Here is a 230,686-nt window from a genome sequence, read left to right as displayed (position 1 = left end):
TTGGCAACCGCGTGCCGCAATTTTCGTTCGAAGTTGTGCGATTATCCCCAAGGGTTCAGGAAACTGCCAAAAGTGATTATGCGCAGACCGTAAATGCCGTAGCTTTGGTTCCTGGAACCGGGGAATACGCGCTGGCGACAACACCGGTTTTTTATCGACGGGGTGCAGGTGAAGAATGGAACGCCAACGTCAATAGCCCGTCCGGAAAGACGGATTTTGTCACGTCGATGCAGGCTTTGGACGAAGAATTGCCAAACTGCAAAGCGGCCTCGCTTGTGGTGAGTTGGTTTGGTGACGATTTGCGCGCCCCGGAATGCCAATTGCGGCCAAAAGTTGAGGACACGGAGGTTGATGGCCGTGACATGCCTTGGCAGGTGTCGGGGCTGTCGCGCGGTGACGCGCAGGTGATTGCCCAGATGGAGGACCGCCCCATTTATGGGGGCACGCCAGCGGACGCTTCGGTCGTGCAAGCCATTGAGCATATGCGCGATATGGGGCAGTCGGTGATGTTCTATCCCTTCATTTTAATGGAGCAAATGGCAGGCAACGGCTTGCCTGATCCCTGGACGGGTGCGGACGATCAGCCGGTTTTGCCGTGGCGTGGCCGGATCACCAGCAGCGTCGCCGTTGGGGAAGATGGAAGCCCAGATGGCACGCAGCAAGCCGAGGACGAAGTAGTAACCTTTTTCGGCTCAGCCAGTGTCGAAGATTTCGTCGTTTCTGACGGCGCGGTTCATTATAGTGGCCCATCGGAATGGCGCTATCGCCGGTTCATTTTACACTATGCAGCGCTTTGTGCGGCCGCAGGTGGCGTAGACGCGTTTTGCATCGGGTCCGAGATGCGAGGGCTGACACAGATTCGTGGCGCAACGGGGTTTCCAGCCGTTGCTGCTTTGCGCAGTTTGGCGGCAGACGTGCGCGAGATTTTGGGTGAGGATACCAAAATCGGCTATGCCGCAGACTGGTCGGAGTATTTCGGATATCAACCACAAGACGGGTCAGGTGACGTGTACTTTCACCTTGATCCTCTGTGGGCAGATGCTGACATCGATTTTGTCGGTATAGACAACTACATGCCTCTCTCGGATTGGCGGGACGGGAGGGACCATCTGGACGCGCAGACTTGGAAGTCGGTGCTTGATCCTGAATACCTGCGTGCCAACATTGAGGCCGGAGAAGGCTATTCATGGTTTTATCCTTCCGGACCTGCGCGAGAGACGCAGCGGCGGGTGGAAATTTCCGATGGCGCACATGGAGAGCCATGGGTTTTTCGCTACAAAGACATCCGCGCCTGGTGGGGTAATACACATCATGAACGGGTAGGTGGGGTGCGTGCGGCCACCCCGACCGGTTGGGCGCCGCAGTCAAAGCCAATTTGGTTCACTGAGATCGGGTGCGCCGCTGTTGACAAAGGCACGAACCAGCCAAATGTGTTTTTCGACGCCCGTTCGTCGGAATCCGCATTGCCGCACTTCTCAAATGGCGGGAGGGACGACGCACTCCAGCAAGCCTATATCCAGGCCATGCATACCTATTGGACCCAGGCTGAGAATAATCCCGTGTCCGCGCTCTATGACGGGCCCATGATTGACACAGACCGCATGTTCGTTTGGGCATGGGACACGCGGCCATTTCCCTTCTTCCCCAACAATCGCGCACTGTGGAGCGATGGTGGCAACTATGGAAATGGGCATTGGATCAACGGGCGCTCAGGCAACCGGACACTGGCGTCGGTCGTGGAAGAGATCTGTTTGGCGGCGGGATTGGAAAACTACAACGTGTCAGGCTTGCGCGGCATTGTGCGAGGGTTTGTCGAAACCGAGGTTTCTGACGCACGCTCGGCATTGCAGCCTTTGATGTTGCGATATGGGTTTGATGCGTTGGAACGCGAGGGGGAAATGATCTTTGCGATGCGAGGAGACAAAGCCGTTGTTTCTTTGAAGGCTGAAGAACTTGCCGTTTCTGACGAGCTGGAAGGAGACTTTGAAAGGCAACGGGCGCCGGATGCGGAGATATCGGGACGGGTGCGTTTGAGTTTTGTTGAGGCAGAGCGGGACTTTGAGGCTTTGTCAGAAGAGGCCATTCTGCCTGGGGAAGACAGCCTTGCGGTGACTCAAAGTGACATGCCTTTGTCGATGACGCGTGTTGAAGGCCGCCAAACCGTGGAGCGCTGGTTGGCCGAAGCGCGGGTTGCCCGCGACGGCGTGCGACTTTCGCTGCCACCGTCACGCATGAGTATCGGCGTTGGCGATACGCTGAGCCTTCAAACAGACGGGGAATTTGATGGAGAAGGCTCCTTTCGGATCGATCGCGTGACGCAAAGTGGCGCGCAAGTGATCGAAGCGACTCGGCAGGAAGCCTCGGTGTATAAAGCGTCCCCTTTGCCCGAAGAGACACCGCGTACAATCCCGTTTGTCGCGCCGGTGCCGGTGCTAAGTTTGTTTCTGGATTTGCCTCTGCTGCGTGGTGATGAGGTGCCACATGCGCCGCATGTCGCGGTGACGGCGCGACCTTGGCCAGGATCGGTTGCGGTTTATGCGGCGGACGGTGATGAGGGTTACGAACTCAACAAATTGGTCTCGCTTCCCGCAGTGGTTGGTGTGACCGAGAGCTTTCTCGGTTCAGGCCCGATGGGACGGTTTGAACGTGGCGCGCCACTACAGGTCAAAATGTTGAATGGCGAGCTAGAAAGCGTCAGCGACACGCGGTTGCTGAATGGGAGCAATCTGATTGCAATTGGTGACGGCACGCCAGACAAATGGGAACTGCTGCAATTTCAGAACGCTGACGTGTTGGACGCAAAACGATATTTGTTGAGCAAGCGTTTGCGCGGGCAGTTAGGGTCGGAAGTGGCACCAAACCATGTTTGGCCCGCCGGATCTTGGGTCGTTGGTATCTCTGATGCTGTGACACAGGTGGATCTGACAGCGGCTTTGCGCAATGTTGCGCGGTATTATCGGATTGGGCCGGCGGGACGGGCTTTGTCTGATCCAACCTACACCCATCATATCCAATCGTTTTCCGGAATCGGATTGCGGCCCTACGCACCAGTTCACCTGCAGGCGAAAGCCACCGTTGCGGGCGGTATTGCGGTGCATTGGACACGCCGAACAAGGGTGGACGGCGATGTGTGGGGCGTGGCTGACCCTCCGGTTGGAGAAGACAGCGAGGCCTATCTGGTGCGGGTGCGCCGTGGGGCGCAGGTATTGCGCGAAGCACAGGTCAGCCAGCCAACTTGGCTCTATGGCGCATCTGAAATGATGGCCGACAGTGTTGAGGCGGGAGACGTCGTGGACGTGGCACAGATATCTGCGCGTTTCGGGCCGGGCAAATTCGCCACATTTGATCCGGGGTTCTAGCCAAAATCGCGAGAAAGTGAACCGCTGCGAACACATCCCGAATTGTGATCGTCTGCTTCACCGCTTTGAATTTGCTGCGCGCCACCTATCTGTAGTAGAATGGTGCGGAGAGAATGAGGACATCATGGCTGAGTTGAGACCCAAACTGACCGAAATCGATCCGGTGTGGCAACGCATCACCGACGAGGCCCGTGAGGCTGTTGCCGAGGAACCGCTTATGGGTGGCCTTGTGCATGCATGTGTGCTGCACCACGCTTCGCTTGAGCGCGCGTTGAGCTATCGCTTTGCTGCGAAACTGTCGTCCAACGAGATGTCGATGGTTATCCTGCGGGAAATCGCAGATGAGGCTTTCGCGTCTTCGCCGGAATTGACCGAAGCGGCGCGATCGGACCTTATGGCGATCTTTGAGCGTGACCCCGCGTGTCACAGGTTGCTGCAGCCGATCCTTTATTTCAAAGGGTATCAAGCGGTTCAGGCCTATCGCATCGGCCATTGGCTGTGGCAGCAGGGGCGTACGGATCTGGCCTATTTCATCCAAATGCGCGCCAGTGAAATCTTTGGAATAGACATTCACCCTGCCGCTCGGATTGGCAAAGGCATCATGATCGACCATGCGCATTCCATCGTGATCGGTGAGACCGCCGTGGTTGGCGACAACGTGTCGATGTTGCACTCGGTGACGCTTGGCGGGACCGGCAAAGAAGAAGAAGACCGCCACCCCAAGATTGGCGATGGTGTTCTGATTGGCGCCGGGGCCAAGGTGCTTGGCAATATCAAAGTTGGCCATTGCAGCCGGATCGCCGCTGGATCGGTTGTATTGCAGGAAGTGCCCCCGTGCACCACCGTAGCTGGTGTTCCGGCGAAAGTTGTGGGTGAGGCGGGGTGCGATCAGCCTGCCGTCAGCATGGATCAGGATTTTGTGGACTGTTCCAAAGCCTGAATTAGCAGGATTATCAGAGATCAAGGACCGGCAATGCCGGTCCTTTTTTGCGTTTTTGACCTTGATTAGGCCAACATAGCCATCGGGTTTTCCAAATTGTCGACAATGCCTTGCAAGAGTTGTGCACCCAAGGCACCATCGATCACGCGGTGATCAACCGACAATGTGACAGACATGACAGTCGCGACCTCAATCTGACCGCCTTCACCAACAACGGGTTTCTTGGCTCCTGCACCAACTGCAAGAATGGCGCCGTGCGGCGGGTTGATTACGGCGTCGAAATTGTCGATCCCGAACATACCAAGGTTGGAAATAGCAAAACTGCCACCTTGATATTCGTGCGGCGCAAGTTTGCGATCACGCGCGCGGGCGGCGAGGTCTTTCATCTCCGCGGAGAGCGTCGAAAGAGATTTGGCATCTGAATCGCGGATCACAGGAGTGAACAATCCGCCTTCGATGGCCACGGCGACCGCGACATCCGAAGGTTTCAGGCGCAAGATGCGGTCATTGGCCCAAACCGCGTTGGCTTCGGGCACTTGTTGCAACGCCAGCGCGCAGGCCTTGATGATAAAATCGTTCACCGACAGTTTCACGCCACGCTTTTCCAACTGGCCATTCAGCTGTGCTCGGAAGGACAATAGGGCGTCCAGCCGAATATCACGACGCAGATAAAAATGCGGGATTGATTGTTTGGCTTCGGTCAGGCGTGCCGCAATGGTTTTTCGCATGCCGTCCAGAGCGACTTCTTCGGTTTCGCGGTCTTCATACATGCGCAGCACGGTGTCTGTGGCTGGTCCGGATGCCAACGCTGCAGCTGGGGCGCTTGCGGCACCGCTTGGCACCGGTTTCACTGGCACTGCGGGTGTCAAGGCGGTGGTGCCTTCCACATCAGCTTTGACAATGCGACCACGCGGGCCGGAACCTGTGATCGAGGTAAGGTCTATGCCCTTGTCGGCAGCGATGCGCCGGGCGAGGGGGGATGCAAATATGCGCGCGCCATCCGCCGACATAGGCGCGGTTGGAGCTGGGGCAGGCGCGTCGGAGTCCCCTGCGGGAGCCGCCTCCTTGCCAGCGTCAGCGGCGGGGGCCGCTTTCGGCGCCACCGCAGATGCAGCGCCAATGTCGTCGGCTGTTTCGCCGTCGGTCAGCAGGACGGCGATAGGCGAGTTGACCGCCACGCCTTCGCTGCCTTCGGAGACGAGGATCTTGCCGATCACGCCTTCGTCTACGGCTTCGAATTCCATGGTGGCTTTGTCGGTTTCGATCTCGGCGATCAGATCCCCTGAGGAGACTTCATCGCCTTCTTTGACCAGCCATTTGGCCAATGTGCCTTCTTCCATTGTGGGGGAAAGGGCGGGCATGAGGATTTCGATGGGCATTCAATGGTCTCCCTTCGATACACAGTCTTCTGTATGAAGACGCGCGCAGTGGGTTTGGATTTCTGTTACAACGCCATTTTCGGTCACAAGAAAAACGGGATCGGCGGCCAGTCCGGAAGTTCCCTTTGGAAAGTCAAAGACACCGGCTTGTTCCAACCTTGATTGTGCCTCGAAAGCGGAAAGAGCGAGCCAGTGTGGTTCTGCCATAGCTTTCAGGACATCACTTTCTTTCCGCAACAGGTCCTGCTCATCGTGGCAGTAAGTCAGGCTGATGCCGTGATCCAATGCTTCATAGGTTTGCGTTGCCCATGAATAGTCGGTGGCGCCAGCGCCTCCGATTACCACACCAATTGCCAAACTCATCCAGTTCATCAGCGATAGGTCACTTGTTTCACGGCCGCGATGACCTCATCCGTGGTCACCAGCGCCAGTTTTTCGAGGTTGGCGGCGTAGGGCATGGGCACGTCTTTGCCAGCGCAGTTGATCACCGGTGCGTCGAGGTAGTCAAAGGCGCGTTGCATGATTGTGGCGGACAGGTGATTGCCGATAGAGCCGACAGGGAAGCCTTCCTCCACGGTTACGCAGCGGTTGGTTTTCATCACTGAGGCCAGCACCGTGTCATAGTCAATCGGGCGCAGGGTGCGCAGGTCGATGACCTCGGCGGAAATACCGTCTTCGGCCAGTTTGTCGGCAGCTTCGAGCGCATATTGCATGCCGATGCCAAAGCTGACGATGGTGACATCTGATCCTTCGCGCCAAATTCTGGCCTTGCCAAAAGGAATTGTGAAATTGTCGAGCGCCGGTACCTCAAAGCTCCGGCCATAGAGGATTTCGTTCTCCAGGAAAATGACCGGGTTGGGATCGCGAATTGCCGATTTCAACAGGCCTTTGGCATCCGCCGCGGAGTAGGGCATCGCGACCTTGAGGCCGGGGATCTGCGCATACCACGCCGCGTAGTCGTGGCTGTGCTGCGCCCCAACGCGGGCCGCAGCGCCGTTTGGTCCGCGAAACACCATCGGTGCGCCCATTTGTCCGCCGGACATATAGAGCGTCTTTGCGGCCGAATTGATAATTTGGTCAATGGCTTGCATGGCGAAGTTGAAGGTCATGAACTCGACGATTGGGTTTAGGCCGCCAAAGGCCGCACCAACGGCGATGCCGGCAAATCCGTGCTCTGTAATTGGCGTGTCGATAACGCGTTTCGCGCCGAATTCGTCCAGCAAACCCTGACTGACTTTGTAGGCGCCCTGATATTCAGCGACTTCCTCACCCATCAGATAAACGGAGTCGTTGGCACGCATTTCTTCGGCCATGGCGTCCCGAAGTGCCTCACGCACGGTGGAGGTCTTCATTGGAGTGCCCTCGGGCCAATCGGGCGACAGGTCCGGTTGGGGCGCTTCCGGTGGCGCTGCTCGCGCAGGAGCGGAGGCCTCAGAGGTTGCGGTGGCGGCCGTTTTGGACCCTGCGTCGGCAGTAGGCGCAACCTCCAGAGTGCTCACGTCCTCGCCGTCTTCGGCGAGAATGGCGATGGCTGTGTTGACGGCGACACCTTCGGTGCCCTCCGCGACAAGGATCTTGCCGATGACTCCTTCGTCCACCGCTTCAAATTCCATCGTCGCCTTGTCGGTTTCGATTTCTGCAATGATATCTCCGGATTGCACGGTGTCGCCTTCCTTGACCAGCCACTTGGCCAAGGTGCCGTCCTCCATGGTTGGGGAGAGGGCGGGCATGAGAATTTCTGTCGCCATTTCAGAACTCCACCTTGAAGCTGTCGGCTGCCTGCGCAGCCGCAATCATCTTGTCCACTTCTTGACCTTCGGCCGTCATGATGTCTTGCCAGGCCATCAAATTATCGCTGCTTATACCAAACTCCGTAAGCGCCTGTGCGATGTGGAGGCGGAGGTTATGGATCCAGAAAGCGGCTTCGCCAGCTGATTGCAAAGAATCTGGGTTGATTTGAAATTGAATTGTATCGGCTGGAGTGCCTTCGGCATCCCGCACCGCGGCAAAAAGCATAGTTGGTTCGCTCATAGTTGGTTCGCTCATTGTGCCGCCTCCGCGTAGATATCGGTCCAAAGCTCTGCTTCATCCGGCAGCGGGCTTTCTTTGGCGAATTCGGCGCTGGCATTCACGACGGCCTTGATGTCCTTGTCGATGGCCTTGAGGTCATCTTCGGAGGCATGTTTGCCGGTCAACAGCAGTTGGCGCACGTGTTCGATGGGGTCACGTTCTTCGCGCATTTTCTGCACTTCTTCGCGGGTGCGATATTTGGCCGGGTCCGACATAGAGTGGCCCCGGTAGCGGTAGGTTTTAATCTCTAGGATATAGGGGCCTTTGCCGGAGCGGCAGTGTTTGACGGCGCGTTCGCTGGCGTCTTTGACCGCGAGAACATCCATACCGTCGACCATTTCGCCGGGGATTCCAAAGGCTTCCCCGCGTTTGTATATATCCTGCGAAGAGGTGGATCGGGCCTGCGCTGTGCCCATGGCGTATTGGTTGTTCTCAATCACAAAGATGCAGGGCAGGTCCCACAGCGCGGCCATGTTGAAGGTTTCATAGACCTGTCCCTGGTTTGCTGCGCCGTCGCCAAAATAGGTGAACGTCACACGACCATTGCCGTTGTATTTGTCGGCAAAAGCCAGGCCCGCGCCAAGCGGCACTTGCGCGCCCACAATGCCGTGACCGCCGTAGAAATGCTTCTCCTTGGAGAACATGTGCATCGAGCCGCCTTTGCCTTTTGAGTAGCCTCCGGCGCGGCCGGTGAGCTCGGCCATAACGCCGTTTGCATCCATTCCACAGGCCAGCATGTGACCATGGTCGCGGTAGGAGGTGATGCGTTTGTCCCCGTCCTCTGCAGCGGATTCCAACCCGACAACAACGGCCTCCTGACCGATGTAGAGGTGACAAAAGCCGCCGATCAGGCCCATGCCATAAAGTTGGCCGGCCTTTTCCTCAAATCGACGGATCAACAGCATGTCGCGGTAGAACTGGGTCAGCTCTTCTCCGGACACATTGGATTTTGCGGTTGCGCGCTTGGCAGCCATTGCACTCCTCCCAGGCAGATAGTTTAGCCTTAAACTAGCTTGATCAAAAGCCTAGCGGAATGGTTTGGGTGTGGCGAGAGGAAAAAGCAGTTGCGGCTCAGCGGGATACGCAAAAATCAGCGGATGACAATCTCATCGGCGCGCAAAAGGCCAAGCACGTCACGGGCCTGTTGGTCGAGCAAATCGAGATCGAGATAGCTGTCAGACAGGCGGCGCGTCAGGTTTTCCATTTCGGCAACTTCGGCCTCAAGGGCCGCCAGTTCCGCTTCTAGCTGGCTTTTGGCTGCCGCGATTTCTACGCGGCGAAACAGGCCGTAGTCACCCTGTACCGCTGCGAAAATGAAGTAGATGGAAACGGCAAAAGCCAGCCCGAAAAACACGAGCGCACCAAGAGCGGGGCGTGATTTTTTTGCTGTCATTTCTGCCTCTTATGCGCCTCTGTTTGAGCGCTTTTGACAAACTATACCCGAAGTGATTCCGCGTGTGAATCCCTTATCGTCACGAAACGTCAAATAAGTAATGACGTGACGGTAGAGTTGGCAGGTCGGTTTGGGGATTGCACGGTTGGTCTGATCGGGAGGATCGTATGATGAATTCAGAACCTGTTTCGCGGCTTGGTACGCACGACGTTTTCAATCAACCTGAGCCCAAGCGGGCCAAAGATTACTGGGTATCAGATCGGGGTGTTCGGGAGCATGCTGCAGCCGCAGGCGCGCGGACACAACACCTTGCGCAGGTAGGTGCCACATGGGGCGGAGAAGCACTGCTGCAGGCGGCGGAAGATGCGCGTAGGGACTTGCCAAGACTGAAGCTGTTTGATCGTTCAGGGCGGCGTGTAGACGAGGTGGAATTCCATCCGGGGTATCATGCGTTGATGGCTGCAGGGCTTGAGGCCGGGTATGCGTCTGCGGCTTGGGATGGTCAGGCAGGTGGGCATGCGACGCATGCGGCGTTGGTCTATTATCAAGCGCAGCTGGAGCCGGGTGTGGCGTGTCCTTTGACCATGACCTACGCAGCGGTGCCGGCTTTGGCAGCGGCGCCGGAGGTGGATAAGATCTGGACTCCGCGTTTAACATCGGGGATTTACGATCCATCCCTTAAGCCGATTGACGCGAAGCAAGGCGCGACTTTGGGCATGGCGATGACGGAAAAACAAGGCGGGTCAGACGTGCGTGCCAATACAACAGTGGCGCATCGCGACGGGAATCAATACCGCCTGCGGGGCCACAAGTGGTTCTGTTCAGCCCCGATGTGTGACGGGTTTCTGACCCTTGCGCAGACAGGCGCGGGATTGACGTGTTTTCTGGTCCCGCGCTGGTTGGAGGGCGAGAGAAATAGTATGCGCCTTCAACGGCTTAAGAACAAGTTGGGTAACCAGGCAAATGCCAGTTCCGAGATCGAGTATCACGATGCCTTGGCCTATCGCGTTGGTGACGAAGGCGCGGGGGTGCGCACGATTATTGAGATGGTGCACCACACACGGCTGGACACGGTTCTGGCGCCTGCGGGGCTGATGCGGGCGGCTTTGGCAGAGGCGCATTGGTGGGTGAATGGACGGTCTGCGTTTCAGAAAAGACTGATAGATCAGCCGCTTATGCGCTCGGTTCTCGCAGATCTTGCGGTTGACACCGAGGCCGCACTGTCGGTCGGAATGATGTTGGCGGCGGCCTTTGATCGGGAAGATGACGAGAGCCGGGCATTTGCGCGTATCGGTGTGGCATTGGCGAAGTATCTCAACAACAAACGGTGCATCGGAGTGATCGCGGAAGCGATGGAAGTGCTGGGGGGCATGGGCTACATTGAAGAGACCCCGATGCCGATGATTTACCGCGAGGCGCCGCTCAATGGCATTTGGGAAGGATCCGGAAATGTCATTTGTTTGGATGTACTTAGAGCGTTGATGCGGGAACCCGCGGCGGGTGAGGCTTTGATGAATGTGCTGCACTCCGTGGTCGGGTCCGACGCGCGGTATGATGCTGCCTTGCAGGCCCATACGGCGCGCTGGCCGCGCCTTCCGGCGGAGGCTGATGCACGGTGGTTCACAGAAAGTCTGGCCAATTTGCTGACTGCAGCGAGCCTGATCAAAGCGGCGCCGTCGGCCGTGGCCGAAGGGTTTGTGACGTCTCGTGTTGTTGGTGATCGCGGCAGTTTTTCCGGTGCGGTTTCGGGGCTGCAAGTGGACGACATTTTGGCGCGTTTGGCGGTTGATTAATCTTTGGAGATGCGGCTTTGGCCTGTCGGTTTTACGTCGGTATCACGGCTGCATCGCGTCGGTGCTATTTCGCAAGGTCCGGTTTTGGCACGGTGTTAAGACGGCGGTCGATGGTGCGGATAGGTGATTGAACCGTGAACGCCCTGTGCGGAGAGTTCACGGTTTCCTAACCCTGTTTCCAAACACGATTTGTGCAAATGAAAAGGCGCCCCAAAAATTGGAGCGCCTTTATCGCGTGCAGCGGATTGTCGGGATTAACCGGCGATCGAAGCCTGATAGATGCTGTCGATGGAGCCTGCGATTGTGTCGTTGAATTCGGCGTCAGACTGCTGCGCGCTCAGACCTTCGGTCAGGGCACGCGAGAAGCTGGCGATCATGCCGGTGTTCTTAGACAGTTTGGCGTTGGCGTCGTCGCGCGAATAGCCGCCGGACAGCGCGACCACCTTCATCACGCGGGGATGGTCCACGAGCGACTTGTACTGGTTGGCTGTGTTGGGCAGCGTCAGTTTCAGCATGACTTGCTGGTTGGCGGGCAGGGCGTCCAGAGCGGCGGTCAGTTCCGCGAGAAGGATGTCCTCGGCTTCGGATTTGTCGGCGATGGAAATCGTCACTTCGGGCTCGATGATGGGCATCAGGCCGTGGGAGATGATCTGTTCACCGACCATGAATTGCTGCGCGACAATGGCGCGGATGCCATCGGCGTTGGCTGCAGAAATCACCGAGCGCATTTTGGTGCCAAACACACCTTTGGCGGCGGCGCGTTCGCAAAGCGTATCAAGTTCCGGCATCGGTTTCATCAATTGGCAACCGTTTTGCTCGGCCTCAAGACCCTTGTCGACTTTGAGGAACGGCACGACGCCTTTTTCTTCCCACATGTAGGTCGGGGTCGGCTTGCCTGCGATGTCGCGGTCCATCGTCATTTCAAACAGGATCGCACCGACAACTTTGTCGCCACTAAAGGCGGGGGCCTCGGCGATGCGGGCGCGCATGCCGTGGATCAGGTCGAACATTTCAGCATCCGAGCCGTAGGCATCGGCGGTGACGCCATAAAGACCCAGAGCTTTGGGGGTCGACCCGCCGCTTTGGTCAAGTGCGGCGATGAAGCCTTGTCCGGCGGAGATCTTTTGAGCTTGAGCTTCGTTTGACATGGGTAACCCCGTAAAATGGTTGTTAAGAAAGGCATTTATGCCCTTTGCCCTGCGTCATAGATCAGCAGGGCAAGGGTTTCAATTATGGTGGCGCTAGCGAGATTTAATTTGAGTCTCGGCTTAATTATTGCGCCAGTTTTGTCGGCAAATTACTGGTTTAGGGCTGCGACGCCGGGCAATTCTTTGCCTTCCATCCATTCCAGAAACGCGCCTCCGGCTGTGGAGATATAGGTGAAATCGTCCGCAGCACCGGAGGCATTGAGCGCAGCCACGGTGTCACCGCCACCGGCAACAGACACGAGCGAGCCGGATTTGGTGAGCGCTGCGGCCTGAAGGGCGGCGGCATCGGTTGCGGCATTGAAGGGCTCGATTTCAAACGCCCCCATCGGGCCGTTCCAGATCAGGGTTTTGCTGGCGTCAAAGACTTTGGCAACTGCGGCCACAGTTTCGGGGCCTGCATCAAGGATCATGGCGTCTGCGGGGCAGGCGTTGGCCGCGACGGTTTCGTTGGCGGCATTGGCGGCAAATTCGCGGGCCACAACCACGTCGGATGGCAGCACGATGTTGCAACCGGCGGCTTTGGCTTTGGTCATGATTTCGGACGCGGTGTCGGTCATGTCGTGTTCGGCAAGCGATTTGCCCACGTCAATGCCTTGGGCGGCGAGGAAGGTGTTGGCCATGCCGCCACCGATCACCAGATTGTCGACCTTGCCCACAAGATTGCCGAGCAGTTCAAGTTTGGTGGAGACTTTGGCGCCACCAACAACGGCGGTCACGGGGCGAACGGGCGTGCCGAGTGCGCCTTCGAGCGCGGAGAGTTCGGCCTGCATCAAGCGACCCGCGCAAGACGGCAGAGCGTGGGCGAGGCCGCAGGTGGAGCTGTGGGCGCGGTGGGCGGCGGAGAATGCGTCGTTGCAGAACACATCGCCAAGCGCGGCCATTTGCGCGGTCAGGTCGGCGTCGTTTTTGGTTTCGCCCGCGTGGTAGCGGGTGTTTTCCAGCAAGAGCACTTGGCCGTCCCCCATGGCGTTGATGGCGGCATCGGCGGCTGGGCCAACGCAATCGGCGGCAAACATCACGGTGGTGCCAAAAGCCGTTTCCAGCGCAGGGACCAGTTGCTGCAGCGACATCTCGGGGACGCGCTCGCCCTTGGGACGGCCAAAGTGCGCCAGCAGGATCGGTTTGCCGCCGGCGGCAAGGATGTCGCGCACGGTGGGCACAATGCGGTCGATGCGGGTGGCGTCGGTGACAACGCCATCCGCCACAGGCACATTGATATCGACGCGGGTCAGGACACGTTTGCCCGCAAGTTCCATCTGATCGAGGGTTTTCCAGGCCATTGGGTCTCTCCGCTGTAAAATATCTGGCTCTTTCCTAGCGCAATCAGGGCAGGGGTCAATGCGGTCTCTTGGCTTTCTGGCGAGCCGCGATTACCTTGCGGCCAAAGTTAGATAGTGGAGAGCCCAATGGCCGATATCAAAGACCCCGAAAACACCATCCTGATGGAACTCAAAGACGGCACTGTTGTCATCGAACTGATGGCGGATGTGGCGCCCGGTCACACAGCACGCATGAAAGAGCTGGCGCGGTCGGGTCAGTACGACAACGTGGCGTTTCACCGCGTGATTGACGGTTTCATGGCGCAGACGGGCGATGTGGCCAACGGCAACATGGAAAAAGATTTCAACCTGCGCATGGCGGGCACTGGTGGGTCTGACCTGCCGGATCTGGCGGCTGAATTTTCCAAGCTGCCGCATGATCGTGGCACATTGGGCGCGGCGCGCAGCCAGAACCCCGACAGCGCGAACTCGCAGTTTTTCATCAACTTCAAAGACAACCACTTTCTGAACGGCCAATACACGGTTTATGGCCGCGTGATTTCCGGCATGGATCATGTGGATGCGATCATGAAAGGCGAGCCGCCTGCGAACCCGGATCGTATGGTGTCGGTCAAGGTGGCTGCAGATGTTGATGCGTAATCTGGTTGCAGCTTTCGCTCTGATGACCACGCCCGCGCTGGCCACGGAGATGACGATTGAGGTGGAAGGCTTTGCCAACGGCACGATCACCATTGACCTGCTGGAAGATGTCGCGCCGAACCATGTGGTGCGCCTGAGCACTCTGGCCAAAGAAGGCGCATATGATGGCGTGGTTTTTCACCGCGTGATCGAAGGCTTCATGGCGCAGACGGGTGACGTTCAGTATGGCAAAATGGGCATGGACATGCGTCACGCGGGTAAAGGCGGGTCGTCCTACCCCGATGTGGCGCAGGAATTTTCTGACCTGAATTTTGACCGCGGCGTGGTGGGCATCGCCCGCTCGCAGAACCCTGATAGTGCGAACTCGCAGTTCTTCATCATGTTTGAAGAGGGCGCATTTCTGAACGGCCAATACACTGTCGTTGGTCGGGTGACCGATGGTATGGATGTGGTGGACCAGATCAAACGCGGCCATCCGCGCACTGGTGCTGTGTCCGGTAAGCCAGATGTTATGAAAAAGGTGACCGTGACCGAGTGATCGGTGACACCAAAAAGATCAGCAAGGCCGGGGCAATGCTCCGGCCTTTTTTGTTGTAAAAACCCTGTCACAAGCGCGTGTGGGGGCTGGATTGAACACCATATTTTGGCGCAGCCTGATTCCAGCGACAGGAGGACCCCATGCGTTTGACGTCTTTGAAGTGCCGTGCGCTTGTGCTGGCCATAGCGGCTTTGGCTATGCCAATGGCCGCGCTGGCGGACCCGAACTTCTGGAAACATGAGTGGCCGGAGACGGATTTTAGCCGCACCTCTGTGCCGCATTGGGGAGAGGTTTTGTCTGGTGGGCCGCCAAAAGACGGCATTCCGGCGCTGTCTGATCCGGAGTTTATGCGTGTGGGTCAGGAAGGCAGAATTGGAGACACCGAACCTGTGGTCACGCTGGAGATCGCGGGCGCTGAGCCGCGGGCGTATCCGATCCGGTATCTGACGTGGCATGAGATCGTGAACGATACGGTGGGCGGGGTGCCGGTGGCGGTGACGTTCTGTCCATTGTGCAATTCTGCAATGACCTTTGATCGTCGCGCCAAGGGCAAAACGCTGACATTTGGTGTGTCGGGCAAGCTGCGAAATTCGGACATGATAATGTATGACCGCGAGACCCAAAGCTGGTGGCAGCAGGCCATCGGCGAAGGCATTGTTGGTGAGATGAATGGCGTCAAGCTGGTCGCGTTGCCGACATGGATGGAAAGCTGGGCGCAGTTTAAAGACCGGCACCCTGACGGGTTGGTGATGGCTGAGCCTGCGTTTGGGCGGCGCTATGGGGCGAACCCTTATGTGAGTTATGACAGCTCATCGCGTCCGTTTCTTTATAATGGTGAGTTGCCGCCGCACAATATCCCGGCGCTGGAGCGCGTGGTGCGTGTGGGGGATCGGGCCTGGCCAATGACGCGATTGGCGGATGTCGGTTTGGTGCGCGAAGCGGACGTTGAAATCGAGTGGAAGGCTGGTCAGGCCAGCGCTTTGGATTCGACCACGATTGCCCGTGGACGCGACGTCGGCTCTATCCGGGTGCGCGACAAACAGGGGCGTGATGTGCCGCATGACGTGATGTTTGCCTTTGCGTTTCACGCTTTTTGGCCGGATGGGCAATGGATGCTGGGGCAATGATGTGAGTGATTTTCGACTGAAACGTTGATTTTTAAGGGATTTTCAAGTGAACTGGGGCGAACGCGCCGTTTGATTGGAGGTCCGATGGACACTCACCTAACTGCAGAGGCAATGTCACATATGCCGTTCTGGGTCACGGGCCCGCACCAAACCGATGGGTTTATGTGGGTCGTGGGATTTGTGCTGGTCGGCGCTTTGGTTGGATTTGGAGCGCTCTACTTCACCATTCAATCGATACCGGATCGCATGGCCACGGGCATGCACAAGGTACAGATTCAACTGGTGAGCGTGCTAGGGCTGATCTCGCTTTTCACCATGAACAATGCGTTTTGGATTGCAGCTATTTTGATTGCCGCAGTGCCATTGCACGAGGTTTTTCCAAGTGCGCGGCCCAAAGAGACCCTTCCGGATGCGGCGGATAAAGACGGGTTAAACATCGCAGAGGAGGTGGCAGATGCTTGAGCTGATCTTCTCCGCCCTTGTGACAATCCTGCCGGATTACCTGTATCGCCGGTACCGCCAAGGCAAGCGGCTCGGACATGAGATCACGCTGTTTAATGTCTGGTATGAGCTTCGGTGGGGGCTGACCTCATGTGGGATTCTGGCGATTGCGCTTATCACTGTGATTTTCCATTTTCATCCCACGGCGATCACGGTGCAGGCCCCGTTCCGGACCGTGAGTGTTCTGTCAGAGCGGGCCGGACGTGTGGCCGAGGTTTATGTGACAAACAACGCCGCGGTGGCCGAAGGTGACGCGTTGTTCCGGCTCGACACCAGTCGACAAGAGGCCGCCGCCGAGACCGCGCGGCGCAGTATTGCCGAAGTGGATGCGGCGTTATTGCTGGGCCAGTCAGAGATTGCGGCCGCGCATGGGCAATTTGACACCGCCGGAGCGGTTTTGGCGCAGGCCGAGGATGATCTGGCGCGACGAACAGAAATTGCCGAGCGCAACAATACGGTTGTCAGCGAACAGGAGTTGCAGCGTCTTGAGCGGGCAGTTTTGCAGGCCGCAGGTGCACGGGACGCGGCGCTGGCGGCTTGGGATGCGGCACGGACGCGGGTCAATGATGTTCTACCCGCCCAACGTCAGCGCGCGCTGGCACAGCTTGCGGAGGCGGAGACAGAAATCCAGCTGTCGACGGTACATGCCGAGGTCGCGGGGACGGTCACTCAGTTCCTTCTCAAACCCGGAGATCTGGTCAATCCGATTTTGCGCCCCGCAGGTATTCTTGTGCCGGACGTCACCGGCCAAGGGCGGTTCGTGGCCTCGTTCAAGCAGATTTCTGCGCCTGTTCTGGTGGAGGGAATGCTGGTGGAGATTGCCTGTGCCTCTAAACCGATGGAGGTGATCCCAATGGTAATTGCCGAACGGCAGGGCGTGATCGCAGGCGGGCAATTCCGTCCGGGGGATGCGCTGGTGGACAGTCTGGATCGCCGCAGGCCGGGGACCGTCACGGTGTTTCTTGAGCCAGTGTTCAAAGGCCATACCGACGGTATTTTGCCAGGGAGCCAATGCGTTGGTGTGGCTTACAGCAATCGCGGAATGGCAATGGAGGCAGGCGACATTCGCGGCTTTGGTGTAGTTGTTACCAGCATTGTTGACGGTATGGGCATCGCCAATGCGATCATCATGCGGGCGCAGGCGGTCTTATTGCCGGTGAAAGCCTTGGTGTTTTCCTAGAGGGGATCGGCGGGTGTTGCCGTTGTTGCCGCGTTGGACACCATGTCCTGAAATGCAGTGAACAGGCGGCGCATGTGGCGGTCTTTGTATGGGAACAGGTCCAGCGGCTCCATGTTGTGCACGATCAGCACGTTGTCGACCTCAAACACCACGAGGTTGCCGTCGGTGTCTTCGGCGCAGTCGATGCCGAAATAGTCCAAACCAAACGTGTCGGTAAGCTTGCGCAGGGCGTGGGCATGTCGGGTGCAGAAATCGTTGTCGAACCCGTCCATAAAGGCGGCTTCTTCGTCGCGTTTGGCTTGGGAGTGTTCCATGTCGGCATTCATGTACCAGACGTCCCAGCGGGTCGCGATGGCGAGGTGCACCGGGTAGGGCTGACCGTCAACAAAAACCACCCGTTGTTTGCGAAAGAGGTCGTCCGAAGGCGACGCGTAGTCGAAAAATTCAGACGCAAAGAAGAGCGCGTCGGGGTGGCGGGACAGGTAAGTTTCCAGATCGGCAGGTGATGTGAGCTTTTCCAACCCAAGGCCCGCGTGGGAGCCGTGTGGGCGGATGATGTTGGGATAGTTGCCGATGGGCGCGGAGGCGTGGGAGTGCAAGTCCATAAGCTGGTCACGGGTAAACAAGCCGGTTTTGGCGGTGTGCAGGCCGGGTGTGTTGCCGAGCAACACAGGCAATGCGTCTCGCTCCGGTTTGATAAGCTTGGGCGGCAGGTTGAGCACGGTTTTGCCGGTGTCGGCGGTCAGGGCGCGCACAGTGTCAAAGAAGGCGTCCGCAGTCAGGCTTTCCGAGCTGCCGGCGCAGAAGGCCACGTCGTGATCCGGCAGATCTGCGGGAGTGCTGAGGGGGCCGGGGTAGAAGGTGATGACCTCAAACGCAGGCGTGTCGAGGAGGAATTCGACGGGCGTGTTGTTGCCAAGCGCCTTGGGTTCGGCAAAGACCAGAACGCGGGTTTGTGGGTCGGACTGGCGGTTGATGGAGAAACTGCGGTGGCTTTGCAGCGCTTTGTCCTGAAATTCCTGCCCAAGGGCGGCGTTGCCCTGAATTTGCGCGATGATGGACAGATCCATCAGCGCGGCGCTGGTGTCGGTGCCTTTAAACATCTGATCTAGACAATTTTGTTGCACAGCGGACAGGTCCGCGCCTGCGTAGGCCAATTTTGATAAATGGGCGAGGCCGAGTCTGACTTGCGGTTCCATTCTGGCTCCTGATGTTCGGGTCAGAACCGCAATCGCAGGTTTTGGTTAATGAAGCGTGGATTATCGCAGGCGCCAACACATACTCCGCGAAAAAAACGCCGCCCGACGAGATGTCGGACGGCGTTTGGTTTTGCGGTTTTGGGCGTCAGTCTTCGGACCCGAGCGCCTTCCAAAGGATGCCGCCGATGGCCGCGCCGAGCAACGGAGCCACCCAGAACAGCCAAAGCTGGGCCAAAGCCGGTCCATCGGCAAACAGCGCCACGCCGGTGGAGCGGGCGGGATTGACCGAGGTGTTGGTCACAGGGATCGAGATCAGGTGGATCAGTGTCAGGCCAAGACCAATTGCGATTGGCGCAAACCCTGCAGGAGCGCCCTTGGACGTGGCGCCAAGAATGATGAAGAGGAAGGCGGCGGTCAGCACAACTTCGATCACCAATGCGGATGTCATGGAATAGCCGCCTGGTGAGGCTTCGCCGTAACCGTTGGAGGCAAAGCCACCCACGCCTGTGAAATCCGGGCCGCCCGAAACAACCACGTATAGGACAATGGCTGCCACAATTGCGCCGGCGACCTGTGCGACCCAATAGGGGATCAGATCTTTGGCTTCAAATTTGCCGGCGACCATCAGGCCGAGGCTGACGGCCGGGTTGAAATGACCGCCTGAAATGTGACCGACTGCGTATGCCATCGTCAAAACCGTCAGGCCAAACGCAAGGCTGACGCCGAGCCAGCCGATGCCGACGTCCGCCACGCCAGCCGCAAGCACGGCGCTGCCGCAGCCGCCAAAGACCAACCAGAAAGTGCCGATAAATTCGGCGCCGAGTTTCTTAAACATTTTGTCCCCTCCGAACACTTTAAAAGTGTCACGAGTGTAAGCGCAAAATCCAAAAGCGAGTAAGGGGAAGTTTTCCGCCCAGAAACCACAACATCAGTTGGGTAAGTTGGGACACGAAAAAGGCGCCCGAATGGGCGCCTCTTTACGTCTCGGTGTGAGGCGATTTTACTCTGCTTTGGCAGGCTTGGCCGCCGGCGCTGCTGTCGCAGCAGTAGGTGCGGGCGTCGCAGTTTTGCCGCCGCTCAGCGGATCATCCTGACGCTGTACGGAACCTTCAAAGTGGGCGCCGCTTTCGATAGCGATGGTCTTGTGGATGATGTCGCCTTCGACGCGTGCTGTCGAGGTCAGACGCACTTTGAGACCGCGCACGCGGCCCACGATGCGGCCGTTGACCACAACGTCATCAGCAATGACTTCGCCTTTGACGGTGGCGCTTTCGCCAACGGTCAGCAGATGCGCGCGGATGTCGCCTTCGACGGTGCCTTCGACAACGATGTCACCGGTGGTGCGCATGTTGCCCGATACGTGCAGATCGGAGGACAGGGTCGACGCTGGCGGCTTCGCCTTGGGCGCAGAACTGGATTTGAATTCGCTGGCTTTGGCCGGAGCGGGCGGAACGGCAGCGGCCTCATTTGTCGCGGGTTTCGCAGCAGCGTCAGATTTTGGTGCAGGGTCGTTGATTTTGCTTTTAGAAAACATTCTGTCCAGCCTTGATAAAAGTCATCGGGTTCACAGCGCGGCCATTGACGCGCACTTCGTAGTGCAGATGCGTGCCGGTCGAGCGTCCAGAGTTGCCCATATCACCAATCACAGTCCCGCGCGAGACCCTTTGGCCTTCTTTTACGCGGATTTTTGCGAGGTGGGCATAGCGGGTTTCCACACCATTTGCATGTTTCACCTTGATAAGGCGGCCATATCCGGAGAGCCAGCCCGCGTGGCTCACAACTCCGTCAGCGGTGACGTGGATCGGGGTACCATAAGGCGCAGCAAAGTCGGTGCCCTTGTGCATCCGGCCCCAACGCATGCCAAAACCGGAGGTGTAGCGGAAGGCCGACTGTAGCGGGTTGGCAAACGGCGCGGTTTCCGCAGCAATGCGGTACATGTTCAATTGATCAAGCTGGTCAATCAGACGGTTGGCGCGCAGGGTTTCAGCCGTCAACTCGCCTCCCTTGGTTGAGAAGCTGAGCGGCATCAAAGGACCGCCCTGACCAGAATAGCCGCGCCGCACTTCTTCCATCAGGGAGTCGGTGGACAGACCTGCGGAGGTGAACATCTTTTTGAGCGGTTCAACAGAAATGGTCATCGCGTCTTCGAGTTGGCGGAAAATCTGGTCGTTCTTCTCGTCCATCAGCGCCAGTTCAAGGCGCATTTCGTCAGCCATGCTGAGCGCGGTTTGTGCGTCGCGGATCACCTGGTCACGCTCAGCCGCGGTATCGGCCAACGCAGTGGAAATCACGTCGAGCATTTCGTTGCCCATGGGCGAGGCGCCGATCGCGGCGCTGGCGATTTCGGTGTTGGCCTGATCCAGCGCTTTGGCTTCGGCGCGGGCAACATCGCGTTCCTGCATCGTGCGGCGCAGAGTGGATTGAATCACGTCGACGCCGGTTTCCAGTTCCTGACGGCGGATTTCGGAGGCCAGAAGCTGGCTCTGCATCTCTGAAATCTGATCCAAAGCCGCGTTGAAACGTTGTTGGGCGGCCAGAGCTTCGTCGGTGCGCGCGTCGCGTTCGTCCGACAAGGCGTTCAGGCGCAGTTCGTAGGTCTGTTGATCGCGGCGGGCTTGTTCGCGGAAATTGCCGGAGCCGATGCTGTCCATAAGCAGGATGGCGGTGGCCATAATTGTCCAGGCAACAATGGCTGAGCCACCAACAAAGGCGAACAGCTGAGTTCCGGGTTTCAGTCGGATGAAACGCGTGTCTGTGTCAGAGCGCAGGAACAGACGTCGTTCCGGAAAGAGGCGCTCCATCATCGCATGCATGCGGATGGCAAGTCGTGTTCTCACCTAATGTCTTCCTTATTCTACCCCATTAAGCGCTCTTTTGGTCCGGCGCTTGCGCAAAGGGTTTAGCCAAATGGCGGGGATCGGGCAAGAATTTTGACCCAATAGGCCTGCAAGTTGGTGGCTGAGACAGGGAATGCGCAAAAATCCGCCGATGGTTTGGCGCAATTTACGGTGGGTCAGCGCGCGTAGGCAGGGGGCTCCTGATCCGACAGCGGCCAGTAGAAATCCGGCGGCAATCCGGCGTCAGCGCGCTTTTCTTCGTTAAACGGCGGCTTGAGCGCGCCGTGGAAGTAGCGTTTCACCAAATCATGGAATGTCGCCTTGGGATCCAAGCTGTGTCGGCCGCAAAGGAAGTTGAACCACTTGGAGCCGTAAGCAACGTGGCCAACCTCTTCGGCGTAGATGATGGCCAGCGCGTCCAGCGTTTGCTGGTCTTTGGCCTGCTGGAATATCTTGATCATGCCCGGTGTGACATCCAAGCCGCGCGCCTCAAGCACCATGGGCACAACAGCCAGGCGCCCCAAAAGATCGTCGGCGGTGTCCTCGGCCGCGCGCCACATGCCGGCGTGTGCGGGCATGGCGCCATAGAAGTTGCCTTTTGCTTCAAGACTGTCGCATATCAAGTTGAAATGTTTGGATTCTTCATCCGCGGATTTGACCCAGTCGTCATAAAATCCCAGCGGCATGTCCACGTCGGTAAAGCGCGCAATGATGTCCCAATGAAGGTCCACAGCATTCAGTTCGATATGGCCCACCGCGTGCAGCATGGCCAGACGGCCCTGTTCGCTGCCGGGGCGGCGGCGTGGCACGTCGCGTGGGTCGAGAAGCTCTGGTTTTTCAGGGCGCGACGGACGCAAAGGCGGCTTGGCGTCGCCCAAAGCCAAAGGCGCGCCGGCGTCGCGGCTGGCAAACCATGTTGCGGCATGCGCATGCGAAAGCGCGGTTTTTTCGCGGCCGTCGGCGGTGGTCAGCACCTCGACGGCCATTTGGGACAAAGTTTTGCTCATGCAGGCGGCTTATCAGAGCGCCTTGAGAGCTTCCAGCACCTCAGCAGCGTGGCCGTCGACTTTTACCTTGGGCCAGTGGCGGGCGATGTTGCCGTCGGCGTCGATCAAGAACGTGGAGCGCACGATGCCCATAAAGGTTTTGCCATACATCTTTTTTTCAGCCCAGACGCCGAAATCTTCGCATGCGCTGCCATGTTCATCCGACAAGAGAGGCACGGTCAGATTTTGTTTGGCGATGAATTTGTCGTGGCTGGTCAGGCTGTCTTTGGAAATACCAAAGACTTGCGCGCCTGCGGCCTCAAATTCTGGCAGCAATTCAGAGAAGGCGATTGATTCTTTGGTGCAGCCGGACGTGTTGTCACGCGGGTAAAAAAACAGCACCACTGGGGCGGGGCGCAGCTCGGATAAGGTTACATCGGCGCCCTGTGTTGAGGGCAGTGTGAAGTCGGGGGCGGTTTTGAGGGGCTCTGTCATAGTCTCACTTCTTGGGTCGGGCGTCGTTAGAGTATATAATCGCATACGGCGGGCAACCGATAACAGACCAACCTGAGGCAACAACCCTGACCGAACAGCCCGAAGATAATGCGGCAGAGAGCAAACCTGCGAGCCGTGGTGCGCGCAGAGCAAGGGGCTTTGGCCTTGTGGCGCTGGTGGCGGTGTTGCTGCCGGCGGCGGTTGCGGCGATTCTGTTTGTTGCCTTTTCCGGCAGCCCTGTGGTGTTCCCCGAATGGGCGCGCGATCGGGTCGAGCGTCTGTTGGACGGTCAGTTGGCCAATGTGGACGTGCAGCTTGGTGACGTGTCGCTGGTGATCGAAGACAATTGGGATCCGCGGGTGCGGGTCAGCGGTCTGGAGCTCTCGCCCGATGCGGGCGGGTCCGGCATCCGGTTTGATCAGGTCGATTTGCGGCTGGCGCTGGCGCCTTTGACGGAAGGCCAGATTGCACCGCGCCATGTAGAGATTGTCGGTGTGAGCCTGTCGGTTCTCAGAAGAAAAGACGGAACGGTGGATGTCTCTCTCGGGCAGGGCGACGCGGATGGCCTTGGCGGTCAGGCGCAGTTTGCCAGTCTGGCCGAAGAAATCGAGGCGTTTCTTGCCCGCCCGGGTCTCAGGCATTTGCAAGCGTTCGAGATAGAGGATGTGGCGCTGCGGTATGAGGATGGGCTGAGTGGGCGTGGCTGGAGCATTGACGGGGGCAGTATCAGCTTGCGACGCGCAGGCAGTGACGTCTCGATTGCGGCGCAGGCTGCGCTTTTGGGCGCGCGTGGGTATGCCACCATTCTGGAAGCCTCTGTGTCCACGTCGCTGGACAGTGGCACAGTGCAGATTGGGCTCAAATTCGAGGACGCGCCGTCGGAAGAATTGGCAAGCCAGTTTGCTGCGTTGAGTTGGCTGGAAGTTCTGCGCGCGCCCATTTCAGGCGCGATCCGGGGCGAGATTGGCGCCGATGGGGTGCTGGGACCCGTGGACGCAACGCTGAGCGCATCGGCGGGGTCGTTGCAGCCCAGTGATGCGGTGCGCCCGATCCCGTTTGAAAGCCTGCGCAGCTATTTGACCTATGATCCCGAAAGTCAGCGCATCGGGTTTGACGAATTGTCTGTGAACGCGGATTGGATCAGAGCCAGTGTGTCGGGGCAGGCGTTGTTGCGGGATTTTCAAACCGGGTTTCCCAACACGCTTTTGGCGCAGTTGACACTTAACACGTTTGAGGCGAACCCCAATCAGCTGAACGACGAGCCGGTCGCACTGGATCGGTCTTATGTGGATTTCCGGCTGAGGCTGGATCCGTTTGACCTTGAGCTTGGGCAGCTGGTGATCAATCAAGGCGATTTGCAGATGAGTTTGCAGGGCGCGTTGGAGGCCGCAGAAGACGGTTGGGCCTATGCGCTGGATGGGCACATGAACGAGGTAGAGCCCGCGCGGATTCTGTCGATCTGGCCGGAGCGGTTCAAACCCAAACTGCGGATTTGGATTGATGAGAATATTCACGCCGCGCGGCTAAGTGATATCAACCTGGCCTTGCGGTCCCGCGTTGCGGAACCGCCTGATGTCTATGCGGATTTTCAATTCCGTGATGCGGTGGTGAAGCCGGTCAAAACCATGCCGCCGGTGCAGGGCGGGCGCGGGTTTGCGGTGCTGATGGATCACCAGTTCCGGGTGGGTGTGGAAGGCGGCTATGTCGTGCCGGATCTGGGGGGCACGGTGGATGTCTCGGGATCCAGCTTTGTGGTTCTGAATACCCGTCTCAAACAGTCGCCAGCACGGGCCGATGTGCGGGCGGTTGCCTCGATTACGGCGGCGGCGTCGTTGCTCAACCGCGCGCCTTTGAACGTCTTTGACAACGCGAATTTGCCGGTCGATGTGGCCAAGGGTCGGGTCGAGGCCACGGGTGATTTGGCCTTCATAATGAAGGATAAATTGCCCGTTGAAGAGGTCAAATTTGATGTGACGGGACGGCTTAAGATGGTGGAAAGCACCAAGCTTGTGCCTGGCAAAACGCTGCGCGGGACATTGGAAGTCAACGCCAACGATCAGGAGGTTGAGATCTTTGGCCCCGGGAGCATTGGAGCGGTGCCAGCTGTGGCGCGCTGGCACGCAAAACTGGGCAAACCCGGGCAGGGTGGCTCGGGAGAAAGCACTGTGGCCGGACAAGTCGAGCTGAGCCAAAGCGTTGTTGATGAATTCAATATTGGATTGCCTCCGGGCACGGTGAAAGGCGCTTCGGAGGCAGACTTTGAAGTGAGATTTCGCAAGGGCACAGCGCCGACGTTAAGCCTGACATCTGACATGAAAGATCTGGCAATCAGCGCCGCGTCGTTGGGTTGGCGCAAGCCGAAGGGCCAAGCTGGTGCTTTGGCGGTTGAAATGACCTTGGGCAAGAGCCCGAAAGTTGACCAGATTAGCGTTGAGACCAGTGGATTGACCGCTCAAGGCTCGATTGCTCTCAAGAGCGATGGTGGGCTTGATGTGATTGATATTCCTAAATTTAGGGTGGGAAGTTGGTTATCGGGGGCTGCACGCCTGAGCGGGCGCGGCGCAGCGATGCCCGCAGTGGAGATACTTGGTGGGCGGTTCGATCTGGGTGCGATGCCAAATTTGGGCGGGGGCGGTGGTGCCGGAACCGGCGGTGGGCCAATCACCGGGCGTCTGGATGAGGTTGTCATTTCTAACAACATCGTGGTGAACCAAACGCAGTTTTCGCTGAATTCGAGCGGTGGCATCAACGGTACATTTGTAGGGTTGCTTGGTGGAACGGCACCGTTGACCGGTAAGTTGGGACCCCACGCCAACGGCACAGCTATCGAAGTGAAGTCGTCCAATGCTGGTGGCGTTGTCCAAGCGATGGGGCTGGTGCGGCAGGCAAACGGCGGCAATTTGATACTGCGATTGGAACCGCGAAAGGCCACCGGCGTCTATGACGGGGTGGTCGACATGGAAGATATCAAGATCCAGAGCTTGCCGGCCTTTGCAGAGCTTTTGAATGCGGTCAGTGTCGTTGGCTTGCTTGAGCAACTCGATGGGCCGGGGCTTTTGTTTAACGATGTGCATTCCGTCTTTAAGATGGCGCCGGGTGAGATTGTGATCGGCGAGGCCAGCGCCGTGGGCGCATCGATGGGACTTTCGGCGGACGGGCGATACCTGACGCAACAAGGCATGCTGGACATTCAAGGCGTGTTGTCGCCAATTTATGCGGTCAACGTGATCGGGCGACCGATCTCAAAACGCGGAGAGGGGTTGATCGGCTTCACCTATCGACTTAAAGGGCCGGTCAAAGATCCTGAAATTTCGGTCAATCCGCTGTCGGCGCTGACGCCGGGCTTTTTCCGAGAGATTTTCCGGCGTGCGCCCCCAGATTTGAGCAACTAACGACCATGCACCTTTCCGATTTTGATTTTGACCTGCCTGATGCGCTGATTGCGACGCGCCCCGCTGAGCCGCGCTCCTCCGCGCGCCTGTTGGTCAGCGAGGCCACCGGCATCACAGATGGGGTGGTCACCGACCTTGTGGATTGGCTGCGCCCCGGTGATCGGCTGGTGTTAAACGACACCAAGGTCATCCCTGCGCGGCTGATGGGGTATCGCGTGCGCCAAGGGCCTGAAGGCGAGACACAGGCAAAAATGGAAGTGACGTTGCTTGAGCCGCGCGCAGGCGGGGCATGGGCGGCGCTGATCAAACCGTTGAAGAAAATTCGCGAAGGCGAAGCGATTATTTTCGGGGCCGGACTGACCGGACGGCTGGACAGCAAAGCCGACGGACAGGGCGTGATTGTGTTTGATCTGCAGGGCGCGGATTTTGACGCAGCGCTCGAGTTGGCAGGCAATATGCCGTTGCCGCCTTATATCGCCGCCAAACGCGCTGCGGATGCGCGGGACAAAACGGACTATCAGACGGTTTGGGCGAAACACGCCGGTGCGGTTGCTGCGCCGACTGCATCGTTGCATTTTGACGCGCCGCTGCTGGAGCGACTGCGTGCCAAGGGTGTGACGTTTACGCATGTGACGCTGCATGTGGGGGCGGGAACGTTTCTGCCTGTCAAGGTCGACAACGTCAAAGACCACAAGATGCACGCGGAATGGGGGCAGGTGACCCCTGAGGCCGCGGCAGAGATTGCGGCCACCAAGGCATCTGGCGGGCGCGTTATTCCTGTGGGCACCACAGCGTTGCGGTTGATTGAAAGTGCGGCGCGGGCGGGTGCGATTGCGCCTTGGGAAGGGGCCACGGATATTTTCATCTATCCGGGTTTTGAGTTTCACGTGGCTGATGCGTTGATGACCAATTTCCACCTGCCCAAATCGACATTGATGATGTTGGTGAGTGCATTGGTTGGACAAGAGCGCATACGCGACGTTTATGCCCATGCGGTGACCGAGAAGTACCGGTTTTTCAGCTATGGTGACGCCTCGCTGCTGATCCCCTGATCACGTTGACCACTATCTGTTCATTGTGCCGTAAAACGACACACGTCTGTCGCGTTTAAGAGCGAAAGGCAGGGGGCAGATTTTGCATATGTCGCGAAACGTGAGAGGGTTGCGTCATGGTTGAATTTCTCAAAGGTTCCTGGGCGCTTTTGCTAGGCATGATGTTGTTGATGATCGGCAACGGCATGCACGGCACGTTGCTGGGTATCCGCGGAGAAGCGGCGGGCTTTTCAACTCTTGAGATGTCTATGGTCATGTCGGCGTATTTTGTCGGCTTCCTTGGCGGATCGCGGATGACGCCTGAAATGATCCGGCGGGTTGGCCATGTGCGGGTCTTTGCGGCGCTGGCGTCGTTCATTTCCGCCGTGTTGATCATGTATCCGACCTTTCAAAACCCGATCGCCTGGGTTCTGGGCCGCGTGTTGATCGGGTTTTGCTTTTCCGGCGTTTATGTGACCGCCGAAAGCTGGCTCAACAATGCGGCTTCCAACGACACGCGCGGCAAGGCGCTGTCGCTTTATATGATGGTGCAGATGATCGGGATCGTGACGGCACAGGGGCTTGTGACGCTGCCTGATCCGTCGGGGTTTGTGTTGTTTGTCATCCCCTCGGTGCTGGTTTCGATCAGCTTTGCGCCGATTTTGTTGTCGATTTCGCCGACGCCCGCCTTTGACACCACCAAGCCGATGACCATGCGCGAATTGTTTGGCAATTCACCGCTTGGTGTGGTGGGCATGTTTATGTTGGGCGGTGTTTTCTCGGCGCAGTTTGGCATGTCTGCGGTTTTTGCCACGCGTGCAGGGTTGAGCGTCGGCGAGCTGTCCCTGTTTATCGCGAGCTTTTATGTGGGTGCGACGCTGTGCCAGTATCCGTTGGGCTGGATCAGCGACCGTATGGATCGGCGGGTTTTGATCATGTTCGTGGCGGCCATAGGCTGCGTGGCGGCTGTGGTTGGGTTCACGGCTGGGGACAATTATCCGATGCTGCTGATTTCGGCGCTGTTTATCGGGGGATTCTCAAACCCGCTGTATTCCCTGTTGATCGCGCACGCCAACGACTTTCTTGAGTATGAGGATATGGCCGCGGCCTCGGGAGGGCTGGTGTTCATTAACGGTCTTGGCGCCATTGCGGGACCGATCATTACCGGTTGGGCGATGGATGTGATCGGGCCAAGCGGGTTCTTTATCTATCTTGCGTTGCTGTTGGCGGTGTTGGGAATTTACGCGGGCTTCCGCACAACCCGCCGGTCCGCGCCCGCGGTTGAGGATACAGGCAGCTATACTGCTGTGATGCCAACCTCCTCGCCAGTGGCGGTTGAAGTTGCACAGGAAGTGGCCATCGAAACCGCGCTGGAAGAAGAGCACGAGGCGGAGGCCGCGCAGGAATAAGGCTGCGGGTTGCATGTTGGGCGCCGCACTTTCATCATGGGTGTGGCGCAGCACTGGACCTGAGATGATCATTTCCCACAAATTCAAATTTGTCTTTATCCGGCCAATGAAAGTTGGCGGCACCAGCACCGAAATCAAGATGCTGAAGTTGCTGCGCGCCGTCGGGGACGAAAGTGAAATCGTCAGCGGCCCGTCACATTTTAACGTGGCGCAGGTGATGAAGAAATACGGGAAAAAAGTGGTGGATTACCGGTTCTATTCGGTGTGCCGCAACCCATGGGATCGGGCGGTGTCGATGTTTTATCACCGCAACCGCGCGGTGGCGGAGCTGCCGATGCATGAGCAGGAAGGTCGGTTTCGGGAGTGGATCACGTCGGGCGCGTTTTTGTTTGATGAGCGCGGCTCGATCTTTGACACCATCGGATCGCCGTTTTGGCGCGGGATGCCAATTGTCGATCACGTGATCCGCTATGAGCGCTTGGACGAGGGTCTGCGCAAGATGTCACGGCAGCTTGGCCTGCCCAAAAAGATCGACATTACAGACATCCGCCAGCGCAGCGGCGACCGACCTGACGCTGCACGGGCTTTTGAGCCGTTGTTTGACAAAGCGTCGTGGGACGTGATCTCAATCGCTGCTGCGCAGGACCGCGCCGCCTTTGGGTATAGCAAGACGCGGCCGGCCGGAAATGGCGATGTGATGATCCACTTTGACAGCAAGCTGATCCGCCAGAATATCGTCGGTGAACAGCTGATTGTGCAGGCACTTGGCAAGGGCTGAGGGGGCGGTGGACGTGGCCCAAATCTTGGGCATCCAAGTTCAAAACCGACACTTTGGTCGCGATGCATGACGCCTTGTTGCAATTTGTGACTGTTTTTTCCCCGTAGCCTGAGTTTAACGTTTTTGTAACGGTGCCTCCATGGGGGGAGTGCAAAACAAAGGAGAAGGGCATGAAAACGCCCGAAGACGTGCTTGAGTTTTGGCTTGATGAAGTTGGGCCAAAAGGGTGGTATGCGGTGTCTGAAGAGTTGGATCAGACCATCCGCGACAGGTTTCTAACTACATGGGAAGCAGCCAAGGCTGGCGGCATGGGCCAGTGGATGACGTATCCGTCCGGCACCTTGGCGTATCTGATCCTGACGGATCAGTTTCCGCGCAATATGTTCCGCGGGTCTGGGGAAGCGTTTTCCACAGACAGACAGGCCATTGCGGCGGCAAAATCAGCGATTGGCAAAAAGTGGGATCTGAAGATCGATGAACCTGCGCGGCAGTTTTTCTATCTGCCTTTGATGCATTCGGAAAACCTATGCGATCAGGAACACTGTATCCGTCTGTTCTGTGAGCGCATGCCGGAAGGCGGGGACAGCAACCTGTTCCATGCCAAGGCCCATCGCGAGGTGATCCGTCGGTTCGGGCGGTTCCCGTATCGCAATGACGCTCTGGAACGGCACTCCACCGAAGTAGAGGCGGCCTATGTGGCGCAGGGCGGCTATGGCTATACCGTGCGGGAATTGCAGGCGGCGAGCTGATCTCAGCCTTGAGGGTCGCGACACTGTAGCAAGGTCTGCAGCTCGGTAGAGACGCGGGTCGCAGTTTGATCAATGGCGTAGTCCGTCAGGGTTTCGGGAGTGGCCGCGAGTTTCGCGATATCGGTCTCGATGCCATTTAGCGCTTGGTCAAGACGCGCGGTTGCGGTCTCCAGTCGCATTTTGGCGGTGTCGGACACCTCGGCGGTTCCATTTGCGAGGGATGCGAGATCACTCCGCAAGCCGGCCACTTCTTGGCGCATCTCGTCGACCCGCTGCTCCATAGGTTTTAGAAGGCTGAGATTGCTGGCAAAGCTTTGCGCAATGCGCTCTCCGCTGCGCGAGACTTGCCACAGCAAAAATAGACAAAGCGCAACAAGAATGAGCGTGGCATTCAGGAGTGCTAGCAGCAGATCTTTGATGGTTTTCACAACGGGCGTCCTTCTGTGGGCTGACGGCATAAGGATGCGTGTGTGATGCCCAAAAAGCCAGTCAGAAAACCGGCGCAGGGCCGCGTTGATGTGGGGCAATAGTTGATCTAGGGTCGGATTGAACAGGCGGAGGAGACGCAGATGGCTGCCAGCACGTATGATGTGATCGTAATCGGGTCCGGTCCAGGGGGCTATGTCGCTGCCATTCGGGCGGCACAACTGGGCCAGAAGGTGGCGATCGTCGAGCGCGAAAACCTTGGCGGTATTTGTCTGAACTGGGGCTGTATTCCAACCAAAGCGTTGCTGCGGTCTGCAGAGGTGTATCACCTTATGGAGCGGGCCGGTGAGTTTGGTCTGAGCGCAGGCAAGATTGATTATGATCTCGACAAAGTGGTCGGGCGCTCGCGGGGCGTGGCGAAACAGTTGAGCGGCGGTGTCGGTTTTCTGATGAAAAAGAACAAGGTCACGGTTGTGATGGGCGAGGCCAGCCTTCCGGCCAAGGGCAAGGTGTCGGTGAAAACTGCCGAAGGCACTGAGGAGCTAACGGCTAAGAACATCATTGTGGCCACGGGCGCACGGGCGCGGGAACTGCCGGGGCTGGAGGCCGATGGCGATTTGGTCTGGACCTACCGCCATGCGCTGCAGCCACCCAGAATGCCCAAGAAATTGCTGGTGATCGGATCTGGTGCCATTGGCATCGAGTTCGCGAGTTTCTTTAACACTTTGGGTGCGGATACCACAGTTGTGGAGGTTATGGACCGGGTTTTGCCGGTTGAAGATGCCGAGATAAGTGCTTTTGCCAAAAAGCAATTTGTCAAACAGGGCATGAAGATCATGGAGAAAGCCATGGTCAAGATGCTGGACCGTGCCAAAGGCAAGGTCACAGCGCATATCGAAGTCGGCGGCAAGGTTGAGACACAAGTTTTTGACACGGTGATTTCGGCCGTTGGCATTGTCGGCAATACTGAAAACCTCGGCCTTGAAGCGCTGGGAGTGAAGATTGACCGAACGCATGTTGTCACGGACGCATACTGCCGGACGGGCGTCGACGGGCTTTATGCGATTGGCGATATCGCTGGCGCGCCGTGGCTGGCGCATAAGGCCAGCCACGAAGGCGTGATGGTGGCGGAGCTGATCGCGGGCGGCAAGCCTCATCCGGTGAAGCCCGAAAGCATTGCGGGTTGCACCTATTGTCATCCGCAAGTGGCCAGTGTCGGGATGTCTGAAGCCAAGGCCAAAGAAGCCGGATACGACGTCAAAGTGGGGCGTTTTCCCTTTATTGGCAACGGCAAAGCGATTGCCTTGGGCGAGCCAGAAGGCATGGTGAAAACCGTGTTTGATGCCAAGACCGGCGAATTGTTGGGCGCGCATATGGTGGGGGCTGAGGTGACCGAACTGATCCAGGGCTATGTGGTGGGGCGGCAGCTTGAGACCACTGAGGCCGAGCTGATGGAGACGGTGTTCCCGCATCCAACGCTGAGCGAAATGATGCACGAAAGCGTGTTGGATGCCTATGATCGGGTGATCCACATTTGAGGCAGGCTGTAACACGTCGTTTTTGTATCGGTATCGCGTCGGTGCTGATGGCGGCGGCGCCGCTGTGGGCGCAAGACCCGTTTCGCGTGATGTTGCGGTTTGAAGCACCGCCTGAAAGTGGCGCATTACATTGGGATTTGCGCGATGAGGACGGACTGCCGGTGGCGCTTGGCATCATCGCGGCACCCTGGGAAATTGAAGTGGACGCAGACCGGCATTTGACGGTGCTGGTGACAGATGTCGCGACCGGAGAGATGGAGCAGTTTGATCTGCATGTGGGCTCGCGTGATGCGACGATGCAAATCCGCTTAAAGTCGCCCGCGCCGCATAAGCACTAATGAGTTCGCAAGGAGCAAGTTGACCGGACACAATTGCGTGAAGCGTGCGAGGCTTTGGCGTTGTGATTGGGGCTAATTGCATAAGACCGTGCGCAAATCCCGAACTTTGTTGTGGAGATAGATTTTCAAGGGCTTGGCGAACTAAAATGTTCTCTCTATGTTCGCGATATATGGTTGGCAGTTTTCGTCGGCTGCCCTATGTCTTGTGCTGTATCCGTTGGGGGTTTGAATGGCCGAGTTGAAGAATATCGAGGTGCGCGGCGCGCGCGAGCATAACCTGAAGTCGATTGACGTGGATATTCCGCGTGATCAGCTTGTGGTGATCACTGGTCTGTCGGGGTCCGGCAAGTCGAGTCTGGCGTTTGACACGATCTATGCCGAAGGGCAGCGGCGCTATGTCGAAAGCCTGTCGGCCTATGCACGCCAATTCCTTGATATGATGGAAAAACCTGATGTGGATCACATCAGTGGGCTGTCTCCTGCGATTTCGATTGAACAGAAGACCACATCCAAGAACCCGCGCTCGACTGTGGGCACTGTGACCGAAATTTACGACTATATGCGTTTGCTGTTCGCGCGGGCCGGGACACCGTTTAGCCCCGCGACCGGATTGCCGATTGAGGCGCAACAGGTGCAAGACATGGTCGACCGGATCATGGAGATGGAAGAAGGCACGCGCGCGTTCTTGTTGGCGCCAATTGTTCGCGATCGCAAAGGCGAATACCGCAAAGAGTTTCTGGAACTGCGCAAGCAGGGGTTTCAGCGGGTGAAAGTGGACGGCGCGTTCTATGAACTCGACGAGCCGCCAACGCTCGATAAGAAGTTTCGCCATGACATCGATGTGGTTGTGGACCGGATTGTGGTCCGCGAGGGTGTTGAGACGCGATTGGCGGACAGTCTGCGCACAGCGCTGGATCTGGCGGATGGTATTTCCGTGCTGGAGACTGCGCCGAAGGATGGTGAGCCCGAGCGGATCACGTTTTCCGAGAATTTTGCCTGTCCCGTCAGCGGCTTTACGATCCCAGAGATTGAGCCGCGGATGTTTTCGTTCAACGCGCCTTTTGGGGCCTGTCCGGATTGTGACGGTCTGGGTGTTGAGCTGTTTTTTGATGAACGGCTGGTGGTGCCGGATGTCACGTTGAAGGTTTATGACGGGGCCTTGGCACCCTGGCGCAAAGGCAAGTCGCCGTATTTCCTGCAAACCATTGAAGCCATTGCCAAACACTTTGAGTTTGATCGCAACACGCCATGGAAGAAGCTGCCCAAAAAGGTGCAGCAGGTGTTCCTGTACGGATCAGGCGAGGAAGAAATCGAGTTCCGCTATGACGAAGGTGGGCGGGTGTATCAGGTGACGCGGGTGTTCGAGGGGGTGATCCCCAATATGGAGCGGCGCTATCGTGAGACAGACAGCAACTGGATCCGCGAAGAATTCGAACGCTATCAGAACAACCGGCCTTGCGGGACCTGCGAAGGCTATCGTCTGCGGCCCGAAGCGTTGGCGGTGAAGATTGCGGGTGTGCATGTCGGGCAGGTGGTGCAGAAATCCATCCGCGAGGCGCTGGCCTGGATTGAGGATGTGCCGAACCACCTGACGCCACAGAAACAGGAAATTGCGCGGGCGATTGTGAAAGAGATCCGTGAACGCCTTGGGTTTTTGAACAACGTGGGGTTGGAATACCTGACGCTGAGCCGCAATAGCGGAACGTTGTCGGGCGGCGAAAGCCAGCGGATCCGGTTGGCGAGCCAAATTGGCTCGGGGTTGACCGGTGTGCTTTATGTGTTGGATGAGCCGTCGATTGGCCTACACCAGCGCGACAATGGGCGGTTGCTGACAACGCTGAAAAACCTGCGCGATCAAGGCAATACGGTGATTGTGGTTGAGCACGACGAAGAAGCCGTGCGTGAGGCGGATTATGTCTTTGATATCGGCCCCGGTGCCGGTGTGCACGGCGGTCAGGTGGTGTCCGAAGGGTTGCCAGCAGAGATCATGGCCGATCCCGCTTCGCTGACGGGGCAATACCTGAGCGGCGCGCGCGAGATTTCGGTGCCGGCCGAGCGACGTGAGGGCAATGGTAAGTTTGTTGAGGTGGTCAAGGCCACGGGCAACAACCTTAAGAATGTCTCCGCCAAGTTTCCGTTGGGGAAGTTTGTTTGTGTGACGGGTGTGTCAGGGGGCGGCAAGTCGACGTTGACGATTGAGACGCTGTTCAAGACGGCTTCGATGCGCCTTAATGGCGCGCGGCAGACGCCTGCGCCGTGTGAAACCATCAAGGGGCTGGAGCATCTTGATAAGGTGATCGACATTGATCAGCGCCCCATTGGGCGCACGCCGCGGTCCAACCCTGCGACTTATACGGGGGCGTTCACGCCGATCCGCGATTGGTTCGCCGGTCTGCCGGAATCCAAAGCGCGTGGCTACAAGCCCGGGCGGTTCTCGTTCAACGTCAAAGGCGGGCGGTGTGAGGCGTGTCAGGGCGACGGTGTGATCAAGATCGAGATGCACTTTCTGCCGGACGTCTATGTGGAATGTGAGACATGTCAGGGCGCGCGATACAATCGCGAAACATTGGAAATTCGCTTTAAAGGCAAAAGCATAGCCGACGTTCTTGATATGACCGTTGAAGAAGGGCAGGAGTTTTTCAAGGCCGTGCCAAGCATCCGTGACAAGATGGATGCGCTGATGCGGGTTGGGCTTGGCTATATCAAAGTTGGCCAGCAAGCGACGACGCTTTCGGGCGGCGAGGCGCAGCGGGTGAAGCTGTCCAAAGAACTGGCAAAACGCTCTACGGGGCGGACGCTGTATATCCTGGATGAGCCCACCACCGGATTGCATTTTGAGGATGTGCGCAAGCTGCTTGAGGTGCTGCATGAACTGGTTGATCAGGGTAACACAGTTGTGGTGATTGAGCACAATCTGGACGTGGTCAAAACGGCGGATCACATCATCGATATTGGCCCCGAAGGCGGGGATGGCGGTGGTGAAGTGGTCGCGCTTGGAACACCGGAAGAGGTGGCCAAGGTCGAGCGCAGCCATACCGGACATTACCTCAAAGAGATGCTGAATGCGCGAAAGGTGGCGGCGGAATAAACCCGCGCCACCAATACTTTAGGCGGCCAGAAGTGTCGCTGCCTCGTAGCTGCGCAGGCTGGGACGCGCGGCGATGTCATCGGTGCCAATCGCGCGTTTGGACATCACCATGCGCAAGCCGCGGTTGGCCAGCGGATCAAAGCTGTGGCGCGTCATCGGGCCGGGCATGAAGCTTTCGCTCCATTGACCTTCTGAGAACACCAGTTCGTGCCGAGGCAGCAGGATGTGGAAATAGGTTATCGTGTCCTCTGTTGGGCAACGCAGCACATCGCGGTCGTTCACGAGATGCTTGGCCTTGACCAAAACTTCGTCACTGCCAAACAGCAGCTCGGCGCGGGCGCCGGTCACCAAAACGCGGTGCTGAGGGGACACGATGAGGTCGCGGTCATTGTCCAGAACACCGGCTTTGATGCGGATCGGCAGCGTGTCAAGCTGTGGTGCCATGCGTGAACTTCCAATCCATTCAATGGGTTGCAGGCCATTGTCCAACGTTTGCAGCAGCATACCTTTGCGCAGCTGTTCGACGGGTATGTCACCATCTGAAGTGCGTATGAGCGTGCCGCGCGTGAAACACGGCGGGTGCTGCACAATTTCGACCAAGGCCGTGTCGGTGTTGCCGTCCTCGTCCTCGATTGTGTAGTTGAAATACACCGTTTCATTGTCGGTGTCGGCATCAACAGTCAGGGTGCCATCCGCGTTTAGCGTGACGATTTGCCCGGTGGCGAGGGTCACGCTGTCTCCTGGCACGACGGGAACACCATTGATGTGGGTGATGGTCAGAGTAGGGCCGGCGGACGAGGCGTCGTTGCCCAAAACGTCAAAGGTTTCGCTGCCGCCGAATTTGACCGAGACGCTGTCATCTTGAGCCACAATGGTGGTTTGCACCGAGCCACCGGCGATCAGCAGGTTGGAATCGTAGCTGCTGTCTGAGGCGTCGGCGATACCGATGATCAACTCGTTGATGCCGTCTTGCAGGGGGGCAACAAAGGTCAGGGTGACGGTGAAGCCGTCCATTTCGGTGTTGTAGTCGTCGTTGGAGTTGTCGTTGTAGATGTTTGCGTTGGCGTCGTTGATGTTGCCGATGGTGGCGGAGCCGTCACCCACAGAGATTTGCGCCTCGACCCCGTTTACCCAAACACCGATGGTGTCGTTGTAGCTAAGGTATTCAGGATATTCCTCGGAGGAGAGCACAAAGTCGATGGTCAACAATTCGCCTGCGGTGCCGTTGAAGTCGATGGTCAGATAGGAGGCGTCGTAGGTGTTGGTGCCGGCAGCTGCGTTAAACAGCGCGTTGTTGTTTTCGCCTGATGTGTTGGTCGAGGTGGAGCCGCTGGTGTTGGTGTTTGTTGTGCCGCTGCTGTTGGTGAAGTCGTCGACGTGGCCTGTGGACAGGATCACACCGCTATCGGCAGGGGCGACGCCGGCACTTGTGGTGTCAGCGCCGGTGTAAACACCGGAGGACGCAGCATCGCCTGTGTAGTCGGATGTAACAATGCGTCCCGGATCGCCAAAGATCTCTTCGGCCATCTCGGTCGCGGTCGCGCTGGCGTCGATATTGAGTTCTACTGCATTTGGCATGTGCCTGCCCCTAGTCTGTCTGCTCGTGGAAACTTTTGTTTCCTTGTTGATAACAACAGGTGCCGCTCAAACGTGGCGGCTTCGGGGCAGGGTTAAGGAAAGATTAACCAATATTTGAGGCGAGATGTTGCAGACCTCGGAGCGGCAGGCAGAAAGAGGCGCACGGCCCGGTTGGCCGTGCGGTTGTTGTCTAAGTGTTTGTTGTTAATGGGTTATGAGGCTGCGCGGAAAGAGGGTCGGGCCGCTAACAGTGGCACAATGAAGAGCGCGAGAAAGCCAAGGTTGAGCACCACATTGAACCACGCGCCGGCGAGGATTGACCCGAAACTGTCAACAATGAACCAGCTGACAATACCGCGCATTAGAATGCGCCCGCCGATATCGGGGTTGGTTGCATAAACTCCAGTTGTGACCTGATGGGCCATCACTCCGAAGCCAAACAATAAGCCACCGCTGATGGCGCCCAGCACCAGTTCGCTGTCGCTGGAGAAGGTTTGTCTGCCGTCCAGCGGCAGGTGGGTAAGGTCGAGAAACAGGGCCATGACAGGCTGCGCACCAAGCAGCGCGGCAACCATCAAAAGGCCGATGAAGGCGGAGAAAAGGCTGGCAAACTTGAGGCAAGCGGTGGCGCGGTCATGATTCATTACAAAGCTCCTTTTGGTGTGATGCGCCGAAATTGCGCCAATGCGGGTAGGCAAAACAATTACCTTGAAGGTAAGTGCACGGCTGCTCAGACGCGGGTAGAATGGATGCAGGAGGACTTGTGATGGGATTGGACTTTGGAGCTGCGTTGAAAGAATGGCGCAGTGCGCGGCGGATCAGCCAGCTTGATCTAGGGCTGTCGGCGGGTGTCAGTTCGCGCCACATCTCGTTTCTTGAAACCGGCCGGTCGCGGCCCAGCCGGGGCATGGTGCTGCGGTTGTGTGACGAGTTGGACGTGCCGATGGCACAGCGAAACAGGATGCTGACCGCGGCGGGCCTGAGCCCGGCCTATGCTGAGCGGGATTTGTCGGAGGAAGACATGGCGCCGATGCGGGCGGCTGTGGACTGGACATTGGCGCGGCATGATCCGTATCCAGCGATGGCGATTGACCGGCATTGGCGGCTGGTGTCCGCCAACCGGAGTTGCACGACATTGTTGGCGGGGTTGGGGGCCAAGGTGGGTGACAGTTTGCTGGATATGATGATCGATAATCCAGTGATGCGGCAGGCTTTGGAGAATTACGACGAGGTGGCGCGCCATATGTTGGCGCGGCTTCGGGTTGAGGCAGCGCATTTCGGACATGACAACGTGTTGGAGGCCGCAATTTCCGGATTTGAGGGGATTTTGGGCGGCGCAGGTGCCACAGTTGACGGCATCCGGCCAGCGGTCATTCCCGCAACCTATGTGCTGGGCGGGATGCGGCTGACCCTGTTTTCAACGATCAGCCAGTTTGGATCAGCCGAGGACATCGCGCTGTCGGAGTTGCGCATCGAGATGATGTTCCCGGCAGATGAAGAGACCCGCATTGCGCTTGAAATGATGGCCTGACTACTTGCGGTCCAGCGGGCAAGTCCCAATGCCGAGAACCGTGTAAAGCGGGCAGGTGCCGAGCAGGGCGGTGGCCAGCGGAACGACCCCGATCCACATCCAATTGCCATAGCCCAAAAGGGCGCCAAGGATCAGCACCACGCCAATGGTGATGCGCAGGATTTTGTCGACGGTGCCGACGTTTTTGGTGAACATGGTTTCCCTCCAATGGAATGAAGGAAATATACATATTAGATTCAGAATGTGATTTGATTTGGGTCAAGAAGTGTGCGGTTCAATCAAATTGTCTATCCAATGTCTCCACCCGTCGTCGGGCGGCGGGTTGGCGTTGATGTAGTCCCGCGTTGTGTGATCAGGAAGAGCTTTGAACCAAGGCACGAACAGAGTCATGTAATCGTCGCCGCCGCCCATGCGCCAACCCATACTGCCGACTGGATAGTCAAAAACTTTCCATGGAGGCTCAAGCGTACTGGGAAGACCGGCGCGCCACTTTTCGTGCGCGTCGGTTCGGTCGTGCAAATCTTGGCGCAAATCGTCGGGAAGTTTGCCGTCGACAATCTTCCATGACTTTGGCGCATCGCTCATCGTTCTATCCACGACCGCGTTTTTCAAAGCGCGGCAGCATGGCGGAGAAGTCGGTGCCAAGGCCGTTTTCGTTTTCGACAAACTGCTCATAAAGCGCGGTTGCGACTTGGCCCATTGGAGTGTCGGCGTCGGCGCTGTCTGCAGCTTGCTGCGACAGGCGCAGGTCCTTGAGCATCAGTTCGGAGGCAAAGCCGGGTTGATAGTCGTTGTCGGCCGGCGACTGTGGGCCAACGCCAGGCGCGGGGCAGTAAGCGTTCATGGTCCAGCTGTAGCCTGAGGAGGTCGACACAACGTCAAACATTTTCTGGCGGTCCAGGCCCAGTTTATCCGCGAGCGAGAAGGCCTCGCAGGTGGCAATCATAGTGACGCCGAGGATCATATTGTTGCAGATCTTGGCGGCTTGACCTGCGCCTGCGTCACCGCAATGCACCGCCTTTTGGCCCATGATGTCAAACAGCGGGTCGGCCTTGGCAAAGGCATCGGCTGATCCGCCCGCCATGAATGTCAGCGTGCCGCCAGCGGCGCCGCCGATGCCGCCGGAGACCGGCGCGTCCACCGGCAAAAGGCTGGCTTGGGTGGCTTGGTCCGCCACAGTGCGGGCGCTGTCTACGTCCACGGTGGAGCAATCTACAAAAGCGGCGCCTGCTGTCATTGCTGGGATGATTTCATCCGCCACAGCGCGCAGAATCTGGCCGTTGGGCAGCATGGTGATGACCACGTCTGCGCCGGTTGCAGCGCCCGCGCCGCTGTCGGCCATGGCGACGCCTTCGATGGATACGTCTGCCATGTCAAAGCCCGTGACGTCGTGGCCTGCTTTGGCCAGATTGGCAGCCATCGGGCCGCCCATGTTGCCCAGTCCGATAAATCCGATTTTCATGGCTCTACTCTCCCTTTTCAAACGTCAGTTTGTCCGCCCCAAGTGGCAGCACCATCTTGGTGACCACGCCTGCTGGCAAGGCCTCAAGCGTGTATTTCCACTGTGGATTGCGGTCTTTGTCGATGATTTGTGCGCGGATGCCTTCCAGAAAATCACCATGCTGCATGGCGCGGAAGGTGAAGCGGTATTCCTGATCCAGCGCAAAGCGGATGTCGTCGCGGGTGCGGACGCGGTGGATGATTTCCAGCGCCGCGCCCATGGCGATTGGCGAATTGCGCGACAACTTTTTCATAGCGCCTGCGGCAAAGTCGGTCTTCGCAAAGGTCAGTGCGTTGACAACATCGTTGAGGGTTTCACCGCCAAAGTTTGCGTCGATCTCGGCTTGTAAGGCGGCGAGGGGGGCGTCTTCGGGCTGCGTTGCCGCCGCATCAATCAGGTCCCAATTGCCGGTCTCTTCGAGTTGGGCGATCAGGGCGGGCCATTGATCCTCGGGGATGTGGTAGTCGGCAAATCCGGCATAGATGGCGTCAGCCGCATTCAGCCGCGCAGCGGTCAGGCCGAGGTATTCGCCCAAGCGGCCCGGTGCGCGGGCAAGAATCAAGGAGCCGCCCACATCCGGCACAAGGCCGATGCCGCATTCGGGCATGGCGATCTGGCTGCTTTCGCCCACGATGCGGTGCGAGGCGTGGCAGCCCACACCTACGCCGCCACCCATGGTAAAGCCTTGCATGAAGCTGGCCACCGGCTTGGGGAACTCAAACATTTTGGCGTTCATACGGTATTCGTCGGCCCAGAATGTCTGGCCAAACGCAAAGTCGCCCTTGGTGCCGGTATCGTAAAGTTCGGCAATGTCGCCACCGGCGCAAAAAGCTTTGTCCCCTTCGGCGTCGATCACGACCATCTTGACGCTGTCGTCGTCGCGCCATGTGTCCAGCGCGTTCTCGATGGCGATGCACATGTCATAGGACATGGCATTGAGCGCCTTGGGACGGGTAAATGTGATGCGGCCGGTTTGGCCGACCTTGCGGATGTCGATGTCTGTCACGTCATTGCGCTCCGGTGTTTGCTGTCCGTCTGGCGAAGTCCAGACCGCTCCGGCCCATCCTCGATGGGAGGGACGGAGCGTGCCCTTTTAGGCTGCAATCATCTGGCGGGAGATGATCAGGCGCATGATTTCATTGGTGCCTTCGAGGATTTGGTGCACACGCAAGTCGCGCACGATTTTCTCGATGCCGTAGTCCGCCAGATAGCCGTAGCCACCGTGCAATTGCAGGCAGCCGTTGGCGACATCAAAGGACACATCGGTGACCATCAGCTTGGCCATGGCGCAGAATTTGGACGCATCATGCGCGCCGTTGTCGAGTTTCCACGCGGCTTGGCGCAGGAAGGTGCGGGCGGCTTGCAGTTTGGTTTCATACTCCGCGAGGCGGAACTGCAGGGCCTGAAATTGGTTGATCGATTTGCCGAAAGCTTTGCGCTCGGACATGTATTGTACGGTCAAATCCAGCGCTTTTTGCGCACCACCAAGGGCACCGGCGGAGATGTTCAGGCGGCCACCGTCAAGTCCGGCCATGGCATAGCTGAAACCTTTGCCTTCGTCGCCGATCAGGTTGTCAGCGGGCACGTTGCAATCGTCAAACTGCACCTGTGACGTCGGTTGGCTGAGCCAACCCATTTTCTTTTCCAACGCGCCAAACGACAGCCCGTCTGCGCCGTCTTCGACAACAACGGTCGAGATGCCTTTGGGGCCGTCCTCGCCGGTGCGAACCATGCAGACATAGGCATCCGAATAGGAGCCGCCGGAAATGAACGCTTTGGTGCCATTAAGCACATAGCCTTCATTGGTGCGTTCGGCACGGGTTTTGAGCGCGGAGGCGTCGGAGCCGGAACCGGGTTCGGTCAGGCAGTAGGAGAACACCTTGGACATGCTGCAGAGATCCGGCAGCCATTTTTGTTTGGTGTCCTCGGAGCCGAATTTGTCGATCATGCCGCCGCACATGTTGTGGATCGACAGGAAAGAACCAACCGAGGGGCAGGACATCGCGAGGGCCTCAAACACCAGCGTGGCGTCAAGGCGCGACAGACCGGAGCCGCCGTATTCCTCGGAGACGTAAATGCCGCCAAGGCCGAGTTCGGCGATCTGTGGCCAGAGCTCTTTGGGGATGGAGCCTTCGGCTTCCCATTTCTGGGCGTGGGGGGCGATGTGGTCTTCGCCAAACCCTTTTGCCATATCGAAAATCAGGGTTTGCTCTTCGCTCAGTGCAAAATCCATCAGCCACTCTCCCTAGGTTGCCATGCGGTTGCGGTGCGCACCGGTGGGGCGCCGCGTGAATTGAACGTGTGTTAAATTAGCATTCTTGCGCAACTGTTGCAAAGGCGGATGCTGTGGCAAAATACGCAAAATGGCGTTGCATAAATGCAGGGACCATCGCTGGAACACGATGCGGGTCAGGCAGATTGTGCAGCGTCTGTGGTGACGGCCACGGCGTTTGGCATTTCGTGGCGTTCCGTGCGATTGCGGCCATTGGCTTTGGCGCGATAAAGCGCGGCGTCGGCCTGTTCCAGCAATTGGGACGGATCGTCAGGCTGGTTGGCGTTGGCGGTCGCAACGCCAAACGAGCAGGTCACAATCAGGGTCAGGTCGTCAGCACAGCCAGTGACATGACCCGCGATTGACTTTCGGATGCGCTCGGCGACTTTGAACGCGTCCTCGCCGGAAGTGTCGGGCAGGATGATGGCAAATTCTTCGCCGCCGTAACGGCAGACGCGGTCGGATTTGCGCATACGGGTGTTGCTGAGAAGGTCCGCGACCGAGCGCAACACTTTGTCACCAACCGGATGTCCGTGGGTGTCGTTGATGGCCTTGAAGCGGTCAATGTCAAACAGGATCAATGACAGGTGACTGTCGTCTTTTTCATGTTGCAGCCATGCATGCGCCAGTTCGTCGTCAAAAGCTTGCCGGTTCAACAGTCCCGTCAGGTGATCACGGCGGGCTGTGTCGACGGCGTCTTGGTGCAATTTCTGCAGGAGCGCACGCTCTTCCTCGAGGAATTCGGCGCGGTTGATGGCCATGATCACGCGGCGCCCGACCTGAACGGTGCCAGCAGTAATGCCAAGTACAAACGCGATGTGGAGCGTTTGAAGGACGTGTATGAAGTAGCTGGTTGTCATAGCATCAAATGCAGCAGTTGCGGCCACCGCGCTCCAGCATGCGAAAAAGAACATGGCATTCGGAGTTCTGTGTATCGCGGCGGTGCCGCAGCTGATCAAAATGGCTGCCGATGTTGCAACGGCAAAGACTTCGGCGCCGATCCACATTTGGGTGACAAGTGGCAATGGGGCGAAGACGCACAAAAGGATGCCAAGCACACTTATCACGCCGTGGCCGACTATAATGCGCCAGTTGCGGATTTGTTGCCAAAGCAGCGCCTGATTGAGCATCATGGCGGTCCAAAACAGGAAAAGAGAATTGGCATATTCAAGGCGTAATCGGAAGGTGCGCCATTCAAGTCCGAAGAGCGTCTCGATCATGTCGCTCAGAAGGATCATCCTGACGAGGAGGGTGACTGCGGCGAGGGTTAAGACCAGGGTCGCGATGTCTTTGCGGTGGAAGACAAACAGAGACAGGTTGACAGAGCCGACGATCAAAACGATGCCGATCAATGCGCCGATGATCAGCCGCTCGGTCTGAACAAGCGCCTGAAATTGCGTGCCGTGAAACAAGCGAAGTTGCTGGATGATTCCATTGTCGCTGGTGAGGCCTCCGCGCACGTTGATCAGCATAAGCCCGTCTTCGGCCATCGCCAACGAGTGGCCTTTGTGACCATGGCTGGCCATCAAAGGCCCCGTCATGGTGCCCTCGGCCGCAACGCGCCACGCCCTTTCAGGAGCGTTTAACGGGATCCAGTAGATTTCATAGGCGTCCGAAATGCGCAAAACATCAAGCATGAGCTTGGCTCCGACGCCTTCTGGGAGCCGGACACGGGCCACGTAGCTGCCATAGCCGGCGTGATGCGGGTTTTCTGCATTTGTGGGAAGGTGTGCAGCCCAACTGTTTGGAACGGCGACTTTAGACATCGAGTTGTCCATATAGGACGCGTGGGCTTGTGCGGGCGACATGAGAGCGCCGTGGGAAAAGAACCAGTCCCCCGACAGGGTCGCAGTGCCATCGTCGCGAAAGTCGATGTGGCGGAGGTCAAATTCCGGTTGTTGTGCAGGCGCTGCCACAGGCGCGGCTGCGATGAACGCGGCCGAAATACAGAAGATAAACGTGAAATGAACACTGCGCATGAGCTGCAGCATGGACCATTGCCTCGGATGTTTTTGATTGATCGATGTTTTGCACCGGAATGGTTAACGCGACTTTAAGGGCGTGCGATCAGTTAAACTGTGTTGAGCGGTTTTTTGCGCAGGCCAGCAAGGACCTGGTTACGCAGTTTGGTCGAGGAATCGCGAGATCTCGGTGTTGTCCAGGCCGAGAATTGACAAGGCGGCCTCACGTGTGTCCTGAACCATCGGCACGACGGACGGAAAAGGTTCCCATGAATTGACCGCGAGTTGCGCAATGGAACGGCCAAGCTCGTTTGGGGCGTAGTACACAATCAAGGTCTGCGAGGCATGACCCAAAAAGGCCGCGGCTTTTTCCGCCTGCATCGCCATCAGTTCCAAATAGTCGGCATCCCAGCCGGTAATCTGAGAGAAATCGACCAGATGTTTCTGTCCGGGGGCGTAATCCGGATGCTGAAGATAGCGGGCAAAGATGTCCCGCGTGTCCTGCATCTCGATATGACCGGAATATTGCACATAAACGAGGCCATTGGATTTCTGGATGCGAAAGGACACGGGCATGGGGAAACCTGACTAGTGAACGTAAAAAAGGGGCGGATGGGCCGCCCCTTTTAGTAGACAATCACAAAGGTGAATTTGGATCAATCCATTTGCTTGAAGTGGAATTCTCCGCCTTCTTTGATGCCTGAAGGCCAGCGCGATGTGATGGTTTTGGTGCGGGTGTAGAATTTGAACGCATCCGGGCCGTGCTGGTTCAAATCGCCAAACACGGATTTCTTCCAGCCGCCGAAGGTGTGATAGGCCAGCGGCACAGGGATCGGCACGTTCACACCGACCATGCCGATGTTGATGCGGTTGGCAAAGTCACGCGCGGTGTCACCATCACGGGTGAAGATCGCGGTGCCGTTGCCGTACTCGTGATCCATCGCCAGACCGAGCGCTTCTTCGTAGTTTTGCGCGCGCACCATCGACAGAACAGGACCGAAAATTTCGGTTTTGTAGATGTCCATGTCTTTGGTGACGTTGTCAAAAAGGTGTGGGCCTACAAAGAAACCGTCCTCATAGCCTTGCAGGCTGAAGTCGCGGCCATCCACCACAAGGTCAGCGCCCTGATCGACACCGGTTTGCACCAGGCGCAGGATGTTTTCTTTGGCAGCTGAGGTCACAACAGGGCCGTAGTCCACATCGTCGCCCGCAGTATAAGGCGCGATTTTGAGCTTTTCGATGCGTGGGATCAGTTTGTCGCGCAGCTTGTCTGCGGTTTCCTCGCCAACGGGGACAGCTACGGAGATCGCCATGCAGCGTTCGCCCGCAGCGCCGTAGCCAGCACCAACCAAAGCGTCAGCCGCTTGGTCTAGGTCAGCGTCGGGCATGATGATCATGTGGTTCTTGGCGCCACCGAAACACTGAACGCGTTTACCCTGGGCACAACCCGTGCCGTAGATGTATTCGGCGATCGGTGTCGAACCAACAAAGCCAACCGACTGGATGGTGTCGTCATATAGGATCGCATCAACGGCTTCTTTGTCGCCGTTCACAACCTGAATGATGCCTTTGGGCAGACCGGCTTCTTCGAGCAGCTCGGCCAGCATCAGTGGCACAGAAGGGTCACGCTCGGACGGCTTGAGGATAAAGGCGTTGCCACAGGCAATTGCGGGCGCAAACATCCACATCGGGATCATGGCCGGGAAGTTGAACGGCGTGATGCCGGCGGTCACACCAAGTGCTTGGCGCATGGAATAGATGTCGATACCGGGGCCGGCAGCGTCCGTGTATTCGCCTTTGAGCATCTGGGGCGCGGCAATGCAGTATTCCGCCACTTCCAGTCCACGCTGGATGTCGCCTTTGGCGTCCGGGAAGGTTTTGCCGTGTTCGCGGCTCAACGCTTCGGCGATTTTGTCCATGTCGCGGTTCAATAGGTCCACAAACTTCATCAGAACGCGGGCGCGGCGCTGTGGGTTCACGGCGGCCCAAGCCGGCTGTGCGCTTGCGGCGGCAGCAACAGCGATGTCCATTTCGGCCTTGTTGGCCAGTGGCACTTTGGCCTGAACTTCGCCCGTTGCCGGGTTCATGACGTCGGCAAAACGGCCCGACGTGCCTTTGACGTGTTCGCCGTCGATGTAGTGGGTCAACTCTTGCATGGCATCCTCCATTTCAGTTTGCGCACAGAATAGGCTTGCAAAAATCCCTTGAAAAGCGGCAACTATTCAAAACAGCTTTGCAAAAATGCGGAGGGTAGTCACATGGCGGCGCAATCAGCAGCACAATGGGATGACTTGCGGGTGTTTCTCGCGGTGGCGCGGGAGGAAAGCCTTTCGGCGGCAGGACGGCGGTTGAATGTCGATCCGGCAACGGTCGGACGGCGTGTCGCGCGATTGGAAACGGCATATGAGACGCCGCTTTTTGTAAAATCGCCGATTGGGTACGCGCTGACGGATGCGGGGCAACGGTTGATGGCGCATGCCCTGCGCGTGGAGCAATCGCTGGAAGAGGCGGCTGAAGACATGGTTGGGCAAACCACTGGCATTTCGGGGCAAATTCGCATTGGCGCGCCGGACGGCGCAGCGAATTATCTGTTGCCGCAGGTTTGCGCCAAGATTGCCGAAGACAATCCGGATCTGGACATCCAGATCGTGGCGCTGCCGCGCGTGGTTAGCCTGTCGCGGCGGGAAGCGGATCTGGTGGTGGCGGTGAGCGCGCCCACAGCCGGTCGCCTGACGGTGCAGAAGATAGCGGATTACAAACTGCATCTGGCTGCAGCGCGCTGGTATCTGCGCCAACACCCTGAGATCAAGACGCCGGAGGATCTGCGTCATCACATGGTGATTGGCTATATCCCCGACATGATTTTTGACAAGGAATTGGACTATTTGAACGAAACCGGTGTGGAGCGCGTGCGTCTGGCGTCCAACTCGGCCAGCGTTCAGTTCAATTGGGTGCGGCGCGGCGCGGGCGTTGGGATTGTGCATGATTTCGCTCTTCCTTCGACCAAGGGCATGGTCAAAATCTTGCAGGATCAGGTGTCGCTGACACGCAGTTTTTACCTGATCCGGCACGCGGACGATCGACGTTTGGAGCGGATGAACCGATTTTCAGAGGCGTTGTGTGAAGGAGTGCGCAAGGAAGTTGCGCGGCTTGAAGCGCAAACTTGACAAATCGTGCGCTTTGGGGCGACGGTTGACCTAAGGGAATTTTTCTAGAACCGGAGGTTAAGTCCATGCTCGTACACCAGATTTTGAAGTCCAAAGGGTCCGAAGGCGTCTTTACGGTCAAACCCGGGACGCTGGTGTCGGAGGCCGCAAAATTGTTGGCGGAGAAGCGCATCGGCACCGTGATCGTTTCGCAAGACGGTGAAACCCCGAACGGAATTTTGTCTGAGCGGGATATCGTACGCGAATTGGGCAAACGCGGGGCAGGGTGTCTGTCGCATTCTATTGACGACTACATGACGGCAGATGTTGTGACCTGTGGGCCTGACGATGACGCAGTGGGTGTTCTTGAGAAGATGACCGAGGGGCGGTTTCGTCACATGCCGGTGATGGCGGATGGCAAGCTGGTCGGACTGATTTCGTTGGGCGACACCGTTAAGGCGCGGCTCAGCGAACTGGCGATGGAAAAGAATGCATTGGAAGGCATGATTATGGGGCATTGACCCCGCGATGTGCCGTTGCGTCCGAAATCCCGCAGAAATACCTATGCGGCATTGAGGCGCTTGCAAATGGGCGCGCAATAATGTTGCGTGCCGGCAGGACCAATGGGAGGCACGCATGCGCACGGCACTTTATCCGGGCACTTTTGACCCAATCACACTTGGGCATGTAGATATTATTCGCAGGGCGGCCGTTTTGGTCGACCGGCTGGTGATCGGTGTTGCGATCAACCGCGATAAGGGACCACTTTTCACGCTTGAGGAGCGTGTGGCCATGATCGAGGGTGAATGCGCCAAGCTGTCAAAGGAGACCGGCACCGAGATCGTGGCGCATCCGTTTGAGAATCTGCTGATTGATTGTGCCAAGGAAGTCGGCGCGCAGATCATCGTACGTGGTTTGCGGGCTGTGACCGATTTTGAATATGAATATCAGATGGTTGGCATGAACCGTGCGTTGGACAGTTCGATTGAAACTGTGTTTTTGATGGCAGACCTGAAGCATCAGGCGATTGCGTCCAAGCTGGTGAAGGAGATCGCCCGATTGAACGGCGACGTGTCCAAGTTCGTGACACCTGCGGTGAATTCGGCGTTGCTGGAGCGGTTGGGCAAGGTTTGACACGTCACACGAAACGACCAGAGAAAAAGGGCGGCCCGCGGGCCGCTTTTTTGTGTGGTACGACATCTGTTGTTGGTCGGTGTTGCTTCAGGGCAAGCGGACCGAGGGTATGTAGCCTGCGTTTATTGCAGCGAGGGTCGGCTCTGGCGTCAGGACTGTGACGCCGCCGGAAGGCTTGGCAATTGGGCTGGCATATCCAGTGGGCGTGAACGGGTGCAGGGCATCTTGCCAGAGAAGCGCGGGCTTTGAACCTGTGAGGATAAAGCTGCCGTCGGGCAGTGTGTTGGCCTCTGCGGTGTGTCGACGTTGACCAAAAAGGCGGGGAATGGCGCGGGCGCTGTGCAGGCCTTTGTCAAAGTCCGCGACTTTTCCGCTGTGACCTGCGGCCGCTAAAAACGCTGTGTAGTCCGCGCGTCTGCATTCGGCGCAGGGTCGGTGACCTGCGGCAAGGGCAACGGCTTCGTCAAAAAAGAAGAGTTCGGTGTAGCGGTTGGGAGTCATCAGCTTGCGGCGGCGGTTCTTGAAGTCGAGCACGCAGCAGACCCACGCTTTGTGACGCCACCGCCGATGGGTCAATTGGCCGTGTGCATGTGCTGTGTCGTCATGCAAGACGCCGCGATTGCCAAGAAACCCGCCACGGGTGGGTGTTGCGATGATCTCGCCGGTGGGTTGGACACGATTCTGACGGGGCATGCGGGGTCTCCTTTGGCAGGGAGCGTAGCATGGAATGCCGTCGCAGTGCGAAGGTGCGCGAAGGCCGCGCACCTTGGAGATTTTGCGTTACTGCATGCGCAGGGCGCCGTCGATGCGGATGACTTCGCCGTTGAGATAGCCGTTTTCAACTATGAAGCCTGCCAGACTGGCGTATTCAGACGGATCGCCAAGACGCTTGGGGTTGGTCACGTCTGCGGCCAACTGATCCTGCACCTCTTGCGGCAAGCCTTGCAGCATCGGTGTCAGGAAAATACCCGGCGCGATGGCCATTACGCGGATGCCTGAGCGGGCCAGATCGCGCGCCATGGGCAGAGACAAACCGACAATACCGCCTTTGGACGCGGCATAGGCCGCCTGACCACGTTGGCCGTCCATGGCGGCAATCGAGGCGGTGTTGATGATCACACCGCGCGCGCCGTCAGATTCGGGATCGTTTTGTGCGATCACCTCGGCTGCAAGGCGCGCGACGTTGAAAGATCCAATAAGGTTGATGTCGATGGTTTTCTGGAACGTGTGCAGCGGGTGCGGGCCATTTTTGCCGATGGTGGTGGCCGCAGGCGCGATGCCAGCGCAGTTCACGGCGGCGGTGATGCAGCCCATGGCGTCGTGGGCTGCAGCGATAGCGGTGGCAACGCTGGCCTCATCCGTGACGTCGGTTTTGTGGAAGGTGCCGCCGAGTTCGGCTGCGACCGCTGTGCCGCGCTCCTCGTTGAGGTCAAACAACGCGACTTTGGCGCCGTTGGCGGCAAAATGGCGAGCGGTGGCTTCGCCGAGGCCGGACGCGCCGCCTGTGATCACGGCGCAGGTTTGGTCGAGTTTCATGGGCGGGCTCCTCCGGTGGGTAAATGAACGCGTGTTCAAATAACCTGAAGCGGAGGTGTGTGTCTAGGGGATACGGGGGCCAGCCTCCGTCGCAGCGCACTGCGACTCCCCCAGGATATGTTGGGCAAGAGGAAAATGCAAAAAAGGCCCGCCAGTTGGGCGAGCCTTGTGATGTTGGGGTGTTGTTGGCGCTTATTGGTCGAGCTGCACCAGCGCGTGGCGTTTTTTGCCGGCGCTGAGTTTGATCGGCGATGCCAGGGCGGCGGCGTCAATCATCAGGCCAGCATCGGTCAGCGGCGCGTCGTCCAGTTTGGCGCCGTTTTCCTTGATCAGGCGTTTGGCGTCCTTGCCGGATTTGGCAAGACCGGTTTTCACGATCAGCTGCACGATGGAGATGCCATCGCCGAGGTCCGCGGCCGTCAGGGTCACTGTAGGAAGGTCATCGCCAATGCCGCCTTTTTCAAAGACTTCGCGGGCGGTGGCTTCGGCTGCGGCAGCCGCGTCGGCACCGTGGCAAAGCGTTGTAATTGCGTTGGCGAGAATGATTTTGGCGGCGTTGATTTCGCTGCCTTCCAACGCGCCGAGGCGGTCGCATTCATCCACCGGCATTTCGGTGTAAAGCTTGAGGAAACGGCCGACGTCGGCGTCAGTGGTGTTGCGCCAGAACTGCCAGAATTCGTAGGTCGAGCGCATTTCCGCGTTCAGCCAGATCGCGCCGTCCGCCGTTTTGCCCATTTTTTTGCCGTCAGAAGTGGTCAGCAGGTGCGAGGTTAGGCCAAAGACCTGACCGTCATCGACGCGACGGGTCAAGTCGATGCCGTTGACGATATTGCCCCACTGATCGGAGCCGCCAAATTGCACCATGCAGCCGTAGCGGCGGTTCAATTCAAGGAAATCGTAGGCCTGCAGGATCATGTAGTTGAATTCGAGGAACGACAGAGATTGCTCGCGGTCGATGCGCGATTTCACGCTTTCAAAGCTGAGCATGCGATTCACCGAGAAGTGCCGGCCGATATCGCGCAGAAATGTCAGGTAGTTCAGATCGTCCAGCCATTCGGCGTTGTTCAGCATCAGGGCATCGGACTGGCCGTCACCGTAGTCGAGGTATTTGGCAAAGACTTGCTTGATACCCGCGATGTTGTCGTCGATCTGTGCGTCAGTTAGCAGAGGGCGTTCGTCGGCGCGAAAAGACGGGTCGCCCACTTTGGTGGTGCCGCCGCCCATCAGGGTGATTGGTTTGTGGCCGGTTTTCTGCAACCAGCGCAGCATCATGATCTGGATCAGCGAGCCGACGTGCAGCGATTTGGCCGTGGCATCAAAGCCGATATAGCCCGGAACCACACCGTTCAGCAGCGCATTGTCGAGCGCCTCATAGTCCGTGCAATCGGCCACAAAGCCGCGCTCAAGCATCACGGTCAGAAATTCCGATTTGGGCTGGTAGGTCATGGTGTCGATCCCGTATTGTCAGTGAACCTGTGTATAGGCGGGGATGAGCAGAAGGAAAAGGCCATGATGAAGGCCAATGGCGGCGAAAAATGGCTGCGGGCGCTGGGGGCGATGTCGGGCACATCTCTTGATGGGGTGGATGCGGCGATTGTCGAGACCGACGGCGTTGTGATTCATCACTTTGGCGCCAGCCATTATCGGGCCTATTCACGCGACGAGCAGCAGGTTCTTGAGGCCGCGTTGGGCCATTGGTCGGGACCAGAGGCTGAGGCGGCGGCCAAGGTTGTAGAGGCCGCACACGTTGAGACGCTTGGCGCGTTTGAAGGCGCGGAGCTGGTGGGGTTTCATGGCCAGACACTGGCGCATGAGCCGCAGGGACGTGGCACTTGTCAGGTGGGTGACGGGCAAGCGCTTGCAGAGGTGCTCGGCGTGCCTGTGGTTTGGGATTTCCGCACAGCGGATGTCGAGTTGGGCGGTGAGGGCGCGCCTTTGGCGCCGTTTTTCCATTTTGCCTGCGCCAAGTGGTTTGGCGCAACGGAGCCCGTGGCGTTTTTGAATTTGGGCGGCGTTGGCAATTTAACGTGGGTTGATCCGTCCAAATCGGGGCCTGAAGAGGTCGGTGCGTTGTTGGCGTTTGATACGGGGCCAGCCAATGCGCCGCTAAACGATCTGTTGCGGGCGCGGCGAGGGATGAATTTTGATGAGGGCGGCAGGGTGGCCGCCGATGGGACTGTTGCGACCGGCGCGTTGGAGCTGTTTTTGCAGGAGGCGTATTTCTCACGTATGCCACCTAAATCATTGGATCGTAACGATTTTCCAGAGATGATGGATTTGGTTCGGGAATTGTCAGATGAAGACGCGGCGGCCACGATGACGGCGATGTGCGCGGCCAGCGTGGCACAGGGCATGGCGCATTGCCCGACGCCGCCGAGCCGCGTGTTGGTGACCGGTGGTGGTCGGCACAATCCCGTTTTGATGGAGATGTTGCAGGTGTCTCTGGATTGTCCGGTGGTGCCGGTTGAGGACGTCGGGCTGGACGGAGATATGCTGGAGGCGCAGGCCTTTGCCTATTTGGCGGTGCGTGTTGCGCGCGGGTTGCCAACAAGTTGTCCGGCGACGACCGGTGTCATGGCACTGGTTGGCGGTGGCACGGTGAGTGAGCCTGAAGGGTAACGCGCAAAAGTTAGTGAAGGTCGGTTTGATACATGCGGTGGAAGTCGGTGTATCCGTCTGACGTACTTTGAAGGTGCGGTTTGAGCGCTTGGTGAAGGTCTGGAAGATGATGGAAGGGCACGTTGGGGAATGCGTGATGTTCCGCGTGATAGGGCATGTTCCACGCCAGAAATCGTACCACCCGGTTGGTGAAAGTGGTGCGGGAGTTTTCCAGCATGTTGGCGACCGGTGGGCAGTGGCCGTGTTCGGCAAGCAGATAAGCGCGCAGGAAAGGCTGGCCGATGAGGCTGGGCAAAATCCAAACCCAAAAAGCCAGCGGTGAGACCAGCAAGCTGAGAAAAACGAGTGCGTAGAGCATGAGCAGAATGCGGGCCTCCATCCGGACTTTCGCGTGCTGACGGAGTGGCAGGTAGGTGGCGGCGAGTGGGCCAAAGGCGTTTTGCACAAGCCCCGAGGCCATGCCACGCCAATAGCCCCAACCGGAGAGATAAATGAGGTAGGCGCGCCACGTCTCGGGTCGCGGGCCGTCGGCGAGTTCAGGGTCGTTTTCAGGGTCATTGGTGAACTTGTGATGAGCCATGTGAAAGGACCGAAACCAAGTGAACGGAAGCAGCAAGGGCAGGGCGCAGGCATGGCCGATCAAGCGGTTAAGCCAGCGTGTGGCAAATGGTGTGTCGTGCGTGCATTCATGGCTGAGCGTGAACAAAAACGCCCAAAGTATGCCAAGCGGCAACAGCATCAGTGGCCAATAGGGAAAGCGCAGGCCAACCCACAGCGCACAGAAAAGCAAGGCGCCAAGATAGAGCGCAAGATGGCGCAGGCCTTTGGCATCGGAGCGGGATTGCAATGCGGCGCGGTGGTCCGGCGCAAGCTGTGCCAGCGCTTGCTTGTGGTCCAACGGTGCGGTCATCGCGGGATGTCGAAACCGGGAGCGGCAAGCGTGAAGCCTTCAAATTGGAACGCGGGTGACACTGTGCATCCGACCAGGGTCCACTCGCCGGTGGAACGCGCAGCTTGCCAATGGTTTTCCGGCACAATCAGTTGTGGGAATTGGCCGCTGTTTAGATCCGGGCCAAGCGTGTGATCCGTGGCGGGCCCTTGATCGGTGTCAGCAAGCGACAGGATCAGCGGAGCGCCCGCGTAGAAATGCCAAATTTCGGCGGCATCAACGCGGTGCCAGTGCGAAGCCTCACCGCCTTTGAGCAGGAAATAGATCGCGGTGCCAGCGGGGCGGGTGCCATCGGGGGCGTCGGCGATCCATGTCTGGCGATAATGGCCTCCCTCTGGATGAGGGGCGAGGTTGAGTTGGGCGATGATCTGATCTGCGGTCATAACGGCGTCCTGAGAGTTTGCCCCATTGGGGCAAATGCCACGCTTATGGGCAAGCGGTTTCTCAGGTCAATTTGTTAAGCGCGTCACGTGTGGCCTGACCGACTATGGCAGGGGCCTCAAGCGGCAGCAGGTGCCCGAAGTCGGGCAACTGGGTGTAGCCCATGTCAGGACGCGCGGTCTGTAGCGCTTTGGCAATGGCGGGGTCCATAAACAGCGACGGCTTTCCGGTGATGATCTGGGTCGGAACCGCGATACGTTTGAGAGTCGGAAGAATGTGCGGCGGGGTGGCATATAGGTGGGCCTCCCATTCGCGAGGATATTCCAGTTTCACACCATCTGAGCCTTCGTCGGCCACGGTGAGCGCCTCGACAAGCTGGGTCAGGGTCGCGTCATCAAAACGCCGATAGGCACGAGAGGCGCGATAGTCGGCATAGGCAGCTTCTTGATTTGACCAGCGCGTAGGGCCGCGCAGCACTTCGGCAGCCGGGCCGGTGGTCTGGCGCAAGCGGTAGGGCACCATTTTGAGCATGAGATGTATGCGTTTGGTCACGCCTGAGGGTTCAATCAGCACCAGACCCTTGAATAGGTCAGGGCGTTTCACGGCGGCCATGGCGGTGGTCGCGGCGCCGATAGAGTGCCCGACAGCAAGCACCGGTGCATCCTGTGTGGCCTCAATCCACGCGATCATGTCGTCGGCGAACTGATCCCAGCCGCGCTTGCGGTTCGGCGGCGGTGCGTTCTGCCACAGCGGGCGCATGGCCAAAGCCTGCACATGAACATTTTGGGCGACGTCTGTGATGAACGGCAGATAGCAACGCGGCCCAAGAGCGGTTGCGTGGTGGAACACCACTTTGGGTCCGTCGGTGTTGCTGTGCCAAGCCGCGGCCGTGCCGCCGGTGATCTGTGTGTGATGCCAGTCCATATTCATGGCGCAACGCTATCGGTTGTCTTGGGGACAGCAAGGATGACGTCACGACGGAATTTGTGAGTCTATTGCTGACACAATCTGCTCTCTTTCTCTTGAAACGGAGGCCGCGATCGTTCACATAGCTTGAAATTTGGCACTGAGGAGAGGGATAGCGCCATGACAATCACCGAGGCAGAGTTGAGCCAAGCGCGCGAAAACTGGGGCGCAGGGCTTGTGGCGATTTCCAAAGCTTATGACGAAAGCGGTATCGACGCTGCGCGTTCTCTGGCGGAAGAGGTGATTGATGCCGCTTATGGATACGACGCTGGTCCAGTTCTCTTTAAACCCACGCTGGCCAGCGGCGAGCAGACGTTCCGCCCAACCAAAAAAGGCGCTCTGAGCTATTTTGTAGCCCATGACGACGAGTACCCGCTGGATGGCGGATTTGCGCTTTTGGGATGGCGTGAGGTCGCGCTGCAACCTGCGACAAGTTTTATCGAAGGCGATGTGGCCATGTGGCAGGGCTGGGGAATTTTTACAGACAAAGACGGCAATGTGACCAAGGCCAATAAAAGTTTTGCTTACAAGAAAGATGCTGATGGCGTGCTTCGGATTGTCCTGCACCACAGCTCGTTGCCATATCAGCCCTGATATTGTCGCCAAAGATGATTTCAGAACCCCGCCTTGGTGTGGGGTTTTTTGTTTTTGAGATCTGGAAGGCGCGTTCAATCCGCGTTGGATCGGCGAAACCGCAACGGTGTTTGCCCGGTTTGCGATCGGAAAAAACGGGTAAAATGGGATTGGTCGTGATAGCCGAGACGTTCCCCAATATCGGCGACCGACAGCTTTGAGTCTTTCAACATATCTTCGGCGACATCTATACGTAACCGTTTGATTTCTTTTGAAAGTGTACTGTCTTGCAGCCGCAATGCGGCCTTCAGGCGAGGTGGAGGAATGCCAAGTTCATCTGCGTAGTCAGTCAGCGAGAGAGTCCGGTCGTCGAGGCGCGGTCTGGCGACACCGCGTAGGGCTTCGATAATTGAGATATCCGCTCCGGCATCTGTGGTTGAGGCGATGTTTTCCGTGTCTCTTTGCGTGAATGGCAGGATGAGCCAACTGCTGGGAAACCTGAGCGCCAGCCCTGAGATATTTCGAGATGAGACCTGCGCGCCCATAGGTGTGTGCGGCACGGTGTGGGGAAACGGCGTCAACAGAGTGACTTTGGATCCATCCCAGCGGCCAGCCAGAACGAGGCCCAAAAGGCGAAGGTGCAGACCGATCCCGAACCCTTCCACTTGTTCCGGTAGGTTTTGAGTCTGCACGTTGCGGTTCACCGAGTATGTCGCGTGCTGTGCGGTAACTTCGAGGCTGTGACGCACGGAGCTGGCTTGTTGCGGGACGACCGAAAGGAAGCGCGTGTAAAAGTCGCCGACAGTGCGGGCCCGGGCCAGCGCGTCTTTGGTTGGCTGCCACTGACGTAGGTCAAAGGCTGCGGCAACGTGGAAGCCGAAATGGGGATCTTTACAGAGCGCAGCAGTCCTGTTGGTGAGACCGTATATCACTTCTGCATGCAGGGTTCTTTCGGGATCTCGAAGGTCTTCGCGGGTCAGGCCGTATTTTTGGAGTATGGGACGGGGATCAACGCCACGCGCCCGCGCCGTTTCGATGAACGGCAGAACCAAGACTGCACGGATGAAACCGTCATGTTTGCTGGGCATAGAAACCTCGTTGGTCTGCGTGATTAGGGCCTGACCGAACGGAGGTTTTGGCCATTTTTTGTGATAAGGTAGAAAATTTCATCCAAAATTGGCCGGAACTTCGTAGCTAATCAACCTATACTAACTTTTTTAGCGGGAGAATTGCGATGAACAGGGAACTATTGGTTGGCGTTGTAGTGGCAATCGCGGGGATGATTTCCACAACCGCTCAGGCCCAAGAAGCCATGCCGCAGGTGTTGTTTACAAACGTGCATGTGTTTGACGGAGTGAATGAAGCCCGGATCGAAAATGCCTCGGTATTGATTGAAGGCAATCTGATCAAAACGGTGAGCACTGATGCGATTGACGCACCGGACGCGCAAGTGATTGACGGGGGCGGGCGCACGTTGACGCCGGGTTTTGTTGAGACCCATGCTCACCTTATGCTGATGGGTCCAAGTCTGAGCGCGATGGAAGCAAACACAACTTGGGAAGACTTTGCTATTCATGGCACCAAGATGGCCGAGATGTATTTGATGCAGGGGTTTACCACAGTGCGCGATGCGGGCGGAGCAAACGCCGGTTTGCGCCGTTGGATTGATTCTGGTCAGATTATGGGCCCAAGGTTTTATCCGTCCGCAGCTTTTGTCGGCACGCGTGGTGGGCACGCCGACTTTGCCACGTTTACATCTCCCCCTGGAGCATCAACTAACTTTAGCCGCCTAAACTTGTCTCAGGAAGTGAGTGGCGTGGACGATATTTATAAGTACGGGCGCAATAACTTTCGAATGGGTGCTACCCAGTTAAAATTTATGCAATCGGGCGGCGTGGTGTCTGCTTTTGATCCTTGGCAGCTATTGGCGGGATCGCCCGAAGAAATCGAGGCTGCCGTACAGGTTGCAACTGAGTACGGGTCGTATGTCATGGCACATTCTTACCGCAAAGAAGCGATGATGAACGCGCTGAATGCTGGCGTTATGTCGATTGAGCACGGATTTTCCTTTGACTGCGAAGTGGCCGAGAAAATGAACGAGATGGGGGCGTATATTTCGACCAACTTGACGGCGTTTGACCCGGGGCTTTTGGATGTGCCCGCAGTTAAAAACCAGCCTGCAAGCCTTGCCAAGGCTATTTCTGCGTCGGCAACGTTTGAGAACTACATTCCCAACATGAAGAAATGCCCTGTGAAACGTGGCTTTCAGACCGATTGTGTCGGGTCCGTTGAGGCCTGCAACATCCAAATTGCTTATGAAAAGCATCTGAACAACGAGTTTTTTGGGCCTGTGCAATCGATGGTGACGATCACGTCAATCGGTGGGGAAATGGTGGCTTTGTCTGGCGACTTTATGAACCCGTACGCTGAAGGGAAACTGGGTGTGATCGAGGAGGGGGCCTATGCGGATATTTTGCTAATTGATGGCAATCCACTGGAGGATTTCTCAGTTGTGGGCACTGGGGATCAGTGGTTTGGCGCGGATCCACGTCCCGACAGCCCTGAAACCATCCGTATCATCATGAAGGACGGCGTAATCTATAAGAATACGCTGAACTAAATGGTTGGCGGGGCGGCTTTACCTCGTGTCGCCCCGTCCAATTTGGGGATGCTATCTTGAGATATTTGTTAAAAATTGCGTTGACCTGTTCGATCGCCTTGGTTGGCACTTTGGCGCGCGCGCAAGTCGGGCCTAATATTGAAGAGTTGGCGAAAGAGTTGGCCAACCCCGGTGCGGCCAACGCCACGCTAAATTTCAAACTGGAATATCGAACCTTTGATGGAAATTTGTCAGGGGCCGACGATCAGAGCAGTACGACGTTGACGTTTCAGCCGGTTCTTCCGTTTGTGTTGTCCAATGGCAATACCCTGATCTTCCGACCTGCGTTCAGCTATGTTTGGGGACAGCCGCGCTATGACAACGGTAGGGGGCGTTTTGAAAACATCAGTCGATTTGGCGATATGCCGTTTGATCTGTTGTATTCTTGGGGGGCTGGGAATTGGACATTTGGGGCCGGTGCTGTTGGTTCCTTTCCCTCGGGCAACAGCCTGTCGTCGGAAAACTGGCTGCTTGGTCCAAGCGCCCTTGCCGTGCGCACAACCGATTGGGGCGTATGGGGCGTGTTTCCGTTTCACAATGAGAAAGTGGGCGGTAGCGGACCCGCTACATCGATCACGTCACTGCAGTATTTCCTGTTCTATGGTCTCGGAAATGGATGGTTGATTGGGACAGGACCAACCATGAGTTACGACTGGAATGCGCCTTCAGATGAGGCGTGGACCGTTCCGGTGCAAGTTGCGGTGTCAAAGACCACCAGCATTGCAAATAGAATTGTGAAACTGAATTTTTCTGTGGAGAAAAATGTGGTCAAGGCGGACGCCTTTGCCGAAGATTGGACGTATTCGTTTACAATAAGCCCTGTTATGAAAAATCCATTTCAGAAAGCTCCGCCTTCGCCAAAAGATGCCATAACTCGGGCGGCTGTTTTGGCGCCGATCAAGAATTAAGCTGGAGTGTCCCACATGAAAAAGATGATTTCTCTTGTTTCGATAGGCAGCCTCTGGTGTTTGACCAGTTTCGCGTCCGCGCAGGGGTTGAGCGGTCCATCGTCGGTGGGGGCCGATCTCGCGCCGGGGGACGGGCTGACAGATCCGCAGTTTCGAAGCGATTTCCCACGCCGCGTGGCTCCTGGTTGGTTTGCATGGAAAGACGAGCTGGCGGAGAAGGGGCTGAAGTTCAACTTTGACTATCTTGCCCTTGGCCAATGGGGGAATGCCGATCTTGGGGTTGGTAAAGCCAGCGGCGGGATTGCCCGGCTCTATGGAAGCTGGCAAGCGACGGAACGCGGCAGCCTGACCTTCAAGATTGAGGATCGGCACAAGTTTGGTTCCGTGGCGCCGCAGTTTCTGGGGCTGGATGGTGGCGCTTTGTCGATCACAGGCACAGCGTTCAACGGCAGCGGCACGATGCTGACCAATCTGTTCTGGACGCATCGGGCAGAGGGTGGCAATTGGACGCTGCAGTTCGGGCAGTTGGACGTGACCGATTTTCTCGACCTTTATGGGGCAGTGAGCCCCTATTCCGGCTTTCAAAACCTGGCGTTTAATACCAACCCGACGATCAATGCGCCAAATCCGGGTTTGGGGATTGCTGGTGGGTTTAGATTTAGCGACAACGTCTATGTGGTCGCGAGTCTCGCGGATGCAAATGCCGATCCGACAGAGCCTGACCTTGATGTGTTTGATCACGGCAACCTCTTTAAAAGTCTCGAAGTTGGATACACGTCGAGCCCGGACCGGATCTACTTTGACAACATCCACCTGACGATTTGGCATGCAGATGCAGCCAGTGATGGGTCGCGGGCGGAAGACTATGGTGCGGCGTTTTCGGCGGCGTGGTTTGTCGACAATAAGTGGATGCCGTTTTTTCGTGCAGGCATCAGCGAAGGCACGGCAGCTCTTTATGACAAATCGGTCTCTGCGGGTGTGGCCTATTATGGCCGCAACACGGATGCGGCGGGCGTGGGTTTGAACTGGGCGCAGGCACGGGGCATCTCCGGGGATCAGGTCACCTTGGAGGCATTCTATCGGTTCAGCATTTCACCGGGATTGCAGATCACGCCGTCGGTTCAGGTGATTAGCAACCCATTGCTGAACCCGGGCCAAGATGTGATCACGTTGTTTGGCTTGCGTACGAGGATTGTGTTTTAGGACTGCAGGGGGGCTGGCCGCGGTTTTTCGGCCAACTTGTTCCGCAAAAAAAGCCCCGCACAATGGCGGGGCTTTTGCAATTCTAAAGGGACGCGATCACTTCAGGACCGAGCGGCCTGCGTATAGCGCGGTTTCGCCAAGCGCTTCTTCAATCCGGATCAGCTGGTTGTATTTCGCAAGACGATCAGAGCGCGACAGAGAGCCGGTTTTGATCTGGCCGCAGTTGGTGGCAACGGCGAGGTCGGCAATCGTGGCGTCCTCGGTTTCGCCAGAGCGGTGGCTCATCACGTTGGTGTAGCGCGCGCGGTGCGCCATATCGACGGCTTGCAGCGTTTCGGTCAGCGAGCCGATCTGGTTCACTTTGACCAGCATGGAGTTCGCCACGCCTTGTGCAATACCGTCTGCAAGGCGGGTTGGGTTGGTCACAAAGAGGTCGTCGCCCACCAGCTGTACCTTGTCACCGATCATGTCGGTCAGAAGTTTCCAGCCTTCCCAGTCGTCTTCGTCCATGCCGTCCTCGATCGAGATGATCGGGTAGTCGGCGCAAAGGTCTGCGAGGTATTGGGCGTTTTCAGCAGATGTCAGCGATTTGCCTTCTCCAACCATCTCGTATTTGCCGTCTTTGTAGTACTCAGAGGAGGCGCAATCGAGCGCGAGGTAGATGTCTTCGCCCAGCTTGTAGCCGGCTTTTTCCACCGAGGTTTTCACAAAGTCGAGCGCCACACGGGTGGATTCAAGCGCTGGCGCAAAGCCGCCTTCGTCACCGATACCGGTGTTGTACCCTGCGGCAGACAGTTCTTTTTTCAGGGTGTGGAACACTTCGGCGCCCATGCGGATGGCTTCGCGGATGTTGGCCGCGCTGACGGGCATGATCATGAATTCCTGAATGTCGATCGGGTTGTCAGCGTGTTCGCCGCCGTTGATGATGTTCATCATCGGCACTGGAAGAACGCGGGCCGAGGTGCCGCCCACGTAGCGGAACAACGGTTGCGCAGTGTAGTCTGCGGCGGCTTTGGCGGCGGCGAGAGACACGCCGAGGATGGCGTTCGCGCCAAGGCGGCCTTTGTTCGGAGTGCCGTCCAATTCAATCATCGCCTGATCCAGAGCAACCTGTTCGGTGGCATCCATGCCGACAAGTTCTTCGGCGATCTCACCGTTCACGGCGTTCACCGCTTCGAGCACACCTTTGCCCATGTAGCGGGTCTTGTCGCCGTCGCGTTTCTCGACCGCTTCGTGCGCGCCGGTCGAGGCGCCAGACGGCACTGCGGCGCGGCCAATGGTGCCGTCCTCGAGCGTTACGTCGACTTCAACGGTGGGGTTTCCACGGCTATCGAGGATTTCGCGGGCATAAATGTCAATAATGGTGCTCATGATGAGGCGTTCCCTGAACTGGCCAATTGTTGGCGCAGTCATAGCAGGGGGGAGGCAAAAGTAAACGGTGTTTGGTAGCGCTAACGGGTGATTTTGGTGAGGTTAGGGCTAACAGTGACAGGATGGCCCATTAAGCAGCGTCGCGGGCAAGGGCGCGTTCGCGCAGAAAGGTATAAAGCCCCGCGAGCACAATCAGGCCGGAGCCGGCCAGCGTCGACCAGTCGGGACGCTCGCCAAGGATCATAACGCCCAGCGCCATTGAGAAGACCAGACGGGTGTAGCGGAAGGGCGCCACAGCAGAAGCTTCGCCAATGCGCATGGCAGTCACGATGCACCAGTAGGCTGTTGCACCAAAGAGAGCGGCGCCGGCATAGCGGGCCAGTTCTGACGGTGCGGGGGGCAGAAGTGGCGCGCTGGACAAGACTAGCAGGATTGTTCCGGCAATGAAAAAACCGAGGAAACCTTGGAGGGCGACGACATGGGATGACACTGAGGGATCGATGCCACGGGTCAGGATGTCGCGCGTAGCGATGCCCAAGACCGCGCCCAAAACCAGCAGAGAGCTGACATCAAAACCGCCCATCCCGGGTTGGACGATCAGAAGCACACCCAAAAATCCGACGGCCACGGCGCTCCATCGGCGCCAGCCGACGGTTTCGCCAAGAAAAATCGCTGCAAAGAGTGTGAGTACCAGCGGCATAGCCTGAAAGATAGCGGCAGCGGTGGAGAGATCGATGCGGGACAGGGCGATGGCAAACATGACGCCGCTAGCGGCCTCGGCAGCGGAGCGCAGCAGAAGACGCGGCGTCCAGTTTATGCGTTTCAAAATAGGCGTTCGTGTTATCAGAGCTATCGCGAGAAAGATCGTGGCTGATCCAAGACCAAGGCCCATTAGAACCTGTCCGGGATGCAGCGTGACGGTGAGCTGTTTGATAAACATATCCGCAACCGAAAAGCCGAACATCGCGGCGACGATAAGAAGGCTGCTTTTGACGTTGTGCATCGGGGACTCGCAGATGTTGGACGCATCTGCATGGCGTGTTCGGCGCGCAGGAGCAAGCGGATATGTGTTGGTGTCGCGCCGAGGCGGTAGCTTTACAGCGGTCTGATCTTAAGTCCTGTGATCCGGTTGGCGGTGCGGTCGATGACCTCAAAACGGAAGCCATGGAAGGAAAACACCTGACCGACGGTGGGGATCATCTGTGCTTCGTGGATCACCAGACCCGCAACGGTGTTGGCCTCTTCGTCCGGCAGGTTCCAGTCTGTTGCGCGATTGAGGTCGCGGATGGTCATGGCGCCTTCGATCAGGAACTGGCCGTCGTCGGATTTGCGGATCGGATGGTCGGTGTCTTCGTCAAACTCGTCGGTGATCTCGCCGACGATTTCTTCGAGGATGTCCTCAAGCGTGATCAAGCCTTGCAGCGAGCCGTATTCGTCCACCACCAGTGCAAAATGGCTGCGGCGGCGCAGGAACTGACGCATCTGGTCATCAAGCGAGGTGGTTTCCGGAATAAAGTAAGGCTCTTTGGCGACCTCTGAAATGTCGAGGGTAAAGGCGCTTTCGGCGTCGCCTCCGGATTCTGACACGCGGTCGGTGATCGCGCGAAACAGGTCTTTGGCATGCACCACGCCGATGATGTTTTCAGGATCATCCTTGAACACCGGCAGGCGTGTGTGATTGCTTTCCAGACATTGGTTCAGGATGTCGCGTGGGGCGTCGTCGGCGTTGATCATCTGGATGCCGGAGCGGTGCAGCATGATCTCCTCAACCGTGCGGTCAGACAGGTCGAGCGCGCCGAGAATCCGGTCACGGTCTTCTTTTTCGACGACGCCTTCGGAGTGGCCAAGTTGGATCGCGCCGGCGATCTCTTCTCGCACCGCGAGGATGTGGCTGTCAGGGTCGGTCTGCACGCCGAATATGCGAAGAACGCCACGCACCAGCCAGCGCACTGCGGTCACCATCGGGGCAAAGACAGTGACGATCATCCCGATGGGGCCGGCGACAGCAGACGCCGCGCCTTCGGGACGGGTGATGGCATATGTTTTGGGCAACACCTCGGCGAAGATTAGCACCAGAAGCGTCATCACCAATGTGGCCAGCGCAACGCCGCTTTCGCCAAAGGCGCGGGTGAACAGCGCAGTGGCCAATGAGGTTGCCAGAATATTGACCAGATTGTTGCCCAACAGGACCGAGCCGATCAGACGTTCGTTGTCTTCGGTGATTGCCAAGGCGCGCGCCGCCCCGCGGGAACCCTTGTTGGCCTGCGTGCGCAGCTTGCCGCGTGAGGCGGCCGTGAGCGCGGTTTCAGAGCCAGAGAAGAACGCCGACAGCAGCAACAGAGCGGCAATCACACCAGCGGTGATGAAAAAAGCAGAGTCAAAAGTGACGGTGGGCTCCATGGTATCCTCTTATGGCCAACAGGTTTGGTTATGGGCGCAAGGGGTAGGTCGCGCAAGAGGGAGACGCATTTAAGTCTTCGTTAGCGCAGGCGGGATATCGAGTGGGCGAAATCACACAAATGGAGATACCGAAGATGAAAGCCCTAGCCCTTGTTGCCCTGATACTTCCCGCCGCCGCGATGGCTGATACCCCTGCAGTGTCTTTCTTGACCGAAGACTACGCCCCTTATTCCTGGGTTGAGGACGGCAAAGCGGTTGGTCATGGCATCGACCTGATCAATGAGGTTGCCAAGCGGTCAGCCTTGTCGCACACGGTTGAAATCACCAAGTGGACACGCGCAATCGCTCTGGCGGAAAAAGACGCCAATACCTGTGTGTTTTCCACCGCCCGCACCGAAGAACGTGAACCTAAGTTTCAGTGGGCCGGTCCGATGTATGCCGAAAGCACGTTCCTGATTCAGAAAAGTGGCAACAACGCGGATGTCAGCACGCTGGAGCAGGCGCTGGCCAAGACAATTGGCACCCAAGTTGGGGACTTCACTGTCGATTTGCTGAAAGACCTGCAAGCCAGCAACGTGGACGCCGCACCGGATCTGCCAAAGACCATGATGAAACTGGACGCCGGCCGCCTTGACTATGTGATCCTTGGTCAGGAGAGCGCCAGGACGATGACCGCTGACAACGCGGATCTGGAAATTGCAATGGAAGTGTCTAAGGACGAATACTACATCGCATGTTCGCACAGCACGCCAGCGGATGTGGTTGCGAAAATCGATGCGGCCATGAACGAACTGATGGCGGACGGCACGCAAGCAGAGATTGTAGCCAAGTACTGAGGCACCCTCTGAACGAGACAATGAACGAGGTCTGAGCTAACGATTTGGCCTCGTTTTTGTTTCTTTCCAACCGGTTACACGAAAAGTATTTCAAGTTTACGAGGGCTTTAGGTTTTGCCGCGACTAATCCGGCAGTCATAAATCACAGGAAATACACTCATGAAAACTTTGGCAATTTGCGCGCTGGCGCTGACGACGGCAACCGTAGCTCAGGCCGCTGACGTGAAACTGTTCACCGAAGACTACGCCCCCTACAACTATCTCGACAACGGTGAGCTGACCGGCCACGGCGTCGACATCATCAAAGAGGCATTGTCGCGCTCCGGCGTGACCGCCGACATGGAAGTCACCAAATGGTCGCGCGCCATTACTAAGGCGGAGAAGGACGCGGACACATGTGTGTTCACCACCGCGCGCACACCAGAGCGTGAAGAGCGTTTCAACTGGGCCGGCCCGATGTATTCCGAAGCGATCTATCTGATCCAGAAAATTGGTGCCAACGCGGATATCGACTCGGTGGATGCAGCTCTGACCCAGAAAATCGGCACCCAGACCGGCGACTTTGCTGTGGCCCTGATGGACCGCATGGGCGCGTCTGACATTGATCTGGCACCCGATGCGGAAATGACTCTGAAAAAGCTGCACGCAGGCCGTGTGGACTACATGGTGGCGCTGGAAAGCGCGGCGAAGGTCGCGATTGACGGTGGCGGCATCGAAATCGCGATGGAAGTGTCTCGCAACGAATTCTTCATGGCGTGTTCCAAGGCAACCAACGGTGAGGTCATCGCCAAGATGGACGCGGCGATCGATTCAATCCTTGCGGACGGTACTCAGGCCGAATTCATCGCCAAGTACGAATAAGCCGAACGCGAATGCGTAGGAAAGGCCGGACGACATGTCCGGCCTTTTTGCGTTTTGGCAGACCGAGTGCGGCATGGCGGAATTGTGAATTTCAATTGGCTGCGGCGCACGGTAGGCCAAGGCATGAAGATGAAAGATTTAGGCGTACTTAGCGGCGATGTGATGCTGTTTGGTGGTCCGTATTCGAATATGCAGGCGACAACGGCCGCCTTGAACGAAGCCATCGCACTGGGGATCGCGGCCACAAACGTCATCTGCACGGGCGACGTGGTCGCGTATTGCGCGCGTCCGGCGCAGACCGTGGCGCTGGTGCGGGACGCTGGCATCACGGTGGTTGCGGGAAACTGCGAACGTCAGCTGGCGGCAGGGGCGATGGACTGTGGCTGTGGCTTTGAAGACGGCACAACCTGCGATCTGTTGTCCGCTGGGTGGTACGCCCATGTCGACAAAGAGATCGGCGCAGGTGACCGCGCGTGGATGGCTGGATTGCCGGATGTTGTGGTGTTCACACACTTAGGGCGGCGCGTTGCGGTGATCCATGGCGGGGTCACGGATATTGCCAGTTTCATTTGGTCTGTGTCCACCGACGCAGCGTTTTCCGAGGAAATTGCGGCGCTTCAAGAGTTGGTCGGCAAGGTGGATATGGTTGTGGCGGGTCACAGCGGCTTGGCATTTATTCGTGATGTAGCAGATGTGCGGTGGGTCAATGCGGGTGTGATCGGAATGCCGGCGCATGACGGCACACAGGACACGTGTTTTGCGGTTTTGTCAGACCGCGGCGTGGATATTGTGAGTTTGCACTACGACTCGGACGCGGCTTTCGCAGATATGCAGCAGATAGGTTTGCGGCAGGGGTATGATCGGGCGTTGATGACGGGCTATTGGCCGTCAGAGGATGTGTTGCCGCCGGAATTGCGTTTGCCGGATTTTGCCAACGGGTGATGGTCGTTCACCAAAGTGCGCAGGCGTTCGTCCAGCACATGGGTATAGATTTCGGTTGTGGCGACATCTGCATGGCCCAAAAGCGTCTGGATGGAGCGCAAATCTGCACCATTGGCCAGAAGATGCGTGGCAAACGCGTGGCGCAGCGTGTGCGGCGTAACTTTGGCCGGGCTGACACCGCCTGCGACGGCAAGGTCTTTGATCAATTGATAGAACCAGTGACGGGTCAGATGACCGGCTTTGCCGCGCGAGGGGAATAGAAACCGTGATGGGGGCAAACCTTTGGCGCGTTTTTCGTCTTCGGCGTCATCGCGGATCGAAAGCCAGGCGGCCAAAGCGGTGCGGGCAGGTGGCGACAGCGGGACCATGCGTTCTTTGCCGCCTTTGCCCATCACAAGCAACATGCGCGGATCACCCCGCGCGGCGGAAACCGGCAGGCTGACCAGCTCTGTCACGCGCATGCCGGTGGCATAAAGCAGTTCCATCAGGCAGGTGTTGCGCAGCTTGTCAGTTTTGCTGCGTCCAGTGACGCGGGCAGCGTCCAAAAGGCGGTCGACTTCGGCCACATCAAGCGTTTTTGGCAGGCGCTTGGCGCGCCCCGGACCTTTGATACGGATGGCGGGGTTGTCGCTGCGCCAACCCTCGTCAAAGGCAAAGCGGTAAAGCTGTTTGATCGACGACAACCGACGGGCACGGGTCGATTGGGCCAAACCCTGTGCGTCGCAATAAATCAGATAGCCTTCGAGTTGATCTTGCCCAGCGGTGTCAAAATCGCTGCTGTGTCTGTTAAGCCAGTCCGCAAAATCACGCAGGTCGCGCGCGTAAGCGTCTTGTGTGTTTTGCGCCATGCCCAATTCCGCCGCCTGTGCGTCCAGAAAGGTTGTGATCCAGCGCAAGCTGTCCATGGCCGCCTAGCCCCGCGTGTCCAGCAAAGCGACCTGTAGCGCTGCGCGGCGGGCGGTGTCCTCAAGGCCCACAGCACGCAGGGTCGCCAGCGCTTCGGTCAAGGCACGGGTGTCGCCGGCGGCCCCTTCGGCCATACGCGTCATGGCCGATAGGATGACCTCGCCCAACTGGCCGCGCGCCAGCATCGTCGAAAGCTCTTGCGGGACGCCAGCGCCGTGGAACGCGTCTGAGATGGCGCGATGTAGCGGGTCGGTCGGGGTGCGGGGCGGATTGCCGCGCGCCAGCCCGGCGAGGAAGTCGCGCGGTCCGGCCTGTGCAGCGCGTTCATAGTCTGAAGACAGCAGGGCGATGTCACGGGCCAACCGGCCGGTGGTGCCTTGCAGCGGTAACGTAAGCAATTCGCTGCCGTAAAGGCGGGCGAACGCGACCTCAAGATGTACCTCGCGCATTGCTGACCGTGCTGCGGGCAAGGTATCCGCCACCGCGCTGGCATCATTTGCAGCAAGCGCGGCGTCAAACGCCTGAAGCGCGGCAACCCGATCCCAGATCATACCAGACGCTGCGGGTTTGCGTTCGGTGTAAATGCCAAGCAGGCGGTTTTCCTGCAACGCGGAGGTGCGGGTGAGGCGTTCGGCAGCCTCGAGTTGTGCCTTCCAGCCTGCAGTGTCGCGCAGATCGGCATGGGCATAGGCGCGTGGCAGGCTGGCGGAGGTCTGCCCTTCACCAATCGCTTCGTAAAGACGAAACTTGAGCGGTGTTGGGGGACCAGCGGCGACCAACATAGGTTCGCCTTCAAAGAGCTCGGGATCAAGGAACCGCAGAAGCAGTGCGTCCATCTCTTCGGAGATCAGACCAAGTGCCTTGGCGGTGTCCAGTGTCAGCGCAGCGGCGCGCCAGTCTCCGGACCGCGCTGTGCAGAAGATCCGCGCCGGATAGTCGGGGGCCAGATGCGGTGCTTTCATCAGCGCGTCGCAGGCGTCGTCTTCTTGGCCCAACAAGAGCGTCACATCAAACCAGCGTTTGAACAAGGCCGGCGTTCGCGCGCCCGCAAGGTCGATCAAGGCGCCTGCCTGTTCCAGCGCGCCCATTTCCACCAGTTTGTCGATGCGTGCCAGCAAGACACCGTTGTTTGCGCCCACATCACGAGGCGCGTCAGCCTCGGCCAGAAGCAGAGTGTATAGCAGCGCCTGCATGGCAGGCAGCATTTCAGGGCGCTGCTGTTCAATCAGGTCACCCAGTCGGTTCGCCGACGAATTCGCCCATAAAGACCGCGGCAGACCGGTGACGTTGGATGGAAGTAGACCTACTGCGTCGAGGGTTTCGTCCGCGAGCGAGGTCACAGAAATTTGGGGGGTTTGCGCGCCAAAGTCGGCTTGTGGATCACTTGGCGTCAGCCCCATGTCCAACGTGACCGTTGGTTGTTGGTTGAGCCATTCAATCGCACTGAGAGGTGTGTCTTGCGCCCGTAGGCTGTTGGTGCCCAACAAAAGGCTCAGACAGGCGCAACCTAGTGCGGTTCGAAAGACATTTCTGGGCAAATCAGGAGCCATTCAACTCGACAGGAACACGGGTTTCGGTTTGGACCGGGCTGAAATCAGCCCCGAAAAATGGCCCCATATAGGCGTAAGCCACAAGGCCGATAATGCCCAGTAACAATAGAATCGCCAACGCTCTTACTAGTTTGCCCATGAAATTCCCCAATTTCCTGCCCGTTTTGGGAAACTTATAACTGGCAATTCCCGCGAGATCACGTCATTCAATGCCGAAGCGTAAATTTTGGCGAAGCTTGGCCGATCCCGGACGTGAAATGACCTTTGATCTAAAAAAAACTGTGGTGATGGTTGGCATGATGGGGGCCGGGAAAACCGCCGTGGGCCGCGCTGTTGCTGCAAAACTTGGCGTGCCGTTCATTGATTCTGATGCTGAGATCGTGAAAGCCGCAAATATGAGCATTGCGGAGATTTTTGAACGCGATGGAGAGCCGTTTTTCCGGCGCAAGGAAACCCAGATAATCGAGCGGCTGCTGGAGGAGGAACGGTGTATCCTCTCAACCGGCGGCGGGGCGTTCCTTTCGGAGGCCAACCGCGCGATGATTGCCGAAAAAGGTGTCGCGGTTTGGCTGGATGCGGATGTTGAGCTGTTGTGGACGCGGGTGCGCCACAAGGATACGCGGCCATTGTTGCGCACATCTGATCCACGTCGCACCCTGGAAGAGATTTTTGAGGCCCGCGTGCCGCTTTATAGCCTTGCGGAATTGCCGGTACCCGCAGAGGCCGGATTGAGCATAGAGCAAATGGCGGACCGTGTAATTGGTGTAATGGCCAGTCGCGATGATGTGCTGACGGAGAGCTGAGAAGATGATGGAAACTGTGCATGTGGGCCTTGGCGATCGCGCCTATGACATTCACATCGGACCCGGCTTGCTGGCACAAAGCGGGGCGTTAATCGCGCCTTTGCTGGCGCGCAAACAGGTTTGCGTGGTCACGGACGAGAACGTCGCCGCGCTTCATCTTGAGACGCTGAGAGCAGGGCTGGCAGCGGCGGGCATTACGATGGAAGCTTTGGTTTTGCCAGCTGGAGAGAGCACCAAAAGCTGGCGCTTTTTGGAGCAAACCGTGGAATGGCTTTTGGCGCAAAAGGTTGAGCGTCGCGATCTCGTGGTGGCCTTTGGCGGTGGTGTGATTGGCGATTTGACGGGCTTTGCCGCCGCTGTGTTGCGCCGTGGCGTGGGCTTTGTGCAAATCCCCACCAGCTTGCTTGCGCAGGTCGACAGTTCCGTGGGCGGCAAGACAGGCATCAACAGCCCCGCAGGCAAGAACCTTGTTGGCGCGTTTCATCAACCCAAGCTGGTGCTGGCCGACACGGATGTGCTTGGCACCATGACATCGCGCGATTTGTTGGCGGGCTACGGCGAAGTCGTGAAATACGGTCTTTTGGGCGACAGCGCATTCTTTGACTGGCTTGAAGCGCAGGGACCTGCGCTTGCTAAAGGGGATATGTCTGCACGTATCGCAGCAGTGCGCCGTTCCTGTGAGATGAAAGCCGAGATTGTCATGCGCGACGAGACCGAGCAGGGCGACCGCGCGCTGCTCAATCTTGGGCATACGTTCTGTCACGCGCTGGAAGCGGCGACCGGTTATGGCGACAGGTTGTTGCATGGCGAGGGTGTAGCTGTGGGTTGCGCTTTGGCCTTTGAACTGAGCGCGCGATTGGGTCTTTGCAGTCAGGAAGATCCCAGCCGTGTGCGACAGCACTTGCGCGAGATGGGCATGAAGGTGGATCTGGGCGATATTGACGGCGATTTGCCGGACGCCGAAGCGCTGCTGGATTTGATGGGGCAGGACAAAAAAGTTGTTGATGGCCAATTGCGGTTCATTCTTGCGCGCGGGATTGGTCAGGCCTTTGTGACTGCCGACGTGCCACGCGATATAGTGTGCGATCTTTTGGCTGACGAGTTGGCGCGGCGCTAACGGAAAAAGGCGCCGGAGTAAACCGGCGCCTTTTCTTTCCGTCTCAATCAGAGATCACATGAACAGGAAATCGCCTTCGGTGATGCCTGTGCCATGGAAGGTGATCGTGCCGTTCTCGCCGGTGATGGTGATTTCGCCGCCTGAGATTGTCGTGGCATCCATAACCGCTGCGAAGTCCGAGAACTCGCTGCTGTCGAGCACAATCATGTCGTTCCAGCGGAAGTCCAGAATGGTGTCGTCGCCAGACAAATTGGTGAACACAAAGTGATCGGCACCACCGCCGCCCATCAGTTCGTCATTTCCGGCGCCGCCGTCGATGGTGTCTTCACCAAAACCGCCACGAATGTGGTCGTTGCCGTTTCCACCTGACAGCATATCTGCACCCCGGTTGCCCAGGATGACGTCATGACCGTTGCCGCCGTCGATGGTGTCGCGGCCACTGTCTCCGCGCATCCGGTCGGCGCCGTTGCCGCCCGACATCAAGTCGTTGCCCCAGCTGCCAAACATGCGGTCGCTGCCTGCGCCGCCGTCCATTTGATCATCTCCGACACCGCCGCGCATGACATCGTTGCCGTCTCCGCCGAACATTGTGTCATCGCCCAAGCTGCCAAAGATCCGGTCGCTGCCGCCGCCGCCCAACTGAATGTCGTCTCCAAAGAAGCCGAACAGCACGTCGCGTGCCCCGCTGCCGACCTGAATGTCCTGGCCAAAACCACCAAACAGGAACTGCGGCGCAATGCTGCCAACATCGATCGGCAAAAGCACGCTGTCGATGACCTGTATGTCGCCGTTAACGGCTTCGATATCTGTTAGGCCGTCGACAAAGTTCGGATTTGGGCGATCAGGATCGAGGTCGACAAGGGTATTGCCGTCGATAACCAGATTGCCACCGGGAAGAGCGGTTTCCACGAGACCGGCTTCCTGAAGTTCCTCCAGAGACAAACCCCCGGGGCGTACGTGATACAGCAGGACTTCGCGCACAAGATCGATGCCCAGAGCGCCAACAAGTGCCGCAGGCAAATCAGCGTCCGCGACACCATGCGTGTTGATTCCCAGTTCCTCGGCCAAGGCGCGGAACGCGTCGTCCGTTGGGGCAAAAACCGTGAAATCATTGGCTGGGTCTGTGAAGAGGCCGACAAGCCCCGTGGCCACAAGCGCGCCGGTCAACGCCTCAAACGCGGGGTTGGTACTGGCGATGTCGGCAATGGTGGGCTGGGGTGTGACCTCGGCGACATCGATTGGCAGAAGCACACGGTCAATTACGTGGATCACGCCGTTTGTGGCGGCAATATCGGTCAGTCCGTCGACGAACTCGGGGTCCTCAACGTCAGGATCCGCATCGTTCAGCGTATCGCCATCCACACCAAACGACGCACCTTCCAGCAGGGTGTCAACGCTGCCGGAGTCCTGAACATCTTCGAGTGAACTGGACCCGGCCTGAACGTGGTAAAACAGAACATTGGTGAGCGTGTCCACGCCGAGCAGATCGACGAGGGCAACCGCAATATCCGTTTCGCTCATACCAGCGGTGTCGATGCCGAACGTGTCCTGTGCGAGGATTGTGAATGCTTCGTCCGTGGGCGCGAAAACGGTGAAATCACCGGGATTGGCGAAAGTTTCTACCAAACCCGCCGCATCAAGAGCGGCGACCAAAATATCAAAGTTGCCATTGGTCGCTGCGATTGTTGCAATCGAGTCGGTTGCTGCAGGTGCCGGCGTGGGGTCAGGCGTTTCGCCTCTGGCGGTGATTTCAACTAAGCTCATTTTAATTCTCCCTGTTGTTGCATTGAAGCAGTTACGGGGAGAGGCGTTGGCTGGTTTGTTAACGCGAGGTCACAAAAGCGTGTGGCTAAGGTGATCGACCGCGCGAAGGCCGCGCGGTCGAGCGGCTAAATTAGCCTGCGGCCCGGTTTATCAGGGTCAGCAGCAGTCGCGTGGAAAGCGCCATGTCCTGCACCGAGATCCATTCCAGCGGACCATGAATTTCCATCATGCCGGTGAATAGGTTGGGGCAGGGCACGCCCAGTTCCGTGAGGCGTGATCCGTCAGTGCCGCCCCGGATCGCGGCGCAGTAAGGCTCCATACCCAGATCCCGCATTGCGTCGCGCGCAAGATCGACAGGCGTCATGTCGTCTTCCAGCCAATAGCGCATGTTGCGGTATTGTTTGCTGATCTCGCAGGTGATTTTTGCCCCTGGAAAATCGGCCTCGGCTTTGCTGCATGCCGCTTTTAGGCGTGCACCGCGTGCTTCCAACCCGTCCATTTCGAAGTCACGCAGGATAAACCGCAGAGTGGTTTCAGAGCTGCCACCTTCTTGTGCGTAGACGTGCGTGAAACCTTCGGAGCCGTCGGTGGTTTCCGGTGTTGTGCCGTTCTCATCCAGAGCGGTCACAATGGCGGCGGCCACGTGAAGCGCGTTGACCATTTTGTCTTTGGCGTAACCGGGGTGCGCGGATACGCCGGTGATTGTGACCACACCTCCGTCGGCGGAGAAGGTCTCATACTCCATCGTGCCACGCTTTGCGCCATCCAGCGTGTAGGCAAAATCGACGCCAAAATCGGCAGGCAATTGGGCATCAACGCCACGGCCGATTTCTTCGTCCGGCGTGAAAGCGAGCCGAACTTTGCCGTGTTTCAGCCCCGGCGTGGTCAAAAGATGCTCGGCCATGGTCATGATGATCGCGACACCTGCCTTGTCGTCCGCGCCCAGAAGGGTAAGGCCGGAAGCGGTGATGATGTCATCGCCTTTTCGCTCGGCCAGATAGGCGGACGTGGTGGTGTTCAAGACCAGATCAGTGTTGTCCGGATAGGTGATGTCGCTGCCATCCCACGCATGGTGAACACGCGGTTTTACACCCGTGGCGTTAAATTGTGGCGCGGTATCGACATGCGCACAAAAGCCGATGGTTGGCGCGCTGGCGTCCGTGGCCGGAACTGTGGCGAGCAGGGCTCCGTAGTTGGTGAGTTCAATGTCAGATGCGCCAATCTTTTCCAGCTCAGCTTTCAGGTGGCGTTGTACATCCAGTTGAATCGCCGTGGATGGCTTGGACGGTGAATGTTCGTCGCTTTGGCTGTCGATGGCGCAATAGGCCATGAGCCGGGTTTCCAAAGCTGTGTCAAAAGGTGACGAAATGGTCATGCGTTTCCCCGCTGAATGTTCGTTCACTTTTGTTTTAGCGGGTTGCGAACCTGGTGGGTAGGGGGATTTTGCGTGTCAGGGAGTTGGGAGAGAAATTGGCGTGGCGGCTCGGTTTAAGCAAAGAAAAAGGCCGCGAAAAGCGCGGCCTTTGATTGGATTGTTACGCGTACTGGCAGGGATCAAAACGGGATTTCGTCGTCCAGATCGCGCGAAGGGGCGCCGCCGCCGCCTTGCTGGCCGCCGCCACTGCCGCCTCCGAAGCTTCCGCCACCTTGGTCATAGCTGCCGCCCTGGTCGTATCCACCACCTTGACCGCCGCCGCCAAAGCCGCCGCCGCCGTCACCACCGCCGGACCGACCGTCGAGCATGGTCAGAACACCGTCAAAGCCTTGCAGAACCACCTCGGTCGAGTACCGGTCCTGGCCGGATTGGTCCTGCCATTTACGGGTTTGCAGTTTGCCTTCGACATAGACTTTGGAGCCTTTGCGCAGATATTGCTCTGCGATGCGCACGAGGCCCTCTTGGAAGATGGCGACGCTGTGCCATTCGGTGCGCTCGCGGCGTTCACCACTGTTGCGGTCTTTCCAGGTCTCGGACGTGGCGATACGCAGATTGCAGACCTTGCCACCGTTTTGGAAGCTGCGCACCTCGGGGTCGCGCCCCAGGTTGCCAATGAGAATAACCTTGTTAACTGAGCCGGCCATGCGCCTTGTCTCCCGTGGAATCTGTTTTTGCTTCGGAACACCTTACACCATTGGAGTAGGGGGATGGAAAGCGGTTTGTTGGGGATGAATTGTAAATTGCTGTGGGGCGGCAAAAACTCACTTGGCAAAACTGTCTTCAAACGGTTTGGGGCGCCGTATCGGGGGGTGAGCCTTGCCACCATGCCTTTCGGCGCAAGGGGGCGCAACGTGATCTGTGTGCGTGCAGATTTTTTGCGTTTTGCGCATCGCGGCCAAGATGATATGACAAGCAAAATGAATAATGCGGGGTGGGCATTTATGTCTTCCAAATTTGTTGTTTTGGTGTGTTGTGCGACTTTGATGGCGGCGCCTTTGGCGGCGCAAACTGTGTCGTCCAAATCCAAGAGCCGCCTTTTCAAGAATCAAACCAAGGTGCTTGATGGGCGCGCGAGTGAACAATATCGCGGCTCTGTGCGTTTGCAGCCAAAGCCGATTTACACTCCGTCCAAATGGGGCGACGGCAGCTATCGTGGCACGTATAGTGGTCCGTTTTTGGCGATGGCGCGAGAGGCAGCGTTGCTGCACGGCATTCCGGTTGATTTGTTCCTGAAACTGGTGAAGCAGGAAAGCAACTGGAACGCGACTGCCAAATCCCACAAGGGTGCGCTGGGGCTGGCGCAGCTGATGCCGGACACAGCACGCTCGCTGCGGGTTGATCCGCTGGACCCGCAACAGAATCTGGAAGGTGGCGCGCGTTATCTTAAGGCGCAGTATCTGCGTTTTGGATCATGGCGGCTGGCGTTGGCGGCGTACAACGCCGGACCTGAGGCGGTTGCGAAATACGGCGGGATTCCACCCTATAAAGAAACCCAGAATTACGTCCGCGTCATCGCCGGTGGGTAACACCGATAGGGGTGACCTTAAGCCGACTCTTTTTGTGGGTTATTGATTTCTATCAATACATGTGCTGACTGATCGATCTAGGCAAAAGCATTAGCTACAAAAGGCCAGACGTGAATGAAACACCTGCTAGGTTTGACATCCCTTGTCGCGATTTTGGTGTCCGGTGTGGTCCACGCCGCGCCCTATGATCGGCTTGAGGCCTTGGGCGAAGCGTTGTTTCACGACGAGAACCTGTCGCTGAACCGTACGCAATCCTGCGCCACATGCCATGATCCGGAGTTTGCTTTTGTCGATCCACGGGAAACCGACGCGAGGCGGGCGGTTTCTTTGGGGGATGATGGTGTCTCGCTGGGCGATCGCAACACGCCCACGGCGAGCTACGCAGCCTTTGTGCCAAGGTTTGATCGCGAACCGGATGGAGATGCCGAGGGCGGTCTGTTCTGGGACGGGCGGGCCAATACCCTGGAAGAGCAGGCGGGTGGGCCGCCATTGAACCCTGTAGAAATGGGTATGCCGGACAAGGCTTCGGTTGTCGCGAGGCTGAAAGAAAATCCTGACTATGTGATCAGCATGGAGGCGCTGTTTGCGCCCGATGTGCTGCAGGATGCGGAGACAGGGTATGAGGCACTGACCAAGGCGATTGCCGCCTTTGAACGCACAGATGTGTTTGCTTCGTTTGACAGTAAATATGATCGCTACTTACGGGGCGAAACCGAATTTTCCAAAGAAGAGGAACTGGGACGGGTTCTGTTTTTTTCAGAGCAGTTCACAAATTGTGCGGAGTGCCACCAGTTGCGCAACAGTCAGACTCACCCGAAAGAGACGTTTACCAACTATGAGTACCACAATATCGGGGTGCCTGTGAATGTCGAGGCACGAGAGGTGAACGGCGCAAAAGGCAGCACAGACAAGGGGTTGTTGCAACATCCTGATGTGACTGATTTGGATCAGATGGGCAAATTCCGCACACCGACGTTGCGAAATGTGGCGGTCACGGGGCCCTATATGCACAACGGCGTGTTCGATGATTTGCGCACGGTTGTGCTGTTTTATAACAAGTACAATTCCAAGGATCCGAAGCGACAGATCAACCCTGAGACTAATGTGAAATGGCGGGTGCCGGAGATCATGCATTCGCTTTCGGTTGAGGAACTGACAGACGGGCCGGCGTTGGATGACAAACGGATTGATGCGCTGGTGGCATTTTTGAGAACGCTGACGGATGCGCGTTATGAACACCTGTCGGACTGACAGGTGACGTTAGGGCGTCTTTGCCTAAACGCGTTTTACAGCCCTAAAGTGATTCAGATCGCTTTGGGGAGACTTTGATGTTCTTGCGACTTTTGAAATACTTGGGGCTGGCATTGGTGGCTTTGGTTGCCGTTTTGGCCGTGAAAACAATGCTTTATAAGGCGCCGAACTATGCGCCGACGGATAGAGCCGACTTGCCGACCGTAAATGTCAACATCGACCGGATCGTGGCCAATATGGGCCAAGCCGTGACGTTTGAAACCGTGGCACATCATTTGGCAGATCCTTTGGCAGAAGGCCAGTTTCGCGGCTTTTTGGAGTGGATTGAGGCGACCTACCCGGGGGTGCACACCACGATGAGCCGCGAGATGGCCAACCTGACGCCGATTTACAAATGGGATGGCAAAAACCCCGACGCGCAACCTATTCTTATGACCGGACATTATGACGTTGTGCCTGCGCCGGAAGCGGAGCGGGATCGTTGGGAACACGCGCCATTTGCGGGCGTAACGGACGCAGAATTTGTTTGGGGTCGGGGCACGATTGACGACAAAATTGGTGTGATTGGCCTGTTGGAAGCGGCGGAAACGCTAATTGCAGACGGATTCCAGCCTGAGCGCACAATCTATTTCATCTTTGGTCACGACGAAGAGATTGGCGGCCAAAAAGGCGCGGGGGCGGCGGTCGCGCTGCTTGGCGCGCGCGGCGTGCAGATGGCGTGGTCCTTGGACGAAGGCTCAATGGTGCTCGACGATGTGTTGCCCGGGCTGCCCGCGCCCGTGGCCTCAATCAACGTGGCTGAAAAGGGCTATGTGACGCTGAACATCACTGCCAAGGCGACGGGTGGGCATTCGTCACTGCCGCCCGCGGACACCGCGGTGGGCGCGCTTGCAGGGGCGGTCGAGCGGTTGATGGCCAATCCGGTGCCCGGTGGACTGACGGATGCGTCGGCTGAATTTTTCGACAGCGTCGCGCCGGAGTTTGGTCTGACGGAACGGGTGCTTTTTGCCAACCAATGGCTGTTCCGCCCTGTTTTGGAGGGCATCTTGTCGGGCTCAGGGCCGACCAATGCGATGCTGCGCACAACAACTGCGCCGACGATGTTGCAAGCGTCACTAACCGAGAACGTCTTGCCGACAGAAGCCGTCGCTGTGGTGAATTTTCGCATCCATCCGCGCGACACCGTTGAGAGCGTTATCGCGCATGTGGAGGCGGTGGTCGACAATCCCAATATCGATGTGAGTATGCGCGGTGAACCGACCCATCCCAGCCCTGTGTCGAGCGCGGAAAGTGATGGTTTTCAATTGCTTGCGCAGGCCACCTTGGGCGCGTTTGGCGATGTGATTTTGGTTCCGGGCTTGACCGTAGCAGGTACGGATACCAAGCATTTCTCCAAGATTTCCGATGACAGTTATCGCTTCAATCCAATGACATTTGGTCCGGATGACCTATCGCGTATTCACGGGATCAACGAGCGTGTTTCGATTGCGGATCTGGAGCGCGCTGTGCAGTTTTACGCGCAAATTATGATGGGTGTAGACGGTTAAAGGGCCTTTGATGGGCGATAAAGCTAAAACAGAAGGGGCAACGCAGATGTGCGTCGCCCCTTTTTTCTAGCGATTGGTGTCGGTGGATTACTCGGCAGCGATTTTGATCACTGGAGTCATACGCGCGAGGATGTCATCTGCGAGGTGGCATTTGACCTGATGGTCGCCCTCTAGCATCCGGACAGGCGGAACTTCTTGCTCGCACAGTCCGCCTGGCACTTCGGATTTCCAACGGCACCGCGTTTGGAACGGGCACCCGGGAGGCGGGTTCATGGCGGAAGGAATGTCGCCTTCGAGAACAATATGCTCTTTTTCGACCGATGTGTCGGCAATAGGAACAGCGGACAATAGCGCCTCGGTATAGGGGTGATAAGGCGGCGAGAACACCTGATCGGTTGTGCCCATTTCCACCACATGCCCGAGGTACATAACCATAACGCGATCAGACAGATAGCGTACGATGCTCAAGTCATGCGAGATAAATAGGAGCGTGGTTTTTTCTTCGCGCTGGATCTCCATCAAGAGGTCGGTCACAGCTGCTTGCACCGACACGTCGAGCGCGGAAACAGGCTCGTCCGCCACAACAATGCGGGCGCCGCCGGCAAAGGCGCGGGCAATGCCGACGCGTTGTTTCTGACCACCGGACAGCTGCCTTGGCATACGGTCCGCAAATGCGCGGGGCAGTTTTACCAGATCCAGCAACTCAAGCATGCGCTGGCGGCGTCCGGCCTCGTTTTCACCGACGCCGAAGATTTCAAGCGCGCGCATGATTTGGCGGCCGACGGTCATGGAGGGGTTGAGCGTATCAAACGGGTTTTGGAAGACCATCTGGACATCGGCCACGGTTTTGGTGTCGCGCTCCTGAATAGGGGTGTCCTGAATTTCGCCGCCATCCAAAAGCACGGTGCCTTCTGTGGCGGTTTCCAGTCCCATGAGGACCTTGGCGAAGGTGGATTTGCCGCAACCGGATTCGCCAACGATGGCGAGGGTTTCGGATTCGCGGGCCTCAAAGCTCAGGGTTTCGTTGGCTTTAACAACCTTCTTTTCTCCGCTGCCGAAAAGTGCGTTTGGTGCAACTTCGTAGTATTTCTTGAGGTTTTCCATCTTCAGAACAACTTCGCCGACCTCGGCTTTTTCCTTTTGTTCCCCCACGGTTATTGGCGCGTTCCAATCGATTTCTTCTGATCTGAGACAGCGTGTGGTGTGACGGTCGTAGCCCTGAACGCCAACCATCGGGATGTCTTGGGCATCACAGCGGCCTTCCTCAAAATAGTCGCAGCGCGGGCCAAAGTTACACCCGGGCGGGCGTTCGTGCGGCAGAGGGAAGTTGCCTGGAATGGCCACAAGAGGCCGCGCGTTTTTATCAGCGCCTGGCAGAGGGATCGAGCGGAACAGAGCCTGCGTGTAGGGGTGCTGCATGTTGTCAAACACGTCTTCAATCGAGCCGCGTTCGACCGCTTCGCCGGAATACATCACGCACAAACGGTCGCAGGTTTCCAGAACCAGACCGAGGTTATGGGAGATGAAAAGCATTGATGTTCCATACTTTTTTCCCAAATCCTTGACCAGCTCGACCACGGCGGCCTCAACGGTCACGTCAAGCGCGGTGGTGGGCTCATCCAGGATCAGAAGCGCTGGCTTGGACATCAGGGCCATGGCGATCACGATGCGCTGTTGCTGACCGCCCGAAAGCTGGTGCGGGAAGCTGTTGAGCATCCGCTCGGGGTCAGGCAGGCGCACGTCGGTGACAACCTCCAAGGCGCGGCTGTAGGCCTCTTCCTTGCTTACACCTTCGTGAATCATCGGCACTTCCATCAACTGTTTGCCGATCTTCATCGCCGGATTGAGGGACGCCATAGGTTCTTGATAAATCATGGCAATTTCATTGCCACGTACGTCGCGCAGTTCTTCGTCAGACATCTCTGACAGGTCACGGCCCTTGAACTTAATCGAGCCGCCGACGATTTCGCCGTTCTTACCAAGATCCTGCATAACGCCCAACGCGACGGTGGATTTGCCGCAACCAGATTCACCAACAAGGCCAACGGCCTCGCCAGGCATGACGCGGACCGAAAAATCCATCACGGCCGGGATTTCCCGTAGGCGGGTGAAGAAGGATATCGACAGGCGGTCGATCTCAAGGATCGGGCCGTCGTATTCTGCCATCTTGCTCATTAACTCTCTCCCTTTTGGGGCGGAAGGCCTGTCAGTATTGCGTCGGTATTGCGGCTGTAACGCGTCAGTGCGTTTTTGCGTCTCCGTCGTTAACCTTTGGTGCCTTCCTTTGAATGGATTGAGCGGGGCGGCATGGGCCGCCCCGTGTGTCATCAGTCACGCAGGCTTTCTTCGCGCAGCCCGTCCGCCAGCAAGTTGAGCCCTAGAACGAGGCTCAGGAGCGACATGGCAGGCACGATGGCCGGGTGCGGGTAGATCGCAAGGAGCTTGCGCCCGTCGTTGATCGTTGTGCCCCAGTCCGGGCTCTCAGGCGGTAGGCCGAGGCCGAAGAAACCCAAGGTCCCCAAAAGGATCGTGGTGTAGCCGATGCGCAGACAGAAATCGACGATCAGCGGGCCACGTGCGTTGGGCAGGATTTCCCACAGCATGATGTACCACGGACCTTCGCCCCGTGTCTGGGCGGCGGCGACGTAGTCACGTGTCTGAATGTCCAGCACGAGGCCGCGCACGATCCTGAAGACGGTTGGCGCGTTCACAAAGACCACCGAGACAAACACCACAAGGATGCCCGAGTTGATGTTGAACAAATCGATAGCGCCCGGCAGGAGGTTGATCTTGGTGCCCGGTGCGGAAATGGCCGAGAGGTAAATCCAGATCATGACCAACAGCACGCCCGACAACAGCGGGTTCCGCAGTTTCGGACGGGTGTAGAACCGCGAGTTCAACAAGATCCCCACAAATATGATCGGGAACACAAACAGCACCGTCGCCATGTAGTTCGGAATGCCTGTCGCCACGATCTCTGGTGTGACCAGAAGGTAGAAGAGCAGGATCACCGGGAAGGCCAGCACGAGGTTGGCAAGGAACGACAAGAAGGTGTCGAGTTTACCGCCAAAGTAGCCAGCAGGCAGGCCCAATGTGATGCCGACCATAAAGGCAAACAGCGTCGCAAACGGCGCGATGACGATCACGATGACAGAGCCATGCACCATACGCGAGAAAACGTCCCGTGCGAGGTTATCCCCGCCCAACAAGTAGAAGGCGTATTGCCCGTCTTCGATGCTGGGTAAAGGCGTGCCGGGCAATTTGTTCTTCATGCGCGAGACCTGCGAGAGCGGGTCATGCACTGCGATCATGTCAAAGATGCCCACAAAGATTGCTGTGAATACCCAGAACATGACCAGCGCGAAGCCGATCATGCCGACGGTGCTGTCAAACAGTTTGCCGTATAGACCGAGCCGCCGCTTATAGCTGATCGACAGCAGGAAAGTGGCCAGCAGTGCAATCCAGACCGGAGAGAACTGTTTGGCCACGGCGCCGAGGATACCGACGGTGCCGACTGGCGAAAACACACCAGCGACAATGTAGACTGCTACGATCGCGCAGAGCGCCAGCAACAGATAGCGAAGGGCCGTCGCAATAGAGGCGTTGGCGCCCTTGCCACGGGTGATGGTGCCATCCGGATTGTAGTGATCGTTGATCGGCGCGAAGACGTAAGCGCCGACAAACTGTGCGAGAACTGCCACGAGGAACAATCCAGCGACGATTTGGAAAATCGGATCGAGGACGTTTCCGAAAGAGCCTGTCCAGGTTAATGGTTCCATGTCTCTGACCCTCCCTTAAGAAATTCGGATGCGTGGGTTGAGGTAGACGTAGCCGATATCGGATATCAGCTGGGTCACCAGAACCACGAAGACCGAGACCACCGAGACCGCCAGAAGCATCTCGATGTCATTGTTGCCCGCCGCGTTCACCAACTGCCAGCCAAAGCCGGTGTAGCTAAACAGCGTTTCCACGATCACCACGCCGTTCAGCAGCCACGGGAACTGCAACATGATAACGGTGAATGGCGCGATCAAAGCGTTGCGCAACGCGTGTTTCATCACGATGTTGCGGAAGCTCACCCCCTTGAGGCGCGCGGTGCGGATGTACTGCGCGGTCATGACCTCGGCCATCGAGGCGCGGGTCATGCGGGCGATGTAGCCCATGCCATAAAGCGCGATGGTGACCACCGGCAGCGTGAAGTTTTTAAACGTGATGCCGTCCATGGCCGATTTGGCGGTGCCTTTGAAGAGCGCCTTGCCTTCGATCAGGCCCAACTCGTGCAGCCACGGTCCAAGTCCGTTGCGGGTTGAGGCCAGGAGGGCGATGAAAATCACGCCCGACACATATTCTGGCGTTGCTGTGGACAAGATCGAAACCGTTGAGAGCGAGCGGTCGGTCCGAGAGCCTTCTTTCATGCCCGCCAGAACGCCGATTACGAGTGCTGAGGGCACCATGACCACCATAACCCAGAACATCAGCTTGCCTGTGTTGGCGAGCCGTGAGCCGAGCACGTCAGCCACAGGCGCCTTGGAAACTGTCGAAAAGCCCCAGTCACCTTGCAGGATGCCGCAGTATCTTGGCGTATCTTCGGGAGCAACGCCGGGACGCACACATTTGCCGAGCAGACGCCCATCCTCGAGTTCTTTGGAAAAGCCGGGCAGAACGCCGAGCCATTGCAAATATTTGATAGGTGTTGGCTGCAAGTAGCCGCGATCACCAAGGAAGCTGTCGACGGCTTCCTCGCTCATGCGGAAGTTGCCTTGGGTTTTGGCCAATTTTTCCAGGTTTGGATAAAGATTGGTCATGAAGAAGACGATGTAGGTCAGGCAAAGTGCCGTCACCAGCATCATCCCGAATCGTCGCAGGATAAAAAGTCCCATGTGCTCCCCTTGTCAGACGCGGCCCTGGGACGGGCGCGCCGGTTCCCTGTTTTCTGCCGCCTGTCTAGGCAGACGTGCAGTGGTCGCCGACATTTGGTGCCGGTCCCGAGTGGTGCATTCAGCATACGCAGAAGGGGTCAGACGGGTGTGAGCCGGACTCGTTTGAAGGAGTGTGCCGGCTTGTCTGGCTGGCGCGCGGCCTTTGCCCCTCCATTGGCAAACCGGTTGCGTGCTGAACAACTGTTGGTCATCTGCCGAGGCATACGTGTGCCCCGATCTCTGGTCTTGGCCTTCATTCGGGCATATCCACCGCCGTCACGTCAACGGCGGTGATCGTCATTAGGTGGCCCAAAAGCGACATCGTGATGTCGAATCCTGGCTTTGGGCGCGGGTGACGCGTTGGTCAACCGTGCGATTTGGAGGTGTTTTTGGAGGGACGGGTTTGTTTGCGAATCTGGCTGGGCGGGGCACCGAAATGCTGCTGGCAGAAGCGGGTAAAATAAGCGGCACTGCCAAAGCCGAGATCTTCGGCGATGATGCGCATTGGACGGTCTGTTGTGATCAGAAGAAGACGGGCGCGATGCTGAATCAGCTGAGACAGCATGTCGGCGGCGGTCATACCGGCAGATTGGCGGCAGACGCGGCTGAGGTGGGTCGGCGTGACACCAAGTTGGTTGGCATACCATGCCATTGTGTGGCCTTCGGTGAAAGACTTGGAGAGCAGATCACCATAGGCGCGGGTCAGTTTTTGGGCTGCTTTTGCGGGGAGGGGATCGTCTGCAGAGAGCAGGTCGCGGCGCAGCGTGACCGACAAAAGCTGGGTGTGGGCATTGAGCGCCTCCGCTATGAAGGGGCGGTTTTCATGCAGCTCGCGCCGTAAGGCGTCGAGGATTGCGATGAATTCAAGCTGCTCGGTTCCGTCCTGAAGCCGCAAATGCTGGGCGCGGTCAGGGAAGGAGAACCGCTCATCCGCAGGAATGAGCGCAATCTGACCTTGAACCTGCAGTCCCAGTTCAATGGACAGGAGTTTCCCTGCCGGAGCAAAGATGGCGTTGTGGGTGCCAAAGCCGCGCCGCACGCCGTTGAGCAGGACACGGCCTTGGCCACGGGTGGTCCAGATCAGAATGTGGTGGGTTCGGACATGCAGCAATTCCAGCATCCAGGGCGCGCCAGCGGTGTGCTGGGCGATGGTGTGCACCAGCGGTTGCGGCAGCGGTTGGTGCGGGGCCGGGTGCAGGTCGAGAAAGCCGGCTGGCGACGGTTGCATACGCGACGGCTGGCCCGCCATAGCCGAAGCGCGCTGCGGTGCAGGTTTCGGCGAAGGTTTTGAAATGGCAGGCGTTTTGGGCGGTGGGGCAGCCATGCCGCCAGCACCGGATTTTGTCATGAATGACGGTATTTTTACATTTTTCCCAACCATTTGGCGGCTAAATGTCCACAATTGTCCGAAAATTGCAAGTATTGGTTGATCATCTTAGAGGTAATCAGACGGCAGGTTGGTATTTGACCCAGCCCGACATCTTGGATCGGAACCACGTGCGCTGCCGTTTGGCGAATTGGCGGGTGGCGATTGTGGCCGCTTCACGGGCTTGATCCAGCGTGGTTTCACCCCGCAGATGGGCGATCAATTCCGGCGCGCCGATGGCCTTCATCGACAGCATTTGCGGATCATACATATCAAGGTTGGCGCGGGCCTCTTCCAACGCGCCCTGGGCCAGCATCACGTCAAAGCGCCGCGCGATGCGCTCGTTTAACCAGTCTTTGTCGGTGTCAAACACGATTGGTAAAGTGTCGGGCAAAGGCAGTAGCGGCGGCGGGGTGTCGTCTTGCCACGCCGCAAGCGGGCGACCGGTGGCGGTGAGCACTTCCCACGCGCGCTGCACCCGCATCGGATTTTGCACATCAATCCGCGCGGTGGTTTCGGGATCGAGTTCGGCCAGCAAAGCTTCGAAGCCCTCAGAGGCAACACGGGCGTTGGCGGTCTCGCGCAACCCGGCTGGCGTGGGCGGAATTTCGGCGAGGCCCTGCGTGAGTGCTGTGAAATAGAGCCCCGTGCCGCCGGTGATGATAGGGCGCTGTCCGGCAGTGAGGAGGGGCGCAACCTCGCGCAGCCAATGGCCGACTGAGTAGTCGGCGTCATAGGGCAGGTGGCCATAAAGCAGATGTGGGGCGCGGGCGATGTCTTCGGCAGGTGGGCGTGCGGTCAGAACTTGCCAGTTGTCATAGACCTGAATCGCGTCGGCATTGATCACCACACCGCCTTGTGTCTCGGCGATTTCAAGCGCGAGCGCGCTCTTGCCGCTGGCAGTGGGGCCAGCGATCAGAACGGGCTGATCGGGCGCAATTGAGGGCAGGGTGGTCATAGAGTGTCCAGACGTCATGCAGATTAATGCCATTGTCGGGAACTCTCGCATTGAACCTGCCCGCGTTTTCCGACATTTTGCGCGCAATCCTAAATCGACGCTGCAAGGACATGCAACATGAGCGACTCCGCTTCCTCGAATGACACCACTTTCAACCGTGTGATGATCAAGATTTCGGGGGAGGCGCTGATGGGGGATCAGGGATACGGCCTGCACCCGCCAACAATTGAACGCGTCGCCAAGGAAATCAAAACCGTGCATGAGCTTGGTGTTGAGATCTGTATGGTGATCGGGGGCGGCAACGTGTTTCGCGGTCTGTCCGGCGCCGCGCAGGGCATGGAACGCACCACCGCAGATTACATGGGCATGTTGGCCACAGTGATGAACGCGCTGGCGATGCAAAGCGCGCTTGAGACACAGGGCGTTTTTACCCGCGTGATCAGCGCGATCCGCATGGATGAGGTGGCCGAACCTTATATTCGCCGCCGCGCGGTGCGCCACCTTGAGAAAAAGCGTGTGTGTATTTTTGCAGCCGGTACCGGCAACCCGTATTTCACCACCGACACAGCCGCGACCCTGCGCGCCAACGAGATGGCCTGTGAGGCGATCTTTATGGGCAAAAACGGTGTGGACGGGATTTATGACAAAGATCCGCAGGAATTTGATGACGCAGTGCGCTATGACGAAGTCAGCTATGACGAAGTTCTGGCCAAGCGTTTGAAGGTGATGGACGCGAGCGCGATTGCGTTGGCGCGTGACAACAATCTGCCGCTGATCGTGTTCAACATGGATGAGCCGGGCGGGTTCCGCGGCATCCTTGCGGGCAAGGGCACCTATACCAAGGTCAGCTGAACGTCGATTTTCCGCCCGTGACTGCGCCCGCCAATGGGGCGCAGTGGTGCATGTGTCCAAGAATTCGCGAAATTGGGCCGGCAGCCGGCGGGCTCAATGAGCGGTGGAGCGCTTGCTTTAAAGAGTTTGGGTGTGAGATTTGAGGAATACGGTCACGGGTCTTCACCGTTGGGGCGTCGTGCTATACAACCTTTTGTAAGTCGCCTAAGAGCTTGCGTGACGAGACAGTGAACGATCGAAAGAGCAGCAATGTCCGAACAAGATATCGAAATTGACACCGACGACCTGAGCCGCCGTATGGATGGCGCGATGGGAGCCCTGAAAACTGAATTCGCCTCGTTGCGCACCGGACGGGCCTCGGCCACGATGCTGGAGCCGGTGATGGTGGATGCCTATGGCTCCAAAACACCTATCAATCAGGTTGGCACTGTGAACGTGCCGGAACCGCGCATGGTGACGGTAAACGTCTGGGACAAATCGTTGGTGAGCGCCGTGGAAAAGGCGATCATGAACTCTGGTCTTGGGATCAACCCGCAGACCAACGGCACCATTGTGATGCTGCCGATCCCTGAATTGAACGAAGAGCGTCGCACCGAGTTGGCGCGTGTTGCCGCGCAATATGCAGAAAGCGCACGTGTGTCGATCCGCAATGTGCGTCGGGACGGTATGGACCAGATCAAGAAAGCCAAGAACGATGGCATGTCTGAAGATGACCAAAAGATCTGGGAATCTGAAGTGCAGGATCTGACCGACACGTTTATCAAATCGGTCGATGCCGCGCTTGAGAACAAACAAGCAGAAATCATGCAGGTCTGAATATGTCCGAAATCGCGAGCGTACCGCTGCATGGTCCCAAACATGTGGCCATCATTATGGACGGCAATGGCCGATGGGCTCAGGCGCGGGGTCGCCCGCGTTTGTTTGGTCACCATGCGGGCGCGAAGCGGGTCAAGGAAATCGTCCGAGCTTGCCCCGAATTCGGCGTTAAATACCTGACAATATTCGGATTTTCGACAGAAAACTGGAAACGTACCCAATCCGAGGTGGCGGGTTTGATGAGCCTGTTCCGGCGCTATATTCGCAAGGAGGCACGCGCGCTTAAGGAGGAAGGTGTGCGGGTGCGTTTTATCGGCGACCGTCCGCGGCTGGACGAAAAGCTGCGTGCCTTAATGGACGAGCTCGAAGAGATGACGCAGGAAAATGATGGTGTGCATCTCACCATTGCGCTGAACTATGGCGGTCGCGACGAAGTGGCCCGCGCCACGCGGCGGCTGGCGCAGGATGTGGCGGACGGCAACCTCAAACCCGAAGATGTGGGGGAAGAGACCTTGCCGAAATACCTCGACACATATGTGTTGCCGGATCCGGATCTGGTTGTTCGGACAAGCGGTGAAGCGCGGATTTCGAACTTTTTGCTCTGGCAGTCCGCCTATGCGGAATATGAGTTTATCGACACGCTGTGGCCGGATTTCTCCAGGGAGGAATTTGGCGAGCTGGTGGGGGCCTATTCGTCCCGCGAGCGGCGCTTTGGTGCGGTACCTGCGTGAGTTTGAGCGCCAATAAGTGGAGCGACTTGCGGGCGCGGGTGCTGTCGGCGCTTGTTTTGGTGCTGGTCGGAGCGGCGGCAATTTGGCTTGGCGGCATATGGTTTCATGTCTTTGTCGCGCTTGTGGGCGGCGGCATGATGTGGGAATTGACCCGTATGCTGGGCGGCGGGCCGAAAGTTGCGATCCCAATCGGCGCTTTGGCGGGTGTTGCGATGGTGTGCGTTCCGTATGTGCCTTGGGAATTTAAGCTGCCGGTGTTGCTGGCAGTGACCTTCGCCGGCGTCTCTCAACTTAAAAAAGATCGTTTGATTTACTTGGCTTACGGCTCGGCATTGATGTTGTCCTGTTATGGGTTGATTGTGCTGAGAGATGTGCGCGGCATTTATTGGGTGCTATGGCTTGTGTCGGTTGTCGTTGCGACGGACGTGGCCGGATATTTTGCTGGCAGAACTCTTGGCGGGCCGAAATTTTGGCCCAAGGTAAGTCCGAAAAAGACCTGGTCGGGGACAGTGGCCGGATGGATCGCCGCAGCTGGCGTCGGCTTGGTCTTTGGCGGGTTGCCTCTGGTTGTTCTCAGCATGCTGACGAGTTTGGCTTCTCAAATGGGGGACGCTGCGGAAAGCGCGATCAAGCGTCGCTCAGGGGTCAAAGACAGTTCCGACTTGATACCGGGGCACGGCGGATTGCTGGACCGGTTTGACGCGATGATGGCGGGGGCATTGTTTGTACTGCTTCTGGGGGCTGTGTTGGGATTGCCGGCACTATGAGAAAAGTTTCCGTTTTTGGGGCCACCGGCTCGATTGGTCAAAACACCATTGATTTGATCGCTCGGGAGCCGGACGCCTATGACGTTGTGGCGTTGAGTGGCGGTCAGAATATTGCGCAGTTGGCAAAAGACGCGCGCCGTCTGGGGGCCGACGTGGCGGTGACAGCAGATGAGTCGCGGCTGGAAGAGTTGCGTGCAGCGCTTGCAGGGTCTGATGTGGCCGCAGCAGCGGGGGCAGAGGCCATTGCTGAGGCGGCGGCGCGGCCTGCTGATTGGGTGATGAGCGCCATCGTCGGTGCAGCGGGGCTGCGTCCGGGTCTGGTGGCGTTGGAGCAAGGCGCGACGCTGGCGTTGGCCAATAAAGAATCGCTGGTGACAGCCGGCGCCCTGATAATGCAGACCGCCGCAAAGTCAGACGGACAGATCCTTCCTGTGGACAGCGAACACTCGGCGGTTTTTCAGGGCCTGGTGGGCGAAGACATGAGCGCCGTGGAGCGCATCATCATCACCGCGAGCGGCGGCGCTTTTCGCGATTGGGCGCTGGAAGATATGGCCAAGGCCACGCCCGAACAGGCCAGCAGTCATCCCAATTGGAACATGGGGCAGCGCATTACGATCGACAGCGCGTCGATGTTCAACAAGGCGCTTGAGGTTATTGAGACCAAAGAATTTTTCCAGTGCCCGCATGAGATGATCGAAGTGCTGGTGCACCCGGAATCGATGGTGCATGCGCTGGTTGGGTTTAATGACGGTGCGCTGATGGCACACGTAGGACCCCCTGATATGCGCCATGCGATTGGCTATGCGCTGCACTATCCCGAGCGGCGTAAGTTGCCGGTGGCGCGGCTGGATCTGGCCAAAATTGGCGCGCTGCATTTTAGGGATCCGGATTTACAACGATATCCCGCTCTCAGGTTGGCGCATGAGGTGCTGGCGACAGGTGGGCACGCTGGCGCTGTGTTTAACGCAGCCAAAGAAGTGGCCTTGGACGGATTCATTGGCCATCGGATCGGTTTTTTGCAGATGGCAGAAGTGGTTGAAGAGGCGCTGGAACGTCTTTCCGGATCACAATGCCTTAAGAATGCCGAAATGACCCTTGATACGGTGATTGAAACCGACCATCTGGCACGCAAGACGGCCCTTGAGGTCATAAAAGAACAAAACAGGTAGGGCACGCTTTGGACTTTTCCGCAATTCTTTCCGGTTTTGGCAACGGTTCAATGACCGTGTTGTCGTTTATCGTGGCCTTGTCGATTGTGGTCGCGATCCATGAGTACGGACATTACATCGTGGGCCGCTGGAGCGGAATCGGAGCGGATGTGTTTTCCATCGGCTTTGGACCGGTGTTGTATTCTCGCGTCGACAAGCGCGGCATGCGCTGGCAGATCGCGGCCATCCCGTTGGGTGGGTATGTGAAATTCAAAGGCGATGCGAACGCCGCCAGTGGCAAAGACGCAGACGCCATGGAAGGGCTAAACGAGACGGAGTTGCGGGCCACCATGCACGGAGCGCCTTTGTGGGCGCGGGCGGCCACAGTGGCGGCGGGACCGGTGTTTAACTTCATCCTGTCGATTTTCTTGTTTGCGGCGGTGATCATGGTGAGCGGGCAGACGGGCGACAAGCTGGTGATCGGCAAGTTGTTTGAAATGCCACACAAGTCCTACACGCTTCAGGAAGGCGACACGGTTGTTTCGGTGAACGGCATCGATGTGCCGATGACGTCCGATGGAGCGGACTACGATGCCTTCTGGAATGACATGGAAGTCACCGATCCGCTGAATTACGTCGTGGAACGCGACGGCCAGACGCTGAACGTTACCGGCCCGTATTTCAATACACCAGTGGTGCACAGCGTTGTGCCACGGTCTGCGGCGCGCAATGCCGGACTTGAAGTAGGTGATGTGATCATCGCCATCGATGGGTCCGCGATTGCATCCTTTAAGCAACTGCAGCAAGCGGTTGAAGGCGGGGGCGGCAAGACACTGGCGTTGGACGTGGTGCGCGATGGCGAACAGATGGCGTTTGAGCTGACGCCGAAACGATCCGATGAGCCCAAAGAGGGCGGCGGGTTCGAAACGTTTTGGCGGATTGGCGTGACCGGTGGGCTGGCGTTTGAGCCGGAAGCCACCGAATGGGTGGGCGCTACAGATGCGATGCGAGTAGGGGTTGAGCAGACCTGGCGCGTGGCGTCGGGATCGGTGTCCGGCCTTTATCACATGCTGACAGGGGCCATCAGTTCCTGCAACCTGTCCGGGCCTGTGGGCATCGCAGAAACAGCGGGTGAAATGGCGTCGCGTGGCGGCACGAGCTTCTTTTGGTTCGTGGCTGTGATTTCAACCGCGATTGGCATGTTGAACCTGTTCCCGATTCCCATGCTGGATGGTGGCCATCTGGTGTTTTACGGCTATGAAGCGGTCACGGGCCGTCCGCCAAGCGACAGCTGGCTTGATGTTCTGATGCGCGTGGGGCTGACGCTTGTATTGGGGCTGATGTTGTTTGGCCTGCTCAACGATTTGTTCCTGTGCCGGTGATGCGCATTCGGGCGATGGCGCCCTAATTTTGCCCAATTCACTTGCTAGTTCTTACTCGGACGAAAGTACGGAATGGTAAGATGCACACAATCGAAGACGGATACCGCGCGCTTGGTTTGCTGATCGACATCAATTGGGAACGCTTGTTGTTTCCCTCTGCTATTTTGGCGGGCCTGTCATTGGGCTATTCTATCGGCATGGCCTTCGGCCCGTTCTGAGGCCGGTTTGCCCGGATCGGCAATTTTGGATTTTGTCGCGTGAGACACTAAATCCTGTGGCCGGAATTCCAGGCGCTACCAACCCCTGTGGATAACTCTTCTCAGCGCAACGTAACTGTTTGCGCTGTTTGCTCTTTTGACAACTCCATTCAGACCCGATACTCACAGTCCAAGAGGGATGTTCTGGAGGGGTTTGGGAATGACCAAACAAACTCGGGCTTTGGCGGTCGCCAAGGGCAGTGTAAGTGGGCAGTTTAAACAGATTGCCATCGGTATTTTTCTATTGATTTCAGCGTTGTTGATCGTTCTGCCGACGATTGCCTCAGCGCAGAGTTATGCTTTCAACACCATTAGGGTGGAAGGCAACCAGCGGATCGAATCTACGGCCATCGTCACCTATGCGGGAATCGAGAAGGGCCAGACCTTGACCGCCGGTCAGTTGAACGCGGCCTATCAGCGTGTGTTGGCAAGCGGTCTGTTTGAGACGGTTGAGATGGTCCCAAGCGGCGGTACGCTGGTGATCAAGGTTTCGGAATACCCGACGATTAGCCGGATCAATTTTGAAGGCAATGCGCGGCTGAAAGACGATGCGCTGGAAGCCTTGATTGAATCGCAGCCCCGGCGGGTTCTCAACCCATCGGTCGCTGAGCGCGATGCGGCAAGGATCACGCAAGCCTATTCGGAAAGCGGTCGTTTGGCCGCCCGTGTTGAGCCGCGCATCATTCGCCGCAGCGATAACCGCGCCGATCTGGTTTTTGAGATCTTTGAAGGCGGCATTACCGAGATCGAGCGTCTTGGATTTGTCGGCAACCAGCAATTCAGCGATCGCCGTTTGCGTCAGGTTTTGCAGACGAAACAAGCCGGTCTGCTGCGTGCATTGTTTCGGTCGGACACGCTTGTTGTGGATCGCATCGAATTTGACAAACAAGTGTTGCGCGATTTCTACCTATCCCGAGGTTATGTGGATTTCCGCACCACCGGGGTCAACGCAGAGTTGTCGCGCGAGCGTGACGGTTATTTCCTGACATTCAATATCGAGGAAGGGCAACAGTTCACCTTCGGAGATATCACAGTTGTCAGCGAGTTTGATGGGGTTGATGCGCAGCCTTATCTCGATGCTCTGCGATTGAAGCCCGGAGTAACCTATTCGCCAGTGTTGGTGGAAAACACCATTGCGCGCCTTGAGCGACTGGCCCTGCGTGAGGGCCATGACTTTTTGCGCATTGATCCACGTATTGTACGCAACGACCGTGATCTGGCGCTTAATGTGGAATTCGCCTTGGTCAAAGGACCACGGATATTTGTTGAACGCATCGACGTGGAAGGCAACACAACGACGCTGGATCGGGTGATCCGTCAGCAGTTCCGCATTGTAGAGGGCGACGCCTTTAACCCGCGTGAAATTCGCGAAAGTGCCGAACGTATCCGGGCATTGGGCTATTTTGCCGGTGTCGATGTAAACGCGCGTGAGGGCACAGCGCCGGATCAGGTAATTGTCGACGTGGACGTGGTGGAGCAGCCGACCGGATCGTTGTCATTTGGTGGTACATATTCGACCAACGATGGCTTTGGCCTTGTTGTGCGTTTCAATGAGAAAAACTTCTTAGGCCGCGGACAACAGTTCGGCTTTTCGTTCTCGACATCGTCTGATTTGAAAGACTACGGCTTGTCGTTCCGCGAACCGGCGTTTCTGGGTCGTGATTTGTCGGCGGGCATCAATCTGGCGTACGTGGAAACTGAAAACAGCGAAACACGCTTTACCAACACAGTGGGCGAGATTAAGCCGTCGTTTTTCTTTCCGGTAAGTGAATTTGGCCGGATGCAGTTTCGGTACACTTTGAAAAACGTGGATATGGAAATTTTGACCGGTGAGGAGAGTCCGGGCTCGATAATTGACGAAGAAGCCGGGCGCGGCGATAGATGGGATAGCTCTGTCGGGTATACCTATATTTACGACACCCGCCGAACAGGGTTGGACGTCAACAAAGGCGTTTTGCTTGAGTTTGCTCAGGATTTTGGTGGTGTAGGCGGCGACTACACCTATGTCAAAACAACCGGCAAGGCGGTGGCTGAAACCAAAGTTTGGTATGAAGAAGTCACCCTCAGAGCGGTTTTAGAAGGCGGGGTGCTTTTCTCACCTGACTCTAACAGCCGTATCTATGACCGCTTTCAATTGAACTCAAACATCATGCGCGGTTTTGATCCATATGGTATTGGACCGAGGCAGCGGGACGCAGGCGGCAGCTACGATGATGGTCTGGGCGGCAACTTCTATGCCGTGGCACGGTTTGAAGCTGAATTCCCGCTGGGCATTCCGGAAGAAATCGGGATCAAAGGCGGCCTGTTTTACGACGTTGGATCACTGTGGGGCTTGGATCAGACAACCAGCGCGAATGGCGATGCGGTTCTGTATGACGAATTCTCTTTGCGCCACGTGATCGGCTTCTCGATTTTCTGGGACACGCCAATTGGACCACTCCGGTTCAATTTCACCAAGGCGCTGAAGAAAGAGCAATATGACCGTGAACAGAACTTCAACTTTACGATCAGCGCGACGTTCTAAGTTGTGATGCAGACCACGTTTGCGAAAACGCTTCTGCTGATGATGCTGGCAATACACGCCAGCATCACCAACGCGCAGGAACAGTCGCTGGCGGGGACCTCAATCCTGGTGATTGAGAGTGACAGAATGTTCACCGAGTCGCTGTTTGGGCAACGCGTCGCAGCAGATCTTGCGACATTGCGCGCCGAGTTGATTGTGCGCAACGCGCAGATGGAAGACACGCTGTCTGAAGAAGAACAGAACCTTACCGAAAAACGCAAAACCATGTCTGCGGCGGAGTTTAGCGTTCTGGCAAAGGCGTTTGACGTCAAAGTACGTGGCATTCGCGAGGAGCAGGATGCAAGGTTTCGGGAACTGAACGAGTTGAACGAACGCGAACGCAGTGTGTTTGTACAAGCGGCGCGACCAATCCTGTCGGAGTTGATGCTTGAAACCGGTGCCGCGCTAATTTTGGAGCGCCGCACGGTGCTCGTGTCAAGCGATCGAGTCGACATAACTCAGGAAGCGATTGCGCGGTTGAACGCGTCGCTGGGCGACGGGCGGGCGGTCTCTGAACCCTAGTTTGACGCTTGGTTGTTTTGACGGCCAGGACCGCTTTGCAATCATGGAAAACAGCAGCTGTGGTTGCCCCGCTTGGTCTGGGTTGCTAGGAAGCATGTAACATCAAGGATTTGTAGGAGCTGATCATGGCAGACGATCTTAAGAGCGCCGATATTGGCCTGATCCAACGGATCATTCCCCACCGCTATCCGTTTTTGCTGGTGGATAAAGTTGTCGACATCGACGGATATCAAAGCGCGCGTGGCATCAAGAATGTCACCATGAACGAGCCGCATTTTCAGGGGCACTTTCCAAGTAAGCCTATTATGCCAGGAGTGACCATCGTCGAGGCGATGGCGCAGACATCTGCGGTTATGGTGGGCGTGGCGCTAGACATGGCGGACAAGAACCTGCTGGTCTATTTCATGGGCATCGACAAGTGTAAGTTCCGCCGCATGGTTGTGCCGGGTGATGTGCTTGAAATGCAACTCACCACAACCCGCGGCAAACCGGGCGGCAAAGTCTGGAAATTTGCGGGTACCGCAACTGTGGACGGTGATGTCGCGTGCGAAGTTGAATTTACCGCGATGATGGATCTTCCCAAGGAGTAAGCCAAATGGCGATTGCCGCGAGTGCGCAGATACATGCGAGCGCCGTCATCGAAGACGGGGCAGTGATCGGAGAGGGCTGTGTAATCGGCCCATTCTGCGTTGTAGGGTCCAGCGTTGTTTTGCAGGCCGGCGTGGAGCTTAAGAGCCACGTGGTGGTGACGGGCCAGACGGAAATCGGGCCAGAAACCGTGGTGTTTTCCTTCTCGGTGATTGGCGAAATTCCACAGGACCTTAAGTTTGGCGGTGAGCACAGCCGGTTGGTGATTGGCGCGCGCAACCGTATCCGCGAGCACGTGACGATGAACTCCGGTACCGAAGGTGGCGGCGGAGTCACGCGAGTTGGTGACGACGGGCTGTTCATGGCCGGCTGCCACATCGCGCATGACGCGCAGATTGGCGATCGGGTGATTGTGGTGAACTCGGCCGCGGTGGCCGGACATTGTGTCATCGAGGATGATGTGATTATCGGCGGATTGTGCGGCATCCATCAATGGGTGCGCATCGGCAAAGGTGCCATCATTGGGGCTGTGACCATGGTCACCAACGACGTCATCCCATACGGGCTTGTGCAGGGGCCACGCGGCGAATTGGACGGTCTCAATCTTGTGGGTCTAAAACGACGAGGCGTGGCGCGGGCGGATATCACCGCGTTAAGGGCTGCGTTTCAGATGCTGGCGCAGGGTGAAGGTGCCTTTCAGGAACGCGCGCGCCGATTGGGCGACGAAAGTGACAGCGATTATGTACAGGAAATTGTGGCCTTTGTAATGGGCGACACGGACCGTTCTTTCCTGACACCGAGGTAAACAATGAGCGATTTGGCCATTTTGAGCGGTGGAGGCGCGCTGCCGGTGATGTTGGCGCAGGCCGAGCCGGACGCGGTGCGCGTGGTTTTTGAAGGCGTTGCCCACGAGATGCCTGATCCGGTGCACCTGCACAGTATCGCAAAGATGGGCGGCATCTGGCAGGCGCTGAAAGACGCCGGTGTCACCCGTGTGGTCTTTGCCGGTGGATTGGGGCGGCCAGCGCTCAATCCAGCTGATATGGATGCCGGAATGATGTCGATTGCGCCGCGCCTGATGGCGGCGATGCAGCAGGGCGACGATGCGTTGTTGCGCTTGATTGTGGCAGTGTTTGAAGAGCAGGGGTTTGAGGTTGTTGGCGCCCATGAGGTGCTGCAACAGATCTGTGTGCCGGAGGGGCTTTTTGCCGGCCCGGAACCGGATGCCGCCCTGTTGGAAGACGCAAAGAAAGCACAGGACATATTGGTGGCCTTGTCGCCGCTGGATGTCGGGCAGGGCGCGGTTGTGGCCGCTGGCCTGTGTCTGGGCATTGAGACGTTGCAGGGTTCGGACGCTTTGTTGCGGTTTGTGGCCGAAACGCCCCCGCATTTGCGGCGGGGCAAAGGCGTGTTCGTGAAGATGCCAAAGGCAAACCAGGACCTGCGAATGGACATGCCTGCGATCGGACCGGACACGGTGCATTCAGCCGCCAAAGCCGGTTTGGCCGGTTTGGTGGTCGCGGCGCACAAAGTGTTGATGATTGATCGCGAAGCAACCCGGCAGGCGTTGGAAGACAGCGGATTGTTCCTTGTGGGGCAAGTGGTGTGATGAAGGTGTTTCTGGTCGCGGGCGAGATGTCAGGTGACCGGCTGGGCGCGGCGCTGATGGAAGGCTTGCAGGCTTTGCTGCCAGAGGTGACGTTTGCCGGAGTTGGCGGGCCCTTGATGCAAGAGCAGGGGCTGGACAGCCTGTTTCCAATGGATGAGCTGAGCGTGATGGGCATCGCCGAGGTGCTGCCAAAATATCGGCACTTGCTGAAGCGTATGCATCAAACCGCGCAAGCGGCGTTGGCGATGAAACCGGATGTGGTGATCACCATCGACAGCCCCGATTTTTGTTTGCGGGTGGCGAAAGAGATCAAAAAGGTCAGCAACATTCGCACGGTACATTATGTGGCGCCTTCGGTTTGGGCTTGGCGGCCCAAACGCGCGGTGAAAATGGCCAAAGTTATCGATCAGGTGTTGGCGCTGTTGCCGTTTGAGCCGCCCTATATGGAGCGCGCCGGTGTGCGCTGCGATTTTGTCGGACATCCGGTGGTGAGCGAGCCGGTGGCCACGCGAGACGCGTGCATAGATTTTCGCACAAGACATGGGATTGGCGATGCGCCGGTTCTGTTGGCTTTGCCCGGGTCGCGGCGGTCCGAAGTTGACCGGTTGGCGCAGACCTTTGGTGACGTGGCCGCACAAGTGAAGCAGGCCGTGCCGGACTTGCAGGTGGTTGTGCCCGCCGCTGCGCCGGTGGCGGATAAGGTGAAAGAGATCACGGCGGATTGGCCGGTGGCACCCATCGTGCTGGACCCGCGCGGGCAGCTGCAAGCGGCGGCGCTTGCGGAAAAACGCGCGGCCTTTGGGGCGGCAAATGTGGCTTTGGCAGCGTCGGGTACGGTGTCATTGGAGCTGGCAGCCAGCGCGACGCCGATGGTGGTCGCCTATGACATGAGCTGGCTGAGCTGGCAGATCATGAGCCGCATGGCCTTGATCGACACGGTGACGCTGGTGAACCTTGTGACGGACACGCGTCTGGTGCCAGAGTTTTTGGGCCCCGCGTTTCAGACGGGTCCAATCGCGGAGGCGCTCGTCGGGGTGCTGGCGGCACCGGATCAACAGACAGAGACCATGGCGTTGACGATGGCGCGTCTGGGCAAAGGCGCGCAGGCACCGGGGATGCGCGCCGCGCAGGCCGTTTTGGACGGGTTGGGCTAAGACGTGGATGTTGTGGGCTTCGGTCTGTCTGCGTTGATCGCGCATGTGCTGACCAATATCGACAATCTGGTCATCATGTCCGGCTTGATCTTAACGTCAGGCAAATGGCGGGTGGTGAGCTGTTATCTGATCGCACAGCTGATTGTTCTGGGGGTGGCTTTTCGGCTGGCCGAAGGTCTGGGCGCGCAGTTGCCGCATTTCACCGGCTATCTGGGGTTTATTCCTGTGGTGATTGGCATTCTGGAACTGCGGCGCCGGATCAAGCTGCGTGGCGTCGAGGAGCAGGCCGCAGCGGCGCAGGTTGGCGGCATTGCCATTGTGGCGCTGTTTCTGAGCGTGTCGCTGGACACGTTCGCAGTGTTTGCCCCGGTGTTTGCCGATTCTGCCGCTGAATTTCGAGCCGCGGCGGCGCTTGGTGCGACGGTGTCGGCGCTTGGCCTCGCGGCGGTGGCCGCGATTCTTGAACGTGTGACCCGTGGCGCCATGAACCGGCTTGTGAAACTGGAACGCCTGACACCCTATTTGATGATCGCTGTCGGGTTTTACGTGTTGCTTAACACTGGCACAGACATCAGCTGACGCGGGTCAGTGCCCGCGCCAGATCCAGCCGCCACCAAAGATGCGGCTGGTGTTGGTGTCGTAAAACACACAAGCCTGTCCCGGTGAGACACCCTCCTCGGGGGTCAGCAATTCAACCTCTGCCGTGTCGGGGCCGGTGGGGCGGATGATTGCATCACGCGGGGGGCGCGTGGAGCGCACTTTGACCATCACATGCCATTCTGTGCGGCTGTCAAACGGCTCGTCGCCAAGCCAATTGATCTCGCGTACCGGAATTGTGCGGGTTGAGAGCATCTCTTTGGGGCCGACGATGACCTGTTTGGCGTCGACATCGAGTTTCACCACATAAAGCGGTTCAGACAGACCCCCGATGCCCAAGCCGCGACGCTGACCGATGGTATAGTGCAGCACGCCATTGTGTTTGCCGCGCAGGTTTCCTTCGTGATCAATGATGTCTCCGGGCTCGGCAGCGCCGGGGCGTAATTTTTCGATCACACTTGCGTAATCGCCGTTTGGCACAAAACAAATGTCCTGACTGTCCGGTTTATCGGCGACTGACAGCCCATATTCCGAGGCCAAAGCGCGCGTGGCGTCTTTGTTGGGCAGGTGACCCAAAGGGAATCGGAGGTAGTCGAGTTGATCAGGTGTGGTCGAAAACAGGAAATAACTCTGGTCGCGGTTGGCGTCCGTTGCGGTGTGCAGCTCCGCTCCGTCCGCGCCCATTTTGCGCTGAATGTAGTGGCCGGTGGCCATGCAATCGGCGTCCAGGTCCTTGGCGGTTTCCAAGAGGTCTTTGAATTTCACACGCTCGTTGCAGCGAATGCAGGGTACAGGGGTGGCGCCAGCAAGATAGCTGTCCGCGAATTCGTCAATCACTGCATCCTGAAAAATGTTTTCATAATCAAGGACGTAGTGTGGAAATCCTTTTTCCTCGGCAACACGGCGGGCGTCGTGGATGTCGATCCCTGCGCAACAGGCACCTTTTTTGGCCAGGGCCGCGCCGTGGTCGTACAGCTGCAGGGTAACGCCGACCACGTCATAGCCTTCGTCCGCCAGCTTTGCGGCCACAACCGAACTGTCGACGCCACCGGACATGGCGACGACCACACGGGTCTCGGACGGGGGTTTGGCAAAGCCGAGTGAATTCAGCTTTGGATCGCTGTCAAGCGCCATGGTGAGTCTCTCCGATCAGAAGTCGTCGAGAATATAGGAAAATCCTAACTACTCTCAAGGGGTGGTTTCATTCCTCATTAAGCCTGTTGCGGCACTCTGGCGCCACTTGAGAGGATGGTGTGATGTTTTTAAAGAAAGTAGAGGGGCCACGATGTGTGACTTTGCCGGATGGTTCAGTCATGTCGCGTGCTGATTTGCCCCCACCCGAAACGCGACGCTGGGTGGCGTCTCGAAAAGCGGCGGTTGTTAAGGGTGTTGTTTATGGGCTTATCAATCAAAAAGAGGCGCTGGAAGTTTACGGACTTAGTGACGAGGAGTTCGAGCAGTGGGTCAAAGCCGTTTCAAAACACGGTTTCGACGCGCTGAAGGCGACTGCAGTGCAGAAATATCGGCAAAAATCGGAAGATGAAGACCGGCCAAACACGCCCTAGGTCAACGCAGATGTGCTTATTCATGCCATCCGCCAAAATTAACCGGCATTTTTATGCCAAAACGTTGTGAATTCCCGTCAAAAGTGCAATTTTGCACGTGTAGGTGTTGGTAATCTTCGTTAATGACCCAATCTGGTAACCACGAGTTAACCTTTATTAGCCATGGTTAACAGGCAACCCTCCTGACGTAAGGAATTATTAAATGCGAGTACTGCTAGTTGAGGATGATCCTACCACCTCAAAAAGCATCGAGATGATGCTGACGCACGCAAACCTGAATGTATACGCGACGGATCTTGGCGAAGAAGGCATCGACCTTGCCAAATTGTATGACTACGATTTGATCCTGCTGGACCTTGGTCTGCCTGATATGACCGGTCACGAAGTGCTGCGCCAATTGCGGACATCACGCATCGATACGCCAATCCTGATTCTGTCCGGTGCCGATGACACTGAGAGCAAACTCAAAGGCTTTGGCTATGGCGCGGATGATTATCTGACGAAGCCGTTCCACCGCGAAGAGCTGGTGGCGCGTATTCACGCGATCATTCGCCGGTCCAAAGGCCATTCGCAATCGGTGATCCGCACAGGCCTGGTGGCGGTGAACTTGGATGCGAAAACCGTTGAGGTTGAAAACAAACCCGTGCATCTGACCGGCAAAGAATATCAGATGCTTGAGCTGTTGAGCCTGCGCAAAGGCACCACGCTGACCAAAGAGATGTTCTTGAACCACCTCTATGGCGGCATGGATGAGCCTGAGTTGAAGATCATCGATGTCTTCATTTGCAAGCTGCGTAAGAAACTCAGCGAAGCCACTGGCGGTGAGAACTACATCGAGACTGTCTGGGGCCGTGGCTATGTGCTGCGCGATCCGGAACCTGCGGTTTCCACTGAAGACGTCGCACTGCGCGCATAACGTCTTGAGGTCGGAAAGCGGCGGCCCTATCACTTGGGAGGGTGGATAGGGAGAAGCCGGTGACCGACGCGCAGACAGTAAGCGAGATGACAAAAGAGCAGGCGCGCCTTGAGCTGGCGCGCCTTGCTGCGTTTCTGGGGCGGGCGAACACGGCGTATCACGGCGAAGACGCGCCGGAAATTTCGGATGCGGACTATGACGCTGCGAAGCGACGCAATTCCGAGATAGAGACGCGATTCCCCGATCTAAAGCGCGACGACAGCCCGAGCGAACAGGTTGGCGCCACGCCCGGCGAGGGGTTTGGCAAAATCAGCCACGTGGTTCCGATGCTGAGCCTTGGCAATGCGTTTGAAGATGAGGACGTTGCTGATTTTGACGACCGGATTCGTCGTTATCTGAACCTGCACGCGACAGATGCGCTGCGTTTTACTGCCGAACCAAAGATCGACGGGCTTAGCCTGTCGCTGCGCTATGAAGGTGGGCAGTTGGTTTATGCCGCGACGCGCGGCGATGGGGACACAGGCGAAAACGTCACCGAGAACGCCAAGACAATTTCCGACATTCCGCAGGTGCTTGAGGGCGCGCCGGACGTGATCGAAGTGCGCGGCGAGGTATATATGAGCCACGCGGATTTTGAGGCGCTAAACACGCGCATTCGCGAGAAGAATGTCGCACTGGAAGCGGACGGAAAAAAGCCGCAGACGGTTTTTGCCAATCCGCGCAATGCGGCCGCTGGCAGTTTGCGGCAGTTGGATCCGACCGTGACGCGGGACCGTCCTCTGCATTTCTTTGCCTATGCGTGGGGCGATTTGTCGGCACCTTTGGGTGAGACGCAAATGGGCGCGATTGAGCGGTTGGCAGCATTGGGGTTTGTAACCAACGATCTGACCAAACTGTGCGACGGACCAGAGGCGTTGATTGCGCATTATCGCGACATCGAGGCGCAACGGGCGTCGCTCGGCTATGACATTGATGGCGTGGTCTACAAGGTGGACGACCTTGGATTGCAGGCGCGGTTGGGGTTTCGATCCACCACGCCACGCTGGGCGGTGGCGCATAAGTTCCCTGCGGAATTGGCGTGGACGCGGCTGGAAGGTATCGACATTCAAGTAGGTCGCACCGGCGCACTGAGCCCCGTGGCGCGGTTGCAACCTGTGACCGTGGGCGGTGTGGTGGTGTCCAATGCGACGCTGCACAACGAGGATTACATCGCAGGTCGTGACAGCAAAGGCGCTGAGATCCGCGACGGGAAAGACATTCGTGTCGGCGATTGGGTGCAGGTTTACCGGGCTGGTGATGTGATCCCCAAAGTGGCGGACGTGGACCTGAAGAAACGGGCTGAGGATGCGGTGCCCTATGTGTTTCCTGAGCTGTGTCCGGAGTGTCAAAGTCCGGCGGTGCGCGAAGAAGGCGATGCGGTGCGGTATTGCACAGGCGGCTTGATCTGTCCGGCGCAAGCGATTGAGAAACTGAAACATTTCGTGGCCCGTAAGGCGCTTGATGTCGAGGGGTTGGGTGCCAAGCAGATCGAGATGTTCTTTGAAGATGAACAGCTGCCGATCAAAACTCCTGCGGATATTTTCACCTTGGCGGACCGCGACGGTGCGAACCTGACCCGGCTGAAAAATCGCAAAGGATTCAAGGACAAAAGCGTTGCCAACCTTTTTGCTGCGATTGAGGCGAAACGCGAAATAGCCTTTGGTCGGTTGTTGTTCGGGCTTGGCATTCGCCATGTCGGGGAGACAGCGGCCAAGGATTTGGCACAACATTTTCTGTCATGGGACAAGTTGGCCGAAGCTGCCGAAATCGCAAGACCCGCTGCGCTGGCGTGGCGGGCGGCGGATGCGGCGGAAGACGTTGAGCGCATTGCAGCCGCCAAAGAGGGGCGGCGCGGGCGTATCAAAGAAGCACGGGACGCTGCCGCCGCGGCTTGTGAAGTGTCGCGCGACTCACAACTGGCCTGGGACGATTTGACTGGCATCGACGGGATCGGCGCGGCGGTGGCGCTGTCGCTGACGGATGCCTTTGCCAACGTGCAGGAGAGGGCCGAAATTGACCGACTGGTCGGCATGCTCACAATCGAAGCACCGGAAGCGGTGGCGACAGAAAGCCCTGTGGCGGGCAAGACTGTGGTGTTTACGGGCAAGCTGGAAAAGATGACGCGAGATGAGGCCAAAGTGCGGGCTGAAGCCTTGGGCGCGAAGGTGTCGGGATCTGTGAGCGGTAAGACCGACATTCTGGTGGCTGGACCCGGTGCCGGATCTAAGGCCAAGAAAGCGGCGGATCTTGGGGTGACAACCATCGACGAAGACGGCTGGTTGGAGTTGATTGAAGGATTATGAGCGGACGGCCGGAAATTCTATTTCCGCTGTTTGCGGATCTGACAAAGCTGGATGGTGTCGGGCCAAAGACCGCGCAGCATCTGGAACAGATACACGTGCATAAGCCGCGTGATTTGCTGTTTCTGCTGCCGTACTCGGGCATTGATCGGGCGCTGAAGATTTCTGTCAATGAAGCGGAGTTGCCGGACACGGTCACAGTTCAGGTGTTGATTGGCGCGCACAAGCCCGCCCGCAACCGTGGTGGCGCCTATCGGATCACGGTGCAGGATGCGCTGACGTCGTTTCAGGTGGTGTTTTTCCATGCGAGGGGCGACTACCTCAAGAAAGTGCTGCCAGAAGGCGAGCGCCGCGTGATCAGCGGCAAGGTCGAGCTGTTTGATGGCGTCGCCCAGATGGTGCATCCCGAATACATTGTCGCGCCCAATGAAGCCGAGGACATTCCTGCGTTTGAACCGGTCTATCCGCTCACCCACGGGGTGTCGCAAAAGACCATGGTCAAAGGCGTGCGGTCAGCGTTGGAGCGGTCGCCGGAACTGGCGGAATGGATTGATCCATCCCAAAAGGACAAGGCCAAGTGGCCGCATTGGCGCGAGGCCATGGAACAGGTCCATCTGCCCACGTCGTTGGCCGAAATTTCACCGACCCATCCGGCGCGTGAACGGCTGGCATATGACGAGTTTCTTGCACATCAGCTGACATTGGCGTTGGCGCGCGAGCAGTTGCAGCGTGCCAAAGGTGTGATTTCCGAACAAACAGGCGCGCTGCAAGCCAAGGTGCGGGCCGCGCTGCCATTTGCGCCAACAGGGGCGCAGGAGCGGGCTGTGGAGGCGATTGCGCGCGATATGGCGCTGCCGATGCGCATGAACCGTTTGCTGCAGGGAGACGTGGGCGCGGGCAAAACACTAGTGGCGTTTATGGCGCTGTTGGTGGCAGTTGAGGCAGGCGGGCAGGGCGTGATGATGGCGCCGACCGAAATTTTGGCTCGCCAGCATTTGCAGGGGTTGCAGCCATTGGCTGAAAGCGCGGGCGTCGTCTTGGAAATCCTTACGGGGCGCGACAAAGGGGCAGATCGGCGCGCCAAGCTGGAGGCTTTGGCGCGGGGTGATATTCACGTGCTGGTCGGCACGCACGCAGTGTTTCAACAAGATGTGGCGTTTGCCGATCTGCGGTTGGCCATTGTTGACGAGCAGCACCGTTTTGGTGTTCGCCAGCGGTTGGAGCTTGGCAAGAAAGGCGCGGGAGCGGATGTTCTGGTGATGACGGCGACGCCGATCCCGCGGTCGCTGGCGTTGGCGCAATATGGCGATATGGACGTGTCGGTGCTGGATGAAAAACCGCCCGGACGGCAACCGATCACCACGGCGTTGGTGAGCACGGGGCGCATGGATGAGGTGGTTGACCATCTGCGCAAAGCCGTCGCCGAAGGCAAGCAAGCCTATTGGGTTTGTCCCTTGGTCGAGGAAAGCGAGAACGTTGATTACACCGCTGCCGAGGAGCGGTTCAAGCTGCTGCGGGCAGCGCTTGGTGAAGGCGTTGTCGGCATGGTGCACGGTCAGATGCCGCCAGCCGAAAAAGACGCGGGCATGGCGGCGTTTCAAAAGGGTGAGACACAGGTTCTTGTGGCGACCACGGTTATTGAGGTGGGCGTGGATGTGCCCAACGCGACGATCATGGTGATTGAACGGGCCGAGGTTTTTGGTCTGGCGCAGCTGCACCAGTTGCGCGGGCGCGTTGGGCGTGGGTCCCAAGCGTCGACTTGCCTGTTGATGTATCAGTCGCCTCTAAGCGAAAGCGGGCAAAAACGGCTGACGGTTTTGCGTGAAAGCGAAGACGGGTTTGTGATTGCCGAGACCGATCTGGAAATGCGTGGCGCGGGTGATTTGATTGGAACCGCGCAATCGGGCTTGCCGAGATTCAGGATTGCCGACATGGAAGCGCAGGCCAGTTTGATGGCCGTGGCGCAGTCAGACGCGCGCAAGCTGCTGCATGATGATCCCGAGCTTACAAGCGAGCGCGGGCAGGCGGCGCGGGTTCTTTTGTGGTTGATGGAGCAGGATCAGGCGATCCGTTTGATTTCAGTCGGTTAACGCTTTTTTTCGCGAAATGTTCTCAAATGTTCTCATAAAGTTCTTTACTTGATGTTCCGTATGTGAGAACAAAGGGGCAACAAAGATCAAAACGGGAAGGAGGCCCCAATGATGCAGCAAATTAAATCGGTGGTTCGCAATTCAGGCGACACTTTGGTGCAAGACGCTCTTGGTGGTGTGGTTCTCGTTGTTTTGATGGTTGTGGCGCTGCATGTGCCTGGCTTTGTCTGAGGTTTTTTGAGGAATACAGTTTACTGCCTGCGATTTTCGCGCTGGTTCGTCCCCGCATCCTGTCCCCATCTTGATGCATTTCGACTTGTTCTGCCTGTTCTAAGTCCCGAAGGGTTTTCTGCCTGATCGCCCTTCATTGACGAATTGGGTCCCACGTGAAGACGCACCTCACTGCCGCCGCCTTTCTTTTGAAAGTGCGGCGGTTTTTTTGTGGGCGGCAGTGTCGGGGTTAAGCGCAGTTGGCTTGGTCGGCCTGTTCAAACGCCTCGGCGGTGGCATCAAACGCCAGAAGGATCGACGCGTGTCGGTTCTTGTAATCGCGTGCAGGGCGCAGCACTTCGAGACCGTCAAAAGGCGCAGGCGGCGTAGGGCCGTCATCTTTGAGCATCGCCTTGAGCGCTGCGCGGGCGGTTTCGATTTCAGCGCGGGTGCGACCAATCACGCCGGAGCCCACCACGGAGGCAGAGGCCTGACCCAAGGCGCAGGCTTTGACGTCTTGGGCAAAAGCGGCGATGCGGCCGTCCTCAATTTTGAGGTCCACAGTCACAGTGGAGCCACAGAGCGGCGCGCGTTTTTTAACGGTGGCATCTGGATCGACCAACCGCTCGGTGTGCGGGATCGCAGCCGCCAAATTGAGGATCTGGCCAGAGTAAAGCTTGATCAGGTCGTTTTCGCCGGACATCGCGGTTTCCTTCGTTACGTGATTCATAGATAGAGGTCGAAAGGACAGATGCAAAGAGGGACGTTGGTATGGAATTTGACACAGGTCTTTTGAAGTACAACGACGCCGGTTTGATTCCGGCAATTGCGCAAGATGACACGTCAGGCGAAGTTCTGATGATGGCGTGGATGAATGCCGAGGCGGTGGCAAAGACCTTGCAAACTCGCAAGGTGACCTATTGGAGCCGGTCGCGTCAGGCGTTTTGGATCAAGGGCGAAAGTTCGGGCCACGTACAGGAGCTGGTGGATTTCCGGTATGACTGTGATCAGGACTGTATACTTGTGCTGGTAAATCAGACGGGTGCAGCCTGTCACACCAATCGTCGCACCTGTTTTTACACCGCGGTGCGTGATGGGGAGACCGTTGAGTTGATGCAGCCCATGCAGGACTGAGCCTTCGGCGACGGTAATTCCGGAACAAAAAGCCCGTGGTGGCGTTAGAGGCCAACCATAGTGCGAATATCGGACGGCGTCGCACCGTCAGCGCGGTATTTGGCGATGGCGCGGGCGTCGTCGCGTTTGGCAAGGCGTTTGTCGGCGTCGTCGCGGATCAGGCTGTGATGGTGATATTCGGGTGTCGGCAGGTCCAACAGGTTTTGCAACAAAACGTGGATGCGGGTTGCCTCAAACAGGTCTTCGCCACGGATCACATGGGTGACACCGGTCGCAACATCGTCCAGCACCACCGAGAGATGGTAAGAGGCGGCCATGTTGCGTCGGGCGAGTACCACGTCTCCGATAGTTGTTTGCAGATCGTGCCTTGTAAGCTTGTGGGTGCCAGCGAAGGCGTCGCCGGTTTCTATGAAGGTTGCAGAAACAGATTGAGCGGCTTTGACCATGTTGAGGCGGGTGCAGGTTGCTTCGTCGGGTGAGAGGTCGCGTGCGCGGCAGGTGCCGGGATAGATGCGTCCGTCAGGACCAAAGTCCGGCACGCCTTCTTGAGGAGCGGAGGCCGCGTTGTCGATGTCGCGGCGGGTGCAATTGCATTCAAACGTCAGGCCCGCGTCGCGCAAGGTTTCGAGTGTTCGGGCATAGTCGGGGAAATGGTCAGATTGCCGACGAACGGCATCATTCCATGTAATGCCCAACCACGTGAGGTCGTCATAGATTTGCTGTTCCCAGTGCGGGCGGGCGCGGGATTGGTCGAGATCGTCGATCCGCAACAGGAAACGGCCACCTTTGGCGCGTGCAGTGTCATGTGCCAGCAGCGCCGAATAGGCATGACCCAAATGAAGTGGACCGGTTGGGGATGGGGCGAAGCGCGTGGTGAAAGTCACAGTTTTTCAAGCAGGTAGGCGGTGGAGTTTATGTTGCGCGCCGGAAGGTGTGGCCCGTGTTCCTGCTCTAATACACGCAAACTACCGGCTTCGGCACAGGCCGTGACTTTGGCTGCGTAGGCAGGGTCCTCTAACGCGTGATCGTTGAACGAGAGCACGAAGAGACCGCCGGGCGCCAGTTTGGCAAGCAAAATGTCAAAAAGCTCCAGCGGAGCAGCACCCGGACCGATGACGCCGATCGCGGCAATTGCGGCGTAGGCTCCGGTTTCAAATGGCAGGGGCGCGTCGGCTGCGATCTGTTGCAGAGATTGATAGAGGTTTTTGGTGCGGGCCTTGGCCAGCATTTCCGCAGAAAGGTCCATGCCGTGCAAGTCTGTGATGCCCTCGGCGCGCAATGCCAAACCAGACAGGCCGGTGCCGCAGCCAAAATCCAACACAGGCAAGGCTTTGTCCGGCATATGCGCGGCCAAAGCGCGAGCGCAGCGGGCAGGGGTGACATAGCCGTTTTCGCCGACCTCAGCCTCATATGTGTCAGCCCAGTCGTCGTAAAAGGTCTCGATGCCTTTGCCGATGTGGTCGTAGACGTTGTCGAGGAATTTGCGGGTCATGGCATCAATTTAAGCGCATGTCCCGCACGGCGTCCAGTCAGCTTTGCGCCGCCAGCCAAGCTTGCCAGTCCACTTTGGCGCGGTCGGTGTAGGCTTTGTAGCGGTCTTTGCGGCCGCGACGACCACCTTTGAGGCCTTCGACTGGTTGAAACAGCCCAAAGTTGACGTTCATCGGTTGAAAGGTCTTGGCCTCGGCACCGCCTGTGATGTGGTGCACCAATGCGCCCATGGCCGTGTTGAGCGGCGCGGTGTCGAGCGGCTTGCCGAGGATTTCGGCAGCGGCCAAGCGGCCTGCTAGCAGCCCCATTGCGGCGCTTTCGACATAGCCTTCGACACCTGTCACCTGACCGGCAAAGCGGATGTTGGGGCGTGATTTGAGGCGCATCCGGTCGTCCAGCAGAGTGGGCGAGTTGATAAACGTGTTGCGGTGGATGCCGCCAAGGCGGGCGAATGACGCGTCTTCCAAACCCGGGATCATTTTGAAGACTTCGGTCTGGGCGCCGTATTTCATCTTGGTCTGGAAACCGACAATGTTCAGGAGCGTTCCCAATGCGTTGTCACGCCGCAATTGCACAACTGCGTAAGGTTTATCATCGGGTTTATGGGCGTTTGTCAGGCCGACGGGCTTCATTGGCCCAAAGCGTAGGGTTTCGCGGCCACGCTCTGCCATGACTTCGATTGGCAAACATCCGTCAAAGTAGCCGGCAGTTTCGCCTTCTTTGAATTCCGATTTGTCAGCTGCCAGAAGCGCGTCGATAAAGGCCTCGTATTGATCCTTGGTCATCGGGCAGTTGAGATAGGCTTTCTGTTCTTCTTCGGTCTCGCCCTTGTCGTAGCGCGACTGTAGCCACGCGACGTCCATGTTGATGCTTTCAGAATAAACGATGGGGGCGATGGCGTCGAAAAATGCCAGACGTTCAGCGCCGGTTTCGGCCTGAATCGCCGCGCCAAGAGCCGTTGAGGTCAGCGGGCCAGTTGCGAAAATCCAATGGCCGTCCGAGGGCAATTCGGAGATTTCACCATATTCCACAGAGACGTTGGGGTGATCCATCAACGCCTGTGTCACAGATTCGGCAAAGGGATCGCGGTCCACAGCCAAGGCGCCACCAGCGGGCAGGCGGTGTTTGTCGGCCGTTGCCATAATCAATCCATTGGCCGCGCGCATTTCCCAATGCAGCAAGCCAACGGCATTCTGTTCGTCGTCATCGGAACGGAAGGAATTGGAACAGACCATCTCGCCAAGGTTGCCGGTGCGGTGGGCGAAGGTTTCCACTTTGGGGCGCATTTCGTGGATCACCACGTTAACGCCCATGTGTGCGGCCTGCCAGGCGGCCTCGGATCCGGCCATGCCGCCGCCAACGATATGCAATGTTTTTGTCATGCAGGCGGACATAGGTGACAGAGCCACGATTTGAAAGGGGGAAGACGAGGTGGGGTCGAAGGCGTCCCAAAAAAACGAAGTCAGAGAGAGAATGACATCAGGAGGAACATTTGGACTGCGCGACGACCCCTATTTTCGACATATCGCACTGCCGAGATCGCAAGCAGACTATTGCAGGGTGTTTATTAACGCACACTAAACGATCTGGATTTTTTCTTACGAAAACAGGCAGAAAGAAAAATGCTATTGATCCTGCCAATCCGGCGGCCGTTTTTCCAGAAAGGCCGCGATGCCTTCTTCGGTGTCACGCCACAGCATGTTCTGCACCATCACGTCACCAGTGTAGTCATACGCCTCGTCCAATGGTTTTTGCAGTTGCTCGTAAAACGCCTGTTTGCCGATTTTCACGGCCGCACCAAGTTTAGAGGCGACGGTGTTGGCGAGTTCGGCGGATGCCGCATCGAGCGAGTCGGCGGGCACGACACGGTTGACCAGACCAAGCGCTTGCGCTTCGGCGGCGTCCACAAAGGCGCCGGTCGACAGCATCTCAAAAGCCCGCTTGCGTGGGATATTGCGCGACAAAGCAACCATGGGGGTCGAGCAGAAGAGGCCGATATTGACGCCGTTCACACCAAACCGCGTGCCTTTGGCGGCCACGGCCATGTCGCATGTGGCCACAAGCTGGCATCCTGCGGCTGTGGCAATGCCGTGCACTTGTGCAATGACTGGTTGGGGCAGGCGCTGGATGGTTTGCATCATGGTGGCGCAGCGGGTGAAGAGGTCTTTGAAATACGCCTTGCCGCCGTCCTCGGATTGACGGCCGAGGGTCATTTGCTTCAGGTCGTGGCCGGCGCAGAACGCTTTGCCGGTGCCAGACAGAACAATAGCGCGAACGCTGGTATCCGTTTCAAGCGTATCAAACGCATGTTGCAGCGCGGCCAGCATTTCGTCTGACAGCGCGTTCAGCCGGTCGGGCGCATTCATTGTCAGGTAAGCGACGGCATTTTCGTCGCGACGTTCCAGAATTCCCATCTTGCCCTCCTGAGCCTTTGGGGTGAGCTTAGCGGTGGGATGAGGAGAGGAAAAGCATGCAAGCCGTGATGAGCGCAGAAGAAATGACCGATTGGCTGGAAAGTGTCTTTCCGCAGGTCAAAAGCGATTTTGTGGTGGAGAGCATCGACGGGGTGAACACCGTGATGCGGATGAAGGTGGCTGAGCGGCATTTGCGCCCTGGCGGTACGGTGTCGGGGCCAAGCATGTTCGCGCTGGCGGATGTGTCGGCCTATGTGGCGACGATGGCGCGGATTGGCAAAGAAGCGTTGACGGTCACGACGGGCTGTTCGTTGGATTTCATGCGCAAACCTGAGGCGGGCAAGGATCTGATCGCGCATGCGACGCTGCTGAAACTCGGGCGGGCGTTGTCTGTAACCAGCATCCTGATTTATTCGGAAGGCAATGATGCGCCAGTGGCGCGGGCCAATATGACGTATTCGATCCCGCCAAAATCATGACAGGGCGGCGCTGGATCGCACTGGCGGTTTTGCTGGTACTGGCGAGCCGGTTTGTGGCGATTGATCGTGGGGCGGCCTATGATCGCGACTCCGGTACGCCGATTTGGGTGTTTGATCACGGGTATCACGCGGGCCTGACATTAAGTCGGGAGACTTTAGCGCGGTTTGGCGGAGACATGTCACAATCCTGGCTATTACAGTTCCCGGACGCGGAATGGTTTGAATTTGGCTGGGGGGATGCCGGATTCTATTTCGAAGTGCCGACGTTTGAAGATGTGACATTTCAAATCGCTGCCAAGGCGCTTTTTGTACCCAGTGACAGTGTTGTCCATGTTGCGACAGGTGTCGGGTCACCTTGGAATGTATTCACACAGTCGGAGGGCGTTGAAATTCCTGTTACGGATGCAGCGTTGCAGGACATAATGGCGTTTGTGGAGCAGGGCGCTCAGTCGGGCGTGCCGCTTGGGCCTGGCCTTTACGGTGTCAGCGCTTTTTACGAAGGGCAGGGCAAGTATCATCTATTTCAGACCTGCAACAGCTGGGTATCACAGGCGTTAAGGGCTGGCGGGCTTGCCTCGGCACCGGGTCCGTCGGTGGCCAGTTCAGGCTTGGTCTGGGATCTGAAGCGCAGGTATTGGAAATAAAATCCCATCGCTGGAGTGTGAGGGCAGATCACTTTACATTCCGAAAACGTCATGTGAAGGCTGGCGCGACAAAATTTAGGAACGCCTTATGACCGAAGAGAGCGCACAGACGTCAGGACTTCAGTATTTTCCAGTGCCAATCTTTGCCACGATCATGGGGTTGATGGGATGGTCACTTGCGTTTCATGCGGCACCGGACAGGATGCCGTTTGCGGATGGTTTATCAAAGGGCGTGTTGTGGCTGGGCACTGCGGTTTTTGCAGGATTGGCAGTCTTATACTTGCTGAAACTGGTTCGATTTCCGGCTTCTGTGCGAGCGGAATGGAACCATCCGGTACGGCTCGCGTTTTTTCCCTCGATTTCCATTTCGCTGCTGCTGTTGAGCACGGCGATGTGGTCGCATTTCCCGGACTTGGCCAAAGGTTTGTGGCTAACAGGAGCCGCGGGGCAGGTGGTTTTGACGCTGGCTGTGGTCTCGGGCTGGATTTCGCATCGTAGCTTTGAGGTTGGGCAACTGACCCCTGCGTGGTTCATTCCGGCCGTTGGCAATGTGGTTGCGCCGATTGCGGGCGCGCAAATGGGGTTTGTCGAGCTGAGCTGGTTGTTCTTCTCCGCAGGTGTGTTTTTTTGGTTGGTCTTGCTGACACTGGTGTTCAACCGGTTGATTTTTCACGACCCGATCCCCGGTAAGTTGCTGCCAACACTGGTCATTCTAATTGCGCCTCCGGCGGTGGCGTTTTCCGCCTATGTGTCGTTGACGGGGCAAGTGGACGGCGTGGCGCGTATTTTCCTGAATGCAGCTTACATCTTTGCGGCATTGGTTTTGGTGCAAGCGCCGAAGTTCAGACATCTGCCTTTTGCGCTGCCTTGGTGGGCGCTGAGTTTTCCGGTGGCGGCTTTGGCGATTGCGTCGTTCCGGTTTGGCGAACTCATGGGCAGTAATGTGCATACGTCGATAGGGTATGGCGTGTTGTTTGTGCTGAGCGTGATCATGCTTGGTCTTATTGCCAGAACGCTTTTGGCGGCCGTGCGCGGTGAAATCTGCGTGCCGGAGTGAAAATAGGCGAAAAGAATGGGGTAAAATGATACCTAATTTTCAAGCTATTGTTTTTAGGTGATTTTTTCGTGTTTTGTGCGCTTGACGCGACGCGGGGCTCCTTTATAACCCGCCCATCGTATTTTGATGCGTCCCAAATCGGGCGCGTCTGTCAACCAATCATGGAAGACCTGACATGAAAACCTTCTCTGCTACTCCGGCAGACATCGAGAAGAAATGGATCATCATCGACGCCGAAGGCGTGGTGCTGGGCCGTCTCGCTTCGATCGTCGCCATGCGCCTGCGCGGCAAGCACAAGGCCACTTTTACTCCGCACATGGACACTGGTGACAACGTCATCGTGATCAACGCGGACAAGATCCAGATGACCGGCAAAAAACGCACGGACAAGACTTATTACTGGCACACCGGTCATCCGGGTGGCATCAAGTCTCGCACTGCGGAACAGATCCTGGAAGGCAAGCACCCTGAGCGCGTTGTGACCAAAGCGGTTCAGCGCATGCTGCCTGGCAACCGTCTGTCGCGTCAGATCATGACAAACCTGCGTGTTTACGCTGGTGCCGAGCACCCGCACGAAGCGCAAGCGCCTGAAGTCCTGGACGTTAAGTCCATGAACAGCAAAAACACCCGGAGCTAATCAATGGCTGATCAAATCAACTCGCTTGAAGAGCTGAACGCCGTTGCCGGTGAAGAAGCTGTTGTAGAAGTTGCCGCTCCTCGTGAGCCGGTACGTGATGAACTGGGCCGCTCCTATGCGACCGGTAAACGTAAAGACGCTGTTGCGCGCGTTTGGATCAAGCCGGGTTCCGGCAAGGTCATCGTGAACGGCAAAGACCAGGACGTGTATTTTGCACGCCCCGTTCTGCAGCTGATCCTGCGTCAGCCGATGCAGGTTGCAGGCGTTGAAGGTGAATTCGACGTTTATGCCACCGTCAAAGGCGGCGGTCTGACCGGTCAAGCTGGTGCGGTTAAGCACGGTATTTCCAAAGCTCTGCAGCTTTATGAACCCTCGCTGCGTGGCGCATTGAAAGCTGCTGGCTTCCTGACACGCGACAGCCGTGTTGTGGAACGTAAGAAATACGGTAAGCGTAAAGCGCGTCGTTCGTTCCAGTTCTCGAAGCGCTAAGTTTCAGACGGATCAAGATTTTGGAAAGGCCGCGCGGTTTGCGCGGCCTTTTTTCGTGTCCTGTAGGGTGGTGTTAACGCATCATTAAGGCTTTTCACCAAACATATTCCCGTTAAGCGTGTATTGTTTGAGTTATTTGCCGGAGTTGGCACATGCGGGCGCCCACCGCACGACAGATCCGATTTGTTGCCGTTTTTTCAATCATACCAGTGTTCATTGCCGCTGGTGTGGTGCTAACGGATCAAGGTGCAATGCCGATCATGGCACATGGGCCTTTGCAGTCAGGCCACGAAGGTGTGCATTGTGAAAGCTGTCACGTGCCAAGCCCCGGCACCGTTCGCCAACAGGTGCAAGCCAAGGTGCACCACGTTCTGGGGATGCGCGACACGGGCGGTGATTTTGGCTACGGCGCGGTCACGTCAAAGGCCTGTTTGCAGTGCCATGAGCGCCCAAACGAGCGTCATCCGATATTCCGTTTCCATGAGCCTCGGTTTGAGAAAGCAGTGGCGCAAGTCGAGGCGACGAGCTGCTTGGGATGCCATGGCGAGCATACGACGCACCGCGCCACGGCTGACCTGACGTTTTGTCAGGCCTGTCATGAGGATCTGGTGCTGAAAACTGACCCGCTGGATGTGGACCATGCAGCGTTGATTGCGGATCGGCGCTGGCAGACCTGTTTGGGGTGCCATGACTTTCACGGCAATCATGCCGGCAAGGCACCAAAGGCGTTGAAAGAGGCCTTTGCGCCCGCCGAGATAGAGGCCTATTTGCGCGCGGGTCCCAGCCCCTATGCGCTGCCAAAGATATTTGAGGCGAAGGAGGAGCTGCCATGATGAAAATCACGTTGTTTGGGCTGTTTGGCAGCCTGATGATCTACCTCTTTGCCACCGCGCCCGAGGCGCTGCCGGATCAAACCGCAGCCACCGCGGGTAGGTGCAATTTTGAAGTGACAGCACTGTTTGACGGGGTCAATGCGATCAATGACGCAGCGCGGTCGATTTACACCAAGCGCATCGTGGGGGGCGGCAAAGAGGCGGGATTGAAATTCGGGGAGGACTGGCAGGAACCGGGTGTGGAGAAAGGCCCGTTGCCGGCTTTGTTCCTGCGGCTGACTGCGGCGCGTCTGGAAACCAAGCCGCCGCAGTTGGGCCTGTATCTTGGCTCTGACGCTCCGATCAACAAATCCAATATGTTCACGGAGGAGCAATTGGTCGGTTTTGCGACGGTTGAGGCCGATCGCGCGCCTGTTTTCTCGGTCTCGGGCCAAGGCCGCGCCATTGGGATGTATCCGGATGTGGCCGGTGTGGCGCCCTGCGTGGATTGTCACAATGATCATGAGGACAGCCCTAAAACCGATTGGAAAATCGGCGATGTGATGGGGGCAACCACCTGGACCTATCCGGCCGATGCTGTGTCTGCGGATGACTATTTTGCCACTCTTGAAGCGATGTTTGACAGCGTTGAAGAGGCCTATCAGCAGTATTTGGACAAGACGTTAGGCTTCGCGGAACCGGTAACACAGGCACAGGAATGGCCGGGTGCTGGCTTGCGTATTCTGCCCGAGAAGGCGGCCTTTATGGCGAAGGTCAGAGCGCAGGCTGCACCGGCGCTGTTGAATGCATTCTTGCCCCATCGTCCAGAGAAATCAGAGGAGATGAGTCCATGCGTGTTTTGATGGCAACGGCGCGGCGGGCGCCATATGCGGCCTTGATCCTGATGGCGCTGACGCTGGCAACGGTTGTGATCCTGCAGGAATGGCAGACCGGCGCACTTGGGATTTTGAGCGGGTTTGAGTTCCAGATCGTGAGCGGCTCACTACTGGTGACAGGGCTTTGTTATCAATGGGTTTTGTTCTTCAAGCGGGTCACGCGAGACACGCGCAATGCGCGGAGTGTGCTGGTCAGTCACCGCTGGGTCGGCGTTGGCATGACCTATCTTTTTGCACTGCACGCGGTGCGTCTGGGGCACACCTGGATGACGGTTTTGAGTCTGGTGTTCTTCCTGATCGCAGTGACCGGTGTTCTCAATCGAGAGGTGCTGCGGTATCGGCAAAACTGGATTTATCTGGTCTGGCTGGCCGTGCATATCGGCCTTTCGGCGATGCTGCTGCCGTTGCTTGGCGTGCATATCTGGGTGGCGCTGGCCTATCAGTGAGAAGCTTCGCAGTTGGACATGGACACCCAGCGAAATTTCTCTTTGCGTGCCTCACTGGTGAGGCGCAGGAGGCAGATTTCATCCAGAGTTCCGGCGGCAACAGACATGCGCGTGGTTGAAACGGTGCGTTTGGCGCCGTCGGGCAACGTCACCGTTGCAAAGACACGCAGCGCCGCCGAGTCTGAGGATTTTGAATGGGTGAAGGCCACTGGCACGCGCAGGTGGTTTTGCGCCGTCATTTGCGGCGGATCATATAGCATCACAAAGGCAAGCGCGCCCGTTGAGAAAAGCCCGCCGAACAGGATCAGGCCGGCAAAACGGTAATAGAATACATAGAGGCGGTCAGCCTTGGCTCTTCCCAGACGACGGACAAGGAAAGCATGCCAGCTGTCGGGCAAAAGGCGGGGGATCACCTGTCGTCACCGATCAATCCGAGGCCACGCAGGTAGACACCGATGCCGCTTTCCAGAAGGTCCTCAGGCGCAAAGGGGCTTTGCGTGCCCGGTGAGTTGCGGGCGTAAAGTTCGACGACGCCGTGGCTCATGGCCCAGATGTGGGCGGAGAACATCGAGGCAGGCGGGCGTTTTTCCGGCGGGATGTGCTGGGACAGATCGCTTGCGGCCTGCTCCATCACACCACGTGCGCGCGCGGCGACAGCGGCCAATTCCGGCGTTCGGTTGACCGAGATGCCGCTTTCAAACATCGCGATATAATGCCCCGGATATTTGCGTGCAAAGGCCAGATAGGCGCGGCCTGTGGCCTCAAAGGAGGCGAGCGCGGATGGCTGGCCTTTGTCATAGGCGTATTGCATGACGTCAGCGAAGATTTCGTAGCCCTGACGGGCGGCTTCGGCGATCAGGTCGTCCCGGCCTTCAAAATGGCGATAGACCGCAGCAGGGGTCACGCCGGCCGTTTTCGCGGCTTCGGACAGGGTGAAGCCGGTGGGGCCTTTGGCCTCGATCAGGCTGAGGGCGGCCTCGACCAGCGCCTGGCGCAGGTTGCCGTGATGATAGCCGCGTTTAGGCATTCCAGATGTCGGGGCCTCCGCAGATGGCTGTGTCAATTTCCCCAATGGCATCAACGTCTTTACGGTCATAATCCATGGCGTGCAGAACCGTGCGGATGGCGTTCAGACGAGCGCGGCGCTTGTCATCTGAGCGCACGATTGTCCAGGGAGTCTCCGCTGTGTGGGTGCGCCTCAGGGTTTCGGAAATGGCCGTCGAATAGGCGTCCCAGCGCTTGAGGCCCTCCACGTCGATCCAGCTGAGCTTCCACTGTTTTAACTGATCTCCCTCGCGGGACAGGAAGCGGCGCAACTGTTCCGCGCGGCCGACATTGAGCCAGAATTTGAAGAGGTGGATGCCATCGTCGACCAATGTGCTTTCAAAAGGCGTGACCTGATGAAAAAACTTGCGGCGTTGATCGTCGGTGCAGAACTCAAAGACCTTTTCCACAACACCGCGGTTATACCAGCTGCGATCATAAAACACGATTTCACCGCCCGAGGGCAGGTGGTCGATGTAGCGTTGAAAATACCATTGGGTCTGTTCGGCCTCGGTGGGCTTGGAGAGCGCAACCACGCGCGCGCCACGCGGGTTCAGGTTTTCGCGAAACCGTTTGATGGTGCCGCCTTTGCCAGAGGCGTCACGGCCTTCAAAGACCACGGCAACGCGCTGACCGCTTTCCTTGATCCAATGCTGCATTTTTACGAGTTCGATCTGCAGCAGTGCGATCTCTTCTTCGTATTTTTTGCCGCTCAGCCGCGATGCGTGCGGGTAGGTGTTGCCCAGAATGTCTTTCTTGCTGCCGTTGCGAATGGCATCGCGCACCGCGTCTGGCGCTTCAGTTTTGTAATAGGCGCTGATCGCGCCATCAAATGGCAAGTCCATGAAACCTCTCCGCTTTTCACCCAATATGGCGACCCGAGAGAGCTAGCGCAATCCGGCGCGCACCGCAGCACGGTCGATTGCGGCGACAATGTCGTCAGGATTGGTGTGATGAGGCATGTGGCCGATGCCCTTGAGGGTGACCAGATTTGCGCCGGCTATGTCCTCGACCATGCGGGTGGAATGCACGTGCAGACCCACGGTGGTGTCCAGATCGCCATGCACAATCTCGACCGGCAGCGAGAGGGATTTGTACTGCGGCGCAAGCGCCCGCAGTTGGGGCCGCAGGTCATGGCGCTGTTGCGCGTTGGCTATCAGCGAGGACGGACGCAAAATCAAAGGGACCCCCACATATTGCGCGTAGCCTTCGGGGGCGTCCTGCGGTGCAAAGATGCCATCAATGGAGGCGGCGACGTAGTCTTCGCTGGCCCAGGCGGAAATCAGGCGGGCCACAACTGGTCCTTTCCACGGATCTGCGAGGCGGGCGTAAAAGCCGCTGAGGCCGCCTTCCCAAGGGTAGGTTGCCCCGGCAATGGAGACAGCCGCGGCGATGTTGTCGGGATGGTTGACGGCCCAGGCCATGGTCACGGCACCACCGAAGCTTTGGCCTGCAACTATTGGATTTTTAACGCCTATTGCGATTGAAGCCTGCGAAAGAAGCGCTGCCTGATGCGCGATGCTGACCCCGTTTTGGGCAAGCGGCGGCGTGTGGCCAAGTCCGGGTCGGTCAAAGACAATGACGCGGAATCTGTCGGTCAGCCGGTCGACCAGATCGAAAGTAAAGTCGCGGGTGTTGCCGGACGCCCCATGCAGGAGAACCACCGCGGGCGCCTCGGGATTGCCGCGGTCAACATAATGGACGGGATGTCCTTCAACGTCGACAAATTCCCCGTCGGGCGCGAATTTCGATTTGGCCAAAGCCTTGCGCTGTTCGACTTTCCATAGCGTGCCCACCAGAGCAGCACCCACCAGCACCAAAAGCGTTAGCCCGATCCATTTCAGCATGTTTTACCCCGTTGTCCTGTGCACGCGGGGCAAGTATCCGGCCTTTGACCGCAGATGAACACTGGTTTTTGCGGCAGTAACGCGACGTGCCCGTCAGGTCGTATCAGGCGCGCGCAGATCCGAGGTTTCAATGCCAATGCGGCTCATGTCAAACGGGGTGGTCTGGTAGATTTCAGACAGCCAGTTTCCATACAAAAGATGCGCGTGGCTGCGCCAGCGGTTCTGCGGTGGATTGCTCGGGTCATCGTCCGGATAATAGTTGGACGGCACGTTGATCGGTGTGCCTTCGGCGATGTCGCGGTCATATTCCTGCTTGAGCGTATCAGAGTCGTATTCGAAGTGATTGAAAATAAACAGGGAACGGGAATTTGGATGCTCAACAAGGCAGGGGCCGACGTCGTCGCTGTGCAGCAGGGTGCGCAGCTCGGGCACGGCGTCGATTTCCTCTTGGCGCATTTCGGTCCAGCGGCTGACCGGGATCACGCAATCATCGGAAAAACCACGCAGGAACGGCGAGGCATGGGCCAGATTGCGGTGCCGGAAACAGCCGAAGGCCTTGTGATCCAGAATGTGTTTCTTGACGCCGTGGAAATAGTTGATCATCGCCATGCCGCCCCAGCAAACGCCAAAGGTGGAGTGCACATGGGTGCGGGTCCAGTCAAAAACCTCGCAGAGTTCTTGCCAATAGGTCACGTCCTCAAAGGGCAGGTGCTCAATTGGGGCACCGGTGATGATCAGCCCGTCAAATTTTTCGCCAGAGGCTTTTACGTCCTGAAACGGGCGATAAAACTCTGCCATGTGCTCGGCGGCGGTATTGCGGGTTTTGTGCTCGCTCATGCGGATCAGGGACAGTTCGATCTGCAGAGGGGTGGCACCGATCAGACGGGCAAACTGGTTTTCCGTCTGGATTTTTTTGGGCATCAGGTTGAGCAATCCGATGCGAATGGGGCGGATGTCCTGACGGGCTGCCTGATCCTCGGACATGACCATGACGCCTTCGTGCGAGAGCACGTCAAAGGCGGGCAGGTCTGCGGGGATCTTGATGGGCATAGGTCTGGGTCCTTTTGGGAGATGGAAAACCGCGTGAAGGCCATAGTTAGGCGGTTGCGGGCTTGGCCTCAAGGCTGTCGGCTATGAGATCGACAAAATCGGAGGTCGAGGTGACCTCTGCGATCTGTTCAGCAGAGACGGTCAATCCCCATTTCGACATCGCGGCATAGCGCGGCTGGCGATGGGCCAAGGCGCGGGCGTAGGTCCAGCGCACAAAGGCGTCCGGATCAACTTTGGCCTCAGAAGTGCCTGTTTTTGATAGATATTCTTTCCATGTGGCGATGAGGAATTCGGGCTGATAACACATCGGTTTTGGGGCGCGATCAAAGCGGCGGATCAACTCTTCTGTGTGAGCTTCCGATCCCTTAATCCACACCATCAGCGTGTTTTCAGCAAGTGATGTCATCACGGGATCGTTGACGTCGGACGGGTCGACGACCTCGCAAATTGAGCCACCTGTGTCGCAAACAAAGTGGTCATAGCCATAAAGATCATGGGCGCGTTCGATGAAGGGTTTGGTGTCCATAAGAGCCGCGATTTCGGCTGTACGGTGCTGATCCTGGCGCCGCAGGTATTCGTCAAACGGCAGGCCGCCCAGGTCGGGGTTGCCGGGTTTGCCGAGGTAGGTGGACAGCGGGGCGAGGTTGTTGAACGTGATGTTGGAGCCGATATAGATGCTGTCGCTCATCAGAAGTTCGCGCAGAAACGGCACTTTCATCGCTTCGCGTTTGGCGTTGTCGGCGATGTGTTCGCCCATGTAGCGGGTGCCAATGCGGTAGTCGACGGAGTAATGAAACCAATCCCCATTGTCGCGCAAGGTGTTGGAAATATGCGTTTTCCCAAGACCAGACATGCCAAACAGCAGGACTTTTTTCTGACTGGCTGCACGCCAGTCTTTTGCGCTTTGGTAAATCATCACCACATCCCTTGATCGTGCTTCAAAGGTGGTAGCGGGATGGGCGCGGAGGGTCAAATGCTATTGGAAACGCAACCAGTTTTGGCGTGTCGGTATTGCGTCGGTATCGCGACTGCAAAGCGTCGGTGGCGTTTAAGGCGGGGGACAGCGTGTGTCCCCCGCAGCCGTTCAGTCAAAGTGGTAGGTCAGGTTGACCGCAGCCGCCCAAGCGTTGTTGTTGGTGAACACCGCGCCGCTGTCGGTGGTGGCGTCACCAAGCCAGATGTGACGTAGACCGAATGAGATCTCGGCGTTATTGCGGGTGTACGTGCCGCCAATGCCGAGGCTGACGGAGCCATTAGTTGGGCCCAAGTCAGAGACCGTTCCTGGAACGGAGTCCTCAAATCCGACAGAAATCGCGCCAGAGAACTTGTCTGAGAACCGCTGTCCAACCCCGAGAGTGTAGGTGATCGTGTCGTCGGCATAGGCGAGGATGACATTGCCCGGATAGTTGGGGGACTCGATCGAGAACTGCGACCAGTCAACCCAGCGTACAGAGCCAAACACCAACGTGTTCGCTGCGACCCCTGTCTGGAAATCAAGATTCAGCGATTGCGGGGTTGTGAAATCGGAATAATGCGAGCCAATGGCGCCGTTTTCGTCCAGCCGGATGGTGTGGTCGATGGAAGAGTTGTATGTCAACGATACCCGTGCGGCGATGTCCGGGCGCTCCCAAGCGGCCCCCACGAGATAGCCTAAGTCATAGGCTGTGTTGGACGTCATCGAGTAGCCAGCTGCAGGGACATCCAAATTGGCGCTGGCGCCTTGACCGCGCAGGCCGCCGTAAACGGAGAACCCGTTTTCAAGGCGTGCCCGTAGGAGTGCCGTTAGGGTTTCTGTGGATGCTTGTGCCCGCAGATTGCCAGGAGAACCTGGGCCACCGGACAGCGGGTAGTCGGAGCTATAGTCAACTTTGGCGCCGAACGGCTGGTCATAGATGATGGCGACATCCAGCCTGTCGTTGATCGTTTGTTTGTATCCAAAACTGGTGATGCCGTGTCCAACACCCACATTACCTGAGGGCGCACCACCTAAAGTTCCCGACACGTTTGGGCTGACGAAACCATAGCTGAATTGGGCCACAGTGCCTTCTTCAAAGATCAGATTGATGCCTTGTCCGGAGCGGTCAAGGCCGCCTGCGTAGGCGCTTCCAGCGGAGAGGGAGAGGGCGGTGAGGCCGAAAAATGCGTGTTTCATGCGTATCCTTAGTGAGGTCGATAAGACCAATGTTCTGGCCCGCCCAAGGGCGTCGCAAATGGTTAGTAATCAGTTTCTAAATGAAGAGGCCACGCGGGTTACGTAACGGCAGGTTTGGCGCGGAATTAGTGAGCGTTGGCGAGGGGGGCCAGTTGACGCGAACGGCAACGTTGGATTCGGGCGGGAAGCCGCCCGATTAACGCCTGTTTTTGGCGAATAATCGCCCATCCAGAACCAGCAATCCAAGCGCCAAAAGGGCAAAGCCTGCGTATGCGCGCGGGGCGAGGGATTCGCCGAGAGCCACTGCCCCTAGTACGATCGCAAAAGGCGGTATCAAGAGCGTCACAAGCATGAGATTGCCGCTGCCCGCCATGTCGAGCACACGGTAATAGAGCAGATAGGCACCAGCGGTGGCGATGCTGGCGCAGTAGGCGATTGCGACCCATGTGACGGGCGCGAGCGCAAAAGAAATCGGCCCGTCAAACGCCATCGCCAGAGGCACTGCAAACAGAGACGAGCCCGTGAGCATGCCGGCGGCGGCGATCTGTGGCGATTGACCCGCAAGGCGTTTGCGTGCCCAAACCCCTGCGAAGGCATAGGACAGCGTTGCGGCCACGGCGGCAAGTTGTGCGATGCTGCGAGGATTGAAATTCGTGAGGTTGTGCAGGCCGATGGCTGTCGCGACGCCGAGAAAGCCAAGGGTGACGCCTATTGCCTTGCGGAGGGTCAGACGTTCGTCGGGCAACAACAGCGCAGCAATAAGCACGCCAAAGATCGCTGTTGTGGCATTGAAGATCGATGTGAGGCCGGTTTCGATGTGCAGCTGCGCCCAGTTCAGCAGGCTGAAGGGGATGATATTATTGAGCAGCCCCATCACCAAAAAGGCCACCCAGACGGACCCCGAGCGCGGGATCGGCAACCGTCGTATCAGAACCACGCCCCAAAGGATCAGGGCCGCCCAGAACACACGGTGGGCGACAAGCGTAAAGACGGGAACCTCATTAAGGGCGACCCGCGACGCCAGAAAAATGCCGCCCCAGATGACGGCAAGCAACAGAAGTTCGATCCAAGCCTGGAAGGAAAGAGATTTTTGATCAGCCATGGGGGAATCCATACACCTAAGACTGTTGCGCGCGACCCGTTCCGTGCGCATTGCGCAGGGTACGGTTCATTTCTTTGCTTGTCTAATTCTGGAATCAGATATTATATTCAAATAGTTGCCTCCGAAAATTAACGCAGCTCCAATCACCACGAAAATGTCGATGGCTTCGTTGTAAAGCAGAGCACCGACCAGAGCGATGAGCGGTAGGCGAACAAAATCAATTGGCATAACCACCGCAGCAGGTGCGAGACCCAGTGCCGTGGTCAGACAGAAATGCGCGACAAGCCCGGCGCAGGCAATCAGCACAATCCAAGGCAACATTGCGGCGGATGGCAAAGCGATGTCGCCATCAAAACCCGCAAATATGACGCCAAACGCCGCCTGCATCACTGTCAGATAAAACAGAATGCAGGTGATGGATTCCGTGCGCGTCAGTTTGCGGGTGAACAACGCAGACAACGCGAAGCCGATAGCGGCCATAAGCGCGGCCAACTGGCCAAAAGAAACGCTGTCCGGCGTGGGGCGTGCCACGATCAGGATGCCGAAAAATCCGATGGCAGCAGCCACAAGACCTATGCGGCGCAAACGCTCGCCCAGTATCAGCGGAGACAGCAGAATGGCCCAGATAGGCGAGGTGAATTCCAGTGCGAACACTTGCGCAAGCGGGATCACGGTGATCGCGTAAAACCACAGGTTTTGTCCGGCGAAGTGACTGATATTGCGAATAAAATGCAGGCCTAGATTGCGCCGGTGGATGTGCGGGAGCGTGCCGCTGAGACCTGCAACAATGACGACGATCACAATGCCGACAAGGCTGCGGTACATCATGATTTCGAAGGTGTCGAGTTCCAGCGACACCGCGCGACCAGCGATGGCCATAGACGTGAACGACGCGATGGCGCCTGTCATCCAGAGGGCCGCTTTGAAGGTGTCGTTCATGTGGGGAGCTCTTTGACCTGATAGCTGCGCGCGATGCCCTTGGTGATTGCGAACCATTCCGAGGCTTTGGTGCGGGCCTGATGTGCATCAAATGCCGCGCGGGTCACAAAGAGTTCCGACACGTGAAACCGGTGCGGATTTTGCGGATCTTGGATCACGTCAAATGACAGACACCCCGGCTCCGCGCGGGTCAGCGCAATGTGTGTTGGCAACGCTTGCGTCACGGCCTCAAGGCGGTCGTGTGGCACATCGATATGCCCGGTTAATGAGATGCGCGGCGGCTGGGGCATTGGGGAACCTGTATTTGGGTGATGCCCCTCGGGACCGATTTGAATGACACAGGTGACAGTCACGCGAGGCGGGTTTGGTTGCAAGACCGAATTCGTCATGTGTGGGTCTTTTGCGGTCTATGCGGCGGTCAGGTCGCGGTGTCCAAATTCGCAGGTAGGTTGGACAGCACAGCGTAGGTTGCATTGGGATGCCACCCTTTGTGGTGATGCTGCACGCTAAACCCGTGGGCATCGAAAACGTCCAGATGTACGGGGTTGGTGTAGATGACCACGGTCTTTTGCTGCGCCATGTTGTGCACGACGCGGTCCAGAATCGCGGCGTCAAACGGGTTATAGAGATAGGCCAGAGTGACGGGTTTATCGGTTGCGAATGTGACGTCGGTTGCGTCGCAATGGAGAAGTTGCGCATTGCTGGCGCCGAATTTTGACAGGTTTGCGGCGCAGATGTCGAGCAAGGGCTGGCTGTAGTCGATGCCGGTCATCGTGGCGTCGCCGGCAAACATTTTGTGCCAGATACACAGAACTTTGCCTTTGCCGCACCCGATGTCGATGAACCGCACGTCTTGAGCAGAAAGGTTGTGGTGTTTTAGGGCGTGCGAAGTGGCAGCGCGGATCACAGCGCTCCAGCTGGCCATGTATAAAACGCCGTTTTCGAAGTGCTTGGGGCGGTCTTTGACGTGGTTTTTGGGCTGCCAGACGTGGGTGTCGGTGCCGTTCAGAAGGTCGAACAGATGGGTTTGGAAAAAGTAGGTGAACGGGAGGCGCGGGCCGCGGGCGCGGAGCATTTTGAGATAATCCTGCAGCCCGAAAACCATTTAATTACAGACCTTTGCCCAGTTCGAAAGAGTATCGTGTGAGACTCTAATGTCGGGAGTTTCCAAACAAGAGGGTCTTTCCATTGTTGCGGCAATCACCTCGGAATGACCACATCAAATTTAAACATCGCCCTCGTTTCCGGCCTGTTGGATTGTGGGATCAGTCATAGCCTGAAAACGCCAGCAGGTCGCCGTAAGAGTCGTTGAAAGCCGTGGCGACTTGGGGAGGGAAAACGTCGCGCCATTGGCCGGAGGACGGGTTGCGCACGTGTTTGGACAGCGATTTGGTGGCGGCAAAACCGCGTGCAAGGCGGCGCCACAGAGCGCGCTCGGTTCGGTTGAAACCGTAGTGGTCGGCCAAGGCCTCAAAAGCGGTGGGTTCATTACCGAGGATGTCTTCGTAGCGCAAGATCAGCAGGTCTGGCGGCGGTGAGGCGAGCCATTGCGTCATGGCTTCGAAATGAGGGGCGCGAAACGCGAGTTCGGCCATCAGGCCCTCGGCCAGCGGCAATCGGGTAAGGCAGTCGGTGAAACTTTCGCCTTGGCGCATTTGTGGTGGGACCGTGCTGTTTACCGGACGCCAATCCGCTGGCGTGGGATCGACGATGTGGCACCATTTTTCGGCACCGCGTTTGTGGTAAAAGTAGCCAGACACCACCAGATCGCGCGGGTCCCGGACAAATAGAGAGGCGCGCGGGGTATTTGAAAGCTGCGCGAGATCAACAAAGTGGTTGTTGACGGAAGCCATGTCCAGTTGCGGCTGGGCCTGCGCAAACGCGGTGAAGTCGCTGTTGAAATGGGCGCGTCGCCGGCCTGTTGCGTAGGCAAAGTTTTCCGCGACGCGGTTGTAGTATTTGGTGAGATTTTTGTGGAACGAAAAATGCACGACAGGTGTGGAGGACCGCAGCGGGTAGGTGGCTCCGCGCCAAAGGGCAGCAGCAGATGTGGTCAGCGTGGTCATCGGGGTCTTTCCAACCTAGGTGTCCCTTGGTCGCGCAAAGACGATGAAGATGCCACAAAAAAACGCCGCCCCGATCGGGGCGGCGTCTTTTTAAATCATTCCCACTCAATCGTGCCCGGAGGCTTGGAGGTGATGTCGTAGGTGCAGCGGTTGATGCCTTTGACCTCGTTGATGATGCGCGTGGCGGTTTCACCAAGGAATTCGTGGCTGAACGGATAGTAGTCCGCGGTCATGCCATCCACCGAGGTCACCGCGCGCAGGGCGCAGGCGTAGTCATACGTGCGGCCGTCGCCCATCACGCCAACCGTGCGAACGGGCAGGATGGCGACAAAGGCTTGCCAGATTTCGTCATAAAGGCCGTGTTTGCGGATCTGGTCGATATAAACCGCATCTGCTTCGCGCAGGATGTCGAGCTTTTCACGGGTGATCTTGCCGGGGCAGCGGATCGCAAGGCCCGGTCCGGGAAACGGGTGACGTCCGATGAAGGATGCTGGCAGGCCAAGTTCGCGGCCCAAGGCGCGCACTTCGTCTTTGAAGAGTTCGCGCAGCGGTTCCACCAGTTTGAGGCCCATTTTTTCAGGCAGGCCGCCAACGTTGTGGTGGCTTTTGATTGTCACCGAGGGGCCGCCGGAGAAGCTGACGCTTTCGATCACGTCGGGATAAAGCGTGCCTTGCGCAAGGAATTCAGCGCCGTCGATGGTGTCGGCATGTTTCTGGAACACATCGATGAACAGCTTGCCGATGATCTTGCGTTTGGTTTCGGGATCAGACTGACCTTCGAGCTCACCCAAAAACAGGTCGCTCTCGTCAGCGTGGATCAGCTTGATGTTGTAGTTGTCGCGGAACATGGCGACCACTTCGGTGGCCTCGTCTTTGCGCAGAAGTCCGTGATCAACAAACACGCAGGTCAACTGATCGCCAATCGCTTCGTGCAGCAAGATGGCTGTCACCGAGCTGTCGACGCCGCCCGAGAGACCACAGATAACTTGTTTGTCGCCAACTTGTTCGCGGATTTTGGCGATCATTTCCTGACGGTACGCGCCCATTGTCCAGTCGCCAGAGAAGCCCGCCAATTTTACAAAGTTCTCATAGAGCTTTGCGCCGTTTGGGGTGTGGTGCACTTCGGGGTGAAATTGCACGGCATAGAAATGACGCGAAGGATCCGCGGTGATTGCATACGGCGCGTTGGGGGAGGTGCCGTAGACCTCAAAGCCCGGTGCGATTTCGCTGACGTGATCGCCGTGGGACATCCAGACCTGTTCGTCACCCTCCGCAAACCAGCCGTCGAGAATGTCGAGAGTGGATGCGGGTGTGACAAAGGCGCGGCCAAACTCGGCGGTGCCGTGGCCGCTTTCAACTTTGCCACCAAGCTGGGTCATCATGGTTTGCTGACCATAGCAGATGCCGAGGATCGGCACGCCGTAGTCGAAAATCTCTTGCGGCGCGCGGGGCGAGCCTTCGCGGGTCACACTGTCAGGGCCACCGGAGAAGATCACGGCTTTGGGGGCATAGCTGCGCACAAAGTCCATGTCGACGTTCTGATAGGGGTGGATTTCGCAATAGACGTTCAGCTCGCGCAAGCGCCGGGCGATCAGCTGTGTGACCTGGCTGCCGAAGTCAATGATGAGGAGGCGGTCATGGGATGTCTGGGTCATGATCGCGGCATAGAGAACGCGAGCCTTTTGCGCAAGATGGTTCGCGGCTTTGAAGGGCTATTTCAGGATAAGGTGGGGTCTGACTGACGCCGTCGTGGCAAAGGGTGGCCTGTGGTCGGATTTCAGCAGTGTGAATGTCGCATTTTTGCGTCAAAGGACGTAACCGCGCGGTGGGGCGTGGTTTGGACGGGCTACATCTTTGGCAATCTAAGACCAAGACAACGCTTTGCGAGGACTTATCATGGCAGAAGCAGCAACCCGTCGGCGAACACGGGGTGGCGGAGGGGCCGCGCGGCGCGCGGCGCGCACCGGTGTGAAAATCGAAACGGCAAAGTTTATCGAACGCAACATCCCGCTGTATGAAATTCTCAATGACGAAGCGTTGGACATCATTGAGGCCAACGCCGAGACCTTGTTGGAAGAGGTCGGCGTCAACTTTGTGAACAACAAGGCCGCTCTGGATCGTTGGAAAGAGGCCGGTGCCACGGTGGATTATGAGGCGGAACGGGTGCGAATCCCGCGTGGGCTTGCGCGTGAGCTGTGCAAGACGGCGCCGTCCAAAATTGTTCAGCATGCCCGCAATCCTGAAAAAACCGTGGAAATTGGTGGGGACACACTGGTGTGCGCGCCTGTTTACGGCCCACCGTTTGTGCGCGATGCCGAAGGGGGCCGCCGCTATGCCACAATGGACGATTTCGAAAAATTCGTGAAGCTGGGCTATATGTCCAAGTGGCTGCACCATTCCGGTGGCACAGTATGCGAGCCAACAGATGTCGCTGTGAACAAGCGCCACCTAGATATGTTGCTGGCGCATATGACGCTGAGCGACAAGCCGTTCATGGGGTCCGTGACCGAACCAAGCCGCGCGCAGGACAGCGTGGAGATGTGCGAAATCCTGTTCGGCAAGGAGTTCGTGCAGGAAAACACCGTGATGACCTCGCTGATCAACATCAACTCGCCGATGACGTTTGATGACGTGATGATGGGCGCGTTGGAGGTTTATGCCAAAAACAACCAAGCCTGCATCGTGTCGCCTTTCATTGTGGGCGGCGCCATGGCGCCGGTGTCGGTGGCAGGTACATTGACGCAAGTCATGGCCGAAGTGCTGGCGGGCATCGCCTATAGCCAGCTGATCCGGTCGGGTGCACCTGTGATTTTTGGGGCGTTTGTGACCTCGATCGACATGAATTCAGGCGCGCCGACGTTTGGAACGCCGGAAGCCAGCCAGATCTTGTATGGCGCCGGTCAATTGGCGCGGCGCCTTGGGTTGCCGTTCCGCTCGGGTGGTGGCCTTTGTGGATCGAAACTGCCGGATGCGCAGGCTGCCTATGAGACCGCACACACCCACAATGCTGCCTTGATGGGCGGGGTAAACTTCATGCTGCACAGCTGTGGATGGCTTGAAGGTGGGCTAGTGTCGAGCTTTGAGAAATTCGTGATGGACGCGGACCAGTTGGGCACGTTGCACAAGATGGCCCAAGGCATCAACTATGACGAGGCGGCACAAGCGATGGATGCGGTCCGCGAGGTGGGGCCGGGTGGTCACTATCTTGGCTGTGCGCACACGCAGGAACACTTCAAAGAGGCGTTCTGGCGGTCTGAGCTGCTCGATTATAAGCCGTTTGAGACCTGGTCAGATGAAGGCGCGCGCGACACACAGGCCTTGGCTTCGGCGCGCGTTGCGACACTGTTGTCGGCTTACGAGCAACCGCCGCTTGATCCGGAAATCGAAGCCCGGTTGCGCGCCTATGTGGAGCAGAAAAAGGCGTCCATGCCGGACTCCTTCGTGTGACGACGCAGGCGCCTTAGCCTTGGGTCATTCGTAGCAGGCGCGCCTCAGCCATGAGGGCAATCAAAACATCAACATGGGCCACCAGCGAATAGCCGGTGGCCTTTTGTTTGCGCGCTGCGTTGAGCGCGGTTTCTTTCTCAATCAGGCGTAAGACAGCGGCTCCGTGCCTCGGAAGTTTTCCGGGCCCGAAGTGGCGGTGCAAATGGCAGTCGCGGCGGTATTCGTCGCATCCGGCGCGGGCAGCGCGGATCAAAAGACGTGGGCGTTTCAATCCGTCGAGTATTGAGAAAATGTCTTGCATGGAATCGGCCTCATTGTGTTTGGCGCCGACACCTAAACACAACCATTGAGGGTGTTGCGCGGTCTAAAAATCGCCGTTCGCGGGATTTTCCAAGCGTTTAACCTTGAGCAACAGGCTTCTGGCGACCCGGTTTTGCCGGAGGGCGCCCGACTGACAAGTCCAAATATGTTGATAAGTTTGGGGATAAGTCGGGGGAAACAATGGCAATATTTTTGACCAGTTTTCAGTAAGGAGTTTGTTTATGCGTTTTGATTTGCCACGTTTCAGAGATCTTCCTTCTTGGGTGCCGCAAAGTGTTGCGCGTTATGTGGCGCATACGGAACACGGCCTATCTATCCGCGAATTGGCGCGGCGGGACGGCTGTCATGCGTCAACCGTTTTGCGTCAGATCCGCAAGTTGGAAATTATGCGCGACGACCCAATGATTGACGCGGCGCTGGAGCGGTTTAGGGCCTCAGGCCTTGCGGAAAAAGGGCGCAATGCAAAAGCGTTGGCTGTCGCGCCTGAAGCGATGCCTGAGGCTGCGGCATTACAGCGTGAGGCGCGGCGCATATTGGCACGTCTGTGTGAAACTGGCGCCGTGCTTGCGGTCGCGCAGGGGATGGAAAACGCGGTTGTCGTGCGCGACATGCCCGAAGGGGAGACGTTACGCACCGCGACGGTGGCGCAAAGTGTGGCGCAAGCCATGGCGCTCAAGGATTGGATACAGAGCAACGGAAAGGGCAAAGTGCGACGCTATTGTATTACAGCGGGCGGACGAGCGGAGTTGAACAGACTGTTGGCCCAAGAGGCCAACATCGCGCAGGGCTTTGCCGAGGCACAGGACAGTTTTACGCCAAGCGGGGCGGTCCAGACAGCAGCGGCCGGCGCGCGCAACGCCCGGTTCAATTCGGCGGAAAGCCCGCTGGTGGCGTTGTCGCGGCGCAAAGACAAGGACGGCGTTCCGTTTTTGGACACGGGGTTGGTTGCCGCCGGAGAGCGGTTGCGGGAGGATTTCGAGTTGGCGCAAATGGGGACAGAACACACCCAAACGTGGCACGCGTTTTTGCGCGACATTGGACGGGCGGCTTATAAAACCAGCGGCGCGGATGCGGCGGAACTGGCCCGCCTGCGGGTGTCGGACGCGCTTTGTGATTTGGGCGACGGGTTAGCCGATGTGGCCTTGCGAAGCTGTTGCTATCTTGAGGGATTGGAAACCGTCGAAAAGCAGCTTGGCTGGTCGGCGCGGTCTGCAAAAATTGTGCTGCGGATCGCATTGGGTCGGCTGCGAGATCATTTTGATGCCCGCGCTGGGGGCAGTGGCGATTATATTGGGTGAGGTTGAACGAGAAAAGGGCCCGCAAAAAGCGGGCCCTTTTGCAACGTTAAGGCAAAATCTGCTTATGCTGCGGTTTCGACGTTGGCCGCTTCGAGATACTTCAGAAGTGTCTCAGGCGAGCTTTCGCCATAGGGGTCTTCGCCAAAGTTGTCGTCAAGGCCGGGCTCTTCGAACCATGCTTCAACAACGCCATTGTCGATGATCGCGGCATAGCGCCAGGACCGTAGGCCAAAACCAAGGTTGTCTTTGCGCACAAGCATGCCAACCTTGCGGGTGAATTCGCCGGAACCGTCAGGGATGACGTCGACGTTTTTGACGTCTTGCGCTTCGGCCCATTTGTTCATCACGAAGCTGTCGTTGACGGACATGCAGTAGATAGAGTCGATGCCAAGCTCTTGGAAACGTGCGAAGTTATCCTCAAACCCGGGCAGCTGATAGGTGGAGCAAGTTGGGGTGAATGCGCCGGGCAGCGAGAACAGTACAACGCGCTTGCCTTTGAAGTAATCGTCGCTGGTCATGTCCTGCCAACGGAAGGGGTTCGGGCCGCCGACGGCCTCGTCGCGGACACGGGTTTTGAAGACAACATTAGGGAGTTTTGCGCCAACTTGCATCGGAATTTCCTTGGTGATGGGTTGCTTTGAGCCCGATCTATATTGATTCCAAATTGGCGTGCAATGCTGCATTTGCATAACGCGATGCTGCAATTGAAAATGCACAAATTTTGATCGGAATGCATAGCTGGGTTGCAGCTCTGGCCCTAGCTGGCCGGGTGCACTATGATATGCAGTCAAGAACCTAAACTTACCTTGGGGAAACGACTTTGCGTGATCTGAAAGTGCCTGAGCAGCGGCATCCGGAAAAAGCCCACCGCCCGGACAATGCCCAGCCGAGAAAACCCAAATGGATTCGCGTGAAGGCGCCAACGGGTGAGGGGTATAACGCCACCAAAAAGATCATGCGTGAAAACAAGCTGTTCACAGTGTGCGAAGAGGCTGGGTGTCCCAACGCCGGCGAATGCTGGAGCCAAGGGCACGCGACTATGATGATCATGGGCGAGGTGTGCACGCGCGCCTGTTCATTCTGCAACATTGCAACGGGCAAGCCGCCAGAGGCGTTAGATGCCTTTGAACCGGGGCGTGTGGCTGACGCGGTGGCAAAGCTTGGGTTGAACCATGTTGTGGTGACCTCAGTAGACCGTGATGACATCGAAGATGGCGGTGCGGAGCATTTCGCGCAGACCATCCGTGCGATCCGGCACCGCAGTCCAACAACAACAATCGAGATTTTGACACCAGACTTTTTGCGCTGTGATCCCAAGGTGTTGGAGGTCATAATTGAAGCGCGGCCAGATGTGTTTAATCACAACCTGGAGACCGTTCCTGGGCTTTATCCTGAGGTGCGGGCCGGTGCGCGGTATTTCCACAGCTTGCGGCTTTTGCAGCGGGTCAAGGAAATGGATCCGACGATGTTCACAAAATCCGGCATCATGGTTGGTCTGGGCGAAGATAAGTTGGCGGTCACGCAAGTCATGGATGACATGCGCGCAGCCGACATCGATTTTCTGACCATTGGTCAGTATCTGCAGCCAACGCCAAAGCACCACGCGGTGGATCGGTTTGTGACGCCTGAAGAATTTGAGAGCTATGAAAAAGCAGCTTATGGCAAAGGCTTTTTGATGGTTTCCGCGACGCCGCTGACGCGGTCTTCGTATCATGCGGGTGATGATTTTGCCCGTCTGCGCTCGGCGCGTGAAGCTCAGCTGAACAAAGCGTAACTTACAGACCGTTACGTTGAATAGGCCGCTCTTTCGGGCGGCCTTTTGTTTTTTATCAAACCCTTATGGCAGAGCCTTAAGGTAGGCCGTTACAGCCTCTCGATCTTCGGGTGTCAGGCGTGCGAGGTTTTCCACCACGTGCGCCATATGCCCACCTGCGCTGTCGAAATCCGGGGTAAATCCGGTTTCGAAATAATAGGTCAGATCAGTGTCGGACCATGAAAGTTCGGCGGGTGTGATGTTGGGGATTGTGCCTTTGCCGGAAGGATCAGGCGCGCCCGTCAGCCAAGCGGATTGATCCATGGCACCAAGTGCGTTGCGGGGCGTATGGCATTCGCCACAATGGCCCATGGCCTCGACGATATAGCGACCACGTTCAAGTTGCTCGGTACTTGCGGGCATGATCCAGTCATCGTTCAGATAGAGCCATTTCCACCCACCGACGCTGCGCCGGATGTTGAAGGGAAATCCAACGTCGTGAGGCTGGCTGGGCGTGTCACTGGCGGGCAGGGTCGCAAGAAAGGCGTGCAAATCGACCACGTCTTGCGGCTGCGTCCGAATGTAGGAGGCATAAGGGAAGGCGGGATAGTAATGCTGTCCTGCTGGCGAGACACCGCGCAGCATGGCGTTGGCGAGGTCGATTGCGGTCCAGTTGCCGATCCCGTGTGTTGGGTCAGACGAGATGTTGGGGGCAACAAAGGTGCCAAAGTCGGACGGGAACTTTTGCCCGCCTGTTAGTTCCGGAGCGTTTGAGGAGTCGGCGCCTGGCGCCGTGTGGCATGACGCGCAGCCCGACGCGTGAAACACGGTTTCGCCGCGGGTGGCGTCGGCCGAAAGGCCCTCAAGGGTATCGGCTGGCAAGGTGTTGGCGCGGGTGATCCAAAGGAAAACAGCACCGCCAAAAAGAGCGAGCACGCATAAAGACAAGAAAAAGCGTTTCATAAACCCACCTTAGCACAAAAAAGACCGACAGCCGAGGGCCGTCGGTCTCATGAATTTCGATTTATTCCGATCAGTTGGCCGGTTCACGATAGGCTTTGTGGCATGCGCCGCACGCGCCACCAACTGCGCCGATGGCACCACGCAGAGCGGCCAGATCGGTGCCTGCTGCGGCTTTCATTGCGGCCGCGGCTTCGCCCAGTGCCATGCCTTTGGCCTGCACATCAGGGTAGTTGGCCCACATGTCAGCCTTGGCGCGGGATTTGTCGTTGGATGCACTGTCAGAGCCCTGTGGCCAAAACGCGCCAGGATGCAGCATGGTGACAGCGGCGAGATTGTCGGCTGCGGCAGAGGCTGCGGCAGCGTCGTAATCCATGTCGCCTTTGGCCATGGCGCCAAGTGTGCCAAGCGAGAAGGCATAAAGCTGCATTTGTGCCTGACGGGCCTTGATGGCGTTGTCGATGTGACCATCGGCAAAAGCGGTAGCACCGACAAGGGTCAAAGCGGCGGTGAGAGTGGTCAGGGCAAAAGTGCGTTTCATAAGGCTACTCCTGAAATGTGGGATGTTGGCTATCACGTCGTCAAAAAAACTCTATCTGTGAACAAATCGAATACCATCTGTAATTTTTGCAGGGTATATATGCGATTTATGCACAGTGAGAATTGGGACGACCTTAGATTTGTATTGGCGGTGGCGGAAAACGGCACCGTGAGTGGCGCAGCGCGGCAGCTGGGAGTTAACCATGCCACCGTTTTGCGCCGCGTGGCGGCTTTTGAGACGCGTTTTGGTGTGGCGGTTTTTGACCGCACAGCAAAGGGTTACACAGTGCGGCCTGAGCGGCTGCGCATGATCGAAGCTGCGCGAGAGGCGGAAAACGCTGTCCAGTCGGTGGCGCGGATGTTGCAAGGTGAGCAAGCGCCGGTGATGGGATCAGTGCGGGTGTCGAGCACGGATTCGTTGTGCCAATTTGTGCTGCCGGAAATCGTCGGCACGCTTCACAAGGACGTGAGCGGGCTGCGGATCGCGCTGATGAGCACCAACGCCCGCAGTGATTTCAGCCGCGCGCAGGCCGACATTGCGGTGCGCCCGACGGATGAACTGGGCGAAGACATGGTGGGTGATGTTGGCGCGCAGCTTGGGTTTGGTGTTTATGCCACGGACGATGGTCAGAAAGACTGGTTGGGTCTGGCAGGGCCGCTGACCCGCTCGTTGGCCGCGCGTTGGATGGCGGAGCGTGTGGCGCCGGAGCAGATTGTCAGCGCGGCGGACAGCTTTGTGGTTTTGACTTATATGGCGGGCATGGGGCTTGGCAGAGCGGTGATCCCCTGTGTGCTGGGTGATGCGGATGCGCGGCTGAAAAGGCTGGATGACGGCGGGCTTCCGTCGGCACCTATCTGGGTAGCCAACCATGTGGATATGGCAGGCGTTAGCCGGATCGAGGCGACCCGACGCTATCTTTTGCAGGGGCTCGATGGGATGAAAGAGCAGCTGTTGGGCGTTGTCTAAGGTGTGATCTTGACGCGCACTTTGGTGGCGTTCATCTCTGGCAATTTGTCATCAAGATTGAAGAGTTTCTCGATGCCGGCAATTGCGAGACAGATGGCAATCACGGAAAACACCAGGATCACCCGCTTTTGCGAGGGCGGGCGGCGCACCCACAGCGCCATTTTCATGAAATGGCGCGGGTTCATTCGGTAAAGCGTACCTTGCCGATGAAGGGCAGGTTGCGGTTGCGTTGGGCAAAGTCGATGCCATAGCCGACCACAAATTCATCCGGAATTGAAAAGCCAATCCAGTCAGCGGCAATGTCGGCTTCGCGGCGGGAGGGTTTGTCCAGCAGCGCGATGGTTTTGATCTTGGCCGGATTTCGCGCAGTCAGAAGGTGCATCACATGGGTCAGTGTGTGGCCGGTGTCGACAATGTCTTCTACGACAAGCACGTCGCGGCCTTCAATCTCGCCGCGCAAGTCCTTGAGAATACGGACTTCCCGGCTGCTTTCCATCGCATTTCCGTAAGAGCTGGCCTCAAGAAAATCGACTTCGACTGGCAGATCGAGTTCGCGCACCAGATCAGCAATGAACACGAAAGAGCCGCGCAAAAGGCCAACAACAACAAGCTTGTCGGTGCCTTCGTATTCGCGTTCGATCTCGGCGCTGAGGTCCTCGATGCGGGCAGCAATCGACTTGGCGGAGATCATTTGATCGATGACATATGGACGCTCTGACATGAGACCCTCTTGATTTACCCGGTGTCGCGCAGCTATGTGCGCGGGCAGGATAGTGCATAGCGACCCTGTTTGGCGCTGTCACGACGAAAATGGGACGACATGCCGACGCACTCTGAAACACGCACGCTGCCATATACCGCGCAGCAAATGTATGACCTCGTGGCGGATGTGGCGGCGTATCCGCAATTTTTGCCATGGTGTTCTGCCGCAAGGATTCGATCGCGGACGCCGCAAGGCGCGGCGGAAGAGATGTTGGCGGATCTGGTGATTTCCTTCAAAGTTTTCCGCGAACGCTTTGGCAGTCGTGTGGTTTTGCATCCGGAGATCAAACACATCGACACCGAATATCTGGACGGGCCGTTCAAATACATGAAGTCGACGTGGGATTTTGCGGATGTGGACGGGGGCGTTGAAGTGAAGTTCTTTGTGGACTTCGAGTTCAAGAACATCATTCTGCAAAAAGCGATTGGTCTGGTGTTTTACGAAGCGATGAACCGGATTGTCGGCGCCTTTGAGACGCGGGCAAAAGCGCTTTACAGCTGAGCACAGGGAGAAAAACCATGATCACCGAGAAACTGGCGGCGTTCGTGGCGGATTTTCCCGCAGAGGCGGTTCCCGAAGACACAAGACACATGTTGCGTTTGTCCATGTTGGACTGGGCGGCGTGCGGCATCGCGGGTGTGCGTGAACCAGTCGCGCAGGCCTGTCACGCCTTGGCCGTTGAAGAAGGCGGCGCCGCGCAGGCCAGCATGTTTGGGGGAGGCCAAGCGCCAGCTCGAACAGCGGCCTTGGTGAATGGCGCAACCAGCCACGCGCTTGATTATGATGACACGCATTTTGCGCACATTGGCCATCCAAGCGTTGCTGTGTTTCCGGCGGCATTGGCCGTCGCGGAGCGTTCCGGCGCAGCAGGAGCAGCTTTGCAACACGCGGCCCTGTTGGGCATAGAGGTCAGTATTCGCGTTGGCGTCTGGCTTGGGCGGGATCATTATCAACACGGGTTTCACCAGACCGGCACAGCAGGGGCGTTTGGCGCGGCTGCGGCCGCGGCGCGGCTGTTGGGGTTTGATGCAGCGCAGGTGGCGGCGACGTTTGGATTGGTGGCCACGCGTGCCAGTGGGCTGAAAGCGCAGTTTGGAACGATGGGCAAACCGTTCAATGCCGGTATTGCAGCGTCAAACGGTGTTGAGGCGGCGTTGTTGGTGGCGCAAGGCATGGCGGGCAATCCGATGGGGCTTGAGGCCGCGCAAGGTTTTGGTCCGACGCATCGCGGAGTTGAAAATTTGGACGCCCTGGACGGGCTTTCGCAGACTTGGTTGATGGACAGCATCAGCCACAAATTTCACGCCTGTTGCCATGGGCTTCACGCCACTTTGGAAGCACTCGGCGGGATGAACAGACCGGCAGCTGCGGATGTCGCGTCGGTCGAAGTCACAACGCATCCGCGCTGGATGAGCGTTTGCAACCAGCCGGCGCCGACCGAGGGGCTGGGCGCGAAATTTTCTTATCGCGTGGTGGTGGCGATGGCTTTGCTGGGGCGCGACACGGCGGCTTTGGCGAGCTATTCTGATGCTCTGTGTGCAGATGCCGAGGTGGTGGCGCTGCGTGATCTGGTGACAGTGGTGGAAGATCCCACGCTGAGCGAGATGCAGGCGCGCGTGCGTGTGACATTGACCGACGGAACCTGTCTGGACGCGTTTCACGATCTGGATGCGCCGGTTTTGCTTGTGGACCGGGAGGACCGGCTGCACTCAAAGGCTGTGGCCTTGGTCGGAGCGGAGCGGCAACAGGCGCTTTGGGAGATGATTTGCACAACTGGGATGCCGACGCAGATCGGAGCCGCGCTGCGCTGATCGCAGAAGAGATGCGCATACATTGGAACGGTATGTCTGCAAACACCGTTTGCAACAGGAGGCCGGACGTTCGCTGCGGTTTGGATATGGGTCCGATATGCGGTACAATCGGGACATTCCTGTCGACCTGATGACTGCCGCCTAGAACCCAATGCCACCATTCATCCAAGCGAAAATGTGTTGCCACTTGGCGATTAGCGCAATTAGCTATGTAAGCAAATGTACGCATTTTAAGGCGCCGAAACGGAATTTTTAGACAAAGTAATAGAGGTTTAGTCCATGAAAACTATTCTCGGTTCAACTGCTCTCGCATTTTGCCTTATGGTCAATGCGTCTTTCGCTGTTACGCCTACAGGCCCGGATTTCAACGATACCGGTGATATTCTGGCGCGCTCTACCGAACATACGGATATCGAGTACGATATTATGGTACAGCGTGCGACCCAGGCCGCAATTTATTACATGTCCGCGGTCGCTCAGGTTGATTTCGCCAAGGCGACGCGGCGCGCCGGTGGTGATTACGACACGGTTCTTTTTGTCACCGAACCCTTCGGTTCAGAAAAAGGTTTTCTAACCGCAAACGACACGACGGCCTATGCGTGGGGAACAATATCCGCCAAGGACGGGCCTATGGTTGTCGAGGTCCCGCCGATGAGCAACAAAGTGGACTACTTCGGGTCTTTCATTTCGGCGTGGCATGTTCCGATGGTTGATGTTGGCTCAAAAGGGGCCGATGAAGGTAAAGGCGGCAAGTACCTGTTCCTTCCGGCCGAGTACGACAACGCTTTGGGCACAGCAGAAGAGCTGGCGGCACAGGGTTACATTATTGTGCCCAATTTCGATACGCACGAAGCTTCCTTTTCGTTCCGCCCAACACTGTTGAACGGCGCGACGCATGCCGAAGCTGGCGAGCATGCCAAAGGCCTTAAGATCTACTCTCTGGAAGAAGCTGTGAGCGGGAATATTGAGCCAACGCATTATCTGGATGCGACGGACCTGCCTTACGATTGTCTGCCGTATTACAACATGACCTTCATCGAAGACATCAACGATGTGGTTCAAGGCAACCCAATCCGTGAGAAAGACCGCGCAATGTACTCAATGCTGCAAAGCATCGGTATCAAGAAAGGCGAGGCGTTTGAACCTACTGAAATCCAGAAGAAAGCCGCGCTTGAAGGTCTGGAGCTTGCCTACGCTTACATGCAGAAGAAGTTCATAACAGAAGGTGAAACCGTTGCGCCGCTGTGGGTTAAGGATGGCGAAAAACTGAGCGAATGGTCGTTCTGGAACTTTGGCCCTCAGGCCGGGTTGGGCTTCCCGTTTGAAGATGGTGACGAAATCCTTATCGACAAACGTGCCGCGTCTTACTTCTATGTCACCTTCCTTCCAAACAAGCTGGGTGGCGCGACGTTCTATTTGACGGGTTTGCGTGATTCAGACGGGAACATGCTGAACGGTGAAGACACATATAAACTCAACGTTCCTGCCGACGTGCCTGCGGAAGATTTCTGGTCGGCGATCGTGTACAACATGGAAACCAAGAACTTTAATCGCGGCGTGGATCGTGTTGGCGCATCGACCAAGGATCTGGACAAGATGGTCAAGAATGACGACGGCTCAGTCGACGTTTTCTATGCGCCAAACTTGGACAACGTGCCGGAAGGGTATGAAGCCAACTGGGTGACGACCGAAAGCGCCACCAACGCCAACGACTGGTTCTTCCTGTTCCGTCTGTATCGCCCAATCGGTGAAGACTGGTTCAAGAATTGGATGTTGGGAGACGTCATAAACATCTCAAATAAATGACAACCAAAGGGCTCCTTCGGGAGTCTCTTATTCAACACTCCCAAGAGACCGGCTGAGACGGTGTAAGTGCAGATTGGTCTATGTAGTGAACGCGCGAAGTCTGCTCCCTGAGCATTGCTGACAAATGTTCAATGTGCAGCGTTCGACACTTTGGGCTCAAAGTTTGCATTCGCCGCACTCGGCCCAATGCTTGCTTCTGGGATTTCTGGGAGCAACTCCAGATGCGAGCATCGCCAAAAAGAAAAGGGGCGACCCGAAGGCCGCCCCAGTTGGAGTGTCGTTCCAGTATCTTATGAGGCGATGTCGTAGGCGCGTTCACCGTGCACCGCGAGATCAAGGCCGTTGACTTCGGTTTCTTCATCCACCCGCAGTGGCGTGATCAGACCAACCAGTTTCACCAGCACGAAAGTCACGACAACAGTGAAGACGCCAACGATGGCGAGGCCGCCAAGTTGGGCAACCCAAGCGCCCTGGCCGAAGACCGCGATCATGAGCGTACCGAAGATGCCGCCGACGCCGTGCACTGCAAAAACGTCGAGCGTATCGTCGATGTTGAATTTGTTGCGTACGAGGTTCACAGCTTCCTGACACAGGATGCCCGCGACGGCACCGATGAGTAGCGCCTCAACCGGGCCGACAAAACCCGACGCAGGTGTGATCGAAGCTAGACCCGCGATGGTACCTGTCACCAAGCCAACCAGTGACGCTTTGCCGTATTTGATGCGTTCCCACAAAGCCCATGTCAGCGACGCGGTGGCCGCGGAAATGTGGGTCACTGTGAGCGCCATGGCTGCGCCGCCATCTGCCGCGAGTTGCGAGCCGCCGTTAAAGCCAAACCAGCCAACCCAAAGCATGGCAGCACCAATCATCACCATCCAAGGCGCGTGCGGCGGCGTTGTGCGGTGTTTGCGCGCGCCGAGCATTACAGCCAGCACCAGCGCAGCAAGACCTGCGGTTTCGTGCACCACAATGCCACCGGCAAAGTCACGTACACCGATTTCGCCAAAGATGCCGCCGTCGGCCATCATGCCGCCGCCCCAGATCCAGTGCACAACCGGTGCATAACACAGGAGCATCCAGAGGCCGGAGAACAGCAGGACAAAGCCAAAGCCGATCCGTTCAACATATGCCCCGACAATCAAGGCTGGCGTGATGATCGCGAAGGTCATCTGGAACGCAAAGAACAGCACTTCGGGCAGGGTGCCCGACAGGCTGTCAGCAGTGACGCCAGACAGGAACATTTTGCCAAGGCCACCCCAGACAGAGGTCGCGCCGCCGTCATTGCCGAAAGCGATGGAGTAGCCGAATGCCAGCCAGAGCACACTCATCAAGCAGGCGATGGCGTAGGTTTGCATAAAGACGCTGAGTACGTTTCTTGCCCGTACGAGGCCGCCGTAAAACAGTGCCAGCCCCGGCAGTGTCATGAACAGGACCAAGGCTGTCGCCACGATGATCCATGCGGTGTCCGCTCCGTTCATATTTATTCCCTCTTATCCCGTAAGTGATGGTTTTTCAGCCAAAGAGCCGAAAAGCTGCACAGAACAAAGGCGCAAGTGAAAGCAGGACGCCTCAAACGTGGGCGTTTTGCAATGTGATTAAAAAATGGGCGTGATTGGGGGTGTGGTGACTATTTAGGCATCATTTTGCGGAGGCGGCTCTTTGCAGCAGGTCGAGTGCGTGATTCCGCGCGGCGGTGCGCACCTGAGCACGGCCCATGGCGCCAAATTCGATGGTTTCAGTTTGACAGCCGTTGCGAAGAGCAATCCCGAAGCAAACACGTCCTTCGGGTTTGAACTCTGATCCGCCGGGGCCAGCGATGCCGGTGATCGACACCGCCAGTTGGGCGTCGGAATTTACCAGCGCCCCAAGGGCCATTTCGCGAGCAACTTCCTCGGACACTGCGCCAACGGCGGCGAGGGTGGCCTCTCTCACGCCGAGCATTTCGGTTTTGGCAAGGTTGGTGTAGGTGACAAACCCGCGCTCAAACACATCGGAGCTTCCAGCAACATCTGTCAGTGCAGCTGCGACCATTCCAGCGGTGCAGCTTTCGGCGGTTGCGACGCGCAGGTTGGCGGCGCGGCAGGCCTGCAGAAGTTCGGCCACATCAACCGTCACATCAGCACCACATGATAAATCGCGGCGGCAACAAGCGTGGCGAGGCCCGCAAAGACACCTGCCAAAATGTCGTCCAGCATGACGCCGACATAGTCGTGCCGCCGATCGGCCCGGCCCACCAGCCAGGGCTTGCGGATGTCAAACAGGCGAAAGAACAGAAAGGCCGCAATCGGGCCGGGCCAGACCATCGACATATCGCGCATGCCAAAGGCAATCGCCGGAAAGAGCAGAGCGATCCACATGCCGGCAACCTCATCGATTACGATCTCAGACGGGTCCTCGCTGGGACGATCGGCGAGGTCGCGTTGACAAGCCCAGAACCCAAGGATGACCGCGAGGACTGTCAGAACAACCAGTAGCCAGAGACCAACATAGCGTTCCGCTGCCCAACCAATCAGAAGGGCGGCGAGAGACCCCCACGTGCCGGGCGCGGCGGGCAGGTGGCCGACGCCGAAAAAGGTTGTGATCATCTTGCTCATTTTGTCACCAGTGTTGCGGTTGCTATTGCGGCAATGCCTTCTTCGCGGCCGGTAAAGCCAAGTGTTTCGCTGGTTGTAGCTTTGATGGAAACACGATTTTCGTCGAGCCCCATGATGTTGGCCATACGCGCAATCATCGCAGGCGCGTGGGGGCCGATTTTTGGACGCTCACAAATCAGAGTGCAGTCGATATTGGCAATTTTGAAGCCCATATCGGAAGCCAATTGCACAGCATGCTCGAGGAAAATCCGGCTGTCAGCGCCTTTCCATTTCATATCGCTTGGCGGGAAGTGACGGCCGATATCACCCTGCGCCAATGCGCCGTAAATGGCGTCTGTGACGGCGTGCATTCCGACGTCGGCATCGCTGTGCCCCTTGAGAGCCTTGTTGTGCGGAATGCGTGCGCCACACAGAATGACGTGGTCGCCGTCTTCAAACGCGTGCACGTCAAAACCATTGCCCAATCGAATGTCCATAGTGCCTCTCAGGTGTTGTTCCAGCCGGCCAAAATCGTCTGCTGTGGTGATTTTCATATTGGTTTCAAGGCCTTCGGTGATGGCCACGTTTATCCCTGCGGCGCGGGCGATTTCCACGTCATCGGCGGCACCCCCGTCATGAGCGCGGTGCGCTTTGAGAATTGATGCGAACTCAAAGCCTTGCGGGGTCTGCGCGCGAAACAGACCTTCTCGGTTTTGCGTGCCGGAGACGGCGCCATTGTTGCCGTGCCACAAGGCGTCGGTGACAGGGAGGGCAGGCGCCGCGCCTGTCGCGCCGTTTTGCAGCGCGGTGATCACCGCAGTGATGGTGTCCGGATCGATTCCGGCGCGTGCCACGTCGTGAATTAGAACGTGTGTTGTGTCGCTCTGCGCTAGCGCCTCCAACCCGTTGTGTACCGAAGCATCGCGCGTCGCGCCGCCCGAGACATGTTTGCCCGGCAAGGATTTGGCAAGCGCGCGGTCGTCAGGGTGCAGAACCAGCACAATCTCGTCGATATCCGGGTGGGTCTCAAAGGCCGCCAAAGTCCAGTCGATCACGCGTTTTCCTGCCAGAGGGCGCCACTGTTTGGGGGCACCAGGTCCGGCGCGGGTTCCGCGTCCTGCAGCAACAATCACTGCCGCCGTTTTTTGAAGAGGCTTGGTCATGAACTCTGTCTAAATCCTGCAACGCCGAGAGGCAATCGACCCCATGTGTGTGATTAAAAATTAGGCAAATGCGTAAATCTGTAACTTTTTGCGCGACATATTCATTGAGGGCATGTTGAGACTCAGATAGCTAGACCTCAATGCACAAGGATTAAGCAAGTGACCGTTCAAGTCGCACACCTGACTTTAGACCCGCCGGTCTTTCTGGCGCCGCTCGCGGGCATCACGGATCGCCCGTTCCGCGATTTGGTGTCGCGGTTTGGCGCAGGTCTTGTGGTGAGCGAGATGGTCGCAAGTCAGGAAATGGTCCAAGCGAAGCCCGGCGTGCGGGAGCGAGCCGAGCTTGGATTTGGTGAGGCGACCACATCGGTGCAGTTGGCCGGACGCGAAGCCCACTGGATGGCCGAAGCCGCGCGGCAGGTTGAGGCCAGTGGTGCGACGCTGATTGACATCAACATGGGCTGTCCGGCGAAGAAGGTGACCAGTGCCAGCGGTGCCGGGGCCAGCGGGTCGGCTTTGATGAAAGATCTCGACCATGCGCTGACGTTGATTGAAGCGGTTGTGGATGCGGTGGACATTCCGGTGACGCTGAAAACCCGATTGGGATGGGACGACGACATGCTGAACGCGCCTGAGCTCGCAAGGCGAGCAGAGGATGCCGGCGTTCAAATGATCACCATTCACGGACGCACACGGTGCCAGTTTTATAAAGGTCACGCCGACTGGGCCGCGATTGCCGCCGTCAAGGATGTGGTGACGGTTCCTGTGATCGCAAACGGGGACATCACCGATAGCGCGAAGGCGCGTACTGCAATCGAGGCGTCGGGTGCGGATGGCGTGATGGTGGGGCGCGGGGCGCAGGGCAAGCCGTGGCTGTTGGCGCAAATCGCGGCAGAGCTGTTTGGCGCGCCTGCGCCAGAAGTGCCAACCGGCGCGGCGCTTTGTGAGGTGGTGCAGGGGCACTATGAGGCGATGTTGTCGTTTTATGGCGCCGAGTTGGGGCTTCGGGTGGCACGCAAACATCTGGGCTGGTTCATGGACGGCGTCGGCACGGGAACTGTTTTGCGTCGGCAGGTATTGACCAGTCGCGACGCAGCAGAGGTGCTGGCATTTTTGCCGGATGCGCTTGCTGATCAAAGCAATAACAATACCAAAGAAGAGGCCGCATGAGCACCGACACCCCGATATGGAATTCAATGCCGGTCCCTGCGTTGCTGGTGGATCGTGACGACAATATCCTGAACCTCAATCCGGCAGCCGAGACGTTTCTGAACGCATCCACGAAAGCGATGGCGGGGCAGCCGATCTGGGACAAGGTTATGATTGACGCGCCGCTGGAGGATGCGTTTCGCCGTGCGCGTGCGCATGGCACGCCTTTGTTTGTGAATGATGCGGACGTTGGCACCGGCGAGGGGCCGCCCGTGCAATGCAATCTGCAGATCGCTCCGGTGACGGAATCCGACGGCGAAATGCTGTTTATGATTTCTTCCCGCGAATTGGCCGGGCGGCTGACCCGAAGCCATGGCGTGAAGTCTTCTGCAAAATCGGCAATTGGCATGGCGGAAATGCTGGCACATGAGATCAAGAATCCTCTGGCAGGCATCACCGGTGCCGCGCAGTTACTGTCCATGAACCTCAGCCAGGAAGACCTCGAACTGACGGATCTGATTGTCGAGGAAAGCCGCCGGATTGTGAAGCTGCTCGAACAGGTCGAGCAATTCGGAAATCTGTCTCTTCCTGCGCAGAAGCCCGTCAATATTCACGACGTTCTGGATCGTGCGCGGCGGTCTGCATTGTTGGGTTTTGGTGCCCATATGGCCATCATAGAGGACTACGATCCGTCGCTGCCACCGGCAGCAGGCGATGCCGATCAGTTGGTTCAGGTGGTGTTGAATCTGTTGAAGAACGCCTCGGAAGCCGCTGACAAAAAAGGCGTAATCAGGATCAAGACCTACTATGAGCACAGTTTTCGCCTGCGGCGGGCGGACGGCGGTGGCCGTCTGTTGCCCCTGCAAGTCGAGATCATCGATGACGGGCCGGGTTTGCCGCAGGACATTCAGGGAGATATCTTTGATCCCTTTGTGTCGGGGCGGGAAAACGGCACCGGATTGGGGTTGGCGTTGGTCAGCAAAATCATCTCGGACCACGGCGGCATGATCTCTGTGGACAGCGTGCCTGGGCGCACGGTTTTCAAACTATCTTTGCCGCGCGCAGGCAAAGACGTAATAGCACAATATGAGGGGAGCCACTGATGGATGGCACGGTTCTGGTTGCGGATGATGACCGCACGATCCGCACGGTTTTAACGCAAGCGTTGACGCGGGCGGGGTGCAAAGTGCACGCGACATCGTCGTTGACCACCCTGATGCGCTGGGTCGCTGAGGGCAAAGGCGACGTGGTGATTACGGATGTGGTCATGCCGGATGGCAATGGCCTTGAGATGCTGCCTAAGATTGCCGAGGACCGCCCCGGTTTGCCGGTGATTGTGATTTCGGCACAAAACACGATCATGACTGCGATTCAAGCGGCCGAAGCGGAGGCATATGACTATTTGCCCAAGCCGTTTGATCTGCCGGATTTGATGAAGCGCACAGGCAAGGCGTTAGAATTGAAACGACGCGCGCCAGCAGAACCGCAGGGCGAAAAAGAACGCCCGGACGAGTTGCCGCTGGTGGGTCGTACCCCTGCGATGCAGGCCCTTTACCGGCTTGTGGCGCGGGTGATGAATACGGATCTTCCGGTGCTGATCTCCGGTGAAAGCGGAACCGGTAAATCATTGATTGCTCGTGAAATTCATGACTTTTCGGATCGCCGATCATTGCCATTTGTGGTCGCAAACGCATCTGAACTCGTGGACCTTGAAGGGCCGGCACGGGTGTTGGCCAAAGCCAAGGGCGGCACCATTCTGATTGATGAAATCGGTGACATCGACGACGACATTCAGGCGCGGATTGTGCGCATGATTGACGCTCCGGGTGAACAAAACCCGAGGTTCATGGCAACCAGCCAAATTGACCTGCAGCAGGCGATGGAAAAGGGCAGTGTGCGGCAGGATCTGTATTATCGCTTGAATGGTGCAACTGTGCACGTGCCGAGCCTGCGCGAAAGGGTGGATGACATTCCGTTGCTGGTGACCCATTTCCTGAATCGCGCGGAGCGAGATGGTGCGCCGATGCGGATGTTCTCGGAAGATGCGATTGAGATGTTCAGAGCCTACAGTTGGCCGGGCAATGTGCGTCAACTGGAGAATGCGGTTCGGCGTTTGGTTCTTACTGCGCAAAGTGAAGAAATTTCGCGCACCGAGGCCGAAATGGTGTTGGGCGCGCAGCCTCAGGTGGGTCCGCTCTTGGGGGGGGAAGACACTGAAAAGCTGTCTGCGTCTGTCGCGCGGCATCTGCGTCGTTATTTTGACTTGCACGGCAATATGTTGCCGCCCGCCGGGCTGTATGGGCGCATATTGCGCGAGATTGAACTGCCGTTGATCGAGATTGCATTGGATGCCACTGGTGGAAATCAGGCGAAATGTGCCGATTTGCTTGGCATCAACCGAAATACGTTGCGGAAAAAGATCACCGATCTGGATATTCACGTGACACGCAGACGCAAGTTGATGTAAATAGGCCACATAACCGTGACGTTTTGGCCGCAGGTCATTGATCACACATAATATGGCGGTGTGTCGCGATGTCGACACTATATCAGTTGAGGTCGTCGGGTGTTTAGCCGGACAGAAACCACGCGATGGGCTAGATTTCAGCGTTTGCGGCGCCTTAGGCGTGTCCAGAATGTCGCAACGTTGGGGTTGGTTGTGCTTGGGCCAGCTCTGGCTCTGAGCACGTTTTTAGCGATGGGCCCATTTGCATTGGGCGCCACGTCCGGCGCCTTGCGCTCCATTTTGTTGGCCGATTTGGTTTACGTGCTGGTTGTGGCGGCGTTGGTGTTGCGCCGCGTGGCCAGCGTAATCTCGTCACGACGGGCAAAATCGGCGGGGTCGCGGTTGCACCTGCGTCTCACCGGCGCGTTTGCGGTACTGGCTCTGGTGCCGGCTGTGACCGTGGCGGTTTTTGCTGGTCTCACGGTAAACATCGGCCTTGAGGGTTGGTTCAGCGATCGCGTACGACAGGTGATCGGCAATTCCGTGGCCGCCGCGCAGGCTTATGAAGCGGAACATGTGATCGACCTTGAAGCGGACGCGCAAGCGTTGGGTGAATTTCTGGACGAGAACCGCCGGCGCACATTTGTGATGGATGAGGGTGACCTGAGAGTTGTGCTGACCAACGGTCAGAGCCAGATTCAGCGTGGTTTGAGCGAGGCGTATGTCATCGATGGAACCGGTGAAATTCGCGCCCGCGGAGAGCGGTCCTATTTGTTTGGCTACGATGAACCGGATCGTGAAACGTTTCAGGCGGCGACCAATACCGGGCTGAAAATCGTGCGTGATCTGGAAAACGGAGAGTTGCGGGCCTTGGTGCGTCTTGATGCCTTTACTGATCTGTTTTTGTATGTGAGCCGTGAAGTAGATGCCGAGATATTTCATCTGCTGGACGAAACGCGTGAAACCGCGAAGCTTTATGAGCAATTGGAGAGTGAACGGGGGCGGGTTCTGTTCGAATTTGGCCTGATTTATATCGGCTTTGCGTTGATCCTGATTTTGGCCGCGATCTGGATGGGCATGTGGTTTGCCGAACGCCTGTCGCGCCCTGTTGGCCGTTTGACCGGTGCGGCCCAGCGGGTCGGGGCAGGGGATCTTGACGTTCAGGTTCTGGAAGAAGATGGCGACGACGAGATCGCGATGTTGGGCCGGTATTTCAACCAGATGACCAAACAGTTGAAGGCGCAGCGCGAGACGCTTTTGGACAACAATCGCCAGATCGAACGCCGGCGGCGCATGTTTGACAGCGTATTGAGCTCTGTAACGTCTGGGGTTGTGGGGCTGGATGGCGAGGGGCGCGTCGCGTTTGTGAACCGATCGGCGCAGCGGTTGCTGGAGTGGTCCGATGATCAACAGGACGTGGCGCTGGCGGTTGCGGTCCCTGAATTTGGCGCCTTGTTGCAAGAGCTTAAAGGCGGCGGACGAGAAGTTGCGCAGCAGGAGATCAAGGTCACCCGCAGTGGTCGGTTGGAAAATCTTTTGGTGCGGATGGCCACCCGCCGCCGTGATGACGGCTCGCTGGAAGGGTATGTTGTGGCCTTTGAAGATGTCACTGACCTGGTGTCTGCTCAGCGTATGGCCGCTTGGGGTGATGTTGCCCGCCGCATCGCGCATGAAATCAAAAACCCGCTGACGCCCATTCAGCTGAGCGCGGAACGCATCAAACGCAAGTTCGCCTCGCAAGTCGGAGAAGATCGCGCCTCGTTGGAGCAAATGACCGATGTTATTGTGCGCCAGACCAACGATCTGCGTCGCATCGTGGATGAGTTTTCCAAATTCGCGCGGATGCCGGAGCCGGATCGCAAAGACGTCGATTTGACGGAACTGGTGCAGGGCGTGCTGCTGCTTCAGGAGGCAGGTCAACCTGACGTGACCTTCCGCAATGACATTCCAGATGAGGCCGTGATCGCGGAACTGGATGGCACCATGATCACGCAAGCCCTGACGAACTTGATCAAGAATGCGGGCGAAGCCATTGAAAGCTTGCAGGAAAAAGATCCTGACGCGGTGGCGGTTCCCGAGGTTCGGGTGGCATTTTCGGTGCAAAAGGACGAAGCAGTGATCACGATTGCTGACAACGGAATTGGGTTGCCGGCAGATCGGGCGCGGTTGTTTGAGCCTTATGTCACAACGCGGGACAAAGGCACGGGCCTTGGCCTGCCGATTGTGAAGAAGATCATCGAAGAGCATGGCGGTCAGCTTGAATTGCTGGATGCGCCGGTGTTTGAACAGAATTCCCGCGCTGGCGCGATGGCGAGGATCACATTGCCCGTCCGCAAAGCTGGATCAAATGCGGGGAATGACAAGAAGAAAGGTGAGGTGGCAGTATGAGTGACATTCTGATTGTGGACGACGAACGCGATATTCGCGAGTTGATTTCCGACATTTTGGAAGATGAGGGTTTTGCGACGCGGAAGGCCGGAAATTCGGACGACGCGATGAAAGCCGTGAACGATTTGCAGCCCGCGCTGATGATCCTCGATATTTGGCTCAAGGACAGCAACATGGATGGCATTGACATCCTGAAAGCGGTCAAGCACGACTATCCCGAGGTGCCGGTGGTGATCATTTCGGGACACGGCAATATTGAGATTGCGGTCGCCGCGATCAAGCAAGGCGCCTATGACTTTATCGAGAAACCGTTCAACATCGACCAGCTGATGGTGGTCATCCGGCGCGCGATGGAAACAAGCCGCCTGCGTCGCGAGAACACAGAGCTGAAACGTCAGGATGGAACGCCAGCCGATCTGGTTGGCGAGAGCGCCGCGTTTAAGGCGATGGTCAGTCAATTGGACAAGGTCACACGCTCAAACGGTCGGGTGATGCTGACGGGGCCTGCGGGCGGTGGCAAGGATGTGGCTGCGCGCTATATCCACACCAATTCCAACCGCGCGGCGGCACCGTTTGTCACGGTCAACTGTGCGGGGATGGATCCGGATCGGGTGGAAGACATGCTGTTTGGTCGCGAAAGCGCTGAGCGTGGTGTTGAGCCCGGGCTGCTGGAGCAAGCAAATGGCGGCATCATCTATTTTGATGAAGTGTCTGATATGCCGCTTGCCGCGCAGTCAAAAATTCTGCGCGTGTTGGTGGACCAGCAATTTCAACGGGTTGGCGGATCCGAAAAGGTCAAAGTCGACTTGCGGGTGATTTCGTCAACAAACAAGGATTTGCAGGTGGAAATTGACGCGGGAACGTTCCGGCAGGAGCTGTTTCACAGGCTGAATGTTGTGCCGATTGCGGTGCCGTCGCTTGAAGAGCGACGCGAGGACATTCCGTCTTTGGTGTCGCATTTTATTGCAAGTTTTCACGAGCAACAGGGGCTGCCTTTGCGGGACCTGAGCGACGATGCGATTGCGTTGATGCAAACCATGGTTTGGCCGGGGAACGTGCGACAGCTAAAGAACCTGATCGAACGGGTTCTGATTTTGGGCGACTCCGGTGGTGCAATTGAAGCCGGTGAATTGCCGGATGAAGGCGGAGCAAGTGAAGAAGAGGGCCGTGTCGTGCTCTCAGGCGCTTTGGCGACTTTGCCGCTGCGTGAGGCACGTGAGGCGTTTGAACGCGAGTACCTGTTGACGCAAATCAACCGTTTTGGCGGCAACATCAGCCGCACTGCCAGTTTCGTCGGTATGGAGCGCAGCGCGTTGCACCGCAAACTTAAATCACTGGGTGTGGTCACCTCAAATAAGGCAGGCGCTCGGGTTGCGCGGGTGTCTGACGATGAAAGCGACGAGGAGTCGCGCCAAGCAGGCTGACGGTTGGTCAGGCCAACCTGGCGCGGTTGGTTAGAGTGGTTTGCTGAGGTCGATCAACACGCGACCGCTGTCGGTGCGCAGGCCACAGATGTTGGCATTTAGGGGCGGCAAGGTTGTGATCGGCGCAAATGAGCGGCCCGCCGTTTGCTCTTCTTTGCAAAACGGGATTGTGGTCCATTCGTAGCCACCGGCAATCATACAGCTGCGCGCGCCCTCACGGCGGCGGGCTTCGTTGATGTCATATTGCTCAACACGGTGGCTGATAATGTTGCCATCGCTGTTATAGATAGGCACCCAATCGGTCACAATTCGTGGCGGGTACCGTGCAGCGGCGTCAGAATTGCAGGCGCCTTGGTCAATGTTGAGTTGCGTGCGGGTCACCCCCGGTTTGTACATCTGGCGAAAGTCCGTGCAGCCAGCGACAAACGTCAGCATCAAGCAGATAAAGGCGATCCGTTTCATGGCGGCGGTCCTTTTAAAGCGGTTTGTTGAGATCAATCAAAGCTGTGGTGCGGTTTTCGGTCCGCACCGCGCAGATGTTGGCAGACCCGCCGGACGGGGGCTTTGTCACGGTCTGATATTGACGCCCGCCAAGTTGCGCCGTGGTGCAGATCGGATGCACCACCTGTCGATAGCCCTTAAGGGTCATGCAATCACTGAGGTGTTGCGCGCGCAACGGGGCATTGGCGTCGCTGGCCCGAACGTAGCTACCGCCGAAGCCGCCGCCATATCCCCCGGAGTAAATGCTGCCATAGCCGCCGAAACCCGGGGTGGATTCGGTGAACACTGCCGCGGGAAACAGGACGTTGGCCTCTTGCCGGCACTGCGCAAAGGTGCGCGTTGTGGTGTCGCCGGACGCGCCGGATTTTGAGTAGCTGACATAAGACGTTGGCGCGCAGGCGCCAAGGGCCACTCCTAAAACCAAAACCGCGCTGATAGATCTCAGCATACTGGAACCCCCTGATAACACTCTAAAAGAAAGCCTGAACCACGCGTAAAGGTCAATGGTAGTGTTTGACGCGGCTGGTGGCATCTGTCATCTCTTGACGCAAAGCCGACGGGGAAAACTCATGAAGGTCATAATCTGTGGGGCCGGGCAGGTCGGGTGGCAGATCGCGCGCCATTTGTCAGGTGAAAACAATGATGTGACGGTGGTGGACAGCAACCCCGAGTTGGTGCGTCGCGCCACCGATACGCTTGATGTGCAAGGCATCGCCGGTTTTGCAAGTTATCCTGAAATTCTGGATCGGGCAGGGGCACGGGATGCCGACATGGTGATCGCGGCCACCTATTCGGACGAGGTGAATATGGTCACCTGTCAGGTCGCGCATTCGGTTTTTGAAGTGCCGCGCAAGATTGCGCGACTGCGCAGCAGGTCATATTTGAATGTGGTGTATTCGGACCTTTACCGGCGCGAACACATGCCAATTGACGTGGTGATTTCGCCGGAACTCGAGGTGGCGGAAGCGGCGCTGAAGCGGTTTAGCGCACCTCGGGCGTTTGACACAGAGATGTTTTTCAATGGCAAAGTGCAGATGCTTGGCATTCGGCTTGAGGAAGACTGTCCAGTCGTGAACACGCCGCTGCGCCAACTGACAGACCTGTTTTCTACACTTCGCGCCGTGGTCGTCGGTGTGCGACGGCACGGTCGCCTGTTTGCGCCGGAGCCTGGCGATCAGCTTTTTGTCGGCGATGAGATATACGTCTTTACCTTTGCCGAGGATGTGGCGCGCACGATGGAGGTCTTTGGCAAGACCCAGAAAAAGCAGGATCGCGCGATTATTATCGGCGGTGGCAATGTGGGCCTGATGGTGGCGCAGCGTCTGGAAAGCCAGGTCAATCGCGTGCGTACCAAGGTGATTGAGCGCAATCGCGCGACGGCAGAGAATGCCGCAGAGAAGCTCGAGCGCACGATTGTTTTGAATGGCGACGGATTGGACGGGGCCTTGTTGGCGGAGGCTGGCGTGGAACGCGCTGATGCGGTTTTGGCGGTGACTGATGACGACAAAACCAACATGTTGGCCTCGGTGCGTGCAAAATCAGCGGGGTGCCCACTGGCGATTGCATTGATCAACGACCCGACACTGACACCCCTCATGCAGCCTTTGGATATTGATGCTTTCATCAACCCGCGTGCGACCACGGTGAGTTCTATTCTGCGCCACATCCGGCACGGTCGGGTAAAATCGGTCTATTCGGTTGGGGATGCGGAGGCCGAGATCATCGAGGCGGAGGTTCTGTCCACGTCGCCCATCGCGGGGCAGTTGCTGCGCGACATTGATTTTCCCGAAGGCGTTTTGATTGGCGCAATCCTCAAAGGCAAAGAGGTGCACAAGCCACGTGGCGGCATACGCATTGACGAGGGCGACGTGATCGCACTGTTCAGTCTTGCGGCAGATGTTCCTGAAGTTGAGCGGCTCCTTCAGGTGTCGATCGACTTCTTCTGATGTCATGAGCGCGCGCGATCTGAAACTGCCGTTGTTTCTATACATTGTGGCCGCATCTGGTGTGGGCATGTTTGTGCCGGCCATTGTTGCCTCTGTGCAGGACTTTCATTTCTTTGCGCGCATGTTTTTTTACAGTGGCCTGTTGGTGCTGTTTGTCAGTGGCATGATAGCGTTGGCGCTGGCGGGGACCCGTCGGAGAACCCGCACAGTAGACAATTTGCGGGCCTTGTTTTTTGCGTTCACTATCCTGCCTGCAATCCTTGCGATGCCGTATTACGAGGCAATGGGGTCCATCACCTTTGTGGATGCCTATTTCGAGATGCTGAGCAGCCTTACCACGACAGGCGCCAGCGTCATTCGGTATCCCGAAGCCGTGTCGGATTCGATCCACTTGTGGCGGGCTCTGGTGGGTTGGTTTGGCGGATTGTTGATGTGGGTGGCGGCGGGCGCCGTGTTTGCGCCGTTGTCGCTTGGGGGCTATGAGGTCACGGCGCTGGGAGAGCCCGGACAGATCAGCGCGTCGCGCGGCCAGATGCAGCGGGCGGATCCGATGAAACGCTGGCTGCGCAGTGGGCAAACGCTGCTGCCGATTTACGTGGGGCTGAGCGTTGCCCTTGCCATCATGCTTTTGGTTCTCGGAGAACGGCCGCTGGAGGCCTCGATGTATGCTATGGCAACGATGTCCACCAGCGGGATCATCGGCTCGCATGGAGTAGATGAAGGCCTGTCTGGTATTGGCGGCGAATTCATCATCTTTCTGTTCCTGCTGTTTGCCCTGTCGCGGGCGACGTTCTCGTCTGATGCCGGCAATGTTCGACGGTCAAATCTGTGGCACGACCCAGAATTGCGTCTTGGGTTTCTGATCGTCGTGGTGGTGCCTTCGTTCCTGTTTTTGCGCCATTGGGGTTTCACATTCAGCGACGAGGGCGGCGTTGACTGGTCGTCTGCATTTTTGGCCGCTTGGGGCGGGCTTTTTACAACTTTGAGCTTCTTGACCACAACGGGATTTGAAAGTGCCGGGTGGGCGGAAGCACGCAATTGGTCGGGACTAGGGACGCCCGGGTTCCTGCTGATGTCGCTTGCGCTTATCGGCGGTGGCGTGGCCACCACGGCAGGAGGTGTCAAACTTTTGCGGGTGTATGCGTTGTATTTGCAGGGTTTGGGTGAGATGGAACGGTTGGTGCATCCGTCCGTTGTTATCGGCAACCGCCGTATAGGTGCGCGGCGGATCAGACGGCGGGGCGCGGTGATTGCCTGGGTGTTTTTCATGCTGTTTGCCATGTCACTTGCCGCGGTGACCGTTGCGCTCGCGATGGTTGGCAGCAGTTTTGAAGACGCCTTGATCCTCGCGATCTCAGCCCTGACCACCACAGGCCCGTTGACCCAAATGGCACCGGATGTGCCTATTGAGCTTTATGACCTCAACAGTGCCACAAAACTGATTTTGTGCGCTGCGATGGTTTTGGGGCGACTGGAAACCTTGGCGATTATTGCGCTTATGTCGCCCGATCTGTGGCAGAAATGATGCGATCGGGTTCAAGCCCTTGCTCGAAAATAACATTTTAGGCTGGAAACTCCGAAAATCGCACTCCATACTCCTATCGCACGACTTACCCGCACCCGACGCACACACAAGAACAAAGGCAAGCACAATGGCTTCGGATCGACAGAATCTCCAAGACGCATTTTTGAACCACGTCCGGAAAACCAAAGTTCCGGTTACTATCTTTTTGATCAACGGTGTCAAACTTCAGGGTGTTATCACCTGGTTTGATAATTTTTGTGTGTTGCTGCGCCGAGATGGGCAGAGCCAGTTGGTCTATAAGCACGCGATTTCGACCATCATGCCTGCTCAGCCTATCTCGCTTTATGAAGGTGAAGACGCCTCTTGATGGAGCATGAAACGCAGGTTACCCGCGCTTGGGTCCTGCATCCCGATATCACTGGCGCCGATGACCGGCGTGAGGCCTCTTCCGCTCTGGAGGAGGCTGTCGCACTTGCGGCTGCTTTGCCAAACCTTGAGGTTGCTGGGTCAACGACTGTGCGGTTGGCCAAAGCCCAGCCTGGCACCTTGTTTGGGACCGGCAAGATCGAAGAGCTTCGCGCGATGTTTGAGGCCAACGAGGTCGAGCTGGTCCTGATTGACGGGCCTGTCAGCCCTGTGCAGCAGCGCAATCTGGAAAAAGCGTGGAAAGTCAAAATCCTCGATCGCACCGGTCTGATCCTTGAGATTTTCTCGGATCGGGCGCGCACTCGTGAAGGCGTGTTGCAGGTCGAGATGGCCGCGCTGAGTTATCAGCGTACGCGATTGGTGCGGGCCTGGACCCACCTTGAGCGTCAACGTGGCGGGCTTGGGTTTGTTGGTGGTCCCGGCGAAACCCAGATCGAGGCCGACCGGCGGGCGATTGATGATCAGTTGGTGCGTTTGCGCGGACAATTGGCCAAGGTTGTCAAAACCCGTGAGTTGCATCGAAAGGCGCGTGCCAAGGTGCCGTTCCCAATTGTTGCTCTGGTTGGGTATACCAACGCTGGTAAATCTACGCTGTTCAACCATGTGACCGGGGCCGAAGTCATGGCCAAAGACATGCTGTTTGCCACGCTTGATCCGACCATGCGGTCGGTTGAGTTGCCGGACGGGCTCGAAGTGATCTTGTCTGACACAGTGGGCTTTATCAGTGATTTGCCCACGCAGCTTGTCGCATCCTTCCGCGCCACCTTGGAAGAAGTCCTGGCAGCAGATTTGGTTTTGCATGTGCGCGACATTGCGCATGCAGAAACCGAGCATCAGGCCGAAGATGTGCGCACGATCCTTGAGAGCCTCGGCATGGATGAGAAAACGCCGCAGATCGAAGTCTGGAACAAGATTGATTTGCTGGAGCCAGAACGCCGCGAAGCGGTATTGGCAAAAGCCGACCGAGCGGACGACGTGCTGGCGGTGTCTGCGGTGACTGGCGACGGGTTGGAGGCATTGTTTCAGGCAATTGCCGTGAGCCTTGAAGCGGAAAAGAGCCGTGAAACGTTGAATTTGTCATTCTCTGAAGGCAAGCAGCGCGCCTGGTTGTTCAAAGAAGGTGTGGTCGAACAGGAAGAGCAAACCGACGAAGGGTTTGCCATTTCGGTGCATTGGACCCTGCGGCAGGCGCGCAAGTTCCAAAGCCTGTAACGTTATTGACCGTGCGGCTGGATACGGGTGACACCGACAGCGGCCGCGCGGGCAAGTTCTTCGTCCAGTGACATCGGGATGTATTCGCCACGCCGCCAGAGTTGCGCCATATCGTCATAAAAGCGTGACAGGAAATGTCCTGACTGACCTGTCGAAATTATGAAAATTGAACTGTCCGGATCGGCAAAGTCATAGACACCGCGATACCCTGCGGCGTGTATGTTTTGGAATGGGCGCTCGCCGGTACCGCTAGTTAAGCCACGTTGCAGAGTGTTGTCGCCGCCGGAGGTGGATTGGCGGATATTCACGAAATAGCGCAGCACCGGTACGTTGCCGAGCACCGGATGGTCGTGCGTCGCCTGATGTGCGTCGCCCCAGCGCAGACTCTCGATTTGCCGGCCATAGCGTTCTTCGATCGCGATTAGCGCGTCATCCAGAGCCAGTCGCGCCATGTCGGCGCAGGTTTCGATGGGGGCGCTTTGGCGCACATTGCACCACTGAGCCGCGCCGTCGACATTGCGAAAAACCCGCTCGATAAAGACCGGATCCACGTGGGTAAACGTATCGGCAAGTGTTCCTATGTCGTCACGTATCAAGCGATCCTGAAGGGCTCGCATCCAAGCGGCAAATATCAGCGGTTCAGGCAAGTGTTCGTTCATCTCGCCGTTCCATTCCGACAAAAGCGTCAAGGCGCGCTGGCGCTGGTGTTCGCGCGTGCCTTTGGCGGCAGCCTCGCCGGTGAACCACAGATCGGCGCCGACCAATGGCAACAAGGCACGGGCGGTGAACGATACGGTATCAAGCTGGGCTTCGACAAAGCTGTCTCTGGTGTGCACTTCGCGGGCCTGCATGAGGCCCTTCCAACGCTCCACCCGTTGGCTGTCGCCCCAAACATAGGACATGTGAAGTGGAAACGGGCGGTCGACGACCTTGTTGTTGGTGTTGCCGACGATGCCACCGACAGGGGCCACAAACCCCGGATTTGTTGTGAACGGGAAGGCGCCTTGCCAACGGTTTTCACTGCGCCAACCAAGACTTGGCATGCGGCCCTGAGATTGGTGATTGGTGTCACGGCGCGGCAGTTTCCCGATGACTTTGAGGGCGATGTTTTCCTTGTCCGCTAAGGTCAGGTTCATGACCGGCGCGACGTGGGCCTCGGACACAGATACTGCCTGGGCAATGTCGCGGGCGCGCATCAGGCCCATGATGGCGCTCATTGAGGTGTCAGCGTCATTGAGTGCGGTCCAAGCCAGAGAGGCAACATGTCCGGGCGGGGTGACGCTTGCGATGTCGTAAAGACGACCGGGTAGAACGGGTCCGTTGTCGGTCCAGCGGAGTGTTATCGTGATGGGCGCCGCGTCTTTGATATTGATAATCGATTTGCGGGTTCGGAAGGGTTTGAAGCCCGTCGGAGTCCGGTACTCTTCGGAGTTTGTTGGATTGAGCTCTTCGATAAAGAGGTCCTGATCGTCGGCATGGGCTGCCGTTAGGCCCCAGCCAAGAGCGTCGCCGCGGCCTGTAATCACAGCAGGGATGCCTGGAATGGTCCCGCCAATCACGCCACCGGTCATCAACTCAAGCCGCGCCAAATACCAGATTGCCGGAGCCGTCAGGCCGAGGTGCGGATCGTTGGCCAGAAGAGTGCCACCTGATGCACTGCGTGTGGTGGCGGCCGCCCATGCGTTGGAGGCGCCTGCCATGCCAAAGCGCGGAAATGGTGAAAGCGGGGGCTGCGACTTGGAGGTCAATGCCGCGAAGCGCGGCATCTCGGGCATGAGTGCGGCGTATTCCGGCAAGGCGGCGGTACCGGTCCCGGGTGCCAAAGGAAGAATGTCATCAAGGCGTTTGGGATCAGAAAGCGCCAAAGACACGCGCGCTCGGATGACCTCGTGCTCAAGATGGCCCGACATTTGCAGTGCCATCAACTTCTGAATACCGATGGAGTCCGCCGGGACCCATGGGGCGATAGACTGTGGAAACATGAACAGTTCCGGCGCACCGCGGCCAAGCGCGTTGAGGTTGATCTCGTCAATGCGGGTGTTGATGCCATTGGCGTAAGCCTTGAGCGCGGTCAGCGTTTCCGGGGTTTGCACCGAAACCGAGGCGCGCGCATGACTGGCAAGATCAAGGCGCCGCATCAGCGTGTCTGTTTCAAGCGTCTGGTTGCCGAGCGCTTCGGAAAGGCGCCCCTGTACCGTGCGACGCAGCATAATCATTTGCCACAAACGGTCCTGCGCGTGGGCATAGCCAAGCGCGAAGAACACATCCTGATCGGTTTCGCCAAAGATATGTGGGACATTGGCATTGTCGCGCACGATCTCGATGGGCGCGCTTACGGCGGATGTTTGCAGAAGCTTGTTGTAAGTTGGCAGCGAACGGGAGGCCAAATAGTAGGCCATAATCACCGCGCACACGCTCAGAATCACAAGCGCACTGGCGATGCGCAAAAGCCATTGAAACAAGAGCGTCATAAAGGTGTCCCGGATAATTCCTTGCCATTTTGCCAGTCAGGCGAGACAAGTAATACGCTGATTGAAGTTGAGGGGAAAGTAGATGGCGAAAGTTGCCTTTTTGGGTCTGGGCGTAATGGGGTATCCGATGGCCGGACACCTTGCAAAAGCCGGCCATGACGTTTGTGTTTTCAACCGCACCACCGCCAAGGCAGAGGCTTGGGCCAAAGAACACGGCGGGCGCTTTGGCGCCACACCGCAAGAGGCCGTCGCAGGCGCGGATTTTGTAATGTGCTGCGTGGGCAATGACGACGATCTGCGACAGGTGTGCGTTGGAGATTCTGGCGCGTTTTCAGGTATGTCTGAGGGTACGATCTTTGTGGACCACACAACGGTGTCCGCAAAAGTGACCGCCGAGCTTTACAGGGAGGCTAAGACGCGCGGAATTTCCTTTGTCGACGGACCGGTCTCCGGCGGTCAAGCCGGGGCGGAGAATGGCGTTCTGTCGATTATGTGCGGCGGTGATCAGCAGATTTACGACAGTGCCGAACCGATTATGCAGGCCTACGGTCGCTCGATCAAACGGCTTGGCGAAAGTGGCGCCGGGCAGCTGACCAAGATGGTCAATCAGATTTGTATTGCTGGCTTGGTGCAAGGTTTGAGCGAAGGTCTTCATTTTGCTGAAAAGGCAGGTCTGGACGGGCGCGCGGTGGTTGATGTGATTGCGGGTGGTGCGGCTGGCAGTTGGCAGATGGCGAACCGCTATGAGACCATGATCGATGACGAGTTCGAACACGGGTTTGCGGTTGATTGGATGCGCAAAGACTTGGGCATCTGTCTGGATACCGCTGACGAGGTCGGCGCTTCGCTTCCGGTGACGGCTTTGGTCGATCAGTTCTATAAAGACGTGCAAAAACTGGGCGGCGGGCGTTGGGACACGTCGAGCTTGATCAAACGCCTGCGGGCGATGGGTTAAGCAGCCCAGCTCGGCGAAAAAGCTGCATCATTAATGACCAATACGGCGTCCCGTCCGGGGCGTCGTCATCCAGCAACGCTTGCGCCGGAGCGTTGTGGCCTTTTCGATCGCATATATGAACCGCGAGTGGGGCATTGGCGTCCTTGGCGGCCTGATCTGCGAGGCGGGCGTTTTCCGGTGGAAGCACCCGATCAAAGTGGCTGTGGATCATCAGGCACGGTGGTCCATTCGGATCCAGCGCCCAAGGGTGCACCAAGGCAGAGCCAAGCGCCACAACGGCGGCGGGACGGCAGCTGGTTTTCAAGTTTTCCGCGGGGTGCGCAGCCGCCAGTCCGGCGATTCCACCCGCCGAGATCCCGAGTACGGCCGTCTTTTCGGTTTTTATGTCATGGGCTTGCCGGTGAAGTGTCACGTAGCATAGTGCGGCACCAAGGTCTTGTCGTGCGGCCTCAAAGGCGCTGCCCATAAGCCTGTCCGCAAGTTTCAGGCCACGACGTTTTGAACGGTGCTTGTTGGTTTTGACCGCCAATCGTGTCTCTTCTGACAAGGACTGTGGCGGCGTTCCAAGCCGATAGGACACGGCGGCCATCGCCAACCCCTCGGCCGTGAGCATTTCTGCAAAGCGGGTAGTGCGTTCGCCTTTACGGCCGCCTTTGAAAAAGCCACCTCCGTGCGCGTGGATAACCGTGCCTGACGCAGGACCGTCGGGCAAAAACAGATCGAGCGCCAACGGAACTCCGTGGCGCTCGGTGTAGATGATATCCGGCAAACACCGCATTCGCGGGTTAGGGGATGATGCGCGAGTATTTGACGCCTTCGAGTGTTGCGCCAACTTTGAGACCGGCCTGGGCAAAAATCACAGCGATGACCGGAGCCAACAGGTTTGTGGTTTCAGCGCTCATATTGCCCGCTTCGTTGGCGACAACATATTCCATTCCGGCGCCGGCGGCCCAGCCGCTGGAACGGCGGAATTCCGAAAGGGCACCTTCGGTCATGAAGAACAAGACGTGCGCGTGCTGTTGCGCGCCAATCTGGAGGCCAAAGCTGCCTTTGGTGGCGGAATAATAGTCTACCGTTGTGTTGTTGATACGCAGCGCGCCGCGCCCATAGCCGGCGCCAAAACCAAAGCCCGCCTCGGTGATCACCGGCATCACCAGAATACCGGTGGCCTTGTCTCGCAGGTCGGTTGTGTTTGGGTATTCGGAGTAGAGAAAATTCAACGTTGCATCGACTCGTGCGTCGATCTCGTTGGCGCCGTTGGAGCCTACTCCGTTGCCGCATGCGGCGGTCATGCCCGCAGCTGCCATTCCGCTAAGCGCGAAGCCGCGCCGTGTCATGTTGTTCATGTCATTTGCCCGTATGTGGTTTGTGTCTTGTTTTTACTGCTTCTACCGCCGGTTTTTCCGGGTTGGCGTCACTATACGCAATTATAGGTGTTCTGTCACCCTATGCGACAGCGTCGACATGTCATTGTTTATTCAAATATTGCGCCACTTTGGGTGCGAAATAGGTCAGGATGCCGTCGCATCCGGCCCGTTTGAAAGCCATCAGGCTTTCCAGCATGGCCTTGTCGCCATCGATCCAGCCGTTTTGCGCGGCAGCCGAAATCATCGCGTATTCGCCACTGACCTGATAGGCGAATGTCGGCACGCCGAAGCTGTCTTTGACACGTCGGCAGATATCCAGATACGGCATGCCCGGTTTGACCATGACCATATCGGCGCCTTCGGCCAAGTCGCGGGCGACACAGCGGATTGCCTCGTCGCTGTTAGCAGGGTCCATTTGATACGTGGTTTTGTCGCCCTTGAGCGCGCCGGACGCGCCTACGGCGTCGCGGAAGGGGCCATAAAAGGCGGAGGCGTATTTTGCGGCATAGCTCATCAGTGTAACGTTTTGGTGGCCGTTGGCCTCCAATGCGGCGCGTATGGCACCGATGCGCCCGTCCATCATATCGCTCGGCCCAATGATATCGGCACCCGCGTCAGCTTGGGAAAGTGCTTGCTTGACAAGGGCTTGGACGGTTTCGTCATTGAGAATTTGACCGTCCACTACAAAGCCGTCATGGCCGTTGATATTGTAGGGATCAAGCGCCACGTCGGTCATCACCGCAATTTCGGGAACGGCGTCTTTGATGGCGCGGGTGGCGCGGTTTGACAGGTTGTCGGGGTTCCATGCTTCGGCACAGTCTTCGGTCTTGAGCGATGGGTCCGTGTAAGGAAATATGCAAATCACCGGAATGCCCAGATCAGCGGCCTCACGAGCCGCCTCGACGATTTTGTCCACCGATCGGCGCATAACGCCCGGCATTGAGGTCACGGGCTCTTCAATTCCTTCGCCGTCGCGTACAAACACAGGCCAGATCAGATCTTCCACCGTCAGAGTGTTTTCGCGCACAAGTCCGCGGAAAGCTGCGGATTGGCGGGTGCGGCGCAAGCGAGCGGTCGGGAATGGGGCAGGCAACTGGGTCATGGTGTCCTCAACGTAACGACTGTGTCAGAGGTGCCATGTAAATTCGCGCACCTCAAGGGCTAGGAATTGCCGGCGCAGCGCGGTATGTCGGTTAGAAATCTTTACAGGCAGATATACCTTGGACCTGAGCCAGACAATTTTCGAACTCATTGACATGCGCAGCTTCTCCAATCTTTGGTATTGGATCGCGCTTGCCGTGGCTTGGTCATCTGCCAGCCATTGGGTGTTGGGCGTGCCCTGGGACACGGTTTTGCGGGCCCGTCGCGTGGGGGGGCAATCAGTTACTGATTTGCACGATCTTGTCCGGATCAACACCAATCGCATTCTTCATATCGCAGATGTATCTGGTATCTGGTTGATACTGCTCGCATTCTTCGTACACACGTCGCTGATCGGCCTTGGGTTTTTCTACAGCGTAGAATTCGCCCAAGCGGTGTTTTTGCTGATGGGACCTATGACCTTGGTCGGCGCCATGAGCGTGCGCACGGCCCGCAGACTGCAAGCTGAGGAGAGTGAAGGCGAAGATCTGTGGCGGCGATTGGGACGGCACAGGTTTTGGGTGCAACTTGTTGGAATGCTGTCGATCTTTGTGACCTCTCTTTGGGGCATGTATCAAAACTTTCTCATTTCTCCGCTGGGCTAACCCTCGGCGCGGCCATGACTGGATGAACAGACCATGCGTGATGCGCAACACATTCTGGTGGGCGGTGCGCCCGAAGGCTTTGACGCCAAGCTGATTTTGCAGGAGGTTGCCAGTTCTGGCCGCCCTGTGATCCACGTGGCCCGCGACGACAAGCGTTTGGCGGCCATGCAGGCTGCGTTGGCGTTTTTTCAACCGGATATGCCGGTGATAGCCTTTCCTGGTTGGGATTGTCTTCCTTACGACCGGGTGTCGCCCAATGCGGATATTTCAGCCACGCGCATGGCGACGTTGGCGGCGTTGGTGCACGACATGCCGTCGCAGTTTGTTTTGCTGACAACCCTGAACGCCGCGACCCAGCGGGTTCCGGCGCGAGATTTGCTAAAAGAGGCGGCCTTTAAGGCACAGGTTGATGGACGGATCGATGAAGATGCGCTCCGTAAGTTTTTGGTACGTATGGGGTTTGTTCAGGCGCCTACCGTTATGGAACCGGGCGATTATGCAATTCGCGGGGGCATCATCGACATTTTTCCACCGGGCGACAGTGGACCTGTGCGACTGGATCTGTTTGGCGATGTCCTGGACGGCGCGCGAAGGTTTGATCCGGCCACGCAACGTACCACCGAAAAACTGGATCGTATCGAGTTGGCACCCGTCAGCGAGATCATATTGGATGAAGCGGCGATCACGCGGTTTCGGCAAAATTACCGGATCGAGTTTGGCGCGGCTGGTACCGATGATCCCCTTTACGAAGCGGTTAGCGCAGGGCGGAAACACCAAGGTGTCGAGCATTGGTTGCCATTCTTCCACGAACGGCTTGAGACACTGTTTGATTATCTGCCGGATGCGGCAATTTCGTTGGATGATCAATCGGATGCAGCGCGCCTTTCACGCTGGGATTCAGTTGTCGATCAATTCGAGACACGCAAAATTGCCATGAGTCAAAAGAGCCGGGTCGACACGGTTTATAAGCCTGTGCCGCCTGGCCTGTTATATCTGGATGATGCCGCATGGGACGCCATTGTGACCGGAAGGCGCGTGCTCAACTTCAGGCCGTTGCCGCAAGCCAGTGGCCCTGGCGCCATTGATGCAGGCGGTCGAATTGGACGCAATTTTTCGCCTGAGAGACAGCTGGAAAATGTGAGCCTTTTCGGGGTGTTGGCCGATCATATTCGGGCAAAATTGGCTGTGGGTCCCGTGGTGGTCGCAAGCTATTCCGAGGGTGCGCGGGAGCGTTTGAGCGGGTTGATCGAAGACGAGGGGTTGGCCGAAACCATTCCTGTCACGGATGCCAGCAGGATTGGAAAATCCGGGTTGTTTTTGGCCGTTTGGTCGCTGGAGCATGGGTTTGAAACCGACGCGATGACGGTGATATCCGAGCAAGATGTGCTTGGTGATCGCCTGATCCGCGCTCCGCGCAAGAAGCGGCGAGCCGAGAATTTCCTAACTGAAACGCAGGCCCTTAGCCCCGGCGATTTGGTGGTCCATGTGGATCACGGGATCGGGCGATTTACTGGCCTTGAAGTGGTCACGGCCGCCGGCGCCGCTCATGAGTGTATTACGCTCGAATATGCAGAAAGATCAAAGCTTTACCTTCCGGTTGAAAACATTGAGTTGTTGTCAAAATACGGCCATGATGAAGGGTTGTTGGATCGGTTGGGAGGCGGCGCTTGGCAGGCCAAGAAGGCCAAACTCAAAGAGCGTATCCGCGAAATGGCGGACCGGCTAATTCGTGTTGCGGCCGAGCGGGAGTTGCGCAAGGCACCAATTCTGGAAACCCAGCATCACGTTTGGGAAGAGTTTTCGGCGCGCTTTCCGTATCAGGAGACAGATGATCAGCTGCGCGCAATTGAAGATGTGATTGGGGATTTGGGATCAGGCCGGCCGATGGACCGTCTGATTTGCGGCGATGTCGGGTTTGGCAAAACCGAAGTGGCGATGCGCGCGGCCTTTGTGGCGGCGATGTCCGGACAGCAGGTTGCGGTGATCGCGCCGACAACGCTTTTGGCCCGCCAACACGCCAAGAGCTTTTCAGAGCGGTTCCGTGGATTTCCGTTGGAAATCAGATCTTTGTCGCGGTTTGTGAGTGCCAAAGATGCAGATAAAACCAGAGATGGGTTAAGCCGAGGCACCGTCGATATTGTGATCGGCACGCATGCGCTTTTGGCCAAAGGTATTCGCTTTAAAAACCTCGGACTTTTGATCATCGATGAAGAGCAGCATTTTGGCGTGTCACATAAAGAGCGGCTCAAGCAGATGCGCAGTGATGTGCATGTGTTGACCCTGACCGCGACGCCGATCCCACGCACATTGCAATTGTCGCTGTCGGGTGTGCGGGACTTGTCGATCATTGGGACGCCGCCGGTGGACCGGTTGTCTATCCGCACTTATGTGAGCGAATTTGATGCGGTCACAGTGCGAGAGGCTTTGCTGCGCGAGCATTATCGGGGAGGGCAGTCGTTTTATGTCGTGCCGCGCGTGGCCGATCTGCCTGATATTGAAGCATTTTTACGCGATCACGTTCCTGAGGTCAGCTTTGTTGTGGCCAACGGCCAGATGGCGGCTGGTGAGCTTGATGACCGGATGAACGCGTTTTACGACGGCAAATATGATGTGCTTTTGGCGACGACGATTGTGGAAAGTGGGCTGGATATTCCGACGGCCAACACCATGGTCGTGCACAGGGCGGATATGTTTGGTCTGGCGCAGTTGTACCAAATTCGCGGCCGCGTTGGGCGGTCCAAGACGCGAGCCTATGCATATTTGACGACTAAGCCGCGGGTGAAATTGACGCCGGCGGCTGAAAAGCGACTGCGGGTGTTGGGGTCGCTGGACACATTGGGAGCCGGATTTACTCTTGCTTCTCAGGATCTTGATATTCGTGGTGCAGGGAATTTGCTGGGCGAGGAACAGTCCGGGCAGATGCGGGATGTGGGTTATGAGCTTTATCAATCCATGCTTCAGGAGGCGATTGCCAAGATTAAGGCCGGTGAGCTTGAAGGGTTGTCTGAAGCGGACGATCAGTGGGCGCCGCAGATCAATCTTGGCGTACCGGTCCTGATCCCAGAAACCTATGTTCCGGATCTGGATGTGCGACTTGGATTGTACCGTCGTCTTAGTGGGCTTCAGGGGAAGGTCGAGCTGGAAGGATTTGCGGCGGAGCTGATTGACCGGTTCGGTAAATTGCCCAAAGAGGTCAATACGTTGCTCTTGATTGTTCGCATCAAGGAGATGTGCAAGAAGGCCGGTATTGCCAAACTGGATGGCGGGCCAAAGGGGGCGACGCTGCAGTTCCACAACGACAAGTTTGCTTCACCTGCGGGGTTGGTGGAATTCATTCAGGACCAGCAAGGGCTGGCCAAGGTCAAAGACAACAAGATCGTGGTTCGGCGTGATTGGGCCAAGGACAACGACAAGATCAAAGGCGCCTTCGCGATTGCCCGGGATCTGGCGCAGAAAGTGGTCACCGAGAAAAAGCGAAAAAAGGCCGCCAAATCCACGTCGGCATAGCGTCGGCATCGCGACTGTAAACCGTAGGTCCGGATTTGGGCGATAAGGATGGGCAGAGGCGCGCAGATGACCGCGCGTCCTCAGCCGTGGTTACGCGCTCATTTGCTCCAGACGTCGCATGTGCAACATTAGTCCGAAGCTGAGGGTCAAGAGAACCGTCAGGGACATCGCTAGAGGCAATGCGGTGCCGTCATAAATCAAGGCGATGGGCGCAGCCAAAAACGCCCCGAGGATGGTGGACACTGCGCCCATAACCGAGGCGGCTGTACCGGCCATATGGCCAAGAGGTTCCATGGCAAGAGCATTCAGATTGCCGATGGTCATGCCGACAAAGAAGAATCCGCAAAGCTGCCACAACGCAAAAGCGTAGAATTGCAGGTCGAGGTTCTGAATGGTGGTCGCGGCGATCATGGCGATGCCGATGAACACCTGCAAGCCAAGCGCCACTGTCACCAGATACCGCATGCCGAGCCGCATCACGAGACGGGCATTGAGCAGGCTGGCGGAGCCGGAGAGCAACGCAATCCCAGCAAACCAGTAAGGGAATTCTTCGGCGCGTCCGTAGGTTTGATCGTAGATCGGATGAACCGAGCTGATCAAAGCAAAGAGACCACCAAATACCAAAGATTGCACCATCATAGAGGTGCGGACCGCCGGGATCTTCCACATGTCGCGCATGGCTGAGATGATTTTGGCAATGCTGAAAGGGCGGCGGTTTTCCACAGCCAGCGGTTCCGGCAGGCGGAAACCAATCCATAGAACGGAAATCAGAGAAAAGATGATAAACGCGACGAAAATGCCCCGCCACGACGAAAGATCAATAATGAACTGACCCATCAGCGGCGCAATCGCCGGAACCAAGGTAAAGACCATCATCGCGAACGACATAATCCGCGCCATTTCGCGGCCAGAATACAAGTCGCGCACAATGGCAAGCGTCACGATGCGCGGACCCGCAGCACCAACCCCTTGCATCAGACGCGCAGCAAGCACCCATTCCAGAGTTTCGCTGTACCAGCCGATGAAAGCGCAAAGCGAGTAAATTGCTGCGCCGCTAATGAGCACAACTTTGCGCCCAAAGCGATCCGAAAGCGGGCCGGTGAACAGCGTGCCAATGCCCATGCCCATCACAAAGGAGGTGATGATCAGCGTTGCGCGGTTGAGGTTGCCCGGGCTGAGTTCTTTGGCAATTTCGGGCAAAGCGGGCAGCATCGCGTCAATCGAGAAGGCGATCGTTGCAAACATCATGGCACAAAGCGCGATGAATTCGACCTGCGACATGGGCATATTGTCTTTGGTCATCAGTTGGTCCTTTGCAACGCCGGAACGACCGTGATCTGCAGGACGCAAAAGACGTCTGCGCGGATCGGCCTGAAACAGGGGTGAACGTGTTTGAGTCATCCGGCGACGATAAAAGGACGCGGGATGGAGATAATTTAGCCTGCCGAACGGGCGGTCACAAGGGCCAAAGTGAATGCCCGTTCAGTGGGTTTAGCTGTCTTGTTGGGTCTTAAGTTCGTTCATGACTTGCCGCCAAAGTTCAACCGACTGCGCACCGGGCACAGCGTGCTGGTTGGCAACGATGAAGGTCGGGACCGAATTCACACCCATTTTACGCGAATGCTCGTCGCGTTGCTGGATGCTTTCAATATCGGCATCGCTGCTCAGCAATTTGGCAACCACGGCTGCGTCCATACCGGCGCTGTCTGCCAAATCGGACAGCACCTCGACGTTGCCAATGTCGCGGCCTTCTTTGAAGTAGGCTTTGAACAGGGCGTTCACCAGGTCGTTTTGTTTGTTCTCTATACCGGCCCAGTGGATCAGACGGTGTGCGTCCACTGTGTTGGGGGTGCGCTGAATGGCCCCAAAATCGATGTCGATACCTTCTTCTTCGGCATGGCGGGCAATTTCGCCATAGACGCGCACGGCGTTTTCTTTGCCGCCGAATTTGGTTTCGAGATATTCGCGCCGGTCCATGCCTTCTTTGGGCATATCAGGGTTCAGCTGGAACGGGTGCCATTCGATTGTAAAGGGATGGTCGCCTTCGGCCTCCATCGCCTTTTCCAAGCGGGTTTTGCCAATAAGGCACCAAGGGCAGATGGGGTCGGACAGGATGTCGAGTTTGATCATGATTGGGCCTTGAATTGGTCGCGCAGAGCACGGCGGCTAAGTTTGCCATTGGGGTTGGTCGGCAGGGCGTCCAGCCGTTTGAACAGTCGGGGTTGCTTGTAGCGCGCCAGTGTCTCTTCGGCAAAGGCTTTGAGCGCGGCATCGTCCAGATCGTCATCGGATGTGTAAAACGCAGCAATAACGCGTACGTCGGTTTTGATTTCAACATCCGCGGCGGCGACGCCGGTGATGCCCGGAAAGCGGGACAGCGCGGATTCAACTTCGATTGGCGAGACGCGAAAGCCGCCTGCGTTCATCATGTCGTCGGCGCGGCCTGCATAGGTGATGTAGCTGTCGCCATCCATCGTGCCGCGGTCGCCGGTCAGAAACCAGTCGCCGGCATATTTCTCGGCAGTGTCTTGCGGTGCGCCGAAATAGCCAAGCATCAGACCCGGATCGGTGTGGTGTACGGCGATGGTGCCTTCTTCTCCTAAGGCGACGGTGTCACCGTTTTCGTCCAACAAGGCGATGCGGCGGCCATTTTGCGGGCGGCCAAGCGTGCCTTTGTGCGCCGGTGCGGCGGGGCTGGAAGAGATAAAGGTGGAGCATTCCGACATGCCGTAGGCCTCGTAAAGCGCGGTGTCGGTGGCTGCGGCCCAGTCTTCGCGGATGGTTTCCGAGAGCTTCTCACCAGCCGTCAGCCCGTGGCGCAGGTCCGGCAGATGGATGTCGGGGGCATCGGACAGAAGTTTGCGATAAACCCCCGGAGCGGCGGCAAAGATCGTGGCTTTGTGTTTGGCCAGCAAGGCGGGCAGGGAGGTCGCGGCTGTGCCCTCGGCGGGGATCAACGCAGTGGCGCCAATTGACCAGGGATCCATCAGGCCGGTGCCCAACGTATAGGTCCAGTTAAAGGCGCCTGCATGCAGCAGGCGGTCCGATTGATGCAGGCCGTACCAGCCATCAAACATCATCTGACGTGCCCATATGGCACGATGTGCATGCATCACAGCGCGAGGTTTGCCCGAGGTTCCGGATGTGTAGATGATGTAGGCCAGTCGGTTCGGATCGCCCATCGCATAGCCCGCAGGTGGCAGATCTCGCATGGCATGCAGACTGTCAGTGGCGAGAATTTTGCATCCCGGATTTTTGGGGCAGGGCACGCCGGGGTCGTGCAGGATCGCCTTGGGTGCGAGGTCCGAGACCATCTTGGCAACGTCCGCTTCGATAAGCTGCGACGATGTGGGTACGGGAACCAGGCCGGCGGCGATGCAGGCGAGATAGGCAATCGGGAATTCCACGGTATTGCCAAGACGCATGAGGACATGATCGCCTGGAGCGAGGCCTTGGGTGAGGAGGCCGGTCGCGGTGCCTAGCACGGCAGACTTGAGCGCGGCATATGTCCAGGTTTCGGAGGTGTCGCCCAATACCGTCAGCGCGACTTTGTCAGGCTGGTCGTCGGCATGCGCAAGCACATGGGCCGCCATGTTAAACGGCGCAGGGCAAGGGCGGAACGGGCCGTTGTCGAAGGTAGATTGCATGTGCCTTGCCTAAGCGGGCGGGCGGAGGGTTGCAAGGGGAACGGTTGCGCCCTGTGGCATGGTTGCGCTAAATGCGCGGTATGACAGGAAAAGACCCTAAATCGTTGATCCGTATCGCCCGCGAGGGCGGTGGCCATGATCATGTGGAACCGCTCGATCTTGGTGTGCGGGTGCGCGAGTTGCGCAAAGCACGCAACTGGACGCTGGAGCAGGCGGCCAATCAAGCGGGATTGGCACGCTCGACGCTGTCAAAGATCGAAAACGGGCAGATGTCACCGACTTATGATGCGGTGAAGAAGCTGGCAGTTGGCTTGGAGATTTCCGTGCCGCAGCTGTTTACGTCTCCGCAAAAGGAACAAGTCAACGGACGCATGTCGGTTGTTAAATCTGGCGAAGGCACGCATCAGGTGACCACCACCTATGAGCATGAATTGCTGGCCGAAGGGCTGCGCAAAAAGGCGATGTTGCCGTATCGTGCGCGGGTGCGGGCGCGGTCGATGGACGAATTTGACGGCTGGGTGCGCCATGACGGTGAAGAGTTCCTTTTTGTGCTGACTGGCGTGATCACGCTTTACACCGAGTTTTATGAACCGGTGGAGATGCGGCGCGGCGACAGTGCCTATTATGACGGGACAATGGGGCACAATGTGGTGTCAATCAGCGATGAAGACGCGACGATCTTGTGGGTGACGTCGTTGGTCTAAGGGCCGTGAACGCAAGCGATTGTGTCGCACAGAGCATGTGACACTACTGCTTGCTCTGCGATAAAATACCCTGCAATTTGGTAATCAAGACTTGATACATTCGTGTGAACCTTTAACGCGGATGGAGAAGCAGCAGAAATGGCAGGCCATGAAAGATTCGGTACAGGTTGAAAAAACGGAAAGTGCGCGCAATTGGGTTCGTACACTCGCCAAGTATCGCGAACCGAATTCTTTGCGCAGCGGATTTGAACTTGGCGTCAGCCTTGGACCGTTTGTTGCACTGTGGGTGCTGGCCTGTTGGGTGGCGCATTACAGCTATCTCGGTGCGTTTCTGATTTCGGTTTTGAACGGCATGTTCCTGTTGCGCCTGTTCTGCATCCAGCATGATTGCGGCCACGGATCGTTCTTTGCCAACCGGGACGTCAGTGACTGGATTGGGCGGGGAATTGGGATTGTGACGCTGACGCCCTATGATGTGTGGCGGCATTCGCATTCGATCCACCACAGCCATGCCGGTGACCTTGGCCACCGCGGCATTGGCGACATCATGACCCTGACCACCGAAGAATATCACCAGCGCACGCCTTTTGGGCGGTTCTTGTACCGTTTGTACCGTCATCCTGTGGTGCTGTTTGGATTGGGCCCGACCTATATCTTTATCCTGCAAAACCGTCTTCCGGTCGGCTTTATGGATCAAGGCAGCAAGTTCTGGGTGTCTGCAATGGGAACCAATGTGGGCATTGCCGTACTGATGGGCGCGATCGCCTATTTCGGTGGCTGGCAGTCATTGTTCCTTGTGTTCTTGCCCACAATCTTGATCGCAGCATCGATTGGCATGTGGCTGTTTTATATTCAGCACCAGTTTGAAGAGACCCAATGGGACGACTCTGAGGATTGGCAACTGCACGAGGCCGCGCTGCACGGCAGCTCGCACTATGACCTGCCGCCGATCCTACGCTGGTTCTCAGCCAATATCGGCATCCACCACGTGCATCATCTGTATGCGCGCATTCCGTTTTATCGCTTGCCCGAGGTTCTGCGGGACCACGAAGAGCTGAAGGACATGGGGCGGATGACGCTTTTGGAAAGCCTGAAATGTGCCAAGCTTGACCTTTGGGATGCTGGCAGCCGCAGGCTTGTGAGCTTCAAGGAAGCGCGGAAGATGGCCAAAGCGCGATCCGGCGCCATATAAGCATTAAAGCTCGGCGAGAGCCGTGCCGAGATCACCGTAACCTGTAAAGCGACGTTCAAAATCCAGCCCGAGACGATCGGCGCAGGCTTTGGCTTTTTCAGTCAGGGCCGCGTCGTCGGTTTGCGCCTGATAGACCAGTTTTTCGTAATTGCCGAAATACATGTCGCGCAGCTCTGGATGGCGGTCAAGCCCCATGGGTTTGATGATGAAGGCGTCGAATTGGCGGACGAGGAAGTCGGTGAGGTAGAAGGCTGTGAACTCGTCTTCGGAAATCTCTGCAAAGCGGTCGTTGCCTTCAAAAAAGCTGTAGCAATGCGGGCCGGCGATCATTTCGACGCCAAGGTCATCGCAAGCCTGCTGAAGCAGGCCGCCAGTGCCGCAGTCTGCATAGACAACAAATATCTGGTCATACGCGTCGCGGTGTTTTTTTACCGCCTCGCGCACAGCCGGTGTGATTTTCTCGGGATGAATGTGAAAGATCGCTGGCAGGCAAGTCAGGTCCATGTGGGACCAGTTGTTGAGCTTGATCAGGTCGAGGATTTCACGCGCCAGAGCGCCACAGGCGAGCAACAACACACGACCGGTCGCGTGATCCGGCGTCATGCCTTGGGTGGTCAACGTTGTGTCGTCTGGCAACTGCATGACATCACCTTATAGAAAAATGGCCCGCCGGGGAGGGCAGGCCAGGCCCGGAAAGCCGGGGGGAGTGATTTGTTGGCCAGAGAGCGCGTCAGGCGCTCATCTGGTTGTGTTTGCGGGCGACATATTCCTTGGCCGTTTCCACCGCCACAGCGGCGTCACGGCAATAGGCGTCAGCGCCGATGGCCTTGCCGAACTCTTCGTTCAGCGGAGCACCACCCACCAGCACGATGTAGTCGTCGCGCAGGCCTTTTTCGATCAGCGTGTCGATCACAACCTTCATGTAAGGCATCGTGGTGGTCAGAAGAGCCGACATGCCGAGGATATCGGGTTTGTGCTCCTCAAGCGCTTCAAGATAGCTTTCGACCGGGTTGTTGATGCCCAGATCGACCACTTCAAAGCCGGCACCTTCCATCATCATTGAGACAAGGTTTTTGCCGATGTCGTGGATGTCGCCTTTGACGGTGCCAATCACCATGGACCCCATGCGCGGTGCGCCCGTTTCGGCCAACAGTGGTTTCAGGATGGACATGCCGCCCTTCATCGCGTTGGCGGCCAAAAGAACTTCTGGCACAAACAGGATGCCGTCGCGGAAATCATTGCCCACGATGGTCATGCCGCCCACAAGTGCTTCGGTCAGCACTCGGTAAGGCACCCAGCCGCGTCCCAGCAGGATATTGACGCCTTCCATGATCTCATCTCTGAGACCATCGTAGAGGTCGTCAAACATTTGTTGGACAAGTTCCTCGTCATCAAGTTCGGACAGGATGATGTCGTCTTCTTCTTCGGACATGGCGGAATCCCTGAAAATCGCCGGCGTCAATCGCGCGGAATTGGTGGTTATTGTTCGTTTAGCTTTCGACAATTTGTCGCGGTTGGACTGTCTAAATAGCGACATAGCCCGTGTCGGCTGCGACCTGTAGTTTAGAAATCCCCTAAAGCGCTGAAAAATTTTCATGGTAATCATGGGGACATTGCATATGTTCCCTATTTGTTCTATTTATGGGGCATGTCTGGTGATCTGTCCCTGAAAATTGAGGCTGAACGGCGTCGTGGTCGCGGCGCGGTTAGCAATGCAGCAGGTCGGTTTGACCCTGTGCGAGAGGACATTCAGGACGGGTGGGACATTGAAGAGGAGCGCGGCGCGTTTCGCACGTTTGTTCAAGAGGAGCGACCAAGAAGCATAATCAGTCGCAACTCGTCACCGGATTTGAATTTTGACCGCTCAATCAACCCGTATCGCGGTTGTGAACATGGCTGCATTTATTGTTTTGCGCGGCCCACGCATGCCTATCTGGGGTATTCGCCGGGATTGGACTTTGAAACGCGACTGGTGGCACGCCCCAAAGCGGCAGAAGTTCTGGATCAGGAGTTGCGGCGCAAAGCCTATAGGGTTGCGCCTATGGCGATTGGGACCAACACGGACCCGTATCAGCCAATTGAGCGACAGTATCGTGTGATGCGGCGGGTGCTAAAGGCGCTGCGCGATTTTCGCCATCCGGTGGCGATTGTCACCAAAGGCACGTTGATTGAGCGTGACATTGATATCCTGAGCGAGATGGCGCGCGACGGGTTGGTGCATGTCGGGCTGTCAATTACCACGCTGGACAATGAGACGTCGCGAAAGATGGAACCGCGTGTGCCGCGCCCCGCGCGACGGTTGGAGACGATGCGGCGGCTTGCAGAGGCGGGGATTCCGGTGCGGGTGATGATTGCACCGGTGGTGCCGGCGCTGACGGATCACGAATTGGAAGGCATTCTGGAGGCCTCACGTGCGGCCGAAGCGACAGCGGCAAGCTGGATCATGCTGCGGCTGCCACGCGAAGTGTCGCCGCTGTTTCGGGAATGGCTGGAAGAGCATTATCCGGACCGTGCATCGCGGGTGATGGCGCGGGTGCAAGAGATGCATGGCGGGCAGGATTATGATGCGCAATGGGGTAAGCGTATGCGCGGTGAAGGCTTTTACGCCGAGATCATCGCACAACGCTTTGAGGTGGCGCGCAAGCGGTTTGGGCTGGCAAAAACGTTGCCCGAGCTGCGCACCGACCTGTTTGAAGCGCCTCTGGCGAAGGGCGATCAATTGGCGTTGTTTTGAAGCCTGAAGTAACAGCCAATCCATAATTTTAAACAGTTTACCGTTGGTCCGAACGATCGTTCTGTGTAGGGGGGAGCCACCACTCAGAACGTAAGAAGACCAATGAAAAAACTGATACTGGCCATCATGATGATGGCGACCCCGCTCGCGGCTGATGTCCATGTGCGCGATGCGGACACGATTGTTGTAGACGGCACACCGGTGCGGTTTCAGGGCGTCGATGCGCCAGAGTTGAAAACCCGTGCCGGGCAGGATGCAAAACGCTGGATGGTGAACTTTCTGCGCGGCCAGAAGGTGAACTGTGATCTGACGGGAGAGCGGTCTTATGACCGCTACATCGGGATTTGCTATGTCAAAGGACAGGACATCGGCGCGGCTGTGATCGCGGCAGGGCATGCGCTCGATTGTCGGCGTTACTCTGGAGGACGGTATCAGCACTTGGAGCAGCCTTCGGCCAAGAGCCGCATCAAACGGGCCGGATATTGTTCCTGATACTAGGTTGATGAGGAGAGGAACAAAGATGCCGCGACAAAAGCGCCAACTTTAGTGTTTTGAAAATCCAACACGTCGGCTTACGCTGAAACAGGGGAAATTCAGTGGGCGACACATGCGCAGTATTTTAGTTTTTGCACTTACGATGTTCGTAGCGGCGTCGGCGTTTGCTGACACCCAGCGCGGTATTGCGTATTTCAACTCGGAAAACTACTCCGCAGCGGAGCAGGAGTTTGCGGGGCCGGTCACGGAAGGCGATCCCGTCGCCATCCGGTATTATGCCAACATGCTCTACTTCGGACGAGGCGTGGCGGAAGATAGGCCTCAGGCGAAGAAGCTGTTGCGAGACGCGCACGCCAAAGGGGACACGGCGTCCGGGACGTATCTTGCGTCTTTGCTCACCGACTATTGGGCGCACTTTGGTACGTCAGAGCTGACCGAGGCGGATTTAGTTCGTCTTCAGGAGGCGAAGGTGTTGTTTGAGGAAACCTATTCCGGACCGACAGGTCAGAACCCTGCCAGCAAGATCGTGGACATCTATTTTGACACGAAAGGGCGGGTTGCGCCAAAGGACAATATGATTGTCTGGCTCAAGCGGGCTGTGCTTGAAGGGCATGCCTATTCCGCGCTGCAATTGGCGAGCGCGTATTCCTCCGGAAATGGCGTCGAAGAGGATAAGCGGGAAGCGTTTTATTGGGCTGAGTATGCTGCGTTTCTTGGCAATGCCGAAGCGCAGACCATTGTCGGACAGGTCTATGCAGAAGGCCGTTTCGGGCCCGTACGCCAAGACGAGGGTTTTGCGTTGATCGTCCAGTCTGCAAAAGAACGGCACAATCCGGCGATGCTGTATGTGGCAGAGCATTTTGCGAGCAGTGGGTCAAACCGAGATCTTGGTATGGCGTGGCGGGTTCTCCATCTTGGGTATGACCGTGGAATGGAGAAAAGCGAGCGCTCGCAACGGCTGGCTGATTTTCTATTGTCGCGTGGCGCGGACCGGTTTGGCGCCGAGATCGAAGACTTCATGTACAACGGCCATTTTGAGACTTTGATACAAGAAACCGAGCCGGACTATAACGCGGCATTAGATGACTTTAGCAGCCGCATAAAACCGCATTCCGAGTAGGTGGGGATTGGTCGGAGTAAAAAGAGGCCGCCGGTTGGCGCCCTCTTTTTATTGGGTGTCAGCTTGCGCGACGACGTCCGCGGCGTTCGCGTTTGGGCGCTGCGGCGTCATCGCCGGTGCCATCGGTGGCAGACGAGAACCCGCCAAGTTTTTCGGCGATCTGTTCCAGCGTCGGACGCTCGCCGCGCGGACGGGTTTCGAGCGCCTTGCGCATGGCGTTCAGATGCTCCGGCATGGTTCCACAGCAGCCGCCAATGATGGTCGCGCCGCAGTCCCGCGCCATGACAGCATAGTCTCCCATAAGCTCGGGCGTGCCGTCATAGTGGATGTGACCGTCGTGGTATTTCGGAATGCCGGCGTTGCCTTTGGCCACGATCAGCTTTTCGGTGCCTTGCGCAGAGAACCCAAGCACGGTGCGCAACAGGTCGGAAGAGCCGGTGCCGCAGTTGGCGCCAAAGCCAAGCGGGGCATTGGGGATGTCGTCGACCATTTTCACCATGTCGGCGGAGGTCACGCCCATCATGGTGCGGCCTGCCGTGTCAAAGGACATGGTGCCCACCCAAGGCATGTCGGCCAGCGCGAAGGCTTCGGCGGCGGCTTTGTATTCTTCGGGAGCGGAGATGGTTTCCAGCCAAAGCACGTCGGCGCCGCCCTCTTTGAGGCCTTCGGCTTGTTCGTGGAAGATTTCGACCGCATCTGCGTGGCTGAGCGTGCCGACGGGTTGCATAATGTCGCCGGTGGGGCCGACAGAGCCTGCGACAACTACTGTACGACCTGAGGCATCCGCGACGTCGCGGCCCAGCTCTGCGGAGATGCGCGAGAGTTCACGGGCGCGGTGGGCAGCATCGTGCAGTTTCAGGCGGGAGGCGTTGCCGCCGAAAGAGTTGGTCAGGAAAATGTCTGAGCCGTTGTCGACCGCAAAGCTGTAGAGCTTTTTGATGCGGTCGGGGTGCTCTTCGTTCCAGAGTTCCGGCGCGTCGCCCGAGCTGAGGCCCATGTTAAAGAGGTTGGTGCCGGTGGCGCCGTCCGCCATCAGCCAGTCACGGGTTTCCAGCAGTTTGGAAAGGGCGTTAGTCATTGGGGTCTCCGTGAAAAATCACAAGGGCCAAAGGAAGCCTTTGGGGGTGTTGGGTTGGCCGTCGTGTGCCACGCGCGCGTGGGGGATACAAATGCATATTGCGCATGACGATTATGAGGCGAGCGACAGGGCGCCGGTATTGGCCGACGATGTGTCGGAGGGAGCGAATGCACTGTTGATCGGGGTGGCTGGCGCGCTGCGCAGGTTGACGGAGCGGATCACATCAATGGCAGCAAAGGTCAGATGCGAGGCCGACGGGGCTGCCATGAACAAGGGCTGCCAATCGGGCGCAAAGCAGGATTTGAACTGGCGCAGGCCCGGTCCGCCGCCATGGGTGTAAAACTGCCTGCGCAAGAACCGCTCGATACGGGTCTCCCCATGAGGCAAGGTGGGTGCCGCGGCAAGCGACAGACGCGGCACGGCGTCATTGGCTGCTTTTTCAAGCGCGGTTTGCACCAACAAGTGCATGGTGCCGTCCGGCGCATCGGGCAAGAGGCGCATCAGGTCGAGACACCATTCGTGGGCCGTGGCGTGGAAGCTGACGAATCCTAGCAGGATGTCGTCGCGATAGGCCAGAAACACCTTTTGTCGGTGAATGTAGCCTTCCTCAAAGCGTCCCATGGTGAGGCCGCGTGGCACACCATGCCGGTCTTCCCAATGGGCGGAGACGCGGGCCATGTCCTCGAGCGGCAGAGCGCCATCATCCGAACTGACGGTCACATTGGCCTTCTGGGCCTGACGCAATTTGCGGCGCAGTTGGCGGAACGTAGCGCCGTCTGTTGTGTGGCTTGCTGGCGCGAGAACGGCTTCGTCCGAGATATGGGCAACCGCCCATCCGGATTTGCGGGCCAAAACTGCCTGACGGGCACCGATTTTGTATTTGCACGCGATGCGGTTCTGTTCGCGGGCCGCTTTGAGCAGCGCAGGCGTCACGGCGCCCGGATCGCCCAGGACGGGGTCAAACAAGGCCAGAAGGGTCTGACCAGTGCGCACTGTGCCGCAAGAGCCAGAGGCGTATGTCAGGATGGCGCCGCCGTTTTGGCGAAGGACGCCCAATTCGGCGCGGGACTTCGGTGAGGGCGAAGCGGTCTCAAACGGCACGAAGCTGGTGACGCATGGCGGTTGCGTGATCGACGCAGGATGCCAGAGACGGTGCAGAAACACTGCGCCCGCCAGCAATGCCGGTAATGCATAGTAGACGGCGCGAAATGACAGAACAGCGCAGAGCAATCCGGTTTCGGGGTGATTTGGCAGCAAGGCGACCAAGGTGAGTTCAAACGGGCCGACGCCACCGGGAGAGCCGGAGAAGATCGCGGCGCCCAAGGCAATAAGGAAGACCGGCATCAGCGTGGTGAAGGGCAGGGCCGTGTCGGGTGGCAACAGCATCCAAAAAGCCAAAGCGGCGAAGCCGGTGTCCAGAATGCAGAGTGCCAACAGAGCGCCAAGCGCGGAAAGTGTTGGCAAGCTCAGCTTGCGGCCTTTGGTGCTGAGGACGGGAAAGAAAAAGGCGGTCAGGCAGATTGCAGCTGCGCTGATCAGGATGAGCAAAGGTAGGAACGGGGGAACATGCGGCGTTGGCAAAGCAAAAGCGGCGAGTGCAATAGTGACCGCGAGCGTTCCCATAAACGTGACGGTGACGAAGGCCGTAATCTTGGCCGCGTCTTTGGCGGAGGCATCGGGTTGCATGCGCCAGCGGACAAAGCCGCCGACAAGTGCACCTGCACCGGTGGTTTGCCCAATCCCGATGGCAGTGGCGCCCGCCAGCATCGCCTCGCGTTGGGGGCGGCGCAATTGGAAGTGACGGTGCGCGATGACATCATACCGCGAGACGGCCAGAAAACTGAGAATAGTGGCGAAAACCGCAACTGCCCAACTGCCAAGGGGAACCGTCAAAACGGCTGTCCAGACTGCGGCGAAGTTTACGCTTTCCAGTTGCATCGACAAAAGCCAGAGGCAGGCGCCGCCCAGTAGAGCAGGCGATGCGTGGCGGAACAAAGCGCGTAATTTTTTTGAGAAAAAGGGAGTCATATCAATTCTAAACCGTCCGGTGCGACCTGCACCAAACTAACGGTTACTCCGGCAGATGTTTCTGCGGGATTAATCTGCGAGCGCTGAAGGGAAAGGAATTGTCGGAAAGGGGGAGCCGACCGGCAGCCAAATCTGGTCTGCTTTTAAAAAAGCGCGCAAGCTAGGGCCTGCGCGCTACATTCGAAATGCGTGTGGATTAATCTTCTTGAAGCATTTGAAGTTTGGCTTCGCCCATCATTTCTATGAGCTTGAGGCGTACGTGATCTTCTGTGGTCAGGTCGCCAAGGTAGCTCATCACTGCCTCAATTACGTCGTCATCGCCAACTTCTTGAAGGTCCTTCTTTACGAGTTCACGGCCGAATGCGCGGGCTTGTTCGACAGTTTCGCCCTTCTTGGCAGAGGCCCAGACAGCCATAAATCGGTTGCGGCGCATGCGTGCGATGAAGTCTTTTTGCTCGTCCATGGCAAATTTGGCTTCAAATGCGGTTTCGCGTTCTTCAAAAGTGCTCATATGGCCCGTACTCCCAGTAATGAATTGTCGCGTTACTTATGCGAGGTGAGGCGTTTTATAGCAAGCATTGGCCCGCTGCTTGCGACAATGTCGCCCATGGCTTAAGAGGGCGCGTAAATCCGGGACTCATCCCGCCTGAAAGGAACATCGCCATGGCCCGCGGCAAGAAAATCTACGAAGGCAAAGCCAAGATCCTGTTTGAAGGCCCTGAGCCCGGCACGATTGTGCAATACTTCAAGGATGACGCAACTGCGTTCAATGCCGAAAAGCAGGATGTTATTGACGGCAAAGGCGCGTTGAACAACCGCCTGAGCGAATATTTCATGATCGGGTTGAACCACATTGGTGTGCCGACCCACTTTCTGAAACGCCTCAACATGCGCGAGCAACTGGTGCGCAGCTGTGAAATCATTCCGTTGGAAGTGATCGTGCGCAACTATGCCGCAGGGTCGATGTCCAAACGGTTGGGCATTGAAGAAGGCACACAGCTGCCGCGTCCAATTGTGGAATATTGCTACAAAGACGACAGCCTGGGCGATCCTTTGGTGTCTGAAGAACACATCGCTGCGTTTGGCTGGGCCAGCCAGCAGGACATGGACGATATTCTTGGACTGGCGCTACGGGTCAACGATTACATGAGCGGCGTGATGTACGGCGTTGGTATCAAGCTGGTGGATTTCAAAATCGAGATCGGCCGAGTTTATGAAGGTGATTTCCAGCGGCTGGTTGTTGCGGATGAAATCAGCCCCGACAGCTGTCGGCTTTGGGATCTGGAAACAGGTCAAAAGCTCGACAAAGACGTGTTCCGTCGCGATCTGGGCAGCCTTACAGATGCCTATGCCGAAGTGGCCCGGCGCTTGGGCGTGATGCCCAAAGGCACCGGTCCAAAGCCGACCTTGGTGAACTGAGTTGTTGACGCCGGTGCCCAAGATGGGCGCCGGTTTTGAATTATTGGAGCCTGTCACCGCAAACGTGACAACCAACCGGAGAGAGATCAAATGAAAGCCCGTGTGTATGTCATGCTGAAAAACGGTGTTTTGGACCCGCAGGGTGAGGCGGTGCGTCATGCGCTTGGCAGCCTTGGCTTTGACGGAGTTCAAGGCGTGCGTCAGGGCAAGGTGATCGAACTGGATCTGGCTGACGGCACCACTGAAGCTACCGTAACCGAGATGTGCGAGAAGCTTCTGGCCAACACGGTGATCGAAAGCTACCGGGTGGAGATGGGCTGATGAAAGCAGCGGTCATTGTTTTTCCGGGTTCCAACTGCGACCGTGATCTTGCGGTGGCCTTTGAGCAAGCCGGCGCAGATGTCACGATGGTTTGGCACAAGGACACAGCCTTGCCGGACGGCATAGACATTGTCGGCGTTCCGGGCGGCTTTAGTTTCGGCGATTATTTGCGCTGCGGCGCGATTGCTGCAAATTCCCCTATTTGTCAGTCTCTTATCGGTCATGCTGAACGTGGCGGCTATGCGTTGGGTGTTTGCAACGGCTTTCAGATCCTGACCGAGACAGGTCTTTTGCCGGGCGCTTTGCGGCGCAATGCGGGGCTGAAGTATATCTGCTGCACGGTTGGTCTTAAGGTTGCGACCGCGGACACCGCGTTTACGTCAGGCTATGGCGTAGGCGATGTGGTCAACGTGCCGATTGCGCACCATGACGGCAACTATTTTGTGACCGACGAGAAGCTGGCCCAGTTGCGGAACGAAGACCGGATTGCCTTTACTTATGAGGACAACCCGAACGGCTCGGTGGCGGATATTGCTGGCGTGGTGAGCAAGAACCGGCGCGTGCTTGGGATGATGCCGCACCCGGAACGGGCGGCGGATGATGGGCATGGTGGCACCGACGGTGTGGCGATGTTCCGCGCGTTGATGGACCAGGTCGCCACGGCGTGACTTGAGCACAGGCCGCGCGGCGCGTAGGCTGTGCTCATGACAGATGACACGGCTCACGATCCTAAAACCGCCCGGCGGCCCGTGTTGGCGGCGTGGTTGACGCGTTTGGCATTGCTTCTGATCGTGGTGATTGCTGGGGTGACGATGTATGTCACCAATAGCTTTCTGACGGATCGTTTCACGGCCAACACCCGCAACCGGGCGGAGCTTCGGCTTGCGCTCTATTCTGGCAACCTTGTGAGCGAGCTGCGCCGCAACGCGATTGTGCCACAACTGCTGGCCAAAGATCCGGCTTTGATCGGCGCGCTGAACTCCAGTGACTTTTCCAAATCCACTGCGCGGTTGATTTCATTTGTCGATGAAATCGGTGCGGCGTCGCTTTTGTTGCTGGATGAAACCGGCCGCACTGTGGCGGCAACAGATCGCACCCGACTTGGCGCCAACTATCGCAACTCAGAGTTCTTCGTGAACGCGCAACGCTCAAACGTGACGCTGTTTACGTTGGCGGTCGACGAGGCGGGGGTGCACAGGTTTGTGTATTCGCGCAAAGTCGAAAACTTGGGCGGCACGATTGGTGTGATCGCGGTTGAAGTGGATTTGCGCAAGTTTGAGCGCACCTGGGCAGGGATTTCGGATGCGGTGTTCGTCACTGATAGTGAAGGCACCGTTATCCTGTCTACAGAGCCGCGTTGGCGGGGGCTGACCGAAGAGGAGGCCTTGGAGCGCCAACCGGCGCAAGGGGCCATAGAGCGCGCCTTGCAGGTCACAAATGATTGGACCCAAGCGCCTGCGGACGCGTATTTCGCCGGCGAAGCGGTCATGCGGATGAGTTCGAGAGTTCCGTTCCGCGGCTGGACAATGACGTCATACACAACCTATGCGAGCGTCCGTGAGAAAGTGAACGCGGTTTTGGCGTTGGAGGTGATGGGATTCGCCATCTTGATTGCGCTGGTGTTTTACCTTTCGAGCCGGAAAAGTGCGTTGCGCATGGCACTCGTGCAGCGGGAGTCGGTGGAACTCCGCGCATTGAACAGCCGCCTTCAGCGGGAAATAGCCGAGCGCGAACGCATGCAATTGAGCCTTGAAGTGGCTGAACAGAGCCTTGCACAGAGCTCCAAATTGGCCGCTTTGGGCGAGATGTCGGCGGCTGTCAGCCATGAGTTAAATCAACCGCTTGCGGCCATGCGTACCTACCTTGCAGGTGCACGTTTGTTGGTGTCCAGAAACCGCCCCGAAGAGGCGCTATCATCGTTTCAGCGCATCGATGATTTGATCTCGCGCATGGGGGCAATCACCAAGCAGTTGAAGTCTTATGCGCGCAAGGGTGGGGATGAGTTTCGCCCTGTAAATATGGGAGATTCCGTGTTGTCGGCGCTGTCGATGATGGAGCCGCAACTGCGCCAACGTAAGGTCAAAATTAGTAAAATTGTACCGGATCAGCCGGTGCGCGTGATGGGGGATCAGGTGCGCATAGAACAGGTGATGATCAACCTGTTGCGCAACGCTTTGGATGCGACTGAAAGCGTGTCGGATCCGGAGATTGAAATCTTGCTTGCCGTGGGGGAAACTGCCACACTTACGGTACGGGATAATGGACCCGGAATCAAAGATCTGGACAACCTTTTTGAGCCATTTTTTACAACCAAGGCGCCCGGCGACGGAGTCGGTTTGGGCTTGGCAATTTCGTCAGGGATCATAAGTGACTTGGGCGGGCGTTTAACGGCCAGAAATGGTCAGTCCGTCGGCGCTGTATTTGAGGTGCAGTTGCCAATCTTGAATGAAGATATTGAAGCAGCGGAGTAATTACGCGTGGCACAGGGCATGAAGATCGCCATCGTTGATGACGAACAGGATATGCGCCAGTCGATCAGCCAGTGGCTGGCACTGTCGGGATATGACACAGAAACATTTGCGAGCGCCGAAGATGCGCTTAAGAAGCTGGGGCCGGATTATCCGGGCATTGTGATCAGCGATATCAAGATGCCGGGCATGGACGGCATGCAGTTCCTCAAAAAGCTGATGGGCAGCGACAGCGCCTTGCCGGTGATTATGATCACCGGACATGGCGACGTGCCGATGGCTGTTGAGGCGATGCGCGTCGGTGCCTTTGATTTTCTGGAAAAACCGTTCAATCCCGATCAGATGACCGCGCTGGCCAAAAAGGCCACGAATGCCCGTCGCTTGACGATGGATGCGCGGGCTTTGCGCCGCGAATTGAGCGATGGCAGCCAGATCATGAACAAACTGATTGGGGCGAGCCCGGTCATGGAGCGCCTGAAAGAGGATATTCTGGACCTCGGGCAGGCAGACGGTCACGTGTTGATCGACGGCGAAACTGGCACCGGTAAAACGCTTGTGGCGCATGCGTTGCACGCGGTGGGTAGCCGCGCCGGTAAGAAGTTTGTGCTGGTCAGCTGTGCCGCCTTTGAAGAAGACGCGTTGGCCAAACGGCTTTTTGGTCCGATGAACCCGGAAGACAGTCAACTGCCCGCGATCGAAGAGGCCCGCGGTGGCACGTTGGTGTTGGAAGACATCGAAAGCCTGAGCGATTCCGCGCAAGCCAAGCTGTTGAACGTAATCAACGAGCAGGGCACGCCTGCTGAGACACGGCTCATTGCGATTTCAAATATGCAGGAGCAAGATCGCACCTGCGAGGACGCGTTACGCTCCGATCTGTTTTATCGACTGGCCGCGTTGCGCATCACGGTGCCACCGCTGCGTCAGCGGGGCGAGGATATCCTGTCGCTGTTTACCCGCCTGTCAGAGCAGTTTTCAGATGAATATGGCTGTGATGCGCCCAAAGTCAGTGCGCAAGAAGCTGCGCAACTGTTGCAGGCGCCTTGGCCAGGAAACGTACGCCAATTGATCAATCTGGCGGAACGTGCGGTGCTGCAGTCCCGTCGCGGCGGCGGCACAATTGCGTCGCTGCTGATGTCGGATCACGACGAAATGCAGCCTGTGATGACCACGGAAGGCAAGCCGCTGAAGGAATATGTCGAAGCGTTTGAACGTATGTTGATCGACAACACCATGCGCCGTCATCGCGGCTCGATTGCTGCTGTGATGGACGAATTGCGTCTGCCGCGCCGGACATTGAACGAGAAGATGGCCAAATACGGATTGGCGCGGGCGGATTATCTGTAACGCCTGTTGGTTTCAGCCGGTCAGAAAGTGTGAACGCCGCAGCCTGGTTAGGAATTGCGGCGTTTTGCATTCTTTGACACACCTTGCGCGATGTTTGCGATGTGATTGCCAAGGGGGCACGATCTGACAATGGATTTGAATTTTCCGATCGAAGGCGCCTTGTTTGATATGGATGGGCTGTTGTTGGACACCGAAAGGCTGTTCATGCAGGGCTTTGTTGAGCTGACCCGACCGCTGGAAATTTCCACGCACGCCGCGCAGGCGTTTTTTGAGACGTTGGTGGGCACATCCAGCCAAGTCACAACCGCAAGGTTGGTCGAGTTTTTGCCAGACGGTGTGGATGTTTCCCAATTTGACGCAGACTGGCGCGCGCTGCATCGAGACAATGTTGCCAATGGCGTTCCGGTCAAACATTTTGTTCCCGAGATTTTGAGCGGTTTGCGCAACGAGGGCGTGCCAATGGCGGTGGTTACCTCGACGCATTCGGACGCGGCGCATCATCATCTGAAGAAAGCGGGGTTGTTCGATTTCTTTGATGCCGTGGTTGCCGGAGACGACGTTTCTGCCAACAAGCCGGACCCGGAACCCTATGTGATGGGAGCAAGCAGGATTGGCGTTGACGCCAAAAACTGCGCAGCGTTTGAGGACAGTGATTTGGGAACACAGGCGGCTACGCGTGCGGGTTGTCACACCTATCAAATACCCGATTTGCGGCCCAAACAGTCGCCATTGATGGAGTTGGGCCAATTCGTGGTCAAAGACTTGCAAGAAGCCGCGGACCATTTGTGGGGCAGGGCGCAGGCATTACCCTGATAGGACCAACTGTCATCAGATTACCCATTGTGTTTTCCACAGGTGTGGTCTTATGTAAGGCGGACGGATAGCGCCAATTTAGCGCACCGTATGAGTTTCGCTGAATCAGACAGTCGACAGGCCTACTGCCGGACAATTTGACTCAGACCGATTGGGTCCGGACATCCGGACCAGAGAGACGCCCGATCCGCCATGCGGAGGGCATGCAACAGGCACCGGAGTGGCGACAACGTCGACGGTGTCGGAGAAGAAACGCGATGAAGCGCGCGAACACAGTGATAGACCGAGCAGAGGCCGTCCGCGGCCCCCTCGGCCGCGCGCATCCCCTCGCTCAAACAAGACACCCCCACCAATCCCTAAACCTCGGTCCTCCGGGACGCGGGCGATTGCGGCGGTGCGAACGGACAACATGCCAAAGAAAATGCTTATCGATGCCACCCACGCGGAAGAGACCCGCGTTGTTGTGGTCGACGGAAACAAGGTCGAGGAATTTGACTTTGAATCTGAAAACAAACGCCAGCTAGCCGGCAACATATATCTCGCAAAAGTCACACGGGTTGAGCCATCTCTTCAGGCCGCCTTTGTGGACTATGGTGGAAACCGCCACGGTTTTCTTGCGTTCTCGGAAATCCATCCGGATTATTATCAGATCCCAGTTGCGGACCGTGAGGCGCTGCTTGAAGAAGAGCGCGCTTATGCCGAGTCTTTGAAGGCTCGCGACGAAGAAGACGACAAGCCTAAGAAAACCCGCTCGCGCAGCCGGTCGCGGTCGCGCAAGAAAACAGACGAAACCGCCGTCGCGGATGGGTCTGCAGAGGGTGTTTCCAATGTCACAGAAGCGGATGAGGCTGCCACGACAGCACCTGAAACCGCTGGCGATGAAATCTCCGGAATGGAGACCATTGATCTGACAGGTGACACTGAGGACAACGGCGCAGAAAGCGCGGTAGCCGAAGCAGAAGTGGCAGACGCCCCTGAAGCTGCTCAGGAGGCTCCTGTTGAGGTGGCTGAGGCTGAGGAAGGCACTTCTGATGAAAGCGCGCCTGAGGCTGAAGTGGTTGCTGAAGTTGAGGTGGCTGAAGATGCCGCTGCGGGCGATGAGGCCAAAGGTAAAGAGGACGAAGGTCCAAAGACCATTGCGGCATCAACCGAAGGCGAAGACGCCAAAATCAGCATGGATCCGGAGACCGGAGAGGAAACCGAGGTCGAAGCTGAGGCGCCTGTAAAGGATGAAGCTGAGGCAGAAGCTGAACCTGCCGAAGAGACTGTGGTTGAGGCCGAGGTGTCTGACGCGCCGACGGAAGAGGCTGTTGAGCCTACTGCTGAAGAAACTGCGGAAGCGCCTGCTGAAGAGGCGTCTACCGAAGACTCAGATGCTGACAGCGAAGGCAACAGTGACGACGAGAACGAAGGCAAACCCACACGCAAACGTCGGTCGCGCAGCCGGTCCAAACGGTCCAACGCTGCGGAAAAAGACGAGAGCATCGAGTCGGTTGCAGATGATGACGACAGCGAGGACATCCGTCCGCCGCGCAAACCGCGCGCCCGTCGTTACAAGATCCAAGAAGTTGTAAAAGTGCGCCAGATTATGCTGGTGCAGGTGGTCAAAGAAGAGCGCGGCAACAAGGGTGCTGCCTTGACGACATACCTGTCGCTGGCTGGCCGGTATTGTGTGCTGATGCCCAACACCGCGCGTGGTGGTGGTATTTCGCGCAAAATCACCAACGCCGCGGACCGCAAGAAACTTAAAGAGATCGCCACAGAGATCGACGTGCCATCCGGCGCGGGTTTGATTGTGCGCACAGCAGGTGCCAAGCGTACCAAGTCCGAAATCAAACGTGACTATGAGTATCTGCAGCGCATGTGGGAGCAGATCCGCGAGTTGACGCTGAAATCCATTGCGCCGGCCAAGATCTATGAAGAAGGCGATCTGATCAAACGCTCGATCCGCGATCTGTACAGCCGCGAGATCGACGAGGTTCTGGTGGAAGGCGAGCGCGGCTATCGCATCGCCAAGGACTTCATGAAAATGATCATGCCGTCCCACGCCAAGAACGTGAAACAGTATCAGGATACGCTGCCTCTGTTTGCCCGCTATCAGGTCGAGACCTATCTGGGTGGCATGTTCAACCCGACGGTTCAGCTGCGATCCGGCGGCTATATCGTGATCGGCGTGACCGAAGCGCTGGTGGCGATTGACGTGAACTCCGGTCGGGCCACCAAAGAAGGCTCGATTGAAGAAACCGCGACCAAGACCAACCTTGAGGCCGCCGAAGAAGTGGCGCGTCAGTTGCGTTTGCGCGACCTTGCCGGTCTGATCGTGATCGACTTTATCGACATGGACGAGCGCAAAAACAACGCTGCCGTCGAAAAGCGTATGAAGGATCGGTTGAAGACCGACCGCGCGCGCATCCAAGTCGGCCGCATTTCGGGCTTTGGCCTGATGGAGATGAGCCGCCAACGTCTGCGCCCCGGTATGATCGAGGCGACCACACAGCCGTGTGCACATTGTCACGGTACCGGGCTTATCCGCTCGGACGACAACCTTGCGCTGTCGATTTTGCGCCAGATCGAAGAGGAAGGCACCCGTGGCCGCTCTCGTGAGGTTCTGGTCAAAGCGCCGGTATCAATTGCCAACTATCTGATGAACGCCAAGCGCGAACATGTGGCTCAGATTGAGGCCCGCTATGGTCTATCTGTGCGCATCGAAAGCGATCCACACCTGATTTCGCCAGACTTCTCGATTGAGAAATTCAAGACAGCGACGCGTGTTGTGGTTGAAGCAACGCCGGTTGTGTCCGTTGACACGTCGATCATGGATGAAATTGACAGTGCCGACGACGTCGTCGAAGGCGAAGCGGTTGAGGTGACCAACGAGGAAGCCGGACCGGAAACCGGCGACGAAGAGAACAAACCCAAGAAGCGTCGTCGTCGTCGTCGTCGCCGGAAGTCTACCGGCACTGGCGAGACTGGTGAATCCGGTGATACAGGCGATACGGAAGCAGGCCCGGCAGAAGGGTCTGACAACGCCGACACCAGCGCTGACGCGGCACCAAGCCAAGAAGGTGAGGCGCAGACTGCTGAGGAAGGCGCGGAAGCACCTGAGGCGGAAGACAAGCCCAAGAAAACCCGTTCGCGCAGTCGTTCACGCAGCCGATCACGTTCTAAGAAGGTGGCTGATGATGCGTCTTCTGAGGCGGAGCAAACGCCGGTAGAGGTTTCTGAAGGCGAAGTTGAAGCTGTCTCTGAAACGCCCAAGGCCAGCGCCGAAGTTGAAGCTGTCGCTGAACCTGCTGCGCCAGTGGTTGAAGAGGTAGTTGCCGAAGAAGCCGTGATTGAGGAAGTGCCTCAGGCCGAAGAAGCGATTGTAGAAGAACCAGTTCTGGAAACAGCAACCGCTGAGGCTGTGGTCGTTGAAGAGCCGGCTGCGGATCCTGAGCCCGCCGCACCACCCAAGCCCAAACGTCGGGGCTGGTGGTCACGCTAAGCGGCAATTGAGACAAGGAAAACGCCGGGCAGTTTGCCTGGCGTTTTTTTGTTTTAGGGGGCTGTGTCAGCCTTTGACGATGACAAATTCCAGAGTGCCGGACTTTTCGGTCATCCCCTGCATCTCATGGCCTGCCTCGTTGCAGAAATGCGGAACGTCGACAATGGCGGCGGGATCATCTGCAATCAGGCGAATTCTTGTACCACTCGCAAGCGGCATCATGCGTTTGCGCAGGCGCAGAACGGGCAGGGGGCACAGCAGGCCAAGAGCGTCAATTTCGTGATCCATGTCATTTACTTAGGCGGGCTGCGGTTTACTGTCCACAGAGTTGTGACTTTGCTTGGCGTGACGTCGGCAAAGCGATGGGTTAAGGCTGAGGCATGTTTGGAATCGACATCATAGATGCGGGCCTATTGCCTGCCATGCTGGTTGCGCTCTTTGCGGGCGTGATCTCATTTCTCAGCCCCTGTGTTCTGCCCATTGTGCCACCCTATCTGGCCTATATGAGCGGGGTGAGCATTGGCGAGTTGCACGAAGAGAAAGCTGCAGCACGCAAAGCAACGTTAACGGCTTTGTTCTTTGTGCTTGGCCTGTCCACGGTGTTTCTGTTCTTAGGCTTCACCGCGTCCGTCTTTGGCGCGTTCTTTTTGCAGAATCAAGAGGTCTTCAACACGGTTGCAGGTCTTTTGGTGATGTTGTTTGGCGCGCATTTTGTTGGGGCGATCCGAATTCCGTTCCTGTTGAACGAGGCGCGAATTGATGCAGGTGACCGCGGCGGAGACGCGTTTGGTGCCTATCTTTTGGGGCTGGCCTTTGCCTTTGGCTGGACGCCTTGCATTGGTCCAATCCTGGGCGCTGTTTTGTCGATGGCCGCAAGCGAAGGCAATCTGGCGCGCGGCACAATTTTGTTGGGGGTCTATGCTATCGGCCTTGGAGTACCCTTCATTCTGGTGGCCGCCTTCATGCAGCGCATGAGCGGGTTTATGACCTGGATGAAGCGCCATATGGAACAGGTTGAGAAAGTCATGGGCCTGCTGTTGTGGACCATCGGCCTGCTGATGCTGACAGGAGGCTTCTCCAATTTCTCATATTGGCTGCTGGAAACTTTCCCAGCGCTTGCAACCGTCGGATAGGGCTTAATTTTGTCGAAATGGCGGGTTAGGGTCTCGCCAAGGAGACACAGTGAGCCATGGGCAAGAGCAGCCATTCCGCGGTGCGCAAACGACGGGTGTTTTACATTCCGGGATATGACCCGATCCACCCGCGTCGCTATCGCGAGCTTTATCGCAAGGAAGGCGCCGCGCAGGCGCAGATTTCCGGCTATGACGTCGCTTTGTCTGCCAAAGCAACCGGCAGCGGGCCGTATGGGTGGCATGTGGCCGCAACCATTGAAGAGGCGCAGGTTCAAGCCGATTTTGAAGTGTTGGTGTGGTCAGACATTGTGCGTGACAGCATGGATCAGGGGATCCTTGGTACCTATCGGCAACTGATCCGCACGGCGACGACTTATATCGGATCCGGCGCATTGTGGCGTTTGATGCAGTTGCGAAAAGGCCCTGTGATTGCAGCGCTTTATCCGGTGTTGTTCTTGTTGGTGCAACTTTGTGTGGCATTGCTGGTGGCTTGGGTAATTGGCGCTGTGATCGGGATTTGGTTGCCCGATTGGCTAGGACTTGCAGGCTTGGCCGCCGTCCCGCCAATACTGAACTGGTTCCGGAAGAAAGATGGCAAGTTCTTTGCGTATTATTTGATGCACGACTACGCCTATTCGGCCCAGTCCAAGGGCGAAGACCCCCCTGAACTCAAGGCGCGTATGGCGGAGTTCTCGGATCGGATTGCTGAGGCATTCCAACAGGATGTGGACGAGGTGCTGGTGGTTGGTCATTCCAGCGGCGCGCATCTGGCTGTGTCGATTTTGGCCGATATGATCCGTGACGGGCGCGTGCCGACAGACGGGCCTACCTTGGGATTTCTCTCACTTGGTCAAGTGGTGCCGATGGTGTCGTTTTTGCCCAAAGCCTATCGTTTGCGGGGTGATCTGGCGTTCCTGTGCCAGAGAGATGAAGTGACTTGGGTGGATGTAACCGCGCCTGGAGATGGCTGTGCCTTTGCACTGTGCGATCCGGTCAGCGTTAGCGGTGTCGCACCAGAGCAGGGCAAACAATGGCCTCTGGTGGTCTCTGCAGCGTTCACACAGACGTTGTCACAAGCGCGGTGGGCGGAGTTGCGGTGGCGGTTTTTCCGACTGCACTTTCAATACATGTGCGCATTCGACCGACCGGGCGATTATGATTATTTCCGCATAACCGCTGGCCCGAAAACGCTTGCGGAGCGGTATGACGGGCGGGCGCCATCGAAGTCTCGCATCGAGCGGCCCGTGAACAAATTTGTGAAGGTGGCGCTATGAGTGACACCAACCAAAATCTCCCGCCGAAACCTCCGGCGCGACCGGATAAAGTGTCGCTTCGTCAATATGTTGCGCTGTTTCGTCAAGACATATTGTCAGCCCAACCTCAGCGGCTTTATCGGGCATGGATGGCGGAGTTTAAAACGCCGTTTTTCCGCTCTTTCATGATCAACCAGCCGGATTTGGTGAAGACAGTCTTGAAGGACCGGCCGGATGACTTTCCAAAATCCGAACGCGTGACTGAAGGACTGCGTCCGCTATTGGGAAATTCTGTGTTTGTCAGCAATGGTGAGGTCTGGAAGCGGCAGCGGCGCATCATCGATCCGGCGTTTGAAGGCGGACGTTTGCGGGACACTTATCCGGCGATGTTGGCGGCAGCCGAGGCAGCGGTGGCGCGATTGGACAAGCGGGTTGGCGACGTGGTCGAGATTGAGGAAGAGACGTCTCATGCCGCCGCGGATGTGATTTTCCGGACCTTGTTTTCAATCCCGATCGAGCATCACGTTGCGCGCCGTGTCTTTGACCAGTTTAAGATTTACCAACGCAGCCAACCTATTGTGAATATTGCGGCTTTTGTCCCCATTCCAAAGTGGTTTCCAAGATTTTTCAAACGCGACACAAAGCAGTCCGCCAAGATGATCAATCGGTTGATCCGACAGTTGACCGAGGAGCGTATGGCCGCGATAGACGCGGGTACGGCTCCGGATGATCTAGCGACAAAAATCATGACGACAGAAGATCCGGTGACAGGCGAACGGTTTGACACGGACGAGATGATTGATCAGGTGGCCATCTTCTTTTTGGCGGGCCATGAGACAAGCGCGAGTGCGTTGGCCTGGGCACTTTACTTGATGGCGATTTACCCGGAATGGCAGGAGAAGATTGCCTCGGAAGCCGCTAATTTTGAAGGGAAATTTTCCGATGTGGCACGGCTGCGCGTCAGTCGGGATGTGTTTCGGGAAACGTTGCGGCTTTACCCGCCCGTGCCGATGATGGTGCGTGAGGCGGGATGTCCTCAAACTTTCCGCGAGCGGCCGGTTCCAAAGGGAGCGCAAGTGGTTGTTTCACCATGGCATTTGCACCGCCATGAGCGGCTTTGGGACAATCCGGACGGGTTTGACCCCACGCGCTGGGGCACCGAAAACGGCAAGGTGTGCGCGCGGGAGGCGTATATTCCATTTTCGACGGGCGCGCGCGTCTGTACCGGCGCCGGATTTGCCATGGTTGAAGGTCCGCTGATCCTGTCGCTGATCCTAAGGCAGTTCAAGATTACGCCGGAGGGGCCGGAACCGGTGCCGGTCGCGCATCTGACGGTGCGTTCCAGGGACGGCATCAAGTTGCGGCTGGAGCGGCGATAAGGCCCGTCTGTGAAGCGGTGGTTAAGCGACGGCGGGTGTATTGGCGACGCGGTGCAGCCAATCGGCCCAACTCAATCGCCAATCCCCTTCAAAAGTCGTGGCGCCGTCCAGAATATGCGCGTCCGCGTCGCGGTCAGAAGAGCTGAGCATAAAGCGCCGCTGATCTTCCGCCAAGGCGAACTCGGGCGGTGAGGGCAGCTTGGTTGTGATCAGTTCAGTATTGCGCCAATCCAGCGCGGCGTCGGCCACAACACAGCAGGCCGGCGGAACGTCGCGCAGTGATGTGCGGGGGGTGCGATCAAAGATGTGCAATTCCGGTGTTATCAACGTCAGGCTTTGGATTTGAAGCGACACCGTGGAGGTTGGCTTTGCCAGTGAGGACAACCATTTCAATGCCACCAATGCCCCGTTACCGATCGCGGCAATGTGCAGGGTGGAAGAGTTCGCCCCCATGGTCTGGACCAACTGGGTCAAATCGTTGACCCGCGGGGCGAAACGCTCTTTGCCGGTTGGGTTCCAGAGGCGGCGCCACGCCACCTTTGCCACAGGATGAGACGCGGCCGAAAGGGCTGCGTTGAGTTTGTCTTCGCTTGCAAAGCTGTGGGGAGCATTGGTGGCCGTCAGTGGCATGATCAACACCACCGGTACGCTGCCTGAGGTTGGGGGTTGAACGGGGCGGCTCAAAATGGCGTGGCGGGTTTCTGCAATAATGACCGAAGCCTCTGCGGGCGGATATGAGAGCTCGGACATCGCTGAGGCCTTGTCAGTTTGAGTGCAACGGCACCGGCATGGCGGTGCGGGAATTGAAAGCGCCGACCGAAGAGGTCGGCGCTAGCCTTGATTTCCGTGAGTGATCAGGCAGACCTGCCTGCGGTCCGCTGTCCCGCCAAGGCTAACGGGTGCGGAGATCAGAATCGCCCTGGGGGGAGGGAGGGAGGAGGGATGGACGACCCTGATCAACTTCGGCAAAGGACAGGAATGCGTCCTTGCATGACTCTCAAATAGGGTTTTTTTCGTCGATTCAATTGAGAGTTTCCTGCAGTTTTTTGTGATTTTCTGCCAAACGGCGGATGTTCGCGCCGAAATCAGCGAAAAGGCGAAGTTTCGCCTAGAATATTGGTGTTTCGACCGCAAAACTGATGCGAGCCCTTGATCAAAACCACAGCCGGAGTGGGTTTTTTTCGCGGCGGGGGCGGGTTGACCTCAAGGGCGGGCTGCCGCCTAATTGAGCCAAATGATCAGGGGCAAAAATGCAGTTCTTTTTTCAGATACTGGGGGAAGCGTTTGACCAGTTTCAGCGCAAAGGCGGATTCGTCCGCAGTTCGCATCTGGCGTTGTCGTTCATGTTTGCGTTGTTCCCGTTTTGCATTTTTGCCTTGTCGCTGGCGGCGGTGTTCAGTCGCGCCGCGGACGTGGATATGCTGATTGATTTTGTTCTGGGGTATTGGCCCCCAGAAATCGTCAGCCCGATTGAGCGGGAATTGCGCGCGGTCCTGCAATCGGGCGCCGGATCTTTGACCTTTGGCGCGTTGCTGTCGATTGTGTTTGCCACCAATGGCGTTGACGCGGTCCGTGTGGTGGTCACAGAAGCTTATCGCGACACCGACCCGCGACCGTTTTGGCATGTGCGTCTTTTGGCGTTGGTATTTGTCGTGGTTGGCACGGTTATGATCCTATCCGCAGGTATGCTGAGCGTCGGGGTCCCACTGGCTCTGCTGTATTTTGAGGACTTGGTGCCGTGGTTGACGCAGTCGATTTTGAGTAACGATCAGTTTCGGAGTGCAATCACGATTGGGCTTTTGTTGTTCTTTCTCTATGCCTGCCACCGCTGGTTGCCGGGGGTAAAACACCACTTTCGGGATGTGGCCCCGGGGGTGGTTTTGACGGTGGCTCTTTGGATCGGTGCCTCTCAGGGGTTTGCCTTTTATATCAGCAATTTTTCGACCTATTCCGTGACCTATGCCGGATTGGCTGGGATCATGTCGGTGCTGGTGTTTCTTTATGTGATGAGCGCAATCTTTGTGTTTGGCGCGGAATTCAATGGTCGCTTGATGGCCCATCGCGGCGCTGAAGCTCGTTCATAAGACAGGAGCAAACAACCGAGCAACCGGCGACAAAACACGCACCCACAAAGGTTGCTGGTGCAGCGGCGTTGTGAACTTGAGGCTGCGCGAGAAATCATCCTCAAACATGGTTTCAAGGTCGTGGGCGGCTGCGGTGTCGAACACAATTGCGGTTTGTTCAAAATTCAAACGACACGACCGGCTGTCGAGGTTGAGCGTGCCGATGGAGGCAATTGTGTCGTCCACAAGCACGCATTTTTGGTGCATGAAGCCTTGTTCATAGGTGTAGAACGCGACCCCTGCGGCGCGAAGTTCGTCAAAAAACGCAAACGCCGCCAGCCATGTGATCCAGTGATCGGCTTTGGCGGGCAGCAGGATACGCACGTCGATGCCTTTGAGGGCTGCCATCTGGAGAGCGGTGACGATGTCGGCGTCGGGCACAAAATAGGGAGACGCGATCCACAGGCGATCTTGTGCCGCGGCGATGCAACCGTTGAAGTAAAGGTTGCCGGTGTCCATCACGTCGGCGGGGCCGGCGGCGAGGATCAACCCGTCCTGATCAGCCGGCTGTACATCCAGGACCCAGTTCAAGTCGCCGATCAGGTTTTCTTGCGTCGCCCAATGCCAGTCTTCGGCGAAGATCATTTGCAGCTGCTGCACCATCGGGCCTTTGAGTTGGCAATGGGTGTCGCGCCACAGGCCAAAGTGTTCATTGCGCCCCATGTATTCCTCACCCACATTCAAGCCGCCGGTAAAGCCGACTTGGCCATCGACAACCAACGTCTTGCGGTGATTGCGAAAATTGAGCTGAAAGCGTTTGGTTGGTCCGCGCAACGCATTGGTGTCGAGTATTTGTACACCGGCTTCGGTGAGATCGCTGATGTAGCGGCGCGACAAACGCGAACAGCCAACAGAATCGTAAAGAAACCGCACCGACACGCCACGTTTTGCGGCCGCTTTTAGATGGCTGGCAAGCGTTTGGCCGATGGGGTCGTCGCGCACGATGTAGAACTGAATTAGAATATAGGAATGCGCGGCATCAAGTGCGGCGAAGATGGCGTCAAAGGTTTCTTCGCCATCGATCAGCAGATCAATGGCATTTCCCGACAGCACGGGATTGGCGGCGATGGTTTCAAACAGTTTGGCATCTCGGGTTTGCGCCGTGGGTTTTGGCGGCAACTTCAGGCGGACGGCCTCGATGGATTGGGCAACATTGCTGTCTCGTCGCGCCGTCACATAGCCGCGCACCTTGGAATGGCCGAGAAACAGATAAGCCCCCACGGCGAAATAAGGCGCTGAGATCAGGAAAACCACCCAAGCGACAGCGCCTTGTGGCGTGCGGGAGGCTGAAAGGGCGCGGAAAGCAAACAGAACCGCGAGAGTCTCCAGAAGAATAAAAAACAGAAGGGAGAAGGTGATCACGGAAAGGCGCCTTTGTTGCGTGAGCGGCAGCCATGGATGCGTTTGACTGTGCTGCCGACAAATATACTGTGGCGACAATTGGGGAGAGAGGGAAGCTTTATGAAGACCATTGACGCCTTGTTCGTGGCACGCAGCGACGTATTTGCGGATCAGGAATTGATTGTTGTGCCAGCGGATGCCCAGCGGTCGTACCATCCATCCGGCGTGGCGTGGCGCTATCGGGATGTGGCGCAGCGGGTTGATGCGCTGTGTGAGCGGTTGCATGCGGCGGGCTATGGCCATGGGCACCGGATCGCGGTGTTGTTGGGCAACCAGCCAGAGATGATGGTCTGGAAGCTGGCGCTGGCGCGGTTGGGGATTTCGTGGGTGCCGGTCAATCCGGACTATCGCCCGGCCGAGGTCGCCTATTTGCTGGAAGACAGCCAGTCTGTGCTGGCGATTTCAACGCCGGAGTTGCGCGAGTTGATGGATGCCAGTGTGGTGGAGTCGGGATTATCCGTTCCGGTTGTCGACAGTGGTGATGAAACGGCATTTCCAGCGGCGGCCATCACGCCACCAAAAGCCGACCAGCCGGTCACCGGCGAAACAGAAGCCAGTCTGATCTACACGTCCGGTACAACAGGGCGGCCAAAGGGCTGTATCCTGAGCCACGGATACGAGGTCGAGATGGGCCAATGGTATGCGGGACGCGGTGGGTTGATCAGATTTGAGGCAGGGGTCACGCGGGTTTATTGCCCGCTGCCGTTGTTTCATGTGAATGCGGCGATTCTGTTGTTTTTGGCCGTTGTCGAAAGCGGGTCTGCGCAGATCATGCCGGAGCGTTTCAGCGCCCGGTCGTGGTGGCGCGAGATTGTCGAAACCGGTGCGACGGCTGCGCACTATCTTGGAATTGTCATCCCCGCGCTGATGAACAGAGAGCCGGATGAATATGAAAAGAAACATAAAATTCAGTTCGCGGTTGGCGCAGGTGTCGAGCCGACACTGCATCGCCCCTTTGAAGAGCGGTTCGGATTTCCGCTGATTGAGGTTTGGGGCATGTCAGAGATGTGCAGGATACTGGGCGATTATGAGGAGCCCCGCAGCATCGACACGCGCGCGATTGGCCGACCGATGCTGGGGCTTGATGTGCGGGTTGTGGATGGCGATGACAATGAGGTTGCGCCCGGAATGCCCGGTGAGATGGTCATCCGTTACAGTGCTGAGACACCGCGTCGGGGCGCCTTTTCCGGCTATTTGAATCTGCCGGAGGTGACTGAAGAGGCGTGGAAGGGCGGATGGTTTCATACCGGCGATACGGTGACGATGGACGATACAGACATGATCTATTTCGTTGATCGGAAGAAGAACATCATTCGCCGGTCGGGTGAAAACATTGCCGCCGCCGAGATTGAGGCGTGTTTGCAAGACCATCCAAATGTGGAACGCGTGGCCGTGATTGCCGTGCAGGATGACATGCGCGACGAAGAGGTCATGGCCTGTGTACAGTGTATTCACGATGACGATGCGGCCGCGGCGCAAGCTCTGTATGACCACTGTTTTGAGCGGTTGGCTTATTTCAAAGCGCCGGGATGGTTGCGGTTTGTGCCCGAGGTGCCGGTGACCGGCACACAGAAGGTGCAGAAACACGCGATGTTTGCAGAAGGCGAAGATCCGACCGCTCAGGCACATGATTTCCGGCACTTGAAGAAACGGGGCTAATGCCAGCTAGTTTTTAAGTGATCACCTAAAACGGGCCAGGCTTTGGAAATCAAAGCCTGGCCCGAATTTGTTTAGAAAGTTTCGGCTAGAGCTTATGCGCGACGACGGCGGCTGCCGCGACGACCACCCCGACCACCGGACTCTCCATCCGCTGACGGTGGCTTGTTGGTGCGGATCCACTCCGCGCCGGAGTCGTCGTTGTTGGTCAGGAAGTTGGCGGCCCGGATGGCCTCCATTTCCTTACCTGCGCGGGATTTGGTCGAGCCGATGCCAAACAGTCGACAGATGGTTTCGTCGTCCATGCCGTCAGGGATCACGATGCCCGCCGCTTCGATTTCGGCACGTTTTTCCGCCAGTTTTTTGGGCCCGACCGGAATGGCAACCGGGTTCATGATCGCAGACGTCATGCCTGCGCCCATGGCCATGGGCAGGAAGGCGTTGTTGATGCCGTGGCGGTTGGGCAGGCCAAAGGAGATGTTGGACGCGCCACATGTGGTGTTCACACCGAGTTCTTCGCGAAGGCGCCGCACAAGGGTGAAGACCTGCAAACCGGCGGTGCCCATTGCACCAATCGGCATCACCAGCGGGTCAACCACGATGTCATGCGCAGGAATGCCAAAGTCAGCGGCGCGTTCAACGATCTTTTTGGCGACGGCAAAGCGCACGTCAGGATCTTCTGAGATACCTGTGTCGTCGTTGGAAATCGCCACAACAGGCACGTTGTATTTTTTGACCAGCGGCAAAACCAGCTCAAGGCGCTCTTCTTCGCCTGTGACCGAATTCAGCAGCGGGCGGCCTTCGGCAGCAGCGAGGCCATTTTCCAGCGCACCGGGAACCGAGCTGTCGATGCAGAGCGGGCAGTCGGTGACTTCCTGCACTTTTTCGATCAGCTGCTTCATCAGCATTGGCTCAACAAAATTGTTGTCGGCATAGCGCGGATCTTCGGCCATTTTGTTAGAGAAAACCGCACCGGAGTTGATGTCGAGCACGGTGGCGCCAGCGGCGACCTGCGCGATGGCGTCGGCTTGCACACGGGTGAAATCACCAGCTTCCAATTCGGCGTTCAGGATTTTACGGCCGGTCGGGTTGATGCGCTCACCGATCACTGTGAAGGGCTGGTCAAAGCCCATCACCGCGGTTTTGGTCTTGGATTCAATAATTGTGCGGGTCATGCGCGGTCCTTAGTTGGCGTTGGCGGGCTGTGCCGAGGCACCACCGTTTTCAATGGCCCAGTTGGCATTCGTTTTGATGCCGCCAAGCGGGAAGAAATGCACCGATTCAATGTTGAAATCGGGATTTGCGGCCTTGTGAGCCGAGAGTTCTGTGAGGACGTCGGTGGGCTCATACGGCAAAAGCAGTTTGGAGACATCCATCGCGCGTTTTTGCAGCACTTTGAGGGACGGACCAACACCACATGCGATGGCGAATTTGATCAGGGTCTGCAGCTTGGCCGGACCGGCGATGCCGATGTGAATCGGGATATCGATGCCCGCCGCCTTAACCCCGTTGGCCCAGTCGATGATCGGGCCTGCCTCGAAGGCAAACTGCGTGGCCAGCGCCATTTGCGCGTCGGAGCGGTTTGAGAAATCCTGTTTCCATTGAAGTGCGGCATCGACGTTGGCGGTGCCGCCGGTCGGGTCGATGTCTTTATTGCCTTCGGGATGACCTGCGACGTGCAGTCGGGTGAAGCCGGCTTTGTCAAACAGGCCGGTTTCCAGAAGCTGCATCGAGTCGGAGAAATCACCGTGCGGCTGGGCAACGCCGCCCGCAAGCATGAGGCCTTGTTTCACACCGGCCTCGCCTTGGTACATCGCAATCCAGTTTTCCAAAGTGGCAGCATCTTTGATGATGCGCGCTGGGAAATGCGGCATCACGTCATAACCTTCGTCGGCAATGCGTTTGGCCGTGGCGACCATGTCCTCGATCGGGGTGCCTTCGATATGGGCGATGTAGACCCGCGTGCCCTGCGGCAGAAGTGCGCGGAAATCCTCAACCTTGGAAGCCGTGCGCGGCATGACCTCAATGGAGTAGCCTTCCAGGAAAGCCTGCATTTCGGGAGACGTGGTGGTGGTATCGTCTGTCTTACGCTTAAAATTCAACAAAGCCATTGCGGCCTCCCAGAACGAGGGGCGTGTCATGCCCAGCCTTCATTAGCGATCAGCGTTTTGAGGCGCTCTTGATCGAACTCTTCTTCGAGCCGGGCCACTTCGCTATCGCAAATGGCCTGCGCCTCTCCCTCAACCGGATAGGGGGTCGCCTTGCGCCATTCGGCAAGATAGGCGTCTGCATCCTTGGCCCCAATCTTCATCGCCGCGCGGTCGATCGCCTGTTCAAAGCGCTCGGCCAACGGTTTCTTGGATCCACGACGGCCTTTGCCCACGATGACCTGGGCTGGGATGTCGCGCCAATAAACGATGGTGACGTCGGGCATAGGAGTGATTCCTTCGGTGTTGGTAGATTCATTCGTAAGTCAGTCGCGCCAACAGATTTGGCTCATTTTCGACAAGGTGATCGCTTTCCGCGACCTCACGTCGTTGTAGCGACCCAAAGCAAGGGTGCACAGGCGCAGGGGCTTGAAACTTTTGCATGAAGAAGTTGAGGCAATGCGGGCGGGCAGGGGATTGCGCCCTTGTCGGGGACGCACTACGTTGAAGCCAACACGATATGGAGGGCGTTACAAATGGCGCCCAAGCGTCCCGAAGGTGCGGGCGCGTTCCCGAAACCGGTTGAGAGCCCCGCGCCCAAACCGCCCGATCCGAGCACGCTTTATGCCGCGCTTGATCTGGGCACGAACAGTTGTCGCATGTTGATTGCCCAACCCAAGGGCAGTCAAATTCATGTGGTGGACAGCTTCAGCAAGTCTGTCCAGCTTGGCTCTGGCCTTGAGACCACGGGACGATTGTCGCGTGGGTCGATGCGGCGCACGATTCAGGCGTTGCGCATTTGTCAGCAGAAATTGAAACGTCACAAGGTCAAACGCATGCGTTTGGTCGCCACGGAAGCCTGTCGGCGGGCCAAAAACAGCCGCGATTTCATCCGTCAAGTGCGGCGCGAGACAGGCTTGCAGCTGGAGATTATTCCAACGGAGGAAGAAGCGCGTCTGGCGGTGATATCCTGTGCGCCGTTGGTGAGTACAAAAACCCAACAATTGTTGGTGGTGGACATCGGTGGCGGCTCGACCGAGCTGGTGTGGATCGATCTTACGTCGGTGCCCAACCGCGACCGCCCAAAGGCGATTATGCGGCTGCACAGCGGGTTTCGCGGCGACGACAGCCCGTTTCCGGGCGCCAAGGTTGTAGACTGGATCAGCGTACCGCTCGGCGTTGCCACGTTGCGCGACCAGTTTCGCGATGTAGAAGACGACGCCGCGCGATTTGCCCTGATGAGCTGGTTTTTCGAGGAAAACCTGGCCGAATTCGCACCCTATAAAGACGCACCGCCCAGTGAAGGGTTTCAGATCGTGGGCACGTCCGGCACCGTCACAACCGTGGCCGCAAGTCATTTGGGATTGCGGCGCTATGACCGGACCAAGGTCGATGGGTTGCGCATGACCAGCGATCAGATCGACAAGGTGATCCGTGGCTATCTGGAGCTTGGTCCGAAAGGGCGGAAGGATGATCCGCGTATCGGGCAGGACAGGCACGCATTGATCATGTCGGGATCGGCGATTTTGCAGGCTTTGTTACGCTGCTGGCCAACGACGCGGTTGTCCGTGGCAGATCGCGGGCTGCGCGAGGGGCTGCTTTACGCGCAAATGAGCGCAGATGGCGTGTTGGAAGACGGCCCGTATTGAGGTATTGGACCAATTCTTCAAAGAAGAATTTGCTGACGACAGAGTTTTCACGGGAAATTCTGCGGCTGCGTGAGGTGATGTGATGGCTAAAAAACCAACCGGAAAAAACACGTCGGGGCGCGGATTGCGTGATCTGACTGTCAAAGTGAAAACGGCGCGTGGGCGCCGGTTGAGCTCGACACGCTGGTTGCAGCGGCAGTTGAACGATCCTTATGTGCAGCGCGCCAAGGCCGAGGGTTATCGCGGCCGCGCGGCATTCAAGATCATGGAAATAGACGACAAATACCGCTTTCTGGTGCCCGGTGCGCGGGTGGTGGACCTTGGCTGCGCGCCAGGCGGCTGGTTGCAGGTCGCCGTGCCACGGGTAAATGCGCTTGGCGAGAAATCTGGAAAAAAGGTTGGCACCATTCTGGGCATCGATTTGCAGGAAGTGGAGTCGGTTGCAGGCTGTGATATCTATCAACTGGATTTCATGGACGAAGGTGCCGACGATCAGGTCAAAGAATGGCTTGGTGGCGGAGCAGATGTGGTCATGAGCGATATGGCCGCGTCGAGTTCGGGCCACAAACAAACGGATCACTTGCGTATTATTTCGTTGTGCGAAGCGGCGGCTTACTTTGCCTTTGACGTGTTGGACGAAGGTGGGACGTTTGTCGCCAAGGTTCTGGCAGGTGGTGCTGAGGGTGAATTGCAAAAGCTTCTCAAACAGAAGTTTACCAAAGTGGCAAATTTCAAGCCGCCAAGCAGTAGATCAGACAGTTCGGAGAAGTTTGTTGTTGCACAGGGGTTTAGGGGGCGAACTTAATCCCTGACGCCAACCTTATGCTGCACGGCGCAGCGAGGCGGAAGCCGCTTTTACCAGAAACTCACTGACAAAATCAGGCTGCGAGGCGGGTGCGGGATGTTGTGCAGCTTGCGCTACGAGATTTTCTTGGCGGATGAGTTCGAACAGACGCGCAAAGCGCGACGTCTGAACCAGCGCGGACGCGGGAACATATTTCAAGGCAGCTCTCCATAGGCAGCGCGACCGCGAACAGGCAGGTCGCAATGGGAAGCCCCTTATGAGAGCGGCGAATGGCAATTCTGGCCCCGAATTGGGGCTATTTTGCGGAAGTTCCTGCGGCGTCGCGGTCGGCATTGGTGTCATTGCCTGCGTTTTTCCAACGGTTGTGGGTCCACATCCATTGGCCCGGATGGGCACGCACCTGTGCTTCAAGGCTTTCGTTGAGCGCCTTGGTCATTTCCTGCACGGTGGTGTGCGGAATTGGCTCTTCCGTCACGATTTCATAGTTGCCGTCCGATTGGCGCACACCATAGCAAGGCACCAGATCGACTTTGTATTTCAATGCCAGTTCAGCCGCGGATTCTGCGGTGCGGGCCGGTTTGCCCATAAAGTCATAAAGCGGCGCGTCGTTGATGCGCTGATCATGCACGATGCCGACAAAGCCACCGCCGCGAAGATGTTTGATCATATGCGACATGCCGCGACGGCTGCGCTCAAACATTGGTTCGCCAAAATCAGCCATAGCCGCAACGTAGTGGTCGTTAAAATACGGATTGGACATGCGTTTATACAGCACACCAATCGGCATGCCGCGGGACAGAAAGGAGCCCCGTACGGCAAGATAATTGCCAAAATGCCCGGTCACCAAAAGCGCGCCTTTGCCCTCTTTGTGCGCCTGCTCGAGAACCGCGTTCCCGGGTCCGGTGATCGGAGCCTTGGCTGTGCGGTCAAGGAAGGTCTTGTCTGAGTAGGTTTCCATCAGCATCCGCCCCATTGATCGGGGAACCTGACGCACAATCGCTTCGCGGTCTTCTTCTGAAAGCTCTGGCATCGCAAGCGAGAGATTTTCCCGAATGCGTTTGCGGTTACCCGTGATTGGGGCAAGCACGCTGGTGGCCAGCCAACCCGACAAGCTTAGGCGTGTGTCATAAGGCAGAGTTTTCACCGCGCCAAGGAATGCACGAATGGCGAAGTCTGACAGTTTGTAGCCGAGGTTTCCGTCTTGGGCGCTCATCGTGGCCGTCCTGCACTGGATTTGGTGAAATGTAGTAAGGTCGGATATGTAGTGCCCAGGTCGGGTCACTGCAAGGTGTCATCGGATCGTGATTGGTGTTGCATCGCCGCTTGCGGGTTCGTATTTCAAACGGGCTATTTTGATGCAGTGGTCAAATTCGATGGAGATGCAAGCATGATCCTTGGACATATCGGTGCGCGCAAAGGCTCCAAAGGGGTTGTGCGTAAGAATTTTAAGGAATTGAGCGGCAAACCGTTGATCGACTGGTCCTTGGACCAGTTGTTTGCGCATCCAATGGTGGATGCGGTGGTGGTGTCTACTGATGATGAAGAGATTTATGCGCATTCCGTTGCCAAAGGCGCTTTGGATATCGGATTGCGGCCAGCACATCTTGCCACGGACGAAGCCCCGAAATGGGGCGTTTGGCAACATGCGCTGGCGGCTGGGGAGCAGGCCGCGGGACGCACGGCCAGCGCGTTTCTGGATCTGGATTGTACATCTCCTTTGCGGCAGCCTGAGGATATCACCGGTGCCCTGACACTTTTTCAAAACGACAAACCCGACATGGTCATGAGTGTCTGTGAGGCGCGCAAGAACCCGTATTTCAATCTGGTGGAACCCGATGAAACTGGTGCTTTGCATGTGTCCAAACCGCTGCCGGGTGGCGTTTGGGCGCGTCAGGCAGCGCCGACGGTCTATGAACATGCTGCCAGCACCTATGTGGTGGATCCGGTCTACCTTCGAAATGCGGCGACGATCTATGAAGGGCGCGTTGTACCTTTTGAGATGCCAGCCGAGCGGTGCATCGACATCGACTCGCCATTGGATTTTGCCATGGTGGAGTTTCTGCTGGCGGATTTTTTGAAACGAGATGAGGACAAGTGAGCATGGGCAATCAACTGGACGGACGCACGGTTTTCATCACGGGGTCTGGTGGCGTATTGGGCTCAACCTATGTGCGGCGGATGCTTGATCAGGGCGCCAAAGTGGTGGCCACCGATCTGGAAGGCGCACGGGCGGATGCGTTGGTTGAGGCGCATGGAAATAACACGAACTTTGGCTTCTATCACCTTGATGTTGGGGACGAAGAGGCCGTTTCAGGGATTTTTAGAAAGGTGATGTCGGACGGTTGGAAGCCAAATGTTGTGTTGAACAATGCGGCCATTACCGGTGAGATGCTGATGGGAGCAGGCAAGCCTTTTCCGGACTTTGCCGATACGTCGGTGGATGACTTTGAGCGGACCATGCGCACCAATCTGACGGGCGCGTTTATGATCGCGCGTCAGATGGATCGTGACATCATCGGCAAATACCCTGCGAGCCTGATCAATGTGGCGTCTATGTATGCGTTGAACGGTGCGCACCATCCGATTTATGACGGCATGCCGTTCAAAAACTTTAGTGCCTACGGGGTTTCGAAAGCCGGTATTCATGGTCTTACAGTTTGGTTGGCCGGATATTGGGCGCAGCGCGACGCAACCGTGAACACAATTTCTCCGGGCGCAGTGTTTAATGGACACAGCGAAGAATTTCAGCGCCGCGTCGGTGAGTTGATCATGCAAAACCGGATGGCTCAACCTGACGAAATTGCGGATGTGATGTTGTTTTTGGCGAGCGAGCAAGCGGGACACATGACAGGACAGATGGTCAATGTGGATGGTGGCTTTTCCGCATGGTGATCGCAGTCATCGGTGCTGGCTCTATCGGGCGACGGCATTTTGCCAATCTAGAGGCGTTGGGCGAGAAAGCCGAGTTGATTGGCTGGCGCGGCTTTGATCAGGCAGCTTTTGAAGCGCGTGACGATATCGAAGCGGTGGTGATCGCCACCTCAACGCCGATCCGGCTTTCGCTGATCGAAATTTGTGCCGACAAAGGCTGGCCGTTTTATGCGGAAAAGCCGTTGGCATGGCGCGTCGCGCAGGCGGAAGCCATTCACGATGCCGGCCGGCCAGTTGCGGACCGCTCCATGGTCGGGTTTATGATGCGGTATCATCCTGCGGTGCGCGATCTTGCAGCGCGCGATCTAAGTCAGGTCTATGGATTTCATTTTGAGATCGGCCACGATGTGCGGCAATGGCGTGAAAACTGGTCCTTTGCCGGAAGCTATGCGGCCGAGCCTGAGGGCGGTGGTGTTCTGATGGACCTGAGCCACGAGATAGACCTCGCATTGGCAGTGCTTCCGGGCCTTCGTCTGCAGGCGGTGGACTGCGTTGGACATGAGGATTTTCCCAACGTGGATTTTGCCACACGTTTGCATCTGAGCGCGCCAAGCGGGGCGGTGGGATCTGTCGCGATGGATTACGTCAGTCCGGTCTCTCTGCGGCGCGCGGGGTTGCGCGGTCGAGATGAGGTGATCGATCTCGACTTTCTTAAACCAGAGATGCGGGCTGAGAGCGGGAACGACATCAAGATCATGCCTTATGGCTTTGATCGCAATGATATGTTTGTCGATATGATGCGCGATTTTTTGGCATTGGTGCGGGGACAGAAAACCTCTGAAAACCCGTTGATGCCGCGATTTGACCGGATGCGAGACAGCAGCTTGTTGATCGCCCGAGCGTGGGAAGCGCGACGGTTTAGTGGCGTCGTCGACATGGACATGAGTTAGCGGCGTTCGGGTCATCTTGCTTGGTGCCATGGATTAGGCTCTTACGGCCACGCAGCGCTTATTTGATGTCGTGAAATGCTTTTTGCAGGGTTTGATCCCAAAAATCCGGATCCGACAGGATTTCGGCAAAGCGATCCGCAGCGCGGCCTTCGCCGAAACCGGTGTGCGGTGCGTGACGGTGGCCCCATTGCGTCTTGAGGAAGTCCGAAATTGCCGCGCGGTCGTCCGCGGCGCAGGTGGTAACCGATCCCGACTGAGCCCGATTGGTTTGGCGGGTGCCGATATCGAGTGAGGGCAGGCCAAGGAAAGGCGCTTCGCGCACGCCGGCGGATGAGTTGCCGATCATGCAGGCAGCGGTCTTCATCAACTCGGAAAAGTGGTTGAACCGCATGGATGGGAATTGCCGGAACCGGTCGGTCGGCAATGCATCCAATTCTGCAAAAATGGCGGCTGAGCCGGGATCGTTGTTGGGGGCAATCACTACGAAGTTCCGTCCGGATGCCTCAAGCTCGCCAAACAGGGCATGCGCCTGCGCGCCGATTGTCTCTTGTTCTGACGTGACCGGGTGAAACGTCACCAGGCCAAAGTCGTCAAACGGAATTTCGTAACGCGCTTTGACGTCCTCCAGAGTGACGCCGGACGGGGCGGCGTGAAAATCCAGCTCTGGCGAGCCGATTACATGAATCGCACCTTCGGGCTCCCCCATGGCCATAATCCGACGCTTTGCGTCCTGGGAGCTCACGAAATGGTGGCTGGACAGTTTGGTGTTACAATGCCGAAAAATCTCGTCGATCGTGCCGGACACTTCGCCGCCCTCAATATGGGCGCAAGGAATGTAGTTGGTCGCCGCCACCAAGGCCCCTGCAAGCGCCTCGATGCGATCACCGTGCACAACCACAAGATCGGGGCGGGTTTCGGTAACATAGTCAGAAAAGCCCACAACAGTTTTGGCCAGAATGATATCTTGTGGATCATCAGGGCGCTGATTTAGGAACTCATGCACTGTGGCGCCGTTTTGACGGTGTACCTCGATCTTGGTCAAGCCATAGCGATCCAGCATGTGCATGCCGGTGACAAAATAGCTGACTGAAAAATCCGCCGCTTGCAGGGCGGCTGCCAGCGGTTCGAGTTTACCAAAGTCAGCACGCGTGCCGGTGAGAAAGAGAATTGATCGGGTCATGTAATTCTCATGGCGCGGTTTTGGGACGTGTGCAAGCCCGTTTGAGAGATAGCTTTGGTTAGACAGGCACGTCGCGGGCGTACCCTAAGATATCAAAATCGCGCTGGTAAAGCTCGTGCATCAAGGCCAGATTTCGATCACCAAAGTAGTCTGTAATGGGTTTTTTGGCGGCTTTGGTAACGTTGCTTCGTGCGATGGAAACCCCGTCGAGTCCTAGCCACTCCGCCGCCTCAGAAAAATCTTGGTCGAGGGTTTCAAAACGTAACAACCGATCGACCGCGATCTTGCCGTCTCTGTCGACGACGAAGTGCGTCTGATCTGGCAGATGCGCAAAGAAATGTTCAGTAGGCAAAGCGGGTTTAAGGCGATATTCGAGGTATTCGGTAAACGTCATGGCGCCGACCTTCTCAGCGGTCCGACGGTTGCGATACTGTTTCATATATTCAAAATGGGAAACGGCATGCGTGTAGGGATTGCGCACCACGCCAAAAGTTTTGAAGCGGTCGAACTCTGGCCGGCCAAGTTTTCGAATAAAGCCACGAGCGGTTTCATGCCCTTTAAAGTGCGCTTTGTCAGCGGTTTCTTGAATTGGCAGACGCCGTGAAAAGCGGCGCAAAAGGGATTTTTTGTCTGCGTCCCTGCTGAACGGAAGAAGGGCGGCCATGAGCGATTGGCCGGCCGTCTTTGGAACATGCAAAAAAATAAAATTATATTCCAGCGACAGTATCATTTCGGTGTCCGCTTCTTCACGTGCTCATGGTTTTCGGTCTGAGCCGCACAGGCATTTGAGGCCATCGCAATCACTGGCCAGTCTTTTTGGCGGCAATACGCGTCTAGTTTACTCATACCAGTGTCCTTAGTCCAAATCCGACCAGCGCAACTGCGTGTTGCGGCTCACGGCTTTGTTCAATGTCTTGCCGACCACTTTGTCAAAATCATACCCTGCAATTTCGCCGGACCCCGGGCGGCGGGCCCAGATGTCGGCTTCGGTGATGAGGTGGCCCTCGGGCAGGTCTTTGTCGGCCACAACAGATGCACGGGCGAATGCATAAACCGACTCTTCGGCCTGGGTGCGCTGTTTTGGATTGTTTGCCGCGATCCAGATTTCGCGGGAGCGGTCGATAAGGTGGCGCAGTTCCGACGGATCCATCGAGTTGATGATATCGGGGCCTGCGCGGTAACGGGTGTCTGTGTAGTGGCGTTCCAAAATGCAGGCGCCCAATGCCACGGAGGCCAGCGCCATTTCCGGGCCGATCGAGTGGTCGGAGAAGCCGACAATTGCCTTCGGGAAGGCGTCTTTGAGGTCGCTCACCCCGCGCAGGGAGACAATTTCGGGCGGTGAAGGATATAGGTTCGTGCATTCCAGCAAGGCGTAGTCAATGCCAGCATCCTCGAGGATGGCAACAGAGCGGCGCATGGTCTCGATGGTTTGCATGCCGGTCGACATAATCACCGGTTTGCCAAACGAGGCGATGTGGCGGATCAGGGGCAGGTTGTCCGCTTCGCCAGATCCGATTTTAAATGCGGGCACGCCTGCGTCGGCCAAAAAATCGGCCGCTTTGCGGGAGAACGGTGTGGAGATGAAGATCATGCCAAGCTCTTGGCAGTAACGCATCAGCTCAAGTTCGTCCTCAGGCGACAGCGCACATTGCGCCATCACGTCCCAGATCGACACATCTGCATTGGGTGGAAAAATTTCCTTGGCTTCGTCGGTCATTTCATCTTCGACAAAGTGGGTCTGGTGCTTGATCATTTCGCAGCCTGACAGCGCCGCGAGACGAGCCATTTCTTTGGCAACGCTCAAGTCTCCGCCGTGGTTGATGCCGATTTCGGCAATGACCAAAGGCGGCTGATTGGGTCCGACCTCACGGTGGGCGATTTTCATGGTGGATCCTTTCGTCAGGCAGGTCTGCGGCTTGGAGAACTGCTACCTGCTGTGGCGCAGCGTGTAAAGTTGGTGGGTCAGGTATCCGCTCAGAAAACAGGCGATGCGAGGAAGACTAACTGGCCCCAAATTAATGAAAGCATGTCTTCAATGAATGAAGGATTTCCATTCGGGAGACGGGTAGGGGAAACATAGGAGGATGTCATCAACCGCATTATCGAAGCTCATTTTCAACTTCTGCTCTATCAGTCGCGGAAAGAAAGTCATGCATGGCGTCGACGGCTTGACACCAGATTTTCACAACCTGAGGCAAGTCCTTATTTGTCGAAGTCCAAATTTTCACCATGCCTTTTGGTGACGGATTTTCCTATTGTTCTATAGGGACACTTTACGGCGACCGACCTCCATTTTCACCCGTTGCGCATCAGCTCGGAACAAGAGCATCACACTAGAGAAAAGGATATTCAAAGTGGTCTTGGCGCTCGCAATACACTTCTAATTGGGCCATTTGGCGCTCGGGTGAGTGACTGCGCAACGTCCTTCTGCACCAAAATTCCTTCAAGTGTGTTGTTGTTAAAGGGTAAATTTCAGTAGCAAAGAAGAAACTGACAAGCCTTGATTTCATGGTAACATCGTTTTGAGCGGTGCATTTTGCTCTAATTCGTTCGACTAATTTCCGGGAGGTCACAATGAAAAGACTTGTTGCTTTATTTCTTTCTTCGACTGTTCTGTCGATTACTGCGGTTTCTGCAACTGCCGATGGTGGTGCGGCGGATCCTCAGAAATTTGACTCGATATACCCAGGTAAGACGTATTCGCCTTATGCGAAGCGATCTTTCCCAAGCAATGTTTATTGGGGGGATACCCACCTGCACACAGGCATGTCGCTGGATGCCGGTTTGTTTGGCAACACACTAGGACCTGAGGAAGCTTGGAAGTTGGCAAAGGGCGAAGAGATCGTCTCTTCCACAGGTTTGCCTGTGAAACTTGGCCGCCCGCTCGATTGGATGGTGCTGACAGACCACACAGACCTGATGGGCTTTGCAATTGATCTTCAAGCCGGTGCGCCGAACGTTCTTGCCAACGAAAAAGGGGCGGAATGGTATCAAGGCTTTCTTGCAGGTGGCGCCGCCGCCGGTGAGGCCGCGGTGGATCTGATCACCAACTTTACGCAAGGAACCATGCCTGAGGAGTTTCTGGAGTCCTATAGCACTGGAGCGCAGGCCTATGACAGTGTGTGGGAACGCATTGTAGATGCCGCCGAAGATGCCAACGACCCCGGAAACTTTACAGCCTTCATCGGCTTTGAGTGGACCTCTGTTCCCAAGGGTTTCAACCTGCACCGCAACGTGATGCTGCGCGATGGCGCCAACAACGCGCTTCAGGTGTCGCCCCCTGTGACGGCGGCCCCCTATGGCGATACAGACCCGTTCTACCTCTGGAAATGGCTTGAGGATTATGAAGAGCGGACCGGCGGCACCGCGATGGCATTTGCCCACAACGGTAACCTGTCCAATGGCTGGATGTTCCCGACAGAGGACACATACCACGGTGGCAAAGTCGATGAGGAATACGTACGTTTGCGTGCCCGGTGGGAGCCGCATTATGAGATCACCCAGATCAAAGGGGACGGCGAAGCGCACCCCTATCTGTCTCCGGATGACGAGTTCGCAGACTATGAGAACTGGGATGTGGGCAACCTCGATATCACCGAGCTTAAGACCGAAGACATGCTTGCTGGCGAATATGGCCGCGAGGCGCTTAAGCGGGGCCTGATGCTTGAAGAAAAATTTGGCATCAACCCTTACAAATTCGGATTGGGTGGGGCCACGGACAGTCACACGGCGCTGGCGACTGCGGAGGAAGACAACTTCTTTGGCAAGTCGACAAGCGTAGAGCCGAGCGAGACGCGGATGACCCATCCATTTGTGAAGTCCGATCTTGGCGTGGTCGAGGGCTATCAGCTTCTGGCATCGGGCTATACCGGCGTTTGGGCCAAGGAGAACACGCGTCGCGCAATTTTTGATGCGATGTCGCGCAAAGAAACCTATGCCACAACCGGCCCGCGGATGGCTGTTCGCTTCTTTGGTGGCTGGGAGTTTGGCGAAGACGATCTCCGGTCCCGTACCCCTGCATTTGTCGGCTACGAAAAAGGCGTGCCGATGGGGGGCGACATGGGCAAACAGACGTCCGATGCGCCGAACTTTATGATCATCGCCGTGCGTGACCCGATCGGAGCGAACCTTGACCGTGTACAAGTCGTCAAAGGCTGGCTGGACACTGATGGAGAGCTTCATGAAAAGGTCTATGACGTTGCATGGTCCGATGAGCGGGAAATGGACGCGAACGGCAAGGTGCCACCAGTCGGGAACACTGTCGATCTAGAGGCAGCCAGCTGGACCAACACCATCGGAGCGTCGGAATTGGCAACGATCTGGACCGATCCGGATTTTGATCCTGCAGAGCGGGCGTTTTACTATGCGCGTGTGCTTGAAATCCCAACGCCACGTTGGGTGGTCTACGACAATGTGCGGCTGGGTGCTGAGATTCCTGAAGGTGCTGAGCTGATAGGTCAGGAACGCGCATATACGTCTCCGATCTGGTTCACGCCAACCGAAGAGTAGCGAGCAAAAACGGGCGGCCCTCTTGGGCTGCCCACTCCGTTTAGGGTGGCTGTGGCACAGACCATATCCAAACAAAGAGTGTCTTGTTCGTGCATTTGATAGTCAGTTAATCATCCAAAGGGGTTGGACATTACCAACCCCACAAATACGGGCCTCCCAAAGAAATGGTGGCCTGATCGATTTATGGATCGTTGGGTTGGGAATTTAGTTTCCCAAAAACGAACAACGGCAGATCCGCCACGTTCGGTTCGTCTGTGTCCGACAATTGGAAATGAGAGTTCACCAAAAAAGCCAGTTCACTGTCCACCAGCACGGCTTTGGCCAATTCAGTTCGAATGTCGGATTTGTACTTTTGATTTCCTTCGCGGTCGTGCAACGCCAGTGCACCAACAAGGGCGCTGCGCGATTGGGACGAAACGGTCGCAATTGCCAATTGGGAATGAACCAACCACTCAACGGAGGCCGCGTCGCCGTACTCCAAAAGCGCGATCGCATAGGCGCCCAACATCGGGCCATCGATCCTTGAATTAACTTCGACCCTCTTACGGAAGAAATTTTCAAGACCTGGCGCGCTACTCAAACCCAGCAAGAGAACACGGATCGGCGTCAAATCGGTTTCCGAAAGAATGTTCAACCGCGCCATGATCTGTGTTGCGTCGACTTCGAGACCTAGGGACTTCAACTCACCATACTCAAGCAAGTCCAATTCCCTTAGGGCCAAATGATGTATCGACCGGACTTCATGTCCGAGCAGTCCAGCAAAAAAAGCTGCCCGGTCTTCCGTGTTTCCGGACCGCCACTCCGGCAGTCGAAACATGACTTCAGAAAGAATTGGCCGCATATCGGCGTCTATATATCCGACGCGCTCCCATTTCTCCGAAGCGCTGTTGACCGCAAAGAGCACACGGTCTTGGGGCGTATTTGATATCTTTCGACGTGTAATACTGTCGACCAACTGTGGAATTGGCTCCGCGTACTCGGCGCCGAATAAGTGCTCAGCCGGCACAAATTGAAACGGGTTTGTCGGCGAGGGGCGGGCAAGGACAACTGTTGTGCTGCCTACCAATTTTTCAACCATTGTGGGGAGCGGTATATATCCATGAAATCCGCAAGAAGATGCCGGGTTCGCAGCCAAAGCTGTCAAAAGGAGCAAATGCAAGACGAGTGATTTCATGACACTTTTCACAAGGGCTTTGGATCAATTCACCCAATGTCACACCCATAGACCGCACTTTGCAAGCGAACTTTTGAAAGATCCCGCCCCAGTCTTAGAAGCCAGACAGACGCTCGATAAACCAAAACGCAGATACTGTTCCAATCGCATAGACGCTTACTGTCCAAGTTGCGGATCTTGGGGCGGCACGAGCTAGCATTGGCCCCGCAACGAGACGAACAAGCGCGCCGATACTCAAAATCGCGGCAACAAACAGCAATTGGCCGATCTCTACACCGAGGTTGAAAGACAGGAGAGCCATAGGAATATCCATCTCCGGCAGGCCGATTTCTCGCAGGGCACCGGCAAATCCGAATCCATGCAGAAGACCGAATGAAAATGATACAGTCCATGGAAACCGTTCCGACAAGCGCATGGTTTCACCGCCCTTGTAAAAAAGCTCTGACGCGAGGAACATGATCGACAGGGCGATCACAGCCTCAACCGGTGGGCCGGGCAGGGATATCAGTCCGAAGGTTGCGACGGCCATGGTAATTGAATGGGCAACCGTGAAGGCCGTGATCGCGCCAACAAGACGCCAGCGATCTGAAATCAGCAAAATAAGCGCAAAAACGAACAGGAGATGATCAAAGCCTTCAAGAATATGTTCGACGCCAAGGGGCAGATAGCTGCGGATCACGTCAAAGGTCGACGGAGTGCGCGGTATCTCGAAACTGGTTTCTGATGGAGTTAAGCGCTTTGTTTGAAGCTGGCCGGTGTCGCCACTGTAGCGTACCAATACGTCTGTTTTTTGCGCTGCCAGTCCATAGATTTCGACATGTCCGCCGGCGAGGCCGCCCGGGCAGTTTGTAAGCCACGTCGCCACCCATGCTTGGCCATCGGATTTCGGCGCGGGTCCGGTCGTCTGGTCACAGTGGGTTGGCAATGTTGCGTCAACCTGCATTGGTGCATTTTGCACGTCAGGTTTGCGCCAGAAAACGCGATAGGTGTCGCCGGCTACTGATTTGATTTCCAGATACCCTGGTTCCAACGCGTGTGAGAAAACCACGATCGGTAGGAACAACGCCATCACGATTGTGGCAAAAAACAAACGCATCTTGATCATTGCAGCGCGGCCTCTCTCGCCGTTTGATCGGGCAAAATTACCTCATATCGAGCCTGCAGTTCTTCAAGGATGTTGTCGGTAGCGATCTTAGTTTCCGTGGCCTGATAGTCTTTCATCACGGTATCTTTTACGTCGTCGAATTTTGGTATTTCTCCAAGCTGAACTTGTGTCACTTCAATTGCGTGATACCCAAATCCGGATTTTATTGGTCCTTGCCATGTTCCCGGTTCCAAGGCCAAAAGCACTTCGAAAACAGCAGGTCCAAAATTGCCGTTCACGGCGTTTGGGCCAGACAATTCGTACGCTGGAGGCAGCATGGACCTTACGCCAAAATCGGTTGGGTCCGCGCCTTTATTCAGAGACGTCAGCATCTCTGTGAAAGCGGGCTGGTCCACTGTTTCTCCGACATAGATCTGACGAAAAGAAATTCGGGGCGAGGAGGCATAGGTTTCGGCATTGTCTTGGAAGTATTTTTGCAGGCCAGCTTCGTCGGGCACTGCGGCACCAGCCGCAGAGCTGATCAGAAAAGTCATCTTTTGCGCCAATCTTTGGCGGATAACCGTATCGTTTTGGTCTAGGGACAACGACGTGGCTTCGCGCACCAAAATGTGTTCCCGAACTCTGTTGTCGATCAAGTGGTCGAGTTCATCTTGAGTTGGTAGACGCCGCCATGTCGCCTCGAACTGGCTGACAATCCGATCCATTTCCTGACTGGAAACCACGATCTGTTTTGCTTGCGATGTTTCAGCGGTTTCAGGATTGAGAACGGAATATCCTGCAAAAATGATCCCCCCCATCAGCAGAAAATGCAGAAGCGGTTCGCGAAGTGTCCGAAAAAGAAATTGCATATTGGTGTCTTCTAAAGGGAAGTGGAATTTTGAAGTGATGTCAGCACATTACGTGTTGTCTTGCAAGTTTATTGGTTTGCGGATTTAGGCTTCCACTTGGAAAGGGACCTTTGAACGATACGATCGCATCTAGCAGGGTTGGACTGGGTCACTAACCCGACCCGTGGTGCGATGTTTGCGTGCCTCGTCGACTTATCCACCAACAGTCGGATGCATTCATCCGTTAGTTTTGTTCCTTCTGGCAGGTCCGAACACTTGCCAACCCTTTCATGCTGCCAGTGAGGTCTAAGTCTTCAGACCTTCCAGATGCTCCTTGGACGACAACGGATGCGCGCTTGCCAAACTCAAAAGCAAATTCCGGATTGTCAAAAAACGCGTAGCCGCCGGGTAAGCCATCGTGAACATCGCCAAGCACATCGCCTTGAAAACGGCTGTCGCCGAAATCAAACAAGACAGTGCTCTTTGCGTCTAATTCGGATTTCGGCCACAGAGCATTATAGGCCGCAAAAAATGCACCGTCTTTGTCCGGAACAACGCCGATTTGCACAAGTGTGCCGCTGTCAAACGTCTTTTCCATGTAACAGCCGTTGCCGTTGGAAGGATCTATTTTGACGGTCCAATCGCCAACAGAGGCGTACTCCGAAGGCGCTTCTGCAACCCCAAGGGAAGGCAAAAGCAAAAACATTGCGAACACATGAGGTTTTGTCACTGACTTCAACTCCTATTAAGATCGGAAACGCGCTCATTGCAGCTGTTCAATGTCCGGTGTGCAAGGTTCGCGGTTCGCGGGCATTTCATCTGCTCCGTCTGCGCGGCTGCTGCGGGACCCACCTATATCCAGTTTAAATCTGGGGTCGGAAAGCTTGCCAACCACGTCGAACGGCCAGGCGCTCCTGGCGAGCGGTTTGCCAACCCGACGCGGCTCTGCGCGGATGTCTATTGCGTCGCGCACCCAATCAACTTTGCCATCAACGACCAGCTGAACACTTTTGGTTTCTGCCACCAGTGCATTAAAGCGAGCTTGGCCGCCGCTGAAAGTGACGGGGGCCTTCACGCATACGATTTCAGTTTCTCCCTCGGAAAATTCCTTGGACACCAGCCATGGGAAAATGCCTAGTCCCGCAAGTTCCAACAAGCTGGTGGCGATACCGCCATTGCGCATATTCAACGAGGCAAAGCCCGCCATTGAATTGGCAAACGCCTTCCCTGAAGTGATATTGCCGGTAACGTCAACGGTTGCGGATAATTCGCCGTGAGCTGGAATTTTGACATCCATCGCTTTTAGAATTTCCCCAAAATTCCAGCCGCTGGTCACGCCTTGGATACGCGCGATTTCTGGTTTGTCTTTTGCGTCCATAGAGGCGGTGACTTTGAAGTGTCCGGAGCCATAAAAGAGCTCTAGGGGGCCAGCCACGATTTGACCGTCCTTGGCAGTCAACTCACTGCTCATTGATGATGTACCCGCGTCCCCGACAAATTCCTCTATTTCTATAGCCACCGCCAGATCGGTTTCCGTGAGGATGCGTTGAAGATCAAATGCCTTGCCTTTCTTTTCGAGTACCAAAGGTTGGATCGGCGGTTTGCCGTCGCCGGCATCTTCTGCGTCCTTAGGCGATTTCGTGCTTTTTGCGCGCTCACTTAGTTGACGGATGACCTTCAGCCCTTCGCGCAGATCATCAAGTCGCATATAATCACTGAGGACCTTTCCGCGAACCACGTTGACCTGCTGGTTTAGGTCAAAAATGAAATCGGTTTTGAGGTTGGTCTCATTGGCGTGCACTTCAAATCCGACCTTCGCATCCTTAGCTGTCCCTTCAAGATAGACACCGGTTTTGAGCGACTCGATGCCAACTGGTTGCAATCCAAGAGTGGTCAAAAAGGGTTTTGTCTTAAGAACGTCAAAACTCACTCCAAGCTTTAAGCCTGCGAGCTCCTCAATGCTGGCTACAATCAATTCAGCTTTCAGATCCCAAAGATCTGTGTTGACGGTGCGCGCATTCAGATGCCGTAAACTGAGTGCACCATCTTGATCCGCAATTACAAAATCTGCCTCAACACCCCCAAAAGCTGCGACGTCTTCAGGCGGTAGATCCTTGAGTAAAAGATCTGCGGACCCAAAAAGGTGACCTTTCATGTCGACGAGACGCAAATTCAGCACGTCACCGATGTCTCCCTCGGCCACCAGATAAGGGGCATCTTCCGGTCCTGCTTGAATAGAGACGTCTCGAAGCCCCAAGGTTTGGGCTTCCGAGCGATAGATTTGGCCAATGGAAAGCGGCCCAACTCGATCCAATCCTTGGTCAAACGCGTTGGTATGAAACAGTAGTTCTTCAAATGCGAGTTGGCTGTCTTCATTCACAATGTGCGCATTAATCTGCGTTACTTTTATCTCTTTAAGGCTGTTGGCCTCGGCTGGAGGTTGGCCTTCTGGATGAAGTCGGGCATTCACCGAAATATCAAACGCATCGTTGGTGAAAAGATTGCCAACGTCGCCTTCAATTGTAATCTTTTGACCTTTTTGCAGGTCTAGCGTGCTTTGGAGATTGGCGAAGGCCAATAAGTCCGGCTTGCTAGTGATGTCCACTGACAGATTTCCGACGCCTTCCAAGCTACGCACCAATCCAAGTGCCTCAAAAACATCGCCGATCTGCCCTGTGTTGAGCTCAAGTCGGGCCTTGTAGCCACTGTCGTCAAGAGCCTCTCCGTTGTAGCCTAAAGTAATATCGCCAAATTCGAGCTGGTTTGTGAAGGGAGCCCCCGTGGGATATTTACCGTCCCAAGTAAACTGAGCCCCATTCAAGGTACCTGCACCGGTGACGACCGCCAGGTTGCCGTCCTCCTTTTGGTCAAGCGCGATTTTTTCTAGCTGAAAGTTAAATTCAAAGCCGGAGGTCTCGTCCAACGACAGCAGACCGATGTTGGTAAAAGAAACTGTGCGATCCGCGAGAAATGTGAAGATTGAAGGTTTCGGGGCGGTGGAGCCGCTTGGCACATTTTCATGGTCAGTATCTGTAGAGGGACTTGATGTCGTTTCCTGAGCCGGCTTTGTGGTTTTGTGGTTCGTCCAGCTTGTTGTGCCGTCTTTCTTGGTGATGAGCCGCACTTGCAAGCCGTCAATAGTCAGGTTGTCGATATCAATTCGCCTGTCCAGCAACGCAGGTAAATCTAGTTCCCACTCCAGAATATTTAGTTCGGCAAGGTTCGTGGAGGGAATGTCAGCGCTCGGGATACTTGCTCCGCTGACGTGAACCAGCGTGGTGCCCGACAACACAACCTTCACATCGCCGTCGATTAGAAAAGGTTGTCCGATCTGTTCCGACAACAACTTGGCCACAAAGTCTTTTCGCGTATCGCTGAAAATTGGCGTGGCCAACGCAGCCCAACCAAGCCCAACAACCACGAGAACAAGCAATAGAAAACCAAAAACCGTTCTTTTTATCCAACGTTTCAAAGCATGCCTTCCTCTAGGTTCAAATCCAAGAATTAGCCTAACGTGTTGACGTGGTCGCCCAGTTCAAAATCGTGTCTTCGGGGCCGCAGGAAGTAGTCCCGAAGGGGTAAGTATATTTATGTATTCCGGTATCGTTGCACATCGCATCCGAGATTGTCGACAAATTCGCGCCTCGGACCCAATCCTCAACAAGCCTTCTGCAAGTAGTTCTGGAATGCAAATAGGAGAACCGGGACACCCCGTTGCGGTGCGGGGCCGAAATTTACACACACTTTCGAAGTTAAAAGTACGGAGCTTTGTTATCGATCAGCGCGCGTGAAATGACACTTCAAGACCGCTAGCCAAGACATCGTTTTTTTGGGCGGCGCTTCATGGCACTTGGCCTCAAAGCATTGGACCAAAGGTCGATCTCGCACTAGCCTTTCATCAAAGGCATCAAAATTGGGCAATGAACATCGCCCTCAGGTTACGGAACTGGCCATCTCAACTGTGCCACGGGCCATCGGTATTGTCGGTGGAGAGGGGATTAAGACTTTGAAGGAAAATGATATGGCACTCCAAATTGGCAGCACCAATGAACCCCATCGAAGTAAGGGAAGACTTTCACGCGCGACCGGTTGGACAATAGGCCTGGCGATACTTCTGCCGATTTTCACTCATGTCGCTAGGGCCGACGAAGCCCCCAAAGTTCTTCGCCTTGAGCAAAAACTTGTTCATGGCGAATTTATGGTGATCGGCGAAGCAGAGCAGGTAACACTTCCGGAATATAAGGTAACTTGGCCTGCGCGAATTGACACGGGCGCAACGACCACTTCGGTACACGCAGTCGACATCGAAATGTTCGAACGTGATGGTGCCCCTTGGGTGCGTTTCAAAATCAGCGACGCAGACGCGAAAGAGGTTATCGAAACGGAGAAAAAGGTAGTCCGGATAGCCCAAATCAAAAAACGCGGGGGGGAAGAAGCGACTCAGGAACGCCCTGTGGTGACCATGGATGTAAGGATCGGCAAGGTTGATCAACGTATCGATGTGAACCTGACAGACCGACGCGATTTTGAGTTTCCAATCCTGATAGGGCGCAACTTCCTTGATGGGATTGCTCTCGTAGACGTCAGCCGCAGCTACATTCAAGAGCCGCAAAAATCCGAAAAATCTGAATAACGAGGACACAATGACAGCCAAGCTTCAACTTCGGATTATCGTTGGTATTTTGTTGTTCGTCGGCGTTGGCCTAACCGCCTTTAAACACTTGGAACTGGGTTTTCCTTTGTTGCCGGGCACCAAGGAAACTGTATGGACCGCTGAAGCGCATGTCTCGTTTCGTGCCACCGGCGAGCCTGTTCGGGTCACACTTAGTCTGCCAGTCAACACCAATAACCTACTTGTCGTCGACCACAGCACAGCCGGACGAGGATTTGGGTTTCACATTGAGGAAGAGGGCAGGGCACGCAAGGGTGTTTGGCAGACCAGAAACCCAAGCGGCGAGTATTCCCTATATTATCGTGCACGCGTTTATCGTGGTGGACTTCCAGACCTGATCAACGCGCTGGACGCCCCGGCTAGTCCCGAAAAACCTGTATTCAGCCAAGCCGAAGGCGAGTCCGCGGACTCGATTTTGGCTGAAGCATATGAGTTCTCTGCTGACAATGAAGGACTTGCGCTGCGGTTGGTCCAGTCGCTAACCGCGCAAGAACCAACCCCTGCGGTGTTGGCTTTGATTGGAGAGAACCCCTCGCGGCACGTCAGAGTGAATGCGGCATTGAGGCTGATGCATTCTGCCGGTATTCCGGCGGAGCGCGTACGTGGCATTCTCTTGGAGGAGAGAAAGAACTCATCCCGGTTGACAGATTTACTGGCGATCTGGAACGGAGAGGGTTGGCACGTTATCGATTTTGACAACGCGCAAGTGGGTTTGCCTGAGCTCTTCCTGCCATGGCAATTTGGTGGAGATGCCCTTTATGAAATTGAAGGCGGCGTTGACTCCAGTATTCGCTTTTCTGTGATCGCCGACCAGATTTCCGGACGCCATGCGGCCGTCACCTACAACACTGAAATTGGCTCATCCTTGATTGATTTTTCAATCCTTTCTCTGCCTGTCGAGGCTCAGAACGCGTTTGCAACGCTTCTTCTAATCCCAATCGGTGCTCTGGTTGTTGTGGTGCTACGAAATATTGTTGGCTTGCGAACCTCTGGCACGTTCATGCCCATCCTGATTGCCCTTGTTTTTGTACAAACAGAGCTCCTTACAGGATTGGTTCTGTTTCTAATTGTTGTGAGCTCAGGACTGGTAATTCGGGGGTATCTCACTTCGCTCAATTTGCTTTTGGTGCCGCGAATAGCTGCCGTGTTGGTGGTGGTGATCACTCTGTATATCGCGTTGTCGGTTATCGGTTTCCGACTTGGTATTTCGGAAGCACTTAGCGTCACCTTTTTCCCAATGATCATCATCTCTTGGACCATTGAACGCATGTCTGTTCTTGTCGAAGAGGAGGGTATGAAAGAAGTCTTCCTCCAAGGTGGGGGCAGCTTGCTAACGGCTGTGATTGCTTACCTTGTGATGACCAACCGCTACATCAGCTATTGGACTTTTGAATTCCCCGAACTGCTTTTGGTCGGTCTCGCGATCATCCTCGTGATCGGGCAATACACTGGGTATCGCTTGAGCGAGTTGCGCCGGTTTGAACCCCTTGCGAGGAAGGACTAATGCTGGGCCTGGCAACACCGCGACAGCTGGCCAAGGCCGGAATTGTTGGCATGAATCGCCGCAATGTCGAACTCATCGCACAAAACAACCCACGCCATCTCTATCCATTGGTTGATGACAAACTTCAGACAAAGAAACTCGCTGAAGAAAACGGGCTCGACACACCGGCTTTGATTGGTGTGGTTCGTTTGACGGGGCAGATAAAGGAAGTACACGATTTTCTGAAACCTCACCCGCAGTTTGTCATTAAACCAGCTCGCGGAAGCGGTGGGAAAGGTATTCTGGTGATCTCCGGACGAGAGGGGGATGATTACGTTAAGCCATCTGGAAGCCTGATTGGATTTGAAGCGGTCGCGCGCCACATCAACAACACCCTCAGCGGTCTTTATTCGCTAGGCGGAAAACCCGACGTGGCGATGATCGAGACTATGGTCGATTTTGACCCGATTTTCGACCGTTTCACGTTTGAAGGCGTGCCTGATATTCGGGTGATCGTCTACAAGGGCTTTCCTGTGATGGCCATGACGCGCCTATCGACGGCTGCTTCGGATGGTAAGGCTAACCTTCATCAAGGAGCAGTTGGTGTTGGACTAGACATCGCCACCGGCAAAGCACTTAGGGCTGTCCAGAACGGCACACCCATTACCCAACATCCTGATACAGGCGCAAATCTTGCCGAGATCAACGTGCCACATTGGGAGAACCTAGTGCGGCTCTCTGCGAGATGTCAGGCCGCGAGCGGGCTGGGCTATCTGGGGGCGGACATCGTTTTGGATAAAAGCGAAGGCCCTTTGGTGCTTGAGTTGAATGCACGCCCCGGGTTGGCCATCCAAATTGCCAACGGTACAGGCATGGCGGGTCGCATTGATCGCGTGGAGCAGCTTATCGCAAGGGACAACCCACCCGAAGACGCAGTTTGGCGGGCGAATTGGTCTATGAAACATTTAGCGGCAATATAGAGCGATCGGCGCTTAGCTGATAAAAGTTGAAGCTAGGTCCAAGGTGGTAAGTCTAAAACTGCGCAGAACGAAAAGTGTTAAATGGTGGATAGTCTCATATACTTATGAGGTTTTTATGTGGATGGATCAGGGAGATCAGCCTTCAGACGTCGCGACAGTGAAATTTGCTGGAACGCTTTTAGTGACCCGCCCGTCCTAAGCACAGGATTGGGAAAGAACGGCTTTTTAAAGTAAATATTTGCAAAAATCCCAAAAACGCTGAAAATATTTAGAAATTTTGAACATAGTTTTTAGCATGGGTGGTCAATCGCTTGACGCGCTTCTTTGTCGTTTGGGCTCTGGTCGTGGGTCTTTTCCTTGCGTCTATCGGCGCGGTTGCCGCTGAGGAGCCGCCAAACAACGATGTTGCATCGTTCGATACTGCAATCGTGGGGGTTCCATTCGAGCAACAAGTTCTGCGTTCAAGTGTTTCTGGCGAGCGAACTGTAACCGTTGTCGAAGGATCACTACCCTCTGGATTGACTCTGGAAACCGACGGCACCTTGCGCGGTACGCCGTCTGCACGTGGTGAATTTGAATGGGTGGTTTTGGTCAAAGACCCTGGTGCTGCGCCAGTCCGAAAGCGTTTCCGAATGTCCACCCGGGGCGTGTTCGACCGACCACCTGAGCCGAACTCTGTGTTTGATGTACTTTTTGCGGGATCAATACTCACAGCGCTTGGCTTGAATGCGGAAGATGGCGCGCTTAACGCGCCCGGACCGGTCGGCCGTTTGGTGGATACCAGCAAAAAGGAAACGGACAACGGATTTGAGATAGAGACGAAGTTGGACGATGTTCAGGGCGGTCGGGCATATTCCTACTTGATCGACGTCGACGGGCGAACTCCGCCTTATTCCTTCGAAATGACCGGGGGCGAATTGCCAACCGGGCTGTCCTTGTCTTCAGATGGGCTGGTGTCTGGTACGAGCTGTGACCGTAGCGGCAATTACAAATTCGATATTCGGATTGTTGATGCCGACGGTGAAGTCGGCGAGTTCGAAGGTAACAAAGATCTTTCAATCAAGATGAAGGACGGTGGCGAGGATTGCGACGTCGAGTTCTATCTGTTGCTGCCGCTACAGCTCCCCGAAGGGTTTTATGGCGAGTTTTACTCCCGGCTTTTCTTCATTCTGGGGGATAGCAATGACTATTTCTACGAGCTTAGCTCCGGCGTTTTGCCACAAGGGATGAGTATGCAGAGCTGGGGGCAGCTTCGCGGAACACCGGAAGAAACCGGAACCTTTCCGATTGTCGTTACCGCGTGGAAGGATGACGACCGGGACGAAGCTGTGGCGGTCAGAAGCTATGACTTGGTCATTGTGGGCAATGAAGGGTTGGACCTGCTCCCGGAGTCATTGCCCGACGGTGATTTTGGCGTCGGCTACTCCGAGACACTGACTGCGCAAAACGGCGATGGAAACTACACATTCAGTATTGAAAGTGGGCAGTTGCCGGATGGAGTTTCGCTTTCAAGCAGCGGGCAGATTTCTGGCGTGCCAAATGAGACCGGATCGTTTTCGGTGACCTTTCACGTTGAAGACGGGCAGTCAAACGAAGGCGGGCGAGGCTATAGTTTTGACATCCTGCCACAAAGCGATCTGTTGGCGATTGTGCCGACCACTTTGGCTGATGGGACATTTGATCAATTCTATTCAGAAGCCTTGACGGCATCCGGAGGCGAGGGGCCTTACGAATTTGCAACGGTTTCTGGCGCGTTGCCAGATGGGGTCGTTTTGGAGACGGATGGAACACTGTCGGGGATACCCGATGAAACAGGGACTTTTTCATTTGCTGTGGAAGTTGCGGATGTGCACGGCAATGACGGACGGCAAGAGTATAATTTGGTCGTTGATCCGGTAGACGGTTTGATCGAGTTGCTGCCGGAGACAATTCCAGGAGCGAGTTACGGCGTTTCATATTCCGTGACGTTGTCGACTGAAGGCGGCGTTGCTCCTTATACCGGAACGATGTCAGGCGATCTGCCTCAAGGCATCACGTTTGACAGTCCCACGGGCAAAATCAGCGGAATCCCTGAGGAGACCGGTACCTTTGATTTTTCGGTGACTGTTACCGATGTACACGGCAACACCGGAACAAGAAGTTACCAGTTAGTCGTGGCGCCAATCGACAGTTTGGAGATTTCTCCTGAAGGACTCAACAACGCTGATTGGGGCGTCCCCTATAGTGCTCTGCTTACTGCCGACGGCGGCGATGGAAGTTATGAGTTCACGCTTTCGACAGGCGCACTTCCGGCCGGAATTTCTTTGGCCTTGGATGGGACGATAAGCGGCACACCAACAGAAACCGGAGCATTCAATTTCGAGGTTGCTGTTGAGGATGGGCAAGGCAACACCGGGGATCGCACGTTTGTTTTGGTGGTCGACACGATCGACACGTTGACAATTGCACCGGCAACTTTGGGCCAAGCGACCTTTGGCCAGAGTTATTCTCAGCTTTTGACGGCCAGCGGTGGTGACGGCGTTTACGAGTTCGTTTTGTCTAGCGGTGCACTTCCAGCCGGTATGACGTTGAGCAGCGACGGTACCCTGTCTGGGACGCCTCTGGAAACCGGGACATTTGATCTTGAGGTCTTGGTTACTGACAGCAACAACAACACAGGTGTTGTGAGCTATTCTTGGCTGGTTGTTTCCGTCGAAGACCTGTTTGATTTGACGCCGCCTGTATTACCTCAGGGTACCTACGGTGTGTCATATTCTGTGGTTATTGACACCACCGGTGGTTTGGCTCCGTTTACTGGCGTGATCAGCGGTGACCTTCCGGCGGGACTAACATTTGATACAGGCAACGGTCGGATTTCCGGCATCCCAGCGGAAAATGGTGATTTTCCGGTAAGCGTGGTCGTAACAGACGGCCAAGGCAACACTGGCACACAAGATTACGTTCTTCAGATCGTGCCGATTGCGACGCTAAGTATTGCGCCACCGGCGTTGGGCAGCACGGGTTTTGGGGATCCATTCAGTGCGGAGTTCACGGCGTCCGGTGGGGCCGGTGGATATCAGTTTGCGATTGTCTCCGGTGGTTTGCCCGCGGGATTGATTTTGACGCCTGCGGGCGATCTGTCCGGGACCCCAACGGAGACAGGTAATTTTGAATGGACGTTGGTGGTTGAAGACAGCGCAGGTAACACCGGCACTCGGAACTATTCTTTGATCGTTGATCCGATTGATACGCTTTCGATCCAACCCAGCTTTCTTGACAACGTAGCCTATGCCGACCCCATTAGCGTGACTTTGACGGCCGATGGCGGTGACGGAAACTATCGCTTTGCAGTGGCAAGCGGCGTTCTTCCTGTTGGCGCAACTTTGGCCAGCGACGGGTCATTAACAGGCGCGCCGTTGCAGACCGGCGATTTTGATTTTCGTGTTGCTGTGGATGATGGCCAATCAAACACGGGGCAAATTGATTATACGCTGACTGTTAATCCGAATTTGGGCTCTTTGGAAATCTCGCCGGACACGCTGGAGGAGGGAGAATATGGCTCCGCCTACACGGCCAGTTTTGGGGCATCAGGCGGAGATGATCCCTACATTTTCTTTCTGAACGGAGCTCTGCCAGCGGGTTTGAGCTTCGGTGGCGGAACAATAAGCGGCACACCGACGGAAGTCGGGAGTTTTCCTCTGACCGTCACGGCGGAGGATTCCCAAGGGAACACCGGCACGCGAGACTATGTGCTTGTGATCAACACGAAATCGAATTTGGAGATTTCTCCGGCGGATCTGCCTGTAGGTGAATTCGGAGCCAGCTATTCACAACTCCTGAGCGCAAGTGGGGGAGATGGCGCCTACACATTCTCAGTAGAAAGCGGTGCGTTGCCAGAGGGTGTCACGCTTTCGGCGGCTGGCAACTTGTCTGGAATACCACTGCAAACGGGGACATTCTATTTCGATGTCGCAGTTACGGACACTATCGGCAGCACTGGTTCGCGCGGCTATGCGCTGAGGATCAATGCGATCACAACTTTGGATATAGCGCCGCCGAGCTTGCCAAATGGTGCGTTTGGGAGTGCCTATGCGCAAAAGCTAGCAGTGACTGGTGGGGATGGAAATTATCTTTTCAGTGTGAGCGGGGGGACTTTGCCTCAAGGCATTAGCCTAACTTCTTCCGGCGAACTTTCGGGCACGCCTGCGGCTGTGGGGACGTTCAATTTCACGATCGATGTCGTGGACGGAGAGGGAAATACAGGCACGCGAAGCTATTCATTGCAGATCGAGGCAGTCGCCGGTTTGCTAGAACTGGCGCCCACGACGCTACCTGCAGCGATATACAACGCACCGTATGCTGTGTCGGTTCAGGTCTCGGGGGGATTGGGGCCATATTCCGGGACATTGACCGGTACCTTGCCCGCAGGCATGACATTTGATCCGGCCACATTACAGTTTTCTGGAACTCCCATCGAAACCGGGAATTTCCCGTTGACGGTGGACGTGTCGGATAGTCAATCAAACACCGGTTCAATCGACTACACACTGGCTGTTGATCCAATAACCAATCTGCCTATCACGCCCAGCACGCTTACCAATGGGACATTCGGCACACCATATGCCGAAACACTGAATTCCAGCGGTGGTGACGGTAGCTATAGTTTCACAGTTCAATCAGGGTCTTTGCCGGCGGGGCTCAGCCTTGGCCTTGACGGCGCTCTGTCAGGCACGCCAACGCGCGCAGGCCAATACAATTTCTCCGTTCAAGTCATCGACGGCCAGCTCAATACCGGGATGCAGCCCTACACGCTTGAAATCGAAACAATCGACACCTTGTCCATTGCGCCGGCGTCGCTTGTCTCCGGCCGGTACGGGACAGCCTATTCCGAAACACTGGTGGCCAGCGGCGGGGACGGTTCTTATTCGTTTGCACTGACATCTGGCCCATTGCCTGCCGGGATCACTCTTAGCGCGGATGGAGCTTTCTCCGGCACGCCTTTGGAGACCGGCAGCTTTCCAATTTCCGTAGCGGTGGCAGACAGTGGCGGAAACTCTGGCGACGCCTCATATACACTGGTAATTGATCCCGCTGTCGGGCTGGTAGCTATTGCGCCTGCTGTGATGCCAGATAGTACGTTCGGGCAATCCTATTCGCTTTCGCTGAGTTTTTCTGGTGGGGACGAGCCTTACACACCTGCGGTGGTTGGCGCTTTGCCGACGGGAATAACATTTGATACGGCTCTGGCGAGGTTTACGGGCACTCCCATTCAAACCGGCACTTTCCCGTTGACCGTGAATGTGGTCGATCAATGGGGCAATAGTGGCACCATCGCGTATTCGTTAGATGTCGCGTCGGTGACCGATCTTGTCATCTTGCCGGATGATTTGAACGATGGACAATACGGCGTCTCGTACAGCGAAACGCTGACCGCAACTGGCGGCGATGGCAGCTATGGGTTTGCCGTGACATCGGGGGCGTTGCCGGCAGGGGTTACCCTGTCGACCGGTGGTTTGTTGCAAGGAACACCGACGCAAACCGGCGATTTCAATTTTGTTATTCAGGTGACTGACGGGCAAGGCAACACCGGCGACGGCACCTATTCGATCAAAATCGCAACCATCGATACGCTGGCGATATCACCGACCACAGCGACAGGCGGAACCTATGGTGCAGTCTACAGTCAAACTTTTTCTGCCACGGGTGGCGATGGCAGTTATAGCTTTGCAGTGCTTAGCGGAGACCTTCCGTCAGGCGTGACAATGTCATCTACTGGAGTTGCCAGCGGCACACCTTTGGAAACTGGCGTGTTCGGTTTCGACCTGTCCGTGCAAGATTCTTCAGGCAATACCGGCACCCAAACCGTGAGCCTGACTGTGGCGCCTGTAACGACGCTGGTGGTGCAACCAGCAACAGTGTCTGATGGTACTTTTGGCGTAGCTTACAGTAGCGCACTTTCAGCGTCAGGCGGAGACGGAAATTACTCCTTTGCCGTTAGCGCTGGTCTGTTGCCGCAAGGGATGACGTTGGCTGCCGGGGGGCTATTGTCCGGCACACCCACGCAAACGGGACCGTTTAACTTTGATGTCACCGCCACCGATGGACAGGGCAATACAGGTGTTCGGTCTTATACAATGTCGGTGAATACCATTACGTCACTTGCGATTTCTCCGGACAGTTTGCCCAATGCCATTTACGGTGCCGCCTACAATCAGACATTGCAGGCCTCTGGTGGTAACGGACGCTATCGATTTGCTTTGAATTCCGGAGCTCTGCCGGCGGGAGTCAGTCTGAGTCCCTCAGGGCTAATCGCCGGAACACCCACCGAAACAGGCGACTTTTCTTTCGTGGTTCTGACGATGGACGGCGAGTTCAATACCGGCACCAAATCCTACACAATTACTGTCGATCCTGTTGCAACGCTCACGATTTCTCCAACGACGATCCCTGGGGCAACGTATGGAATGGCATATAGTCAAAATCTAGCAGCAACAGGCGGGGATGGCAGCTACAACTTTGCGCTCGCAGCTGGGCCGTTACCAAGTGGCATGACTTTGGCGGCAAATGGGACGCTGTCCGGGACGCCCGTCGAAACCGGATCTTTTGCGATAACAGTCTCGGTTGAGGACGGGCAAGGCAACACTGGCAGTCAGGGGTATACCCTTGCCGTTGTCGCGTCCTTTGGGATAATCAATATTACTCCGGCCGCCTTGGCCGATGGCGTGTCAGGACAGGTCTACTCTGCGTTTTTGAATGCTGCCGGTGGGGATGGCAATTATACAGGCGCAATTTCCGTCGGCGCCTTACCCGCAGGGCTCACGTTTGATCCAATCGCACTGTCGATTACAGGAATACCGTCGGGGCTGCCGGGAACCGCAAATTTCACGGTAGAAGTGGTCGACGGGCAAGGAAACACCGGTGAAATTGATTATGCTCTTACAATTGCGCCAGCGTTTGGTTCGCTTTCGATTGATCCGGACACACTCGGAAATGGCGACTATGGTGCGGTCTATACACAGGTGTTTTCAACGTCGGACGGAACTGGACCGTACACGTTTTCGCGCGCTTCCGGGGTGTTGCCGACAGGTGTAACTCTGGCGGCGGACGGTACATTGACGGGCACTCCGACCGAGACTGGCAATTTCAATT

The 230,686-nt window shown here is 57.0% G+C and carries 211 protein-coding genes and 1 pseudogene (2 of these 212 running past the window's edge); 107 read left to right on the top strand and 105 right to left on the bottom strand.

All coding sequences use genetic code 11. The features are described from left to right. Together PG871_RS15340 and cysE are read left to right on the top strand one after the other, a co-directional pair. Positions 1–3,359, top strand: partial view of a baseplate multidomain protein megatron gene (locus PG871_RS15340; protein ID WP_270730763.1) — the 3' portion only. The gene continues 571 nt to the left of window position 1, outside the view; the window shows 3,359 of its 3,930 coding nt (coding positions 572–3,930); the start codon falls outside the window, past its left edge; the stop codon is at positions 3,357–3,359. A 124-nt stretch (positions 3,360–3,483) separates the two neighbouring features. Continuing rightward, positions 3,484–4,299 (top strand): serine O-acetyltransferase, encoded by an 816-nt coding sequence (gene cysE, locus PG871_RS15335; protein ID WP_270730762.1) that lies wholly within the window; start codon positions 3,484–3,486, stop codon positions 4,297–4,299. A gap of 65 nt (positions 4,300–4,364) precedes the next feature. On the opposite strand, the gene PG871_RS15330 is transcribed toward cysE, so the two are convergent. The 6 genes from PG871_RS15330 to PG871_RS15305 form a co-directional block, all read right to left on the bottom strand. Continuing rightward, positions 4,365–5,678 carry a pyruvate dehydrogenase complex dihydrolipoamide acetyltransferase gene (locus tag PG871_RS15330; RefSeq protein ID WP_270730761.1) on the bottom strand — a complete coding sequence of 438 codons (1,314 nt, stop codon included), beginning with the start codon at positions 5,676–5,678 and terminating at the stop codon, positions 4,365–4,367. Next, complete coding sequence (locus PG871_RS15325; RefSeq protein ID WP_270730760.1) at positions 5,679–6,050, bottom strand: hypothetical protein; 372 nt, start codon at positions 6,048–6,050, stop codon at positions 5,679–5,681. Then, complete coding sequence (locus PG871_RS15320) at positions 6,050–7,426, bottom strand: pyruvate dehydrogenase complex E1 component subunit beta (protein WP_270730759.1); 1,377 nt, start codon at positions 7,424–7,426, stop codon at positions 6,050–6,052. Before PG871_RS15320 ends, PG871_RS15325 begins: the two co-directional genes overlap by 1 nt. A gap of 1 nt (position 7,427) precedes the next feature. Beyond that, entirely contained in the window at positions 7,428–7,724 is a 297-nt protein-coding gene (locus PG871_RS15315) for a hypothetical protein (protein WP_270730758.1), read from the bottom strand. Then, entirely contained in the window at positions 7,721–8,722 is a 1,002-nt protein-coding gene (pdhA, locus tag PG871_RS15310; protein WP_270730757.1) for a pyruvate dehydrogenase (acetyl-transferring) E1 component subunit alpha, read from the bottom strand. The genes PG871_RS15315 and pdhA overlap by 4 nt, the downstream gene beginning before the upstream one ends. Positions 8,723–8,838: 116 nt before the next feature. Then, the gene (locus PG871_RS15305) at positions 8,839–9,141 is read right to left on the bottom strand and encodes a septum formation initiator family protein (protein ID WP_270730755.1); all 303 of its coding nucleotides are present in this window, start codon (positions 9,139–9,141) and stop codon (positions 8,839–8,841) included. Between the two features lie 167 nt (positions 9,142–9,308). On the opposite strand from PG871_RS15305, the gene PG871_RS15300 reads away from it, so the two are divergent. Beyond that, complete coding sequence (locus PG871_RS15300; protein WP_270730754.1) at positions 9,309–10,934, top strand: acyl-CoA dehydrogenase family protein; 1,626 nt, start codon at positions 9,309–9,311, stop codon at positions 10,932–10,934. Positions 10,935–11,188: 254 nt separating this feature from the next. Here PG871_RS15300 and PG871_RS15295 read toward each other — a convergent pair whose 3' ends face one another. Both PG871_RS15295 and PG871_RS15290 read right to left on the bottom strand, forming a co-directional pair. Then, positions 11,189–12,082 (bottom strand): fructose bisphosphate aldolase, encoded by an 894-nt coding sequence (locus PG871_RS15295; protein WP_270730753.1) that lies wholly within the window; start codon positions 12,080–12,082, stop codon positions 11,189–11,191. Between the two features lie 149 nt (positions 12,083–12,231). After that, positions 12,232–13,422, bottom strand: a complete 1,191-nt coding sequence (locus PG871_RS15290) for a phosphoglycerate kinase (RefSeq protein ID WP_270730752.1) — start codon at positions 13,420–13,422, stop codon at positions 12,232–12,234. Between the two features lie 126 nt (positions 13,423–13,548). Between PG871_RS15290 and PG871_RS15285 the strand changes: the two genes are divergently transcribed. The 5 genes from PG871_RS15285 to PG871_RS15265 all read left to right on the top strand — a co-directional run bounded on the left by PG871_RS15285 (position 13,549) and on the right by PG871_RS15265 (position 17,407). After that, the gene (locus tag PG871_RS15285) at positions 13,549–14,061 is read left to right on the top strand and encodes a peptidylprolyl isomerase (protein ID WP_270730750.1); all 513 of its coding nucleotides are present in this window, start codon (positions 13,549–13,551) and stop codon (positions 14,059–14,061) included. Further along, positions 14,054–14,599 (top strand): peptidylprolyl isomerase, encoded by a 546-nt coding sequence (locus tag PG871_RS15280; RefSeq protein WP_270730921.1) that lies wholly within the window; start codon positions 14,054–14,056, stop codon positions 14,597–14,599. Before PG871_RS15285 ends, PG871_RS15280 begins: the two co-directional genes overlap by 8 nt. Positions 14,600–14,739: 140 nt before the next feature. Further along, a complete protein-coding gene (locus PG871_RS15275) occupies positions 14,740–15,726 on the top strand; it encodes a DUF3179 domain-containing protein (RefSeq protein WP_443020500.1) in 987 nt (328 codons plus the stop codon). An 84-nt stretch (positions 15,727–15,810) separates the two neighbouring features. Next, entirely contained in the window at positions 15,811–16,188 is a 378-nt protein-coding gene (locus tag PG871_RS15270; protein ID WP_270730748.1) for a hypothetical protein, read from the top strand. Continuing rightward, positions 16,181–17,407: an HlyD family secretion protein gene (locus PG871_RS15265; protein ID WP_270730747.1), complete on the top strand. Its 1,227-nt coding sequence runs from the start codon at positions 16,181–16,183 to the stop codon at positions 17,405–17,407. The genes PG871_RS15270 and PG871_RS15265 overlap by 8 nt, the downstream gene beginning before the upstream one ends. Here PG871_RS15265 and PG871_RS15260 read toward each other — a convergent pair. The 6 genes from PG871_RS15260 to PG871_RS15235 all read right to left on the bottom strand — a co-directional run bounded on the left by PG871_RS15260 (position 17,404) and on the right by PG871_RS15235 (position 22,924). Beyond that, positions 17,404–18,510 carry an ATP-grasp domain-containing protein gene (locus PG871_RS15260; protein WP_270730746.1) on the bottom strand — a complete coding sequence of 369 codons (1,107 nt, stop codon included), beginning with the start codon at positions 18,508–18,510 and terminating at the stop codon, positions 17,404–17,406. The genes PG871_RS15265 and PG871_RS15260 overlap by 4 nt on opposite strands. Before the next feature lie 241 nt (positions 18,511–18,751). Beyond that, positions 18,752–19,441 carry an aquaporin Z gene (aqpZ, locus tag PG871_RS15255; RefSeq protein ID WP_270730745.1) on the bottom strand — a complete coding sequence of 230 codons (690 nt, stop codon included), beginning with the start codon at positions 19,439–19,441 and terminating at the stop codon, positions 18,752–18,754. A gap of 165 nt (positions 19,442–19,606) precedes the next feature. Next, complete coding sequence (locus PG871_RS15250; protein WP_270730743.1) at positions 19,607–20,140, bottom strand: bactofilin family protein; 534 nt, start codon at positions 20,138–20,140, stop codon at positions 19,607–19,609. After that, positions 20,130–21,443 (bottom strand): M23 family metallopeptidase, encoded by a 1,314-nt coding sequence (locus PG871_RS15245; protein WP_270730740.1) that lies wholly within the window; start codon positions 21,441–21,443, stop codon positions 20,130–20,132. Before PG871_RS15245 ends, PG871_RS15250 begins: the two co-directional genes overlap by 11 nt. 176 nt (positions 21,444–21,619) lie before the next feature. Next, entirely contained in the window at positions 21,620–22,450 is an 831-nt protein-coding gene (locus PG871_RS15240) for a ferritin-like domain-containing protein (protein ID WP_270730738.1), read from the bottom strand. Positions 22,451–22,462: 12 nt separating this feature from the next. Then, entirely contained in the window at positions 22,463–22,924 is a 462-nt protein-coding gene (locus PG871_RS15235; RefSeq protein WP_270730737.1) for a peroxiredoxin, read from the bottom strand. 11 nt (positions 22,925–22,935) lie between these two features. Between PG871_RS15235 and PG871_RS15230 the strand changes: the two genes are divergently transcribed. From PG871_RS15230 to PG871_RS15210, 5 genes are all read left to right on the top strand, one after another. Further along, positions 22,936–26,316: a hypothetical protein gene (locus PG871_RS15230; RefSeq protein ID WP_270730736.1), complete on the top strand. Its 3,381-nt coding sequence runs from the start codon at positions 22,936–22,938 to the stop codon at positions 26,314–26,316. A gap of 5 nt (positions 26,317–26,321) precedes the next feature. Further along, complete coding sequence (queA, locus tag PG871_RS15225; RefSeq protein ID WP_270730735.1) at positions 26,322–27,368, top strand: tRNA preQ1(34) S-adenosylmethionine ribosyltransferase-isomerase QueA; 1,047 nt, start codon at positions 26,322–26,324, stop codon at positions 27,366–27,368. Positions 27,369–27,484: 116 nt separating this feature from the next. Continuing rightward, positions 27,485–28,756, top strand: coding sequence for an MFS transporter (locus PG871_RS15220; protein WP_270730734.1), 1,272 nt, complete (start codon positions 27,485–27,487; stop codon positions 28,754–28,756). 64 nt (positions 28,757–28,820) lie between these two features. Then, positions 28,821–29,534 (top strand): sulfotransferase family 2 domain-containing protein, encoded by a 714-nt coding sequence (locus PG871_RS15215; protein ID WP_270730733.1) that lies wholly within the window; start codon positions 28,821–28,823, stop codon positions 29,532–29,534. A 170-nt stretch (positions 29,535–29,704) separates the two neighbouring features. Next, positions 29,705–30,283, top strand: a complete 579-nt coding sequence (locus tag PG871_RS15210; protein ID WP_270730732.1) for a DUF924 family protein — start codon at positions 29,705–29,707, stop codon at positions 30,281–30,283. Between the two features lie 2 nt (positions 30,284–30,285). Here the strand turns inward: PG871_RS15210 and PG871_RS15205 are convergent, their stop codons facing one another. Beyond that, positions 30,286–30,711, bottom strand: a complete 426-nt coding sequence (locus tag PG871_RS15205; RefSeq protein ID WP_270730731.1) for a hypothetical protein — start codon at positions 30,709–30,711, stop codon at positions 30,286–30,288. Between the two features lie 141 nt (positions 30,712–30,852). Between PG871_RS15205 and lpdA the strand changes: the two genes are divergently transcribed. The 3 genes from lpdA to uvrA all read left to right on the top strand — a co-directional run bounded on the left by lpdA (position 30,853) and on the right by uvrA (position 35,673). Next, the gene (lpdA, locus tag PG871_RS15200; protein ID WP_270730730.1) at positions 30,853–32,247 is read left to right on the top strand and encodes a dihydrolipoyl dehydrogenase; all 1,395 of its coding nucleotides are present in this window, start codon (positions 30,853–30,855) and stop codon (positions 32,245–32,247) included. Continuing rightward, a complete protein-coding gene (locus PG871_RS15195; RefSeq protein ID WP_270730728.1) occupies positions 32,244–32,585 on the top strand; it encodes a hypothetical protein in 342 nt (113 codons plus the stop codon). Before lpdA ends, PG871_RS15195 begins: the two co-directional genes overlap by 4 nt. A gap of 229 nt (positions 32,586–32,814) precedes the next feature. Beyond that, positions 32,815–35,673, top strand: a complete 2,859-nt coding sequence (gene uvrA / locus PG871_RS15190; RefSeq protein ID WP_270730727.1) for an excinuclease ABC subunit UvrA — start codon at positions 32,815–32,817, stop codon at positions 35,671–35,673. Between the two features lie 18 nt (positions 35,674–35,691). Here the strand turns inward: uvrA and PG871_RS15185 are convergent, their stop codons facing one another. Further along, positions 35,692–37,251 carry a Hint domain-containing protein gene (locus tag PG871_RS15185; RefSeq protein ID WP_270730725.1) on the bottom strand — a complete coding sequence of 520 codons (1,560 nt, stop codon included), beginning with the start codon at positions 37,249–37,251 and terminating at the stop codon, positions 35,692–35,694. 212 nt (positions 37,252–37,463) lie between these two features. Next, the gene (locus tag PG871_RS15180; protein WP_270730724.1) at positions 37,464–37,895 is read right to left on the bottom strand and encodes an excinuclease ABC subunit A; all 432 of its coding nucleotides are present in this window, start codon (positions 37,893–37,895) and stop codon (positions 37,464–37,466) included. A 122-nt stretch (positions 37,896–38,017) separates the two neighbouring features. Between PG871_RS15180 and PG871_RS15175 the strand changes: the two genes are divergently transcribed. Continuing rightward, complete coding sequence (locus PG871_RS15175) at positions 38,018–38,782, top strand: helix-turn-helix transcriptional regulator (protein ID WP_270730723.1); 765 nt, start codon at positions 38,018–38,020, stop codon at positions 38,780–38,782. Here PG871_RS15175 and PG871_RS15170 read toward each other — a convergent pair whose 3' ends face one another. The 8 genes from PG871_RS15170 to PG871_RS15135 form a co-directional block, all read right to left on the bottom strand. Beyond that, entirely contained in the window at positions 38,783–38,977 is a 195-nt protein-coding gene (locus PG871_RS15170; protein WP_270730722.1) for a YgaP family membrane protein, read from the bottom strand. Positions 38,978–39,040: 63 nt separating this feature from the next. Further along, positions 39,041–39,367 carry a hypothetical protein gene (locus PG871_RS15165; protein ID WP_270730721.1) on the bottom strand — a complete coding sequence of 109 codons (327 nt, stop codon included), beginning with the start codon at positions 39,365–39,367 and terminating at the stop codon, positions 39,041–39,043. 4 nt (positions 39,368–39,371) lie between these two features. Continuing rightward, positions 39,372–40,244 (bottom strand): 3-hydroxyisobutyrate dehydrogenase, encoded by an 873-nt coding sequence (mmsB, locus tag PG871_RS15160; RefSeq protein ID WP_270730719.1) that lies wholly within the window; start codon positions 40,242–40,244, stop codon positions 39,372–39,374. A 4-nt stretch (positions 40,245–40,248) separates the two neighbouring features. Then, a complete protein-coding gene (locus tag PG871_RS15155) occupies positions 40,249–41,289 on the bottom strand; it encodes an enoyl-CoA hydratase/isomerase family protein (protein WP_270730717.1) in 1,041 nt (346 codons plus the stop codon). Between the two features lie 87 nt (positions 41,290–41,376). Then, positions 41,377–42,516 carry an acyl-CoA dehydrogenase family protein gene (locus PG871_RS15150; protein WP_270730716.1) on the bottom strand — a complete coding sequence of 380 codons (1,140 nt, stop codon included), beginning with the start codon at positions 42,514–42,516 and terminating at the stop codon, positions 41,377–41,379. Between the two features lie 176 nt (positions 42,517–42,692). After that, positions 42,693–44,546, bottom strand: a complete 1,854-nt coding sequence (locus PG871_RS15145) for a GGDEF domain-containing protein (protein ID WP_270730714.1) — start codon at positions 44,544–44,546, stop codon at positions 42,693–42,695. Positions 44,547–44,672: 126 nt separating this feature from the next. Further along, positions 44,673–45,092 (bottom strand): hypothetical protein, encoded by a 420-nt coding sequence (locus tag PG871_RS15140; protein ID WP_270730713.1) that lies wholly within the window; start codon positions 45,090–45,092, stop codon positions 44,673–44,675. Between the two features lie 80 nt (positions 45,093–45,172). After that, a complete protein-coding gene (locus PG871_RS15135) occupies positions 45,173–46,672 on the bottom strand; it encodes a CoA-acylating methylmalonate-semialdehyde dehydrogenase (protein WP_270730711.1) in 1,500 nt (499 codons plus the stop codon). Between the two features lie 102 nt (positions 46,673–46,774). Here PG871_RS15135 and PG871_RS15130 point away from each other — a divergent pair, with 102 nt between their 5' ends. The 3 genes from PG871_RS15130 (at position 46,775) to coaD (ending at position 48,796) form a co-directional block, all read left to right on the top strand. Beyond that, the gene (locus PG871_RS15130; protein WP_270730710.1) at positions 46,775–47,683 is read left to right on the top strand and encodes a LysR family transcriptional regulator; all 909 of its coding nucleotides are present in this window, start codon (positions 46,775–46,777) and stop codon (positions 47,681–47,683) included. Between the two features lie 65 nt (positions 47,684–47,748). Further along, positions 47,749–48,183 carry a CBS domain-containing protein gene (locus PG871_RS15125; protein WP_270730708.1) on the top strand — a complete coding sequence of 145 codons (435 nt, stop codon included), beginning with the start codon at positions 47,749–47,751 and terminating at the stop codon, positions 48,181–48,183. A 115-nt stretch (positions 48,184–48,298) separates the two neighbouring features. Next, entirely contained in the window at positions 48,299–48,796 is a 498-nt protein-coding gene (gene coaD, locus PG871_RS15120; protein WP_270730707.1) for a pantetheine-phosphate adenylyltransferase, read from the top strand. An 87-nt stretch (positions 48,797–48,883) separates the two neighbouring features. Here the strand turns inward: coaD and PG871_RS15115 are convergent, their stop codons facing one another. The 3 genes from PG871_RS15115 to tyrS all read right to left on the bottom strand — a co-directional run bounded on the left by PG871_RS15115 (position 48,884) and on the right by tyrS (position 51,778). Then, positions 48,884–49,489, bottom strand: coding sequence for a hypothetical protein (locus tag PG871_RS15115; RefSeq protein ID WP_270730706.1), 606 nt, complete (start codon positions 49,487–49,489; stop codon positions 48,884–48,886). Positions 49,490–49,576: 87 nt separating this feature from the next. Continuing rightward, positions 49,577–50,332 carry an SDR family NAD(P)-dependent oxidoreductase gene (locus tag PG871_RS15110; protein WP_270730705.1) on the bottom strand — a complete coding sequence of 252 codons (756 nt, stop codon included), beginning with the start codon at positions 50,330–50,332 and terminating at the stop codon, positions 49,577–49,579. Positions 50,333–50,524: 192 nt separating this feature from the next. After that, on the bottom strand, positions 50,525–51,778 hold the full coding sequence (tyrS, locus tag PG871_RS15105) for a tyrosine--tRNA ligase (protein WP_270730703.1): 1,254 nt from the start codon (positions 51,776–51,778) through the stop codon (positions 50,525–50,527). Positions 51,779–51,841: 63 nt separating this feature from the next. Here tyrS and PG871_RS15100 point away from each other — a divergent pair, with 63 nt between their 5' ends. Further along, positions 51,842–52,951 (top strand): anhydro-N-acetylmuramic acid kinase, encoded by a 1,110-nt coding sequence (locus tag PG871_RS15100; protein ID WP_270730700.1) that lies wholly within the window; start codon positions 51,842–51,844, stop codon positions 52,949–52,951. Positions 52,952–52,961: 10 nt separating this feature from the next. Here the strand turns inward: PG871_RS15100 and PG871_RS15095 are convergent, their stop codons facing one another. The 3 genes from PG871_RS15095 to PG871_RS15085 all read right to left on the bottom strand — a co-directional run bounded on the left by PG871_RS15095 (position 52,962) and on the right by PG871_RS15085 (position 55,211). Next, on the bottom strand, positions 52,962–53,861 hold the full coding sequence (locus PG871_RS15095) for a fatty acid desaturase (protein WP_270730698.1): 900 nt from the start codon (positions 53,859–53,861) through the stop codon (positions 52,962–52,964). Further along, on the bottom strand, positions 53,858–54,283 hold the full coding sequence (locus tag PG871_RS15090) for a cupin domain-containing protein (protein ID WP_270730696.1): 426 nt from the start codon (positions 54,281–54,283) through the stop codon (positions 53,858–53,860). The genes PG871_RS15095 and PG871_RS15090 overlap by 4 nt, the downstream gene beginning before the upstream one ends. Positions 54,284–54,344: 61 nt before the next feature. Next, complete coding sequence (locus PG871_RS15085; protein WP_270730695.1) at positions 54,345–55,211, bottom strand: alpha/beta fold hydrolase; 867 nt, start codon at positions 55,209–55,211, stop codon at positions 54,345–54,347. Between the two features lie 156 nt (positions 55,212–55,367). Between PG871_RS15085 and PG871_RS15080 the strand changes: the two genes are divergently transcribed. Further along, positions 55,368–55,841: a phosphoribosyl-AMP cyclohydrolase gene (locus tag PG871_RS15080; RefSeq protein WP_270730694.1), complete on the top strand. Its 474-nt coding sequence runs from the start codon at positions 55,368–55,370 to the stop codon at positions 55,839–55,841. A gap of 74 nt (positions 55,842–55,915) precedes the next feature. Here the strand turns inward: PG871_RS15080 and PG871_RS15075 are convergent, their stop codons facing one another. Beyond that, on the bottom strand, positions 55,916–56,908 hold the full coding sequence (locus PG871_RS15075; protein ID WP_270730692.1) for an AraC family transcriptional regulator: 993 nt from the start codon (positions 56,906–56,908) through the stop codon (positions 55,916–55,918). Between the two features lie 146 nt (positions 56,909–57,054). On the opposite strand from PG871_RS15075, the gene PG871_RS15070 reads away from it, so the two are divergent. Genes PG871_RS15070 through PG871_RS15060 form a run of 3 tightly spaced genes read left to right on the top strand, consistent with a single transcriptional unit; the run spans position 57,055 to position 60,590 of the window. Continuing rightward, complete coding sequence (locus PG871_RS15070) at positions 57,055–58,440, top strand: amidohydrolase family protein (RefSeq protein WP_270730690.1); 1,386 nt, start codon at positions 57,055–57,057, stop codon at positions 58,438–58,440. A 56-nt stretch (positions 58,441–58,496) separates the two neighbouring features. Beyond that, positions 58,497–59,387, top strand: coding sequence for a hypothetical protein (locus PG871_RS15065; protein WP_270730688.1), 891 nt, complete (start codon positions 58,497–58,499; stop codon positions 59,385–59,387). Positions 59,388–59,402: 15 nt separating this feature from the next. Further along, a complete protein-coding gene (locus tag PG871_RS15060; protein WP_270730687.1) occupies positions 59,403–60,590 on the top strand; it encodes a carbohydrate porin in 1,188 nt (395 codons plus the stop codon). A gap of 96 nt (positions 60,591–60,686) precedes the next feature. Here PG871_RS15060 and eno read toward each other — a convergent pair whose 3' ends face one another. The 3 genes from eno to PG871_RS15045 all read right to left on the bottom strand — a co-directional run bounded on the left by eno (position 60,687) and on the right by PG871_RS15045 (position 64,361). Further along, positions 60,687–61,961, bottom strand: a complete 1,275-nt coding sequence (gene eno, locus PG871_RS15055; protein ID WP_270730686.1) for a phosphopyruvate hydratase — start codon at positions 61,959–61,961, stop codon at positions 60,687–60,689. A gap of 130 nt (positions 61,962–62,091) precedes the next feature. Further along, positions 62,092–62,964, bottom strand: coding sequence for a DMT family transporter (locus tag PG871_RS15050; protein WP_270730684.1), 873 nt, complete (start codon positions 62,962–62,964; stop codon positions 62,092–62,094). 92 nt (positions 62,965–63,056) lie between these two features. Next, positions 63,057–64,361 carry an HlyC/CorC family transporter gene (locus tag PG871_RS15045; RefSeq protein WP_270730682.1) on the bottom strand — a complete coding sequence of 435 codons (1,305 nt, stop codon included), beginning with the start codon at positions 64,359–64,361 and terminating at the stop codon, positions 63,057–63,059. Between the two features lie 134 nt (positions 64,362–64,495). Between PG871_RS15045 and PG871_RS15040 the strand changes: the two genes are divergently transcribed. From PG871_RS15040 to PG871_RS15030, 3 genes are all read left to right on the top strand, one after another. Next, positions 64,496–65,197 (top strand): substrate-binding periplasmic protein, encoded by a 702-nt coding sequence (locus tag PG871_RS15040; protein ID WP_270730681.1) that lies wholly within the window; start codon positions 64,496–64,498, stop codon positions 65,195–65,197. A gap of 159 nt (positions 65,198–65,356) precedes the next feature. Further along, positions 65,357–66,058 (top strand): substrate-binding periplasmic protein, encoded by a 702-nt coding sequence (locus PG871_RS15035; protein ID WP_270730680.1) that lies wholly within the window; start codon positions 65,357–65,359, stop codon positions 66,056–66,058. Between the two features lie 66 nt (positions 66,059–66,124). Beyond that, on the top strand, positions 66,125–67,000 hold the full coding sequence (locus PG871_RS15030; protein WP_333559682.1) for a metallophosphoesterase family protein: 876 nt from the start codon (positions 66,125–66,127) through the stop codon (positions 66,998–67,000). On the opposite strand, the gene PG871_RS15025 is transcribed toward PG871_RS15030, so the two are convergent. The 3 genes from PG871_RS15025 to PG871_RS15015 are packed head-to-tail and all read right to left on the bottom strand — an operon-like array spanning position 66,937 to position 69,595. Further along, on the bottom strand, positions 66,937–67,905 hold the full coding sequence (locus tag PG871_RS15025) for a site-specific tyrosine recombinase XerD (RefSeq protein WP_270730679.1): 969 nt from the start codon (positions 67,903–67,905) through the stop codon (positions 66,937–66,939). The genes PG871_RS15030 and PG871_RS15025 overlap by 64 nt on opposite strands. A 6-nt stretch (positions 67,906–67,911) precedes the next feature. Beyond that, a complete protein-coding gene (locus PG871_RS15020) occupies positions 67,912–69,390 on the bottom strand; it encodes a hypothetical protein (protein ID WP_270730678.1) in 1,479 nt (492 codons plus the stop codon). Positions 69,391–69,445: 55 nt separating this feature from the next. Next, positions 69,446–69,595: a hypothetical protein gene (locus tag PG871_RS15015; protein WP_270730676.1), complete on the bottom strand. Its 150-nt coding sequence runs from the start codon at positions 69,593–69,595 to the stop codon at positions 69,446–69,448. Positions 69,596–69,713: 118 nt separating this feature from the next. Here PG871_RS15015 and PG871_RS15010 point away from each other — a divergent pair, with 118 nt between their 5' ends. Next, on the top strand, positions 69,714–70,259 hold the full coding sequence (locus PG871_RS15010) for a shikimate kinase (protein ID WP_270730674.1): 546 nt from the start codon (positions 69,714–69,716) through the stop codon (positions 70,257–70,259). 4 nt (positions 70,260–70,263) lie between these two features. Next, entirely contained in the window at positions 70,264–71,376 is a 1,113-nt protein-coding gene (aroB, locus tag PG871_RS15005; RefSeq protein ID WP_270730673.1) for a 3-dehydroquinate synthase, read from the top strand. 54 nt (positions 71,377–71,430) lie between these two features. On the opposite strand, the gene PG871_RS15000 is transcribed toward aroB, so the two are convergent. The 3 genes from PG871_RS15000 to ssb all read right to left on the bottom strand — a co-directional run bounded on the left by PG871_RS15000 (position 71,431) and on the right by ssb (position 75,219). After that, positions 71,431–73,140, bottom strand: a complete 1,710-nt coding sequence (locus tag PG871_RS15000; protein ID WP_270730671.1) for a fasciclin domain-containing protein — start codon at positions 73,138–73,140, stop codon at positions 71,431–71,433. A 130-nt stretch (positions 73,141–73,270) separates the two neighbouring features. Next, positions 73,271–74,509: a peptidase T gene (gene pepT / locus PG871_RS14995; RefSeq protein WP_270730917.1), complete on the bottom strand. Its 1,239-nt coding sequence runs from the start codon at positions 74,507–74,509 to the stop codon at positions 73,271–73,273. Between the two features lie 185 nt (positions 74,510–74,694). Continuing rightward, positions 74,695–75,219: a single-stranded DNA-binding protein gene (gene ssb / locus PG871_RS14990; protein WP_270730669.1), complete on the bottom strand. Its 525-nt coding sequence runs from the start codon at positions 75,217–75,219 to the stop codon at positions 74,695–74,697. Positions 75,220–75,516: 297 nt separating this feature from the next. On the opposite strand from ssb, the gene PG871_RS14985 reads away from it, so the two are divergent. From PG871_RS14985 to PG871_RS14975, 3 genes are all read left to right on the top strand, one after another. Further along, positions 75,517–76,101 (top strand): lytic transglycosylase domain-containing protein, encoded by a 585-nt coding sequence (locus tag PG871_RS14985; RefSeq protein ID WP_270730667.1) that lies wholly within the window; start codon positions 75,517–75,519, stop codon positions 76,099–76,101. A gap of 114 nt (positions 76,102–76,215) precedes the next feature. Continuing rightward, positions 76,216–77,352 carry a cytochrome-c peroxidase gene (locus PG871_RS14980; protein WP_270730665.1) on the top strand — a complete coding sequence of 379 codons (1,137 nt, stop codon included), beginning with the start codon at positions 76,216–76,218 and terminating at the stop codon, positions 77,350–77,352. Positions 77,353–77,429: 77 nt separating this feature from the next. Further along, on the top strand, positions 77,430–78,899 hold the full coding sequence (locus PG871_RS14975) for a M20 family peptidase (protein ID WP_270730663.1): 1,470 nt from the start codon (positions 77,430–77,432) through the stop codon (positions 78,897–78,899). An 87-nt stretch (positions 78,900–78,986) separates the two neighbouring features. On the opposite strand, the gene PG871_RS14970 is transcribed toward PG871_RS14975, so the two are convergent. From PG871_RS14970 to miaA, 5 genes are all read right to left on the bottom strand, one after another. Continuing rightward, positions 78,987–81,074, bottom strand: a complete 2,088-nt coding sequence (locus PG871_RS14970) for a dipeptide ABC transporter ATP-binding protein (RefSeq protein ID WP_270730661.1) — start codon at positions 81,072–81,074, stop codon at positions 78,987–78,989. 152 nt (positions 81,075–81,226) lie between these two features. Beyond that, entirely contained in the window at positions 81,227–82,678 is a 1,452-nt protein-coding gene (locus PG871_RS14965; protein WP_270730659.1) for an ABC transporter permease, read from the bottom strand. Between the two features lie 15 nt (positions 82,679–82,693). Beyond that, on the bottom strand, positions 82,694–83,779 hold the full coding sequence (locus PG871_RS14960) for an ABC transporter permease (protein WP_270730658.1): 1,086 nt from the start codon (positions 83,777–83,779) through the stop codon (positions 82,694–82,696). Between the two features lie 403 nt (positions 83,780–84,182). After that, a complete protein-coding gene (locus tag PG871_RS14955; protein ID WP_270730657.1) occupies positions 84,183–85,166 on the bottom strand; it encodes a helix-turn-helix domain-containing protein in 984 nt (327 codons plus the stop codon). Between the two features lie 97 nt (positions 85,167–85,263). Further along, on the bottom strand, positions 85,264–86,142 hold the full coding sequence (miaA, locus tag PG871_RS14950) for a tRNA (adenosine(37)-N6)-dimethylallyltransferase MiaA (RefSeq protein WP_270730655.1): 879 nt from the start codon (positions 86,140–86,142) through the stop codon (positions 85,264–85,266). A gap of 117 nt (positions 86,143–86,259) precedes the next feature. Between miaA and pyrH the strand changes: the two genes are divergently transcribed. The 14 genes from pyrH to PG871_RS14880 all read left to right on the top strand — a co-directional run bounded on the left by pyrH (position 86,260) and on the right by PG871_RS14880 (position 99,110). Beyond that, on the top strand, positions 86,260–86,994 hold the full coding sequence (gene pyrH / locus PG871_RS14945; RefSeq protein ID WP_270730653.1) for a UMP kinase: 735 nt from the start codon (positions 86,260–86,262) through the stop codon (positions 86,992–86,994). Positions 86,995–87,243: 249 nt separating this feature from the next. Beyond that, on the top strand, positions 87,244–87,810 hold the full coding sequence (frr, locus tag PG871_RS14940; protein WP_270730651.1) for a ribosome recycling factor: 567 nt from the start codon (positions 87,244–87,246) through the stop codon (positions 87,808–87,810). Positions 87,811–87,812: 2 nt separating this feature from the next. Then, positions 87,813–88,541 carry an isoprenyl transferase gene (locus tag PG871_RS14935; protein ID WP_270730648.1) on the top strand — a complete coding sequence of 243 codons (729 nt, stop codon included), beginning with the start codon at positions 87,813–87,815 and terminating at the stop codon, positions 88,539–88,541. Beyond that, a complete protein-coding gene (locus PG871_RS14930; RefSeq protein WP_333559681.1) occupies positions 88,538–89,308 on the top strand; it encodes a phosphatidate cytidylyltransferase in 771 nt (256 codons plus the stop codon). Before PG871_RS14935 ends, PG871_RS14930 begins: the two co-directional genes overlap by 4 nt. Further along, positions 89,305–90,477: a 1-deoxy-D-xylulose-5-phosphate reductoisomerase gene (dxr, locus tag PG871_RS14925; RefSeq protein WP_270730644.1), complete on the top strand. Its 1,173-nt coding sequence runs from the start codon at positions 89,305–89,307 to the stop codon at positions 90,475–90,477. Before PG871_RS14930 ends, dxr begins: the two co-directional genes overlap by 4 nt. A 50-nt stretch (positions 90,478–90,527) precedes the next feature. Further along, positions 90,528–91,838 carry an RIP metalloprotease RseP gene (gene rseP, locus PG871_RS14920; protein ID WP_270730642.1) on the top strand — a complete coding sequence of 437 codons (1,311 nt, stop codon included), beginning with the start codon at positions 90,528–90,530 and terminating at the stop codon, positions 91,836–91,838. An 80-nt stretch (positions 91,839–91,918) separates the two neighbouring features. Further along, positions 91,919–92,056, top strand: coding sequence for a hypothetical protein (locus tag PG871_RS14915; protein ID WP_270730640.1), 138 nt, complete (start codon positions 91,919–91,921; stop codon positions 92,054–92,056). A 199-nt stretch (positions 92,057–92,255) separates the two neighbouring features. Further along, a complete protein-coding gene (gene bamA / locus PG871_RS14910) occupies positions 92,256–94,619 on the top strand; it encodes an outer membrane protein assembly factor BamA (RefSeq protein WP_270730638.1) in 2,364 nt (787 codons plus the stop codon). Between the two features lie 6 nt (positions 94,620–94,625). Next, complete coding sequence (locus PG871_RS14905; RefSeq protein ID WP_270730636.1) at positions 94,626–95,180, top strand: OmpH family outer membrane protein; 555 nt, start codon at positions 94,626–94,628, stop codon at positions 95,178–95,180. A 125-nt stretch (positions 95,181–95,305) separates the two neighbouring features. Next, positions 95,306–95,770 carry a 3-hydroxyacyl-ACP dehydratase FabZ gene (gene fabZ / locus PG871_RS14900; RefSeq protein ID WP_270730633.1) on the top strand — a complete coding sequence of 155 codons (465 nt, stop codon included), beginning with the start codon at positions 95,306–95,308 and terminating at the stop codon, positions 95,768–95,770. A gap of 5 nt (positions 95,771–95,775) precedes the next feature. After that, positions 95,776–96,573 (top strand): acyl-ACP--UDP-N-acetylglucosamine O-acyltransferase, encoded by a 798-nt coding sequence (gene lpxA, locus PG871_RS14895; RefSeq protein ID WP_270730631.1) that lies wholly within the window; start codon positions 95,776–95,778, stop codon positions 96,571–96,573. A 3-nt stretch (positions 96,574–96,576) separates the two neighbouring features. Next, complete coding sequence (locus PG871_RS14890; RefSeq protein ID WP_270730630.1) at positions 96,577–97,377, top strand: LpxI family protein; 801 nt, start codon at positions 96,577–96,579, stop codon at positions 97,375–97,377. After that, positions 97,377–98,531, top strand: a complete 1,155-nt coding sequence (gene lpxB, locus PG871_RS14885) for a lipid-A-disaccharide synthase (RefSeq protein ID WP_270730629.1) — start codon at positions 97,377–97,379, stop codon at positions 98,529–98,531. The genes PG871_RS14890 and lpxB overlap by 1 nt, the downstream gene beginning before the upstream one ends. Positions 98,532–98,534: 3 nt before the next feature. Next, on the top strand, positions 98,535–99,110 hold the full coding sequence (locus tag PG871_RS14880; RefSeq protein ID WP_270730628.1) for a hypothetical protein: 576 nt from the start codon (positions 98,535–98,537) through the stop codon (positions 99,108–99,110). 6 nt (positions 99,111–99,116) lie between these two features. On the opposite strand, the gene mnmA is transcribed toward PG871_RS14880, so the two are convergent. Further along, entirely contained in the window at positions 99,117–100,262 is a 1,146-nt protein-coding gene (gene mnmA / locus PG871_RS14875; protein WP_270730627.1) for a tRNA 2-thiouridine(34) synthase MnmA, read from the bottom strand. A 122-nt stretch (positions 100,263–100,384) separates the two neighbouring features. On the opposite strand from mnmA, the gene sciP reads away from it, so the two are divergent. From sciP to PG871_RS14850, 5 genes are all read left to right on the top strand, one after another. After that, positions 100,385–100,693: a CtrA inhibitor SciP gene (gene sciP / locus PG871_RS14870; RefSeq protein WP_270730626.1), complete on the top strand. Its 309-nt coding sequence runs from the start codon at positions 100,385–100,387 to the stop codon at positions 100,691–100,693. Between the two features lie 202 nt (positions 100,694–100,895). Continuing rightward, positions 100,896–101,609, top strand: coding sequence for a response regulator transcription factor CtrA (gene ctrA / locus PG871_RS14865; protein WP_270730625.1), 714 nt, complete (start codon positions 100,896–100,898; stop codon positions 101,607–101,609). A gap of 86 nt (positions 101,610–101,695) precedes the next feature. Beyond that, entirely contained in the window at positions 101,696–103,951 is a 2,256-nt protein-coding gene (ligA, locus tag PG871_RS14860; RefSeq protein WP_270730915.1) for an NAD-dependent DNA ligase LigA, read from the top strand. After that, positions 103,948–106,038, top strand: a complete 2,091-nt coding sequence (gene recG, locus PG871_RS14855) for an ATP-dependent DNA helicase RecG (protein ID WP_270730624.1) — start codon at positions 103,948–103,950, stop codon at positions 106,036–106,038. The genes ligA and recG overlap by 4 nt, the downstream gene beginning before the upstream one ends. Positions 106,039–106,146: 108 nt before the next feature. Then, the gene (locus tag PG871_RS14850; RefSeq protein WP_270730622.1) at positions 106,147–106,269 is read left to right on the top strand and encodes a hypothetical protein; all 123 of its coding nucleotides are present in this window, start codon (positions 106,147–106,149) and stop codon (positions 106,267–106,269) included. 229 nt (positions 106,270–106,498) lie between these two features. Here the strand turns inward: PG871_RS14850 and PG871_RS14845 are convergent, their stop codons facing one another. After that, positions 106,499–106,951: an iron-sulfur cluster assembly scaffold protein gene (locus tag PG871_RS14845; RefSeq protein WP_054001471.1), complete on the bottom strand. Its 453-nt coding sequence runs from the start codon at positions 106,949–106,951 to the stop codon at positions 106,499–106,501. Positions 106,952–107,019: 68 nt separating this feature from the next. Between PG871_RS14845 and hisI the strand changes: the two genes are divergently transcribed. Continuing rightward, positions 107,020–107,382 carry a phosphoribosyl-AMP cyclohydrolase gene (gene hisI, locus PG871_RS14840; protein WP_270730621.1) on the top strand — a complete coding sequence of 121 codons (363 nt, stop codon included), beginning with the start codon at positions 107,020–107,022 and terminating at the stop codon, positions 107,380–107,382. Positions 107,383–107,426: 44 nt separating this feature from the next. Here the strand turns inward: hisI and gluQRS are convergent, their stop codons facing one another. The 4 genes and pseudogenes from gluQRS to PG871_RS14820 form a co-directional block, all read right to left on the bottom strand. After that, the gene (gluQRS, locus tag PG871_RS14835; protein ID WP_270730620.1) at positions 107,427–108,266 is read right to left on the bottom strand and encodes a tRNA glutamyl-Q(34) synthetase GluQRS; all 840 of its coding nucleotides are present in this window, start codon (positions 108,264–108,266) and stop codon (positions 107,427–107,429) included. Then, positions 108,263–108,874: a class I SAM-dependent DNA methyltransferase gene (locus PG871_RS14830; RefSeq protein ID WP_270730618.1), complete on the bottom strand. Its 612-nt coding sequence runs from the start codon at positions 108,872–108,874 to the stop codon at positions 108,263–108,265. Before PG871_RS14830 ends, gluQRS begins: the two co-directional genes overlap by 4 nt. A gap of 37 nt (positions 108,875–108,911) precedes the next feature. Further along, entirely contained in the window at positions 108,912–110,282 is a 1,371-nt protein-coding gene (gene trmFO / locus PG871_RS14825) for a methylenetetrahydrofolate--tRNA-(uracil(54)-C(5))-methyltransferase (FADH(2)-oxidizing) TrmFO (protein WP_270730616.1), read from the bottom strand. Positions 110,283–110,498: 216 nt separating this feature from the next. Then, positions 110,499–111,296: pseudogene (locus PG871_RS14820) on the bottom strand (enoyl-CoA hydratase); the annotation flags it as partial. 47 nt (positions 111,297–111,343) lie between these two features. On the opposite strand from PG871_RS14820, the gene PG871_RS14815 reads away from it, so the two are divergent. The 8 genes from PG871_RS14815 to PG871_RS14780 all read left to right on the top strand — a co-directional run bounded on the left by PG871_RS14815 (position 111,344) and on the right by PG871_RS14780 (position 116,747). Beyond that, positions 111,344–111,766, top strand: coding sequence for a PaaI family thioesterase (locus PG871_RS14815; RefSeq protein ID WP_270730615.1), 423 nt, complete (start codon positions 111,344–111,346; stop codon positions 111,764–111,766). Next, positions 111,763–112,410 (top strand): DUF2459 domain-containing protein, encoded by a 648-nt coding sequence (locus PG871_RS14810; RefSeq protein ID WP_270730614.1) that lies wholly within the window; start codon positions 111,763–111,765, stop codon positions 112,408–112,410. The genes PG871_RS14815 and PG871_RS14810 overlap by 4 nt, the downstream gene beginning before the upstream one ends. Positions 112,411–112,498: 88 nt before the next feature. After that, positions 112,499–113,467 carry an SLAC1 anion channel family protein gene (locus PG871_RS14805; RefSeq protein ID WP_270730613.1) on the top strand — a complete coding sequence of 323 codons (969 nt, stop codon included), beginning with the start codon at positions 112,499–112,501 and terminating at the stop codon, positions 113,465–113,467. Between the two features lie 175 nt (positions 113,468–113,642). Then, complete coding sequence (gene rplM, locus PG871_RS14800; protein ID WP_270730612.1) at positions 113,643–114,104, top strand: 50S ribosomal protein L13; 462 nt, start codon at positions 113,643–113,645, stop codon at positions 114,102–114,104. 3 nt (positions 114,105–114,107) lie between these two features. After that, positions 114,108–114,593 carry a 30S ribosomal protein S9 gene (gene rpsI, locus PG871_RS14795; RefSeq protein WP_093320630.1) on the top strand — a complete coding sequence of 162 codons (486 nt, stop codon included), beginning with the start codon at positions 114,108–114,110 and terminating at the stop codon, positions 114,591–114,593. 152 nt (positions 114,594–114,745) lie between these two features. Then, a complete protein-coding gene (locus PG871_RS14790; RefSeq protein WP_270730609.1) occupies positions 114,746–115,426 on the top strand; it encodes a cytochrome c3 family protein in 681 nt (226 codons plus the stop codon). Continuing rightward, positions 115,423–116,268, top strand: a complete 846-nt coding sequence (locus PG871_RS14785) for a c-type heme family protein (protein ID WP_270730607.1) — start codon at positions 115,423–115,425, stop codon at positions 116,266–116,268. Before PG871_RS14790 ends, PG871_RS14785 begins: the two co-directional genes overlap by 4 nt. Then, on the top strand, positions 116,256–116,747 hold the full coding sequence (locus PG871_RS14780; RefSeq protein WP_270730606.1) for a hypothetical protein: 492 nt from the start codon (positions 116,256–116,258) through the stop codon (positions 116,745–116,747). The genes PG871_RS14785 and PG871_RS14780 overlap by 13 nt, the downstream gene beginning before the upstream one ends. Here PG871_RS14780 and PG871_RS14775 read toward each other — a convergent pair. The 13 genes from PG871_RS14775 to guaA all read right to left on the bottom strand — a co-directional run bounded on the left by PG871_RS14775 (position 116,741) and on the right by guaA (position 128,602). Next, positions 116,741–117,160 (bottom strand): hypothetical protein, encoded by a 420-nt coding sequence (locus PG871_RS14775; RefSeq protein WP_270730604.1) that lies wholly within the window; start codon positions 117,158–117,160, stop codon positions 116,741–116,743. The genes PG871_RS14780 and PG871_RS14775 overlap by 7 nt on opposite strands. Beyond that, positions 117,157–117,774, bottom strand: a complete 618-nt coding sequence (locus PG871_RS14770) for a TetR/AcrR family transcriptional regulator (protein ID WP_270730603.1) — start codon at positions 117,772–117,774, stop codon at positions 117,157–117,159. Before PG871_RS14770 ends, PG871_RS14775 begins: the two co-directional genes overlap by 4 nt. Beyond that, a complete protein-coding gene (ppk2, locus tag PG871_RS14765; protein WP_270730602.1) occupies positions 117,767–118,636 on the bottom strand; it encodes a polyphosphate kinase 2 in 870 nt (289 codons plus the stop codon). The genes PG871_RS14770 and ppk2 overlap by 8 nt, the downstream gene beginning before the upstream one ends. Positions 118,637–118,678: 42 nt before the next feature. After that, positions 118,679–119,638, bottom strand: a complete 960-nt coding sequence (locus PG871_RS14760; RefSeq protein ID WP_270730600.1) for an alpha/beta fold hydrolase — start codon at positions 119,636–119,638, stop codon at positions 118,679–118,681. Positions 119,639–119,731: 93 nt separating this feature from the next. Beyond that, the gene (gene metA, locus PG871_RS14755) at positions 119,732–120,688 is read right to left on the bottom strand and encodes a homoserine O-acetyltransferase MetA (protein ID WP_270730599.1); all 957 of its coding nucleotides are present in this window, start codon (positions 120,686–120,688) and stop codon (positions 119,732–119,734) included. Between the two features lie 46 nt (positions 120,689–120,734). Continuing rightward, entirely contained in the window at positions 120,735–121,604 is an 870-nt protein-coding gene (locus PG871_RS14750) for an ATPase (protein ID WP_270730598.1), read from the bottom strand. A 168-nt stretch (positions 121,605–121,772) separates the two neighbouring features. Further along, positions 121,773–122,840 (bottom strand): transporter, encoded by a 1,068-nt coding sequence (locus PG871_RS14745; protein ID WP_270730597.1) that lies wholly within the window; start codon positions 122,838–122,840, stop codon positions 121,773–121,775. Positions 122,841–123,036: 196 nt separating this feature from the next. Further along, positions 123,037–123,942 (bottom strand): DMT family transporter, encoded by a 906-nt coding sequence (locus tag PG871_RS14740; protein WP_270730595.1) that lies wholly within the window; start codon positions 123,940–123,942, stop codon positions 123,037–123,039. A 66-nt stretch (positions 123,943–124,008) separates the two neighbouring features. Then, a complete protein-coding gene (locus tag PG871_RS14735; protein ID WP_270730593.1) occupies positions 124,009–124,881 on the bottom strand; it encodes a DMT family transporter in 873 nt (290 codons plus the stop codon). Continuing rightward, positions 124,878–125,171, bottom strand: coding sequence for a putative quinol monooxygenase (locus PG871_RS14730; RefSeq protein ID WP_270730591.1), 294 nt, complete (start codon positions 125,169–125,171; stop codon positions 124,878–124,880). The genes PG871_RS14735 and PG871_RS14730 overlap by 4 nt, the downstream gene beginning before the upstream one ends. Positions 125,172–125,299: 128 nt before the next feature. Next, positions 125,300–125,956: a class I SAM-dependent methyltransferase gene (locus tag PG871_RS14725; protein WP_270730589.1), complete on the bottom strand. Its 657-nt coding sequence runs from the start codon at positions 125,954–125,956 to the stop codon at positions 125,300–125,302. 190 nt (positions 125,957–126,146) lie between these two features. Further along, complete coding sequence (locus PG871_RS14720; protein ID WP_270730588.1) at positions 126,147–126,947, bottom strand: sulfotransferase domain-containing protein; 801 nt, start codon at positions 126,945–126,947, stop codon at positions 126,147–126,149. A gap of 95 nt (positions 126,948–127,042) precedes the next feature. Next, on the bottom strand, positions 127,043–128,602 hold the full coding sequence (guaA, locus tag PG871_RS14715; RefSeq protein ID WP_270730587.1) for a glutamine-hydrolyzing GMP synthase: 1,560 nt from the start codon (positions 128,600–128,602) through the stop codon (positions 127,043–127,045). A gap of 241 nt (positions 128,603–128,843) precedes the next feature. Between guaA and PG871_RS14710 the strand changes: the two genes are divergently transcribed. Further along, on the top strand, positions 128,844–130,394 hold the full coding sequence (locus PG871_RS14710) for a trimethylamine methyltransferase family protein (protein ID WP_270730585.1): 1,551 nt from the start codon (positions 128,844–128,846) through the stop codon (positions 130,392–130,394). Between the two features lie 13 nt (positions 130,395–130,407). On the opposite strand, the gene PG871_RS14705 is transcribed toward PG871_RS14710, so the two are convergent. Then, entirely contained in the window at positions 130,408–130,695 is a 288-nt protein-coding gene (locus PG871_RS14705; RefSeq protein ID WP_270730583.1) for a DUF6477 family protein, read from the bottom strand. Positions 130,696–130,936: 241 nt separating this feature from the next. Between PG871_RS14705 and PG871_RS14700 the strand changes: the two genes are divergently transcribed. After that, positions 130,937–132,013, top strand: coding sequence for a DUF6456 domain-containing protein (locus PG871_RS14700; RefSeq protein ID WP_270730581.1), 1,077 nt, complete (start codon positions 130,937–130,939; stop codon positions 132,011–132,013). A gap of 62 nt (positions 132,014–132,075) precedes the next feature. Here the strand turns inward: PG871_RS14700 and PG871_RS14695 are convergent, their stop codons facing one another. Beyond that, on the bottom strand, positions 132,076–132,624 hold the full coding sequence (locus PG871_RS14695; protein WP_270730580.1) for a peroxiredoxin: 549 nt from the start codon (positions 132,622–132,624) through the stop codon (positions 132,076–132,078). Between the two features lie 209 nt (positions 132,625–132,833). On the opposite strand from PG871_RS14695, the gene lipA reads away from it, so the two are divergent. After that, positions 132,834–133,787, top strand: coding sequence for a lipoyl synthase (gene lipA / locus PG871_RS14690; protein ID WP_270730579.1), 954 nt, complete (start codon positions 132,834–132,836; stop codon positions 133,785–133,787). A gap of 63 nt (positions 133,788–133,850) precedes the next feature. Here lipA and PG871_RS14685 read toward each other — a convergent pair whose 3' ends face one another. Both PG871_RS14685 and PG871_RS14680 read right to left on the bottom strand, forming a co-directional pair. Beyond that, positions 133,851–134,729 carry a c-type cytochrome gene (locus tag PG871_RS14685; RefSeq protein ID WP_270730578.1) on the bottom strand — a complete coding sequence of 293 codons (879 nt, stop codon included), beginning with the start codon at positions 134,727–134,729 and terminating at the stop codon, positions 133,851–133,853. 70 nt (positions 134,730–134,799) lie between these two features. Next, positions 134,800–135,267, bottom strand: coding sequence for a c-type cytochrome (locus PG871_RS14680; RefSeq protein WP_270730576.1), 468 nt, complete (start codon positions 135,265–135,267; stop codon positions 134,800–134,802). 108 nt (positions 135,268–135,375) lie between these two features. Between PG871_RS14680 and PG871_RS14675 the strand changes: the two genes are divergently transcribed. After that, on the top strand, positions 135,376–136,233 hold the full coding sequence (locus PG871_RS14675) for a LysR family transcriptional regulator (protein ID WP_270730574.1): 858 nt from the start codon (positions 135,376–135,378) through the stop codon (positions 136,231–136,233). On the opposite strand, the gene PG871_RS14670 is transcribed toward PG871_RS14675, so the two are convergent. Further along, positions 136,230–136,400: a hypothetical protein gene (locus tag PG871_RS14670; RefSeq protein WP_270730573.1), complete on the bottom strand. Its 171-nt coding sequence runs from the start codon at positions 136,398–136,400 to the stop codon at positions 136,230–136,232. The genes PG871_RS14675 and PG871_RS14670 overlap by 4 nt on opposite strands. Positions 136,401–136,414: 14 nt before the next feature. Continuing rightward, a complete protein-coding gene (gene hpt / locus PG871_RS14665) occupies positions 136,415–136,954 on the bottom strand; it encodes a hypoxanthine phosphoribosyltransferase (RefSeq protein ID WP_270730572.1) in 540 nt (179 codons plus the stop codon). A gap of 99 nt (positions 136,955–137,053) precedes the next feature. Between hpt and PG871_RS14660 the strand changes: the two genes are divergently transcribed. The 3 genes from PG871_RS14660 (at position 137,054) to PG871_RS14650 (ending at position 140,613) form a co-directional block, all read left to right on the top strand. After that, complete coding sequence (locus tag PG871_RS14660; RefSeq protein ID WP_270730570.1) at positions 137,054–137,497, top strand: type II toxin-antitoxin system RatA family toxin; 444 nt, start codon at positions 137,054–137,056, stop codon at positions 137,495–137,497. Between the two features lie 17 nt (positions 137,498–137,514). Continuing rightward, complete coding sequence (locus PG871_RS14655; protein ID WP_270730569.1) at positions 137,515–138,807, top strand: MmgE/PrpD family protein; 1,293 nt, start codon at positions 137,515–137,517, stop codon at positions 138,805–138,807. Positions 138,808–139,086: 279 nt separating this feature from the next. Then, positions 139,087–140,613 carry a DUF1214 domain-containing protein gene (locus PG871_RS14650; RefSeq protein ID WP_270730568.1) on the top strand — a complete coding sequence of 509 codons (1,527 nt, stop codon included), beginning with the start codon at positions 139,087–139,089 and terminating at the stop codon, positions 140,611–140,613. A gap of 290 nt (positions 140,614–140,903) precedes the next feature. Here PG871_RS14650 and PG871_RS14645 read toward each other — a convergent pair whose 3' ends face one another. The 4 genes from PG871_RS14645 to PG871_RS14630 all read right to left on the bottom strand — a co-directional run bounded on the left by PG871_RS14645 (position 140,904) and on the right by PG871_RS14630 (position 144,349). After that, a complete protein-coding gene (locus PG871_RS14645; RefSeq protein WP_270730566.1) occupies positions 140,904–142,091 on the bottom strand; it encodes an ammonium transporter in 1,188 nt (395 codons plus the stop codon). A gap of 160 nt (positions 142,092–142,251) precedes the next feature. After that, the gene (locus PG871_RS14640; protein ID WP_270730564.1) at positions 142,252–142,728 is read right to left on the bottom strand and encodes a CinA family protein; all 477 of its coding nucleotides are present in this window, start codon (positions 142,726–142,728) and stop codon (positions 142,252–142,254) included. Then, positions 142,725–143,207, bottom strand: a complete 483-nt coding sequence (locus PG871_RS14635; RefSeq protein ID WP_270730562.1) for a phosphatidylglycerophosphatase A family protein — start codon at positions 143,205–143,207, stop codon at positions 142,725–142,727. Before PG871_RS14635 ends, PG871_RS14640 begins: the two co-directional genes overlap by 4 nt. Next, the gene (locus tag PG871_RS14630) at positions 143,204–144,349 is read right to left on the bottom strand and encodes a bifunctional 2-C-methyl-D-erythritol 4-phosphate cytidylyltransferase/2-C-methyl-D-erythritol 2,4-cyclodiphosphate synthase (RefSeq protein ID WP_270730561.1); all 1,146 of its coding nucleotides are present in this window, start codon (positions 144,347–144,349) and stop codon (positions 143,204–143,206) included. The genes PG871_RS14635 and PG871_RS14630 overlap by 4 nt, the downstream gene beginning before the upstream one ends. Positions 144,350–144,508: 159 nt before the next feature. On the opposite strand from PG871_RS14630, the gene dusB reads away from it, so the two are divergent. The 5 genes from dusB to ntrX all read left to right on the top strand — a co-directional run bounded on the left by dusB (position 144,509) and on the right by ntrX (position 151,756). Then, positions 144,509–145,519 (top strand): tRNA dihydrouridine synthase DusB, encoded by a 1,011-nt coding sequence (gene dusB, locus PG871_RS14625; RefSeq protein ID WP_270730559.1) that lies wholly within the window; start codon positions 144,509–144,511, stop codon positions 145,517–145,519. Beyond that, positions 145,516–146,601, top strand: coding sequence for a two-component system sensor histidine kinase NtrB (locus PG871_RS14620; RefSeq protein WP_270730557.1), 1,086 nt, complete (start codon positions 145,516–145,518; stop codon positions 146,599–146,601). Before dusB ends, PG871_RS14620 begins: the two co-directional genes overlap by 4 nt. After that, positions 146,601–147,965: a response regulator gene (locus PG871_RS14615; RefSeq protein WP_270730554.1), complete on the top strand. Its 1,365-nt coding sequence runs from the start codon at positions 146,601–146,603 to the stop codon at positions 147,963–147,965. Before PG871_RS14620 ends, PG871_RS14615 begins: the two co-directional genes overlap by 1 nt. A gap of 99 nt (positions 147,966–148,064) precedes the next feature. Next, complete coding sequence (locus PG871_RS14610) at positions 148,065–150,332, top strand: sensor histidine kinase (protein WP_270730553.1); 2,268 nt, start codon at positions 148,065–148,067, stop codon at positions 150,330–150,332. After that, positions 150,329–151,756 (top strand): nitrogen assimilation response regulator NtrX, encoded by a 1,428-nt coding sequence (ntrX, locus tag PG871_RS14605; protein WP_270730551.1) that lies wholly within the window; start codon positions 150,329–150,331, stop codon positions 151,754–151,756. The genes PG871_RS14610 and ntrX overlap by 4 nt, the downstream gene beginning before the upstream one ends. A 30-nt stretch (positions 151,757–151,786) precedes the next feature. Here the strand turns inward: ntrX and PG871_RS14600 are convergent, their stop codons facing one another. Further along, positions 151,787–152,218: a hypothetical protein gene (locus PG871_RS14600; protein ID WP_270730549.1), complete on the bottom strand. Its 432-nt coding sequence runs from the start codon at positions 152,216–152,218 to the stop codon at positions 151,787–151,789. A gap of 13 nt (positions 152,219–152,231) precedes the next feature. Next, the gene (locus PG871_RS14595) at positions 152,232–152,705 is read right to left on the bottom strand and encodes a hypothetical protein (RefSeq protein ID WP_270730548.1); all 474 of its coding nucleotides are present in this window, start codon (positions 152,703–152,705) and stop codon (positions 152,232–152,234) included. Between the two features lie 121 nt (positions 152,706–152,826). Here PG871_RS14595 and trkA point away from each other — a divergent pair, with 121 nt between their 5' ends. The 4 genes from trkA (at position 152,827) to hflX (ending at position 157,366) form a co-directional block, all read left to right on the top strand. Next, positions 152,827–154,203: a Trk system potassium transporter TrkA gene (gene trkA / locus PG871_RS14590; RefSeq protein WP_270730547.1), complete on the top strand. Its 1,377-nt coding sequence runs from the start codon at positions 152,827–152,829 to the stop codon at positions 154,201–154,203. A 4-nt stretch (positions 154,204–154,207) separates the two neighbouring features. Then, a complete protein-coding gene (locus tag PG871_RS14585; protein ID WP_270730546.1) occupies positions 154,208–155,728 on the top strand; it encodes a potassium transporter TrkG in 1,521 nt (506 codons plus the stop codon). Between the two features lie 127 nt (positions 155,729–155,855). Next, entirely contained in the window at positions 155,856–156,095 is a 240-nt protein-coding gene (gene hfq, locus PG871_RS14580) for an RNA chaperone Hfq (protein WP_008204623.1), read from the top strand. Next, the gene (gene hflX / locus PG871_RS14575) at positions 156,095–157,366 is read left to right on the top strand and encodes a GTPase HflX (protein WP_270730463.1); all 1,272 of its coding nucleotides are present in this window, start codon (positions 156,095–156,097) and stop codon (positions 157,364–157,366) included. Before hfq ends, hflX begins: the two co-directional genes overlap by 1 nt. 2 nt (positions 157,367–157,368) lie before the next feature. On the opposite strand, the gene PG871_RS14570 is transcribed toward hflX, so the two are convergent. Then, positions 157,369–159,837, bottom strand: coding sequence for a penicillin acylase family protein (locus PG871_RS14570; RefSeq protein ID WP_270730462.1), 2,469 nt, complete (start codon positions 159,835–159,837; stop codon positions 157,369–157,371). Positions 159,838–159,919: 82 nt separating this feature from the next. On the opposite strand from PG871_RS14570, the gene PG871_RS14565 reads away from it, so the two are divergent. After that, positions 159,920–160,792: an NAD(P)-dependent oxidoreductase gene (locus PG871_RS14565; protein WP_270730461.1), complete on the top strand. Its 873-nt coding sequence runs from the start codon at positions 159,920–159,922 to the stop codon at positions 160,790–160,792. On the opposite strand, the gene PG871_RS14560 is transcribed toward PG871_RS14565, so the two are convergent. The 3 genes from PG871_RS14560 to hemB form a co-directional block, all read right to left on the bottom strand. Further along, positions 160,767–161,561, bottom strand: coding sequence for a hypothetical protein (locus tag PG871_RS14560; protein WP_270730459.1), 795 nt, complete (start codon positions 161,559–161,561; stop codon positions 160,767–160,769). The two genes, PG871_RS14565 and PG871_RS14560, sit on opposite strands and share 26 nt — an antisense overlap. 16 nt (positions 161,562–161,577) lie before the next feature. Further along, positions 161,578–162,138, bottom strand: a complete 561-nt coding sequence (locus tag PG871_RS14555; protein ID WP_193749855.1) for a YSC84-related protein — start codon at positions 162,136–162,138, stop codon at positions 161,578–161,580. Between the two features lie 121 nt (positions 162,139–162,259). Next, the gene (hemB, locus tag PG871_RS14550; RefSeq protein ID WP_270730456.1) at positions 162,260–163,261 is read right to left on the bottom strand and encodes a porphobilinogen synthase; all 1,002 of its coding nucleotides are present in this window, start codon (positions 163,259–163,261) and stop codon (positions 162,260–162,262) included. Between the two features lie 118 nt (positions 163,262–163,379). On the opposite strand from hemB, the gene PG871_RS14545 reads away from it, so the two are divergent. After that, positions 163,380–163,904 carry a component of SufBCD complex gene (locus PG871_RS14545; RefSeq protein ID WP_270730455.1) on the top strand — a complete coding sequence of 175 codons (525 nt, stop codon included), beginning with the start codon at positions 163,380–163,382 and terminating at the stop codon, positions 163,902–163,904. A 33-nt stretch (positions 163,905–163,937) separates the two neighbouring features. Continuing rightward, on the top strand, positions 163,938–167,411 hold the full coding sequence (mfd, locus tag PG871_RS14540; protein WP_270730454.1) for a transcription-repair coupling factor: 3,474 nt from the start codon (positions 163,938–163,940) through the stop codon (positions 167,409–167,411). Positions 167,412–167,501: 90 nt separating this feature from the next. On the opposite strand, the gene PG871_RS14535 is transcribed toward mfd, so the two are convergent. From PG871_RS14535 to PG871_RS14525, 3 genes are all read right to left on the bottom strand, one after another. After that, positions 167,502–168,713 (bottom strand): multidrug effflux MFS transporter, encoded by a 1,212-nt coding sequence (locus PG871_RS14535; RefSeq protein ID WP_270730452.1) that lies wholly within the window; start codon positions 168,711–168,713, stop codon positions 167,502–167,504. A 189-nt stretch (positions 168,714–168,902) separates the two neighbouring features. Next, complete coding sequence (locus PG871_RS14530; RefSeq protein WP_270730450.1) at positions 168,903–169,541, bottom strand: DsbA family oxidoreductase; 639 nt, start codon at positions 169,539–169,541, stop codon at positions 168,903–168,905. After that, positions 169,538–171,058 carry a class I adenylate-forming enzyme family protein gene (locus tag PG871_RS14525; protein WP_270730448.1) on the bottom strand — a complete coding sequence of 507 codons (1,521 nt, stop codon included), beginning with the start codon at positions 171,056–171,058 and terminating at the stop codon, positions 169,538–169,540. The genes PG871_RS14530 and PG871_RS14525 overlap by 4 nt, the downstream gene beginning before the upstream one ends. Before the next feature lie 80 nt (positions 171,059–171,138). On the opposite strand from PG871_RS14525, the gene PG871_RS14520 reads away from it, so the two are divergent. Together PG871_RS14520 and PG871_RS14515 are read left to right on the top strand one after the other, a co-directional pair. Then, complete coding sequence (locus PG871_RS14520; protein ID WP_270730446.1) at positions 171,139–171,762, top strand: helix-turn-helix domain-containing protein; 624 nt, start codon at positions 171,139–171,141, stop codon at positions 171,760–171,762. Between the two features lie 148 nt (positions 171,763–171,910). After that, positions 171,911–172,954 carry a fatty acid desaturase gene (locus PG871_RS14515; protein WP_270730444.1) on the top strand — a complete coding sequence of 348 codons (1,044 nt, stop codon included), beginning with the start codon at positions 171,911–171,913 and terminating at the stop codon, positions 172,952–172,954. A 3-nt stretch (positions 172,955–172,957) separates the two neighbouring features. Here the strand turns inward: PG871_RS14515 and PG871_RS14510 are convergent, their stop codons facing one another. Together PG871_RS14510 and PG871_RS14505 are read right to left on the bottom strand one after the other, a co-directional pair. After that, positions 172,958–173,596: a DUF1638 domain-containing protein gene (locus PG871_RS14510; RefSeq protein ID WP_270730443.1), complete on the bottom strand. Its 639-nt coding sequence runs from the start codon at positions 173,594–173,596 to the stop codon at positions 172,958–172,960. Positions 173,597–173,684: 88 nt separating this feature from the next. Beyond that, positions 173,685–174,386: a corrinoid protein gene (locus tag PG871_RS14505; protein ID WP_270730442.1), complete on the bottom strand. Its 702-nt coding sequence runs from the start codon at positions 174,384–174,386 to the stop codon at positions 173,685–173,687. Positions 174,387–174,602: 216 nt separating this feature from the next. Here PG871_RS14505 and PG871_RS14500 point away from each other — a divergent pair, with 216 nt between their 5' ends. The 3 genes from PG871_RS14500 (at position 174,603) to PG871_RS14490 (ending at position 177,303) form a co-directional block, all read left to right on the top strand. After that, complete coding sequence (locus tag PG871_RS14500; protein WP_270730441.1) at positions 174,603–175,688, top strand: PA0069 family radical SAM protein; 1,086 nt, start codon at positions 174,603–174,605, stop codon at positions 175,686–175,688. A 102-nt stretch (positions 175,689–175,790) separates the two neighbouring features. Beyond that, positions 175,791–176,180, top strand: a complete 390-nt coding sequence (locus PG871_RS14495; RefSeq protein WP_270730439.1) for a thermonuclease family protein — start codon at positions 175,791–175,793, stop codon at positions 176,178–176,180. A 115-nt stretch (positions 176,181–176,295) separates the two neighbouring features. Then, complete coding sequence (locus PG871_RS14490) at positions 176,296–177,303, top strand: tetratricopeptide repeat protein (protein ID WP_270730438.1); 1,008 nt, start codon at positions 176,296–176,298, stop codon at positions 177,301–177,303. Positions 177,304–177,361: 58 nt separating this feature from the next. Here the strand turns inward: PG871_RS14490 and bmt are convergent, their stop codons facing one another. The 3 genes from bmt to PG871_RS14475 form a co-directional block, all read right to left on the bottom strand. Then, positions 177,362–178,381, bottom strand: coding sequence for a betaine--homocysteine S-methyltransferase (bmt, locus tag PG871_RS14485; RefSeq protein ID WP_270730435.1), 1,020 nt, complete (start codon positions 178,379–178,381; stop codon positions 177,362–177,364). Between the two features lie 111 nt (positions 178,382–178,492). Further along, complete coding sequence (locus tag PG871_RS14480; protein WP_270730433.1) at positions 178,493–180,376, bottom strand: phosphatidylglycerol lysyltransferase domain-containing protein; 1,884 nt, start codon at positions 180,374–180,376, stop codon at positions 178,493–178,495. 229 nt (positions 180,377–180,605) lie between these two features. Then, positions 180,606–180,920, bottom strand: a complete 315-nt coding sequence (locus PG871_RS14475; RefSeq protein WP_270730432.1) for a DUF1476 domain-containing protein — start codon at positions 180,918–180,920, stop codon at positions 180,606–180,608. A gap of 152 nt (positions 180,921–181,072) precedes the next feature. On the opposite strand from PG871_RS14475, the gene purC reads away from it, so the two are divergent. The 7 genes from purC (at position 181,073) to PG871_RS14440 (ending at position 190,261) form a co-directional block, all read left to right on the top strand. Further along, positions 181,073–181,828, top strand: coding sequence for a phosphoribosylaminoimidazolesuccinocarboxamide synthase (gene purC / locus PG871_RS14470; protein ID WP_270730431.1), 756 nt, complete (start codon positions 181,073–181,075; stop codon positions 181,826–181,828). Positions 181,829–181,918: 90 nt separating this feature from the next. Then, entirely contained in the window at positions 181,919–182,149 is a 231-nt protein-coding gene (gene purS / locus PG871_RS14465) for a phosphoribosylformylglycinamidine synthase subunit PurS (RefSeq protein WP_270730429.1), read from the top strand. Continuing rightward, positions 182,149–182,817, top strand: a complete 669-nt coding sequence (gene purQ / locus PG871_RS14460; RefSeq protein WP_270730428.1) for a phosphoribosylformylglycinamidine synthase subunit PurQ — start codon at positions 182,149–182,151, stop codon at positions 182,815–182,817. The genes purS and purQ overlap by 1 nt, the downstream gene beginning before the upstream one ends. Positions 182,818–182,853: 36 nt before the next feature. After that, on the top strand, positions 182,854–184,620 hold the full coding sequence (locus PG871_RS14455) for a sensor histidine kinase (protein WP_270730427.1): 1,767 nt from the start codon (positions 182,854–182,856) through the stop codon (positions 184,618–184,620). Positions 184,621–184,626: 6 nt separating this feature from the next. Further along, complete coding sequence (locus PG871_RS14450) at positions 184,627–185,961, top strand: sigma-54-dependent transcriptional regulator (protein ID WP_270730425.1); 1,335 nt, start codon at positions 184,627–184,629, stop codon at positions 185,959–185,961. 129 nt (positions 185,962–186,090) lie between these two features. Then, complete coding sequence (locus PG871_RS14445; protein ID WP_270730423.1) at positions 186,091–186,774, top strand: HAD family hydrolase; 684 nt, start codon at positions 186,091–186,093, stop codon at positions 186,772–186,774. 409 nt (positions 186,775–187,183) lie between these two features. Beyond that, positions 187,184–190,261, top strand: coding sequence for an Rne/Rng family ribonuclease (locus tag PG871_RS14440; RefSeq protein WP_443020498.1), 3,078 nt, complete (start codon positions 187,184–187,186; stop codon positions 190,259–190,261). 66 nt (positions 190,262–190,327) lie between these two features. Here PG871_RS14440 and PG871_RS14435 read toward each other — a convergent pair whose 3' ends face one another. After that, a complete protein-coding gene (locus tag PG871_RS14435; protein WP_270730420.1) occupies positions 190,328–190,549 on the bottom strand; it encodes a sulfurtransferase TusA family protein in 222 nt (73 codons plus the stop codon). Between the two features lie 92 nt (positions 190,550–190,641). Here PG871_RS14435 and PG871_RS14430 point away from each other — a divergent pair, with 92 nt between their 5' ends. From PG871_RS14430 to PG871_RS14420, 3 genes are read left to right on the top strand one after another with little or no spacing between them, the layout of a single operon-like run. Further along, positions 190,642–191,394: a cytochrome c biogenesis CcdA family protein gene (locus PG871_RS14430; protein WP_270730419.1), complete on the top strand. Its 753-nt coding sequence runs from the start codon at positions 190,642–190,644 to the stop codon at positions 191,392–191,394. A 56-nt stretch (positions 191,395–191,450) separates the two neighbouring features. After that, entirely contained in the window at positions 191,451–192,668 is a 1,218-nt protein-coding gene (locus tag PG871_RS14425) for a hypothetical protein (protein ID WP_270730417.1), read from the top strand. After that, a complete protein-coding gene (locus PG871_RS14420; RefSeq protein WP_270730416.1) occupies positions 192,665–194,026 on the top strand; it encodes a cytochrome P450 in 1,362 nt (453 codons plus the stop codon). The genes PG871_RS14425 and PG871_RS14420 overlap by 4 nt, the downstream gene beginning before the upstream one ends. Positions 194,027–194,047: 21 nt before the next feature. On the opposite strand, the gene PG871_RS14415 is transcribed toward PG871_RS14420, so the two are convergent. Next, the gene (locus PG871_RS14415) at positions 194,048–194,776 is read right to left on the bottom strand and encodes a hypothetical protein (protein ID WP_270730415.1); all 729 of its coding nucleotides are present in this window, start codon (positions 194,774–194,776) and stop codon (positions 194,048–194,050) included. 500 nt (positions 194,777–195,276) lie between these two features. On the opposite strand from PG871_RS14415, the gene PG871_RS14410 reads away from it, so the two are divergent. Next, positions 195,277–196,110 (top strand): YihY/virulence factor BrkB family protein, encoded by an 834-nt coding sequence (locus tag PG871_RS14410; protein ID WP_270730413.1) that lies wholly within the window; start codon positions 195,277–195,279, stop codon positions 196,108–196,110. Here PG871_RS14410 and cls read toward each other — a convergent pair. After that, positions 196,105–197,511, bottom strand: coding sequence for a cardiolipin synthase (gene cls / locus PG871_RS14405; protein ID WP_270730411.1), 1,407 nt, complete (start codon positions 197,509–197,511; stop codon positions 196,105–196,107). The genes PG871_RS14410 and cls overlap by 6 nt on opposite strands. A gap of 99 nt (positions 197,512–197,610) precedes the next feature. Between cls and PG871_RS14400 the strand changes: the two genes are divergently transcribed. After that, positions 197,611–199,209 carry an AMP-binding protein gene (locus tag PG871_RS14400; RefSeq protein ID WP_270730409.1) on the top strand — a complete coding sequence of 533 codons (1,599 nt, stop codon included), beginning with the start codon at positions 197,611–197,613 and terminating at the stop codon, positions 199,207–199,209. A 92-nt stretch (positions 199,210–199,301) separates the two neighbouring features. Here PG871_RS14400 and PG871_RS14395 read toward each other — a convergent pair whose 3' ends face one another. From PG871_RS14395 to PG871_RS14385, 3 genes are read right to left on the bottom strand one after another with little or no spacing between them, the layout of a single operon-like run. Next, the gene (locus PG871_RS14395; protein WP_270730408.1) at positions 199,302–200,381 is read right to left on the bottom strand and encodes a methyltetrahydrofolate cobalamin methyltransferase; all 1,080 of its coding nucleotides are present in this window, start codon (positions 200,379–200,381) and stop codon (positions 199,302–199,304) included. Between the two features lie 9 nt (positions 200,382–200,390). Next, positions 200,391–201,317 (bottom strand): methylenetetrahydrofolate reductase, encoded by a 927-nt coding sequence (locus PG871_RS14390; RefSeq protein WP_270730406.1) that lies wholly within the window; start codon positions 201,315–201,317, stop codon positions 200,391–200,393. A gap of 26 nt (positions 201,318–201,343) precedes the next feature. Further along, the gene (locus tag PG871_RS14385; RefSeq protein ID WP_054001382.1) at positions 201,344–201,640 is read right to left on the bottom strand and encodes a virulence factor; all 297 of its coding nucleotides are present in this window, start codon (positions 201,638–201,640) and stop codon (positions 201,344–201,346) included. A gap of 249 nt (positions 201,641–201,889) precedes the next feature. On the opposite strand from PG871_RS14385, the gene PG871_RS14380 reads away from it, so the two are divergent. Continuing rightward, the gene (locus PG871_RS14380) at positions 201,890–203,002 is read left to right on the top strand and encodes a Ppx/GppA phosphatase family protein (protein WP_270730404.1); all 1,113 of its coding nucleotides are present in this window, start codon (positions 201,890–201,892) and stop codon (positions 203,000–203,002) included. Between the two features lie 82 nt (positions 203,003–203,084). Continuing rightward, positions 203,085–203,807, top strand: coding sequence for an RlmE family RNA methyltransferase (locus PG871_RS14375; protein ID WP_270730402.1), 723 nt, complete (start codon positions 203,085–203,087; stop codon positions 203,805–203,807). A 15-nt stretch (positions 203,808–203,822) separates the two neighbouring features. Here PG871_RS14375 and PG871_RS14370 read toward each other — a convergent pair whose 3' ends face one another. Then, on the bottom strand, positions 203,823–204,005 hold the full coding sequence (locus PG871_RS14370) for a hypothetical protein (protein WP_270730400.1): 183 nt from the start codon (positions 204,003–204,005) through the stop codon (positions 203,823–203,825). Between the two features lie 97 nt (positions 204,006–204,102). Further along, a complete protein-coding gene (locus PG871_RS14365; protein WP_270730398.1) occupies positions 204,103–205,020 on the bottom strand; it encodes a lysophospholipid acyltransferase family protein in 918 nt (305 codons plus the stop codon). Between the two features lie 174 nt (positions 205,021–205,194). On the opposite strand from PG871_RS14365, the gene PG871_RS14360 reads away from it, so the two are divergent. From PG871_RS14360 to PG871_RS14350, 3 genes are read left to right on the top strand one after another with little or no spacing between them, the layout of a single operon-like run. Next, a complete protein-coding gene (locus PG871_RS14360; RefSeq protein ID WP_270730396.1) occupies positions 205,195–205,905 on the top strand; it encodes an acylneuraminate cytidylyltransferase family protein in 711 nt (236 codons plus the stop codon). A gap of 2 nt (positions 205,906–205,907) precedes the next feature. Further along, positions 205,908–206,699 (top strand): SDR family NAD(P)-dependent oxidoreductase, encoded by a 792-nt coding sequence (locus tag PG871_RS14355; RefSeq protein ID WP_270730395.1) that lies wholly within the window; start codon positions 205,908–205,910, stop codon positions 206,697–206,699. Continuing rightward, on the top strand, positions 206,693–207,628 hold the full coding sequence (locus PG871_RS14350; protein WP_270730394.1) for a Gfo/Idh/MocA family protein: 936 nt from the start codon (positions 206,693–206,695) through the stop codon (positions 207,626–207,628). Before PG871_RS14355 ends, PG871_RS14350 begins: the two co-directional genes overlap by 7 nt. Before the next feature lie 58 nt (positions 207,629–207,686). Here PG871_RS14350 and neuC read toward each other — a convergent pair whose 3' ends face one another. The 3 genes from neuC to PG871_RS14335 all read right to left on the bottom strand — a co-directional run bounded on the left by neuC (position 207,687) and on the right by PG871_RS14335 (position 210,693). Then, a complete protein-coding gene (gene neuC, locus PG871_RS14345; protein WP_270730392.1) occupies positions 207,687–208,808 on the bottom strand; it encodes a UDP-N-acetylglucosamine 2-epimerase in 1,122 nt (373 codons plus the stop codon). Between the two features lie 58 nt (positions 208,809–208,866). Further along, positions 208,867–209,538 carry a sulfotransferase family 2 domain-containing protein gene (locus tag PG871_RS14340; protein ID WP_270730391.1) on the bottom strand — a complete coding sequence of 224 codons (672 nt, stop codon included), beginning with the start codon at positions 209,536–209,538 and terminating at the stop codon, positions 208,867–208,869. A gap of 126 nt (positions 209,539–209,664) precedes the next feature. Further along, a complete protein-coding gene (locus PG871_RS14335) occupies positions 209,665–210,693 on the bottom strand; it encodes an N-acetylneuraminate synthase family protein (protein WP_270730390.1) in 1,029 nt (342 codons plus the stop codon). Between the two features lie 689 nt (positions 210,694–211,382). On the opposite strand from PG871_RS14335, the gene PG871_RS14330 reads away from it, so the two are divergent. Continuing rightward, positions 211,383–213,317, top strand: a complete 1,935-nt coding sequence (locus PG871_RS14330; protein ID WP_270730389.1) for a DUF3604 domain-containing protein — start codon at positions 211,383–211,385, stop codon at positions 213,315–213,317. Positions 213,318–213,498: 181 nt separating this feature from the next. Here the strand turns inward: PG871_RS14330 and PG871_RS14325 are convergent, their stop codons facing one another. The 5 genes from PG871_RS14325 to PG871_RS14305 form a co-directional block, all read right to left on the bottom strand. Continuing rightward, the gene (locus tag PG871_RS14325; RefSeq protein ID WP_270730388.1) at positions 213,499–214,395 is read right to left on the bottom strand and encodes a hypothetical protein; all 897 of its coding nucleotides are present in this window, start codon (positions 214,393–214,395) and stop codon (positions 213,499–213,501) included. A 190-nt stretch (positions 214,396–214,585) separates the two neighbouring features. Further along, on the bottom strand, positions 214,586–215,596 hold the full coding sequence (locus PG871_RS14320; RefSeq protein ID WP_270730387.1) for a HupE/UreJ family protein: 1,011 nt from the start codon (positions 215,594–215,596) through the stop codon (positions 214,586–214,588). Further along, on the bottom strand, positions 215,593–216,444 hold the full coding sequence (locus PG871_RS14315) for a peptidylprolyl isomerase (protein WP_270730385.1): 852 nt from the start codon (positions 216,442–216,444) through the stop codon (positions 215,593–215,595). The genes PG871_RS14320 and PG871_RS14315 overlap by 4 nt, the downstream gene beginning before the upstream one ends. Positions 216,445–216,667: 223 nt before the next feature. Further along, positions 216,668–217,021 (bottom strand): hypothetical protein, encoded by a 354-nt coding sequence (locus PG871_RS14310; RefSeq protein ID WP_270730383.1) that lies wholly within the window; start codon positions 217,019–217,021, stop codon positions 216,668–216,670. A 165-nt stretch (positions 217,022–217,186) separates the two neighbouring features. Further along, on the bottom strand, positions 217,187–219,895 hold the full coding sequence (locus tag PG871_RS14305; protein WP_270730381.1) for an AsmA family protein: 2,709 nt from the start codon (positions 219,893–219,895) through the stop codon (positions 217,187–217,189). 441 nt (positions 219,896–220,336) lie between these two features. Between PG871_RS14305 and PG871_RS14300 the strand changes: the two genes are divergently transcribed. The 4 genes from PG871_RS14300 to PG871_RS14285 form a co-directional block, all read left to right on the top strand. Beyond that, entirely contained in the window at positions 220,337–221,056 is a 720-nt protein-coding gene (locus tag PG871_RS14300; RefSeq protein ID WP_270730379.1) for an ATP-dependent zinc protease family protein, read from the top strand. A gap of 10 nt (positions 221,057–221,066) precedes the next feature. Further along, a complete protein-coding gene (locus PG871_RS14295) occupies positions 221,067–222,599 on the top strand; it encodes an inactive transglutaminase family protein (protein WP_270730377.1) in 1,533 nt (510 codons plus the stop codon). After that, positions 222,599–223,558: an alpha-L-glutamate ligase-like protein gene (locus PG871_RS14290; protein ID WP_270730376.1), complete on the top strand. Its 960-nt coding sequence runs from the start codon at positions 222,599–222,601 to the stop codon at positions 223,556–223,558. Before PG871_RS14295 ends, PG871_RS14290 begins: the two co-directional genes overlap by 1 nt. Positions 223,559–223,869: 311 nt before the next feature. Further along, a protein-coding gene (locus PG871_RS14285) for a putative Ig domain-containing protein (RefSeq protein ID WP_270730374.1) crosses the window boundary here: on the top strand, positions 223,870–230,686 show its 5' portion. Its footprint extends 6,662 nt past the window's final position; the window shows 6,817 of its 13,479 coding nt (coding positions 1–6,817); its start codon is at positions 223,870–223,872; its stop codon lies beyond the right edge, outside the window.

Origin of the sequence: Shimia sp. Alg240-R146 (assembly GCF_947331465.1) — a bacterium.
GTDB lineage: Bacteria > Pseudomonadota > Alphaproteobacteria > Rhodobacterales > Rhodobacteraceae > Shimia.
The sequence above is the reverse complement of the archived record's forward strand: the minus strand, read 5'-3'. Positions and strand labels throughout refer to the sequence as shown.

Coding starts and splice junctions, on each gene's coding strand:
- cysE (WP_270730762.1), top strand. CDS start 3,484: ATGGCTGAGTTGAGACCCAAACTGACCGAAATCGATCCGGTGTGGCAA.
- PG871_RS15330 (WP_270730761.1), bottom strand. CDS start 5,678: ATGCCCATCGAAATCCTCATGCCCGCCCTTTCCCCCACAATGGAAGAA.
- PG871_RS15325 (WP_270730760.1), bottom strand. CDS start 6,050: ATGAACTGGATGAGTTTGGCAATTGGTGTGGTAATCGGAGGCGCTGGC.
- PG871_RS15320 (WP_270730759.1), bottom strand. CDS start 7,426: ATGGCGACAGAAATTCTCATGCCCGCCCTCTCCCCAACCATGGAGGAC.
- PG871_RS15315 (WP_270730758.1), bottom strand. CDS start 7,724: ATGAGCGAACCAACTATGAGCGAACCAACTATGCTTTTTGCCGCGGTG.
- pdhA (WP_270730757.1), bottom strand. CDS start 8,722: ATGGCTGCCAAGCGCGCAACCGCAAAATCCAATGTGTCCGGAGAAGAG.
- PG871_RS15305 (WP_270730755.1), bottom strand. CDS start 9,141: ATGACAGCAAAAAAATCACGCCCCGCTCTTGGTGCGCTCGTGTTTTTC.
- PG871_RS15300 (WP_270730754.1), top strand. CDS start 9,309: ATGATGAATTCAGAACCTGTTTCGCGGCTTGGTACGCACGACGTTTTC.
- PG871_RS15295 (WP_270730753.1), bottom strand. CDS start 12,082: ATGTCAAACGAAGCTCAAGCTCAAAAGATCTCCGCCGGACAAGGCTTC.
- PG871_RS15290 (WP_270730752.1), bottom strand. CDS start 13,422: ATGGCCTGGAAAACCCTCGATCAGATGGAACTTGCGGGCAAACGTGTC.
- PG871_RS15285 (WP_270730750.1), top strand. CDS start 13,549: ATGGCCGATATCAAAGACCCCGAAAACACCATCCTGATGGAACTCAAA.
- PG871_RS15280 (WP_270730921.1), top strand. CDS start 14,054: ATGCGTAATCTGGTTGCAGCTTTCGCTCTGATGACCACGCCCGCGCTG.
- PG871_RS15275 (WP_443020500.1), top strand. CDS start 14,740: ATGCGTTTGACGTCTTTGAAGTGCCGTGCGCTTGTGCTGGCCATAGCG.
- PG871_RS15270 (WP_270730748.1), top strand. CDS start 15,811: ATGGACACTCACCTAACTGCAGAGGCAATGTCACATATGCCGTTCTGG.
- PG871_RS15265 (WP_270730747.1), top strand. CDS start 16,181: ATGCTTGAGCTGATCTTCTCCGCCCTTGTGACAATCCTGCCGGATTAC.
- PG871_RS15260 (WP_270730746.1), bottom strand. CDS start 18,510: ATGTTTAAAGGCACCGACACCAGCGCCGCGCTGATGGATCTGTCCATC.
- aqpZ (WP_270730745.1), bottom strand. CDS start 19,441: ATGTTTAAGAAACTCGGCGCCGAATTTATCGGCACTTTCTGGTTGGTC.
- PG871_RS15250 (WP_270730743.1), bottom strand. CDS start 20,140: ATGTTTTCTAAAAGCAAAATCAACGACCCTGCACCAAAATCTGACGCT.
- PG871_RS15240 (WP_270730738.1), bottom strand. CDS start 22,450: ATGAGCAAAACTTTGTCCCAAATGGCCGTCGAGGTGCTGACCACCGCC.
- PG871_RS15235 (WP_270730737.1), bottom strand. CDS start 22,924: ATGACAGAGCCCCTCAAAACCGCCCCCGACTTCACACTGCCCTCAACA.
- queA (WP_270730735.1), top strand. CDS start 26,322: ATGCACCTTTCCGATTTTGATTTTGACCTGCCTGATGCGCTGATTGCG.
- PG871_RS15220 (WP_270730734.1), top strand. CDS start 27,485: ATGGTTGAATTTCTCAAAGGTTCCTGGGCGCTTTTGCTAGGCATGATG.
- PG871_RS15215 (WP_270730733.1), top strand. CDS start 28,821: ATGATCATTTCCCACAAATTCAAATTTGTCTTTATCCGGCCAATGAAA.
- PG871_RS15210 (WP_270730732.1), top strand. CDS start 29,705: ATGAAAACGCCCGAAGACGTGCTTGAGTTTTGGCTTGATGAAGTTGGG.
- lpdA (WP_270730730.1), top strand. CDS start 30,853: ATGGCTGCCAGCACGTATGATGTGATCGTAATCGGGTCCGGTCCAGGG.
- uvrA (WP_270730727.1), top strand. CDS start 32,815: ATGGCCGAGTTGAAGAATATCGAGGTGCGCGGCGCGCGCGAGCATAAC.
- PG871_RS15185 (WP_270730725.1), bottom strand. CDS start 37,251: ATGCCAAATGCAGTAGAACTCAATATCGACGCCAGCGCGACCGCGACC.
- PG871_RS15180 (WP_270730724.1), bottom strand. CDS start 37,895: ATGAATCATGACCGCGCCACCGCTTGCCTCAAGTTTGCCAGCCTTTTC.
- PG871_RS15175 (WP_270730723.1), top strand. CDS start 38,018: ATGGGATTGGACTTTGGAGCTGCGTTGAAAGAATGGCGCAGTGCGCGG.
- PG871_RS15170 (WP_270730722.1), bottom strand. CDS start 38,977: ATGTTCACCAAAAACGTCGGCACCGTCGACAAAATCCTGCGCATCACC.
- PG871_RS15165 (WP_270730721.1), bottom strand. CDS start 39,367: ATGAGCGATGCGCCAAAGTCATGGAAGATTGTCGACGGCAAACTTCCC.
- mmsB (WP_270730719.1), bottom strand. CDS start 40,244: ATGAAAATCGGATTTATCGGACTGGGCAACATGGGCGGCCCGATGGCT.
- PG871_RS15150 (WP_270730716.1), bottom strand. CDS start 42,516: ATGGATTTTGCACTGAGCGAAGAGCAAACCCTGATTTTCGATATGGCA.
- PG871_RS15145 (WP_270730714.1), bottom strand. CDS start 44,546: ATGCTGCAGCTCATGCGCAGTGTTCATTTCACGTTTATCTTCTGTATT.
- PG871_RS15140 (WP_270730713.1), bottom strand. CDS start 45,092: ATGCCCGTGTCCTTTCGCATCCAGAAATCCAATGGCCTCGTTTATGTG.
- PG871_RS15135 (WP_270730711.1), bottom strand. CDS start 46,672: ATGCAAGAGTTGACCCACTACATCGACGGCGAACACGTCAAAGGCACG.
- PG871_RS15130 (WP_270730710.1), top strand. CDS start 46,775: ATGGCGGCGCAATCAGCAGCACAATGGGATGACTTGCGGGTGTTTCTC.
- PG871_RS15125 (WP_270730708.1), top strand. CDS start 47,749: ATGCTCGTACACCAGATTTTGAAGTCCAAAGGGTCCGAAGGCGTCTTT.
- coaD (WP_270730707.1), top strand. CDS start 48,299: ATGCGCACGGCACTTTATCCGGGCACTTTTGACCCAATCACACTTGGG.
- PG871_RS15115 (WP_270730706.1), bottom strand. CDS start 49,489: ATGCCCCGTCAGAATCGTGTCCAACCCACCGGCGAGATCATCGCAACA.
- PG871_RS15110 (WP_270730705.1), bottom strand. CDS start 50,332: ATGAAACTCGACCAAACCTGCGCCGTGATCACAGGCGGCGCGTCCGGC.
- tyrS (WP_270730703.1), bottom strand. CDS start 51,778: ATGACCTACCAGCCCAAATCGGAATTTCTGACCGTGATGCTTGAGCGC.
- PG871_RS15100 (WP_270730700.1), top strand. CDS start 51,842: ATGATGAAGGCCAATGGCGGCGAAAAATGGCTGCGGGCGCTGGGGGCG.
- PG871_RS15095 (WP_270730698.1), bottom strand. CDS start 53,861: ATGACCGCACCGTTGGACCACAAGCAAGCGCTGGCACAGCTTGCGCCG.
- PG871_RS15090 (WP_270730696.1), bottom strand. CDS start 54,283: ATGACCGCAGATCAGATCATCGCCCAACTCAACCTCGCCCCTCATCCA.
- PG871_RS15085 (WP_270730695.1), bottom strand. CDS start 55,211: ATGAATATGGACTGGCATCACACACAGATCACCGGCGGCACGGCCGCG.
- PG871_RS15080 (WP_270730694.1), top strand. CDS start 55,368: ATGACAATCACCGAGGCAGAGTTGAGCCAAGCGCGCGAAAACTGGGGC.
- PG871_RS15075 (WP_270730692.1), bottom strand. CDS start 56,908: ATGCCCAGCAAACATGACGGTTTCATCCGTGCAGTCTTGGTTCTGCCG.
- PG871_RS15070 (WP_270730690.1), top strand. CDS start 57,055: ATGAACAGGGAACTATTGGTTGGCGTTGTAGTGGCAATCGCGGGGATG.
- PG871_RS15060 (WP_270730687.1), top strand. CDS start 59,403: ATGAAAAAGATGATTTCTCTTGTTTCGATAGGCAGCCTCTGGTGTTTG.
- eno (WP_270730686.1), bottom strand. CDS start 61,961: ATGAGCACCATTATTGACATTTATGCCCGCGAAATCCTCGATAGCCGT.
- PG871_RS15050 (WP_270730684.1), bottom strand. CDS start 62,964: ATGCACAACGTCAAAAGCAGCCTTCTTATCGTCGCCGCGATGTTCGGC.
- PG871_RS15045 (WP_270730682.1), bottom strand. CDS start 64,361: ATGGAGCCCACCGTCACTTTTGACTCTGCTTTTTTCATCACCGCTGGT.
- PG871_RS15040 (WP_270730681.1), top strand. CDS start 64,496: ATGAAAGCCCTAGCCCTTGTTGCCCTGATACTTCCCGCCGCCGCGATG.
- PG871_RS15035 (WP_270730680.1), top strand. CDS start 65,357: ATGAAAACTTTGGCAATTTGCGCGCTGGCGCTGACGACGGCAACCGTA.
- PG871_RS15025 (WP_270730679.1), bottom strand. CDS start 67,905: ATGGACAGCTTGCGCTGGATCACAACCTTTCTGGACGCACAGGCGGCG.
- PG871_RS15015 (WP_270730676.1), bottom strand. CDS start 69,595: ATGGGCAAACTAGTAAGAGCGTTGGCGATTCTATTGTTACTGGGCATT.
- PG871_RS15010 (WP_270730674.1), top strand. CDS start 69,714: ATGACCTTTGATCTAAAAAAAACTGTGGTGATGGTTGGCATGATGGGG.
- aroB (WP_270730673.1), top strand. CDS start 70,264: ATGATGGAAACTGTGCATGTGGGCCTTGGCGATCGCGCCTATGACATT.
- PG871_RS15000 (WP_270730671.1), bottom strand. CDS start 73,140: ATGAGCTTAGTTGAAATCACCGCCAGAGGCGAAACGCCTGACCCCACG.
- ssb (WP_270730669.1), bottom strand. CDS start 75,219: ATGGCCGGCTCAGTTAACAAGGTTATTCTCATTGGCAACCTGGGGCGC.
- PG871_RS14985 (WP_270730667.1), top strand. CDS start 75,517: ATGTCTTCCAAATTTGTTGTTTTGGTGTGTTGTGCGACTTTGATGGCG.
- PG871_RS14980 (WP_270730665.1), top strand. CDS start 76,216: ATGAAACACCTGCTAGGTTTGACATCCCTTGTCGCGATTTTGGTGTCC.
- PG871_RS14975 (WP_270730663.1), top strand. CDS start 77,430: ATGTTCTTGCGACTTTTGAAATACTTGGGGCTGGCATTGGTGGCTTTG.
- PG871_RS14970 (WP_270730661.1), bottom strand. CDS start 81,074: ATGAGCAAGATGGCAGAATACGACGGCCCGATCCTTGAGATCGACCGC.
- PG871_RS14965 (WP_270730659.1), bottom strand. CDS start 82,678: ATGGAACCATTAACCTGGACAGGCTCTTTCGGAAACGTCCTCGATCCG.
- PG871_RS14960 (WP_270730658.1), bottom strand. CDS start 83,779: ATGGGACTTTTTATCCTGCGACGATTCGGGATGATGCTGGTGACGGCA.
- PG871_RS14955 (WP_270730657.1), bottom strand. CDS start 85,166: ATGACAAAATCCGGTGCTGGCGGCATGGCTGCCCCACCGCCCAAAACG.
- miaA (WP_270730655.1), bottom strand. CDS start 86,142: ATGACCACCCTGCCCTCAATTGCGCCCGATCAGCCCGTTCTGATCGCT.
- pyrH (WP_270730653.1), top strand. CDS start 86,260: ATGAGCGACTCCGCTTCCTCGAATGACACCACTTTCAACCGTGTGATG.
- frr (WP_270730651.1), top strand. CDS start 87,244: ATGTCCGAACAAGATATCGAAATTGACACCGACGACCTGAGCCGCCGT.
- PG871_RS14935 (WP_270730648.1), top strand. CDS start 87,813: ATGTCCGAAATCGCGAGCGTACCGCTGCATGGTCCCAAACATGTGGCC.
- dxr (WP_270730644.1), top strand. CDS start 89,305: ATGAGAAAAGTTTCCGTTTTTGGGGCCACCGGCTCGATTGGTCAAAAC.
- rseP (WP_270730642.1), top strand. CDS start 90,528: ATGACCGTGTTGTCGTTTATCGTGGCCTTGTCGATTGTGGTCGCGATC.
- PG871_RS14915 (WP_270730640.1), top strand. CDS start 91,919: ATGCACACAATCGAAGACGGATACCGCGCGCTTGGTTTGCTGATCGAC.
- bamA (WP_270730638.1), top strand. CDS start 92,256: ATGACCAAACAAACTCGGGCTTTGGCGGTCGCCAAGGGCAGTGTAAGT.
- PG871_RS14905 (WP_270730636.1), top strand. CDS start 94,626: ATGCAGACCACGTTTGCGAAAACGCTTCTGCTGATGATGCTGGCAATA.
- fabZ (WP_270730633.1), top strand. CDS start 95,306: ATGGCAGACGATCTTAAGAGCGCCGATATTGGCCTGATCCAACGGATC.
- lpxA (WP_270730631.1), top strand. CDS start 95,776: ATGGCGATTGCCGCGAGTGCGCAGATACATGCGAGCGCCGTCATCGAA.
- PG871_RS14890 (WP_270730630.1), top strand. CDS start 96,577: ATGAGCGATTTGGCCATTTTGAGCGGTGGAGGCGCGCTGCCGGTGATG.
- lpxB (WP_270730629.1), top strand. CDS start 97,377: ATGAAGGTGTTTCTGGTCGCGGGCGAGATGTCAGGTGACCGGCTGGGC.
- mnmA (WP_270730627.1), bottom strand. CDS start 100,262: ATGGCGCTTGACAGCGATCCAAAGCTGAATTCACTCGGCTTTGCCAAA.
- sciP (WP_270730626.1), top strand. CDS start 100,385: ATGTTTTTAAAGAAAGTAGAGGGGCCACGATGTGTGACTTTGCCGGAT.
- ctrA (WP_270730625.1), top strand. CDS start 100,896: ATGCGAGTACTGCTAGTTGAGGATGATCCTACCACCTCAAAAAGCATC.
- ligA (WP_270730915.1), top strand. CDS start 101,696: ATGACAAAAGAGCAGGCGCGCCTTGAGCTGGCGCGCCTTGCTGCGTTT.
- recG (WP_270730624.1), top strand. CDS start 103,948: ATGAGCGGACGGCCGGAAATTCTATTTCCGCTGTTTGCGGATCTGACA.
- PG871_RS14850 (WP_270730622.1), top strand. CDS start 106,147: ATGATGCAGCAAATTAAATCGGTGGTTCGCAATTCAGGCGACACTTTG.
- PG871_RS14845 (WP_054001471.1), bottom strand. CDS start 106,951: ATGTCCGGCGAAAACGACCTGATCAAGCTTTACTCTGGCCAGATCCTC.
- hisI (WP_270730621.1), top strand. CDS start 107,020: ATGGAATTTGACACAGGTCTTTTGAAGTACAACGACGCCGGTTTGATT.
- PG871_RS14830 (WP_270730618.1), bottom strand. CDS start 108,874: ATGACCCGCAAATTCCTCGACAACGTCTACGACCACATCGGCAAAGGC.
- PG871_RS14815 (WP_270730615.1), top strand. CDS start 111,344: ATGCAAGCCGTGATGAGCGCAGAAGAAATGACCGATTGGCTGGAAAGT.
- PG871_RS14810 (WP_270730614.1), top strand. CDS start 111,763: ATGACAGGGCGGCGCTGGATCGCACTGGCGGTTTTGCTGGTACTGGCG.
- PG871_RS14805 (WP_270730613.1), top strand. CDS start 112,499: ATGACCGAAGAGAGCGCACAGACGTCAGGACTTCAGTATTTTCCAGTG.
- rplM (WP_270730612.1), top strand. CDS start 113,643: ATGAAAACCTTCTCTGCTACTCCGGCAGACATCGAGAAGAAATGGATC.
- rpsI (WP_093320630.1), top strand. CDS start 114,108: ATGGCTGATCAAATCAACTCGCTTGAAGAGCTGAACGCCGTTGCCGGT.
- PG871_RS14790 (WP_270730609.1), top strand. CDS start 114,746: ATGCGGGCGCCCACCGCACGACAGATCCGATTTGTTGCCGTTTTTTCA.
- PG871_RS14785 (WP_270730607.1), top strand. CDS start 115,423: ATGATGAAAATCACGTTGTTTGGGCTGTTTGGCAGCCTGATGATCTAC.
- PG871_RS14780 (WP_270730606.1), top strand. CDS start 116,256: ATGCGTGTTTTGATGGCAACGGCGCGGCGGGCGCCATATGCGGCCTTG.
- PG871_RS14770 (WP_270730603.1), bottom strand. CDS start 117,774: ATGCCTAAACGCGGCTATCATCACGGCAACCTGCGCCAGGCGCTGGTC.
- ppk2 (WP_270730602.1), bottom strand. CDS start 118,636: ATGGACTTGCCATTTGATGGCGCGATCAGCGCCTATTACAAAACTGAA.
- PG871_RS14760 (WP_270730600.1), bottom strand. CDS start 119,638: ATGCTGAAATGGATCGGGCTAACGCTTTTGGTGCTGGTGGGTGCTGCT.
- metA (WP_270730599.1), bottom strand. CDS start 120,688: ATGCCCATCAAGATCCCCGCAGACCTGCCCGCCTTTGACGTGCTCTCG.
- PG871_RS14750 (WP_270730598.1), bottom strand. CDS start 121,604: ATGATTTACCAAAGCGCAAAAGACTGGCGTGCAGCCAGTCAGAAAAAA.
- PG871_RS14745 (WP_270730597.1), bottom strand. CDS start 122,840: ATGAAACACGCATTTTTCGGCCTCACCGCCCTCTCCCTCTCCGCTGGA.
- PG871_RS14740 (WP_270730595.1), bottom strand. CDS start 123,942: ATGGCTGATCAAAAATCTCTTTCCTTCCAGGCTTGGATCGAACTTCTG.
- PG871_RS14735 (WP_270730593.1), bottom strand. CDS start 124,881: ATGAACGACACCTTCAAAGCGGCCCTCTGGATGACAGGCGCCATCGCG.
- PG871_RS14730 (WP_270730591.1), bottom strand. CDS start 125,171: ATGCCCCAGCCGCCGCGCATCTCATTAACCGGGCATATCGATGTGCCA.
- PG871_RS14725 (WP_270730589.1), bottom strand. CDS start 125,956: ATGCTCCGCGCCCGCGGCCCGCGCCTCCCGTTCACCTACTTTTTCCAA.
- PG871_RS14720 (WP_270730588.1), bottom strand. CDS start 126,947: ATGACCACGCTGACCACATCTGCTGCTGCCCTTTGGCGCGGAGCCACC.
- guaA (WP_270730587.1), bottom strand. CDS start 128,602: ATGACCCAGACATCCCATGACCGCCTCCTCATCATTGACTTCGGCAGC.
- PG871_RS14710 (WP_270730585.1), top strand. CDS start 128,844: ATGGCAGAAGCAGCAACCCGTCGGCGAACACGGGGTGGCGGAGGGGCC.
- PG871_RS14705 (WP_270730583.1), bottom strand. CDS start 130,695: ATGCAAGACATTTTCTCAATACTCGACGGATTGAAACGCCCACGTCTT.
- PG871_RS14700 (WP_270730581.1), top strand. CDS start 130,937: ATGCGTTTTGATTTGCCACGTTTCAGAGATCTTCCTTCTTGGGTGCCG.
- PG871_RS14695 (WP_270730580.1), bottom strand. CDS start 132,624: ATGCAAGTTGGCGCAAAACTCCCTAATGTTGTCTTCAAAACCCGTGTC.
- PG871_RS14685 (WP_270730578.1), bottom strand. CDS start 134,729: ATGAAACGCTTTTTCTTGTCTTTATGCGTGCTCGCTCTTTTTGGCGGT.
- PG871_RS14680 (WP_270730576.1), bottom strand. CDS start 135,267: ATGAAACGCACTTTTGCCCTGACCACTCTCACCGCCGCTTTGACCCTT.
- PG871_RS14675 (WP_270730574.1), top strand. CDS start 135,376: ATGCACAGTGAGAATTGGGACGACCTTAGATTTGTATTGGCGGTGGCG.
- PG871_RS14670 (WP_270730573.1), bottom strand. CDS start 136,400: ATGAAAATGGCGCTGTGGGTGCGCCGCCCGCCCTCGCAAAAGCGGGTG.
- hpt (WP_270730572.1), bottom strand. CDS start 136,954: ATGTCAGAGCGTCCATATGTCATCGATCAAATGATCTCCGCCAAGTCG.
- PG871_RS14660 (WP_270730570.1), top strand. CDS start 137,054: ATGCCGACGCACTCTGAAACACGCACGCTGCCATATACCGCGCAGCAA.
- PG871_RS14655 (WP_270730569.1), top strand. CDS start 137,515: ATGATCACCGAGAAACTGGCGGCGTTCGTGGCGGATTTTCCCGCAGAG.
- PG871_RS14650 (WP_270730568.1), top strand. CDS start 139,087: ATGAAAACTATTCTCGGTTCAACTGCTCTCGCATTTTGCCTTATGGTC.
- PG871_RS14645 (WP_270730566.1), bottom strand. CDS start 142,091: ATGAACGGAGCGGACACCGCATGGATCATCGTGGCGACAGCCTTGGTC.
- PG871_RS14635 (WP_270730562.1), bottom strand. CDS start 143,207: ATGAGCAAGATGATCACAACCTTTTTCGGCGTCGGCCACCTGCCCGCC.
- PG871_RS14630 (WP_270730561.1), bottom strand. CDS start 144,349: ATGACCAAGCCTCTTCAAAAAACGGCGGCAGTGATTGTTGCTGCAGGA.
- PG871_RS14620 (WP_270730557.1), top strand. CDS start 145,516: ATGAGCACCGACACCCCGATATGGAATTCAATGCCGGTCCCTGCGTTG.
- PG871_RS14615 (WP_270730554.1), top strand. CDS start 146,601: ATGGATGGCACGGTTCTGGTTGCGGATGATGACCGCACGATCCGCACG.
- ntrX (WP_270730551.1), top strand. CDS start 150,329: ATGAGTGACATTCTGATTGTGGACGACGAACGCGATATTCGCGAGTTG.
- PG871_RS14600 (WP_270730549.1), bottom strand. CDS start 152,218: ATGAAACGGATCGCCTTTATCTGCTTGATGCTGACGTTTGTCGCTGGC.
- PG871_RS14595 (WP_270730548.1), bottom strand. CDS start 152,705: ATGCTGAGATCTATCAGCGCGGTTTTGGTTTTAGGAGTGGCCCTTGGC.
- trkA (WP_270730547.1), top strand. CDS start 152,827: ATGAAGGTCATAATCTGTGGGGCCGGGCAGGTCGGGTGGCAGATCGCG.
- PG871_RS14585 (WP_270730546.1), top strand. CDS start 154,208: ATGAGCGCGCGCGATCTGAAACTGCCGTTGTTTCTATACATTGTGGCC.
- hfq (WP_008204623.1), top strand. CDS start 155,856: ATGGCTTCGGATCGACAGAATCTCCAAGACGCATTTTTGAACCACGTC.
- hflX (WP_270730463.1), top strand. CDS start 156,095: ATGGAGCATGAAACGCAGGTTACCCGCGCTTGGGTCCTGCATCCCGAT.
- PG871_RS14570 (WP_270730462.1), bottom strand. CDS start 159,837: ATGACGCTCTTGTTTCAATGGCTTTTGCGCATCGCCAGTGCGCTTGTG.
- PG871_RS14565 (WP_270730461.1), top strand. CDS start 159,920: ATGGCGAAAGTTGCCTTTTTGGGTCTGGGCGTAATGGGGTATCCGATG.
- PG871_RS14555 (WP_193749855.1), bottom strand. CDS start 162,138: ATGAACAACATGACACGGCGCGGCTTCGCGCTTAGCGGAATGGCAGCT.
- hemB (WP_270730456.1), bottom strand. CDS start 163,261: ATGACCCAGTTGCCTGCCCCATTCCCGACCGCTCGCTTGCGCCGCACC.
- mfd (WP_270730454.1), top strand. CDS start 163,938: ATGCGTGATGCGCAACACATTCTGGTGGGCGGTGCGCCCGAAGGCTTT.
- PG871_RS14535 (WP_270730452.1), bottom strand. CDS start 168,713: ATGACCAAAGACAATATGCCCATGTCGCAGGTCGAATTCATCGCGCTT.
- PG871_RS14530 (WP_270730450.1), bottom strand. CDS start 169,541: ATGATCAAACTCGACATCCTGTCCGACCCCATCTGCCCTTGGTGCCTT.
- PG871_RS14525 (WP_270730448.1), bottom strand. CDS start 171,058: ATGCAATCTACCTTCGACAACGGCCCGTTCCGCCCTTGCCCTGCGCCG.
- PG871_RS14520 (WP_270730446.1), top strand. CDS start 171,139: ATGACAGGAAAAGACCCTAAATCGTTGATCCGTATCGCCCGCGAGGGC.
- PG871_RS14515 (WP_270730444.1), top strand. CDS start 171,911: ATGAAAGATTCGGTACAGGTTGAAAAAACGGAAAGTGCGCGCAATTGG.
- PG871_RS14510 (WP_270730443.1), bottom strand. CDS start 173,596: ATGCAGTTGCCAGACGACACAACGTTGACCACCCAAGGCATGACGCCG.
- PG871_RS14505 (WP_270730442.1), bottom strand. CDS start 174,386: ATGTCCGAAGAAGAAGACGACATCATCCTGTCCGAACTTGATGACGAG.
- PG871_RS14500 (WP_270730441.1), top strand. CDS start 174,603: ATGTCTGGTGATCTGTCCCTGAAAATTGAGGCTGAACGGCGTCGTGGT.
- PG871_RS14495 (WP_270730439.1), top strand. CDS start 175,791: ATGAAAAAACTGATACTGGCCATCATGATGATGGCGACCCCGCTCGCG.
- PG871_RS14490 (WP_270730438.1), top strand. CDS start 176,296: ATGCGCAGTATTTTAGTTTTTGCACTTACGATGTTCGTAGCGGCGTCG.
- bmt (WP_270730435.1), bottom strand. CDS start 178,381: ATGACTAACGCCCTTTCCAAACTGCTGGAAACCCGTGACTGGCTGATG.
- PG871_RS14475 (WP_270730432.1), bottom strand. CDS start 180,920: ATGAGCACTTTTGAAGAACGCGAAACCGCATTTGAAGCCAAATTTGCC.
- purC (WP_270730431.1), top strand. CDS start 181,073: ATGGCCCGCGGCAAGAAAATCTACGAAGGCAAAGCCAAGATCCTGTTT.
- purS (WP_270730429.1), top strand. CDS start 181,919: ATGAAAGCCCGTGTGTATGTCATGCTGAAAAACGGTGTTTTGGACCCG.
- purQ (WP_270730428.1), top strand. CDS start 182,149: ATGAAAGCAGCGGTCATTGTTTTTCCGGGTTCCAACTGCGACCGTGAT.
- PG871_RS14455 (WP_270730427.1), top strand. CDS start 182,854: ATGACAGATGACACGGCTCACGATCCTAAAACCGCCCGGCGGCCCGTG.
- PG871_RS14445 (WP_270730423.1), top strand. CDS start 186,091: ATGGATTTGAATTTTCCGATCGAAGGCGCCTTGTTTGATATGGATGGG.
- PG871_RS14440 (WP_443020498.1), top strand. CDS start 187,184: ATGCCAAAGAAAATGCTTATCGATGCCACCCACGCGGAAGAGACCCGC.
- PG871_RS14435 (WP_270730420.1), bottom strand. CDS start 190,549: ATGGATCACGAAATTGACGCTCTTGGCCTGCTGTGCCCCCTGCCCGTT.
- PG871_RS14430 (WP_270730419.1), top strand. CDS start 190,642: ATGTTTGGAATCGACATCATAGATGCGGGCCTATTGCCTGCCATGCTG.
- PG871_RS14425 (WP_270730417.1), top strand. CDS start 191,451: ATGGGCAAGAGCAGCCATTCCGCGGTGCGCAAACGACGGGTGTTTTAC.
- PG871_RS14420 (WP_270730416.1), top strand. CDS start 192,665: ATGAGTGACACCAACCAAAATCTCCCGCCGAAACCTCCGGCGCGACCG.
- PG871_RS14415 (WP_270730415.1), bottom strand. CDS start 194,776: ATGTCCGAGCTCTCATATCCGCCCGCAGAGGCTTCGGTCATTATTGCA.
- PG871_RS14410 (WP_270730413.1), top strand. CDS start 195,277: ATGCAGTTCTTTTTTCAGATACTGGGGGAAGCGTTTGACCAGTTTCAG.
- PG871_RS14400 (WP_270730409.1), top strand. CDS start 197,611: ATGAAGACCATTGACGCCTTGTTCGTGGCACGCAGCGACGTATTTGCG.
- PG871_RS14395 (WP_270730408.1), bottom strand. CDS start 200,381: ATGACCCGCACAATTATTGAATCCAAGACCAAAACCGCGGTGATGGGC.
- PG871_RS14390 (WP_270730406.1), bottom strand. CDS start 201,317: ATGGCTTTGTTGAATTTTAAGCGTAAGACAGACGATACCACCACCACG.
- PG871_RS14385 (WP_054001382.1), bottom strand. CDS start 201,640: ATGCCCGACGTCACCATCGTTTATTGGCGCGACATCCCAGCCCAGGTC.
- PG871_RS14380 (WP_270730404.1), top strand. CDS start 201,890: ATGGCGCCCAAGCGTCCCGAAGGTGCGGGCGCGTTCCCGAAACCGGTT.
- PG871_RS14375 (WP_270730402.1), top strand. CDS start 203,085: ATGGCTAAAAAACCAACCGGAAAAAACACGTCGGGGCGCGGATTGCGT.
- PG871_RS14365 (WP_270730398.1), bottom strand. CDS start 205,020: ATGAGCGCCCAAGACGGAAACCTCGGCTACAAACTGTCAGACTTCGCC.
- PG871_RS14360 (WP_270730396.1), top strand. CDS start 205,195: ATGATCCTTGGACATATCGGTGCGCGCAAAGGCTCCAAAGGGGTTGTG.
- PG871_RS14355 (WP_270730395.1), top strand. CDS start 205,908: ATGGGCAATCAACTGGACGGACGCACGGTTTTCATCACGGGGTCTGGT.
- PG871_RS14350 (WP_270730394.1), top strand. CDS start 206,693: ATGGTGATCGCAGTCATCGGTGCTGGCTCTATCGGGCGACGGCATTTT.
- neuC (WP_270730392.1), bottom strand. CDS start 208,808: ATGACCCGATCAATTCTCTTTCTCACCGGCACGCGTGCTGACTTTGGT.
- PG871_RS14340 (WP_270730391.1), bottom strand. CDS start 209,538: ATGATACTGTCGCTGGAATATAATTTTATTTTTTTGCATGTTCCAAAG.
- PG871_RS14335 (WP_270730390.1), bottom strand. CDS start 210,693: ATGAAAATCGCCCACCGTGAGGTCGGACCCAATCAGCCGCCTTTGGTC.
- PG871_RS14330 (WP_270730389.1), top strand. CDS start 211,383: ATGAAAAGACTTGTTGCTTTATTTCTTTCTTCGACTGTTCTGTCGATT.
- PG871_RS14325 (WP_270730388.1), bottom strand. CDS start 214,395: ATGGTTGAAAAATTGGTAGGCAGCACAACAGTTGTCCTTGCCCGCCCC.
- PG871_RS14320 (WP_270730387.1), bottom strand. CDS start 215,596: ATGATCAAGATGCGTTTGTTTTTTGCCACAATCGTGATGGCGTTGTTC.
- PG871_RS14315 (WP_270730385.1), bottom strand. CDS start 216,444: ATGCAATTTCTTTTTCGGACACTTCGCGAACCGCTTCTGCATTTTCTG.
- PG871_RS14310 (WP_270730383.1), bottom strand. CDS start 217,021: ATGGAAAAGACGTTTGACAGCGGCACACTTGTGCAAATCGGCGTTGTT.
- PG871_RS14295 (WP_270730377.1), top strand. CDS start 221,067: ATGACAGCCAAGCTTCAACTTCGGATTATCGTTGGTATTTTGTTGTTC.
- PG871_RS14290 (WP_270730376.1), top strand. CDS start 222,599: ATGCTGGGCCTGGCAACACCGCGACAGCTGGCCAAGGCCGGAATTGTT.